Below are 230,686 nucleotides of genomic sequence, written 5' to 3'. Positions count from 1 at the left end.
GCAAGATAGACTTGCTGGCAGGGGGCAGCATAGCCAGTGTACGCGTAGTTCACCCTGCAAACGTCGTTCGTCACCATCCACAACGCATCCTGGCGCGCACAGCCTGACAGCGCAAAAGCTATCCCTGCCAGAATACTCAGGCGGCACAGAAGGGGCAGGAGAGGCATCAGACTGCCGCCGGTGTTAACGTGCCGCGTGGCGCCGTGCTATGTGCATAATCCGAAGTGTTCGCGCTCTGAAATGCCATACCTTATTTGTCCTTACAGGCTTATCCGTTCCACCGGCTACACAATAAATTAGCGACACACCACAATAAAGGCCACAGCGTGTGTGACAGAAGATCATCCCGTGCGTGTTTCTGCGCTGGCAGTGCCGAACGCCCGTCGGCCGCAGAGGTGAGATCTTTGATCACTTAGCGAATCACCAGCTGTGTCAGTGCGGATAACAAGGCATCTACCTTCGGCAGCAGTTGCTTACGGCGTGGCCAGATGACGCTCAGGGCCAGACCATCAGGCTGTAATTGTGGCAGGATAATCTCCAGTTCGCCTTTAGCTACGGCACTGTTTACCAGCCAGGAGGGCATTTGCGCTATGCCAAGTCCGGCTATGACCGCCTGGAGTTGCGCATCTACATCACCCAATGCCATCCGAAACGGCATATCTCGCCACTGGACATGTCCTTCTTCACGGGGGAATAACCAGGGTTTGGGCGTGTTATCCGCGCGTTCGTAAAGAATGACCCGATGTTGCATCAGCGCCTGTTCGTCCTGTGGCCGGCCTTCGCGATCCAGCCAGGCTGGCGATGCACAAAACACCATTCTCTCTCGTCCCAGGTAGCGACTGCCCATTGAGGCTGGTAAATCGGCGGATCCGCCAATCCTGACCGCAACATCAATACCTTCGTCGAAGAGATCAATAAAACGATCTGAAAAGCTCACTCTGAGCTCAAGCTCGGGATGCTGCTGGCAAAACGGAATCAGCAACGGCATCACATTCAGGCGACCATACGTATGCGGCACAGCGAGTCGCAGGCGTCCTGACGGAATAATACGTTGTGCTGCCAGAACTGACTCAGCTTCAGCAAGCTCCTCCATGATGCGTATGCAGGTTTGGTAATAGGCGTTACCGGCATCGGTGAGCTGCAGCCTGCGTGTTGTGCGCTCCAGCAGGCGCGAGCCCAGCCGCGCTTCCAGCCGACTGACGCTTTTACTGACGGCGGAGCCGGTGACATGCAGACGTGCTGCCGCAGCAGTAAAACTGCCGCTTTCAACACTGGCAACAAAGGGAACAATATCCTTAAGACGTTGATCGTGCATGATTGATGAACTCAGGTTGAGAATGCTGTGAATAATTACCAATAATAGGAATTAAATTCTCTATTACGCTTAGCATTACGCAAAACGAGGAGAATTAACATGCAAAAACAGGCTTTGATTGTCGGAATCAGCGGGGTTATCGGGCGAGCGCTGGCTGAAAGATTAATGAAAGACGGATGGCAGGTCAGCGGATTATCCCGCGGTCGCGGCGCTGTTCCGCAAGGCTGCCACAGTCTGACGGCCGATTTGACCGATCCCGATGCGGTGCGCGCTACCCTGAAAGATACCAAACCCGATGCGGTATTCTTCAGCGTGTGGGCGCGTCAGGACAGCGAAAAAGAGAATATCCGCGTCAATGGCGGGATGATCCGTAATGTTATTGAGGCACTCGGCGAGCGCTTACAGGGGGCGCATGTTGCCCTTGTCACCGGGCTGAAGCACTATCTGGGGCCGTTCGAGGCTTACGGTAAAGGTGAGGTGCCGGTTACGCCTTTCCGTGAAGAACAAGGTCGTCAGCCCGTTGATAACTTTTATTACGCGCAGGAAGATGAGGTTTTTGCAGGCGCTGACAAGTACGGCTACCGCTGGAGTGTCCATCGTCCCCATACCATCATTGGCTATGCGCTCGGCAATGCCATGAACATGGGGCAGACGCTGGCCGTTTACGCGACCTTGTGTAAAGAAAAAGGCAGGCCGTTTATCTTCCCGGGCTCACCTGAACAGTGGAACGGCGTTGTGGATATGACCGATGCGGATCTCCTGGCTGAACAACTTGAGTGGGCGGCAACCAGTCCAGATGCGGCCAATCAGGATTTTAACGCTGTCAATGGTGATGTGTTCCGCTGGAACTGGATGTGGCCGAAACTGGCTGAATATTTTGGTATTGAAGCCGCTGCTTATCCGGCAAAAATGATGCCGCTCGATGGCCGTATGCAGGACGCTGCCAGCGTATGGCAGGCCATTGCCGGGCGCGAAAACCTGCGCGAGAGCGACGTCACCCGACTGGCGTCATGGTGGCACACTGACGCCGATCTGGGCCGTCCAATGGAAGCCTTTACCGATATGAGTAAAAGCCGTAAAGCGGGGTTTACCGGCTACCGCAGCACGCTGGATTCATTCATCCAGCTGTTCGATAAGCTGAAGCGGGAAAAAATCATCCCGCAGTAACGGGATTCGGCCCTGTCAGCGGAAGGCCATCGTCGCTGCGCTAAGGGTTATACTTGTAGTCTGACTGACGTGATATAAGGACCAGGACGATGGCAACGTGTTTTATCATTGGCGCGGCGGGAAAAGTAGGTACCCACCTGACGAAACAGCTTTGCGCCAGACAGCATGCGGTCTCGGCGCTGCACCGTAAACCGGAGCAGGCCGAAGCCATCACCGTTGTGGGCGCGACACCGATCATGGGCGATCTTCAGAAACTCAGTGTTGAGACGCTGGCGCAGAAAATGACCGGTCATGAGGTGGTGATTTTCAGCGCAGGGGCGGGTGGTGCTGGCATTGAACTCACCAATGCTATTGATGGTCAGGGTCTGGCGCTGGCGGTTGCTGCAGCAGAGAAGGCGGGGGTTGACCGTTTTTTGCTGGTGTCGGTTTTTCCGGATGCGGCGCGGGGCGAAAAAACGTCTGAAGGCTTCGAGAACTACATGCATGTGAAGCGGCTGGCGGATGTTCGTCTGGTGGAAAGTCAGCTTGACTGGGTAATCCTGCGTCCCGGGACGTTAACGGATATGGCGGGTAGTGGCACCGTACGAGCCGGTTACGCCATCCCCTACGGAGCGGTTCCACGTGAAGACGTTGCCGCCACGCTGGTAGCGCTCGTTGAAACACCGCAACTGAATCACAAAATCATTGAACTGACCGCAGGTGATGAAAGCATCAGTCACGCTCTGCAACGTTTGCAGCGCTAAAAAAAACGGCCCCTGTCAGGGGGCCGTTTTCTGTTACTGCCAGCTTATTTTACACAGCGCGAGCAGTGTTCACGTTCGATATGCTGGAAAAAGTCATTTCCTTTGTCATCGACCAGAATGAAGGCCGGGAAATTTTCTACTTCGATTTTCCAGATTGCTTCCATTCCTAACTCAGCGTATTCCACACACTCCAGGCTCTTGATGCTCTGTTGCGCCAGAACTGCCGCGGGTCCGCCAATGCTGCCCAGGTAAAACCCGCCGTGTTTATGACAGGCATCAGTAACCTGCTGGCTGCGGTTGCCTTTTGCCAGCATCACTTTGCTGCCGCCATTTGCCTGCAGAAGGTCAACATAGGAATCCATGCGGCCTGCTGTTGTGGGGCCCAGTGAACCCGATGCATAGCCTTCAGGCGTTTTTGCCGGTCCGGCATAGTATACCGGGTGATCCTTGATGTACTGCGGCAGGCCTTCGCCGTTATCAATACGTTCTTTCAATTTCGCATGCGCAATATCGCGGGCCACGATAATGGTGCCGGTCAGGGACAGACGGGTGGACACCGGATACTCAGAAAGCTGTGCAAGAATCTCATTCATTGGGCGGTTCAAATCGATATGCACCACCTCGCCTTCACCCTGTTTGCGCAGCGCTTCAGGAATATAGCGCCCAGGATTGGCTTCCAGCTTCTCAATCCAGATACCGTCGCGGTTGATTTTGGCTTTGATATTGCGGTCAGCGGAGCAGGAGACGCCCATACCGACGGGGCAGGATGCGCCGTGACGTGGCAGACGGATAACGCGGATATCGTGGGCGAAATATTTTCCGCCAAACTGTGCGCCCAGCCCTAACTGCTGTGCGGCTTCCAGTAATTCCTGTTCCAGCTGAACATCGCGGAATGCCTGGCCATGCTCGTTGCCTTCTGTTGGCAAGCCATCGTAGTAGTGCGTTGACGCCAGCTTCACGGTTTTCAGCGTGCTTTCAGCGGAGGTACCGCCAATGACAAAGGCGATATGGTAAGGCGGACAGGCGGCGGTGCCCAGGGTGCGCATTTTATCGACAAGATAATTCTTCAGCTTACCCGGGCTGAGCAGGGCTTTGGTTTCCTGGTACAGATAGGTTTTGTTGGCTGAACCGCCCCCTTTGGCGATGCAGAGAAATTTGTATTCGTCACCATCCACGCTGTAGAGATCGATCTGGGCGGGCAGGTTAGTCCCGGTGTTGACCTCTTTATACATGTCCAGCGCCGCGTTCTGTGAGTAACGCAGATTGTCTTCGATATAGGTATTGTAGATCCCCTTTGACAGGGCGGCCTCATCACCTCCACCTGTCCACACGCGCTGACCTTTTTTCCCCATAATGATGGCTGTACCGGTGTCCTGGCAGGTTGGCAGAACACCTTTGGCCGCGATTTCTGAATTGCGCAGGAACTGGAGTGCCACGTACTTGTCGTTATCGCTGGCTTCAGGATCATCAAGAATAGAGGCCACCTGCTGCTGGTGGGCCGGGCGCAACATAAAGGAAGCATCATGAAAAGCCTGTTGTGCCAGTAGGGTTAACGCTTGAGGCTCTACTTTCAGCACCTCCTGCCCGTCAAATTCAGCAACGGAAACATAGTCAGGGCTGAGCAGGTAGTATTCGGTATCCTCGTGGGTAAGAGGGAAGGGGTTCTGATAATAAAAAGGTTTGTTCGACATGGTATCTCACTTAATGACGTGCTGGCTCCTTTTGAGACAGGCTGACAGGAGCAACATCACAGGCGAATTCGTTGTTTATTATGCTTGCCAGCCGTAAGCGCAGGCTGGCAAGTAATGGCATGTTATCGTATGACGCGCTGGATTGCACAGGGCGCGGTCAGAACATCCACACCATCCAGGGATAAGCAATCAGCATCATTGCAATCAGGAAGATAGCGCCGAAGATAGTTCCCAGTCGCCAGTAATCCTTAGTGGGTAAGTAGCCGCTGCCGTAATAAATAGGGCTTGGACCTGTACCGTAAGGTGTGATGATGCCCATCACGCCCAGAGAGGTACACAGCATCAGACAGAACACGGGCATATTGATGCCAGGAATCGAGGCGGCAATCGTCAACATGGCAGGCAGTAACGCCGTTGTGTGCGCGGTGGTACTGGCGAACAGGTAATGCAGCAGGAAAAAGGCAATTAACAACACGACCGCCGAGATCTGGGGATCATAGCCTTGCAGTAATATTCCTCCTTCTTTACCCAGCCAGGCGATAAAGCCCACTCTGGCCAGACCGTCAGCCAGGGCTACCAGCGTGGCAAACCAGGCAAAAGTGTTCCAGGCCGCTTCGTTGCTGGTGATATCATTCCAGTTAAGCACACCAGTCCACAGCATCAGGATGATTACTAACAGTGCCGCCATGGCCGGTTCGATCCAGGCAGTAGCAAAAATCCACATCAACAGCGCACAGACCACAAACACCAGTAACAGGATTTCATTGCGGGTCAGTTTACCCAGTTTTTCAAGCTCTGCCATCGCCCAGCGTGGCACCTCATCATTCACTTTGACTTCAGGTGGATAGAACCAGTAAGCCAGCAGCGGCATGGTCAGAATCAGCAGCAGACCTAAAGGAATAAAGGCAAGAAACCACATTCCCCAGGAAATATCGAAGCCAATGACGCTTTTGACTAAAGCAAGGGCTAACAGATTCGGCGCCAGTGCAGACAGGAACATGGAGCTGGTAATACAGGCCGCCGTGATGGCAACCCACATTAAGTAGGATCCGATTTTGCGCGCGCTGGGATCGTTGGGTTTAGATCCATACAGCGGTGGCAGGTTGGCGATAATCGGGTAGATGGTACCGCCACTGCGCGCGGTGTTAGACGGAGTAAAGGGTGCTAACAGCAGGTCAGCAAAAGTGATGGCATAACCTAATGTTAAGCTGCGGCGGCCCAGATATTTCACCAGAATCAGGGCCAGACGACGACCAAACTGCGTTTTATCGTAGCCAGCAGCAAACATGAATGCGCCAAAGATCAGCCACACGGTTGAATTACCAAAGCCGCTGACGGCCCATTTAAAGGACTCCGTTGCGAGTTTAAATGTCGGATTGGCCAGTTCTGTCGGACTAAACAGCAAAAACTGACTGAAGAGGGCGATCACTACGACGCCTGTCAGACCAATTACGGCACCGGGCAGCGGCTCAAAAATCAAGCCTACAATCACCCCAACAAAGATGGCGAAGAAATGCCATGCATAAGGTTCAAGACCGGACGGTACGGGGACGAGTAATAAAAGCACTGCGACGATGACAGGCAGGGCTAGCATCAGTGCTTTATTTTTTTTGCCCGCAGCTGCAGGGGCTGCTTTAGGGGGCTCTTTCATGTTTGAGAGTGTTTTCATAGTGTTTTTCTACGAGTTAAGGATAATACGATTAACGCCCCGGCGAATTCTTCAAGACATTTTATTTATTCTACATTATAAGAATAACCCGTGGTGTTTTATATTCTTTTAACGTTTCTACTCGTGCGATGCAGAAAATTTAAGAAACCATGTGAATATGATGCGACTTCTGGAAAATAAAATTTTGATCTGGATCAAACAAGTTAAATTGTATTTTTTATGTTTTAACAAATTAAACAATAATCAATGAGGAACAGGTGAGTAAGATAGCATTGAATACTTTTTGCAACCACATCAGGAAGAAAAAACACAGAGCGTCAATTTTAAATTATTGTTTTTACTGATTTTATTTTACTGCTATTTCACTATTGCTTTTTGGTAACTATTGATTAACAATAACCATACATCACGAAATCACTCCAATAAAACAAAAAGTCTAAAGATATTTAAAAGTTAAATAATTAAAATTATATCTTATGAAACTAAATTAACTGATATATTAGAAGCATGACATCGGACCACTTAAATTAAATTAAAAACGTCCAGAAAGAATTCCCGGTTTTTGATATTTTGGAGTTAATCGCAATGAATACACTCACCCCAATTCTTAATCCCCTTACCTTGCCGCGTGGTGCAGTTTTAAAAAATCGTCTGATCATGGCACCAATGACAACCTGTACCGGATTTTATGATGGTACGGTGACCAGCGAGTTGGTTGAATATTACCGTGCACGTGCGGGCAGTATCGGAACAGTGATTGTTGAGTGCTGCTTTATCGATCCAAAAGGCCCGGCTTTTCCGGGGGCGATCGCCATCGACAGCGACAACAAAATACCCGGCTTAAAACGCATCGCTGACGCCATCAAGGAAAAAGGATCCACCGCGATTCTTCAAATCTATCACGGCGGACGCATGGTTGAGCCTGAACTGATTGGCGGTAAAACCCCTGTCGCGCCCAGCGCAATTGCGGCACCCCGTGAAGGGGCAACGACGCCCCGCGCCTTAACGGCAGAAGAAGTGGATACCATGATCACCAAATTTGGTGATGCCGTTAACCGCGCCATCAAAGCGGGTTTCGATGGCGTAGAAATCCATGGCGCTAACACCTATCTGATTCAGCAATTCTACTCACCTAACTCAAATCAGCGTGAAGACAAATGGGGCGGCAGTCGTGATAACCGCGCCCGCTTCCCGCTGGAAGTGCTGGACATCACGCATAAGATGGCCGAGCGCTTTGCGCATAACTCGTTCATCATCGGTTATCGTTTTTCGCCGGAAGAACTCGAAGTGCCCGGCATCCGCTTTGACGACACAATGTACTTACTGGAGAAACTTGCAGCACGGGGCCTGGATTATGTGCACTTCTCTGTCGGGCAGTTGATGCGCCCATCCATCGTGGATACCACCGATCCTACACCGCTTATTGAGAAGTTTATTGCCATGCGGTCAGAAACCCTGGCGAAGGTCCCAGTAATAGGTGTCGGCGGCGTGGTTAACAAAGAGGATGCAGAAAAGGCACTGGAAAAAGGCTATGACCTGGTCGCCGTCGGTAAAGCCTGCATCGCTTATCCAGACTGGACTGACCGCATCATCAATAACGAGCACCTTGAACTCTATATCGACAGCAACAAACGTGAAGCTTTACTCATCCCCGAGCCTCTGTGGCGTTTCTCACTGGTTGACGCCATGATTCGTGACATGAGCGAAACCGGTCGTAAATACAAAGCGGGCGTTTATCAGGAGAAAGTTGAGGCTGAAGCGCTGAAGCTGAAAATCAACGTTACGCTGGATACCGATCGTATTACCGATATTTCCCTGGTTCCTGATGACACGCTGGATGTGGATTTCACCACCACGTTTGAAAGTCTGCGTAATCGTATTCTGGTGGCAAACAGCCCACATGTTGACGCGATTACCGGTGCGACGACACAGAGTGAAGCGCTGAAAAAAGCGGTCTCACGCGCAATGACCACATCGAACAAAGCACACGTCATTGAAGAGGGCGGCAATCCCAACGCGCCACAGCAGTATGACGTTGTGGTTGTTGGCAGTGGTGGTGCAGGGCTGGCCGCCGCCATTCAGGCCCACGATGAAGGCGCTAAAGTGGTGGTCATTGAGAAGATGCCGACCATTGGCGGCAACACCATTAAAGCCTCTGTCGGGATGAACGCCGCAGAAACGCGTTTTCAGAAGCTGAAAGGGATTCAGGACAGCAAGGAGCTGTTTTATGAAGAAACCCTCAAAGGCGGTAAATTTAAAAATAATCCCGCGCTGTTGCGTGAGTTTGTTGACTTAGCGCCGGAAGCCATCGACTGGCTGGCAGATCACGGCATTGAGCTTAACGATATCACTATCACAGGCGGTATGAGTATCGACCGTACGCATCGCCCTGCAGACCGCTCCGCTGTCGGCGGCTTCCTGATTAGTGGTCTGGTGAAAAATATCAACAGCCGTAATATCGACGTGCTGCTTGAAACCGCAGTTGAAGAGATCCTGTTTGAAAATGGCGCGGTCAGCGGCGTGAAAGTGGTGGATGAATACAATGACAGCCGTATTCTGAACGCAAAAAGCGTGATTGTGGCGACAGGCGGTTTCAGTGCTAACCGGGAAATGGTGGTGAAATATCGCCCGGAACTGGATGGTTTTGTCACCACCAACCATAAAGGCGCTACCGGTGCAGGCATCGCAATGCTGCAAAAAATTGGGGCGGATACAGTCGATATGGGCGAGATTCAGATTCACCCGACCGTCGAGCAGACGACATCTTACCTGGTCTCAGAATCAATTCGCGGTGGCGGGGCGATCCTGGTAAGCCAGGCAGGCCAGCGCTTCTACAACGAAATGGAAACTCGCGATAAAGTTTCGGCGCAGATTATTGCGCTGCCAGAAAAAAGTGCCTGGATTATCTTTGACGAGCAGGTCCGTATGAACAACAAGGCCGCTGATGAATATATTGCGAAAGGCTTTGTTATCAGCGCCCCGAGCGTAGCAGAGCTGGCGGTTAAGCTGAATATGGAACACCGTACGCTGGAAGAGACACTGCAACGCTACAACGGTTTTGTGATTAAACAGAAAGACGAGGATTTTGGCCGTCAAACCGCGCTGCGTCATCCGTTAAGCGAAGGGCCTTTCTATGCCATTCGCATCGCGCCCGGCGTCCATCACACAATGGGCGGCGTGACTATCAACACGGCGACTGCAGTACTGGACACCAATAAGCAGGTTATTAACGGTGCCTGGGCTTGTGGTGAGGTCGTCGGTGGTATCCACGGTGCAAACCGTATCGGTGGAAACGCGGTTGCCGATATCATCATCTTTGGTATTCTTGCTGGCGCAAACGCAGCGGCTTTTGCCAAACGCTAAGCCGTGATATCCGGCATCCGTATAACATCGGATGCCGGTTCTTCTTTCTCCCCGAGTCCTGTCGCTTATGCAAACTGATTCACACGTGTACGCCTATTCCGCCGTCCTGATGGGCTCGCCCATTCTGCTTAAGCTGTATGAGCATAATGAGGCGCTGGCAGGTCAGGTTTTTCGCTTGATCAAACAGTATGAGAATGTGCTTACCGTCAATCGTGAGCACTCCGAAGTGATGGCGATTAATCATGCGGCCGGTCAGCGTCCCGTCAGCGTCAGCCAGCCCGTGTTTACGCTAATCGAGCGTGCACTTGCGGTCAGCCTGCTGCCTGAAAGTAGTTTTAATCTGGCCATCGGACCGCTGGTCAAATGCTGGAAGATCGGCTTTCAGGGGAAAAGCGTTCCGGCGCGGGCAGAGATACAGGCAAAACTCGCTTTAACCCATCCTGAGAACATTGAACTTGATGCGGCGAACCGTTCGGTCTTTCTGAAGCAAGCGGGCATGGAGATTGATCTGGGTGCGATTGCCAAGGGCTATATTGCCGATCGGGTGCAGGCATTTTTACATGAGCATGGTGTGGACAGCGCGCTCATCAATCTTGGCGGCAATGTGCAAACGCTCGGCGCGCCGCCTGATGCACCGCAGGAAGGCTGGGCAATTGGTTTAAAAAAACCCTTTGCCGCTTCGGACGCGCTGCTTGGGGTGATTAACGTAACGAATAAATCCGTAGTGACTTCCGGGATTTACGAACGTTACTTTGAACAGGAAGGGGTCTGCTACCACCATATCCTGGACAGGCATACCGGCTATCCGCTGGATAACGCGCTACTCAGCGTAACCATCGTGTCAGATCACTCAATTGATGGGGATATTTTTACCACGCTGATCTATGGCATGGGCATTGAAAAGGGGAGCGACTATCTGAAAGCCTATCCCGGCATAGAGGCTATCTTCGTGACGCGCGACAAACGCATCATCTGCTCGTCACAACGTCACTTTGATTTTACATTGCTGGATCACAGCTTCCGCTACATCACTGGCAGTACTGACGTAAAAGTGCGTGATACTCAGGCTGGAGACGGTAACGATAAACCGGACGACCTGTCACACCGTAATGAATGCTCGTAAATAGAATATTGCTTTGTGCCAGCCAAATCAGGTATTTGCGGCAAGATACACGAGAAATATTGACCTCCGTTGCCAGCTCATCGGTGGAAAATTCCGTTCCGGGATGCGCATCAATCCACAGGCAAAGCGTACGCAGTGTTTGCGGTGTCAGTCCTTTCGGCAGACGTTTTGTCTCGTTGGCGTTCGCCGGGTTGCCGTGCAGCAACTGGTCGACATCAGATTGTTGATAAAACTGATGATTATCCATGAGTCGTTTTTTTTGTCGCCAGCCGGTTAATGCTTCTTCAAAGCGCGAAAACTGAAACGGTTTAATCAGGTAATCCACAACACCATAATTCAGCGAGGTTTTGATGGTTGCCGCATCCGCTGCTGACGAGATGATAATCACGTCAATCGGACGACCGGCGCTGCGCAGCTCCGGCAGCAAATCCAGTCCGTTTTCCTGCTGCATATAGATATCCAGCAAAATAAGATCAACGGCCGGATCGGTCTGCAACAGGCGTTCTTTGGCTTGCAGTAACGTGGACGCAGTGCCACAACAGGTAAAACCGTCTATCTGACCGATATAGCATCGGTTCAGCTCGGCCACCATGGCATCATCGTCTACAACTAACACATTGATCATTCGTTAATATTTCCTCTTTCCCACGGAAGCTGTACTAAAAACTGCGTGTACACGCCTGGCTCGGATTCGACGCTGACGTTACCGCCCAGACTTTCCGTTTGTTGCTTGAGTAAAAACAGTCCAACGCCACGATCTTCACCTTTGGTGGAAACGCCACGTTCGAAAATGGTTGTCAGCTGATCGGCAGGAATACCGGGACCATCGTCGCTGACCTCACATGACAACCAGCCGTTTTGGTAGTGCAGCATGACGTGAATTTCACCGTCCATATCCGGGTCAAGCGCCTCAAGGGCGTTTTCGATCAAGTTACCCAGCACCGTTATTAATGCGGCAATTTGCTGTTCACTGCCGCTGTCTGGCAGGTAGCTGGCTTCGCTCAGGATTAGCTGATGGCCTTCATCCGTCACACGATTAATTTTGCTTAACAGGAAACCCGCAATGACCGGTGATTTAATCTTCTGCAACAGCGAACCGATTTCGGTCTGGTAGTTATTGGCCGTTTTAAGGATGTACTCTTCCATCTGCGCATAGTTTTTCATGTGCAGCAGCCCAAGAATCACGTGCAGTTTGTTCATGAATTCATGGGAACGTTCACGCAGCGCATCCACATAGTTTACCATGCCGTCGAGACGCTGCATTAGCTGACTGATCTCTGTCTTGTCCCTGAAGGTGCTCACCGCGCCAATGATACTGCTGCGACTGCGCACGGGTACGGTGTTGCTGATCAGTATCTTGCCGCGCACATTAAGTTCTTCATCATATGCGGCTTTGCCTTCATGCAACGCATCACGCAGATGGGTCAGCATTTGTGCATTTTCCGGCACGCGATCGCCACTCAGAAAGGCTTCACGCGTCGTCTCTTTCAATAATTGTGACGCTGCCTGATTGATCAGGCTGACGCGGGACTGATCGTCGACGGCAATGACGCCTTCCTTAATCGAATCCAGGATAGCCTGACGCTCTTCAAACAAACTGGAGATTTCGTACGGCTCTAACCCCAGCAAAATGTGCTTCAGGCGTTTTACTAAAATGAAAATGCCCAGCATGCCGACCAACGCGCCTAATAATACCGTCCAGAAGATATTCCAGCGGCTTTTTGTGACTTGCGCGGCAACGTCATTCACTGAGATGCCAATAGCCACAACGCCGATTTGCTGGTGTCTGGCATTAAACACGGGTGTGAACACTCGGAGTGCTTCGACCAGAACGCCATGATTAACCGCAACGTTCTCATGACCCTGTAAAGCAGGGTTAATATCCTCACCGACAAAATGTTGGTTAACCACATCAGGATTCGGATGCGAAAACCGAATACCGCGCATATCTGTTACCACGACAAACAGCAAATCATTACGTTTACGCGTTGCCTGGGCGATAGGCTGAATGATTTTGCTGCCATCAGGCTGGGTCAGCGCCTGCTGGATTTCCGGGCTGTCAGCCAGCGTTCGCGCCACGGCCAGGGCCTTATCTTTCACATGCGCACGTGTGAAGTTATCAATCTGCACATAGTAAAGCAGATGTACGCTTAACAAGACGGTCATCAACACAGCAGCCATCATCAGAGACGAGAGCGTGCTGAGTTTCATGGGGCGTTTTTTAGACGAACGGTGGGGCCGGGAGTCATTCATAGTGAGTATCAGCAATAGTAAGGTTCGCGATGCAACATACGCGAAGTCGTACCACCAGTACAGTTTCATGGCCAGCGATCATCAGTTTAAAAAAACTCACCACACAGGCAGGACTGATTCAGGTCAATGCTGCTCCCCAAAAGTAAAGCTATCGTGCGTCATTGCGCGTGTTTTCCGTGCTTATCCCCCAGAGGCTTCTTATTGCCACAATGAAATGTCAGCTTGTTATTCTGGAGTCAGGGTTGATGAAGAAGAAGAACGGCACACCAATGCCTCACGATGCAACGTTTCGACAATTTCTCTCGCAGCCCGAGATTGCACGTGACTTTATGGAATTGCATCTTCCCGCCGAATTACGCGCTATTTGTGATCTGAATACATTGAAACTGGAATCCGGCTCTTTTGTGGAAGACGACCTTCGCCAGTATTTCAGTGATGTTCTCTACAGTCTGAAAACGACACGAGACGAGGAGGGCTATATCCATGTACTGATCGAACATCAGTCCTCCCCGGATAAACTGACGGCTTTCAGATTACTGCGGTATGCGGTGGCGGCCATGCAACGTCACCTTGAAGCCGGCCACAAAAGTCTGCCGCTGGTGATTCCTGTCCTCTTCTATACCGGGAAACGTAGCCCCTATCCCTAATCGACCCGTTGGCTCGATGCATTCAGCGATCCCGTACTGGCTGCCCGACTCTATGCCGAACCCTTCCCGCTGGTGGATGTCACCGTGATTCCTGATGAAGAAATTGCGGGTCATCGCAGTATGGCCGCGCTGACACTGCTCCAGAAGCATATCCATCAGCGTGATTTTGCGGAGCTGATGGATACGCTTGTCCCGGTATTGCTGGCAGGCTATCTTTCTTCATCACAAGTCATATCATTGATACACTACATTGTGCAGACAGGGGAAACTTCGGATGCCGAAGCCCTGGTCAGAGAACTGGCACAACGTGTGCCGCAACATGGAGACGAACTAATGACCATCGCGCAGCAGCTCGAACAAAAAGGCATCGAAAAGGGCATTCAGCTGGGACATGAAGCGGGTCGTTCTGAAGGGGAACGTGAAGCTACCCTGAAAATTGCCCGTACTATGCTGCAAAACGGCCTGGATAACGAGACGGTAATGAAAATGACGGGTCTTAATGCGGATGATCTGGCGCAGATCCGTCACTGAGAATCCCCTTGACCGGTCAGTGATAAAGAGCCGCTTTTATCACCATTGAGAGACTCACTATCCGTAATATCTTATCTGAAACGGCGCGCTTTCCTCTTTGTGTTTTAGCCTTCCTGCGAGTAAAAGCTGTCGCATCATCTCTCATCACCGCGCGCTGAAAATATTTGCCTTAGGGCATTGTATATTGCAAAAAGCCCCTTTATTGTGTGGTTAAAATATATCGATAATGAAGTTAACCTTTTGTAACTAAATTAATCGAAATAAAGAAGCTTTTAATTTTTTAACTATTTTCACATTAACTACGCAATAACAATATTTTAAACTTTCGGGACTTTTTTTAACTACTTCTCCACGTTAATTGTAGATTCCGAATGATTAAATCAACTAAATTCGTACCTGCACTTTCGCTTGCAGCGTTACTCGTTTCTTCAGTCACCCATGCTGAAAATTCACCAGAAAAAACAGACGTTCTGCTGATCGGCGGCGGTATCATGAGTGCTTCTCTGGGCACCCTGCTGGAAGAGCTACAACCGGGCTGGAAACAGATCATGGTTGAGAAGCTTGATGGTGTGGCACTTGAATCCTCGAATGGCTGGAATAATGCCGGTACCGGCCACTCCGCCAATATGGAACTGAACTACACGCCTGAGCGTGCTGATGGTTCAATTGACGTGACCAAAGCGCTGGAAATTAACGAAGCCTTCATGATCTCCCGCCAGTTCTGGAGTTCTCAGGTGAAAGACGGCGTGTTAAATAACCCGCGTTCATTTATCAACTCTACGCCGCATATGAGTTTTGTATGGGGCGATAATGTGGATTATCTGACTAAGCGCTACGCGGCGTTGCAGAAAACCGTCCTGTTCCAGGGTATGCAGTTCTCCACCGATCACAAACAGATTGCGCAGTGGGCACCTCTGGTGATGGAAGGTCGCGACCCTCAACAAAAAGTGGCGGCAACCTGGACGCCTGTCGGGACCGACGTTAACTACGGTGAAATTACCCGTCAGTTGATTGGTAGCCTGAAGAAACATGATAATTTCCGTCTGGAAACGTCTTCTGAAGTCACTGACTTCAAACGTAACAGCGATAACTCCTGGCACGTGACCATCAAAGATGCCAAAAATGGCGGCGAACGCACGGTAGACGCAAAATATGTGTTCATCGGCGCGGGCGGCGGTGCGCTGAAGTTACTGCAAAAAACCGGCATTCCCGAAGCGGATAATTATGCAGGTTTCCCGGTTGGCGGCTCATTCCTGGTCACCAAGAACCCGCAGATTGCTGAGCGTCATTTAGCCAAAGTTTACGGTCAGGCTTCTGTGGGTGCGCCACCGATGTCCGTTCCACATCTTGACACACGCTACTTCGATGGCAAACGTGTCGTGTTGTTTGGACCTTTCGCCACGTTCTCAACCAAGTTCCTGAAAAACGGTTCGCTGTTTGACTTGCTGAGCTCGACGACGACTCACAACTTTATGCCAATGACCCATGTGGGCCTGGATAACTTCGATCTGGTGAAATACCTGATTGGTCAGGTCATGTTGAGCGATGATGACCGCTTTGCTGCGCTGAGAGAATACTATCCTGATGCGAAGAAAGAAGACTGGACGCTGATCCAGGCCGGTCAACGTGTACAGATCATCAAGAAAGATGCAGAGAAAGGTGGCGTGCTGAAACTCGGTACAGAAATCGTGACCGATCAGCAGAAAACCGTTGCTGCACTGCTGGGCGCATCGCCAGGCGCATCAACCGCTGCACCTATTGCGATTAACGTTATGCAGAAACTGTTCCCGGAGCAATTCAAGTCTGCGGAATGGCAGGAAAAAATCCGTAAAATTGTTCCTGCTTACGGTCAGAAACTGAACGACAATCCTGCACTGACCCAGCAGGTGTGGGATGAAACGGCTGCAACGCTGCAGCTGACGAAGCCACCGGTTATTAACATTGGCACTAAGCCTGCTGAAGCTCCCGCGGCGAAAAGTGATAAAACACCTGAACCAGCGAAGCACGATATGGCGCTGTAATGCCATAATATGAAAAAGCCCGCGTCAGTGATGACGCGGGCTTTTTTACGTCTGAAGCGTGCGCGCAATCTTCATCAGGTTTTATCACGGCGCCAACTGGACCACGGATCTTCATCGGATGACGGTGCGGAATCCGGTTGCGCGTCATCCCGTGAAGCCAGGTACAGGGCTTCCACTTCAGCACGCGCCCAGGGCGTCCGGCGAAGAAACTTCAGGCTGGACTTTACACTGGGATCGTTTTTAAAACAGTTGATATTGATACGCTTGCTCAGTTCAGCCCAGCCATATCGTGCCACCAGGCTGTTGACCTGCATTTCAAGTGTAATACCGTGCAGGGGATCGTTAGAGACGTGAGCGGTCATGGTCTTTCCGGTAAATGCTGTAAAAGTCTTATCCTGCAGCACGATGCTGCGTGGCGCAAGTCAGTTCAGTCAGGGGCGCGGTGGGGCGACATTGTCCACCGACACGCTAAGCCTTGCGGACAGTCTTCACAAATAAATAAGGCCGGTAAAAATTACCGGCCTGAGTCAGGCAGAATAAGAAAGGCTTACAGTAATGACTGTGCTGTTTTCTCCAGGAGTGCCAGCAGGACAGTAATGTCCTCCAGGGTCACCGTTGGGTTCAACAACGTCATTTTCAGGCAGGTCATACCGTTATGCTCGGTCACGCCGACATTGGCCCGGCCGGATTCCAGCAATGCATCGCCGATGCGCTGGTTGAACAGCGCAATGTCAGCATCGCTCCAGCCCGCGGACTGATGTGGGCGATAACGGAACAGGACGCTCGCCAGCTGAGGTTTCATCACCAGCTCCAGCGCATCCTGCTGTTCAATAAACTGCGCAACCTGCTGTGCCAGCGTGACGCCGTGATCGATAATTTCGGCATACTGTTTCTGGCCCAGCGCTTCCAGTCCCATCCACAGCTTCAGCGCATCGAAACGGCGCGTGGTTTGCAGAGATTTTGATACCAGGTTTGGTACGCCCTGTGCCTCATCAAATTCAGAGTTCAGGTAAGCGGCCTGATAGCGCATCAGCTCATAGTGACGGGCTTCTTTTAACAGGAAAGCGCCACAGCTGATTGTCTGGAAGAATTGTTTATGGAAATCCAGCGTAACGGAATCCACCAGCTCCAGACCATCCAGGTAGTGACGATATTTCTCGGACAGCAGCAGCGCGCCGCCCCAGGCCGCATCAACGTGAACCCAGATGTGCTGCTCAGCCGCCAGCCTGACAATCTCACGTAACGGATCGATAGCACCGGCATCCGTTGTGCCCGCCGTCGCGACAATCGCCAGCACCTGCTCGTTGTTGGCTTTGGCCTGTGCCAGTTTCTGAGCCAGGTCCGTCATATCCATGCGCGCAAACTCGTCGCATTTCACCAACGTGACCGACTGGTAGCCTAAGCCGAGCAGGGCCATATTTTTCTGCACTGAGAAGTGCGCGTTTTCCGAACAGAAAACTTTGATTTTTTTCAGATCGCCAGTCAGGCCGTCCTGCTGCACGGAATGACCCTGACGGGCAAAGAAGGCATCGCGTGCCAGCATCAGCCCCATCAGATTGCTCTGCGTGCCGCCACTGGTAAAGACGCCTGCATCACCCGCCTGATAACCAACCTGCTCGCGCAACCACTCGATCAGCTTCATTTCGATAAGCGTGGCAGAAGGTGCCTGATCCCACGAGTCCATACTCTGGTTCGTGGCGTTGATCAGTACTTCAGCGGCCTGGCTGATAACCAGACTTGGGCAATGTAAATGCGCAACACACTGTGGATGATGAACAGACAGGCTGTCTTTCAGGAAATACTCAATCGCGCGCTCAATGGCGGCCTGGTTACCCAGGCCTTCTGGATTAAAGTCCAGCTTGATGCGTTCGCGGAGTTCTGCAACCGTTTTGCCCTGATACATTTCAGGCTGTTCCAGCCACTTAACAACGGCCGCGCTGCTTTGAGCGATAGCCTGCTGATAAGCCTCGGTGCTTTGCACCGAGGACGCCAGAATAGGATTTGACCGTGACATCGAACTTACTCCACTTAAACTGCTTCGACGCCTGCGGCAAGCAGGGCGTTTTCAAACTTATCCAGGAAAACCTGAAGCTCATCATGGTTGATCAGCAGAGAAGGCAGCAGACGTAATACGCTGCCGTGGCGGCCGCCACGCTCCAGAATCAGACCATTTTCGAAGCATTTTTTCTGCACCAGCGCAGACAGATCGCCATCAGCCGGGTAGCAGCCCATGTGATCCTGTGCTTCGTTTGGTTTGACCATTTCGATACCGATCATCAAACCCAGACCACGGACGTTGCCAATCGCAGGATAACGTTTTTGCAGCTCGGCCAGTTTGCCTTTCAGCCACTCACCTTTTTCTGCCACGCTGTCAGCGATGTTGTTTTCTTTCAGCAATTTCAACGTTGTCAGACCGGTTGCCATGGCCAGTTGGTTGCCACGGAATGTACCGGTATGGTGGCCAGGCGACCAGGCATCAAATTGCTTTTTAATACCCAGTACGGCTAATGGCAAACCGCCACCGACGGCTTTTGACATAACGATAATGTCGGGTTCAATGCCGGCGTGTTCAAAGGCAAAGAATTTACCGGTACGGGCAAATCCGGCCTGAACCTCATCCAGGATCAGCAGAATGCCGTGCTCCTGGGTGACTTTACGGATACGTTGCAGCCACTCTGCTGGCGCAGGATTGACGCCGCCTTCACCCTGAACGGCTTCCAGGATGACCGCAGCCGGTTTACGTACGCCACTTTCAACGTCGTTGATCAGGTTTTCGAAGTAGTAGGTCAGCGCTTTAACACCGGCTTCGCCGCCAATGCCCAGCGGGCAACGGTAAAGGTGCGGATAAGGCATGAACTGCACTTCCGGCATCATGCCGTCCACGGCTTCTTTCGGTGACAGATTACCTGTCACTGAAAGCGCACCGTGGGTCATGCCATGATAACCGCCGGAGAAGCTGATCACGCCTGAACGGCCCGTGTGTTTTTTCGCCAGTTTCAGCGCGGCTTCAACTGCGTCCGCACCAGAAGGACCAGTGAACTGCAGGCAGTACTCTTTGCCCTGACCCGGTAACAGAGAGAGCAAATATTCTGAGAACGCGTCTTTTAATGGCGTGGTCAGATCGAGAGTATGTAACGGCAAGCCGCTGGTAATGACATTTTGGATGCTTTGCAGTACGTCAGGATGATTATGACCCAACGCAAGCGTTCCGGCACCGGCAAGACAGTCAAGATACTGTTTGTTCTCAACGTCTGTGATCCAGACACCATTAGCTTTTGCGATCGCTAACGGCAATTTACGCGGATAACTTCGAACATTTGATTCAAACTCGGCCTGGCGGGCCAGATAAGACTCATTGTTACCGTTTAATGTATTCGCATTCAAACTATCAATACGGACTTTATCCGTCATCATATCTCTCCTACAACCGGGCGTGGCATCACGCTGCAGTTGGATAAGTGAATAAAATTTAGAACTCATGTTAAAAACGCGGCCAATATATTGTTTTTTAACACAGGACTCAATGATTAATTTTATGTCTTTTTATTAATTCATTTGTTATATAAAACAGTTGCTTACCGTTAATTTCGTCACTAAGTAAGCAACTTTTCTTAAAACAGATAATCAATAAAGTGCCAAAAAACACGCGCTTATCGGATCACGCATGCGTTTTACTAAGTAAAAATAAAGTGTGTTAGCAACCGTTTCGGTGCGGATAAGCGATAAAATTTGAGATTAATCAACCATCAAAATGTAAAACGTGCGCCATAGAGATGAAACAATATAAGGATAAGAGTAAATAGAATTATAACTTCTATTTAACATTCCTTTAATGTCGGTGGGCGTCAACGCCACGCTGTTGTTGCGGATGCGGTTAACGCAGCAGTTTTACAAAGTGATGAATATCAGACATCACCTGCTCGACTCTCTCAGGCGAAGACTTAATACTGAGCAGATCGGCATAGCCATTCAGCATGGCGTTGAGCTGACGCGCGCTGCGCGCAACATCCTCAATCCGAAAGTATCCCTGTGCGACGCCAGCCTCAAGAATGCGACAGAGCAGGGCATCCCAGCCGGCCGTAATTTTATCGGCCAGTCCGGCATAATCATCGTGATGGCCAGCCATCTGCCACACTGAAGCATAAAGTTGCCAGCCGGAATCCGCCGCATCAGGAATATGTCCTTCGATTAAACAGTATAGTTGCTGCTCAGGATCCAGCGCGGCCAGTTCACGGGCGAAGTCGTCGAGTTCGCCTTGCATAAAGCGCTCCAGCGCCGTTAAGGTCAGCGTGTGCCAGTCAGGAAAATAGTGATAGATATGACTGCGTGAAATGCCCAGCGTCGCGGTGAGCTCGCGTGTGGTGGCCTTTTCGAGCCCCTTTTCAAGAAAAAGCGCGACGGCGCCCGCCAGAATTTTTTCTTTCAGTGTTTCCCCGGCGGATTGGGTTGATGCTTTCATCCTGACTCCTGAATTAACTTCGAGCAATCAATCAATTATGATGCTCTGGTACTTGAGCGAACGCTCAGTTTTAACAGTTTACAAAAAGAAAATCATGTGTTCTTCCAGAGCGACACTACCGAATACCGCGCCACATACCGCCATTGCAACCCTGAAAACGCTGGGGCGACGTCACAGTAAAAAGTTGATTCTCACCCTGTTGCGGGTCATGGCGGAAAATGTCACCAGTTTGCTTTACCCGCTGTTAGGGGTTCGCGATTAGTGCCATTATCACCGTGCATGCGCTCCAGGCCATGCTTCATGCGGTAATGGTCTTTACAATGTGGGGAAACGGTGCGGCAAGGCGTAGCGTGGAAACCCGAACTTTTGCACGGATCTATGCAGAGTTGGCAGTGCCGGTGACCGTGGCGCAACGTGAAGCGTAATGCCTCAACGGTTGCTGCTTCTGTGACGCTGTCACGTGAGTTTGTCGACTTTTTGAGCTGCATCTGCCTGTCTTAATAACATCCGTTGTATCCATCAGCGGTGCCGCCATCGTGTTGCTGGCAATTGCGTTCTGGACGAGCGTCGGCTGCCCGATCATTTTGCTGAGCCTGGCATGTTTCCTGCCGGGATTCTCACACAAAAATAAAGCCTTGTTTGGCCGGCTAAATAACCGACTGGATAAAGAGGTCAGCTTGCCGCTGGGACAACGCGCAGGATAGCCTGACGTAACAGGTTCACAAACCTCACCCGTCTCAACGGTCAGTACCGCTTCGTATCAAATTTGTTTACTATCCATTTAATATATTCATAACCCAAATAACCATCTGGTTTAACGATTGCCAACAGGATAACGCTGTCCAGGCGCTGGTGAAGGATAACAAAGCATCATGCTGGGTTTACCGCTAACAGGAACAAGATTTCTTGCATGCTTAACGTAAAGGACAGTGGTTGACTTGTCGATAGAGTTAATCAGAGCAGGCCGTCGCAGTCATCACTTCGTCAAGTTTAGCGATGACGTAAGGCAAAGCATCCAGGACGCGATGCATTCTGGCAACACGCTATTCGTATGCCTAAGAAGGATTTGCTGCCAGAGAAAGGCAGCTTTTTGACTGGATAATATGATGAATCACTATTCACGCCGGCGCGTGCTGAAGATGGTTGGGCTTGTCGCTGTGGCCAGTGCGACCGGCCATCTGTTCCCTTTGGCGCCTCTCAACGCCGCGCAACCGAACATGCAGGCAGATGCCCTTGATGTGTTTATGCTGGTTTCACAGCAACTGACACAACAGAGTGAGCTCAATGACACGGTAGGCAGCGCGCTGTTTGATGCGTTCAGTCAGACGCAGAAAAACTTCAGCGCGGCACTTTTTCATCTCAGCAACCTGTTAACGCATCAGCCCGACCTGTTACAACAGGCACGCCTGCAGTTTGCTGAAACTGAGGCGGCGAGCGCCAGACTGGCCGGGGCGATTCTGAGCAGCTGGTATACCGGCATTGTCGGCAAAGGCAAAAATGCGCGCTATATCACCTATATCAACACGCTTGCGAATCGGGTCGTTAACGACAAACTGGTTCCACCGAGCTTCTCCTATGGCGTCTGTGGCAGTTGGGCGAGCCAACCGTGACCCTTTTCAAGAGTAATGTTATCCATGAAGAAGAATAATTCGGCTGATGTGGTCGTTATCGGCGCAGGCGTGAATGGCGCGTTGCTGGCGACGCGTCTGGCGAAAGCCGGAAAGTCCGTTATCCTGCTTGAATCCGGACCTAAGGTCAGCCGTGGAGAACTGGTGGAGCGCTTCCGCAGTTCTGCCTTTAAGTCTGACTTTATGTCACCGTACCCCTTTTCACCGATGGCACCCCAACCGCGCTATACCCCAGAACCCAATGATTACCTGCAGCAACTGGGACCTCAGGCATTTAATGCGCAATATATTCGTATTTTTGGCGGCACCAGCTGGCACTGGGCGGCTCAGTTGTGGCGCTTTGTCCCGAATGATTTTCAGCAACATTCGCTGTATGGCGTGGGAAAAGACTGGCCGATTAGCTATCAGGATCTGGAACCTTATTACTATGAAGCCGAAGTCATCGCTGGCGTCGGCGGATCGCCGGACAACGGCTCGCCTCGCAGTAAGCCGTTTCCGATGGAACGGGTGCCTGCCTCCTGGTTGCAGCAACGTGTCACGGCCCGACTCGCGCCAGACTTCACCGTACTGGATGACAGTACCGGCCGCAACAGCCGAAGTTACGATGGTCGACCGGCCTGCTGTGGAAACAATAACTGCATGCCCGTGTGCCCCATTGACGCGCAGTATCACGGTGGCCTGGCCGCTCAGCAGGCGGAAGACAGCGGCGTACAGGTAATCACTGAAGCTGTCGTGTATCAACTTGAGCACGATGCGCAGGGGCGGATTGTGGCCGCAAACTATTATGACTGGAATAAAACCCGCCATCGCGTGACGGCGCAGACATTTGTTCTGGCGGCCAATGCGATTGAAACGCCTAAGCTGCTGCTGATGTCCACCAGCGAGAGATTCCCACAGGGCATCGGCAATGCCCGGGACACTGTGGGCCGTAACCTCTGCGATCACCCCGCGATTGGCGTGACGTTTGATGTGGATGAAGAGATCTGGCCCGGACGCGGCCCCGTCAGCCCGTGCTCAATCGGGCAGTTCAGGGACGGTGAGTTCCGTCGTGAACACGCGCCATTCCGTCTGGATATTTCCAATGCCTCGCAGGTCGCCGCGGTAACGAAAGAAGTGCTGGAGGAAGGCTATTTTGGCAAAAAACTTCAGGAACAGATTCGCTTCCGTGCGGCACGTCGTCTCAGCATAAAGAATGCCCTGGAACAGCTCCCGGATCCCACCAACCGCGTCACGTTAAGCAGTAACAAAGATGCTCTGGGGCTGCCTACCCCGGCACTGTACTGGAATGTGGACGAGTATGTGCAAAAGGGCACGGCGAAAACCCGTGAATGTTATGACGCGATTGCCGCAAAGCTGGGCGCGACCAATATTCGCCACAGTAAAAGCGGCAAATTTTCTAATCGCCAACATATTACTGGCACGTTGTCGATGGGCCTGGATCCCGCTACCAGCGTCACGGATGCCTGGGGACGGGCGCACGATCATGAAAACCTGTTTATGGTGGGCACTGGCGTGATGCCCACGGTCGGAACCTGTAATGTCACACTGACCGCGATGGCGCTTGCGTTGCGCACGGCTGATAAAATTTTGCAGGAGACGCAGCATGGATAAGTTACTGAGGCGCCTGGTGGTGCCGATTGCCCTTATGCTCAGCCTCATGCAGACCACTGCGCATGCCGAAAGCCAGGGCGATCTTATTAAGCGGGGAGAATACCTTGCCGTAGCCGGGGACTGCGCGGCCTGCCATACAGAAGAGGGCAAAGCACCGTTTACCGGTGGCCATGCGATTGGCAGCCCGTTAGGGATCATCTTCAGTACCAACATTACGCCTTCAAAAACGGCAGGCATTGGTCACTACAGTGAGAAGCAGTTTGCCGATGCCTTACGCAAGGGCATTCGCGCGGATGGCAGCCATCTTTATCCGGCCATGCCGTATACCGCCTATGCCCGGATTAACGACAGCGATATCTCCGCGCTTTATGCCTATTTTATGTACGGTGTAAAAGCAGATGATACACAGCCAGAAAAAACGGCGTTGCCGTTTCCGTTTAATCTCCGCTTCAGCATGGCGGCGTGGAATCTTCTGTTCCTTGACGGCAAGCCTTTTACTCCCGATCCCAGCCAGTCTGCTGAATGGAATCGCGGCGCGTATCTGGTGGAAGGGTTAACCCACTGCAGCACCTGCCATACGCCACGTAATTTCCTGATGGCGGAGGAGTCGGATAAATCGTTACAGGGCGCTTCTCTCGGGACCTGGTATGCGCCAGCGATTACGTCTGCTGCGTTACAAAGTGACGATCAGTGGTCACGCGAGTCGCTGGCAGCCTATCTCGCCAGCGGTCACGCCGATAATGGTGCAACGGCGGCCGGTCCGATGCTGGAAGCCATCGACAAAAGTTTTTCGCGGATGACGCCGGACGATCGGGCGGCTATCGCGACCTACCTGTTGCCTGCTGTCGATCACGAAGACGACAGCACGGATGCCGATGCCGACAGCGAGGAGCCCACTGTCGGTCTGACGCCCGTCACCGGGGACGATACACCTGATATGTTATCGGATATGACGGACGGCGAGCAGATTTACCGTAATAACTGCGCATCCTGCCATAACCTGGAAGGACAGGGACTTAACGGCCTGCCTGCCTTAACCAAACATCCGGTACTGGAGAAACCCAATGCGGATAACGTGGCGATGGTCATACTGGACGGTGTCTGGCCTGCAAAAGGGCAGGGCATGCTCAGTTTTGCCAAGACCTTAAATGACACACAAATTGCCGATGTCACGAACTACGTGATGCAGGACATCGGCAACAGTGCAGTGCGCATCACTCCGGCGCGCGTGAAAGCATTGCGTCAGGGCGGTGAGCCTTCACTGCTGCTGCCGCTGGTCCGGGGGGCGATGGTCGCAGGCGTGCTGGTGGTCATTGGGGGGCTGTTTTGGTGGTGGCGTCGTCGACGTTAAGGCATTTTCCCCTCTGTCTCTGAGGGCAGAGGGGAAACCTGATAATCAGCTCACTCGCCCTGCCGCATTATGCTTCCACCGCCGGAGAAGATTCTCTTTCCTCTCGCTGACATGCACAGCATGCGCGTGAAAGCGTAACCGTCATCTACACTAAACACAGTTGGCAGAAATGGCCTGTGTGGTTGTCATTGTTAACATGTTATTTCTGATATGTTGCGGTATCCCATAGCGAAAAAACGGTAAACCGGCATGGAATTACGTCGTAAAAAAGATGCTGCAATGATGCGCCTTTCCCCGCTGCTCAGAAGCATAACACTGGCCTGTAGTTTACTGACGCTGGGCGTGATTGTGGTTAATGCCTGGACGCTGCACATGGACTGGCAGAGAACCGTCCGGTCAACCGAGGAGCGTGCGATTGATCTCTCTGTCGCACAGGCCCGTCAGGCAGAAGATACCTTCTTGCAAATCGAACTTTCTCTGCGCGAGGTACAGCGCGTTATTCAGTCCCAGCCCGGAACGGATATTGACGTGGCGGAAGTCAATAACATCATGCGCACCTTACAAAGTCGTCTTCCTCAACTGGAGGACATGTTTTACTTTGACTCACAAGGGCGATGGATAGCCAGTTCGCTTACTGAGATGCCCAAAGGAAATAACAATGCTGACCGGGAGTATTTTATTTTCCATAAACATAATCTTCGTAGCAGCGTGCATGTCGGTCCCGCGCTCCGCAGCCGCAGCTCGGGACGCTATGTCATCCCGGTATCCTTACGGATTAATGACGACTATGGCGGCTTCAAAGGTGTGCTGCTCGCCACGATTAGCATTGATTATTTCCGCCATTATTACGATTACTTTGTTATCGGCCCGCAGGATTTACTGGTGCTTATGCTGGCAGACAGTACGGTGCTGTATGCGCGCCCGTTGCCAGACAGCTATATCGGCAAAAACCTCTCCTCCAGTCCACTTTTCCATCAGTTATTAGCCAACGCCGAGCGCGGAAGCGGCCAGTGGAAAGCCGAACTGGATGGCGAAAAGCGAATATTTGGTTTTGTCAGCTCCAGCTGTTATCCGGTAGTTGTGACCGCGGGATTTGATACCAAACGGCTTTTTTTAGAGTGGATGCAAAGCCGCGTGCAGGGGGTTTTACTGAGCCTTGTGCTGCTGGTGGGCATTATTCTGCTCTGGATATTTATCCGGAATGAAGCCAGGCGCAGCCTGCGTTATCAACTTGAACTGACGCATCTTCGCGATGAGCTCACCGCCGCGAATCAGTCGCTGAAGAGTCTGGCAAACGCGGACGGGCTTACAGGGCTGGCAAATCGTCGCTATTTCGATCAATTCCTGAAAAAAAGCCTGCTCCATGCGCGCAGCAGCGGCGGGCCGGTGTCGCTGATCCTTTTCGATATCGACTATTTTAAACGCTACAACGATACTTATGGCCATGTGTCAGGTGACGAATGCTTACAGCAGGTCGCCCAGATACTGAAAACGTTTGCCCAACGTCGCACGGATATCGCGGCCCGTTATGGCGGCGAAGAATTTGCGATTGTATTGGCCGATACGTCGGCCCGGGATGCGTTGACCGTTGCCTTAAGTGTGGTCGAGACCGTCAGACAACAGGCTATACCTCATGTCTCAACGGGGCTCACAACGGGGTGCGTTACGCTCAGTGCGGGGGTGGCGGCTACGGAGGCTGGCGAAGGGCCAGAGCATGCAGAATCACTGATCAAGCGTGCGGATGATGCCTTGTACCGGACAAAACACGAAGGGCGAAACGGTGCTAGTCTGTAACGTCGCGCCATTCAGTGCCGCTGCCCGGATCAGCACCGGGCAGCGGTGTCTTATTTGTCGCTACCGAAGCCTTGCTTATGCAATGCAGGCAGGACTTTGGGGAAATAGATGTGTTGGTAATAGCCACTCACGCTGTCACTCCAGCTTTCGCCGTCGGCGCGGCCTGTATCTTTCCAGTGCTGCACCATCTCGGCGTTATAGTGGGCAATCTGCTGTTCCAGGCCTTCGGTATGGTAGCTTTCCTCATGGCGGAAAGTCTGCATTGGCAGGCGTGGCTTCTGAAACGCGGGTTGATCAACATAGCCGATAACCACACCTGCGACCGGGAAGGTATATTCTGGCAGGTTAAGCAGTTCGATCATGGCGTCAGGATCGCGGCGGATACCACCAATCGGCACAATGCCCAGCCCTTCTGAACGGGCTGCAGCCATGATGCTTCCCAGGGCAATACCCACATCCGTCGAGCCAGAAACAATACTTTCAATGCTTTGCTGGGCAATTTGCTCTTTGCCTACGGCGGCCATCGCCATCCGTGATTTATGCATATCCAGCACCACAGTGATAAAGACAGGGGCTTTAGCGATCCACGGTTGGCCGCCCGCGATTTGCGAGATAGTCTGGCGTTTAGCCGGATCGCGTGTCACCACCAGAGAAACCTGCTGTGAGTTTACGGAGGTAGGCGCGCGATAAGCAGTGCTGATTATGCGATCCAGAATGGCATCATCGACCGGCTGATCGGTGAAGCTTCGTTCGCTTTTGTGACGGGTAAACAGGTTAATTATCTCGCTCATCATCTCTCCTGACATCATCCTTTAAAAATCGTGTCGTGAGGATAACAAAAGAGTGCGCCGTGCTCTTTAACCGTACTGGCTTTCACCCGCCAAAACAGGTTAACTGCCTTCAAACGAATCAGATCAGGTCCTGTCAGCAGCACGACACGAAGGGCGTCGATAGCCTGTCTGCACGACGCTTAACCGTCTCTGCACCTTGCAGAACCGTTAGCCGCCATAATCACATCACGTTCTGTCATTCTGCTGACACTTTTCAGCCATAAATCTTTCATTTTGCTCCGCTAGCTTACTGCCATTCTCATTGGCAGAGCGGCGAAGCTATGAGCCATTTGGCGCTTCACAACATCACTAAACGCTGGGGCGAAAAAACTGCTCTGGATAACATTTGTTTCGAAGCGGAAGAAGGAACCTTTGTAGCGCTGTTAGGTCCGTCAGGCTGCGGTAAGTCGACGCTGCTTCGGACGATCGCCGGACTGGAAACCGCGGATGAGGGAACGGTCAGTTTCAGTCATCGCGATATCACGCGACTGCCGCCATCAGATCGCAAACTTTCAATGGTTTTTCAGTCGTATGCGCTGTTTCCGCATCTCAGCGTTCGCGAAAATTTGCTGTTTGGTTTAAAAGCGCGCGGCGAGGACAGGCAGACATTTGCTGACCGCCTGAGCCGCGTCAGCAAATTAATGGAACTGGAGACATTGCTGGATCGGTTACCTGCACAGCTTTCGGGCGGCCAACAGCAGCGCGTTGCACTCGGACGTGCCGTGATTGCCAACAACACCTTATGCCTGATGGATGAACCCCTTTCTAACCTGGACGCGAAGCTGCGCCAAAGTATGCGTCGCGAAATTCGTGCGCTGCAGAGAGCGCTGGGCCTGACGATGCTCTATGTCACCCACGATCAGACGGAAGCGATGAGCATGGCTGACCGCATCATTCTGCTAAATGACGGCCGGATTGAGCAGCATGATACGCCAGACAACCTGTATAACAATCCGGCCAGTATTTTTGCGGCGCAGTTTATCGGTGCGCCGCCAATGAATATTCTGCCGCTGACCTCTGTCAACGGCAGGCACTTTTTGAGCCAGCTCACTCAGCCTGTGGTCAGCGAGTCATCTGAGACGGCGCTCAGTCTGGGGATCAGGGCGGAAGATATCCAGTTCATTGATCCTCAGAGTGCGGGGTTGACTGCCAACGTCGTGAACTACGAATACATGGGCGCAGATACGTTAGTGGTCTGTCAGCTAACAGGCAGCCAGGCCGTTTTAACCGTTACCGTGCCGGGCATGAAACGTTTTAACGAAGGTCATCTGGCCGGGCTGCAATGGCCTGTCGATAAGCAATACCTGTTTTCCACTGCGAGCGGTAAACGCTGTTTACACGCTGAACAGCAGATGTCTGCCTCTTTCAAACAATACGCCGTTTAACTTTTACCTAAGGGAAAATCATGCCAGCCATTCGTCTGTCACGTTTGCTTTCAGCCTTACTTATCGCGACGAGCACGGCAGTCTTTGCCGCCGAGCCGGTCAAACTGCAAATGTATTACCCTATCGCGGTCGGTGGGGAGATCAGCCATACCGTCGAAGCGCTGGTGGCCGATTTTGAAAAAATTCATCCTGAGGTCAGCATTCAGCCTGTTTATACCGGTGACTACGCCACAACGGTTACAAAAGCCTTAACCGCCTTTCGTGGCGGGAATGCGCCGCAAATGGCGGTCATTGGTGATATCGAAGCCTACTCTCTGATGGATGCAGGGGCTATTGTGGCGGCCAGCGATCTGGCTCAGGATGACGCCGGTAAAAAATGGATCGACAGCTTTTACCCCGCTTTTTTGCGCCACATCAACGGCAAAGTCTGGGGCGTGCCTTTTCAGCGCTCGACGGTGGTGTTGTACTGGAACAAACAGGCGTTTGAAAAAGCGGGTCTGGCTGCTGATACAGCGCCTGCGAACTGGCAGCAGGTGGTGGATTTCGGTAAAAAACTGGTCGTGAAAGACGGCGATAACGTCAGTCAGTGGGGCATCGAAATCCCGACGACGCCCAATGGTTACTGGGTTTTCCAGGGTTTTGCGGCCACGAACGGCGCGCATCTGGATAACGGCAAGGGCACAGCGGTCTATTTTAATACGCCCAACAATGTCGAAACGCTGCAATGGCTGACCGATTTAGGCCAGAAGGCGGGCGTTTCCCCGAAAGGCGCGATTGCCTGGGGCACGACGCCACAGGATTTCCTCAGTGGCAAAACGGCCATGATGGTTACCACCACCGGCAACCTGAGTGTGGTGCGCAAAAATGCCAAATTCCCGTTTGGTGTTGCCATGTTGCCTGAAAAAACACAGCGCGGTAGCCCAACGGGCGGCGGTAATCTCTACGTTTTCAAAAGTGCTTCACCAGAACAGCAAAAAGCCGCCATGGAATTTATCCGTTGGGTCACCGCGCCAGAGCAGGCGGCGCGCTGGAGTATTGCGACAGGCTATGTCGCTACCTCCCCGGCAGCATGGGAAACGCCAGCGATGCAAGACTATGTGAAGCAGGTTCCTCAGGCGCTGGTCGCTCGTGAACAACTGAAATATGCCCAGCCTGAACTCTCTACCTACAACAGTGTGCAGATACAGGAAGCCCTGAACCATGCCATTGAGGCGGCGGTGACGCAGTCTAAAACCCCGGCTGAGGCACTGGAAGCGGCACAGAAGCAGGCCGATCGTTTACTGAAGGCCTATCAGTAAGGGGATGGCGATGAACATGGCGGCAACAGCAACGCCCGCACCGCGTGTGCGGCGCGGTTCACTTCAGCTGTGTGGCTATTTGCTGATTTTACCGGCGCTGGGTTTTCTGCTGCTGTTCACCCATTATCCTGCGCTGGCAACGGTGTGGGAAAGCCTGTTCAGCGCTGCCCGTGCAGGTCATCCGGCCCACTTTGTCGGGCTGGATAACTACGCTGCGCTGCTGGATGATGATGTGTTTATCCGGTCGCTGTGGAATAACCTGTTGTATGCCTTGATCACTATACCGCTTGCGGTTTCCCTGGCGTTATTGATGGCCCTGGCCGTTAACCGACGGCTGGCGGGTAACGCCGCTGTGCGTGCAGCCTTCTTTATTCCCTCTCTGCTGCCGATGATAGCCATCGCCAATCTGTGGCTGTTTTTCTACACACCACAACTGGGACTTCTGAATAAGCTGCTTGCGCTGTTTTCTGTCGCACCGGTTAACTGGCTCGGCGAACCCGGCACGACGCTCGGGTGCCTGATGGCCGTTTCTGTCTGGCGCGAGGCTGGTTTTTTTATGATTTTTTATCTGGCTGCGTTACAGCAGATCGATCCGCGCCTCAGCGAAGCAGCACAAATCGAAGGGGCGTCAAAGGGGTATTTTTTTCGCCGCGTCCAGTGGCCGTTACTGATGCCGACGACGTTGTTCGTGCTGATTAATGCCTCAATGAATGCATTTCGTATCGTCGATCAGGTGATTGCGATGACCAACGGTGGCCCGGACAACAGCAGCAGCCTGTTACTGTTTTATATCTACCGTACGGCATTCAGCTACTGGGATCTCCCTGCGGCAGCGGCGATGACCGTCGCATTGCTGCTGATTTTAGCCCTGATTGCGGTGCTGAAATTTTCCCTGTTGGATAAGCGAGCGCACTATCAATGAAGCCTGAATTCTCTGCGGGCCGACTGTGCCTGAATATGGTTATCTGGCTGGCGGCGCTGCTGTGGTTGTTACCGATACTGGTGGCGTTGTGGGTAGCGGTTCACCCGGCGGCCGATCAGGGAAGCTTCTCGCTGTGGGCACCCCTGACGCTACAAAATTTCACGGATGCCTGGCACGCCGCGCCTTTTGGCCGCTATTTCCTGAATACCATATTGCTGGTGGTCATGATTGTGGTGTGTCAGCTTATCCTGGCCACGATGGCGGCGTACGCGCTGGTCAGGTTTCGCCTGAAATATTCGGGTTTTCTGTTCGCGCTTATCCTGTTACAGCTGATGATAAGCCCGGATGTCCTGATCCTGAATAATTACAAAACCATTGGTGCGCTGGGCTTGCGCGATACGTTGACCGGCATTGCCTTGCCGTATTTTGCTTCAGCATTTGCGATTTTCTTGCTGCGCCAGACCTTTAAAAGCATCCCTGTGGTGCTGGAAGAAGCGGCCATTGTAGAGGGCGCCAGTCGGTTTTATATCCTGCGCAAAATCTATATTCCGCTGGCCAGGCCAATCTATATCGCTTTTGCACTGGTCTCCATTAGTTTCCACTGGAATGATTTTCTGTGGCCGCTGGTTATTACGGATTCTGTAAAAGTCCGTCCGTTGACGGTAGGACTGCAGTTATTTTCGGCACCGGAGCAGGGCGTGCAATGGGCACTGATTGGGGCGGCAACGATCATGACAACGCTGCCGCTGTTGCTGTTGTTTCTGGTGTTCCAGCGCCAGTTTATCCAGTCATTTATGCGCGCAGGCATTCGCTAAGGAAAATAACATGTTAACGCCGCACACTCTCAGCCCGTCACAGCGTACCTTGCTTGCGGATATTGCGTCGCTGTATCAGCCGCCATCGTTACGTGCGTTGCCCGTCAGAGATAATGGCATCCGTTTTGGTCTGCTTGCCGATCCTCAGTATGCTGATGTGGATCCGGATATCAGCAATAATCTTTATTACCGCAATGGCCTTAATAAACTCAGCCAGACCATCAAGGCATTCAACGCGGAGCCGCTGGATTTTGTGGTGACGCTGGGCGATCTGGTGGATCGCCACTGGCAAAGCTATGCCGCCATACTGCCGGTGTTTGCCCGGTTACAGCATCCGCATGCTGTGGTACTGGGCAACCATGATGCGCAGACTATCGCTGAACGACTAGATAATCAGGCTCCCTTACCCAAAGGCTATTACGCTTTCCGTTTTAACGGTTGGCGCTTTGTTGTTTACGATGGCAACGATATGAGCCTGTACTGTAATACCCTCAACGGCCGCGATCGTGAAGAGGCCGCAGCCTTGTTAGCGCAACTGCAACATGACCAACAACCTCAGGCGCAGCCCTGGAACGGTGCCGTTGGCAGGCAACAATTCAACTGGATTGAACAGCAGCTACAGGCTGCCCAACAGTCACGGGAAAGCGTGATTGTTTTTGGCCACTATCCGCTGGCGCCCGTAACCACGCACCGCCTGATGAATGCCCCCGTGCTGGTGGCGTTATTCACGCGTTATCGCATACGCGCCTGTTTTGCCGGGCACGATCATCGTGGAGGTTATGCCTGTATCGACGGGACGGAATTTTTCACTCTGAAAGGCATGCTGGATGGCCCCACAGCGGTGCCCTTTGCGTGGGTTGATATCACGGGTGACCAACTCAGGGTGTCCGGTTTTGGTGGAGAAATCAGCCGGGGCTAGCGTTTTGTGGGTGCGGGTTCAGCGTGTCTGATGCAGGGGAAACGCGAACAGCGCTGTGTTATGCATTTTAGTTACATCATACTCTAACGATTTTCTGCCAGGGTGCCGGCATCAACTTTCGCGGCAAAATAGCGTTAGCAGCAGATAATCAGCGAACATACCTTTTCGAGGAAACCCGCTTTCATCGGCCCGCCAGAAGCGCGTGCTATCCGTGACGGCGTAACGTGGAGCGGCAGCAGGGCAGAGGTTAACGTGCAGTGTAATAAGGAAAACCCCCAGTTTCCTCACCACTATCACCTTGTTCATTCATCTTGCGGGTGAATTCTTTGCACTGATTACCTGCTCGCTCCAGTGATGCCGCGCCCGAGGTAAAGCGTTCCGGTCCATCACAGACCAGCAAAGTGCGCTTTAATCGACTCGCAAAGTGATGCGGCTGCAGGGGATAACGGTTTTTCAGCACAGTGCAGGCTGACGCCAATCGTGCCCATTTCCGGCAGAGCTGATGTCAGCAACGTTAGCGAAGACGGTAAGCCCATCTGTGTCCGCAAGGTAATACCCAGCCCTGCCTCCGCGGCGGCCCATATTCCGCTCAGACTGCGGCTGGTGAACGCAATACGCCAGGGAATATTTGCCCTGTCTAACGCCGCAGTGGCGGCGCTACGCATAAGGCAGGGCGCGTCAAAGACCAGCAAGGGTAGTGGTTGTCTAGCCTCCAGCAGACTCTGGACATCAAAACCCTTTACGCTGATCCAGTTGAGCGGCAACGCGCCAAGTGACTGACTGTGCGCCGTCGACTCCTCGCCTTGCCAGCAGAGGGCGACGTCAATCTCGTGCTGGCGTATTGCGGTCAGTAAGGGCTGATTGCGGCTCACGGATGCTGAAATTTGCACGTCGGGATGCGCACGCGAAAACTGACCCAGAACGGCAGGCAGTAATGTTTCGCCAAAATCTTCCTGCAAACCCAGCCGCACTTCTCCGCCAATCCCGCTGGCCTTGATGGCGGCACAGGCTTCGTCATTCAGGCTCATCAGCCTGCGCGCATAGGCAAGCATAATCTCGCCCTGCGCGGTAAGCGTCAGATGCCGTCCTGACTTCTGCACCAGCGCTGCTCCCGCCTGGTATTCCAGTTTCTTTAGCTGAGCGCTCACCGCCGAGGTTGATCGGCCCAGGCGCTGCGCGGCAGACGCAAAGCTCCCCAGTTCAATGCCGGTCACAAACGTACGCAGGCTTTCTGCATCAAACGTCACGGGCCTTTTCGCCATTCTTATTCATCCCATAAAACGGGACTGTTTGTCCCAATATTTCTGATTTTATAAATCATCGCCGCATTTTATCTTTTTATCACACCCACAGAAGGAAAGAGAAATGAACCCAATACCGTTAACGCGCGAAAAGCTGGCTGAGATCGCGCCCAGGCTGGCAGCGTTAAGTGAAGACATTTTATTTGGCGATATCTGGCAGCGCGACGGGCTTTCACCGCGAGACAGAAGTCTGATTACTGTCAGTGCGCTTATTGCGTTAAACCGACCCGAACAACTGAGCTGGCATCTGAAACTGGCTCGCAAGAATGGCCTCTCTGAGGCTGAGCTCACGGAAATGATGACCCACCTGGCCTTTTATTGCGGCTGGCCGGCAGCTGTTTCCGCCCTCACGGTTTTTAAAAACACGCTCTCAGAGTAAGGAATATCTATGCCCGTCAGTCGTATTGCGATATCTGAACACCGTATTGAACAGTGGCGTGAGGCTATCTCCACAGCGTTACAGGACGCACTCGAGACCTCTTTTTCTGTGCCGCACGGGGATTGTTTTCAGTTCTTTGACAGTTATCACCGTCATACACGTATTTTTGACCGGCACTATTTGTGCACCACGCAGACGGGCCGAAGTGATGACTTTCTTCTGTTTCACATTACGGCAGGGAAAGCGCGTAGCCTCGCACAAAAGCAGGCTTTTTATGCAGATTTGAATGCGCGTCTGGTAAAGGCGATTGGCATTAATCCGGCTGACGTCATGATTGTCGTGAATTTCAGTGACCCTGAGGACTGGTCATTTGGCAACGGCAAGGTGTTTAGTCTGGCCGATATCTCATCACGCTGAGGAGAAAAAATATGCTGGCGATGCAGTACCATTTTGTTCTTCCCGCTGACTACGATATGACAATCATTCAGCGCAGGATTGCTGACAACGGCAAAAAAATGGATAACTTTCCGGGCCTGCTGTTTAAAGCCTATCTTTACGCCTGGCAGAAGGGCGCCGATATAAACGGCCAGGAAAGCAGTTATGCCCCGTTTTATCTCTGGCAGGACGCGGACAGTATGCACCGCTTTTTAGCCAGCGAGGGGTTCAAAAGGTTGACGCAGGCCTTTGGCTGGCCGCGTATTGATACCTTTCCGGTGCTGTCTGCCGACATATCGACGGCTATCAGCCAGGCGAGTTGGGCCGTCTGTGAAATCAGCCCCGTACAACCTTACAGCGATCTCGCGCTACTGACTCACCATCGGCCGCTGGACAACGCGCTGGCACGGGTGTCCGCACTGGACGCCTGCGGCTGGCGGCGCCTGACATTCACCTTATGGCGAACGCCGCAGGCCGTCACTTGTCCGGCTCGCGCTTATCAGGTCGGATATATTGCGCGGGCGTGACCGACGGACCGTTACGCTCTGTCACACATTTATCTTACTAACCGCATATCTATTAGAACGGTTATATGACTATCTTATTTTATCTGCCGGGTACGTGTGTATGACCTTTCTGTCCGCCCGGCCATGCGGCTAAATATTTCCATTTTTTGCCAGTGAATCTAGTATTAATGTGCATAAGGCACTGTTGCCTGTTTGCCGATGGAGAGAAAAAGAATGCATCAAATGAAGCGCCTGAAAATGCTGACGGCAGCGACGCTGCTGGCGTTAAGCCTGCCTGTGACTTCTGCGTTTGCTGCGCTGGCCGCAGGAGAAACCGCACCGGACTTTAAACTGGAAGCGGCTCTGGCAGGTAAAGAAACGACCTTCTCCTTACAGCAGGCACTGAAAAAAGGACCGGTTGTACTTTATTTCTTCCCGGCGGCGTTCAGCGCCGGCTGCACGCTGGAAGCGCATGCTTTTGCGGAAGCAACCGATGAGTTTAAAAAGCAGGGCGCAACGGTAATTGGCGTGACCGCAGGTAATACCGATCAGATTGCGAAATTCTCTCAGCTTGAGTGTCGCGATAAGTTCACCGTCGCCGCCGATCCGGGTGCCAAAGTGGCGGCCGAATACAAAAGTACGATGGAAATGAAAGGCAAAACTCTGTCTGACCGCACATCGTATGTTATTGCGCCGGATGGCAAAATTTTGCTGAGTTACACCGATAAAAATCCAGAGGCCCATATTCAGAAGACCCTGGATGCCGTGAAAAAATACCGTCAGGCTAATCCGGCTTAATCTCACATCTGGACAGCGCCATCATGTTGACTGCTATCGCCGCCGCGTTTCTGGGCGGCATTATTCTTAATCTCATGCCCTGTGTATTCCCGGTGATCTCGCTGAAGGCCCTGAGTCTGCTGCGCCACAATGCCCAACCCGCACATGCGCGAGCCGAAGGGCTGGCTTTTCTGGTGGGTGTGGTTGTCACGATGGTGCTGCTGGTCAGTGTGCTGTTACTGGCAAGAATGGGGGGCGCTTCCGTCGGCTGGGGTTTTCAGTTGCAATCGCCGCTGGTGATAGCCTTACTGGTGCTAATCATGGTGGCATCGGCCCTCAACCTGTTCGGCCTGTTTGAGGTTGGCTTATCCCTTCAGCGGGCGGGTGAAGTCGGAGGCGAGCGGGGAGGGCTAACCGGATCGGCACTCACCGGCGCGCTGGCCATCGTCGTCGCCACGCCCTGTAGCGCGCCGTTTATGGCCAGCGCCATCGGCTATGCCTTTACGCAACCTCCCGTTATCAGTGTGGTTATTTTCCTTTCACTGGCGCTGGGGTTTGCAGCACCGTTCACACTAATTTCCTTTTTCCCTGTGTTTGCCCGCCTGCTACCTGCGCCGGGTGCCTGGATGATCACGCTCAAACACGGGCTCGCCTTTCCCATGCTGGGGGCGGCGGGGTGGTTGATTTGGGTACTGGAGCGTCAGGCGGGTTCGACAGCCCTGGCAGCCATTCTGACATGCTGCCTGGTGCTGAGTTTTGCCGCCTGGCTGTATGGTATGGCGCAAAAGCGACAGATGATGGGAAGGCGGCACTGGGCATTACACATCGCTACAGCCGCCATGGTCGTTCTGTTAATTCCGCCGTTGTTAACATTGAAAACCGCCACGACAACGCCGGATTCGCCCGATACCGTTGCCGCGGCCGCGGTGGCATGGACACCTCAAAATGTTGAGGCGATAAAAGGTCAGGGCAAACCCGTTCTGGTCAATTTTACGGCCTCATGGTGCATTACCTGTCAGGTTAACGAGCGCACTTCCCTGTCGACGCAGGCGGTTAAGCAAGCTATGGCGCGCACTGACACCATCTATATGATTGCGGACTCTACGAAGTACAATCCTGATGTCGAACAGGCGCTCAGCGACTTTGGTCGCGGCGGATTGCCGCTGTATGTCGTTTACCCTGCGGATGGCGGAAAACCTGTCGTTCTGCCGCAGGTGTTAACCCCGGGCATCGTCATCACGGCACTGCAGCAGGCCAGCGAAAAAGGTAAAAAAACCTGATGGCCTTATTGCTGCGGCAGACCATTAAACCTGCATTCAGGCCTGCGCACGCATAAGGCGGGCCTGAACCTGCACGGCATGCACACAGGATGAACATGAAAACAATCGGACTGATCGGTGGGATGAGCTGGGAATCCACGCTGCCTTATTACCGCTTCATCAATGAAGGTATTCGGGAAAGACTGGGCGGATTACACTCGGCACGACTGCTGTTACACAGCGTCGATTTTCACGATATTGAAGTCTGTCAGCGTGAGGGCAACTGGGCACAGGCAGGCAAGCAGTTGGGTGAAGCCGCCCGGGGACTGGCACTTGCCGGGGCCGAAGCCATCGTGCTGTGTACCAATACGATGCACAAGGTTGCCGACGATATAGAAGCCCACTGCAATCTTCCCTTTTTACACATTGCCGATGCCACGGGCAGGGCGATAACAGCCAGAGGGATGACGCGAGTCGCCTTGCTGGGCACCCGCTATACGATGGAGCAGGATTTTTATCTGGGGCGGTTACAGCAACGGTTTTCGATTAACACGATCGTGCCGGAGGCGGAGCAGCGCGCCACCCTCAATCACATCATTTTTGATGAACTCTGCATGGGAAAATTTACCGAAAGCGCACGCCAGTATTATCTTGATGTGATCACGCAGCTGCGCGATCAGGGCGCGCAAGCGGTGATTTTCGGCTGCACGGAAATCGGCCTGCTGGTTCCCGAGGCGCAAAGCGCTCTGCCTGTCTTTGATACCACCAGCCTTCATGCCCGTGATGCCGTAGACTTTATGTTGTCCTGATTGTCCGTTATCCGGGCAACCAAAAAGTCTGTTCGTTGGCGTCATTAAGGGGTTTCAAATATCACGTAGAGCTTACGCATGGTCGTGTCCATAACCCATGTGCCTTCCGTATTTGCTTCAAAAAACAACGTATCGCCGGGTTTGAAATGCTGTGGTGTTTCGCCATCAGCAGTAAAAGATCCCGTTCCGGAAAGGAAGTGCATCATCTCCGCTTGCTTTACGCCGCGACGATAGCTGCCCGGCGAACATTCAAAAATGCCCATATCAATACTCTCATGACCCGGGATGACTTTCTGCAGCCCGGCGATCACGATTTCAGGTGAACCAGGTAATCCCTCAACGGTACCCCAGGGTTCGAGAGTGCTGATCGAAGCAGGTTGTTCAAGTTTTTGTACTTTCATTTTTTCTTCCTGAGCGATTGTCACGGTTATGGCAGGCATTGCACGTTGCCCTTAGCGTAAACAAAACCAGAAAAACAAAGCGCGTTTTAATTTCCTGCGTATGAAACTTCTGCTCATTCACCGTCGTCTTTAAAGCAGAATATGCCTGGCAAGGTCACGGCGCGTTCGGTACAGAGGCTAAGGGCGCAGTGTGCGGTTTTCCCGACACTTTGCGACTTAATGCCACACGACATCGTCGGACTGAAACTGGCGTAGGGCTATCAACAAAAAAGAAGGATCACGTTTAACGGTATCCGGCGATAGTTAACGGGTTCGTTTATCTGTTCTGCAATAAACAAAATCGCGGGATGGATTTGAAGAAGGCACTGGTGATGAATTAACCCTTTTAGTCATGACAGCCCTTTAGCGGATATCACTCTATTTGACGCAATCACGATGATTAAGGATTTACCAAAAAACGGTATCGAACATACCTGTAATTGCACGAGGCGAAAGCTTAAGGCGCTATTATTTGCGGTATGTCATTCTCCTGAATTAAACACCAGCAAGCCAGGTTATCCAGAGCGGGCGGCGCATCCGGCGTTTTTTCTTGTGAATGCAGGCAGTTACGATGTCATCTCACCTGCCAGACGCCGTGGGATCGCAGCCTGATTTAAGTCACGTATTCTGAGCATGCTTTGACTGTTTTTTAAAGCAAAACAGACAGGCTTATTTCGCAACAGGTAGCGTTGAGATGGGTTTCGATCCCGGTTAATCGCTTTTTCCGCCAGGCTTAACCATGCCCGTTCTCGCCGACTTTATCCGTCTGTTGATTTTTTCGCCTTGCGGCGAAATAAGATTTTTAATGAAAGTTAAACGTCGCATAAACGTAACAGAACCTGAACGGCAAAAACGTACAACATCGCTACGCTCAATAAAGGTAAATCATTTTCATAATCGTTACGGAGTCAAATTGATGCATAAACTTTCGATTGTTGTTATTACCGCAGGTCTGCTCATGGCAATGAGTACTCAGGTCGAAGCGAAAGGGTGCCTGAAAGGTGCAGCCGTCGGTGGCGTTGCCGGGCATATGAAAAACCACGGTGCAGCGGGTGCGGCGGCTGGCTGTGCGGTTGGGCATCATATGGCGAAGAAAAAACAAAAAGAGGCGGATGCTAAGCAGCAAGGGCAGCAGTAAATCTCGCCTCCCTACACCGTCCGTCAGCGGACAGGTGTAGGGCAGATCAGGCTTTCACCGCAGGTAATCTCTTCTCTCCCTTTCGTGACGCACGTTAGCTCAGCAGGCTGGCGGCCACGTTTACAGATAACCCCAGAATCGTCAGATTAAAGATAAAAGAGATGACCGACTGCAGCAGGGCGAGTTTTCGCATTTCTGTTGTGCCCGTTGCCACATCGGCGGTCTGAGAAGCCACCGCGATGGTAAAAGAGAAATAGAGAAAATCCCAGTAAGCCGGGTGCGCAGGTTTCTCTGGAAAGATCATCGGGGTAACGCTGCTGCTACGATGCAAATAGTGCTGGTGTGCATAATGCATGGCAAACGCGCTGGGCAGTAAAGCCCAGGAGGCGATGAGCGTTATGGCGGTCAGAAGCAAATGCAGGGCCCGCGGTGTGCCCGTCAGGCTTTTCAGCGTGGGAAGCTCACTCATAATGGCCACCATACTGATCGTACAGGCTACAATCACCAGCCCCAGTACCAGTGCGGCACTTTGATCCTGCATCCGGGCGATTCGTTTAATCTGATCAGGCGCAGTGCGTAACATACGAAACCAGATAAACCAAAGATAGAGCCACGCCAGCACGTTCCAGCTTATCAACAGTCGCTGCATTTGCCCCAACTGTTCGGGCAGTAAAAAATAGCAGACGATACCCGCAACGACAGAGATGAGCAGGCGCAACCGGGCGAAAAGATTTGAGCCAAAGGAAGAGTGCATGGTCATGGGTTTTTACTGGTAATTGAATCAGTTAACTCTAGTGTATTCCGGATTATCCTGCCGTAAAAAAAGCACGAGATTTACCCTGCGTTGTGGATGGGATGATGATGACATTCAACTCTGAGTCAAATGCCCCAGCTACCGAACCTAACAGATGCGGTTATGTGCAATGTCATCCCATTTCGTCTTTCTGTTCTGTACCGGCACCGAGAATGTGCAACGCACATTCATTACTCATCATTCTGGTGCTTAGCGGCCTGAAAATCGGGTAATTGCCTGATTTCTGGAAATATGATTTCTGGCACGTCAATTGCAAAACTGTGAACAGTACGCAGCGCAACACATAATCTGATAGCAATAGCTGGCTAGGGTTCCGGTTCACGCAGGTGAATGTCTGGTCCGAGAGCTGGCGACCTCTGCGAGGTTACACGGCGGGACAAAAGCCCGGGAGACAGCAGCACCGTGAGGTGTCGCGCTGCTCCTTTTTTGTGCCAACCAGAGGTTAACCATGAAAACAACGTCGTTCATCCGCACGCTTTTGCTGTCACTGATCTTGCTGATTAGCTTTCCTTCCTTCGCCGCGGTCAAAAAAGAATTCAACATCTGCTGGACGATCTATGCGGGCTGGATGCCCTGGGGCACCATCAGTAATGAAAAAATTATTGATAAATGGGCCAGCAAATACGGCATCAAAATCAATATCGTTCAACTCAACGACTACATCGAATCCATTAACCAGTATACAGCGGGGCAGTTTGACGGCTGCACCATGACTAATATGGATGCGCTGACTATCCCGGCGGCAGGCGGCGTGGATTCGACTGCGCTGATCACCGGCAGCTATTCCGATGGCAACGACGGTATAGTCCTGAAAGGGGTGAATAAAAAACTCAGCGACCTGAAGGGCATGTCGGTCTATTTACCTGAGTTGTCGGTATCGCACTATCTTCTGGTTCGCGGACTGGAAAAAGCCGGACTGCAGGAAAAGGACGTGAAGGTCGTCAATACCTCGGATGCGGATATCGTCTCGGCCTTTGGCACCAGCAACGTGCGGGCGGTGGTCGCCTGGAACCCGCAACTGTCCGTCATCAAAAAGACACCACAAACCACTGAAGTGTTCAGCTCCTCCCAGGTCCCCGGTGAACTCATCGACATGATGGTGGTGAACACCCAGACGCTGAAAGATAACCCGGCTCTCGGCAAAGCGCTGACCGGAGCCTGGTTTGAAATGATGGCAAAAATGCACGCAGGCGATACAAAAGTGCTGAGTGAGATGGCTGCTGATTCCGGTACCGACCTTGCGGGCTATCAGGCCCAGCTGAAAACGACCCACCTGTTCTGGACACCTGCCGAAACGCTGGCCTTTATTTCTTCCCCGGAATTACCAAAAACCATGCAGCGCGTGGCGACATTCTCCTTTGATAAAGGGCTGCTGGGTCAGGGCGCACAGAGCGCTGACTTTATCGGCATGACGTTCCCGGGCAACGTCACCATTGGCGACAGGGCTAACAGCAAGCTGCGCTTCGACGACAGCTATCTGAAACTGGCCGCCGCGGGCAAGTTGTAACCACTGACCACGGGAGTTCGTGCCATGCGCCTCATCAACCGCTATCCCCGCCAGGGCATGCGCCTGACGCTAATGCTGTTGCCCTTCGTGCTGATTATCGCCGCCTGGTTTATCGGGTCGGCGGTGCGGCTCGAAGCCAATCCGCAGGACAAACTGCTGCCCGGCCTGTCGCAGATGATTGATGCCATTGACCGGATGGCTTTCACGCCGGATAAGCGCAGTGGTGAATACCTGCTGTGGACCGATACGTTTACCAGCCTGAGCCGCCTGCTGCTGGGGCTGGCGCTCTCCTCGTTGATCGGCCTGTGTCTGGGTATCGCCGCAGGGGTGTTCCCGCTGTCCCGCGCCGCCCTGTCACCCCTGCTGACGGTTGTCTCCATGATTCCGCCGCTGGCGATTCTGCCCGTGCTGTTTATTGTTTTCGGCCTGGATGAGTTGTCAAAAGTGATGCTTATCGTCATTGGCATTACGCCGATGCTCGCGCGCGATCTTGAACACCGGGCGCGGGAAATCCCGGCAGAACTCTTTATCAAAGCGCAAACCCTGGGGGCGAATAGCTGGACGGTTGTGCTGCGGGTGGTCCTGCCGCAGCTGTTATCGCGGCTTATTACCTCGCTACGTCTGCTGCTGGGATCGGCCTGGCTGTTTTTAATCTCTTCTGAAGCGATTTCGGCGACCGCCGGGCTCGGCTATCGCATTTTCCTGGTGCGGCGTTACATGGCGATGGATGTGATTATCCCTTATGTCATCTGGATCACGCTGCTGGCATGGCTGATGGATCTGGGCCTGCGCAGGTTGCACAACGCCTGTTTCCCCTGGGCGGAAGGAGGCCGGAAATGAGTTTTATCAGCATCAGGAATATCTGGCAGGAGTACGGCGATCATGTGGTGCTGGAGCGTATCAGTTTGCAGGTTAAAGAGGGTGAATTCTGCTCCCTGGTCGGTGCATCGGGCTGCGGAAAGTCGACATTTTTACGCCTGCTGCTGGGTCAGGAGAAACCTACCCGGGGAGAGATCACGCTGGATGGCAAGGCTCTGGCAACAGAACCAGACCGTAGCCGCGGCGTCGTGTTTCAGCGCTATTCCGTGTTTCCCCATCTCAACGTCCTGGATAACGTCGCGACAGGACTTGAGTTACCTGCTTCCCCGCTGTTTGGCCGCCTGTTTGGTGCCCGGAAACGCGAGGCCCGCCAGCAGGCGCGCGCGATGCTGGAGAAGGTGGGGCTGGGAAATGCGCTGGATAAATATCCGGCGCAGCTCTCCGGCGGCATGCAGCAAAGGCTGGCGATTGCCCAGGCATTCATCATGCAACCGCGAGTGTTGTTGCTTGATGAACCTTTTGGCGCACTGGATCCCGGCATTCGCAAAGATATGCATGCGCTGTTGCTTCAACTATGGAGTGAAACCCGTATGACGGTGTTTATGGTCACTCACGATCTTGCCGAAGGCTTCAACCTGGGTACCCGGCTACTGGTATTCGACAAAGTCCGTCACGATCCCCAGGCCCCTGATGCCTGGGGCGCACGTATCACTTACGACATTCCGCTTAATGAGGCGCGAATGGCACAGCTAATGGCAGACAGTAAAGACAACGTTTATGCATTAAGGAGACAGCAATGACCGCACGTTTTCACTCGGCTCCCAGCCTGCGCGAAGAGCGGCTTCCCGGCGGGGCGCATACCTCACTCATTCTGCGTAAAGGACAGATCCTGCGCCTGACCGATCTCGACGGCGGCGCTAACGTCAGCATGATGATGCTCAATCCCCACGAAAAAAGTGAACGCCTGAATCTGCCGGATACGCTAAAGGGTCAGCATACTGCCCGGCTCACCACCGGGCACTGTTTCTACTCCGATATGGGCCGAGTACTCGCCGGAATCGTGGCGGACAGCTGTGGCTGGCACGACCCGTTTGGTGGCGTACTGAACGCGGCAGAAACGCGCGAAAAATATGGCACGGGGCGCTATCAGGAGCTGCGGAATGGCTTCCATCGTAACGGCGTCGATAATTTGTTGGTCGAAATGGGCAAATGGGATTTGGGTCTGGAAGATCTGCTCATGGTCGTTAACTTCTTCAGCAAAGTCACTGTAGATGAAGATGGCTACTTCCACTTCATCACAGCGAACAGTCGGGCAGGGGATTTTGTTGAGTTGTTTGCCCCTATGGACGTTCTGATCGTTTTGACCGCGCTGCCGCATCCGATGGATCCTGCCCCGGACTATGCCCCGCGCCCCATTCAGCTGAGCTGGTATCAGGCGGATGACGAACAGGCCGCTACCGAAGCGTTGTTTGTCCGCGATGAAAACCAGCGCGCGATTCGCAATACCCAACTTTTTGCCCTGTAAGGAGGCAGTGATGACCATGATTTCCAGCGACCGCCGCCCTGAAGATGCCGTGTACCGTCACGTTATCCCGGCGGGAGAACCCTGGCTGTTTGAGGTTAAAAAAGGGCAAACACTGCGTCTGCTCGATTTGGAAGGGAATCAGGCGATCGATACGCTGTTTTACAACGCGAATAACCCGCGTGAACGTTACGATCCTCAACGTACGCTACGCCGTCAGGGTAAGGCTTACCTGACCACCGGCAGCGTACTCTATTCCAATCTGGGCAATCCGTTGCTGACTATTGTCGCCGATACCTGCGGCCGTCACGATACGTTGGGCGGGGCTTGTGCGCAGGAAAGTAACACTGTGCGCTATGCCCATGACAAGCGCTATATGCACAGCTGCCGGGATAATTTTCTCTGTGCCTGCCTGCACGATGGCCGTCTGCATAAACGCGATATCGGTGCCAACATCAACTTTTTTATGAATGTCCCTGTTACCCCGCAAGGGGGACTGACCTTTGAGGACGGCATCTCTGCGGCCGGTAAATACGTTGAACTGCGTGCTGAGTGTAATACGGTAGTTTTAATCTCTAACTGTCCGCAGTTAAACAACCCCTGCAACGGCTGGAACCCTACACCCGCCGAGGTACTGGTGTGGAACTGAGTCCGGCGCGGCTGAGCGTTACGCGCGCCTGAACAACATCAGCCCCGGGGACGGCCCCAGGGGACATATCGACTTTGTGCGGGACGGCCCGCTTCCCTGAGAGTTCCGCTTATGTTTGATACCTTACTGATTGCCAACCGTGGCGCGATTGCCTGCCGCATTTTGCGTACCCTGCGTGCCATGCAGGTGAAGGGCGTGGCTGTGTACGCCGAAGCCGATCTCGGTAGCCTGCATATTCGCGACGCGGATGAAGCGTTAAGCCTTGGCGACGGCCCAGCGGCGCAAACCTATCTGGTCGCCGAAAAAATTATCGCCGCAGCGCAGCAAAGTGGCGCGCAGGCCATTCATCCGGGCTACGGTTTTCTCTCTGAAAATGCCGCGTTCGCGGAAGCCTGTGAGGCCGCAGGACTGATTTTTGTCGGCCCAACGCCGCAGCAGTTGCGAACCTTTGGCCTAAAGCACACGGCCCGGGCCCTGGCGAAAGCCGAAGGTGTGCCCTTACTGGAAGGCAGCGAATTACTGGCCGATGCCGCCGAAGCCTGCCGTGTCGCCGGGACAGTCGGTTATCCGGTGATGCTGAAAAGCACCGCGGGCGGCGGCGGAATTGGCATGCGCGTTTGCCGCGATGCGCACGAGCTGGCCGACGCGTTCGATACGGTACAGCGGCTGGGGCAAAACAACTTCAGCGACGCCGGCGTGTTTCTCGAAAACTATATCGAACGGGCGCGCCACCTTGAGGTGCAGATTTTCGGCGACGGGCAGGGTGAGGTTATCGCGCTGGGCGTGCGTGACTGCTCGGTGCAGCGGCGTAATCAAAAGGTCATCGAAGAAACCCCCGCGCCCAATCTGCCCGAAGGAATGGCGCAGGCGCTGTGCGAGGCGGCGGTTGCGCTGGGTAAAGCGGTAAACTATCGCAGTGCGGGCACGGTGGAGTTTGTTTATGACAGCGTCGCCCGCCAGTTTTACTTCCTGGAGGTCAATACCCGCCTTCAGGTAGAGCATGGCGTAACGGAACAGGTCTGGGGCGTTGACCTGGTGAAATGGATGATTGAACTGGCGGCGGGCACCTTGCCGCCGCTGCGTGAGCTGGCCTCGGGGCTTCAACCACAGGGCCATGCTGTTCAGGCACGGATTTATGCGGAAGATCCGGGACGGCAGTTTCAGCCCTCCCCCGGACTGCTCACGGAGGTGGCCTTTCCCGAAACCGAGAATGCCAGCCTGCGCATTGATCACTGGGTTGAAGCCGGTTGTGAAGTGCCGCCGTTTTTTGATCCGCTACTGGCAAAAATGATCGCCTGGCGGCCCAGCCGCGATGAGGCCATTGCCACGCTTTCGCAGGCGCTGGGGGAGACGCGTTTGTACGGTGTTGAAACCAATCGCCTCTATCTGCAGCAAATCCTGGCGTTTGCGCCCTTTGTCCACGGAGAACCCTGGACCCGTTGTCTTGAGCAGCTGTGTTATCAGGCGGCGACAGTTGAGGTGCTGAGTGCCGGTACGCAAACCAGCGTTCAGGATTACCCAGGCCGTCTGGGGTACTGGGCAGTCGGCGTACCGCCATCCGGGCCGATGGATGATCGCGCCCTGCGTTCAGGCAACCGGCTGCTGGGGAATGAGGAGGGCGAAGCCGCGCTGGAAATCACCCTCACCGGACCCATCCTGAAATTTAACACCGCCATTGAGGCGGTGATTTGCGGTGCATCGCTGAGCGCTACCCTGGATGGCCAGCCCGCGCCGATGGATTGTGTGTTTACGATATCCGCCGGAGCAACGCTGAAGCTGGGTGCCGTAAACGGTGCGGGCGTGCGAAGCTATCTTTGCCTGAGCGGCGGTATTCAGGTGCCAACATATTTAGGCAGCAAAAGCACCTTTACGCTCGGCCAGTTTGGTGGTCATGCCGGACGCGCCCTGCGCAGCGGTGATATCCTGCACCTGGCACCGCAGACGGCGCAGGCGGGCACGAAACTTCCTCTGGCTTTGCGTACGAATCTTCCGCAGGTCCGCACCTTGCGGGTGATTTATGGCCCCCATGGCGCGCCGGAGTTTTTTACGCCGGACTATATCGCCACCTTTTTTGCCACGGACTGGGAAGTGCATTTCAACTCCAGTCGCACGGGCGTTCGTCTGATTGGACCTAAGCCTGACTGGAGCCGCGACAGCGGCGGCGAAGCCGGACTGCACCCGTCGAATATTCACGATAACCCCTACGCTATTGGCGCGGTTGATTTTACCGGCGATATGCCGGTAATTCTGGGCCCGGATGGACCCAGTCTGGGAGGCTTCGTTTGTCCGGTCACGGTTATAGAAGCCGACCTCTGGCAACTGGGGCAACTGAAAGCCGGTGATAACGTGCGCTTTACCGCAGTGGATTTGCCCACCGCGCGTCAGCTGGCCCGGGAGCAACGCCAGGCGCTGGCAACGCTCTGCGCGCAGGAGACGGCCTGGCAACCTGCGCCGCTGACCTCGCCGATTGTTATGACCTGCGGCGAGGCCGATAAGCGCCTGGTGGCGCGGCTTTCGGGCGATACGCATCTGCTCCTCGAAGCCGGGGAGCCGGAACTGGACCTGGTTCTGCGTTTTCGCATTCATGCCCTGATGCAGGCGCTGGAAGCGCATGCAAAAGACGGGGTGATTGATATCACGCCGGGGATCCGTTCGCTGCAAATCCATTTTCAGCCTGAAATTCTCATCCATGACGCGCTGTTGGCATGGGTGCGCGGCGAGTGGCTCACAGTTTGTATGCATGATGATCTGCAGGTGCCGACGCGCGTGGTGCATCTGCCGCTTTCCTGGGACGATCCCGCCTGCCGTCAGGCGATTGAAAAATACATGACTACGGTACGTCCTGATGCGCCGTGGTGCCCCAGCAACCTGGAGTTTATTCGTCGGATTAACGATCTGCCTGACGAGCAGGCGGTCTGGAAAACGGTATTTGAAGCCAGCTACCTGGTTATGGGGCTGGGCGATGTCTATCTTGGCGCGCCGGTAGCGACACCGCTGGATCCGCGCCATCGTCTTGTCACCACAAAATATAATCCGGCGCGTACCTGGACGGCAGAAAATTCGGTCGGTATCGGTGGGGCTTACCTGTGCGTTTACGGTATGGAAGGGCCCGGTGGCTATCAGTTTGTGGGCCGCACGCTTCAGATGTGGAACCGCTATCGCGACGTCATCGATTTTGCCGGAAAACCTTGGCTACTGCGCTTCTTCGATCAACTGCGTTTTTACCCCGTATCCGCCGGGGAACTGATGCAAATCCGCCGCGATTTTCCACTGGGACGCTATCCGCTGCGCATTGAGCACAGCACGCTGCGGTTAAGCGATTATCAGCAGTTTCTTGCTCAGGAGGCGCAGAGCATCGCGGCGTTTCGTGACCATCAGCAAAAGGCGTTTAATGCGGAACGCGATCGCTGGATCGCCAGCGGGCAGGCTCATTTCGACAGCAAGGAAAGCGTGGTGGAAGAGGGCGGCGATAGGTCATTACAGCAGGACGAACAGGGCGTCGAAAGCCCGGTTTCCGGCAATCTCTGGCAGGTGCAAACCACGGCGGGAAGTCGCGTGCGTGCGGGGGATGTGCTGGTCGTGCTGGAATCCATGAAAATGGAGATTCCGCTGCTGGCGCCGTGCGACGGCATCATTCAGCAGATAAACGTGCAGCCAGGCAGTGCTGTGCGCGCGGGACAGCGGGTTGCGGTGATAAGGGAAGAGAACGTCTGAAGCGGGAGCGGTTTCGGGCCCCGGATAGCGATTACCGCCGGGGCTGATCACGCTCGTTGGTGATCTCCGTCTGGCAGAGGCGCGAAGCAGGTATGGCTCGTGCACATGCGCGCCGAAAGCCATGCGCTCTGGCATGTTATCGGCGCGCTGTTTGCTAAACAAAAGCGGCTGTAAAGGTGATGCGTATTCCCGGCCTTTTACGCGTCGCGGACGCTGCCACCATAAGCTTCCGGCACCAGATCCTGCTCGGTAACCGCGTTCATCCGGAAACGTTCAGGGCGCAGAACATGTGGAACGATGCGGACACGCTGCAGAAATGCTGTCGCGTAATGGAGCGTGATTTAGGCTTTAAGGTCGACAACGGCAGCTGGCATATGGATGAGTTTGGTGACCTGCACCGTACCCCACGGGACATGCCCGCCGCGCCGCGTGGTGCAGCGCGCCGTGAGATTTTTTCCGACCGTGAAAGTCTTCACGGGTACGCCGTGCGTGAAGTGCGCGACGTCATCAGCAAGGCACAGCAGGATGACCGGCTTGACTGGCCATGGCTGCACACCATGCTGCATACCCGCGGTCTCGGTCTGCGTGAGCAGAGCGGCGGACTGGCTGTTTATGATCTGCTTCAGCCTGACGGTGTGAGCGTAAAAGCGTCTGACATACATCCGGCCATCAGTCTGCCGGCCATGGAGGCGAAGTGTGGTGAATTCTCTCCTGCACCGCCAGCATTTGATCCGGAGCGTCCGCAGGATGGCATCACCGGTATCCTGAGTCACTACAATCCCCAGCTTCACGTCCGCGATCAGGATTTGCGTCAGGAGCGTCGGGAGGCGAGGGCGGTGGCCAGAGAAATTCTGCGCGCCCGTTTTGACGCCTACCGTGAGGGCTGGGAAAAACCGGACCTGAGGGCGCGTGAGCGGTTCCGTCAGATCCACTCACACTGTGTGGCCATGAAAGCACATGTCCGTAAAACGGTCCGTGACCCGCTGCTGCGCAAGCTGATGTACCGCATGGCCGAGTTTGAAAAGATGAAAGCCATGGCCACTCTCCGCCTGCAACTGCGTGAGGAACGCCAGGTGCTGGCGGAAACCGGCATGTTCAGGCCACTGTCATGGAAACAGTGGGTGGAGCGTGAAGCGGTAAACGGTGACATTGCCGCACTCAGCCAGATGCGCGGCTGGGCCTATCGTGAAAAACGCAAAGCCCGTCAGAGTGAGAAGAACAGTCCCACTCCCGGAGCCGTCATTGTCTGCGCTCATGGTGATGACGCGCCGATTTTCCGCTCCAGTGAGCATGACACGCAGCTGCGCCGCGACGGTTCCGTTACCTACCTCAGAAACGGTCAGCCCGCTGTCACGGATTTTGGAAACAGGGTAGAGGTGTATACCTCCTCTGATGCCCGGTCTGAGCGTTTCAATAACGATCTTGCTGCTGCCCTGACAGCCTGGAGAAGTGAAGGTGCCCAGTTTGTGAAAGGCAATGCTGACGCGGTCAGGAGAGTGCTGTATTCCGGTTCGATGCATAATCTGCAGGACAATGACGGCCGGCGTTTCACCGTCAGAGACAGTCAACAGCAGAAAAGCGTTTCAGTCACGGAGTCGTTGCAGCGCAAACAAGGCCAGGCCCTCGGGCAGCCTGCAGTTCAGATTGAGCAGGCGAGGCCACAAAACGATGAAATAATTCGCCCTGACGGGAAACTCCCGCGGCCCTAATTGCCACATCACCGGCGCCGGTTAACACCGGAATGCTTCTTTCAGCACGTAAGCGCTGAGTTATTCCCATTAACTGACAGAGGTTAATTCCCATGAGTTACATTCGGGGGCTGCAGTAGCTGACAAGCGAACTTTTCCTAAACCGCTATGATCCTTTTAAACTTCTGATCTTCTCTCTTTTAAAAAACAGTAAAGACTTTACTTTAAATGACTGACCTAAACGTCACCTGTCCTGTGGACAGTTTCCATAAGCGAACGACCTTACAGCGGACTGCGTCCGCGCCGGTTCGATGAGTCCGCTACGCGGCCTGAGGTCGCACCCGCCAGAGGCGGGCAAAAACCATTTTAGTTACATCATACATTTATTCACTTTAATAAGGGCAGGGAGCTGTACCTGATAACCCATCGCCCTTCTCCCCCATAAAAAGCCGCCCCCGCCCCGGCCCAGGGGCCGGAACTGGAGTGGCTTCTAATGGATGATGTAAATACAGACTATTGCATTGCTGTAAGTCGTGTCGCTGCAGGGTACAGTGAACACGCCCGTAAGCGGCCCTTACGGCCCGCTAACGCGGAGATACGCCCCGACTGCGGCTGCGCCTTGTCGTGACCACTCCGACGGCGTACAGTGGCTTTCGTGCTGCGGTAAGCGGGTATGGCTAAACAGCTACCGTGTTAAGTTCCGCATCCGTCGCTGAAATTTTTGATGATCACCCCCCTAAGCGTCAGCAGCAGGCTGCCGACGCCAAGGCCGCGGAAATCACGCCCTTCACGTCGCAGGCGCCGTGAAGACCGCTCACCGGGGTTAAAAGGGGTTACATAAGCTTCTTCACTGCTGAAAACCCGCAGGGCTGTTCAGGGAAAGGTAGGGTATAGCACGAATTATACGTCTGTAACCGGCTACGCCGGGCGTACGGCGCCGTTCAGCTTCTGTGCCATCTTTTACTTCATCTGGCGCCTTCATGCCGCTGAAGCGGCATTCTGAATACGGCTATCACTGCCGGGGTTAACTCAGATTTAAACGTCCGCTTTGTGCCAAAAGCGGACATTGGTAGCTGGTAAAAGCTGTAGTGATACTTCGCCGGAGAGAGTAGACCTGTCCGGTTTAGATATCGAAGAATATTTATCTGATTTCGTTTTTTGCAAAACTGCTGTTTAGGTTTTTCAGCACTTCATTGATACCTCTGCTTACAATCCGGTCTTCCCGCATGACTGTCCCGAGAGTCCGGTGAAAAGAGGGCATCACAGAGTAAAGATCGAGCCCCGATCTTTCCTCAATGCATGCAACGGACATTCTGGGAACAATGCTGTAGCCAAGACCGGCACGGACCATTCTTTTAATAGCTTCGATACTGCCAAGCTCCATGACCGGGCAGGCAATATGTCCCGTCTCCCGGAACCACTGGTCAATCAGGGCGCGTGTCCCGCTTCCCGGTTCAAAGATAATCAGCGGCAGCGGCAGCGGCAGCAAAGCGCCCGGATTCCATATTTTCGCACTCGGCTCTGATGCATCCTTTTCCATGATGACAACAAACTCATCCGTACCCAGCGGGATGATGCTCAGGTTTTTACCTGCAGCTGGCAGAGTCACCAGGCCAATATCTATACGATTTTCCTCCACGCCCCGCACTATATCGGAAGTGTTACCTGTGCGTACGTCCACCTTCAGCAGGGGATGGGCCTGCCGCAGTTGCTGTAGTAAGGAGGGAAGTAAATGAATACAGGCCGTTGCGCCTGTGCCAACAGTAACAGTGCCGGTTATCTCATCAGAATGCTGGCACACCGATTCAACTGCTGTACTTACCACTGCATCAATTTTCATGCTGTGCTCAACGAGAGTCAGCCCGGCTGGCGTGGGCCTTACTCCCCGGCTGGTTCGCTCAATAAGCCGGACCTGAAGCGCCTGCTCCAGTTGTCTTATATGCAGGCTCACTGCCGGCTGCGACAGACCAAGTGCTTCAGCCGCTCCGGAGAAACTGCCCCGGCTGACGACCAGTCTGAAAGTAGCCAGGTGATCGAGGTTCAGGTTTGCCATGCCAAAATTTTCCTTATACCGCTGATAAGTCCTGCTGCCTGTCTGAAATTATTCATTCCGGTTAGTCTCTGCTTATGACCGCAGAAGGAGCCGTACCGATGGAAATAACCGAAGCAGATGAACGACATATTCCTGCCATCCAGCAGATTTATGCTTATCACGTATTGCATGGCACCGCCACTTTTGAAACTGAACCGCCGGATCCGGCTGAAATGACAGCCCGCCTGAAAAAGGTGCGTGCAGCAGGACTGCCTTGGTTTGTGGCTGTTGAGGACGGCAATGTCCGCGGATACTGCTACCTGTCACTCTACCGGGAACGGTGTGCCTACAGATTCACCCTGGAGAATTCTGTATATATTGCCCCCAACTTTCAGGGCCAGGGGATCGGAAAAAAGTTGTTATTGAGTGCGGTCACATGGGCAGAGGACCGTAGCTTTCGCCAGCTCGTGGCCGTAGTTGGAAATAGCGAAAATAGCGCCTCTCTTGCCCTGCATCGCGCGGCAGGCTTCAGCATTACAGGAACGCTCAGATCTGTGGGCTTCAAGCACGGACGCTGGCTTGATACGGTCATCATGCAGCGTACGCTCGGGCAGGGCGACGCCACATTTCCGGAGAGCACGGGTTGACTGACGGGCATCTGACAGGCCGCACCATTTTCTGCATTGGCATGACGCAGCTAATCAACTGGGGTATCACATTCTATATGCCGGGGGTCTTCGGGACCGCCATCATGTCGGAGACAGGCCGGTCACCAGTTGTGACATTCTCCGGGCTGACTATTGCCATGCTTGTTATGGGGCTTGTCTCGCCACTTACCGGCCCCCTTATAGCACGTACCGGCGGGCGTACGGTGATGATAGTGGGAACCTTCGTCATAGTCCTCGGTTGTTTTCTGATGGCTTTTACCCATTCAACAACATCGTGGGTTGCCGTCTGGCTCCTGATGGGAGCTGGCATGCGACTTGCCCTGTATGATGCCGCATTTGCGCTGCTTGTAGAAATTGCAGGCGCAGAGGCCCGTCGGGCAATCACCCTGGTCACACTGCTGGGTGGTCTCGCGTCAGTCGCGTTCTGGCCTGCTGGCGCTGCGCTACTGCACTTTACCGACTGGCGGCATGCCATTATCGTTTACGGCTGTGCAGGCATTGTCAGCCTGCTTTTTTTGACCACCGTTCCGGCAGGTTATCGGCGTCAACCTCCCGTTGTCGGGCAGCCCGCTCTTCAGGCGATCGGACCAGCAGAAGACCGGAAAGCCTTTATCAGCGGCCTGTGGTACGCCACGCTGAAAGCGCTGATAAGCTTTGTTTCCACCGGCGTGTCCGCTCATTTTCCTCAGATACTGGCCGCTTATGGTATGCCCGCCGTAGCGGGTATGTTGTGGGGGGTGGGACAGGTGAGCGCCAGACTGCTGGACGTGGCTTCCGGTGCACGTACTTCAGCGATCCGTCTGAGCCTGTTTACCGGCATTATTCTGCCATTATGCTTTCTGGTTGGCCTTGCAGGGAATGTTACCCCGGTGGCTACAGCCATCTTTATTCTGAGTTACGGGGCTGTAAACGGACTGAGTACGATCATTAAGGCCGTCCTGCCTCTTGTGCTGTTTGATCCGCAGCAGTATGCCCGTAAAACAGGCTTACTGCTGTCACCCGCTTTTTTGCTCGCGGCGCTCGCGCCGTCAGTTTACGCCATACTGCTGGAGCAATACGGCACACCCGGCACGCTGCTTTTATCTGCCATCCTTACCCTGTTCATCACGGCGATTTCCATAGTGATCTGGCGTCGTCATCCTTCCTCTGTTGGACCAAACCGGGATAAGGGCGAGCCATCCATTCCGGGGAAAAATATTTGAAGCTGATTATATTTCTATTATTCTGGAAATATAGTTCAAGGAGGGCGTATGGATTTAAAAACAGCAGCAAATGCGCTTCGGGAGCTGGGGCACCCGACCCGTCTTAGCGTATACCGGGAGCTGGTGAGAGCGGGTCATGACGGCCTGCCAGTCGGTGTTCTGCAGAAGCGCCTCGGTATTCCGCCCTCCACGCTCAGTCATCATATTTCGGCGCTGATGTCCGCGGGCCTGATCAGCCAGGAACGGCAGAGCCGTACCTTGTTTTGCAGACCTTGCTATACGCAGCTTGAACAACTGATGGCCTTTCTTACAGAAGAATGCTGCGCAGGCAGTAGCTGCAGCCTGTCACCCGCGACGACTCACGAAGAGACCTCATTGTGAATGACATGAACGATACCCTGAAAAATGTTGATACTTCACTCCTGGACGTGCCGCTGACGGAAGATAAGCTGAGGGCTGCAGAAGTGGCGCACCCGCCCCGCATTCTGATGCTCTACGGCTCGCTGCGGGAACGATCTTATAGCCGGCTGACGACGGAAGAAGCCGCCCGGCTGCTGACGGCAATGGGTGCAGAGGTCAAAATTTTTAATCCGTCCGGTCTGCCGCTGCCTGATGATGCCCCTGAAACGCATCCCAAAGTTGTGGAACTGCGCGAACTGGTTCTCTGGTCGGAAGGCATGATCTGGTGCTCCCCGGAGCGTCACGGCGCTATGACCGGCATCATGAAGGCGCAGATTGACTGGATACCGCTGACGTCAGGTGCGGTTCGCCCGTCGCAGGGAAAAACCCTGGCCGTCATGCAGGTCAGCGGCGGCTCGCAGTCTTTCAACGCAGTTAATCAGATGCGCATTCTGGGGCGCTGGATGCGTATGATTACTATCCCGAATCAGTCATCCGTGGCAAAAGCCTGGGCTGAATTTGATGAAGATGGTCGCATGAAGCCTTCGCCTTACTACGATCGCATCGTGGACGTAATGGAGGAGCTGATGAAGTTCACTCTGTTGACGCGCGGGCGCAGTGAGTACCTGACCGATCGCTACAGCGAAAGGAAAGAAAGTGCCGCGCAGCTCTCTGAGCGGGTTAATCAGCGCAGTATATGAAAAAAGCCGGCATCTGCCGGCTTCTGTTTTTGCGTCTCCCTTCCTGCCGGCAGCACACTGAAAAAATCAGTGGCTGATCCGGTTTCCGTGTTCATCAATGACTTTTTCGCCGTCCTCTTTCGTAAATGCTCCCTGCTGCGGGTCAGGCAGAATGTCCAGAACCGCTTCAGACGGACGACAGAGTCTTGTGCCGAGCGGCGTCACAACCACGGGGCGGTTGATGAGGATAGGGTGAGCCAGCATCGCATTCAGCAGTTCATCATCGTTGAACCGGTCTTCTGCCAGCTCCAGCTGCTCATACGGCTCTGTATTTTTGCGCAGCAGGGCGCGTGCGCTAACACCCATATCAGCTATCAGCTTTTTAAGCTCGTCGCGGGATGGTGGCATCTCCAGATACAAAATCACTGTTGGCTCCACGCCACTGTTACGGATAAGCGCCAGAGTATTACGGGACGTTCCGCAGGCCGGATTGTGATAAATAGTGATATCAGTCATAAACGGTACTCCGTTAAGGAGCTGCACAGACGCAGCCCCGGGGTTAAGGTTGAAAAGACAGGCGCAGGGCCAGCGCCGCCAGCGTCACAAAAAGTACCGGCAGGGTCATCACAATGCCCACGCGGAAGTAGTAGCCCCAGCTGATGGTGATGTTTTTCTGAGCCAGCACATGCAGCCACAGCAGTGTCGCCAGGCTGCCGATGGGTGTGATTTTCGGGCCGAGATCGCAGCCGATGATGTTGGCGTATACCATTGCCTCTTTCACCACGCCCAGAGCCGTGCTGCCGTCAATCGAAAGCGCGCCAATCAGCACGGTAGGCATGTTGTTCATTACGGAAGAGAGTGCCGCAGTCAGGAAGCCGGTGCCAAGTGTGGCGCCCCAGACGCCGTGCTCAGCAAAACGGTTCAAAGCAGCAGAGAGGTAATCTGTCAGGCCGGCGTTACGCAGGCCATATACCACGAGGTACATGCCCAGCGAGAAAATGACTATCTGCCAGGGCGCACCTTTCAGCACCTTGCGGGTGTCGATAACCTGTCCTTTTTGGGCAACCAGCCAGAGAACAAACGCCCCAACCGCTGCTACCAGGCTGACCGGTACTCCAAGGGGCTCAAGGCCGAAAAATCCGACCAGCAGCAGAAGTAAAATAAACCATCCGGCCCGAAAGGTGCGCATGTCGCGTATAGCTTCCGCTGGCGCTTTCAGCTTCGCCAGGTCATAGGTTGCCGGGATCTCTTTGCGGAAAAACAGATGCAGCATCACCAGGGTAGCCACCACGGAAGCAATATTCACCGGCACCATGACGGAAGCATACTCACTGAAGCCCAGCTTAAAGAAGTCCGCCGTGACGATGTTGACCAGGTTCGACACGATCAGCGGCAGGCTGGAAGTGTCCGCGATAAAGCCCGCTGCCATTACAAATGCCAGCGTGGCAGCCGGACTGAAGCCCAGCGCCAGGAGCATGGCAATAACGATTGGCGTCAGGATAAGCGCCGCGCCGTCATTGGCGAACAGCGATGCCACTGCCGCGCCCAGCAAAATAATATAGGTGAACAGCAGCCTTCCTCTGCCGCCTCCCCAGCGGGAAACATGGAGTGCTGCCCACTCAAAAAAGCCGGACTCATCTAACAGCAGGCTGATGATGATGACCGCGATAAACGTGGCCGTCGCATTCCAGACAATCTGCCATACCGCAGGAATATCACCGATATGCACCACGCCGGTCAGTAGCGCCAGAGCGGCCCCGATAACGGCACTCCAGCCAATACTCAGTCCTTTCGGCTGCCAGATAACCAGTACCAGCGTCAGAACAAAAATCGCACCCGCCAGAAACATATACTCTCCTTTAATACTGCACCTGTCAGACCTGGCGCAGAGAACTTAAAGATACACATACGTTAAAACGCATATGAATAATTAAAAAATTTAAATGCAGATTGGCTTGCCGTTGGTGGTTACATTGTCCCGCTCAGCCTGCTGGCTGAGCTGCAGGATGTCATCCCGCTGGCACAGATAAGCCTGTTCAATTACAGCTGCCGCCCAAGCGGGCATATGAGGTGACAGCCGGTAATGAATCCACTTGCCATCACGCCTGTCGATAAGCAGACCGGCGTCCCGAAGTAATGCAAGATGACGAGAAATTTTGGGCTGAGATTCTCTGAGAGTAGATGTGAGTTCGCAGACGCAAAGTTCTCCCTTTTCCTGCAGCAACAGCACCAGACTGAGCCGTGTTTCGTCAGAAAGCGTTTTGAAAAGCTGTAGAGGATTAAGCTGAAGCATTACAACTCCTGTTTAACAAACAGTGAGCAGTATCGCTAAGTAGGGTGTAGCGAGCAACTATACATTCGGTAAAACATATATTTTTGGTGGTTTTTTATCTTGCAGGTCAGATATAGAGTACGTCGATAAATAAGTTGTAATCGTTCAAGGTCCGCTTTTCACTCATAGCGGACCTTTAGCGCCGTTCGTCCACCTTGTGCCAGAAGCGGACGTTGCTAAAACCGAGCCCCTTAAAAGGCGGGGCTGGTCAACTGTATTAATTTTTTATCACGATCGGGGATAGAGCCGCCTGAGCCCGGTGAGGTGATTTCGCCTGTCATCTTCTTATCAGAACCTGATTTTGCTTTTTTTAAAAGAGCCTTTACTCACTCAGTCCTGTGAGGATGTATAGGTAAGGTTCGGGCCTTGCCGAAAGGCCGGAAGGAATAAACTCTCCCAGCCACGCTATGGCTTCTGCGATTTTACTCAGGCTTTCGTCACGGCAGTTGCCTGTTGCCTGTTGCCTTAAGCCCGGGTTCATCCAGAAGGGAATGAATATTTATGTCCTTTTCTGCCAGAACAAAATGCAGTGCGGCTTCTCTGATAGTGACGCGTGCCCTGCCTTCATCTCGTTGTGACACAGTTATTTCCTCAGTCTGGATTTTGCAAAATCATCACTCACTGTGATGATTACGGAGGTGTTGACTGTCGGACAACAATTGGCTGTGTATGCTCAAAAAACTTTCGTCGAAAAAAGCGATTTGATCTGCAGCATGCCTTTCGCTACATGCTGTTATTAAAGCGTATGAAATAAATGTTTTCTGAGAGAGAAGAAATGAAATACTTTAAAAAAGGGGCAGGGTGGCCCCGTATCAATGGTTCTGTGTTGCTCTTTTATTATTATCACCTTTATGGTTAAGGGGCTGTCTGTTACAGGTTATCGTCATGGCTATTTATTTCTTTAAAGTAAACCCGGAGTTTTAAACTGTCACAGCGAAAGGTTAATGCCTTTTAAATGAAGAAAACTTGCGGGCATGTTTTACTGAAGCCTCCGGGTTTATTAATTCATCCGGTTATTAAATGCGGGATAATGGATGCGAAGGCGTTTTTCCCGGGGTTGAGTGGTGCTCCGTAAGCGACTTCATAAAATGCTCATAACGAAAATCCGGTCAGTGAAAAAAGAGCCCCTCGCCTCAGAGCGGGGTCGAACCAAATACACGGCTCCAGGCTTCTTTAGCGGCAGGAGCCAGCAGGCAACTGCACTCCAAAATTATGTTCTGAAAAAATATTTCACAAGCGAGGCGGCAGATGGTAATCCGACAGCAGCATCCTTACCCGTCCCGCAAAAAATTTCACGCCGGAACGACAGTTTTTCGAAAGTGAATAATGATTTATCTCTTGCTGCATAAAGATGCGACTCAGTTCTGAATTTTTACTGACGTATGCTGCTGCAGAATGCCATACCTGCATGTTTATATAATTGTCTGCCGCTGACCTGACAGGCCTTCACGTCTCTACCGGTTGAGTTAAGTTTACTGAAATTGAGTTAAAAATAATTCAGGATAATTTATGAATACCACATCGCCTAAAAAAAGGTTAGGTGCCAGACGATTACCTTAAGAATAATTCACCCCATTATCCTCAGGCATTAAAGAGAAAGGGGCCGTTAAGTGACTTACGTCAATAAAAGTCATTATTTTTATACTGACGACCAAAACAGGCATAACGATTACATCTTTTTGGCCGATAAACAGTTGAACCCTGAGGTGATATATGGCTCAGGGCATTATTCAATACTGGGGTGAATTAAATGAATATTATAAAAAAAGTTACGAGCTTAAAAATAGGCGGTAAACTGGGGCTGGGCTTTACGCTGGTCATACTTGCCTCTGTTATCATATCGGCGCTGGCGCTTCGCTGCTTTTTAAGCATTCAGGAAAACTCGGACAAGCGTGACGTCACCGTTCAGATGCTGGACACGCTGGCAAAAGCCAGGCTTAACCGCACGCTTTTTCAGTACACCCGCGAGAAAAAATTTATCGACCTTAACGGCGAGGCGATGAATCAGCTTTTTGGTTTACGGACCAGCCTCAGTAAATATGCGTGGTCGGCCGAAGGGGGGGAGAGGCTTTCTCTCCTGAGCACGATTCTGACGCAGTATCAGGGAAAGCGTCAGGCCTTTCTTGAAAGCAGTGACAGGGCTGCGCTGGCGCTGAGTGAAGTACATACGCTGGGTCTGGCCTCACTGGCTGAAAAACTGGCCGCCCGCCAGACTTCCGTTCCTGCTGATATTGTTGCTTCCCTGCTTTCTGTCAGTTTCAAAACAGAGCAGGCGGCATTTTATGTCCAGGAATTTATCAGACAACCAGAGGCTTCTACGCTCGATAAATTCAGGGGGGTGAGTGACACAATTTCTCCGCTTCTGAACCCGCTCAGAGGCATTTCTGAAAGCGCACTGGCTGCAGTACTGGCGGACCTTGAGCAGAAAATGAGTTCGGGCTCCGCAAAGTTAAATAATTACCTCCTTTCAGTGAGGGCTGAAAGCCTGGCCTCAGCTGAAATGACCGAAGCGGCAGGCAAGCTGAACCAGTCCATAACGGACCTTGCGTTCTTTCAGTCAGAGCTGGCTGCGAAGTCTATCCAAACCGCATTCTGGCAGATTGGCTTTGCAACCCTTGCCTGTATCATTCTCAGCCTTCTGATTGCCTGGCGGATGACGCGGAGCATCACCGTCCCGCTGAGAGAAACCCTTTCGTCTGCACAGCGCATTGCTGAAGGTGACCTGACCTCCGAAATCACCACCTCCCGTACCGATGAGCTCGGCGAGCTGATGTCTGCCGTGGGCGCGATGAACCAGAGCCTGCGTAACATCATCTCCCGGGTAAGGGACGGCGTGAATAACGTTGCCCGCGCCTCATCTGAAATTGCGGCCGGCAACACTGACCTGTCCTCACGCACAGAGCAGCAGTCAGCTGCGGTGGTTGAAACCGCTGCCAGTATGGAAGAACTGACGTCCACCGTTAAGCAGAATGCGGAGAATGCTCATCACGCCAGCCAGCTGGCCACCGAGGCGTCACACAATGCCAGCCGCGGCGGGGAAATCATCAGTGACGTGATCAGCACTATGGGCGGAATAAGTCAGAGCTCAGGTAAAATCGGTGAAATCATCTCCGTCATTAACGGCATCGCTTTCCAGACGAATATCCTGGCGCTCAATGCCGCGGTCGAGGCGGCAAGGGCAGGAGAGCAGGGACGGGGATTCGCGGTCGTTGCCGGTGAAGTCCGCAATCTTGCGCAGCGCAGTTCGCTTGCTGCGAAAGAAATCGAGGCGCTGATAAGTGAGTCCCTGGACCGGGTGAGTAACGGGACTGAACTGGTTAACCGTGCCGGCGTAACGATGGAGGATATCGTCAAGTCTGTGACGCAGGTCAGGGACATAATGGGCGAAATTGCCGCTGCGTCTGACGAACAGAACCGCGGAATTACCCAGATAGCGCAGGCCATGACGGAGATGGATACCACAACCCAGCAGAACGCTGCGCTGGTTGAAGAGTCATCCGCAGCGGCCAGCAGTCTCGAGGAACAGGCGCTTGAGCTTGAAAAAACGGTTGCCGTTTTCCGTGTGCCTTCTTCCGGACTGTTGACGCCGGGGGCTAAGGTGGCCACGCCCGTGTTAAAGCCTCTGCCAGCCGTCAGAACGCCGGAAGCAAACTGGGAAACGTTCTGATAACCATCCTGCAGCCAGAGCCGGGCTGAACCACAACCTCATCTGGCTGTATCCTTCAGTGCGCGGTGAGGTAGTTAATGTGTGATGGAAACTGTGGCAATCTACCGCATGTTTATATTGGTAAAGCGGTGGAAGCCCTTTTTTATGATGCTGAATCAGTCAGCCGGACGAAAGTCATTGCCAGGTTGAGTCTGCTGTTCAGGGAAGATCCTGACCCTGTAAGGCAAAACGAGATAATAAGTGCCCTCATTCTTCTCAGTGAGCCCGTCAGTACCAAAACAGGCTTGCAGGATTAGCGGACGTAAACTTTCTGCGCTCACGTCCGGTTTATGCCGGAAGCACATACCACCTGATTTGTATGCAACTTATTTTAGGGAACAGGTTATTAGCTTATGCATCACTGAACTGAGGCTCTGGCTGATTTCAGCCGGGCCGCAGAACAGTGATTAGTTGAACACACCCTTAATCACGGCGGTCACAACCGCAGTGCTTAACGTAATAAGCACTAAATCATCGCCCACGGCACGCCACTCATAGCCCGGGTAATGAGGCAGTGCATTTATCATTGATGCTGGTAAATTTTTCCTGGCGATACCCGGTGGCAATGGTTTACCACGCGCAACTTTTTTAGCGATTCCCGGCGGCAGGGACTGATAGCCTACCAGGCCATATTTGATGGCAAGGGCACGTGCACGGGAAAAGTTGATGTCAGATTCAACATGATCGGGTTGTCTGCCATTCTTACGATATCCATGTTCGTTCTTCGACTGTGTGTAACCCTGCCCTTTGTTTCCGTGCGCGCCGTTATTACCGTGACTGCCATTGCCATTGCCATTGCCATTGCCATTGCCATTGCCATTGCCATTGCCGGGATTTGCATAAACAGGTGCAGCAAAAACGGCGAAACCTATTACCAGCGCTAAGGCTGCTTTAAAAGTGCGTTGTGCAAGCATGAAAGATTTCCTCAAAGGTATTCATCACTTCATCGAAATATAGGACGAGGCTGCAATCTTCACCATCTCATCACGTCTGAAATCAAAGCCTCTTAATGGATTGAGCAAAAAAATGTTAGTGGTACGGCAGTAGATTAATAAATGAATGGTCTTGCGGCTTACTGGTGAAAGAAAGTCGCATTTAAGTCATTTCAGATGAAGTATTTCCGGAAAGGTAATTTCGTTTGTTCATTATGTGATGCGGAATTTCCTGGCTGTAGATGCAGGGAAAAGCAATGGCGATAATCAGCGATTATTAGTTGGCTGTTCCAGTGACTGCTTAACGCTCATAGCGGACCTTCAACTCAGTCAGCCTGTCCGCTCTGTGCCAAGAGCTGACAGCACTCACATAACTATGAGTATCTAAAATAAATAATCAGCCTGATCTAATATGTCATCTTATGCGATTTGGTCATATTAAAGGAAAGACAATTTAAATTTAATCACTCAATAAGACACTTAACTACAATTGATTTTAGCGAAAACCTTAAGTATATTGTGAACCCTATAATTTATGGGGGGTGTTTCCTGTGGAGCATTATTTAGAGCCGTTGAGGTTAAAGAAGAAATCCTTAATTGATGGCCGCCAAACGTCTATTACTGGTTTTGATTTTTGTTCAGAGTGTGTATTATTGCAGGACAGTGACTTCCTACAACTTACTGAATATATAAAAACAAACCCCAGTGAAATTGAAGGTGATTTAATTGATCAAGTTAAATTCGAATGCACGAATAAAATTAAAAATATAAGGATTAAACTAGAAAATAGCGCTCTCACCAACGAGGAATATGTAAACACATATTTGTTTTATAAGCCTGAAATAGAACATGCAGACGCTGCTCTCCATATTAATAGCATTGAAGATTTCATTGGTATTTATAAAAAAGAAGCATTTGATAGCTTCAACTTTATAGGGGCAACATCTATATTTTATAAATTAATTTATGCAAAGGCTCTTTCCTATGAAAATATACAAGAAAACGCCATTTATTATAGAATTAGCAAGTTATTGCTCGATAAGTATATTCGCGAGTATGAAAAAAATAATTTTGATTACAAATCCTTAGTGGTATCTGATGAAGTAAAAGAGAAAATAAAAGACTTGTGTGGTAACAACTATTTATGCAGATACGGGCTTTTTAAAATTGATTTTGATAATCAATATATTACCAAGGATGTATTTCCTTACATCTCTGATAAAAATCATAATGGCACCTATCTTATTATCGACAGTAAGAATAAAAACCTTATGGATTTATTCAATGACCTAATTGCAAATGGCTACATATCAAGATATTTCGTTTAAAATTAATTCAGTTAAGAATCAACTTGTCTCGCTTGAAGAAAGAATGTATGGACAGAAGTTTTCGTTCAATTTTGACAGACTGCCTGACCTATCTCTTTTCTATGATATTAATGCCCAAAATGATAATTTTTGGGTTGCTGTGGTGAAAGAAGAAAATAAGTTTTCTATAATCTTTGAGGAAACTCTAGAAGACACATTTTATGATAAATAACTGAATATTTTTACTAACTTAGTACACGTAGAAGTAACAAAAATAAATGGAAGCGATGTAATTAGTCATATTGATCATGAGTATATAGTTTATGATGTGGACACTTATTTTAAACGTTTGGATGATCCAGCAGTCAAAGGAGAGCATAAAATAAAAACGTTTAAAATAGATAATGCAAAAATCCCTATAAATTATAAACACCAAAACATGAATGTACTTTTTTTTATGGTTTATGAAAGCATGAATAAAAAAGACTTGGTCAGAGAATACTTCGAGGATATAAGGTAATTTGACAAGCTAAAATTATTTTAAATAATCTTGGTCGTTCTGATATGCAAATTGCGTGATGAAATAACACTTCATCACCAAAGCTATCAGATTATGTATGAGTCAGTATAAGGTGCTCCATCTGTTATTAAAGTATAGCAATACGCATAATATACACTTAGGTTCTGATGAAAATGTATAAATTTCCGCTTTTCGCTCATATGGGACAACCATAATCACATCTCCTAACCCAAAGGAGATTGAGCATGACAACATCCCCCTGGAACAAGGGCCGTATTATTGGCCAGAAACGGCCTCTTCAGATCTCTCATATCTGGGGTATCCGTATCAGACTTGAGCTGGAAGGAAAAGTACGCGATTTAGCTCTGTTTAACATGGCTCTGGACAGTAAACTTCGGGGCTGTGATCTGGTAAAGCTAAAAGTTTCTGATGTAGCCTATGGCCACTCTGTTTCGGGCAGAGCGACAGTGCTGCAGCAAAAAACTGGAAGTCCTGTACAGTTTGAACTTACTAAAGGAACAAGAGAGGCTGTAGCAGCCTGGATCAAAATGGCTCATCTACATAGTAGCGACTATCTATTCCAGTCCCGCGTCGGTTCTTCACGACATATCTCAACCAGGCAATATAACCGTATTTTTCATGGATGGATTGATAAGCTGGGTCTCGATGAGACTCTGTACAGTACCCATTCTATGCGAAGAACCAAGCCATGTCTGATCTATAAAAAAACGAAGAATCTTCGAGTGATCTAGCTACTTTTAGGTCACAAAAATCTCGAAAGTACCGTCCGTTATCTCGGTATTGAAGTGGATGATGCCCTGGAGATATCTGAGTCTATTGAAGTTTGATTTAGGAGGGCTGCAACAGCAGCCCGGTGCCAAAAGGAGACATCATTTGAGGAATATACAAATTAAAAAATGAAAGCACGGTTAGATATGCTTTCATGCCATCCAACTGGCAACGATTTTAATCAACCTTACCAGCAATCCGATCAAATAAAACCTCAGGATCTATAGTTTGAGTTCTGGTGCGCATCAGCGACAGTTGTCTGAAATGCGGGCTGCCATGAGCTATTACGGGCAAAAGCGCAGCGCCAATTGCAGGGGCCATAGCTCCAAGACGCGCACTTTCTAACCGCGACGTGTCTCTTGTTTTTCGGGCAGAGACAGAAGGAAGTAATGGATAGGTGCGATCAACCAGCGAGGAAAACAGCGCTGAAGGAAGATAGCCCCCAATCAAAATTTTCTGCGGATCGAACATGTTTTCAATGACTGAAATAAGGATACGTAACCGCTTACTGTTGCATTCCAGCCATGACATCAGCTGACTGTCTCGTTGAACGTACAATTTTTCAAGATAGCCGGGCTTTTCAACCGCATCCAGGTCAACGTTCAACGTGGTTGCCAGCTCCTCTAATGAGAAAGGGGGAATATCGCGGGGGCACTTCGTTAACTCAGGTGGCCAGCAGATCATCCCAATCTCACCCGCATTGTTAAACGCCCCCTGAAACGGCAGACCGTCGACAATGATTCCGGCACCCAGTCCGTGACCGACAAAGATATAGACGTAATGCGTCATTCCACTGGCTGCCCCCGCATGGCGTTCTGCTATCGCAGCGGCAGTCGCATCATTCTCAACAATAACCGGTACCCCACAGCGCGCTTCAAGCCTGTCGGCGACGGGAATCTGGCTCCACGACTGCCAACCCGGTGCACCGACGTACTCCTCGTATCCGGCCTCCTGCAGGGTCGGCATCGCGATGCCGGTTCCCCACACAGGTATCCCCTCACACTTCAGCGTCAGATCGGCAATGACGTGGGCGATGGTGTCGAGGCTCGCTTCAGGATTATTCCACTCCATTGGCGCGTGCAGGCTGGCTAACGCATTTGCGGCAAGGTCACAGGCGACAGCAGTAATCCCTTTCCGATCAAGATGTATTCCTAAAGCACAACCTGCGCGATGATTAAGCCGCAACAACTTTTGCGGGGCACCGCGTCGGTGTTGCAGGCGCCCTTCCTCACTGACCAGCCCACGCTCAAGCAAATCCTTTGTGATGTTAGTAATCGTTTGAGGCTGGAGTCCTGTTGCGTTGACCAGGTCCGATCGCGATAGCACACCAGCCGTACGGATCAGATCAAAAACCAGCCTGCGATTATAGCGGCCTGAAAAGGCATGGTTATTACCCGGGTATGCCACAGTGCTTTCGCCTTTTTTAAATCCATTAAATGGATAATAGAATGGAGAGCCTAATCACGTCCAGCGCTCAATTTTTAAAAAAATCGATTTTTGTCATAAAAAAATCATAAAAGCCCCGTTTAATTGCCCACATTCACAATTTAATTAAACCATTAACTGGATTTAAATGCAGGAGTGTGCCGACAATGAGTAAGGTGTTTTATTCCCTGGTCGCGTTGACCGTCAGCGCGTTATTAATGACGGGCACCGCCAGTTCTTCTGAGTTGGTGATTTACACGGCTCACGGTGAAACGACGACATCACCTGTCCTTGAGATGTTTAAAAAAGTGCATCCGGAAATTAACGTCACACTGGTAAGAGGCGGTACTGGCGAAGTGGTCGAAAGGCTGCGCGCCGAAGCAGGCAACCCTTCAGCCGATCTCCTGTGGGGCGGCCCCACACAGATTTATGATGAAAATGCGGCTCTGTTCCAGCCTTATGAGAGCAAAACAGACAGTGCAATGGTCACCGCAGATCCACGTCATATCTGGCATCCTTTTACCCTTCTTCTGCAACCCATCATCGTGAGTACGAAGCGTGTCCCTTCAACAGAAATGCCGTCCTCGCAGGCTGATATGGTGACAGGAAAATGGCGAAAACAGGGGACATTGATCATCCCCGATCCGGCCCGTTCGGGAACCGGTTATACCCTGATATCGGCGCTTGCCGGACAGTTTGGTTGGCCGTTTATCAGCAATTTGGTCAAAGGTGCACGGATCGCAGCAGGCTCCGATGATGCCTTCAACGCCGTCCGTGATGGCGAAGCCGCGGCAGGCTGGATAAACGAAGATTTGGGCGCTAAATGGAAAGCCAACGGACTGCCGATCAGCATTGTTTATCCCACTGATGCGGTGACCGGTCAGATTGATGCACAGGCTGTCGTTCAGGGCGCTCCTCATCCCAATCAGGCCAAACTGTTTATCGACTTTCTCGGACAGAAAGACACGCATGAAAAAGTCAGGGATCTCACGATACGTCGTTCAGCCCGCTCAGATGTCGCGCCTCCCGCTGCGCTTCCCGATCTGAGCACGCTCAATATTATCTCGCCACAGGACCCTAAACAGGTTGTCGTCGCACGTTTTCAGGCGGCGTTACCAAAATGAAAGGGCTTCGTGATTCATGGCGCTGGTTCACCGTCCTTATGCTGCTGTTCTGTGGAATAACCATCCTCTGGCCTCAGGCTCGCCTGCTCAGCGCATCATTGCTGAGCGACAGTGGCAAATTTACCCTTGTAAGTCGGGCTGGAGGGCTTGACGCCGTTCCGGAAATGACTCGCGACTATACGCTGAAAACAGATAAGGATGGCGTGACGGTGACAAAACGTGGCGATGAACCACTGCGTTTTGTCGCCTCGGGCACAAATAAAATAGTGATTCACAGTACATCGCCGCTCAGCGTTACCTCTGCAAGCCGCGGAGAAATGCATTTAGGCGTGGGCAGCGACACTTTACTCCTGACTCAGCAAGCGCCGCGAAGCCTTTTCAGTCGAACAGCGGCAAAATCGCTAACGGCTACCTTGCAGCCAGACGGAACAGTCATTCTCGGGCACGCGACGAATGCATTTATCACAGCAGAAAATCCGACGCTGACCTATACGCTCAGCCATTATTTTGCCTTTATTGCCACCAGTGAAACGCTGCACGCTACCCTGAACAGCCTGATGATTTCCTTTTTTGCCACGACGCTCGCCGCGTTAATTGGCGTTTCGCTGGCCTATATGATCGCGCGCTTCAGAATTGCAGGCGCCAACGCGCTTGTTTTCATGGTGACAATGGCATCGGTTTCTCCCCCTTTCCTTGGTGCCTATGCCTGGCGGCTTCTGCTGGGACGCAACGGGATTGTGACGACGTTGCTGGACTTGCAGACGTCAATTGTGGGCATTTATGGGGTCACTTGGGTCATCACCTGGCTGGTTTTTCCGGTTATATTTTTGCTCAGTTACAGCGCCTTTCGGCAACTGGATGCGTCCCATATTGAGGCAGCAGAGTCTCTGGGCGCATCCCCCTTACGTGCCCGTCTGACAGTGGAGATTCCGTTAGCCATGCCGGGAATCGTGACAGGGCTCTATCTGGCGATGATGGCGGCCCTGTCAGACTTCGGCACACCGCGCATCATTGGTCTTGATTTGAATGTCTTACCTGTACTGATCTATAACGCGTTTCTGAGTGAAGCGGGAAGAAACCCTGCACTGGCGGCCACGGGTTCAGTGGTTCTGGTTACGATTTCCAGCCTTTTTCTCATGATGCAGCAGCTCTATCTTTCACGTCGTGGGTATGCTGCCGTTTCATCACGGCGTCCCAAACAACGCGAACTCTCACGTGCAGGTCACTGCCTGACCCTTATTCTGAGCGGCTGTGTTCTGCTGCTGGCCTTTGTCCCGCACATCACTGTCCTGGTTACCAGCTTTGTTAAATGGCGTGTGGGCCTGCCAACGCTGACGCCCACGCTGGCTAACTATATAACCATGTGGCAAAACGGGTTGATGCCCGCATGGGTCACGCTGTCACTGGGTCTTTCGGGCACGCTGTTTGCCTTTGCCGGTGGACTGGGCGTGGCTTACGTTCTGGTGCGTAAACGCTACACATTCCTTGCGCCTTCGCTTAGCGGTCTTGTCATGTTGCCTTATGTTATTCCTGGAACCGTGCTGGGCATCGGGCTGATCCTGATTTTCAATCAGGCACCTCTGCAGCTCACCGGGACGTGGTTTATTCTGGCACTGGCTTACGTCGTCCGAAACCTGCCCTTTACCGTTAAAGCGTCTGAAGCCGCACTTCGCCAGGTTCATCCTGCTCTCGACGAAGCCGCCATCAGCTTAGGTGCCAGACCCGCTCGCGTTTTTCTGACCATCACGGCCCCGCTAATGCTGGCCGGGGCACTCACCGGTGCGACGCTGACTTTTTTACATATCGTCACTGAACTGTCTTCGACAATCGTCCTCTATCGTCCGCCCTGGAAGCCCATGACGGCCGTAATATTTGAAAACACGCTGGTCGATGCCGATTTTGGCATTTCTGCAGCCCAGACGATTTTGCTGATGCTGATTATCTATGTGCCACTTTATGCCGTTGTCCGCTACGGGCAGTCGGAGAGGAACAATTATGTCTGACATTCATCACGACGCAGCATCGCGGCGAGGCTGTGAGGTGACTATTCAGTCTGTATCAAAACGCTACAGCACGCATCTTGTTCTGGATGATGTCTCAATGACGATCCGACCGGGTGAGTTCTTTACGTTGCTGGGCCCGTCAGGCTGCGGTAAAACGACATTACTTCGTTCAGTGGCAGGCTTTCATGCGATTAACAGCGGCCACATCTTATTTGACGGCGTCGACGTGTCAACACGCGCCCCCTGGGACAGAAATATCGGTTTTGTCTTCCAGAACTACGCGCTGTGGCCCAATAAAACCATCTTCGATAACGTGGCTTACGGACTTAAGTTACGGAAAATCAGTAGAGAAGACATTCAAAAGCGGGTTCGCCTTGCACTGGCTCAGGTGCAGCTTCGCCATGTGGAAGACCGCTATCCGGCTGAAATGAGCGGCGGCATGCAGCAGCGCATCGCAATGGCCCGCGCACTTGTTATCGATCCGCCACTGTTGTTACTGGATGAGCCGATGTCCAACCTTGACGCAAAACTCCGCGTCTCGTTAAGGCAGGAACTGCGTGAATTACAGCAGCGCATCGGTGTGACCGCTATTTATGTCACACACGATCAGGAAGAGGCGTTGGCGCTGTCTGACCGCATTGCCGTGATGAAGGGAGGAAAAGTCGATCAGCTCGCCTGCCCGGAAGCGGTCTATTCCCGTCCCGAAACGCGCTTTGTGGCAGACTTTGTCGGTCAGGCCAACTTTATCGACGGCGTACTGGAAGACCAGGGCTTCAGACCGGATGACGGTCCTTTTTTAAACATCATCGATCCGTCACGCAGAGGACGAGCAACCTTTTTCGTGCGTCCCGAAAGCGTTCACTTTTGTGAGCCGGGCACTGGCGCCTGCGACGTGACCGTCACGGATGTACGTTATATTGGCCGCGCATGGGTTCACACCTTGTCATTCAGCCCCCTGCACAGCCTCTCAGCTGAAGCCAGCGCCCCTCTGCCGCGCGGCAAGCGAGTTGGCATTACGTTTGGCAACCCACGTTTTATGAAGGAGGAGGCATGACAAAAAATGACCTCGACAGACCTCGCCTTCTTCTGGCGGCGAAACGCGCAGCCCGGGCAGGCGGTGCTGAGCTGGTTAAGCGCTTTGGCAGTCTGGAAGACACCGACATCAGTAAGAAAGGCACCGCAGATTATGCTTCTGCCGCCGATCTGGCTGCAGAAAGCATCATCTTTTCGCGTCTTAACGAAGACGCGCCGGGTTTTGGTTTCCTGGGAGAAGAAACGGGGTTTACCCGCGGCCACCATGCGCAATACTGGGTCGTCGACCCGCTGGATGGCACCAGCAATTTTATCTGGGGTATCCCTTACTTTGCGGTCAGCATTGCGCTCTGCGATGACGAGGGGGAAATACTGGGCGTTGTATACGATCCGCTTCGGGAAGAGTGCTTTACCGCCATCAGAGGTCACGGTGCCCGCCTGGATGGTATGCCGCTTCCCGGTTTGACGGCGAAAACACCGGCTGAAGCACTATGCTCAGTCTCGCTGCCCGTTCCAGGCCAGTTAAAGGTGATTGACCGGGCGGTGCTGTTTAACGGCCTGGCGCGGCTTATGGCTGAAAGCGCAGGCGTCCGGCGACTGGGTTCGGCGGCGCTCGATCTTGCCTATGTCGCGTCAGGCAGACTGGACGCGTTTTTTGAGGACGGGTTGAGTTATTACGATATCGCCGCAGGAAAATTGATTGCCCAGGAGAACGGCATTCAGGTCAGGCAATTTTCTGGCGAAGAAGCCCGTGAAGGTTCGGTGGTAGCAGCGCGTCCTGAACTTTATGACTGGTTCCATCAACGCTTTTCATAACCCCTCAGTGAGCTATATCTACATGCATATATGAAGTGCGCACAGGCAAGATGTGTCAGCCCATAGCTTTTAAAACTATTGAGCACCACAGACCTCAAGTATGCATGTCAGTAGGGTTCGTTTTAACTTCTGACCCGACTTTGACCGGTGTCGCACATAACGGACTCAGGTATTCTTTAATGTCCGCTTGGTGCCAGAAGCGGAAGTAGCAAACAGCACTTAGTGTTGATAATGGGGAGCAGGTCAAACTGACTTATCGGTTCACAGACAGCAAAGACTAAACAGTGTTGCCAGACAGCTCAACGAGAGGCCAAGAAAAACGCTGGACTGTGAATCACCCGCAGAGCGTTTTGACCGATGTGTTGCGTCCATCGGTTGAACTCACAACTCAATGCGGACTTAAACCAGAGTAACCTTCTGCTCTGACATTACCGGCTCACAGATTTAAAGATAATCTAGAAGTTAATCAGTACCAGTGATTACTGTCTCACCTTGCTGGCTTCACTCTACTTCATCCGGATTAGTGGCAGGCGGACCCACTTGCGGGACTGAGTCGTCTTAATCTAATTACTGCTTAGTTAACGAAAACCATTTCAGCAATAATATTCTTTAACTCGTAAAGAAAAGACGCTTCAGATTACCCAGCATATTACCGAGCAGGACAAATGAACGCTGCTGGCTCATGATGTTGATAAATAAATCAGTATCTGCAGCTTTCAACCACTTTTCAAACCCTGCAATGCTATAAATGCGGGATACCTCTTCAAAGTATTGCCTCATATGTTCAAGATTGTTGAGATATACCGAAAGTGAAGGGTAGCTATGAGTACTCATCTGTTCCGTGATCGTGCAGATATGCTCATGAAGTACCACTAGCTCCCTGTGCTTTTCAGAAAAATCAGGATTAGTGTTCATTTCTCTTTCCTTTTTGAGTGCCGCGCGGATGCAGTCCGGTGAGCCGTCGGTTGTGACCGGCGGCTGTGTGTTTTATCAGAACTTCGTCCAGTTATCGTTGCTGCCGTGGTGTATGTCTGACTGTGGCGTTAATCTCACCGACTTCGCTAAAGGACTGCTGCTGTATGGTTTTACTTCGATCTTCCGGACTGATGCATCCTCACTAAACGTAAATGCAGCCACCAGACCGTTCAGTGCCTCAGCCTGCTCAGTCAGTGAACGAGCAGCGGCAGAGGCCTCTTCGACCAGCGCGGCATTCTGCTGCGTCACATCATCCATCTGATTGACCGCCTGATGTACCTGACCTATTCCCAGAGACTGCTCTTGCGCGGCAACAGAAATTTCGTCAATCAGGTCGGTGACCTGACGTACCGCATCATCCATGCGCGTCATGTTTTCACCAACATCGCTGGCCTGGGACGCTCCAGCCTCGACAAAAGCAATGGAGGACTCAATCAGCTCCCTGATGTCACGCGCTGAGGCGGAAGAGCGTTGCGCCAGGCTTCTGACCTCGCCAGCCACCACCGCAAAACCACGCCCCTGCTCGCCAGCACGCGCTGCTTCGACCGCCGCATTGAGCGCAAGAATGTTGGTCTGAAACGCCACGCCCTCAATCAGGGAAATGATGTCCGTAATTTTAGCCGAGCTGCTGCGGATGTCAGACATGGTTCCAATCATGGTACGAACCTTAACCGAGCTGTCATTCGATATCTCACGGGCATTTTTCGCAAGCTGGCTTGCCAGTCGGGTGTTTTCTGCCGTCTGGCGAACCGTTTCGCTGAGCTGGGACATGCTGGCGGCGGTTTCTTCCAGAGAAGCGGCCTGCTCTTCGGTCCGGGAGGACAAATCGTCATTGCCTGCGGCTATCTCGCCTGAAGAGGAACTGACTGAATGTGCTGCCTGCTCCACCGCATTCAATGAGGTGGCAACGTTACTTACCAGGTGGTTAAACGCCTTTGCAGTAAGCCCTATCTCATCCCGGCGTGAGTCGTCTGCCCTGAGGGTCAAATCCAGATGTTCACTGGCTCTCTCCATTACCGAGCGCATTCCGTTAAGATGTCGGCGAATAGACAGAATGGTTCTGACCGTGAAGAAGCCCAGTATCATAATGGCTGCAGCAGAGCCAGCAATGAGTGCCCACAGGGTCTGGTAATAGGTGCGGTTATTCTGGATGTTATAAGCATTGCCGATGTCAACGTTAAACTGACGTTGTTTCAGATAATCGGCAATCAGGCTGCGGGTCGTGGCGCCTACACCGTCATTACCCTGAATAGCGGGCAGGGCGACGTCATCATTCTGCGCTCTGGAGCCGGCAAGAAAAACCGGTAACCTGGCCCTGATTTCCTGAATTTTGGCCAGTTCCCCCTCCGTCATCTGCCGATCAGCCTCGTTAGAGACGTCCTCTTCTAGATAGTGGCGGGTATTTGTAATCAACTTGTCAATGCGCTCGTTTATTTCTTTTTCAAACTGTGCCTGCTGGGTGAGGCTTTTTGAACTCTGATGACGGTAAAGCCAGATAATAAGCATGTTGCTGCTGTTAATCAGATCATCAATGTCAGTTATGGAAGGAATGGTATTTTCCTGCACATACTGAAAACGGGTCTGGAATCCTGTAACCACGGATACGGAGGCCGTAACGATGGTAATCAGTGATATCGCCAGTAGTGAGAAAGTTAAAAAAAGGCGCTGTGAAATAGTCATGATTTGCTCCGGTTTTTTGAATATTAAGTAAGTCAGTGCTTACCTTCGTAGACAGTTTCGGAAGAAATCATGCCGACTTGAGTCTGAAGTGTACCTAGATGTGTAAACTGTGATTGTAGAAACAGTAAATTGTTAACTACAATTTTTCCTCTCGCTCCCTGAGACACGCTTATCTGTTTTTTCACTTCTTTGTCTGCTTTGTGCCAGGAGCGTACGTTGCTAGGATGTCGGTGTATTAATCAAAGGGGAGTAGGGCAGGATTTATTCTCATGTTTTATAAGAAAAAATGCTTAACTTTTGCAAAGAAGGAAGCAATTAATGGCCGATTTAATGTGGCAGTTTGATGACCAACCCAATACAGCAGTTATAGCGAATAGAAAAATATTTTCTTCAGGGGGATGAATATCTTATGTTTGTCACGATAGCGAGGATGGATGTTGGCAATTCCATATTAATCATCCAAAAGCACTAAATGAAGAGGATGCCGTTCTGGTAAGCCTCGAAAGCGTTATTAACCTGGATTTATCTCTAAATACTTTAGCTGATCTTCCTTTGGGATGGTTCGCATGGAGAGCTTCTGTGAAGGAAGTTTGGAAAAGGGCGCAAAAGAGTGATTAAAATCATGCTCTTTATTTTCATAAATTCCCAATAAAATTTAATGGAAACCCCCTCTTGTAATACGAAATACCAGGTTTACTTATAATGATAATTCATCTTTAAATTCAACCCATTGCATTACATAAGTTCTGCAAATACTGTATGAGTGGCCTAAAACCTGATCCTGTATAACCCCACTGTTGTGAAGAGACCTTAACGTTCGCTCTTCACTCATAACTGACCGCCAATCTGAGCTGACACCCCTATCACAACTCAGGTGTTGACGTACAATAATTATCTATACACAAACTGCCTCTTGGTGTAGTGATTAAAATATTTTTCGATGAATAGAGCGTCACAATGAAAAAATCTATCCGGTTTTTTACCCTATTATCTGTAGCAATTACACTGTCAGGATGCCTGCTGACGAATGATGCCGTTAACGGAAGATTCAAATATGAACCATCCCACAGCTATGCCTGGAATGTCTTTGTAGCATCCAAGCAGGATCCCTGGAAAGACAAGGATGTTTCGTCAGAAGATCTGAAGCTTTCCGGCAATAAACTCTATTACTGGGGAGCTCCAGATGATAGTTCTCCCTATAACCTGAGTAATCTTGATCTCCGAAGTTTGATAACTGTATATCCACATGCAGGTTTCGCATCAGAAGATTGGGAGCGCTCGGGATTGATTGCCTGGCTTCCTCATGAGCTGGCCTCAGACCAGGAGTCGGCTATGCGCATGTACATTGATACAATGAGAAAGGCTACCGAAACGGCGTTCAGGAACGTGGAGATGGGAAGCACTGATAAGATTATGGAAGGAGGTTACAACAGTATTATTGACACATTTTTCAAAGGTAAAAATACAGGTAAAACTGTCTATATTGGGGTGAGTTTTACTGATGAGGGTCTGGGCTGTGTAGATGAATACAGATCAATGGTAAACAGACCAGACTGTGGTTATACCATGAGGCAGAGTGGCATTTCGGGAATATATGAAACGCCATCATTCCTGACACGCAATTCAGACGGAAAACGTTACCTGTTCAGTGGTGTAATGGGGGCTAGCTCGCTGGATGTCAGTGCGCTGTCCCGCGGAGATGTCCTTAATACGCCAGAGCTTGCCCGAAAACGTCTGCGCGTTTTGCAAAAGCTAAGTAAAGAGCTGCCAGAATGGGTATTTATTTACCAGGCAGCAAAGCATGAATACGGGTTACCAGCACTCATTATGAATAAGGGAGTAACATACTTTTTCATCAGATAGTGAGTAATAAGGTTATATGGTTAAAGCCGCCGACAACTGGCCTAGCAAGACAGGAAATCCTTTCCGGGGCCGCCGCTTAAATATCCCCATCCAGAACCAGTAGTCGGGCCGTGTGCACAGCGGCTCAATTACCCTGCGAACAGCCACGACGGTGAAAAGAACATAGACAGCACCGATCCGGCATTCATCGGAGAAGACACAGGCCTACTACTTTTGAGTTGCGCGTGGACGTGGGTATTCATTCAGCGGGCCTATCCATTCTGATGTTTTCGTTTCATTGCAAAAGTCCGTTCCTCGCTCAAAGCGGACATCCTCAATACGTCCAAAGAAGCAATTAAGTAAGTTCAAGACTGGATATGACGTGCTTCAGCTCAGCAAACCTTTCACCCCGAATAGGCAATAGTGGACGAGGCAGGCAGTTTTCATCAGCCATTCCAAGAATACTGGCAGCAGCTGCGATGATTCTAAAACCACCTCCGTACTGATGAAAAAGCTCCCAAAGTGGGCTGAGTCGTCCGTGATGTTCTCTTACTGCAGTGTGGTCACCCGCCACTGCCGCATCTGTTATTTTCTTTGCCAAATCAGGGAAAAGACCACCAAATACAGAATACCAGACCTCACAGCCGGCTATAAGGCCGTTAGCAGCAGAGCTGTCACCACTGATGCCGATTGTCACGTCTGCAGGCAATATACCGCGTAGGTTCCTGACCCTGGAAGCGGCAGCCTCCATATCCGAAGGAACGGGCGGAATTTTGAGCGAATGAACGGCTGGCAGAGTTGCAATTTTACGGTGCAGGCTATCTGAGAAGGTAAAATGGGTTTTCCCCGGATTGTCATAGACGCAGAGGGGAACCGAGACATTGCGGGCTACCATTTTAAAGAGTTCGTATACTTCTTCTTCATATAGTGCCTGGTATGAAAGTGGAGGCAGGAGCAAAGCACTGGCGCCAGCTTCCTGCGCATCATCAGCCAGCCGTAACACTTCATCTGCGCTCACTGCTCCAACACACACCATTACTGGAATATTATCGGCATTGTCTACAGCCAGTCTGGCTATCTGCTCACGTTGTTCACGGGTCATATAAGCGTAACTGCCTGTCGATCCAAGCACGCCGAGAGAATCGACTTTCGCATCTGTCAGTCTTCTGAGTATTCTCAGGAAGCTTTTCTCATCAGGAGAGCCTGACATAAACGGAGTGAGTGGAAACGCGCTCAGACCTTTAAACATGACTTTTCCTCTTTCATCTGACTTATAGACGGATTGCTGAACGACAAAGCTGTTACTGCGAAATTTGCAGTGAGTCAGGGCCTGCTTGTATTCCTTTTAAGGTATCGTTTCAGGTTCACTGCGTTTACGAAGGAGTTCCTGTCCCGAGTCTTGCCCAGGCCCTGATTTACTTCACATCGATTAATACATAATTCCGCCAGTAAAATCATCATACGGACCCGGACCACATTACTTGCTAAAACAGCATTAACCTGAGTTTTACGAACAGATAGCCGTCTGGCCGGCGCCTGGCTGGATGATGAGATCTGCCTGGTCAGTTACGCTTACGACGGAGAAAACCAGTTAAGCGCGGTAACAGGGCGGGGCGGCAATGTGCGCCGCCGCTTCCGCTGGCAGGACGGTCTTATGATCGCCCATGAAGACCGCAACGGCCTTCTCAGTGAATATCGCTGGCGGGAAATTGACGGCCTGCCGAGGGTGGTGGCGTTTCGCCACAGCTGTGGCGAGCAGCTGACACTGGAGTACGATTTTGAAAACGGCAGGCGCCGCGCGGTCAGGGACGACGGCGCAGAAGCCTGCTGGCTGATTGATGACGATGATAACGTTGCATCCTTTACGGACTATGACGGGCGCCAGACGGCTTTCGTTTATCGAGATGGCGAGCTCTGTGACGTCATACTGCCCGGAGGCGCTATCCGCCGCAGTAAATGGGACAGGTATGGCCGGCTTGAAGAGCAGACCGATCCGGCCGGCCGGCGGACCGGATACCACTGGTATCGCCTGACAGACAGAATAGCCAGCATTGTCTATCCTGATCAGACGTCGTCTCAGGGCATTTATGACCTGAAAAACCGGCTGTTATCCGAAACGGATGTCGCCGGAAGCACCACGACGTATGCGTATCCGGACGATGAGGAAACGCTGCCCTTGGCCATTACCGATGCAGCCGGCGGCGTGGTCCGTCTGAAATGGAACCGCCAGGGGCTTCTGACAGAGCGGACGGACTGCTCCGGAAGCATCAGCCGCTTGAGCTATGACCGTTTCGGGCAGCTCATCAGCAGTGAAGATGTAGAAGGCCACATCACGCGCCGTAAATGGAATGACTGCGGGCAGCTGACTGCGGTCATCCGCCCCGACGGCTCTCAGGAGTCGCTGCGCTGGAACAAACACGGGCAGCTGTCAGCGTGGCGGGACCCGCTTGAAAGCGAGACGCGCTGGCAGTACAACGCGCTGGGTCTTCCGGTCAGCCTGACTGACAGGATCGGGCGTACACGCCGCTGGCAATGGAGCCCCCGCGGTGACCTGCTGAGGCTTGATAATGGCAACGGTGGGGAATACCGGTTCACCTACGACGCCGTGGGGCGCCCGCTTACAGAAACACGGCCTGACGAAACCATCTTGCGAATGGAATGGGATGCGCGGGGATTTCTTGCCGCGGTCGAGGAAAACGGAAGACCGGCTGCAGACGGAGGCATCGCGCGGCGACTGCAGAGTTACAGCTATGACGCCAGCGGCCTGCTGACCGGACGCGCTCACCGTCATGCAGAGTACCGTTATTTACGTGACGTGAATGGCCAGCTCAGCCGCGTAATGCGCAGCCCTACCGAAGAAGGTACCGCGCTGGGCATTGAAAGGGATGAAATTGCGTTCACGCACAATGCTGCCGGACGCGTACTGAGTGAATCAGGCGTTAATGGTACGGTCGGCTTCGAATGGGATGCGCTGAATAATCTGACGGCACTGACGCTTCCCGGCGGGCAGCGCCTGTCCTGGCTGCACTACGGTTCTGGCCATGTGAGTGCCGTCCGTTTCGGCCAGCAAATGGTTTCGGAGTTTACCCGGGACCGGCTGCACCGCGAAACGGCGCGGACGCAGGGGAGCCGTGAACAGGTCCGGCAGTACGACAGCCTTGGCAGGCGCACGCTGCAGCGCAGCCAACTGATAACGGACATCGCCCTGCCTGAGCAGGCTGTCCTGACGCGACAGTATCGTTATACCGCGCGTGGTGACCTTGCCGGGATCAGCGACACGCTGAGAGGTGAGGTTCACTATGGCCATGATGCCGAGGGCCGTCTGCATAAGCACTACGAGTCGCGTCAGGGGCACAGCAGTACACACTTCCGCTACGACGCCGCAGACAATCTCACTGAAGATAAAAGCGCCCTGCCGGTGACCAGCAACCGCCTGGAGCACTGGCAGAATCTGTTCATGAAATACGATTACTGGGGCAACCTGGTCAGTCGCCGCTCAGGTCTTTATGAGCAGCATTTCGTTTATGATGCAGAAAACCGGCTTATATCTGCGCGGGGCCTCGGGCCCGAAGGCCGCTTTGAGGCGAACTATCACTACGATGCGCTGGGCAGGCGAACCCGTAAAACGGTTACGACCAGCCACGGAACCACGACTCTCCGTTTCCTGTGGCAGGGATACCGTCTGCTTCAGGAGATTGATGAAAGCGGCCAGTGCAGTACCTACATTTACGATCCCGTTGAAACCTGGAGTCCGCTGGCCCGTGTAGACCACCATCAGTATGAGGGATATGGCCAGATATACTGGTTCAGCACCGACATTAACGGTGCACCACTGGAGGTGACTGACGAACGCGGGGCTTTGCGTTGGAGTGGACATTACGGCAGCTTCGGTGAGGTTAATTACCAGACGGAAGGGTTTTTGCGTCAGGCGCAGAGCGCAACGCTGTCACACCAGCCACTGCGCTACGCGGGTCAGTACTCTGACAGGGAAACAGGCCTGCACTACAACCTGTTCCGCTACTACGACCCACAGACCGGCCGGTTTACTGTACAGGACCCGATAGGGCTGAAGGGAGGGTGGAACCTTTATCAGTATGCCCCGAATCCGCAGGGCTGGATTGATCCCCTGGGCCTTACCGGAAAACCGCTGAACTTACCAGATATGTCTAAATGGCTGGATAAAGGTGGTACGGTCTGGCAGGAAACAGACGGCAGGGCGTGGGTTTATCAGGACTGGGAAGGGAACGTCGTACGATATCCTGACGGTTACCCGGACTTTACCCCTTACGAAAGACAGAGCGTGGACGTTCCGGATTTGAAAGGCGACCACAGCAAGTCTCCGGGGGGTGACTTTGGCAAAGCGGATGCCAGAGCGAGCAAAGGCATGGCGAATTATGACGTGAATACCTGGCATCATCATGAAAATGGCGTCACAATGCAGGAAGTTCCAAAGAAAATACACCGCCGGTTCACACACAGGGGTGGTGTGTCTCATATCAAAGCTAACTGTTAACAGAGCTTAGGAGGCGCGGGTGGCTATTTTAACGGGTGCGGGGCTCGGGCAGACAGATATCGATCTGCTTGCCAAAAACTTTGCGGTTACTTTTCCTGATGATTACAGGGATTTTCTGGCGAAATATAACGGACTGAGAGTCGAGTCACCCGACTACTGTGACTTACCTTTTGATAGAGTTGATAACGGTTACGTATCATTTGATGCTTTATTCGGTCACGATGTCAGCAACGAAAATTATGATATTTCCGTTATGAATGATGAGCTCCTTGATGAGCTTTCTTTCGTCGAGAATGCTGTCATTATCGGTATTGATCCGGGTGATAACGGTTATGTTCTGATTACGGAAGGTGAGCAATCCGGGGTTTATTACTGGGACCGGTCATGCCTGCACGTCGATGATGCAAAACAGGATTATGACATCGCAGGTGATAAGGATTCCCAGCATCTGTACTTATTTGCCGGCACTTTCCAGCAGTTCTTTGACATATTGTCGGGGCTGACAATCCAGAAAGGAATGAGCGTTTCTCAAGGCTTATAACCGCTCTGTGCCAGCGCCCTTATTCCTGTGCTAAAGGGATAAGGGCAGTGTCAGAGATGGACTTCAGGGAGAAGTGAGGCAGGAAAGGATGGAAACGGACCAAAGTAAGTTCGTAACAGGACGTCTTATTCCAGCCTTTAAGTGAACTATCGTAGCTACCGCAATGTGAATATACAGGCCGCACAGCCATGAAAAACAAATCCGGCGATCCAAGAAAAAGACATGCGGCAAAGATTGCTGAATCGGCCAGGAAAGCCGAAGTCGCTAAAAATTTTCAGGCTGATAACAGACATGAGCATACCAATAAAACCTTTTTAGGTTTTATTATTATGCGGGGTATGACGCAGCCATTGTCTTACAATACAGATACAAATAAATGGTCGAAAAATCCAACCATAGCAACCCTTTTTCCGACAGTCACCGCGGCCGAAGCTGTCATTGAAAACCTGACTAAATACAGCAAAACTGCTGAAGTTCGAACACTGAAAACAGATGGCCGTTTTTATTCCTGCTCATCAATATCGTGGACAGAACTAAGAGAGTATCGTGAGAACGAGCGGACCCAGCAGTGAAGCCGCGCGCAAAATGTGAAAACCCGCGGTGGTTCCGGCCTGCACGCTAACCATACTCTTTATTTAACATAATGAATGTTATACGCACTTAAAACTCAATATTCTTCCAAGAGGACAGACTTATAAAATGTTACCAGAACAGGCTTCACTGATGAATGATCCCAAAGATTTAGACGCGGTGGTTGCAGCACTCCTGGCTTTTCTGGCACCCACAATCAGAGATTTTTGTATAACAAACCGGATGAAGAAAAACCTTGTGAAAATTCTGACCGTCGACGTCAGCACCCGCATTAACAAAATAGACAAATTTCAAGCTAAGGCAGATTGCAAAGCTACAAGGAGGGTTACAGACTTTTGAAACTCCTCCTGGCTAAACAGGGTGTGGGTTAAAAGACTACTGGACCGGGACCAATATCCTTAAACATTCTCCACCTCCGAGAGTTAAACTGATTGTAGTAGACAGTCGATGAATGCGTCAGTAATGTCAAAAGAAAGTCATTTGTCACATTTAGTCTGTTAGTCGTCCAGCTTTAACCGACTTTTTTAATGTTTTGCTGCTACGTTAAGGTTAAGCATCATGGTAAAAATGAATCGCCACGAGTTTATCAGACACCTCAGAGTCATTTAAGATGACTTAAAAGAGAGGTGCACATGAGCGGTAAGCGTTATCCCGAAGAGTTTAAAATTGAAGTAGTCAAACAGGTTGTTGATCGTGGTTATTCTGTTTCCAGCGTTGCAACACGTCTTGATATCACTACCCACAGCCTTTACGCCTAGATAAAGAAGTACGGTCCGAATTCTTCCCTTCATAAAGAACAGTCAGATGCTCAGGCCGGGATCCGCCGTCTCCATAAAGAGCTGAAGCGGGTTACCGACGAACGGGACATATTAAAAAAAGCCGCGGCGTACTTCGCAAAGCTGTCCGACTGAAGTACGCCTTTATCCGTGATAACATCTGTTGCTGGCCTGTTCGTCTGCTCTGTCGGGTTCTGGATGTGTATCCCAGTGGCTTTTACGCCTGACTTCAGCAGCCGCATTCACAACGCCATCAGGCAGACCTGAGACTGACATGAAGGATTAAACAGTTCTGGCCGGAATCGGGATGTGTCTATGGTTATCGCAAAATCCATCTGGATCTGCTATGAGCGGGCAGCCAAAGCGGGAGCGGTCAGATAAAGAGTAAGGCGTCACACTAAGAACTGCACCTGCATGGACGGGATTAAAATATGCGGAGGTCATAAAAATTGCCCACGCCGTGTACGCATGATTTACAGGCAAGTGCCTCATGAGTTCCACCAAATTCGAGCACGTCAAAAGTGTGAAAATTTATTCGTAGTATGGATTGAAATTATTGAGTGCCAAATTGTGAAAGGTTAAAACTGTTGAATCTTCCAAAATACAGGACATATTTAATTTGGTGAATAACGCTGATGTTTTAAAGGAGCATCTGATTCTGGTACAAAATAGGTTAATAGTAAGGTATACGATTAACGATGCCACAAGTCAGCATTTCCCCTGCTCTTGTAATTCGTTACTTCCCTGTTCCGAATGCATTGCCTCCCCGATTATTGCTTCAGGCTTTCCCGCTTAGTGGATCTGAATGATATTGACGTCAGGATGCATCATTTAGCACCTGGAATCAAAGCTCATGCACGAAATTCTGTCTCTGCAATGTTGAAGCTGCGCATTCTTAATCGCTCTGAATGCTGAGCGTGAAAATATCCTTCCGGCCTCTGGATTTGATGTGGAAGCGATTACGCACTTATTCTCAACCTTCAGCGAAATAAACACCACGCAAACTGAGGTCGGGGGTGTACAGGCACACAGCAAGCCATCCTCCCGTAAAGATTCTGTCACGTCTATATAACGCTTTCCCGGAGCCATATCCTGGTGAAAGCTGTCAAATAAAAAACTGATTGTTTGCCATGCAGTTGGCCCCAGAGCGTCAGGCCCGGGTAATAATTAACTCAGCCGTAATTCTTAACCGCTAAAAAAATTTTATTTTTTACACTTTCATGTGTATTGAAACTTTTCAGAGAGTTGACCGGAAATGTTACAGCGGCTATAACCCTATTAGGTTCGATACTAAAATCACAAGATTTTAAGTTTAACCAAGTTGCTTTGGTATAGAAATATTTCACTCTTGCCCGCGATAAGTCAGGATGTTATCCGCATCTTCGTGGTTAAGATTTTTTCTGCACACAGCCAAGGTATTCTGAATATGTCAAATTCTGACAACGACGCCCTACCGTTGCAAATGTGCGCAAGCGAGGACGCCCAACAACAGCGCGCCATCATTGACGTAGCGCCGGGAAAGCCAGGGATTGAAGCCCGCTGGACATCGAGTGCCAAGAGCGGAATTGGTAACGCCCTTTCACCTGATTCCCGCGTCTGGTTCACCTTAAGCCACGGCATTCTCAACGAAATTTATTATCCGCGCGTTGACAGCGCCTGCACCCGCGATTTTGGGTTCATCATCACCGCCCCTGAAGGTTATTTTTCAGAAGAAAAGCGCGATTGCTCAACAGTAACCCATACGGTCTCGCCAGGCATTCCGGCCTTTTCGATCGTTAACACGGCCCGGGATGGTCGCTACCGGCTCGAAAAAGATATCATCACGGATCCTGCCCGTGACTGTGTCCTCCAACGCATCCGTTTCACCGCGCTAAAGGGGGATGTTGCGGATTACAAGATCACCGCCCTGCTCGCTCCCCATCTGGTGAACGCCGGGCAAATGAACACCGCATGGATCAGTGAATTTGAAGACAGGCCCGTGCTTTTCGCCACGGGTCGCTCTCGTTACTTAGCGCTCGTCTGCGATATACCCTGGACGGCAATGAGCGTGGGCTTTGTCGGCACGTCAGACGGCTGGCAACAGCTGAAAAAATACGGGCGCATCGCGAATTCGTATCAGCGCGCGAACGATGGCAATGTCGCCCTTGCCGGTGAGCTGGCATTCACTAGTGCCTGCCGTGAAGCCACGCTGGCAATCGGGTTCGGCCAGACAGAATCCGAAGCCGCAGCGGCGGCAACCGCCAGTCTGAAAGCAGGCTTTGACAAAGCCCGCAAGCACTACATCAGCAACTGGCAAGCATGGCAGAACACGCTCATTCCACTCGATCAACTCGAGCGGAACGGTGTGAATACATACCGGGTGTCAACCGCAGTTCTGGCCTCGCATAAAGCAGCCGATTGCCCCGGTGCTGTTGTCGCGAGCCTGACGATTCCGTGGGGATTTTCGAGGGGCGATGACGATCTGGGAGGCTATCATCTGGTCTGGCCGCGTGACCTGGTCGAAACGGCTGGGGGATTCCTGGCAGCCGGCGATGCCAACGAAGCACTCGCCATACTGGACTATCTCCGACGCGTTCAGGAGCCCTCCGGGCGCTGGCCACAGAACCTGTGGCTCGATGGAAAACCATACTGGTCAGGTATCCAGATGGATGAGTGTGCCTTCCCTGTTCTGCTAGCCGATATGCTGCTCCGACTTGGTCATCTCGATAAAAAAGCGCTGAAACACTTTATGCCCATGCTGCGCGGTGCGGCCCGCTATATTTTGACCAACGGCCCGGCGACCGGCGAGGATCGCTGGGAAGAAGACGCGGGCTACAGCCCGTTTACTCTGGCGGTCGAAGTCTCCGCTCTCCTTGCCGCCGCGGACCTGCTTTCGCTAGACGGCGATGAGGTGGCTGCATACCATCTGCGCGAAACCGCCGACTGCTGGAATGAGCAGATTGAAAAATGGACCTTTGCCGGAGAGCCCGATTTTTGCGCATCAGTTGGTATTGCCGGTCACTACGTCCGCATCGCTCCCCCCGGCGCAACGGATGAAGCAAGCGCATCCGGCGAAACCGAGATCCGCAACCAGACGCCGGATCGGGCGATTCTGTCCACCACCGATGTCCTGAGTCCGGATGCCCTGGCATTGGTGCGTTTTGGTCTGCGCGCCGCCGACGACCCGCATATCGTGGATACGGTAAAAGCAATCGACCACAGTCTGCGTGTCGAACTCCCTCAGGGGCCACTATGGTATCGGTATACCGGCGATGGCTATGGTGAGCACGAAGACGGCGCGCCGTTCGATGGTATCGGCCAGGGACGTCCCTGGCCCTTGCTGGCGGGCGAACGCGCGCATTACGAGCTGGCAGCGGGCAGGCGCGAGGTCGCGGAGGCGCTCTTATCCACGCTGGAGAAGTCGGCAGGTCCGGGCGGGTTGTTACCGGAACAGACCTGGGATGGGCCCGATATTCCTGAAAGGGAGCTGTTCTTCGGCCAGCCAGCCGGGAGCGCCATGCCACTTGTCTGGGCGCATTCCGAGCATATTAAACTCGTGCGGTCGCTCCGCGATGGCGCGGTCTTCGATATGCCACCGCAGGGCGTCGAGCGCTATATCCGGAATAAAACCGCATCGCACTTGCGCATATGGCGCTTTAACAACCGCCTGTCTTCTGTTCCTGTCGGGAAGCAACTGAGGCTGGAAACGGAAGCGAACGCACTGGTGCACTGGAGCACAGATAACTGGGCGACCGTCTCTGACAGCCCGGCGATCCCTTCCGGACTTGGCACATACTATGTGGACCTGCCTTTACAGCATGAGGACGCAGGAACCCGCGTTGTCTTCACCTTCTACTGGCCTGATGTTGAAAACTGGGAACACACCGACTTCACCGTTCAGGTTGTGAATGAACCGGAAAATCAAATGCGCATTGACAGAGAGGAATGATATGCAGATTGGAATGGTAGGACTCGGCCGTATGGGCGCAAACATGGTTCGTCGTCTTCTTAAACAGGGCCATGATTGCGTGGTCTTCGACGTGAACGCCGATAACGTTGACGCACTGGTTAAAGAGGGAGCAACCGGCGCGTCGTCGCCAGCCGATCTTATTGCTAAACTGGCGGCGCCGCGCGCGGTCTGGCTCATGCTGCCTGCCGCGATCACACCGAAGATTGCGCGGGATTTCGCATCAAAGCTGAATAAAGGCGACGCCATCATTGACGGGGGCAACTCCTTTTATCGTGAAGCGATCGATCTCTCTGGAGAGTTTTCCCCCCTTGGGATCGACTATATCGACGTCGGTACATCGGGTGGCGTGTGGGGCCTGGAACGTGGCTATTCCCTTATGATCGGTGGCCCGCAGGCGGCTGTGAAGCGTCTGGATCCGATTTTTGCGTCGCTCGCGCCCGGTGCCGGTCAGCACATTGAGGAAGATGCGACCGTAGGCACAGCGCCGAGAGGCTATCTTCATTGTGGGCCGGTGGGCGCCGGACACTTCGTCAAGATGGTACATAATGGCATTGAATATGGTGTGATGGCCGCCTATGCCGAAGGCCTGAATATACTGAAAGCCGCCAATGCCGGAAACGGCGAACGAGAGGCAGATGCGGAAACCGCGCCTCTGTCCCATCCTGAATATTACCGTTTTGACATCAATCTTCCCGCCGTTGCGGAGGTATGGCGACATGGCTCGGTTATCGGTTCCTGGCTGCTGGATTTGACCGCCGAGGCGTTGAAGCAGGACCCGCACCTTAAAAACTATGATGGTCGTGTGTCAGATTCCGGTGAAGGCCGCTGGACACTGCAGACAGCGGTGGAAACGGGCGTTCCCGCGCCGGTTCTCGCGTCTGCTCTCTTCGGGCGTTTCTCTTCTCGTGGTGAAGCACTGTTTGCTGAAAAAGTTCTTTCAGCCATGCGGCACGCCTTCGGTGGCCATCTGGAAAAAACCCGCTAAAGCGGAGGGATACAGCGATGGTGCAGCAACGATCAGACGTACTGGTAGTGTTCGGTGTCACGGGCGATCTTGCCTATAAAATGATCTTCCCTTCACTCTATGCAATGGTGAAGCGTAACACGCTCAATACGCCCATTATCGGTGTGGCGTTTGAAGACTGGACGCGCGACCAGTTGATTGTGCGTGCAAAAGAGTCGGTTGAAAAACACGTTGATGAGTTCGATGAGGCAGTCTTTGCTGCGCTGGCGGACAGGCTGTCCTATGTTTCCGGCGATTATCGCATTCAGTCAACATTCGATGGATTGCGCGATGCGCTGGGGGACCATCATCACCCGCTCTATTACCTGGCTATTCCCCCCTCGCTGTTTGAAACGGTCGTCACAGGTCTGCAAGAGGCAGGTATCGCGAAAGGTGCCCGCCTGATGGTGGAAAAGCCGTTCGGCCGCGATCTCGCGTCGGCAAAACAGCTGAACAACGTGCTTCACAACGTTTTCGATGAGGACGTGATTTTCCGTATCGATCACTTTTTGGGGAAGGAAGCCATCCAGAATCTCCTTTATTTTCGCTTTGCCAACAGCTTCCTCGAACCAATATGGAATCGCGATCATATCGAAAGCGTTCAGATTACTATGGCCGAGGACTTTGGTATTAAAGGACGTGGCAAGTTTTATGATGAAGTTGGCTGCCTCCGCGATGTGATCCAAAATCACCTGGTGAATGTGCTTCTGTTGCTGACTATGGAACCTCCCGCCTCCGGCGCGTCTGACGATCTGGTTGATGAGAAAGTTCAGGTGCTGAAGGCCATTCCTCCCCTGTCAGACGATGATGTGGTTCGTGGACAGTTTGCAGGCTATACCGATGAACCCGGTGTCAACCCTTCCTCTTCGACAGAGACGTTCGCTGCGGTTCGTTTCCGGATTGCGACATGGCGCTGGAGTGGTGTTCCCTTTTTTATCCGTGCCGGAAAAAATCTGCCTGCGCATGCGACGGAAGTGATCGTGCGCTTCCGGCGACCACCCGTTACACTTTTCGATGACATTGCCAACGAGGCCGCTAACTATATCCGCTTTCGCCTTGGTCCGGATATTACGATCGGCATTGGGGCGCGACGCAAGGCGGCTGGCGAAAAGATGCGAGGTGAGGCCGTTGAGCTAACGGCGCTTGACGATGGCATCGGCGATATGGCGCCCTATGAGCGGCTGATAGGCGATGCGATGGCTGGCGATCGTCATCTTTTTACCCGACAAGACGCAGCGGAACTGGCCTGGAAGATCGTTGAGCCAGTACTGGATAAGAAAACCGTCCCCCTTTCCTACAAGCCCGGAACCTGGGGGCCGGATACGATGGCAGACTTTGCGCCCCCCGGCGGCTGGGTCGATCCCGATTGAGTTATGGAGCACTATCAATGACGCGGCAACCTAAAAAGAAAAAAGATGAAATCGTTCTGGCCATCGACATCGGCGGAAGCCATGTAAAAATCCTCTCCAGCGCTGGCGGGGTGAAAAAGAAGGCGGACAGTGGAAAGACAATGTCTGCGGCTGAAATGGTTGCTGTGGTTAAGAGCCTGGCTGAAGGCATGACCTACGATGTGATTGCAATGGGATATCCCGGTCCGGTCGCCCACAACAAACCGCTTCGGGAACCCGCCAACCTCGGTGAGGGCTGGGTGGGATTTGACTATGCGGGCGCATTCGGTTGCCCTGTTCGTATCGTCAACGACGCCCTGATGCAGGCGCTGGGTTCCTATCAGGGCGGACGCATGCTCTTTCTCGGTCTTGGCACGGGATTAGGTGCTGCGATGATCGTTGAGAATGTCGCTCAGCCCATGGAGATTGCTCACTTACCTTATCGCAAGGGCAATAGCTATGAACATTATGTGGGTGAAGCCTATCGGATAAAAAAGGGCAACAAAAAATGGCAAGAGCGTGTTTTTGATGTAGTGGAGATGCTGACCGCCGCGTTACAGCCTGAGTACGTCGTCTTAGGCGGCGGAAACGTAGGTGAACTCGATTCACTTCCGCCCAACTGCCGGAAAGGCGACAACACGCTGGCATTCGAAGGTGGATTTCGTCTCTGGAACGACCCAAACTTGATCACGTGATTCCTGCCTTTTAAGAAAGCCAGAATAGCGGTGCTGTGTTTTAGGTTTACTGCCGTGAACGTTTATTCGCGGCAGACTAACGAAAACCGCCAGCGAATGCGACATTCATAGCTGGCCGACCCGCCCCGTCATTGCCGGTGACCGGCATCGGTGGGTTAAGAAAACCTGTCAGAAACCCCAAAAAAGCCTGAAAATGGCGTTTTTTATTGCTGCTTCATACTGACTGACATCACCCACTTTATCCCCTAACGCTTTCACCGGGACAGATGCAATGTCGGTTGTCACAACGCGGTACTTGCTGCCGTTAACCAGTACCTCAGGATAAAGTTCACCTGAACCCACGAACTCGCCCGAAAGAGCAAGGGGGGCAACCATTAAACGGCCTGGTGTGTCTATCAGGTAGCTTTGTATTTCAACAAGATAAGGATATTTTTTACCATTCTTGTGTGAGTAAACGTCAAATTGCATCCCTACCAGTTCCTGTACATATCAGAAAGCGATCCCTCTTCTCCCACAAAGTCAGAGAAGGCTTTCATGCTTTCACGGTTTTCTTCTTTCCAGCGTTCAGCCCGGATTCTGCGAGCCTCAGTAGTGACAAGCTCGTTAACCATTTTAGAAAGGTTTAAGCCCGCAGATGAAAATATCTCGTAGGCTTCTTTATCAATGGTGACGTTAGTTCTGTATTTCATGTACACCTCCGAAGTGTGAGTTATAAGTATACACTGCTGATACACACCAGCAAGGAACGATTTTTAGGTGCATTCTGCTTTCACGATGCGCCTGGTTTGACCCGCCCGAAAAGCGTTGTTCAGCTTGTCAGACTGCCTATAACCCAGAATGTACAATCACACTGGCCCAGAGAAAAATGTCTGCTCAGATAACAGGCTCTTTCTGAATGAGTGGCCACTTTGTTTACCGTCTTGCACGGGCCAAAGCAGATAGCCGTGAAGAAAAACGAAACGGTGACGATATACTAGCTGACCACTTGTCCGCGTTTCTGATGCGGATAGCTTTCTGTTGAAACCTTTCAGCGACAGGAAGGAAGGTGAATGCAGGAAGCGGATTAATGTAAGTGCAGGTTAACTCTCGTTGTGCGGCAAGAGCGGAGGGACGGCAAAAAGCTCGTCCTGGTGGTCCGTCTGCCGTGGTTACTCATACACAATAAAAAAGTTTCAAGCTAGCCATTTGACTGGAGCACCGCATGTTAGACACCAGCATATATCACACCTCAGAAACAACCACCGGCGTTTCCTGCTCACCCACTAACCTGGTGACCCTCAGGGACAGAAATAATAAAACATGGATGATCCAGAAAGAGCTTATTGCCTGGGTCCGTGAAGAAGAATTTTCAAAAGGCTGCCGCGTCGTTCTGTCGAACGACAAATGGTTTGACGTTCCTCTCGGTATCGATGAACTGGTAAGCGCGCTAGGTTTGCCGGTTCCACCACATACTGACGACTAAGTGGGCGCCGTGTGACAGGTGCATAAGTGCCTGTCCAAAAAATATTACAGAACTGCGATGCCATAGGTTGAATGCGTGTGCCGCTCAGAACGTGTCGTTGAGTCTGTTGTTAGCAGCATGGACATACGTAGGGTAACACCGCGTTCGCCCGGCGCAACAGCTTATCAGTCCAGTACATTCGCTCATAACAGGCATTCGGCACTAACATACCAACGACTTTTCCAGCAAAGTAATATTTTTGCCCGCCGAGTATTCGATCCGGAATTTATCCACATACCACAAAATCAATTTCAGCCCTCTGCCGCTTTCCTGGGTTATTGTCTGGTCAGAAAAAGCATCACAACGTGCCGCCTGGAGGCGTTCAGCGGGAAATACACTCCCCTCGTCCATAAAGCGAAGCGTAATGCTGATGTCTGACGCAATAAATTCCACTGTAAACCGGCGGTGACTGTCTTCATTTAGCGCATGACGAATGATATTGGTTGCTGTCTCACACGCAGCGAGATCGAGTGAGAACCGCCACTCATCATTCACGGGTAACGCATTGAGAATCAAAACGGGAAAACGGTGGGCAGTAATGTCCATGAGGAAAGCATTCAACGTGACGACTAAGGTAAATTGCCTGAAAACCCACGGTTTTTTTGCGAAAACCTCTTATGGAGTTGGGCTGATGCTACCGTGTACGGAGCACAGCCCTGTTTCACTGGCGGGCAGAGCGTTTTTCTTCCGCTTAGCCTCTTTGTTTCCTGAATGATGCTTTACGGGTACGTAAAAAACACCTGGTTGTCGTTCCGGCCCGCTCCGCCCTTCCTGCTTCTCCGGCTGAGGAAAAGATCCCGGTTTACTCCTTCACCACCGCCTCCGTCTTCACCCCTGGCTGTGCGCTTGCCATTTTGCTTCGGCTCAAAAATGCATTCAGCAAAATCGCCCCGAAGGTCGCAGTGCCGATCCCGCCCATGCTGAAGCTGCCGAGCGTCAGGGTAAAATTGCCTGCGCCTAAAACCAGCGTGACCGCGATCATGATAAGGTTGCCGTTCAGCCCCAGGTCGACGTGGTTTTGTACCCAGATGCGGGCACCTGCCACGGCAATCAGCCCAAATACTACAATGGATGCGCCGCCGAGCACCGGGCCGGGAATGGTGTGGATCAGTGCGCCAAATTTAGGTGAGAAGCCCAGCACAATGGCAATGACCGCCGCGGCGACGAAAATCAGCGTGGAGTAAATTTTGGTGACAGCCATAACACCTATGTTTTCTGCATAGGTTGTCACGCCTGTTCCGCCTGCGGAGGCGGACAGCATCGTCGCCAGGCCATCACCGACAAACGCGCGGCCCATGTAGGGATCAAGGTTTTTACCGGTCATACCAGCCACCGCTTTAATATGGCCGAGATTTTCTGCGACAAGGATTACTGCGACCGGCGCGATCATCAGCATGGCATGCGCGCTGAATACCGGCGTCGTAACGGTTGGTGCGCCAAACCAGGGTGCCTGAGCGACCGCGCTAAAATCCACTGGCGTGCCCAGTCCAAGGCCGTTGGTGATGACCATATAAATCAGATAAGCGGCCACCAGCCCCAGTAACAGCAACAGGCGCTGCACCAGACCGCGGGTGAATACGGCTACCGAACCGATGCAAAGCACGGTCATGACGGCCATCCAGCTGTCAAACGAGGAGGCGGAGACGCTGTGAATCGCAATCGGCGCGAGGTTTAGCCCAATCGCCATGACCACGGCACCGGTCACGACGGGCGGCATCAGACGTTCAATCCACCGCGTGCCAACCGCCATTACGATAAAACCGATCACCATATAGAGCAGGCCGCAGGCAATAATCCCGCCAAGGGCCACACCGATATTGGGATTCGCACCCTGACCACTGTAGCCGGTTATCGCGATAACCAGTCCGACGAAGGCGGCACTGGACCCGAGGTAACTTGGTACGCGGCCGCCTACCACCAGGAAGAACAGTAAGGTACCGATCCCCGACATCAGGATGGCCATATTAGCGTCAAAGCCCATCAGTAAGGGCATGAGGACCGTGGCGCCAAACATCGCTACCGTATGTTGCAATCCCATAATGATCGTCGTGCCTGACGGCAGCCGTTCATCCGGCGCGATGACGACGCCCTCCAGATTGCCTTCTCTTTTACGCCATTGCGGAAACCAAGTATTTGCCATGCACGACCCTTACTAAGTTGAGAGGAGTGAGTTAACAGGCTGTCTGACGCATCAGTGGGTGATAGCGCCGGTCGAAATACACCAGTCCATGGCCGTTGTCGTTGCGCTGAATAGCAACGACTTCACAAAACAAAATATCGTGGGTGCCGACGCTGGTGATCTGCGTAATGTTGCAGTCAAACGACACCAGCGCATCGGTGAGGATCGGCGATCCGGTGGCAAGGCTGGCCCAGTCAGCGGCCGCGAAACGCGCATCCATCGGTGTCTTTCCGCCGAACAGATTGGACAGCGACGCATGACCGTCTGAGAGCGTGTTAACGCACAGCACCTGGTTTTGCGTAAACGCCGCATGAACAGAGGCCGCGCGGTTCAGGCATACCAGCAACGTCGGTGGCGTATCGGTCACGCTGCATACCGCAGAGGCGGTAAAACCGGCCCGTCCACCTGCCCCGTCTGTGGTGATGATGTTGACGGCGGAACCCAGGTGCGCCATCGCATCGCGGAACTCTTGCTTTTCAACGGCAGCCTGTTTAGCAGCGGTTGCGGGCTGTGTGGCGTTCAGAGTGGATTGCATGCTCGTGTCCTCATAATGAAACAGGGTGCTTACAGCACGCGGCAGGCGCGGTCAAAGTCAAGACGCGGTGCGCGCGGATACAGTTTGCTGCTGTCGCCGTAACCGATGTTGATGAGAAAGTTGGATTTCCAGCCCGTCTGCGCCAGGAAGGTTTCATCCACTTTCGCATTGTCGAAACCAGACATCGGTCCGGTGTCCAGTCCGAGTGAGCGGCAGGCCATAATCAGATAGGCTGCCTGCAGACTGCTGTTGCGAAATGCCGTATCGTGCGCCAGCTGCGGGCTGGAGGTGAACCACGAACGCGCATCGCCGGAGGGAAACAGTTCGGGCAGTAATTCATAAAACGCAGGATCCCAGGCAATGATCGCCGTCACCGGTGCAGTCAGGGTTTTCTTCAGATTGCCGCTGGACAGCGCCGGTGCCAGTTTCTCTTTGGCCGCCTGGCTCTGGATAAACACAATGCGCACCGGGCTGCAGTTTGCAGATGTTGGCCCCATGCGCGCCAGCGCGTAAATCGTTTCCAGCTGTTCATGGGTCACCGGTTTATCCAGCCAGCCGTTATGGGTGCGGGCGTCGGTGAACAGGGTTGCCAGGGCGCTGGCGGTTAAGGCTTCGGCCATGATATCTCCGTTGAAAAGGGCTCGGACACGATGTCAGCTGCATGAAAAGCATGCCGCCGCAGCCAGTCCAGTAAAATCGGGTTAAACGTATCGGGGTCGGTCACACTCATGGCGTGACCGCCATACTGCATTTGCTGGTGCTCCCCCAGAGGAAGACGGGCAGCGAGATCGGCCGAGCGCTGCCAGGGCACCAGCAAATCGTCTTTACAGCTCAGCGCCAGCGTCGGTGCGATCACCCCGTCGAGCGAGGCGGTCAGGTCAGACGTCATCAGCGCCTGTAAGCGATGCAGCAGATTTTCCATTCCCTGAAAATGCGCCACCTGATGCTGGCGCTCTTCCTGCAATAACGTCTCATGCTCAGAAAGCCAGTCGCCCGGATACAGAAACAGGGGCTGCGCCTGAACATACGCATCCACCCCGCTGTTAAGCAGCAGGTTCTGACGGACCTCAAAGCAGCGACGCGTCTGGCTGTCGAGCGTTGCCCATCCGTTGATGACCACCAGACTTTGCAGTAAGGCCGGATAACGCAGTGCAAGATGCAGGCCAACGATGCCGCCGAGTGCGTGACCGACCAGATGGCAGCGGCGGATATCCAGCCCATTGAGCATGCCCGCCAGCTCATCGGCCATATCCTCCATGCGGTAACCGGCCGGAACGGTGCCCTGACTCAGGCCGGTGCCGTGCTGGTCATAAATCACGACGCGAAAATACTGTGTCAGTACAGGCAGTTGCGGCTGCCAGAAACTGCCGGAACCGCCCAGCCCTGAAGAGAGCACGACCGTGTCTGCATCGGCATTATCTTTACCTAATACCTTGTAATACATGCTGTTTCCTCAGGGTTATCAGAACAGATGCCGGTAAACAGATTACTTGCCGATGTGGGCAATCGTTGCGATCTCAATCAGGGCATCCGGCTTCACCAGCCCGCACTGAATACAGAAACGCGCGGGTTTTTCACCGGGAAAATACTCGGCGTAGACTTGATTGATTGCCCCGTAGTTGGCCCAGTCGGTGATAAAGATGGAATTCATGGTGACGTCCTCCATTGTGCCGCCTGCGGTTTCAATCACGTTTTTGATGATCTCCAGAACGTGACGGGTTTGTGCCGCGGCATCGCCAACGTGCACCACGTTGTTGTCTTTATCAAACGGCAGCGTCCCGGAAACGTACACCACGCCATCGGCGAGCGTGCCCGGAACAAAAGGTGCCAGTGGCACTCCACTGCCAGCGGGAATAATGGCGCTTTTAGGCATCGTTGATTGTCCTTTGTAAAAGCGGTCAGGCCGCGTGTTGTTCAGTTTTGTAACCTACAGCGTCACAGAACTGACGCACGTTAGAGACCCAGCCAAAAAAGGTTTCAATGTTATAGATCGCGGCTTTCTGTGCGAATTCCGGGCCGGCCTGGTGCGTCGCGTCTTCCAGTACGACGCCAAAATATTCCAGGAAAAAGCCATCGCGCAGGGTGGATTCCACGCAGACATTCGTGGCGATGCCGGTAAAGACCAGATGATGAATGCCATAGCTGCGCAGCAGACTGTCGAGCTGGGTATTAAAGAAACCGCTGTAACGGGGTTTGGGCAGCACAATATCGCCCGGCTGCGGCTGAAGCTCATCGACCAGGTCGTAATCCCAGTCGCCTTTTGCCAGCAGTTTGCCCATCAGCTCCGGGCGTTTGCGCATGGTTTTTAGCGCATTGGATTTATGGAAGTTCGGCGACCCCGCACCGCCGGCTTCGACATACTGATTATCCCAGCCGTTCTGGAAGAAAATCACTTTGATGCCCGCCGCGCGTGCGGCGGCAATCGCCACTTTAATATTGGCGATCACCGGCGCGGTGGCAGAGACATCAAAGCCCGCCAGATCCAGGTAACCGCCCTGTGACGCATAGGCATTTTGCATATCCACGACAATCAGCGCGGTTTGCTGCGGGGTAAAAGCGATGGCTTCAGGACGGGCTGTGAGGACCGTTTCCTCGCCGGTATTGTGGGGTTCGCGGCGGACCACTGACGGATTCTCAACAACGTTCATTATGCGACCTCTTTCTGCGCAATGCCGATGTGCTGGCGGGTTTTCATTAATGGCTGAATGTAGCGGCCAAAGTTTTCGATGCCCTCAACGAAGTCGTCAAAGGTCAGCAGGACGCCGCCAGCGCCGGGCACGGTGTCGATTTCATCGAGCATTCTGGCGACGCTGGCCCAGGAGCCGACCAGTGTGCCCATATTGATGTTGACCGCTGAGGTGGGATCCGCCATCTGACGGACATTGGTATCGCTGCCGGATTGGGTGTCCTTGCTGCTCTGATCGGTCAGCCACGCGAGCGCCTCGGCGTCAGCCCCGGCTTTATACAGCTCCCATTTGGCGCGCGCGGCCTCATCGGTTTCATCGGCGATGACCATGAACAGCACATAAGAAGATACGTCGCGGTTTTCAGCCTCTGCCGCTTTTTTCATGCGGGCGGCGGTTGGCGCGAAGGCCGTTGGTGTATTGACGCCCTTGCCGAAGCAGAAATTAAAGTCGGCATGTCTGGCAGAAAACGCCATGCCTGCATCACTTTGCCCGGCGCAGATCACTTTCATCTCGCTTTGCGGGCGGGGACTGACGCGGCAGTCGTCCATTTTGAAAAATTCGCCGTCGAGCGTGCAGTGGCCGGTGCCCCACAGATCGCGCAGCACGCTCACGTATTCGGTCAGGTAATCATAGCGGCGGGTAAAATAGTCATCGCCCGGCCACATGCCCATTTGCTCGTACTCGGGTTTTTGCCAGCCGGTGACAACGTTGACACCGAAACGGCCGTTAGAGATGGAATCAATGGTGGCGGCCATGCGCGCGACGATCGCCGGCGGCATCACCAGCGTAGCGGCCGTGGCGTAAAGTTGGATGCGAGAGGTCACGGCGGCCAGTCCGGCCATCAGCGTGAACGACTCCATATTGTGTTCCCAAAATTCGGTTTTACCACCGAAGCCGCGCAGTTTAATCATAGAAAGCGCAAAATCGAAATGGTAGTGCTCCGCTTTTTGCACGATGGTTTTGTTCAGGTCGAAGGTCGGTTTGTACTGCGGTGCAGTTTCTGAAATTAACCAACCGTTGTTGCCGATAGGAATAAAGACACCGATTTTCATCGCTCACCTCGATTAAAAGTAATACGTACCAATACAAGGGCTTACGAAAATCTCTGCGCGGCTTGAGTGCGTCCTGCGGGTTCCGAATTGCACCGTGCTGAAATCTCCAGACGCAAGAGTCTTTGCAAAGCGGGTGCCAGTTTTAAAATAAATAACCTTTTCATAGGGTTGAAAGTTTGAATAGAAGATAACTGGAGCAAACGGTCCGTTTCGGACCCATTGTTCAAAAATAACTGCACAGATAACAGGCAAGATTGAGCAAAAAGGGTGCAAATCGCTCAACTGTTGATTTAAGAGCGCGTGAATAATGAGCGTTGCGATGGTCGCCCCTGCCCCCATTTGTTATGATTCACGCCTTGCTGTTTGTCTCAGGAGATGTTGTGAAGCCATTGGTCGAACACCCGCACGCTGCCGCCGGAGAGCAAAAATCCGTTAGCCCAGGCTCCAAAACCACAACGCGACGCTCGCGGGCGGTTGCTGCCAAACGTGGCGCTATCATGACCGCCGCACTGGAATTTTTTTCACTCTATGGCTTTCACGGCACCCGGCTGGAGCAGGTTGCAGAACGGGCTGACGTCTCGAAAACCAACCTCTTTTATTACTTCCCGACAAAAGAAGCGCTCTATATTGATGTGCTGAAAGGACTGCTGGATATCTGGCTTGCACCGTTAAAGGCCTTACAGCCCGATCAGCATCCACTGGAAGCCATAAGAGAATATATTCGCTTGAAACTCTGTGTGTCCCGCGATCATCCGCAGGCTTCGCGACTTTTTTGCCTGGAGATGGTTCAGGGCGCGCCGTTGCTGAAACAGGAGCTGGGGGGCGGCCTGAAAACCCTGGTAGAAGAGAAATGCGATGTCATTCGGGGCTGGATTAAAGATGAGCGCATTGCCCCCGTCGATCCAATGCAGTTGATTTTTATGCTGTGGGCAACGACGCAGCATTACGCCGATTTTAGCGTGCAGGTTGAGGCAATCACCGGTAAAACGCTCAGCGATCCGGCCTTTTTCGACCAGACGGTAAAAAACCTTCAGCACATTATTACTGAAGGCATTCAGATGCGGGCTTAATCCGCCTGGCGGGGGCGTTTGTACCGACGCCTCAGGCGAAAGGTTGCCAGAAATATTGCTGGACGCAGCGTCGGGTGACAGGCAGGGCCGCTCATCTCAGCTGAATGGCTAGCGAAGCCCGATCAAACGGGCCGTTTGAATTAGGTATTCATCAGACTCTGTACGCCTGTGTTGCCCAGTACGCGGCGCAGGAAATCCTGCGTGCGCGCTTCCTGAGGCCGCAGCAGCACCTCATCCGCATGCCCCTGCTCTACAATCTGTCCGCTGTGCAGAAAACACACGCGATCGGCGACCTCTCTTGCAAACTGCATCTCATGCGTTACCACGATCATGGTCATTCCCTGCTGGGCCAGGTTGCGCATAACCTGCAGCACTTCGCCGACCAGTTCTGGGTCCAGCGCGGATGTCGGCTCATCAAAAAGAATGGCTTTAGGCTGCAGGGCCAGCGTGCGGGCAATCGCTACGCGCTGCTGCTGACCACCGGAAAGCTGCGACGGCCAGGCGGAAAGTTTGTCGCCCAGCCCTACTCTTTCCAGCAGCTCTTTGGCCATCTTTTCGGCTTTACTGCGTGTCTCGCCATTGACGTAAATCGGCCCTTCCATCACGTTTTCCAGCACGCTACGGTGAGGAAACAGATTAAAGCGTTGAAAAACCATACCGATCTGGCGACGCAGCGCGTTGATACGTTTGCTTTTACTGTCAACATGCTGATCAAGCACGCGGATGGTGCCGCTTTCATAGGTTTCCAGCCCGTTGATACAGCGCAGCACCGTCGATTTCCCGGAGCCTGAAGGCCCGACCAGGCACACCACTTCGCCCTCTTCGACGCGAAAACTCACCCCTTTCAGCACTTCAACTGCACCAAAGCGCTTATGGACATCAAGAATTTCAATCATCTCATGCTCCTTTTTTCTGGCGATTTTCAAGGTGCCTGGTAAAAGCCAGCAACGGCATGCATAACGTCAGGTAGAGCAACGCCACCAGCGTATACACAGTGGTGTTATCAAAGGTCGAAGCCGCCAGAAGCTGGCCCTGGCGGGTCATTTCGGTAACCGCGATCGTTGACGCCAGCGCTGAGTCTTTCAGCATCATGACCAGGGTATTGCTGTATGGCGGCAGCGCGACATGAAAAGCCTGAGGCAGAATGACGCGTCGCATCGCTTTAAAGAAGCTCATGCCCATAGAGCGCGCCGCCTCAAGCTGACCACGATCGACCGATTCAATACCGGAACGAAAAATCTCGGCCAGGAAGGTTGAAAAGCAAAACGCGATACCGATGACGCTGGCCTGAAAGGATGTCAGGGTAATGCCGATATCGGGAAAAACGAAATAGATGTAGAACAGCACCACAATCATCGGCAGTGCACGAGTGATATTAATGATGACGCTGACGGACCAGGAAATGATTTTAAAAGGACACATTTTTGCGGCAGCGAAGATCAACCCCAGCGGCGTACTGATGAGCAAGGACAGTAGCGTGATATAAATCGTCATTTCAGCCCCTTGCAAAAGAAAGGGAAGGTAAACATGAATGCTGCTCCAGTCCATTATGCGCTCCCGCCGGTGTTGAGTGTCATGCTTCAAATTCATTTAAATGAATATGTTTATCAGTAAATACTGTCAAACTTTTCATCTGATGACGTCATAGCATTAACTTATTAGTGTAATAAAGTGAATTGAAAGCCCACTGAATGGGGAAATCAAAGGGTTTTGTGTTAATTTGTGAGGCGCAACATTTTTAGAAAAGAAAAGATTGACAGGCAGGAATTTAATTTCATTATAGTGAAATTAATTGTTCACATGTCAATCAGGAGTAAGTGATGTCTCTTCGGTCGCACGTTACCATGGCTTTATTCTCTGTTGCCCTTGGCCTCACTTGCAGTGCACAGGCAGCGCCACTGACGGCAGGCTCTCCGCCTTCCAGCGCGCCTACCACGTTTCTGGATACCAAAACCGGTAAAATTGAAGGCTTCATGCCGGACGTGGCTGCGGAAGTGGCCAAACGTCAGAAGCTTGACATCAACTTTACCGCGGTGCCTTTCTCGACGCTGATTCAGTCTGTAATTGCGGGCAAAATCGATATGATTGTGGCCGGGATGACACCCACACCAGAGCGCGAAAAACGTATTGCGTTCTCGCAGCCAGTCACTGCGTTTGGACCGGGGCTGGTCGTGCGTGATGACAATAAAAAAGTCTATCGCTCGCAGCAGGATCTGAAAGGCGACATCGTCGGCACCATGGCGGGCACCGATTATACGCAGGCGCTGATTAAGAGCGGTATCGCGAAAGAGGTGAAAGTGTATGACAGTCCGGCAGATATGATGCGCGATCTGTCCCTGGGCCGTATCGCTGCGGGGATGAACGATTACCCGATAATGAAATATCAGGAAAAATCTGGCGCGTACAAAGGTATGCATGTGGTGGACGGTTACAAGCCTGAGCATATCGCACCTATGGCCTTTGGCGTGAAAAAAGGGAACGATAAGCTACTTGCCGATATTAATACTGCCCTGACGGCAATGAAGGCCGACGGCACATTGCAAAAAATCAAAGCGAAGTGGGGAATGCCTTAATCGCGTGTTTATGCACGGAGGCACGCAACCTTAAGGAACATGGTGATGAAAACAGCGTTAATGCACTCAGAGGATCTGAGTGCCGTCGAGATGACGATTGGCTTACGACTAAAGCAGATACGCAAGTCGCGCAATATGACCATCAAGGCACTGGCGGAACAGGCCAATGTGTCGGCGGGAGCCATCAGCCAGATTGAGCGCAATCTGGCTAACCCCACGGTACGGGTGCTTGAGCAACTTCGCGTGGTCCTGAATGTTCCACTGACCGCTTTTCTTGAACAAAATGAAGAGATGCGACCCGGTGCTGAACATTATGTCCGGCGCTGGCGTGAGCGGCCGCATTTTGAAGTTGGCAGGCAGGGCATAACCAAGGCGATGTTATCGCCTTCTGGCGAACATGATATTCAGTTTATGTATATCAGCATCCCTCCCCGCACGCGTTCGGAAGAAATGCTGACAGGCATTGGTGAAAAAGCAGGTGTAGTCATGGAAGGCCGTCTCACGCTGGAGGTGAACGGTGAGGCGACCTTCATAGAAGCGGGCGACAGTTTTCAGTTTAAAAGTCATCTTCCGCATAACATTTTTAACGACAGCGACACTGAAGCCCGCGTGTTGTGGATTATGCATATTCCGCCCCGACATCATATTTGAAACAAGGTTAACCCATGCGAATTAAGGTCGATAGCGTCAGTGACAGTTCCGTCTTCCCCACCTCTGTTGATGTTGTTGTGATAGGCGGTGGGATTGTGGGGACGTCAACGGCATATGAACTGGCGAAACAGGGGTTTCTGTTGCGCTGTTTGAGAAAGGTGTGATTGCCGGTGAACAGTCAGGCCGAAACTGGGGCTGGGTTCGTCAACAGAACCGTGATTTGCATGAGTTACCAATGGCGATGCGAAGCCTGCAGCGCTGGGATGAGCTGAGTGGTGAAATCGGGATGGATTTGGGCTTCAGGCGCAGCGGTATCCTCTATGGCACGCTAAATGAAGCTGACCTGGCGCGCTGGGAAAAATGGGGACAGCAGGCAAAACAGATTGGCTTTACCAGCCAGTTGCTCTCCGCGCGTGAAGCACAGGAGCGCATTGGGGACAAAACTCCATGGCGAGGCGGTGTATGGTCACCGACAGATGGTCGTGCAGAACCGTCGCAGGCGGTACCGGCCATTGCGAAAGGCGCGCAAAAGCTGGGAGCCAGCATTTTTCAGCATTGCGCGGTGCGCGCACTGGATATCAGCGCGGGCCGTGTTTCTGGGGTCTGGACAGAACGCGGACTGGTTAAAGCCAGCCGGGTAATTTGCTGCGGCGGTGCGTGGAGTTCCCGTTTCTGCAGACAATATGGCGTAGAACTCCCTGCCGCCAATATTCTGGGTACGGTATTTAAAACAACCGCCGCTCCTGAGGTCGTCAAAGGCTGTCTGAGCACGCCTAATCTCTGCCTTCGCCGCCGTCTGGACGGCAGTTACACCGTTGCCGTTCCGGGCCTTGGCCAGATTGATTTAGCACCGCAGAACATCCGTTATGCTGCGAAGTTTTATCCCATGTTCCGCAGCAAGGTCGCTAAAAAACTGAAAATCCGCCTGAACGGTTCATTCTTTTCTGGTCCTGAAGCGTCTGGAAGCTGGTCGCCCGACAGGCCCTCGCCGTTTGAAAAGATCCGGGTGCTTGATCCCACGCCGGACAAGCGCATCATTCACGATGGCCTGGCCGAGTTGATTCGCGTCTTCCCCGAACTGGAGGGCATCAAAGTCGATTATGCCTGGGCCGGCTGGATTGATACCACACCGGATTTGGTGCCGGTGATTGATCAGGTGAGCCAGCTCCCCGGCATGTTTATTGCCTCAGGCTTTAGTGGCCACGGTTTTGCCATCGGACCCGGTGCGGGACTGATGTGTGCACAGATGTTAACGAATAAGCCCGTTTATACGGACCTGACGCCCTACCGGCTCTCACGCTTCGAGAAAGGTAATGCGATTCGCCAACCGCAAATGATGTAACCGCGCTGATAACAGACAGGCCATGCGAACAGCGCATGGCCGTTATCGAATGACAAACAGCCCGCTCAGGCATGTTTTTAGCGCTGTAGCGCCGCCTGATTTATCCGACGTGAAAACCCCTGCCCGGCCCTACTCAAGCCGCACCTGAATATGGCTGCGGGATTTCGCACAACCCTCCAGACTCAGCGCGGCCTTTTCTGCGTGTCCGTTACTGTGAATCCCGTTTGTGATGCATAGAAAAGTAACGGTTATCAATGCTTTCGCGGAAAAAGCTATCGGGATCCACCGCGGCACAAAATCCCTGGTAAACCCGGGCAGGAACGGCCAGCCAGCGCCGGCAACTTCCGTTGCGATATTCAAGCTCGAGCACACCCGAAGTGGGATCGAATCCTGCGCTGCGAAATAAAGAAGAGTTAATATCGTGTCGTTTCATGAAAGATAGTCCGTATCGGTTAAGCCCAGGCCTGCATCATTGCCGCGCTGGCAGAGCGGCAATGTATCACAGACTTCCCCATTGTTGAGCAACCTTCAATGCGCTGACAAATAACAGTTATTGATGACACTGCGCGCTGACATGGCTTTTACCGGATCAAGCCCGTCTTCAGTAAAGGCTGGTCCTGCTAATATACATGGGCAATGTGGCAGTGATTTTTCACCAACCAGAACCACAGCTGAAAGGCGTTGACGACGTCTGACAAGATCGTTGTGCTACCTTATCTGAAACCGTCCCCTCAATTTATCCTCACCAGGGGGATGTAAATAATTATTTCAAACGTAAGCATTAACGATTTTTAAAATTCTTTTTTGTTGAGTGCGCAGTACCGTAAAAATAAAAACTTTAGGGCTAAAAGAAAGATAAAAGGCAAATGCATCGATTAGGATTTAATGATTTTTTAATAAGAAATAATTTGAGTTAGCGCCCTATTTCCTTCTGGTCACGCCAGGGGGTTTTATTCACAGCAGGTTTCAGCTGCACGACCGTACTTGTCTCGTCAAAATGCACAGGTTTAGCGACACCGTCAACACAACTGCAATTTAATTTCATGATAAGCAAAGGATTAATTTGTCCGTTTACGAATACACTCAATAAAAAGACCTGAAAAAAATGACAATCTGTTTTGCTGTTAACATTTTTTTACCAGCTTAACGAAAAATTGATGGTCATGAAATGACCATAAACCGATTTGCAACGACGCGCAAAATCAGAAAAATGCCTGATTAATGCGTTGTATCTTCATGTCTGGTGTTACTTCATCAGGACAAGAAAATGGCAAGCATAAGCTCACTTGGCGCTGGTACTAACCTCGACCTCAACACGTTATATGATAATTTACAGTCAGCTGAAGAAGCGCAGTTGACCCCTATTACCACACAGCAGGCGTCATACAATGCGCAACTGACAGCCTGGGGCGTGGTACAAAGTTCAATGTCAAAATTGCAGACAGCCGCTGCGGCTTTGCAAAACGCATCAAGCATAGCGACCACGAAGGTCACCAGTACGAATACGGCGTTTACCGCCACGCTTGCCAGCAATGCCGCTGCCGGAAACTATTCCGTTGAAGTGGATCAGTTGGCCGCGTCACAGTCACTGCTCTCTAAATCAGCCAGTAGTGAAACAGCGCAGCTTGGCGACAGCAGCATGGCTTCCCGCACGATCACGATCAGCCAGCCTGGACAGAAATCCCCGCTGACCGTGACGTTAAACCAGAACCAGACAAGCCTGACTGCTATTCGTGACGCGATTAACCAGCAACAGGGCAGCGTAAACGCCAGCGTTATTATGGCGAACGACAATACCTATTATTTGTCCCTGACCGCACGTGACAGCGGGACGGCGAATGAAATGACCGTCAGTACCAACGACTCAACGTTGGCACAGTATGTCAATTACAGCAGTGGTGGCAGTAATAATGGTATGACAGAACAGGTTGCCGCTCAGGATGCGCAGATAAAAGTGAATGGTTTATCAATTACCCGCAGCAGCAACATTGTGACGGATGCACCGGAAGGTGTAACCCTGAATTTAAATAAAGTGAATACCGGCTCGCCGGAAACGTTATCCATCGCGTCAGATACATCGCCGATGTCGACAGCAATCCAGACATATGTGGATGCGTATAATTCGCTGCAAAAAACCATTGCCGATCAAACAAACTATACGCCTGTACAAGCCGGACAGGCGCAGAGTGCTGACAATGGCGATCTGCTCGGTGATAACACGTTAATGAATATTCAGACCAGCCTGCGCAGTCAGTTTTCTGATCCTCAGTCGGGTAATATTCAGGAGCTGTCTCAACTGGGCATTACACAGGATGATAAAGGTGATCTGACCGTGGACAGTACGAAACTGAATAATGCGCTGACGAATCAGCCCGCCGATGTTTTAGCGTTTCTGACCGGCGATGGAAAGACAACCGGCTTTGCGACAGAGGTGACGAATAATCTCAACCAAATGCTGGCGAGTAATGGTACCGTTTCGAACGCCACAACAGGGATTAATACGTCGTTGAAGCAGCTCTCAGATCAATACAATACTGTTAACGACCAAATCACCACGATTATGGCGCAGTATAAAACGGAATTTACCAATCTGAGTACGCTGGTTTCTTCTATGACGCAGACCGGTAACTATCTGGCTGCACAATTCGCAAAAATGTAATAACCGCCTTATCTTATTACTCTGCAGACAGATATCTTGTAAAAGATATCTGTCTGGTCATTATCTTCCCTTCATCGTTCTGCTTTACTGTTTCTGAATAGCGGTAAGGCTTTACCACTCTCTTTCAGAGCTGAGTCATACGTAATACAGGTTTAGATTAATTTCTTCCGTTTCTGTGAAACCAGCAGCAGTGATTGGGCCATGCTACCCTGCCCACTTGCTTTGCAATGCAATACCGCTCATCCTCTCTGACCACGTTGCGCCAGGACGTAAAAAAATTTTCGCATAACTTTCATTATTTCAAAGTGTTAAATGCAAGTAATGATATATCTTGGCGGGCTTTCTTAGACAGATTTAATACAGGTTTTCTTATCAATGCATAAGCAGGAAGAAAATAAAGCAACCGCCTGGCATCAGGGACTTTCTCTGATATTTAATTATCCGTGCTATTTAACAGTAAATGCTGTAACAAAAAGTTTTTAAGGTTAAGGAATTAAGTAATTTGGTTGTATTTGATGTGTGGCAATAATTCTTTTTTACAAGGAGAGCGCAGGCGTTTCCTTTCGCTTAAAACGGCACTTCTGCTATTCACGAATTAATCTTATCTGGCGATTTTTAATTAAAGTTCTGTGGTTTCGTTTCGATAATAATAATGCGTAAATCATACGTTCTCCTTAGAAGGAATTTATCATGTCAGTGATTAACACTAACGTTCTGTCGCTCATCACTCAGAATAACCTGGATAAGTCTCAGTCTTCTCTGGGTACCGCTATTGAACGTCTGTCATCGGGCCTGCGTATTAACAGCGCAAAAGATGATGCCGCGGGTGAAGCGATTGCAAACCGTTTTACGTCAAACATCAACGGTCTGACCGTTGCTGCGCGTAACGCGAACGACGGTATTTCATTGTCTCAGACAGCGGAAGGTGCGCTGGATGAGATAAACAACAACCTGCAGCGCGTCCGCGATCTGACCGTACAGGCGCAGAACAGCTCCAACTCTGCTTCGGATATCGATTCGATTCAGGCTGAAGTTAACCAGCGCATGCAGGAAATCGACCGCGATACCAAGCAGACCGACTTTAACGGACTCAAAGTACTCAACACCGGTTCAGGCAGCACCACCTACAACTTCCAGGTTGGTGCACAGGATGGCCAAACGATCGGAATTACCATCAGTTCAAGTGACAGTTTTGACCTGGCCGCAGCAGGTAACGCCTCTTCTGGTAACGTGCAAAACACCAGTTCAACAACCGGTCAGACAGTGAATGGTACAGCCCGCAGCACCGCGGCTATCGGCTTTGACGTACTGAAAGGTGCCGTTACCGGTGGATCGGGCGGTACAGCATCTGGCAGCACACCGCTGGCAGATATTGATAAAGCGATTAAAGCCGTTGACAGTCAGCGTAGCCTGTTGGGTGCGTCTCAGAACCGTTTTGAGTCAACCATCAGCAACCTGAACAACACCGTCACCAACCTGACTGCTGCCCGCAGCCGTATTCAGGATGCGGACTACGCGACGGAAGTGTCGAATATGTCACGTGCTCAGATCCTCCAGCAGGCAGGTTCCTCGGTACTGGCGCAGGCCAACCAGGTGCCACAGACGATGCTGTCATTACTGCGTTAAGAGCCAATTCAGGAACCACGCCTGTTACAGGCGTGGTTCTTATCACTCAGCGGCGGTTTGTCAGCTCACCTTTCGAATGAAGTCGCTAAATGCCGCTAACTGCTTAGCCAGATGCTCTCTTGTACCCTGCTCGATCACCTCTCCGGCCTGCTCATCCACTTTATTCTGGATAACGCCCCCATGAATTCCGGTTTGTTTAACACCATCGCATCCAGAAAAACCAAAATCTGCCGCAGATGATACTGACAGCGCGCGCCACCGATAGCCCCCATTGAACTCGTTTGAATCGCCACGGGCTTACCGGCTAAAGGCTGATTGGGCACGCGAGACAACCAGTCGATGGCATTTTTCAATCCGCCAGGAACGGAGTAGTTGTATTCAGGGGTCACGATAACGACGCCATCAGCCTGGCGGATCTGTTCAGCCAGCGCCGTGACGGTATCTGGAATGCCTGCTTCCTGCTGGATATCCGCATCATAAAGTGGAATATCCCGGATTGACGGCAGCGCTTCTACCACCACGCCCTGCGGTGCCAGTTGCGGTAGCGCATGCGCAATCATCGCGTTATACGATCCTTTTCTCAGGCTGCCCAGTAAGGTAACCATTTTTAACGGCTTGTCTGACATTGTCGTTCCTCTTTTCGATGGCTAAGTGCGTTTTCACGCCACGTCTGGAATATAATATGGCGTTTCTGACGGATTAAAAGTGAGTGGTTATGCGGCAATTTTTGTTGGTTTTAACATCAATTTTGGTCGTGGGCTGTGCGCCGGATCATCGCACCCGCACATCAGGCCTCGCCAATCCTGCCTCACAGCATTGTCTGGCCGTTGGCGGAAAAAGCGATATTGTAAAAACGCCAACGGGTGAAGTGGGCTACTGTACGCTGCCTTCGGGTGAACATATCGAGGAATGGACCTTGTACCGCCGTGACGCATCGAAGGGGTAAGCTGTGGTGAATTCTGACCGCTCGGTTATCAGACTGGCGACTCTGCACGATCTGGCCGGAATTACAGCCCTGCTTCAGGCAAACTCGGCCGGACGCGGCGGCACACTGAATGGGGATTTTCCTGCCGATAAAGTTGAAGGGATGCTGCGTCGCGCCGGTGCCAGGACAGTGGTTGCCCAGCGCGATGAGGCAATTACCGGCGTATTATTTAGCGCCATTCCCACTCAGCACGAACCCGAGATGATTAACGCGATGCTTCATGCGTGGCCACCGGGGTGGCACTGTTGGCTCTACGGCCCGGTTTGTATCAGTGAGGCTGAACGGGGAAAGGGATTACTAAAACGCCTTTATCACCACATGTGCCAGTATCATCAGGGCGCACCTGTGTTATTTATTCAGGCGCAAAACAGCCGTTCAATTCAGGCCCATCAACGCCTTGGCATGTACCCGGTGGCACAGTTTGCTATGCAAGATGAAGATTTTTTTGTCTATAGCCATCAGGGTTAGCAACCTCAAAACCGCCGCGCATAGCACAAAAGGAAACCTGCTTCCGATGCAGATTCTACAATGAATCTAAGACATTAACGGGGGAGAACAGGATGACAAAGATCTGTGTCACATGCGGAACCGCCTACTCGCAGATGGAAACAACCCACTGCATAATTTGCGAAGATGAACGTCAGTACGTGCCGGCTTCAGGGCAACAATGGACATCCAGTGAAGCGCTCCATGCCGCGCACAGCAATAAATGGCAGCAACCTGAAACGGGATTGTTTAGCCTGCAGTCTGTGCCTGATTTTGCCATCGGCCAGCGCGCGTTTTTGATTAAAGGACAACAGGGCAACGTGCTGTGGGACTGCATACCTAACCTTGATGCCGCCACCGTCGATATCATTCGTGCGCTGGGCGGTATCGACGCAATTGCGATTTCACATCCCCACTATTACAGCAACATGCAAGACTGGGCAGCAATATTTGATGCGCCATTGTATATCCACGCCAGCGACAGCGAATGGATTGTGCGTGACAGCCCACATCTGCAGTTATGGGATGGCGATGTCCTGACTATGCTCCCTGACATAAGTTTGTTGCGGCTGGGTGGCCACTTCGCGGGCGGCACGGTACTGCACTGGGCAAAAAATGAAGGCATCCTGTTGTCTGGCGATATTATTCAGGTTGCGCCGGGGGCAAATGCTGTGTCCTTCATGTGGAGTTATCCCAACATGCTGCCTTTACCGGCAGACAACATCAGGACAATAACCGAGCGTCTGACCCCCTTTGCCTTTGATCGACTTTATAGTGCGTTTGAAGGGCGCGATATTGCGTCTGACGCGAAACAGGTGGTGAACCGCTCAGCACAAAAATATATAGACTGCCTGCAGTAAGACAGAGCAGTGACGGACGGTTAAGCGGCCAACGCCATCACCCGCTTAACCCACGTTTTTCATTCGTCGATATACCTCAGACAGGCTTTATGACTCACCCTTACGGCGATGAGGCAGCCTCATCATCTACGCTACGATCCCTGTCAGTGGCGCTATCAACGGATTCATCTGTTGGCCGCATTCAGCAAAAACGACACCGTCATCAACGCCTGCGCGCGGGCCGCATGAGCACCGTCGTTCCGGTCTGTAGCGGCACAGGAACGTCAGGGCGAGTTCAGTTGACTCACCCTTTCGCGCGGGATCAGGGTGCCAGCGATGCACCACTGGTGGCGATAACCTCTTTATACCACCAGAAACTTTTCTTGCGGCTGCGCGCCAGCGTGCCGTTCCCATTGTCATCGCGGTCAACATAAATAAAACCATAGCGCTTGGACAGCTCGGCTCTGGAGGCGCTGACCAGATCGATGGGCCCCCAGCTGGTATAGCCCATCACCTCTACACCGTCGTCAATCGCCTCGCGCACCTGTACTAAATGGTCATTAAGGTAGCTGATGCGGTAGTCATCCTGCACTACGCCGTCCGCGTCAGGTTTATCCTTCGCACCCAGGCCGTTTTCCACGATAAACAGCGGTTTCTGATAGCGATCCCAGAGCACGTTGAGCAGCGTACGCAGACCGACAGGATCTATCTGCCAGCCCCATTCGGAGCATGCCAGATGCGGGTTTGGCACCATGCTCAGGATGTTGCTCCGTGCCTGCTGATTTAACGCCTCATCGCTGGTGACACAGCCGGTCATATAGTAGCTGAACGAGATAAAGTCGACCGTTGATGTCAGCGCCTCGCGGTCGGCATCGGTGATGTCAATCTGAATACCGTTGTCACGGAAGAAGCGCAGCATATAGCCCGGGCAGGCACCGCGGCACTGCACGTCACCGAAGAACTGCCAGCTGCGGTTCTCCTGTAGCGCTTCCAGCACGTCTTCTGGCTTGCAGGTCAGCGGGTATACCAGGCCGCCCAACAGCATATTGCCGATTCTGGCATCAGGAATAATGTCATGACAGGCTTTTACCGCCAGCGCGCTGGCGACTAGTTGATGATGGATTGCCTGGTACACTTCGCCTTTATTGCTGGTTTCCGGCAGACCAACGCCAGTCAGCGGCGCGTGCAAGGACATGTTGATCTCGTTGAAAGTCAGCCACAGCTTCACCTTCTCTTTGTAGCGCGCAAACACAGTGCGGGCGTAGCGTTCAAAAAAACCGATAGTCTGACGACTTCCCCAGCCGCCGTACTGCTTTACCAGCGCCCATGGCATTTCATAATGTGACAGCGTGACAAGCGGCTTGATACCGTGTGCGGCCAGTTCGTCAAACAGCATGTCGTAAAAAGCCAGCCCTGCCTCGTTCGGCTGCTGCTCATCACCGTTCGGGAAAATACGCGTCCAGGCAATCGAAACACGCAGGCATTTAAAACCCATTTCAGCAAAGAGTTTGATGTCTTCCGGATAGCGGTGATAGAAGTCGATAGCCACATCCTTGATACTGCTGTCTCCCGCGACGCGCTCTACCACCGGACCAAAAACCCCCTGTGGCTGAACGTCAGAAGTTGACAGCCCTTTTCCATCGTCCAGATAAGCACCCTCTGTTTGGTTGGCGGCTAACGCCCCACCCCATAAAAAATCATCCGGGAAAGTCTTCATTATGTTCTCCTGTTATTGATGGCTTACGCAGATTAGCGGTACACCGGCATTGGCGAATGTTGCCGTCACGGTCGCTACCTCGCGATATTCGTCGCTGTTGCTGATAATAATCGGGGTCGTCAGGTCGTAACCGGCATCGATAATTGCCTGACGATCAAACTCCAGCAGCAGATCGCCCGGCTGCACGCTGTCACCTACCTTCACGTGAGCGGTAAAGGGGATGCCATTGAGCTTCACGGTGTCGATGCCCACGTGAATCAATACTTCAATGCCGCTGTCGCTGAGCAGGCCAATGGCATGTTTGGTCTGAAAAAGCGAGGCAACAACGCCGGTGAAAGGGGCAACGACGTTGTTATCATACGGAATGATAGCGGCACCGCTGCCCAGCAGGCCGCTGGCGAAGGTGGTATCCGGTACCTGGTCAAGTGCCAGAACGGTGCCGGTCATCGGCGATAACACCGTGTTTTTGCCTGCTGATGCGTGCCCGTTAGGCGTTGCGCGCGCTGGCATCCCGGCGACCAACGTCAGGCCGCAACTCAGGACCAGTGCCACCATTGTGCCGAAAAGGCCGCCCCACAGCGTGGCATCCACGCCGCCCGGCGGTATCATCTGGGCGAGGGTAAAAATATTGGCAAAGCCAAACGAATAAACGTGGGTATCGCTGAAGCCAACAATAGCTCCACCGACAGCTCCCGCCACGCAGCCAAAGATAAAGGGGCGGCGCAGCGGCAGATTGACACCATAGACCGCGGGTTCGGTAATGCCGAAGATCCCTGCCGTCACGGACGATCCGGCCAGCATTTTTTGACGCGCATCGCGGGTGCGCAGGAAGACCCCTAACGCCGCACCCACCTGACCGAAGACCGCAGGCAGCAGCATCGGCAACATAGAGTCGTGGCCCAGCACCGCCACGTTGTTTATCATCAACGGTACCAGCCCCCAGTGCAGACCAAAGATGACGCAGACCTGCCAGAGCGCGCCCATTGCCGCGCCCGCCAGCCACGGTGCCAGTGCATAGATCCATTGATAACCGTTTGCCAGCATCTGGCTGAGCCAGGTTGCCAGTGGGCCAATCACCAGGAAAGTCAGGGGGACCGTCACGCCCAGGCAAATGAGCGGCGCGAAGAAATTTTTCATCGAGGATGGCAGCAGCTTCGTACTCTGTCTTTCCAGCCAGCAGCTTACCCACGCGGCAAGAATAATCGGGATTACGGACGAGCTGTAGTTAAACCAGGTCACCGGAATGCCGAGAAACGCCTCGGTCACCGCATCCGGCTGCTGGCTGGCGTTGAACGCAGCGATCATGATCGGATGGGTCAGCGCGCCGCCAATGACCATGGTGATAAAAGGATTACCGCCGAACTTTTTCCCAGCGGTGTAGCCCAGCACTAATGGAAAAAAGAAGAACAGCGCGTCGCTGGCGGCGAACCATATTTTATAGGTGCCGCTTTCCGTGGTGAGCCAACCGCAGACCACTGCCAGCGCCAGTAACCCTTTGAGGATACCAGAGGCCGCCAGGACGCCGATAAATGGCGTAAAAATTCCGGAGACAATGTCGATCAGGCGGCCAGATAAGGTGCCCTTGTCGCCCTTTTCCTCCACGACAGGCGCGTCATCAGTCAGCCCGGCCTCGTTGCGCACCGCCTGCCAGACGTCATGGACGTGGTTCCCAATGACGACCTGAAATTGGCCGCCGCTTTCTACCACCATAATCACATCCGGGTTGTTCTTCAGCCCCTCGGCATCTGCTTTCTGCTTGTCTTTCAGTTTAAAACGAAGCCGGGTTGCGCAATGCACAAGGCTGATGATGTTCTCTTTTCCGCCAGCGTGGCTGAGAATATCCTTCGCTAAAGCCTGGTATTCCATCTCGTTTTCCTTACATCCGGTGCCTGTAGCCACCTGTTGAATTAAAAAAAAACCTGAGGGCGTCCTTCGTCAGAAGGCCGCACTCAGGTTTTGCCTGCGTAATGCAGTAACAATCCCGTGTTGAGGCTTAACGCCCCTCTTTTCTCACCCGCTCAATATGGAGGGTGAGAAACATGATTTCTTCGGTTGTCAGCTCGCGCTGATAGTTTTTATTCAGGTGCTGAGCGATTTTTCCGGCGCATTTCCAGGCCATGCCATAGTTGTCTTTGACCGCTGCATGCAAAGACACATCGTCATCCTGCACCACCGTGCGGGTCAGCATTCGCTGGGCAAAAAACTTCAGATGAGTAACGAAACGCTGATAGCTGAGCGACTCTTCGTCGTACTCCAGGTGCAGTTGATACTTCACCAGTTGCAGGATCTCCTGCATGATCCTGGTGACATGCATCACTTCAGGCATTTCACTGTCCAACTGGGCCGTAACCAGATGGAGAGCAATAAATCCCGCCTCATCCTCGGCCAAATCGACATGCAGACGTCGGGCAATAATGGCCCTCGCCTCCTGACCCAGCCCAAATTCTCTGGGATAGAGACGTTTAATTTCCCACAGCAACACATTTTTGATTGCCAGCCCTTTCTTTTGCCGCTCAATCGCAAAGTAGCAGTGGTCGGTTAAGGTGATATACAAACTATCCTGCAGCTTTCCCAGCCGCTGTCCTGCCAGCCTGATGATCTGGTCACAGGTCGTCATCACCTCAAGTGGGATCTGACTCAGCAGTTCCCCTAGCCGACGCACCAGCACGTCATTCTGCAGCGCAAACACCTTTTCAATCAGTGCGGTTTCCAGCGTGTCGCCTGCGCGCTTCTGAAAGGCCAGCCCACGCCCCATGACAACCTGTTCGGACCCACGCTCATCCAGAGCAACCACCACATTGTTATTAAGAATTTTGGCGATTTTCATCGGAACCCCAGAAACAAAAAAACCTGACATCCGGCAGAAGCCAGAAAATCAGGTTTTGCCTGCTTTTAGCAGTCACAATCCAGTGAGGGAACTCTATCAGTTTCAATTACAACCTATCCGTATCATGCGTAAAAAACGTGACACATATCGTACTTTTGCTGTGGGGTCAGAAAGTTACCGCGGTTTTCAGCGTGGTGACCCAGGCATCCTGCGTGCGCGATACGCCGCCCGGTTGGTGCCAGTACTGTATGCCCGGCTGTAGCTCCAGCCACGACAGAGGACGGAAGCGATAGTAAAACTCCCCGTTCAGGGAATGGCCCGGTACCGGATGATACATCGGATTGTTATGATCACTCAGCCCGCTAAGTGTATTCATATAGCGCTGATTTCGGGCATAGCCAGTGCTCATATCAATCCAGCTGAGACCAAGACCCATCCAGTCTTCCGGTCGTGCGTCAAACAGTCCCCGATAGCGCACTGAGGCGGCATAAACCTGATGAATATAATTGGTACGCTGGTCGGCAAGGCTCATGCTGGCGGAGGCACTTAACCCACGATTCGAATCGTCCTTATGCTGCGTGAGTTGCTGATTCATTCCGGCGTACACAAACCAGGTACGATTGCGTTGTGTATAACCTTCTGGGTCTGTTGCCCCTGCCCCACCCGATCTTCCGTGATAAAGATCCGTTTGTGGCGCATTGGTGAATACCACGCCCAGGTTATACGCTCCGGGAAGATGATTGATCATCGGGCGCGCTTCAATTTCAACCGGAAGTAATATGCCTTTGCTGCCCTTCGTCGACCCGCTCCAGGCATGATGACGGCTGGAGGCATCCGGGTTCTGCTCCATCACTCCCCCCTTTAATGTGAGGGCCGGCGTCACGTTATACGACAGCGTTGTGCCCCAGGTGTGGACGTTCCAGTTATGCCAGGTGAGCGCGTTAGCCGACTTGCCGCCGCACTGGGAAAGTAGCTGGAAGTCACAGGGAATGATCTGATCGAAGGTCTGGACTTTATTCATCATCCCGATTCGCCAGGTGATGCGGCGATCGTCAAAACTGCGCGCAAAGGTCAGCCAGCCCAAACGGGTAATGGACTGGCCGCCCCAGCTTTCCTGCGTCAGGTCGTTGATATTCACTCGCGGATCCTGCACGCGTCTGGTGGTGAGGTCATCATTGTGGTTACGATTGACGATATTCCCCTCAATTCGTGCATCGGGAATACCTGTCCAGCGCGCCAAATCCTGAGTGAAGGTCAACGCAAACTGATCGATATAAGCCACATGCGAGTCTTGATGGTAGCCACCGCCAGCATTCCAGCCGATTTCGTTCAGATAACCCAGATTGTAGGTAAAACCGTTATCATTAAGGATGTTACGAATACCCAACATATCGCCCAGCATGGGAGCGGGAGAAGCGTCAAAACCTAATACTGTGCCATTCCATTCCTGGCCGACTGATAGCGGTGAAACCAGCAAAAGCGCGAGTACATACTGTTTGTAGCGAGCATTTATCATCTTTCTTTACATCCTGATAAACATACATATGTGAAAATGGGGAATGTTCAGTTTGTTAGGGTGTTGCCTGTTCTTCAGGCCAAAAAAAACCCGAACGCTTAATGGGTTATCCCATATCGCGTTCAGGTTTTGCCTGTCGACCAGTAACAATCCTGAATTCAGTCGCCAAAAACCTTATCATCTGTAAGGTTTTCAGGAAGCATGTATTGGCTACGTATGTGATTCAGGTAGCAGTTTTGTCGAAAGAAACAGCCGTGCGCCGAGCAGAACGACTGCATTACCTGCGCGTATCAAAAGGGGATTTCCGGCAGAACAGCCAGGAAGTGAAAACAGCATCGCCCGCCTGACAGGACGGGCGTGATGTTGCAATGCAGATATAATGAGAAGTCGTTCGTTATTTAACGCGTGTACGCTGGCGGCACGTTACCGCTTTAGTTTAATTTGCTCAAGTCCCTGTAAAACGTTATTAATATCATCCCCGCTCAGATGTTGCACATCCAGTTGGTGATGAAGAGAGGTTAAATCGCTTTTCGAAAAACTGCCCTGCGACAGTTGCTGATGAATCGCTTGCAGAATTTGTTCATCTAACTGATTGATTTGCTTTCGCAACTCAGCCAGATCTTTAGCCGGTGGGACCGACTGAGGTTTGGCCAGCCAGTCCGCCATGTAGCGATACTGAATCGCTTTGCTGGCATCCATCAATGCCTGAAAGAAGACGGTAACAGATTGGGGATCCAGCCCGGCCTGAGCCGATTTTTCCTGCGCTTCTGCCAGCACATCCTTTTCCCTGGTCAGGTCTTCAACCGGCTTGTTATGCACTTTTTTGAACGCTGCGACGTCTTTCATCAGCAGCATTCTTTCATGCAGTGCGCGTGAGAGCAGAGAGACAGGTTGAGATGCTGCAGGCGCAGCAGCAGCGGAGCCGCTAAAAATAAGGGCGGCCAGCAGAAAGGTCATATATTGCATGTTTGGTTAGCCTGTTTCCAAATAGTTGAAAAAGATTAATCATATTAAACGCACCTCTCAATAATGAAGTGTCTGTGAAACATTAGTTAATCTCTGTAATTAACTAATACAAATTATAAACACACGCAGGGTTGAAGGTCATAAATCATTAGAATACGTACACTATCATTATGACCACCCTAACCGCGCCGCTTCAATGTTAATATTTAGTCAACAAGTTGAGCGGACAATCAGTGAGAAATCAATCAGCTTACTGATTAAGCTATTGAATATTTTTATAAAATTATAAATTTATGGAAGTTTGAAACAGTAAAATTTTTGTTCTCATAACGCCAGAAAAGGTAAAAAACGTCAGACAGAACTCGCCTCTTATTATTCGCAAGCTAATTATCATGCCTTTTATTAATGACGTTTAAAGTTTTAATTTTTCTTTTAAAACAGTGCAAATGCATCACCTCCATATTTGTGAAGATTTATTTCAAAACGTCTTTAAAGTTTTCAACGTGACAGTCGATAAGTTTTATTAAGCAGTAGAAGCCTGTTTCTCGCTGCAAATTATTTCCCTTACCGGCTATCAGGGTGGAATCATGTTTATTACGCGTACGTTTTCCGATATGAAAATGGGGAAAAAGCTGGGGCTCAGTTTTGTTGTGCTGATAGTTGCAACCCTGACCATCGCACTGTTAGCGTTTAAAGGCTTTGAAACCATTAAAGAGAATGCGCAAAAACAGGACATTACTGTCGATTTTGTCAACACACTCGGTGAAGCACGAACCAGCCGGCTGCTTTATCAGTACACGAAAGACGAACATTATGCGCAGGTTAACGCAAAAGCGCTGAACGATTTAACAGCACAGGTAAACAGACTTAAGACCTTTAGCTGGGACAGTCAGGGCGAAAACACACTTACTACTGCCGCAAACGAACTGGAAAACTATAAGACGCACCGCGAGGTTTTTTATAATGCCTCGCAAAAAACGTTTGCTGCCGCCTCCCTCATTCAAAACAATGATCTGCTGGCTGTCGGTCAGCGGCTTGATGGTATCACGATTCCCGCTCAGCCTGAGGCCGTGCTCCAGGTGTTGCGCTTAGCATCGATACTGAAAGAGATCGCCGGTGATGTAGAGCGTTTTGTCGACAAACCGACCGAATCCAGTAAAAGTGAAATCAGCGACAACATTTCCACCGTTACCCAGTTGCGCGCGCAGTTGCTCGCGCTGTCTGTCCCGGATATCCAGGCGGTGCTGGCGACGCAGAAAACGGATTTGGCGCAACTCAGGCAGGCCTTTACTGACTATCTGTCAGCCGTGGCGGTAGAAACAACCGCGTCGAAACAACTGAACATCACCGCCGGAAAACTGAATACGTCCGTTGCGGAGCTTTTTAACTATCAGGCGTCCGAATCCGCAAATGCGTTACACAAAGCGGAAACGCAGATTGCGATTGTCGCCGCGATTTGTGTGCTGCTTAGTCTGCTGATCGCCTGGCGAATAACGCTTTCCATTACGGTTCCGTTGAAAGAAACGCTCAGCGTAGCCAAACGCATAGCGGAAGGCGATTTGACCGCCTCGCTGTCCACGGCTCGTCGTGATGAACTGGGGCAATTGATGCAGGCCGTCAGCGTGATGAACGACAGCCTGCAAAACATCATTACCCATGTACGCGACGGCGTGAACGGCGTGGCTCGGGCTTCTTCAGAAATCGCTGCCGGCAATATGGATCTGTCTTCCCGGACCGAGCAACAGTCTGCCGCCGTGGTGCAAACTGCGGCCAGTATGGAAGAGTTAACCTCCACCGTGAAACAGAATGCGGAAAACGCGCATCACGCCAGCCAACTCGCTACTGAGGCTTCTGCCAATGCCGGACGCGGCGGTGAGATCATCCGAAGCGTTGTCACCACCATGCAAGGCATTACGACCAGTTCAGGTAAGATTGGCGAAATTATCAGTGTCATTAACGGTATTTCCTTCCAGACGAATATTCTGGCCCTGAACGCTGCCGTGGAGGCGGCCCGTGCCGGCGAACAAGGGCGTGGTTTTGCCGTTGTCGCTGGCGAAGTCAGAAACCTGGCGCAGCGCAGCGCTGTTGCGGCTAAGGAAATTGAGACGCTGATCCGCGATTCACTGAATCGCGTCAATGAAGGTTCGACCCTGGTGGATCAGGCGGGAACGACAATGGACGAGATCGTGCTGTCGGTGACCCAGGTTAAAGATATTATGAGCGAAATCGCGGCAGCCTCGGATGAGCAGAATCGTGGCATATCGCAGATCGCCCAGGCGATGACAGAGATGGATACCACGACGCAACAAAACGCCGCGCTGGTTGAAGAGTCCTCAGCCGCTGCCAGCTCACTGGAATCGCAGGCAGAAGCGCTGGAAAAAACGGTTGCTGTATTCCGGGTACCCAGTAACAAGAAAAGTGTGGTGGCCAGTCAGGGTATATCGTCCGCAGCACCTAAAGTCGTGGTGTCTGCACGCCAGTCCAGCGTAACTGAAGCCAACTGGGAAACGTTCTGATACCGGAAACAGTGACGCCGGCAAGTTGCCGGCGTCACTGTGGTTGGCTGAAAAGAGCGGTGAAACACGTATCCTGAACTGATTTTGTTGCCCTGCTTTGCAACGATGCCGGTTCCGGCCATGTCATTTCAGTCGGTTTTTTGCGGCTTAATGCACATACAGAGTAATCCTGCCAGCACCAACATGACGCCGACCATCGCGCCTGTATGAAAAGGCTCAGCGAACAGCGGCAGACTGATTGCCATCAACCAGACCAGTACATAGCTGATGCTCAGCAACGGATAGGCCCGGCTGAGCGGCAGATGGCGCAGTGCCAGGAACCAGCTCACCATCGAACAGGCGTAAGCAGTCAGTCCGCCACACAGAATCAGCAGCGGCAGCCAGTTCACGGGATGCTGGATCAACACGGCCTGCAAACTGGGCAACTGAAGCATCGCCCAGCGCAGCATTAACTGAGCGAGTGTCACCAGCAAAACGCTGCATAAGGCCAGCAAATAACCCTTCATGCGTAGCTCCCTATCAGGGCGACGCCTGCGACAATCAGTACCGTGCCAGCCCATTGCAGAGGCGACATTTTTTCACGCCAGATAAACCGTGCGGCCAGGGCAACCAGAATAAAGTTAATACTCAGCATCGGGTAGGCCAGGCTTACCGGCAAACGCTGCAGCACCAGCAACCAGGCCACCATCCCCAGCGCTAACATGATAAGACTGGCCAGCAGCCAGCCAGCCAGGTTAGCCCTGTTTGTTTGCCGTGCCGCCTGTTTCTGACAGAGCTGACCTGCGCAGGTGAGTAAACTGGTCAGCAGCACCAATAATAAACTCACGATCAGTTAGCCGCATTGTATTGCAGTAACAGCATCCGGCCGTTGCGATAGACCGCATCCGCTGGCGGTAAATCTGTGGGTGTCGCTTCACCGCGTTCCAGCATCATGATCAACGAGACATTGCCCTGCTTACGGTGCGCCTGAAGCCATTGCGGGAAATCCTCGCTGCTGACATAGGCAGACTGGGCATCGGGATAGCTAAGACCATACTGCAGCTCGCCCTTTTGACTGTAGGCAATGATATCGCTGCGTTTCAGCGTCCAGGCGATGGCTGACGACACGCCGGAATTATCACTTAAGATATAGCGGCTGTTCGCCAGGCTGTTTTCAATACTGCGGATGAAGACCTGGGGTTGCTTGGTATTCTCAACGCTTTCCGGAATTGCCGAACCGACACAGAGCGCCAGCGCCAAAGGGCAAAGCGCGGCGGCCAGCCAGTTGCGTTGTGGCGATTTCAGGCTGAAAGCCCCCGCGACAGCCCAGCCCGCAAACGCGATCACGGCCATAATGAGTGCAACCAGCTGATGTGCGCCATAGAGTGGACGATGGCTTAATCCCCAGGGTGCCAGCACGACCAGCAACGTAACCACACAGATCGCGCCAAACAGGATATTGATCCAGGCGTTGACTTTAAAGACGCGCGTGTTCTCACCCACTTTACGCCAGGCATAGTCAGCCATCAGCAGCGCCAGCGGCGCAAAGCAAGGCAGGATATACGTCGGCAGTTTCCCTTTCGCAATGCTGAAAAACACCAAGGGGATCACGACCCAGCTCAACAGATAAACACCACCTGAGGACTGCTGGCGTTGGGTCCAGCCTGAACGCAGTGCGCCCGGTAACAACGCCAGCCAGGGCAGCGCGCCGGCAATCAGCACTGGCAGGTAGTACCAGAAAGGTGCCTTATGCTGTGCGTTGTCTTCGGCAAAACGTTGGATATGCTCAACCCAGAAAAAGTAATGCCAGAAATCAGGTTGTTGCTGCTGAATGGCAATCGCCCAGGGTGCACTGATGGCTGCCGCACTGACAATCGCCAGTGGGCCATAAATAACCAGTTCCCGAAAACGCTGGTTCCAGATCGCCCATGGAAGGATCGCCAGTACAGGAACCGCCAGGGCAAGGAAACCTTTGGTCATAAAGCCCATGCCGCAGGCTAAGCCCAAAATCAGATAACGGAGGATACGTTGCCGCACATTTTGCGCTTCGCTGGCGAACCAGTAGCTGCACATCGCCGCAACCATCCATAACGTCAGCATCGGATCCAGCACGGCATAAGTACCAATACCGTAGACCAGAAGTGAGGTCATAAAGATAACGCTGGCCGTGAGAGCAACGGTACGGCGAGCAAACAGGCGACAACCCAGCCAGTAAATCAGGATGGCGCTCATCAGGGTTGAAAAGACCGAACCAATCCTGACGGCGAAGTTATTGTGACCAAAAATGGCCTGTCCAACAGTATTGAACCAGTAGCCGGCGATGGGTTTTTCGAAATAACGCAGACCGAAGAAGTGCGGCGTAATCCAGTTGCCGTTTTGCAGCATTTCACGGCTGATTTCGGCATAACGCGTTTCATCAGGCTGCCAGAGATTGCGGAACTCCAGAGGAAGTAAATAATAAAGAACGAAAAGTGAAACCAGTAGTACCGTCTTTTTGGTGGCAGTCATGGTGCTTACCTTGTTAAATTCTCACAACCCAACCAGCCTTCCCGGCCAGCAATGTGCCCACGAACAACCTTGCCGACAGGCAATGTATCGAGGTCGTCAGGCAAGAGGTCGCTCAGCGGGCAAAATTGTATTCCCTGCTCGCGGGCACGCTGTAACAACGTATCGAACGCATTGAGTTGACTGATACCTTCGACTTCAGCATGGATGGTATACACCGGGGTGCCCTGATCGGCGTGGATCTGTTCCAGGATGTAATCGTTGAACCGTTCAGCACTCAGCGTGGGACCGACCACTTCGTCCCAGGTGGGTAACGTCACGGGGATCTGTACCGTACCCGGCTCGCCATTTCTCAACAGTGGGCGAAAAGGCGCGGTACCGCGGCAATCGCTGTTGTACGCAAAACCAAATGTTTGCTTGGCCTGAATAACACGACCATCCGCGCGCCAGCCCGCCACGGCGGAACAGGTGACAGGTTTGCCGATAATGGCCTCCAGCGCATCCCGTCCTTTCGCAATCTGCTGAATAAGCTGTTCTTCATTCCAGACGCCTGCCCACGTTTGCCAGGCGAAGTGATCCCAGGCGTGCAGGCCAACTTCATGGTAATCGGCCGTCATGCGGATAATATCGCGCATCCCTGCCCCAATCTGTTTTCCTGGCCAGGCGGTCCCGGCTAACAGGATATCCCAGCCATAAAGCGATGCTGCGCGTGAGCGCAGCATTTTCCACAGAAAGCGCGGCTTCATCAGACGCCATAAATGGCGTCCCATGTTGTCAGGCCCGACACTGAAGAAAAAGGATGACTGGACATCGTGTTTTTTGAAGACCTCAATCAGCGCGGGCACGCCAAGTTTTGTCCCGCGCCAGGTATCGACATCGACACGTAGACCGACTTTCCTCATGCCTTATCGTCCTGAAGCTCAACGGTGCGCAGGAAGAAGTCGAGAGTGTTATCGATGGTCGTATTCATTTGCACTTCAGGTGTCCAGCCCAGCAGGCGTTTTGCATTACGGATCGAAGGCTTACGGTGCTCAACATCCTGATAGCCCTTGCCATAATAGCTGCTGCTTTCCACTTCACGGAAACCGGCAAACGGCGGGAAGCTGGCACGCAACGGGTGACGCTCAAAGCTCTCCAGCAGACGTTCTGCCAGCTCTTTGATACTCGCTTCGTTGTCTGGATTACCGATGTTAATGATCTGCCCGTCGCAGTTATTGTTTTTGTTTTCAATAATTCTGAACAGGGCTTCAACACCATCACTGATATCTGTAAAGCAGCGCTTCTGACGGCCACCATCAAACAGCTTGATAGGCGAACCTTCCACCAGGTTTAAAATCAACTGGGTAATGGCACGCGAACTTCCGATGCGCGCGGCATTGAGGTTGTCCAGGCGCGGACCCATCCAGTTAAACGGACGGAACAGGGTGAAGCGCAGCCCTTCTTTTTCACCGTAAGCCCAGATAACCCGGTCTAACAGCTGCTTGGAAACCGAGTAGATCCAGCGCTGTTTGTTAATCGGACCGACGACCAGGTTCGAGTGGTCTTCATCAAAGTTGCTGTCGGTACACATCCCATACACTTCGGACGTTGACGGGAAAATGATACGTTTGCCGTACTTCACACAGTCGCGAACAATTTTGAGGTTTTCTTCAAAATCCAGCTCAAAGACACGCAGCGGGTTGCGGGTATACTCAATCGGCGTGGCGATAGCGACCAACGGCAGAATGACGTCACATTTTTTAATGTGGTATTCGATCCACTCTGAGTGGATGCTGATATCGCCTTCAACAAACTGGAAGCGCGGATGACCAACAAAGCGGCTGATCGCGTCGGAACCAATATCCAGGCCAAACACTTCGAAGTTGTCGTCCTGCAGCAGGCGCTCGGTCAGATGGTTACCAATAAAGCCGTTAACACCCAGGATCAACACGCGGGTGCGACGCTTCACGGCGGCCACAGCCTGAGAATACAGCAGTGCGCCATTTACCATGCCCAGATGTTGCGCCAGCTGAACACCGTTCATGTAAACGCTGTTCGGGGTTTGCCCCGTCTGGATTTCCAGCGCGCCTTCACCACAAGCCACGACAAACGGATCGGCTGACAGCACGGTTCCCGGACGAGCGTTGTGCGCGGTCGTTAAAACTTTGGCTTTCCAGACCACAAACTTTGTGGTGCCGGCAAACGCAAACGCGCCCGGCCATGGATCGGTAACGGCACGGACCAGATTATTGATTTGCTTAGCAGGCAGGCTCCAGTTGATGCGACCATCTTCTGGTGTTCTGCGACCCACAACCGTGGCTTCCGCTTCGTTTTGCGGCTTGCCGACGATATTGCCCTGTTTCATCGCGGGCAAGGTGCTTTCCAGCAGCTCACTGGCACAGTCAACCAGTTTGCGGTGCAGGGTTAACGCGTTGTCTTCTTCAGCAATGGCGATGCGCTGTTGCGCGATGATTTCACCCGCATCGGCTTTTTTCACCATGCGGTGTAAGGTCACACCGGTTTCCGTTTCGCCATTCACCAGCGCCCAGTTTAATGGCGCACGACCGCGGTATTTTGGCAGCAGTGAACCGTGCAGGTTAAAAGCGCCCTGCTTCGCGCAGTTCAGAATGTCGTCACACAACAGGTTGCGGTAGTAGAAGGAGAAAATAACATCAGGTTCTGCTGATTTAATGCGATCGATCCACAGCGGATGGTTAACCTCATCCGGAGCATAAACCGGGATTGAATTTTCAGCCGCAATTCGCGCCACTGAGCCAAAAAAGTGATTTTCTGACGCCGTGTCGGCATGGGTGTAGATGGCGCTGATAGTGAAGCCTGCTTTCAACAGCGCATTAATGCCCGCACAACCCATGTCGTGATAAGCGAAGACGATAGTTTTCATTACTCGGTTTCCTGTACAGAACGGTCTTTCTGAGGATTGATAACACGTTGAATAAAATAGCGTGGACGGGCACGTACATCGTTGTAGATACGACCAATGTATTCACCCAGCAGTCCCATGCCGATAAATTGCGCGCCGATAAAGATAAACAGGACGGCAAACAACATAAAAACACCATCGCCAGCCCAGGCTGCGCCCAGAAACAGCCGCAGCAGAATCAGGATCACGGAGAACGCAAAACCTGCAATCGCAATCAGACTGCCCAGTACACTCAGCATGCGTAGTGGTGTGGTTGTGAGACAGGTGACAAGGTCGTACATCAGGTTAATCAGGCGCATAAAGCTGTACTTCGAACTGCCGTGTTCACGTTCTGCGTGAGTAACCGGAAGTTCAATCGTACGACGCGCAAAGGTGTTAGCCAGGATCGGGATAAACGTGCTGCGCTCATGGCAGTTAAGCATGGCATCGATAATGTGACGGCGATAAGCCCGCAGCATACAACCGTAATCCCCCATCGATTTACCGGTCACACGTTGGATCATCTGGTTGATGGTGCGTGATGCCTGACGACGGAACCAGCTGTCCTGACGATTCTGGCGTACCGTGCCGACAACGTCATAGCCTTCCTGAGCGGCGGCCACCAGACGGGGAATTTCTTCGGGTGGGTTTTGCAAATCGGCATCCAGCGTGATGATGAGATCGCCGCTGACATTGCTGAATCCCGCCATAATCGCGGAGTGCTGACCATAGTTACGGTTGAGCAAAACGGCGACAATATGACTGCCGGGCAGTGAGGCTGCATCGGCGATCATCGTCGCGGACGCATCCTGGCTGCCGTCGTCGACCAGCAGAATTTCATAGTCCAGGTTCAGGCTCTTACAGGCATCATCGGTACGCTGAATCAATGCCGGTAAGCTTTCCTGCTCATTGTAAACCGGGATGACTACCGATACTTTTTCAATCTTTTTATCGTCGAACATTTAAACCCCAGCCAGTCCACGTAGTGCGCTGATAACGCGTTCAACGTCATCGTCAGTCATGTCGGGAAACAACGGAATGGAACAAATACGCTCGCTGTTCCACTCAGTGGCAGGCAGCGATAAATGCGGATAATGCTCACGGTAATATTTGTGCGTATGCGCTGCACGGAAATGCAGCCCCGTGCCGATGTCCTGCTCTTTCAGCGCCTGCATCAGTGCATCACGGGTCATACCGCACGCCTGCTCATCAACGCGAATAATGAAGAGATGCCAGGCGTGCTGATGCTGCCAGGCGGGCGGAACAAGAGGCTTAAACGGCGTATCTTTAAGGGCATCGAGGTAACGTTGCGCTATCGCCGCGCGACGCTGATTGATTTCGGGGAGCTTCTCCAGCTGAACCAGCGCAATGGCCGCGCTGATATCCGGCAGATTGTATTTAAAGCCCGGCATAATCACTTCTGCCTGCGGCTGACGGCCGTGTGTTTGACGATCAAACGCGTCGACGCCCAGACCATGAAACTTCAGGCTGCGAATGCGATCGGCCAGAGCCGCGTCGTCGGTGACGACCAGGCCACCTTCTGCGCAGGTCATGTTTTTGATGGCATGGAAGGAAAAAATAGCATTTCCCTGGCCACCCACGTGTTTACCTTTGTAGTGGGTACCGGCCGCATGCGCGGCATCTTCAATGACCGGAATGCCATGGCGTTGGCCGATAGCATAGATCGCGTCCATATCCGCAGGCGCACCCGCATAATGGACAGGGATAATCGCCCTGGTTTTCGGCGTAATCGCCGCTTCGATAGCTTCAGGGGTCACCATCAGATTGTCGATATCCACATCGATCATCACCGGCGTCGCGCCAAGTAACGTGATGATATTTAACGTAGAAACCCAGGTCAGGGAAGGTGTGATGACTTCATCACCGGCTTTGATGCCCAACGCCATTAACATGACGTGCATACCGGCAGTAGCAGACGTGACGGCAATGGCGTGTTGATTGCCGGTTAACTGGCAAAATGCGCGCTCAAGTTCAGCACACTTCGGCCCGGTCGTAATCCAGCCAGACGCAAAGACCTCACGCACTGCAGACAATTCAGTCTCGCCTAAAGAAGGACGAGAAAACGGAAGAAACGCCATTAAGTAATGTCCTTAAACTGTTTTGCCTTTTTTCCAGAAGAAAGAGGATAAGTTTGAAATATGAAAACAGCCAAAATGTAATCTTATGCTCATTTTTTTCCGTTAAAATCCGCGAAAAGAGGCAAAGTACACTGACCTCTGATCGTGAAGTCAAATATTAGAAAAATATTCACTTCATAACGATGCCAAATGATACGCTCGTAACCTTAACCAAACATTAAACGCTTCATTCAATTCACAAATTGACACGATCTTTATTAGGTTTACCAGATTAATCACATTAAATAAACAGATATGTTTGACAGTTTCATGAAGAGATTACCGCACATTCTGCAAATGCTGCCAGGCGGTATCTACATTGTTGACAGATAGCATCTTCTAAGGGAAAGTCAGTGTTTTGATACACGCGTTGCACTCATAATGTGACGGTGATCACTTTTCTAACTTTTAGATTTTTTTCTTATGAACAAGGAATTACGCGTCACTACATCGTCAGTTGAACCTGCTGATTCTCGCTTCTGGAATTCGATGGTGCCGGAACTGACTGTCACTAATTTTGCCAGATCCTTTGCGTTTTATGTCGATGAACTGGGGTTTACTGTGAGAATAAGACGCATTCACCCAGACTTCGCTTATCTCTGTTATGGTGAAGCGCAATTAATGATTGAACAGCAGCATGACGCGGGCTGGCACACCGCAGAGATGCAGTATCCTTTGGGACGCGGTATTAACTTCCAGATAGAAGTCTCCAGTATTCAGCAGCTTCACACGCGCCTGGTGAAAACGGGCACGCCCTTGTTCCGACCACTTAGCGAAAACGCCTACTATACGGGTGAGAAATATGAACGCCAGCAGGCGTTACTGGTTCAGGATCCAGATGGCTACCTGCTGCGTTTTTGTCAGGTCTTAGACTGAAAAAACATTACAGCGCGACCACCTCGCTGACCTGATGGTGAAAGACATAGGGATCGGAGATCAACCCAAACTGTTCGTCATCCGCATAGGTAACTGCCACCGGGTAATCCTCGCCAGCAAACGCCTTTACTGCCGCCAGATCCCGCCAGTATGTGGCCAGAAAGAAATGCTGCCACTCTCCCTGTGCAACCTGATGAATAAAAGCGCCTGTGTTACCGGGTACCGATTCTGCATGCTGCACGCCCGTCTTCTGTAGATGCGTAAAAAATGCCTCTGCGTGCTGCTGAGGGACACAACCATGCCAGGTTCTGACAATCATCGTTTTCTCCTTTTAATGACATAATGTCATGGTAACACGCTGTTTTTATAAAAAATTAAGACTGGCAGTGAAAAATAATGTTGTCGGCTGGCACAAATCCGAATTTGTTCTACATTTAGTGGCCCGACCAGGGGAACGACATTCATCACAGCAAAAAACAAAAACGGTAAAAATTATGGAATTGAGCAAGTTTGAGGTCAGAACGGGCCTGTGGCCACACATGCATTTCACGGATATTGAATACGATCACCGTGGCGGAAGTTACGAAATTTATGCCACCGATGTGACCAATCAAACCAAGAGTAAACTGTTTATCTGTCGTACCACGGATGAACAACAGGCGAAGCAACTGGCGGAGCAATTTAAAATCTGGCTGCCCAAAGTTAACAGCAGAAAGCGTAAAGCGACGGCGAAATCCGCACTTACCGGTTACGATCGCGTCGCGTGCCATAAAGGGTAAATACGGATTCATGCTGGCCGCCCCGTAGCAGATGAAGGCTGCTGTGGGGCGGCCTTGCACAGAAGCGATAAATCACGCGACCGATCAGGTTTGCGCCAGACATTACGCGGCGGCGTTATTAAACCGGGCGGTTTTTCATCGTATCAGTCGGACAGCCTTGTATGAACGTCACCTGGCCTGCCCGTAACCACTTCCTGCCCGGCACCATGCCAGTCTTGCCTGAGCAAACCGCTCACCCTAAAAGTGACAGTGTCATGTTTTCTGCCCAGCGCTAACGCATCGGCATCGCAGACATTCCCCACAATGAGTAACCCCCGTAATGCCTTAAACGTAAACGTCTGACTCCGCCTGGCAGCCGTTTGGTAACAACCTGAAAAAACGTCTGATGTCCGTTCATTATTTCTGATCGAGCCCTTTTTCATCACCTTTTTTCATTAGGCGTATTGTTCCTCTCTCTGGCATCCTGCGCATTCCCTTCTCTTCCTCCAGCCGACATTAAACTGACCATGTCTTGCAGATTTTTTCAGGTTATTATCGTTTTGCTTAATCACATTAAATGCAGACGACACGGCTGACATGCCAATAAAGCGGTGCGGGCACATCCGGGAAATGAGGGAGAAAAAGTCAAAGTGGCCCCAATGAAGTCTAAACGTGTACTGATTATCGAAGATGATGCCGATGCAGCCGGCGTACTTGAAGCCTATCTTAAACGTGAAGGCTACACGGTGATGATTGCTGGCGATGGAATGACAGGACTTGACCACGCGCAACGCTGGCAGCCCGATCTCATCCTGCTTGATGTGATGCTGCCCGTCATGAACGGCACGGAAGTTCTGGCGGCCCTTCGACGCAGGGGAAATACACCAGTGATTATGGTGACAGCGATGGGAGATGCCCCCGACAGGATCGGCGCATTACGCTATGGTGCAGATGATTATGTGGTGAAACCCTACCATCCTGGCGAGGCCGTCGCACGTGTTCAGGCCGTTTTACGTCGCACCCAACAAAGTACCGTCCCCGACAGCACATTGTGTTGGGCGGGCCTGGAAGTCGACACTGAATCGCTGACAGCGGTAGTAAAAAATGAACAGGGCATTCAGCGGCTCGATCTGACCCCAACGGAGTTTTCGATTCTGGTGACGTTGATGCGCGCCCCAACCCGCCCGTTTAGTCGCTTATTCTTGCTTGAACACTGCCTGCCTGAAAGTGATGCGCTTGAGCGCGTGGTTGATACCCATGTTTATAACCTGCGACGCAAACTGGAAGCCGCAGGCATGTCAGATATTTTACCTGCGGTTCGCAGTGTGGGTTACAGGTTCAGACAACCATGAAACTAAAAACGCACGACTCAATGTGGCGCTGGATCTGCATCCGTATTTTGATAATCGGTCTGGGAAGCGTCATCCTTATCGCGTTTTGCATGTGGCTGCGTTTCGCGCTGCAAATGCTCTGGGTTTACTCTCGCATGCCTGCGGACGTCTGGGCGGAGTTTTCCCGCATACGGTTACACCCGGAGCAGGCACCGGCTCGCTTTCATCAGATTGTCGATCAGTGGTGGGGCGTCGGCTTTTCCGACCCGTCAATCGCCTCGGCTGACTGGCTGACGGTCGCCGTGCTGGTCGCCGTGGTGATTCCGTTCTTTATTGTAATGGGGCTGCGCTTCGCCCGACCGCTGGCGAAACAGTTTAGTCAGCTGGCGAATGCGGCACGCGATGTGGCACAGGGGAAATTCGGCACATCGGTCGGTCAGGTCGACGGCGCGCCACAGGAATTAGTGCGGTTTACGGAAGACTTTAATCTGATGACCCAGCAGTTAGCCCGTTACGAACGCGAACTTAAAGCTTCGCAGGTTGCCATTGCTCATGAACTACGATCGCCACTCACCGCAGCCATTGGCCGCTTACAAGGCATTGTCGACGGCGTATTTGCGCCGGAACCTCAGCAGTTCTCCATGATCATGAAGCAGCTGACGCAGTTGAGCCGCCTGACGGATGAACTGCACTTATTATCGTTAGCGGAAGCTGGCCAGCTTACGCTCAGCCTGAGCCGGTTTAACCTTACCGAGCTGTTACGCGAACGTACAGCGTGGCTGGCGCCTCAGGCTGAAGCCGAACAGATGGTGATTGAGGTGCAGTCACCCGGCCAACTCTCTTTCACTGGCGATGTCTCCCGGCTGGGCCAGGTGGTAACCATCTTGACGGAAAATGCACTGCGCTATGCCGTAGAGGGGAAACGGTTTTCTGTGACCGCTCATCCCTCGCCCGCCGCTGTCACACTGCAGTTTCGTGACTATGGGCCGGGCGTGGATCCTCAGTTTCTGCCTGTCATTTTCGACCGTTTCACCCGGGCAGAATCGTCGCGCGCACGGCATTCCGGCGGAAGCGGTCTCGGCATGTCTATTGCGAAGGCTATCGTAGAGGCGCACGGTGGGGAGATTTTTGCACGTTTGCCTGCGGACGGCGGACTGAAGATTACAATCGTTTTGCCTTTATCTGACGACACGCGATCAACCTGAGTGCGTGCTGGCCTGGACAGGCTTTTTTGTCTGCCTTGACCATTTCTTGATAATTCATCGAAGGTTTCTGGACATAACCCGTTTTAAATGAGCCTGTCTCATTTCAGGAATACGGTTATGACAGATTTTATTCCCGCTTTTGCCCGCCAGGCGCTGCGTCATCTGAGCTTTACGGGTTATGTGTTACCGTCACTGTTTGTCGTGGCAGGCATGCTTATCCTGTCAGGCTGTCGGGAGGAAGCGCCGCCTGCGCGTGAGGCGCCTCGTCCCGTGCGGACAGTACTGGTTCCGCCCTTCTCCAGCGGTGGATTGATGACGCAGACGGGTGAAATTCGTGCCCATGAAGAAATTTCGCTGGCTTTCAGGCTGGATGGCCGCGTCATTACCCGCACCACGGACATTGGACAGCATGTGAATGCCGGTCAGGTTCTGGCGACCTTAGACAGTAATGCCGCTCAAAACCAGCTCAGCAGTGCCACTGCCGATCTGGCGAGTGCGCGCGCCTCAGAACATGTTGCCGCACTTACGCTGCGTCGTATGCAGCAGCTGATGCCCGGTGGGGCCATTTCCCGTTCGCAGTTAGACAGTGCAAAAGGTGACTGGCAGGCGGCCGTTTCCCGGCGTCAGAGCAGTGAAGCCGCGCTTAAAAATGCCCAGGATAATCTCAACTGGACGCAGCTTACTGCTCCGCGCGCCGGTGTTATTACCGCCGTCAATGTCCAGCCGGGTCAGGTGGTAAGCGCCGCGCAGTCCGTAATGACGCTTGCTGCTGATGGCGATCGCGATGCTGTCTTTGACCTTGCTGAACCCTCGCTGGCGGAGTACGCCTCCTCCACGCCCTTCAGCATTACGTTGTTATCGAACCCTGCGATAAAGACACAGGGGCATTTTCGCGATATCAGTCCGCAGGCCGATCCACAGACCCGCACCTGGCGACTACGTATCATGCTGCCGCAACCGCCGGTCGCTATGGCGTTGGGGTCGACCGTCGTGGGGGCCTTTCCCGGTAAAGCCGAACAGGTTGTCACCCTGCCCGCCAGCGCTCTCACGCGTGCCGGCGATCGTCCCGCCGTTTTTGTGGTGAACACCCAGTCCCATCAGCTTTCACTCAGGCCGGTCACGCTGGCGCGCTTCGATGCCCAACATATCTATCTCAGTGCCGGCGTGATACCGGGTGAGCGTATAGTCACCGCAGGCGTGAAAACGCTCTTGCCGGGAGAGCGGGTACAGTCCGGGGAGGATGAAAAATGAGAAGATCGGCTGAAAGAGCCCGCTTTAATCTCTCTGCCTGGGCGTTAGCACATCAGCAACTGGTGGTGTTTTTCATGCTGTTGGTGATGACGACGGGCGTACTGAGCTATATCGATCTGCCCCGTAATGAAGATCCGGCGTTTACCATCAAAACGGCGGTCGTGTCCGCACAATGGCCCGGTGCCACGGTGGAAGATACGATGCAGTTAGTGACGGATACGCTGGAAAAAAAACTGCAGGAAACGCCGTTCCTGGATTTTATCGAGAGTGAAACCCGGGCGGGAAAGGCGGTCATCTTTGTTAACCTGCGTGATGATACGCCGCCGGATCAGGTCCCGACTATCTGGTACCAGATTCGGAAAAAAATGCAGGATATCGCCTCATCGCTTCCACAAGGCGTTCAGGGTCCCGCTGTTAATGACGAATTTGGCGACACCTATGGCACGATTTATGGCTTTACGGCCGATGGCTTCAGTCCGCGAGAACTGCGGGATAAAGTCGATGAGATCCGTCGAAGCCTGATGGATGTGCCAGACATGGGTAAAATTACCCTGCCCGGCGAACAGGAAGAACACATTGTTATCGCGTTTTCGCCACGGCAGTTAGCGGGCATGGGCCTTACGCTTCGGGAGGTAAGTGATGCTCTGGCCGCGCAAAATGCCGTTGCGCCCGCAGGTGTAATACGCACTGATAAAGAAAATATTGCACTTCATGTCAGTGGTGCATTGACCTCGGCTGATAACCTTAAGGCCATTACCTTACATATCGGCCAGCGCTTTATCCCGCTGACCAGTATTGCCACGATAACGCTTCAGCCTGCTGAACCGCCAGCGTCAACCTTCCGGGTCAACGGCGAGCCTGGCATTGGCCTGGCCATCTCCATGGCCCCGACGGGTAATATGCTGAAATTTGGTCAGGCCATTCATGCGCGCATGGAGACGATTGCCGCCCAGCTCCCGCACGGTATCACGATGGTGAAGATCGCCGATCAATCCACCGTTGTTAAAACCGCCGTCAGTGGCTTTGTGCGGGTGCTGGCGGAAGCGGTACTGATCGTTCTGGCAATCTCGTTTTTCTCGCTGGGTTTCCGTGCCGGGCTGGTGGTCGCCGCTGCGATTCCCCTCGTTCTGGCCATGACATTCGTCGGCATGACAGTGGCCGGTATTGGCCTCCAACGCATTTCGCTGGGGGCTCTCATTATTGCGCTGGGTTTACTGGTCGATGATGCCATGATCACGGTTGAAACCATGGTTTCCCGCCTTGAGGCGGGAGACAGCAAAGCGCAGGCCGCAACCTTTGCGTTTAAAACCACCGCTTTTCCTATGCTGACGGGAACGCTGGTGATGATCGCCGGTTTTATTCCGGTCGGTTTTGCGGCCTCCAGCGCCGGTGAATATTGTTACTCCCTTTTTGCAGTCGTGCTGATCTCGCTGCTGTGCTCCTGGGTCGTGGCGATTCTGTTTTCCCCGGTTATCGGCACCTGGCTGTTAACTGAGCAGGTGACAGCCCCATCACCACCTCCCGGGCTGATGGCCCGCTGCTATCGTCGTCTGCTTGATCGGGTTTTACACTACCGCTGGACAACCGTGATAAGCGCCTTGTTATTGCTGGGAATGGGGATTGCAGGCACTACATTGATGCAGGGCGAATTCTTCCCCGCGTCCGATCGTCCCGAGCTGTTAGTGAATCTTTCGCTGGCGGCAAATGCCTCTCAAAGTGAAACGACACGGCGTACCGCACAGCTGGAAACCCTGTTGCGCGCCGATCACGATGTCGATCACTTCTCCAGCTATGTCGGCGCAGGTGCCGTGCGGTTTTATTTGCCCATGGAAGTCTTGCTGGACAATGAAAATGTGGCGCAACTGGTTGTGGTGACTAAGAACCTGGAAGCGCGCGATCGCGTTCGACGCCGCCTGGAGGCGACACTGGCGCGGGATTTCAGCGATCTGACTGCCCGTGTGGCCCCTCTCGAACTGGGCCCACCCGTCGGCTGGCCATTGAAATACCGCGTCACCGGCCCTGACTACAGCAAAGTACGGGACATCGCGGAAAAACTGGCTGCTCAACTTTCGCGTTCGCCGAATACGCGTGAGGTAAATATGACGGCTGGCGAGCCCGAGCGGGAAATCAATGTTGAGGTAAACCAGACTGCTGCACGGGCCGTCGGCGTCTCCTCAGAAAGCATTGCTTCCACACTGAATACTGTCATGTCCGGCAGTACCGTGACCACGGTTCGCGATCATAACCGGCTGATAGATGTGGTTCTGCGCGGCAACGATCGGGAACGACAGGACACAGCCATCTTAGACAGCCTGATGCTCAACACAGCTTCCGGGCAAAAAATTCCGCTTGGGCAGGTCGCCACACTGAAATGGCAGCTCGACGATCCGGTGATTTGGCGACGACAGCGTTTGCCCTATATCACCGTGCAAACCGATATTGCACCTGAGCAACGGGCCGAAACGGTGTCTGATCAACTGAGACCTGGCCTGGATACTCTGCGGGCAACCTTGCCCGCAGGTTACGCCATTGAAGAAGGTGGAACCGTCGCCGAGTCGAATAAAGGTAACAGTTCAGTGTTTGCCGTTTTGCCGGTCACCCTGTGCTGCATGCTTGTGTTATTGATGCTGCAGTTGAAGCGGTTCTCCAGAATGCTGCTTGCGCTGCTGATGGCACCTTTCGGCCTGCCGGGGATTGTCCTGGCAATGTTACCGGGTGGCACGCCGATGGGGTTTGTCGCACTGCTGGGCATCATTGCGCTGGCGGGCATGATTATCCGTAACGCCGTAATCATGATCAGCGAGGTAGACAGCCATGCGCAGGCTGGCATGGCACAGGGTGACGCCATCCGCCATGCCGCACTGCACCGGGCGCGCCCCATCCTGCTCACTGCCTGCGCGGCAATCTTCGGCATGTTACCTATTTCACATCAGGTTTTCTGGGGGCCAATGGCATTCGCGATCATCGGTGGGCTGATCACCGGCACATTGGTCACGCTGACCCTGCTGCCTGCCTCACTCAGCCTGATAATGGCATGGGAAAACCGCGGCGCGCCCCGATCGCGCAAATGAGGGCGGCGAATATTGTCACTGGGTTACTGATCGCAGTGCGCAACGGAATGAGGCATACGGTCCGGGTATGGAGGGCATGAATGGCGCACAAGGCCTGCACAGTATCACTAGCGTGCATCGAAAGAGAGAAACGCGTCTCATGCGCCAAAAACAAGGCTTTTCGCCACGCAAAACGCATATCAATAAGAAAGCGCTGCGATATCGCAGCGCTCGTGTTCTGGGCCTGAAGTGATCAGGCCCAGTGACAGCGCATCAGAAACTTTCCCAGTTAACCTTGTCTGCACCGGTGGCATTCAGTTGCGGTCTTTTTAACACAGGCGATGCATAGCTCACGGCTACAGGGGACGATACTGCCACCTGCGTGACGCTCTCGTTAACTTTGAACGTTGACACCAGTCTCGACAACGTTTCCGCCTGCTCCTGTAAAGATTTGGATGCAGATGAAGCTTCCTCAACCAGGGAGGCGTTCTGCTGCGTGACCTCATCCATCTGGCCGATAGCCTGGTGCACCTGCTCAATGCCTTTGCTTTGCTCGGCTGTAGCAGCGGCAATTTCATTAACCAGATCGGCAACCTGCTGAATAGCATGGCCCACGTTATCGGAGTTACTGCCTACGCTTGTTGCCTGCGTCAGCCCCTGTTCAACCTGCGAAACAGACGTGGTGATTAACTCTTTAATTTCACGAGCCGCGGATGACGAACGTTGTGCCAGATTGCGAACTTCTGATGCCACGACCGCAAAACCACGGCCATGCTCACCCGCACGGGCAGCTTCAACGGCGGCGTTAAGGGCCAGAATATTCGTCTGAAATGCAATACCTTCGATCAGCCCTGTGATATCAGATATTTTGGCTGAGCTACCGCGAATTTCATCCATCGTGGTCAGCATCTGACTCACGGCTTCGCCGTTCTGCCTGGACAGTTTATTGGCGTTATTGGCCAGGTTGCTGGCCTGGACTGCGCCCTCGGCATTTTGCCGTACGGTATCGCTGAGCGTAGCCATACTAACCGATGTCTCTTCCAGCGAGGCGGCCTGTTGCTCAGTGCGAGATGACAAATCTTCGTTGCCAGCCGCAATCTGCGTCGATCCTGTGCTGACGGATTGCGCCGCATGATTGACTGACAGCAGCGTAGTCGATACACGCTTAAGCAGATCATTAAACGCCATAGCCGTTTGACCAATCTCATCCTTTCTCAACACCGGCGCTAAGCGTGTCAGATCCAAATTGCTGCTCACTTCAGCCATGGTATCTTTGATGCTGGTAAGGCTACGTTTAATGCCAACAATAATATTTATTGAGAACGCACCGAGCAGCAAAATAACCAACAGTGAGGCACAGGTCATCATCCAGACGGTCTTAGAATAAATCTGATTATTCTGTGCTCTGAGTGCATCACCAATCTGAATGTTCAGCTCAATTTGTTTAGTGAAATCAGACTCCATTTTACGTGCGGCAGCGCCAATGCCATTGTCACTTTGCAGGAGAGAAAGTGACAGTTCATTATTATGGCTACGTGACGCAGCAAGAAAAGCAGGTAACGCGCTGCGGACCGCATCGAGGTTACGATTGGCCCCAACGGTCATTTCTTTATCTTCATCACTGGAAATATCATTCGCCATATAATAATCATTTAATGACTTGATGTTATTAATAATGGTATTAATTTTTTGTTCTGCTTCAGCCTGCTTAGCGCTGTCTGTCGCCGTCTGATGGCGATACAGGGCCAGCCCCAGTTGGTTAGTTGCGCTAATTGACTTATTCAGATCTTTAATGCTGGGAATAGCATTAACCTGAACATATTCAAAGCGCGACTGAAAGCCCGAAATCACAGATAAAGAAACAGCAACAAGCGCACAAAGTGATAAAGCAAGCAAAGAAAATGCCAGCACTAAACGCTGCGTGATTGTCATAGAAAAAACTCCCCCGGATAGGTAAAAACTACAATTATTTTCACAGGCCTTTATCGGCAAATAACTAACCGGCTTTACAACGTAATTTTATTTCCAGAACCTTGAAAAAAAGAAAACAGCGACTATGGCGGGATATTTTGTCACTAACAGAAACTATAGGGTTAAATGTGAACAGGTTGTTTCATTAAAATATAAATCCATGATAATAAGCGCATATTGCTACGCACCGCCTGTGCGTTAAAATAGAACGTTCTCCATAATGACAACCGCAGTTCGTGCAGCTAAGGTAGCGGTTTTTACACAGAGATAATGATGGAAAGGTTATTCGTTTATGGCACTTTGCGCCCGGGCCACAGTAATGCCCACATTCTCGACAGGGTCGGAGGCAACTGGCAGGCAGGCTTTGTAAGCGGCATTTTCTATCCTCAGGGGTGCGGGGCAGCCGCAGGCTTTCCTGGTCTGGTGCTGGATAGCCGAGGTCCGCGCGTTGAGGGTTACGTTTTTAGTTCTGATAATCTCTTATCATACTGGCCCATGCTGGACGAATTTGAAGACGGGTACGATCGCCTCAGGACGGAAGTGACTCTTGAAAACGGTGACACTGTCACCGCTTACGTCTATCAACTGCAACCGCAATGCACACCGCCGCGCGCATAAACAGCTAATGCGCGTTTGTCAGCGCTTTACGCCTGAACCACTGCATGGGGCGGGCAAACATTACCAGGTTACCGCTTAAAATCAGTAGCAAGCCGGCCACACTATGACTTTGCCAGGTATAGCCTTCAAAAAGTGTGGAGAACGATAACGCGACCAGAGGGAACATAAGTGTGGTGTAGGCGGCTTTGCCCGCACTTGTGCGTTTGATCAGGGTGAAATAAGCCCAGAAAGCAATGACGGAACCAAACACCGCCAGGTAAAGTAAGGCACCGAGATAAGTGAAGGTCCATTGCGGTGAGAAGCTGGCACCACGAATAATAGCGATAAGGCCCATAACGAGGGCACCATAAAACATGGCCCAGGCGTTGGTGGTCATCGTCTCAAGATGCCGACGCTGATGGCGCAGGCTGATCATATTGCCTAATGAAAAACCAAAGGTACCCAGTGCTGACAGCCCCATTCCCATGAGCGCGGTACTGTTCCAGTCGCTGATATGCAGATCGTGCCAGAACAGGACGACCATGCCGGTTAATCCCAGTGCGGCGGCAAACCAGAAACGGGGGCGTGGGCGCTGGCCAAAGAAAATATAACTGTTTACCGCGTTATAGAGCACGGCCATCGAAAAAATCACCGACTCCTGGCCTGTATTAATGTAAGCCGCAGCCGTGTAAAAACACCAAAAATTAAAGCAAAACACACAGCATCCCTGGATCAGACAAAACAGATGGTCCTGCCATGCCAGGCGGCGCAGGCGTCCCAGCAGCGTTAACAGGATCAGCATAATGACGCTGGCGATGGCAAACCGCCAGAATACCGAAACCGTGACATCTACAGGCCCCTGCTGTAAAAAAATAGCGATCCAGGTTGTTCCCCAAATCACGACCACAATGGCGTAAAGTATTGCGTTCATCGTTATCCCTCTGCCTCAGACTCTCTTCACTGTGACGTAATCGCGAGGGGTCGGCTTTCATCATGTTGCGGTCGGGTTGCAAAATCTTGCGCATTTTAGCGTGATACATCTGGCTACCTGACGTCTGTCATCCTAGACTGGACCTCTGTTTATCAAGCGGAAGCATGCCATGTCTCGCGTTTACGACACCTTTGAAACACTGCGTCAAAAAAAGGCCGTGCTGCGGGAATCGGTGATACTTAATTCGGGCATCCGACTGGCCGCCTGGCACAACAAACAAGACCGCGTTACCGTTAACAGCAATCATCATACGCTCAGCCTGTATATTGCTGATGGTTATGAGAGTTACCACAAAACGGCAAACGGATGGCGCAACGGCGGCGGACCGAATAAATTTTGCCTGATGCCGCAGCACAGTGAATCGACCTGGGATGTACGCAGCGATCTCTCCTTCGTGCATCTCTACTGCACAGATGAGCACCTGCGAGAGGTCGGTGAAAAGATTTGGGATCGCAGCCCGGCCTCGTTATCCCTCGATGAAAAGATTTTTGCCAGTGATGACACGATTACGGCGTTGTATCGCCAGTTTTTACTTAGCTGCGACTGGCAGCAGCCAGCCAATCAGCTGATGCTGAGCACCGCCAGCACGTTGTTGTTAACCCATCTGATTCAACACTATTCGTGTGTCCAGTGGCGGCTTCCCTCTGTCACGGGCGGACTTGCTCCCTATGTGTTGCGCAATACCCTGGCGTTTATTGATGCGCACCTGGCTCTGCCCCTTACTCTGAACGTTCTCGCCAGCCAGGCCAGTCTGAGTGAATATCATTTTGCCCGGATGTTTCGTCAGTCACTCGGCGTTGCACCTCACCAGTACGTGATGAAGCGCCGGATGGAAAACGCGCGTCAGATGATCGTATCGACATCATTGTCGTTAACCGAGATTGCACTGGAGAATGGTTTTAACTCACTGAGCCATTTCAGTAACCGGTTTAAGCAGGTGACCGGATCGACGCCGTCGCAGTTACGCATGGCCAGCGGCCCTCAATTGTTGTGAATCGTCTCAGTCATGGACGAAGCACCCCGCGAGTTAACCTAAACCAATCCTCACACATTGGCGGTTCGTGCTTTGACGCATTGTGTAACCTGATTACACTACGTGCAGATTCATTCGGACGCCCTGTGACGGGATAACCTTCTTTTCACCCTCCGGTGAGTAAAACGCTTTCGTGATGGTTTTGCTCGCCCAGGGGCGACAGCAGGCTTCCCGTCGCGATGACTGGCCTTTTGTCCGGTTAATCATGAATCAGACCATAAGGACCACCGTCATGTTTATGTTCAAAAATGCGCTATTCCCGCCTCCCGGATGGACGGCATCCTTGCTGTAAGGCATCCGTAAAGCGTTTTTAAACGCGGAACGGCAATGCGGCACCCCTGCCTTGCACAACGGAACCACACCACTGACGTACTGGCAGACCTCACGCTGTTCCTGTGACGCGCTAACCCCTTTTTGAGTGAGGCGGCTTTACGCCTTTACCGGAAACCGGTGAGCCCCTGCTCTGCCTGAAGCCATGAAACAGACCTGTCCTGCCCCGATTTGTTGCTTTCTGCACAGTAGGGTCAGGCGCTCATCATTAACCAGGGAGGAATACTATGAATCGTTCATCCGAAACCGCGATAACCCTGATCTTTCTTTTTGTCGGCTTTATCGTGATGTCGGCAGGTATTTGGCAAATACTGACGCAGTGAGGGAAGGCAATGCGCAAGTTCACGCTTAACCAGATTTTTATTCAGGTTGTTGCCATAGCGGCCATCCTCATCCTGCTGACGATCGTGATTCGTTAACCACTCAGGACCAGACATTACCTGCGTCTGGTCCGTCAGATACCGGACCCGGTGGGCGCAGCGTAATGCCCACGACGGTGCCTGAGAACCCATTAAATTTTCTGGTCAAACATCCACTTTCGCGGAACACACGTAACCAACCCCCATAAAACCTTCGCTTTCATAATCTTGCTCAACACCGCGCTATGCCTTATGCGCTACCGTCTGCTGGCAAAGGCTGAACGCCCCTGCAACCTTTTAAAAACCCTTAACAATTCATACTTTCTTTCAACGTCTCAGGGAATAATTATGAATGTATGCCACACTTTTTTTATTGGGGACTGGCCGTAATCATGACGATGAGTAACGCGATGGCAACGAAAAATACTGAACTGACCGGATACCGTGAAGGCGCAAAGGTGATTGTAGTCCACCCTGTGCGCAACCAGATTGATGCGATCACTGGCGTGGTTTATTCGCAGATTACAACGCTACGATCGGTCAGACCGCTTCACATGTCATTACTGGTGCCCCGCACCGATGCAGTCAAACCCGCAATTGTTTATTTTCCGGGCGGGGGGTTTACCAGTGCCGACCATGAGAAATTTATTCAGATGCGCATGGCGCTGGCAGAAGCCGGTTTTGTTGTGGCCGCAGCTGAATATCGTGTTGTACCGGATACCTTCCCTGCGCCGGTTGTTGACGGGAAAGCGGCCGTACGCTATCTGAGACAGCACGCAGAAACGTACGGTATCGATCCTCATCGTATTGGTGTTTTAGGCGATTCGGCAGGAGGCTGGCTGGCACAAATGCTGGGCATGACAAATGGTCAGACCGCTTTCGATCAGGGTGATTTCACAGAAACATCATCTGACGTCCAGGCCGCCGCCACGATTTACGGTATTTCAGATTTACGCAATATTGGTGAAGGCTTCTCTGAAGAGAATCAACAGGTCCATGCCTCACCGGCCGTCACTGAAGCCCTTTTGATTCATGGACCGGCCTTCCACGATTTTGCAGGCGCGTCTGTCATGGATGATCCTGATAAAGCCCGTCAGGCAAGTCCCATGGGCCATCTTGCGAACCCCAAACCGCCTTTCCTGATTATGCACGGTGACAAAGATTCACTCGTTTCACCGCATCAAAGTGCGCAACTCTTTGATGCGCTGAAAAAGGCAGGTGATAAGGTTGAGTACGTCGTGGTGAAAGGTGCAGAACATGGTGATGAGGTCTGGTATCAACCTGACGTCATCCGCCTGGTTGTGAACTGGTTTTCAGAGGTGCTGCACCCTGATACACGAACAGGCAGCAAGAGCACAGCCAATTTAAACGACAATTTGTAATGCACCAGGCAAACCACTTTATGTGGTTTGCCTGGTCATCAGACTGCTGACACGTCAGCCATCAGGTCAGCGACAGTCTGTTTTGCCCCTTTGTCCAGTAGATGGAGATAGGACTTAACCACCTGCTGCACAAAACAGGGATTATCGGGCAGCGTGTGGCCGAATATAGCTTCCAGTCCTAACAGCGCTTTTACCCTCGCCTCCCCTTCTACGCTGCCGTCAACGGCGGTTCGTATAGACGCCAATAAAGGATCGCAGACCTCAATCTCTTTTCCCTGGTCATCCTTACCGCTGACATAGCGCATCCATGCGGCAATACCTAATGCAAGCAGATCAAAACGGCTGCCGCGCTTGAGGTGCCAGCAAACGGAATGTAACCAACGTTGCGGTAACTTCTGGCTGCCATCCATCGCAATTTGCCAGGTACGATGCTGTAGCGCGGGATTTTCATAGCGTGCAATCAGCCGATCGGCATAATCGATCAAATCAACGTTCTTAACGGTCAGCGTCGGTGCCTGTTCTGTCAACATTAAGCGTCGTGCAGCAAGGCGAAAGTGCGGGTCCTGCATACAGTCATAAATATGCTCATAACCCGCAAGGTTGCCCAGGTAAGCCAGAAATGAATGGCTGCCGTTCAACATACGCAGTTTCATCTCTTCGTAAGGCAGCACGTCTTTGACTAACTCTGCACCGGCTTTTTCCCATGCCGGCCGCCCTGCGACGAAATTATCCTCAATAACCCACTGGCGAAAGGGCTCACAGGCTACCGCGACGGGATCGGCCACCTGAATAAGCGCCGCGATCGCGTCAAGACTCTGCGGATTCATCGCCGGTACGATACGGTCCACCATGGTTGAAGGGAACGTCACCTGCTGTTCAATCCAGTCTGCCAGGTCGTTGTCACGTTGTCGGGCAAAAGCACGCACGACCTGACCGATCACTTTTCCGTTTTCTGGAATATTGTCGCAGGACAACACAGTAAACGCAGGCAGACCAGCAGCCTTGCGACGCGCCAGTGCTTCAACGATGATCCCTGGCGCAGAAAGCGGCTGGTGAGGCTGAGCCAGATCAGCGACAATCTGAGGATGGTCGCGCATCAGCTCGCCCGTTGCCGGTGAATGACAATAGCCTTTCTCGGTAATCGTTAAGGAAACGATGGCAATTTCGGGCTGACACAGGGCGTGAAGTACGGCTTCGGTTCCATCGACCTGAGCGTGAAGCGCCTGCTTCACCACACCAATTACGCGCCCTTCCCAGCCATGAGCCGACATTTCTGCCACGCTGTACAATAATCCCTGACGTTTCAGATCGGCAATCTGTTGTTCCCCGCCGATGAGATTAACTTCGACGTAGCCCCAGTCGCTGTTATGTTCTGCTGCAAGAACATCGGCATAGACCGCCTGATGAGCCCGATGAAAAGCACCGAATCCAAGATGGACAATACGCGGGACGAGCTTATTCCTGTTCCATTTTGGAACCGTCGCCTTCGCATTCAGTAGGGTAGTTTGCATTTCTTTCTCACCTTATTTTTTATTAGCTGCGTGGACACTGACGTTAAATAACGGCAGCACCTGGAGATCGCCTTGATGTTTTCCTGTGCGGCGCCGTTTGGATCAAGCGCCTGAGAACACCACGGCAAAAGGAAAGTTTTTAAAACAGAATTGGTGCGGGAAGCCTATCGTCAGCGGCAGAATTGTTCCACTACCATACCAGTTATAATTAAAAAATGTGATGAATGGCAATTATGTCTTTTGGCAAAATTGTATTAATTAACAAAGAAAATAAAAATCATAACTTCTTTATAACTATAAATATTAATGGCACTACAGAAGAATTAACCTTCGAACAGGCTGATGCGTATTAGCACGCTGTTTTGCGATGCGGGTGAATAACCAAAATTTAAAAAAATCCGAAAGAATGCTTTTAAAAAGGGCCGACCTCATCAGGCGTCATGTATAAAAAGACTTAATCGCACCAATGGGTTTAAGAGCACTCGGGTTTGAGGGTGAGCTATTTCGCTACGGACAAAACGGAAATCAGGCAGAAACTCAACGCCGTATTTGACTGGCGGGACATTAACGCTGAACGCTTTTTATTCCCCCATCTGGCGTTATTCGACGTGTACGTGGTAAGGCTGTCAGTTATGCCTCTGTGGAGCCGGAGCATTTTGGAAACCAGCCCGATACGGTGCTGTATTGATATTGCACCCGCATGCGATGACAGACACCCGTTTCCCGACGCGTCGCTGTATTAAGGTTATATCGGTTCAGGTGCCTGTTTTATCGCGAAGGTTTGCACAGCCGCCCAGAAGCCGTATGCAGGGCAACGCAATCATGTCACCCTGAGCCTCCCTTCCCGCACAACGCTATGCTTGCGTAATTTGCAGCGCCATATCAATCGAGATAGCCATACTTTCGGGATTCGCTTTACCGGTCCAGGCAATGTTAAAGGCCGTGCCATGATCGGCTGAGGTGCGCAGGAACGGTAAGCCTGCGGTAATATTTACGCCGTCGTAGAAGCCCAACAACTTGAGCGGAATATGGCCTTGATCATGATACATAGCCACAACGATGTCATACATGCCCTCATTGCATTGCATAAATACGGTGTCCGGCGGGCACGGGCCATAGACGTTTATGCCCTGCGCCTTCATCGCGTCAATCGCCGGTGTCAGCACGCGAATTTCCTCATCTCCGAACAACCCATTTTCACCCGCGTGTGGGTTAACGCCCGCAACCGCAATACGCGGCTGGCTATAACCGACCCGGCGCAAAAACGTATCGGCAATTCTGATTACCGTTTCAACGCGCGCCTGGCTGAGCGTATCCAGGAATGTCCGCAGAGAAATATGCGTGCTGACGTGGATCACTTTGAGTTTATCGGTGTAGAGCACCATCGAATAATCTTTGGTGTCAGTTAATTTTGCCAGTAATTCCGTATGACCCGGATAATGATGACCGGCCATATGCAGCGCTTCTTTATTTAGCGGAGCCGTCGCAATCGCTTTCACATCACCGCGCATCGCCATTTCTGTTGCACGTTTGATGCATCGATAAGCCACATCGCCCGCTTCAGGCTGCACAACCCCACACTGTAGTGCCTCCGGATGTGCCACTTTCTCATCGATAATATGAATAACGTCGGGCATAAAGGTGGCTTCGGACACGTTATTAATGACGTTTAATTCCGCCTGCGGCGTTATGTTCATTGCCAGTATGCGGCGGAACGTTTGTACACAACCGATAACCACAACGGGCGAACCCGCTAACGCGCCCTCGGTTAAGGCCTTAATAATAATTTCAGGACCGATCCCAGCCGGATCGCCCATCGTAATCGCCACAACATTCGTCACTTATTTTCTCCTCAACGACGCTCAAAATTTTTGAAGGGGGAGATTCATTACCCAAACACCGGCTTTCGTTAATCCCGCCTGACGTCAGTCACAACCGGATGCATGCCCACCAGGAACATATTCCGCCGCCCTTCTGTGCCGCGTTGCGTCCGGGCCGAGACGGTTGCAGCAGCCCATTTAGCCATCCCTGACGCCTTGTCGCTAAAATCAGCCCAGCGTGCAAACCCGCACTGCCGTCGTTGAGCGATTTCACTCATCCGGTCAACGGTCAGAGATATGGCCCTCTTGTTTTGTCGCCCCATGTTGTCAAAAGCGCCTGAAGATCAGAGCCACAACGCACCTCATCAGTTTTTGCCCCTCACCTTAATGATTATATTCAATCACATTCGATTATATGTGAGCAAGATCAATTTAATAAAGCGCCATTTTATTTATAAATTTAGCCAGTGAGTGAGCGAAGTTAAGCGGAATGAAGAATTTCAGTCATTTATGGGGAGACAGACGTGGCATTAATTAACAGCACAATATTGAGCGGTTCCGACGCGATAAAGGCACTGACGCCGGTCGTCGCGGACAAACAACACCTGCTGGTTTTAACAGACAAGAACATTGTAAATTTGCCCGCGACCACGCAAATCCTGACATTGCTCAGTCAGGATGGCCGTCACGTTAAACTGATCGATGATGTTCCGGCAGAACCCACGCATACCGATGTTGAAGCGGTGCTGTCGCGTACAGCAGGTAAAACGTTTGATTTAGTGGTGGGCATTGGCGGTGGAAGCGTACTGGATGTGGCGAAGCTGCTTTCTGTGTTATGTCACGTTGCGTCACCCTCCCTTAAGGCGCTGCTTGATGGCGGGAAAATTACAGCCCGTTTACCCTCACTGCTTATTCCCTCGACGGCGGGAACGGGTTCGGAAGCAACGCCCAATGCTATTCTGGCTATCCCTGAAAAAAACACCAAATCAGGCATCATTTCCCCTGTGATGCTGCCGGATTATGTCGCATTAATTCCAGAACTGACCACCAGCATGCCTGCGCATATCGCCTCATCAACGGGCATTGATGCACTGTGCCATTTACTGGAATGTTATACCGCCACCATTTCGAACCCTGTGGGTGACAACGTTGCGCTGATGGGCCTGCATAAGCTGTTCCGGAATCTGGAAACATCCGTCACTGAACCGCATAACCTGAACGCGAAGCTGGAAATGCTATGGGCTTCTTATTATGGCGGCGCGGCAATCGCGCACGCCGGCACCCATCTTGTTCATGCGCTTTCGTATCCTCTGGGAGGCACTTATCACCTGCCTCACGGCGTCGCCAATGCCATTCTGCTGGCACCCTGTATGAAAGTGGTGCGCCCGTTTGCCATCGACAAATTTGCCACTGTCTGGGACCTGATTCCGGGCGCCGATATCACATTGACCCCGGAAGAAAAATCGCACGCGCTGGTCGACTATCTCGCCAAATTAGTTAAACGGCTCAATCTGCCGGATAACCTGGAAACATTAGGCGTGCCGTCAGGTGATATTGATGCGCTGAGCGAATCTGCACTCAATGTGAAGCGTTTAATGAACAATTCACCCTGCGCTGTAAGTCATCAGGATGTGGCCGATATTTACCGGACCCTGTTCCCTAAAATTTAACCGCCGAAAGGAGTGGGTAAAGATGAAAAAAATAGAAGGTGTACTTACAGCGATTGTGACGCCTTTTACTCAGGAAGGTGATCTTTATCTTGATGAACTGAAACGCCAGGTTACCCGACAACTCAATGCCGGTAACGGTATTTTTTGCGGAGGCACAAACGGTGAGTTCTTTGTTCTCAACGAAAAAGAAAAGCTTACTGTTACAGAAACCTGTGTTAACGAAGTGTCGGGGCGGGCAAAGGTTGTTGCCCATATTGGTGAGATATCGACCCGGGACACCCTTCGCCTGGGTAAACAAATTGAAAAGCTGGGCGTGGATGCGGTTTCAGTAATCACGCCCTATTTTGTGCCGTTAAATCAACGCGAACTGATTAACCATTACACGGCAATTGCGGATGGCCTTTCCGTACCGGTTTTTCTGTACAACATTCCGGCCAGAACAGGCAATACGATTGAACCAGAAACCGCCCGCACCCTTGCTGCCCATCCCAATATCATTGGTGTAAAAGACAGTGCCGGAAGTTATGAAAGCCTGCGCGACTATCTGGACGCGGTAAAAGAATGCGATAACTTTGACGTGCTTAACGGCCCCGATTCACTTATCCATCAAGGCTTTGTTGAAGGGTGCTCTGCCTGTATATCAGGCCTGGCTAACGTTGCACCGCACCAGATAAATGCGATCTGGTCACGCTTTCATGCCGGCGATATTGACGGATCACGTCAGGCGCAGGAACAGGTCACAGGGTTACGCACCGATCTTTATAAGGTCGCCTTTTCACCTGCAGCAGTAAAAAAAGCGCTACAAATTTTAGGCCATAACGTGGGCGAGAGCCGTTATGCCATTCATTTTGACGCTGCGCAGAAAGAGGAAATTCGCAGAATCATTAAGCTGTACCTGAAATGATAATAAGAATTTATAAATTTTAAATACCGGGAGCATAAAGCGCTCCCCGAATTTATCTTGCTCTATCTGAGGCTATAATGAAAACATTCAACGCTCAGGACACCCTGATAATTATCGGCATTGTATTGGCATATATTCTTTTTACCACCTGGCTGACATTCCGGTTACGTAGTAAAAACGCGGGCGATTTTATGGAAGGCTCAAGAGCCATGCCAGCCTTTATTGTAGGCATTCTGCTGATGTCAGAATATATCGGTGCAAAATCGACTATCGGCACGGCTCAGGCCGCCTTTGAAGGTGGGATTGCCGCGTCCTGGTCAGTCATTGGCGCCGCTATTGGCTTTCCCCTTTTTGGCATGATTCTGGTGAAACGCATTTATAATACCGGTAAAATTACCATCTCGGGTGCGATTGCTGAAAAGTACGGTAACAGCACCAAGAATATTATTTCACTGATCATGATTTATGCCCTGCTTTTAGTCAATGTGGGAAATTATGTCAGCGGTGCGGCGGCAATCGCCACTGTATTACACGTGACATTGCCGGTTGCCGCTTTTATTACGGCTGTAGTCAGTACGTTCTATTTTGCCTTCGGCGGTTTAAAAGGAATCGCCTGGGTCACCATGCTACACAGCGCGCTGAAATATTTTGGTATCCTGGCTATTCTTTGGTTTGCATTGTCACAAACGGGTGGCCTCAAGCCTATGATCAATGAAATGCCCGCTTATTACTGGACCTGGGACGGTAATATCGGCGCGTCAACCATTGTCGCCTGGCTTATCGGGACGATTGGCTCGATCTTCTGCACCCAGTTTGTCATTCAGGCTATCTCGTCGACCAGAAGTGTGAAGTCGGCGCAGCGCTCGACCTGGATTGCCTTTCTGTTCTGTATGCCGATTGCGTTGGCGATTGCCGTTATCGGTGTGGCAGCCAAATATCTCCACCCCAATATTGACAGCCTGTATGCATTGCCGGTGTTTCTGCAGGATATGAATCCCTGGCTGGCTGGTCTGGTAACGACCTCACTAGTTGCCTCTATATTTGTCAGCGTCAGTACCGTTGCCCTGGCTATCGCGTCACTGGTGGTGAAGGATTTCTATGTGCCTTATTTCAAACCCACGACAGAGCAGGAATTTAAAACCACGCGCTGGTTGTCGCTGCTGATTGGCTTTCTGCCGCTGATCTTTGTCCTGTTTGTCCCTGAAGTTCTGAAACTGTCCTTTTTTACCCGAGCGATTCGCCTGTCTATTACCGTTGTCGCGGTCATTGCCTTCTATGCCCCGTTCTACAGAAGTACTCGCGGTGCCAATGCCGGCCTGATTGGTGCGTGTGTCGTGACCTCAGTCTGGTATCTGGCAGGCGATCCGTTCGGTATTAATAACATGTATATCGCGCTACTGACGCCCGCATTGATCATGGCGATTGACCATATGATCCCCAGCAAAGCCAGAACCGCAGCGGCTGAACACGCCAGAGCTGCCGCAGGAAAAGGAGAATAAAATGACTGTAACCGTAACGCGCGATGGCATCCTGACGCCATGGGAAAAAGATGACCGCGTACTGACCGCAATGCTGCCTTCGTCATGCCCACAGAACCACGCCGCCAATATTTTACCGCTGCACGATGGTTCCCTGCTCTGCGTCTGGTTTGGCGGCACACAGGAAGGCATAGCCGATATCTCTGTCTGGTGCTCACGCTTACCTGCAGGCAGCCATATCTGGAGTGAGGCGGTAAAACTGTCTGACGATCCAACCCGTTCTGAGCAGAATCCCGTTCTGTTCCTCGCGCCCGATAACGTGCTGTGGCTATTGTGGACCGCACAGCTGTCCGGTAATCAGGATACGGCGATTGTCCGCTACCGCCAGTCTGGCGATCTGGGTAAAACCTGGGGGCCCATTGACACGTTACTGGATAAACCTGGCACCTTTATCCGTCAGCCCATCACCGTGCTGGAAAACGGCAACTGGTTACTCCCGGTGTTTTACTGCCGCACACAGCCGGGTGAAAAGTGGGTGGGTAACGACGATATCAGTGCGGTGAAGATTTCATCCGACCAGGGTAAAAGCTGGCGGGATGTGGTTGTGCCGGAAAGCCTGGGGTGCGTGCATATGAATATCACTGCCCTGCAGGATGGTTCGCTGGTTGCCCTTTACCGCAGCCGTTGGGCAGACAATATCTATCTCAGCCGATCCACCGATGGTGGTGAGAGCTGGACAGCGCCTGAAGCCACAGTGTTACCTAACAACAATTCGTCAATTCAGGTGACGACGCTGCAAAGTGGCGAACTGGCGCTGGTGTTTAATAGCATGAGCGCAGCCGGGGCAACGGAACGTCGCGCGTCACTCTATGATGAGATCGATGACGGTGACGGCAGAAAGGAGCCTGAAGCAACCGGACGAAGCGCTTTCTGGGGGGCACCACGCGCCCCAATGACTGTCGCAATTTCCGCCGATGGCGGCAAAACCTGGCCCTGGCAGAAAAACCTGGATGAAGGTGACGGTTACTGTATGACAAACAATTCTCAGGAAAAACTGAACCGTGAGTTTTCCTACCCGAGCATTAAACAGGATGCACAGGGTACCTTACATATCGCGTATACCTATTTCCGCCAGGCGATTAAATATGCGCGCGTCACACCCGACTGGGTGAAGGAGTAAGCAGATGATTATCGGCAATCTGAACGCCCTGCCGCTGGCAGGGTTACCCGAACCCTTACTGGCTCTGCTCCGGTTACCCGACTGTTCTCTTGAAGCACTGGCCGCAAGGGATATCGGTAGATGGCAGCCGGAAAATGCAGCGTGGTTTTGCACGATTCAACAGGCCACCACCCAGGACGCCACACTGCGTCATACGGAATACCACCATCTTTGGACTGACATTCAGGTGATGCTGGAGGGTGAAGAGGTCATTCATGCTGGCACCCAGTCCATTGCCAGGACCGGAGATGAAGAGCACAAACCCGATTTGTATATCGCGCAGCCAGAACTATTACCGGTTAGCATCACTTTGCGTAAGGGAGACTTTGCGGTCTTTTTGCCCGGTGAACCCCATCAGGCCCTGTGTGCCGCAGGCGCGCCAGTAGCCGTTCGTAAAGCCGTCTTTAAGGTACCGAAATCGATGTCAGGAGGTTGAGATGCGTCACGCTATCGTTACAGGCTACAGTTCTGGCATCGGCAAAGCGATTACTCAGGATTTATTGCAAAAGGGCTGGAAAGTTACGGGGCTGAGCCGGACGCAGGGCGAGGCCACCTTACCCAACCTGAACGGCATCGCCGTTGATCTCACTGATGCCGATCAACTCAGGTCGGCAATCAGCGGGCTTGAAACGCCGGATGCGCTGATTCACGCCGCAGGAATGATCGTCGCCGCCCCGCTGGGCGAACTGGACGGAGCGGCCAGCAAACGCTTGTGGTCGTTGCACGTTCACGCAGCCGAAGTACTGATCAATCACTTTGCGCCAACGCTTAAGCCAGGCAGCAGGATCGTCATTATCGGCAGTCGTACCTCGCGCGGTGCCGCCAATCGCTCGCAGTATGCGGCAACCAAAGCGGCGCTGGTTGGCATGGTCCGCTCATGGGGAATGGAACTGGCTCCTCGGCAAATTACGGTGAATGTTGTCGCTCCCGGCGCAACCGAAACGCCGATGCTGACCAAACCTGAACGGGCCTCATCCGCCCCCATCCTGCCGCCAATGGGACGCCTGATTCAGCCAGAAGAAGTGGCTTCACTGGTGAGTTATTTACTCAGTAAACGCGCTGCTCCCATCACAGGGCAGGAGCTGGTGATATGTGGAGGCGCTTCACTTAAAGCCTGATTCGCCGCGTGGTTAAACCCGCGTTTACCGGCTGGTTTAACCACGGCTGTCGCGCTTATTCAGGTGAAATGACGTGAGCCCTTCCCCTTTTTTATTCACATTACGTCACGGGCTTTGCCCGCATAGCGATCTAAAACTCTTCCGGCTCGCCGGGTAGCGGTTCGGTCAGTTCCTGCCCTTTCACACCCGCGTACGTGATAATCAGTTCAGCAGGACTTTCCAGCGTAAAACCACGATGCGCACTGTTGATGGTTTCATTCAACGCTTCACCAGCCTGAAAAGTTTGCTGCTCACCCGTTTCTTTATCCTCCACCACTAACGTCCCTGAAAGGACAAACGCTGCATTGGGCATCGGATGAGTATGCCAGGGCAAGGCGGTTTGCGCCGGAAGGGTTAAGCGTATGACTGTCAGTTCGGGTTGTCCCTGCGGATAAGCGTCAATATGTTGGCCATTCCATGCCTGGCAACTTTTGAGCAGCGTTACCGCCTTAATTTCTGATGCTGATGCGTTATCGCTGTTTTCACCTGACATCGTTTCTCCTGATAATGACGCCCCGGGCCGGGCTGAGTGACTCGTTTAAAAATAGCTGATAATTCGCCAGCACACTTAATATCAGCAATTGAAAGGCGGCGGAGACAGCGATAACAGCGCTGATGTTTTTTTATCCCAATCAGAGCATGATGGTTATATCTTATAGCGACGCGTAAGTACGCAATACCGTGAATTTGTATTAGGCTTTCGGCATCAAATACTGACGGGAATCCCTACACATGAAAGGTTTATTGACGGCGCTAATCGCCAGTTCCGTATTATTATTGTCCGCCTGCTCGCCTGATAACGATCATAAAGTGAAAGTGGCTATTAATACGGGTCCTGATGAAGCCATCTGGAAAGAAGTACAGAAAGTAGCCAAAGATAAGTATCAGCTGGATGTTGAAGTGCTGAACTTCAATGATTATGTTTTGCCCAATGAAGCACTGAATAATAAAGAAGTGGATGCGAACGCCTTTCAAAGCCTGCCTTACCTTGAAGAGCAGTCAAAGGAGCGCGGCTATAAATTTGCCGTTGTGGGCAAAACGTTTGTTTTCCCTATCGCTGCCTATTCGCACAAAATTAAAAATATCAGTGAGCTGAAGGATGGCGATACCATTACGATATCAAATGAAGCCACCACGCTTGGACGCAGCCTGCTGCTATTACAGGCTCAGGGGCTGATTAAGCTAAAAGACGGTGTGGGTTATTTACCAACATCGCTGGATATTACCGATAATCCCAAACATCTGAAGCTGGTCGAAGTGGATACACCACAGCTTACCCGCACGCTGGACGACCCAAACGTCACCCTTTCCATTATTAATACCAACTTCTCTGCGCAGGCAGGGTTATCTGCTCATCGCGATGGTTTGTTTATGGAAAGCGCCTCTTCGCCGTACGTTAACGCCCTGGTTTCACGTCAGGACAATAAAGACAGCGATAAGATTCAAAAGCTGAAAGCTGCATTTCAGTCTCCTGAGGTCGCAGCAAAAGCAGAAGACGTTTATAAAGGCGATGCCATTAAAGGTTGGTAAATCCGATAGCCTGGGGCAAGCCGCGCAGCAGGCGGCCTGTTCCAGGCATAACGTGCCGTCAGGCGGCAGCGCCTTTGGTTTGTGCGGACAAATGCCCGGCCCATAAGCTGGCAATCCACCGGACCCCTTTCGTGGTAAACCGCGCCTGTGAGAAAGTATGCTGATTTTCTGCCGTTCCTGCGTGCAGGGTAAAGTAACCCGCCTGCAGATGGTAATGCTGTGGTGTCAGTGCGCCCTTTTCACGGTACATGATATTGCGGTCGAGCAGAAACTGACGAAAATCCGTTTCTTTCACTTTCAGCATTTTACACAGCTGACGAAAACCGAGCGCGGTGTCCACATTCACGAAATCGTCGAAAAAGGCGGCTTTTGGCGCAGATTCGGCCAGTTGCTTTTCTGCAGCACGGCGCTGTTCAAACTGCTCCGCCCAGGCGCGGGCCGCCTCGGCGGGATTCGTGAAATCAGGGAGATGAACGCGTTCTTCACGCGCCTGCCAGCGATCAAGCGCTTCCGCGGTAAAGCCAGGCGAAAGCCGGGCCACCGCCAGAAGGGAATCGCGTTTATTCAGGTGATATTCCTGGCGCATTTCGCCCTGGTGTTCATAGAGATTGACCAAAAGTGGCTGGGACAGGCGCTGTGCCGTTTCAAGGCTTTTGATTAACCGTTTAACTTCACCATGTGTATTTCCGGTCATTTGAGCAATTTCCCGGCTACTCATTGTGATGGCATGATCCGTTGCGTTGAAAGTTTCTGTCGACATCATCATGGGCTTTACCCCCTAATCATTCCAGACAACACCCAGCGGGCAGTGGAATAATTATACAATTACCTGTTTAAATATCCAGTATTATTTTTAAGCAACATCATAAATGGAATGCGTTACACAATCGAACAGCGATCGCGATACCGGAGGCACGCAAAGCATGGTCCTGCGCTTTTCACCTTGCCAGGGAACCCGGGGCACACGCGAAAGACCGCAAAAGCGAGTGAAAGGTAAGCACACGGGGTTTACATCGGTTTATACTGTCCGCTATTCATCACTGAATTCAGCCGGATACTGCTGTCCGGCAGCGGGATCGATGTCTTTATGATGTGTGACTGGCAATGGTACGCATCAGAGAATTTATAGTCATTCGGGAAGATGAGCGCATCTGCCGATCTCTCAGGAACCGGATGTCACGTTGACTGGAGTAAGTTATGCAACCGTTAAGAGTCGCCTTCATCAAGGCAAACTGGCACAGCGAGATTGTTTCTCAAACCCTGGCTGGATTTCAGCAGGAAATGGACAACAGCAGCACGCCCTGTGAAATCAAAACCTGGGATGTGCCTGGCGCCTTCGAAATGCCGTTACTGGCACAACGCCTGGCACAAACCGGTAAGTTCGATGCAATCGTCTGTGCGGCTCTGGTCGTGGATGGTGGCATTTACCGCCACGATTTTGTCGCTCAGGCCGTCGTGAACGGACTCATGCAGGCACAACTGGCCACCAACGTGCCCGTGTTTTCCGTCTCACTGACACCCCATAATTTTCAGCCTGCCGATGAATTCATTCGCTTCTACACCGAGCATTTTGTGAAAAAAGGCAAAGAAGCGGCACGCGCAGTCCGTCAGATTCACGCCATTTCACTGTAAACGCACGTGGTTTTGTCTGTTTAACAGTCTGTTTATCACAGCCAGGCGGCGCGCTTATCCAGAGTGCCGCTATTTCAGGAGACAGTATGGAAGCCCCACGCCAGCCTTTACCACCGTTTACCGATGAACAACAGGCCATAACGAAAGTGCGTCTGGCCGAAGATGCCTGGAACAGCCGCGACCCCGAACGCGTTTCACTGGCTTACTCGCCTGACAGCGTCTGGCGAAATCGCGATATCTTCCTGAGCGGACGTAGCGAAATCGTGGCGTTTTTGCGCGAGAAATGGCAGCGAGAAGCCGAGTATCGGCTGATAAAAGAGCTGTGGAGTTTTCACTCAAACCGCATTGCGGTTCGGTTTGCCTATGAATGGCATGACAGCGCGGCAAACTGGTTTCGTTCTTATGGCAATGAAAACTGGGAATTTGACGAGAATGGCTTCATGGTCAGGCGCCACGCCAGCATAAACGATGTGGCGATTGCCGAGAGTCAGCGTTTGTTTCACTGGCCTCAGGGCCGCCGACCGGACGACCATCCTTCACTCAGTGATCTTGGCCTGTAGGCAATTTCCGTGAAACATGTCTGAGATCCACCTGACGCACCTTCTCGCGTCGGGTGAGACAGAAAAGAACAGCACCATATTGTCTGAACCGTTCACCTTCAGGCTGTAAACAGCAGCCCTGACTTTCACACTACCTGGGCATTTTAGTTCCGGCAAGGCTGTTCACGCCGACAATTCAGGTCAGTCACATCGGACTGACCCTCCCGCCTGATGCCTTAACCTTGTTCCTGCGCAGCGTCGTTTGATTTAGGCTGCTCAACAAAGGTCGCTTTATTGCGCGTCACCGTGTAGGCCACTTTTTTCACGTCGTTAGGTGACGTTGTCACCTCAAGGGGATCAATGGTTACGCGTCCCAGACCAAATAAGGTACGGACGTAACCGCCGACTTCATGTTTACCCGCCGGGACATGCAGGACTTTACTTTCGCCATTCGGCAATTCGCCAGCATCTTTACCATCCACGGTCAGGTAAATATGGGAACCGTCGTCAGCACGCGTAATCACATGAGAGACATCAATCTGCGTTTGTCCTTCGGCAAAAGCGTCAGCAGGATTGGCGGCAGGCTGCTTTTTAGCGCAGCCTGACAAGGCAGTGGCGACCGCGAGTGCGGCAAACAGATAACGATAACGCATTGTGGCTGTGTGACTCCCTGACAAATGAGCACGTTATTTTAGCGATTTCAGAGCATGATGGAAGCCCGCAGGCGCTCGGCATGCTCTGAATTTTGTCAGTAAGCAATGCGAAGAGTAACGAGAAACGGCCTGACTGAACAGAGGTCGCCTGGCACAAGCGTGCCAGGCCTGATCGCGATCAGCTAAAGACCATTCCGCCATCAACCAGGATAGACTGGCCGGTAATATAATCCGAGTCCGGTCCTGCGAGGAAGGCTACACAGGCGGCCACATCGTCGGGCTCGGATAAACGGCCCAGTGTGATTCTTTTGGCGAAGGCCTCGGTACCATAACCTGCAGGCTGACCTGCGGCTTCGGAAATTTGCCGATCAATTTCTGCCCACATGGGGGTTTTGACAATGCCCGGACAAAAACCGTTTACGGTAATGCCCGCCGGGGCGAGATCCCGGGCTGCCGTTTGGGTCAGACCGCGCACGGCAAACTTACTCGAACTGTATATCGCCAGTTCAGGATTTCCGACGTGGCCAGCCTGGGAGCAGGCATTAATGATCTTTCCGCCGTGCCCCTCCGCTGCAAAGGCTTCAACCGCGGCCTGCATCCCCCAAATCACGCCTTTCACGTTGACGTTGTAGACTTTATCAATGATGTCTTCCGTGATGTCCTGAACAGGCGTGGACGGCGCAATCCCGGCATTATTGACAATGACATTAAAGTCGCCCAGCACTTCACGTGCCTGCTCAACCGCGTGAAAAACCTGATCACGCTTTGATACATCAACCTTGATGGCTAATGCACTGCCCTGCGCTTTTTTAATTTTTTCCGCGACCTGAGAAGCGGTATCAAAATTAAAATCCGCTACCGCAACGGCAAAGCCATCTTTCGCCAGGCGTAACGCAATGGCCTCACCAATGCCCTGGCCCGCACCTGTTACCAGCGCCACTCGATTTTTCATCATCATGTCCTCCGTTCCTTCGTGATTAAAGAAGCTGACTCAGATGGAGTTGTCCCATCAAAAGGGGGTTATCCGCATAATCCACCGGTACAGCCACAACCGCCGGCCCCTGCACATCCATTGCTTTACGCAGTGTCGGCTCAAGTTCAGCTGCGCTGGTCACCGCAAACCCCGCGGCGCCAAACGCCTCGGCATAGGCTTTAAAATCAATGGGCCCAAAATTGACACCGGACACACGTTGATATTTTTTCTCTTCCTGCATCGCCACCATGTTGTAGGCATTGTCGACCCAGATAATGTGCAGGATATTGGCGTTGAGCCTGACCGCCGTTTCCAGCTCCATACTGGACTGGAGAAAACCGCCATCCCCTGATACCGACACCACTTTACGTGACGGATCGACAAGCCAGGCACCGATAGCCCAGGGCAGCGCAACGCCCATGGTTTGTTGTCCGTTAGAAATCATGATTTGACGCGCACGGAAGCTGTAGAGGTAGCGGGCAATCCAGATATGAAAACTGCCCATGTCCACGGTAAGACTAACGTCACTGTTGATGATGTCCTGCATCGCCCGGACAATACGCAGGGGATGAAGTGCAAACTGATTCAGACTGGCCCCCTGAAGCGCCAGTAACTGTCGCTGTTGTTGGCGATCGTCCAGTATGCTGGCAGCCTGCTGACTAAGTTGTAAGGGTGAGGTTATCCGCGTCGCCAGCTTGCCCACGGTTGCCGCGATATTCCCCACTAACTCAGCATCAGGTATATAGCGGTTGTCGGTTTCCGCCGGGACGACATCGATATGAATTAACGTCGCATTACCGGTATTCCACATCGCCGGTTCGTACTCAACCGGGCTGTAGCCAATCGTGATAATCAGATCCGCCTGCTGGAGGAGTTTGTCACCGGCCTGGTTGTTGAAAAGACCCACGCGGCCAGCAAAACGGGAAAAGTGCTCCTGACGTATCGCGCCTGCTGCCTGATAGGTGCTGGTAACAGGGATATGGCTGCGGTTTAACAGATCGTGAATGGCCTCGCTGTTCTCAGGCTGGCTTGCCATCAGGCCAAGCAGAATCACCGGATTTTTTGCTTTGGCTATTTCACGACTGACCGCATCAATCATGACGTCGGGTGCCGCCCCCAGGGTGATACCGCCTTTGCTGGCCAGGACTTTGCCCGTCACCGGCTGGTCGACAATATCCTGTGGCAGGCTGACAAACGCACCGCCTCCGCGACCATGCTCCGCATGGCGAAAGGCATTTGACACGCATTCAGCCAGTGCGGAGGGATCGGTCACCTCTACCGCATATTTTGTGACCGGGCGGAACATCGAGACGGTATCCAGGCTTTGGTGGACCTGCTTGGCGCTGTCAGAGCGTTTGACGGCGCCCCCCAGCGCCACAACCGGATCGCCTTCACTGGTCGCGGTCGCCATACCGGTCACCAGATTGGAGCAACCAGGACCGGAGGTGACCAGCGCCACCCCTGCTTTTCCGGTCAGTCTGCCCACCGCAGCGGCCATAAACGCAGCATTGGCTTCATGCCGCACGGGAATGGTCTGAACAGACGAATCCAGCAATGAATCAAAGACTTTATCGATTTTTGCACCCGGAATACCAAACACATGGCTGACGCCCTGTGCTTCCAGTTGCGCGACAACCAGGTCGGCGCCGCAGGTCCAGAGGGTTGTATCTGAGAGGGTTTTCATATTCAGGCCTCGTTATTAGCTTTCGACAGAACGGATAGCGTCATCCAGGTTTTCGGGCGTCAAATTGGCGTGCAGGAAATCACTGTTTTCCGGCAGGTCGATGACCAGCTTGCTGATGGCGCCAAAGGTCAGCGTGCCCTCTTCAAGCACGTAGTCGAGAATGTGACCGCCTCCGGTTCTGTCGTCGGTGATAAAATGTTCGTGGTACCCGGCGACGTTGATGCCCTGCATGTACTGTGGCGTACGGAACCCGATAAGCTCACCGCTGCGATGAGAAAATTCAAAGATGGGCTGATTGCCGAGCACTTCTGGCATCGAGCGGTATGGGCGGCACTGACACGGAACGGTACGGGTTTGTACCGATGAAAAGTGGCCGCTGACACGTAAGGCACAGAACTGATTGTCCGAGGTGATTTCACTGTCAATTAACTGGTGCAGCTCATGACGTGGAACAGCACGTTCGAAAGTGTGTTTATGCTGAGGCTGGAAGAAGGTCATAACCGCAAAGGGCGTTTTCTGCTCAGGATGGGCAGGACGGGCGCTGCCATCCGCCCGTAACTGATAAACATTGCTGTCGAATGCAATCAATTCTCCGTCGAGCTGGTTGAACGTGCCCAGGCCAAAGTCGCCCTTACGCAGTAAATCTGCAATTCGGGTTTCACCTTCGTAAACACCGCTCAGAAGTGCACTCATCAAAGAGGTTTGATACATAACACTTTCTGGCATATTTTTTTGCAGTTTGTTCACCGTATCTTTAAGTTGATCCTCGCAGGAACAATCAGTTACAAAATTGCTCATTGGATGCCTCATGGGTTAACTGTTAAGCCGTGTTAACATTATGGTGGTCCCGTTTGCCGACAGAATCCAATAGCAAAACCTGTTAACTTTGAGACGTTTTTAATATGGAACTGCGCCATCTACGTTATTTTGTTGCGGTCGCACAGACTCAACACTTCACCCGAGCGGCTGAACTACTGGGCATTTCGCAGCCGCCGCTGAGTCAACAAATTCAGCGCCTGGAGCATGAAATTGGTACCCCGCTGTTGAAGCGGCTGACACGTGGTGTGGAACTGACAGAGGCTGGAAAGACTTTTCTGACAGACGCGATTGAAATTGTTCAGCTGGCCGATTATGCCCTGGAGAAAGCCAGAGGCGTTGCCCGTGGGATGAGCGGAAAAATGTCATTAGGTTTTGCGAGTTCGGTGGCGTTTAATCCTCGTGTGTTCGAAATCATTCGGCACTTTAAAGCCCGCTATCCTGCACTGGAATTAATGACCCGCGAAGAAAACATGTCTTTACTGATACAGGATCTTCAGGAAGGACTACTGGACGCGGCGTTTATTCGTTTACCCTGTGAAAGCAGTCGGTCATTTAATTTGCGGGTTATTTCGACCGAGCGGATGGTGTTGGCACTGCCTGCCGACCATCATCTGAAACATAAAACGGCCATTGCGCTAAGTGAGTTGGCAGACGAAACGTTGATTATTTTTCCACGTGAAGTTTCGCCCAGTTTGTATGAACTCATTGTCAGTGCCTGTTTACGGGCAGGTTTTTCATCTTCCTCTTTCCAGCAGGCCCCGCAAATCAGCTCTTCGCTGGGGATGGTCGGCGCGGGCTGCGGGATTGCGCTGATCCCTGAATCCATGATTTGCGTACAGAATCCCCACATTTGCTTTCGTGACATTGCAGAGAATACGCTCTTTACTGATGTCGCTTTTGCCTGGCGGCGTAATAATGCGTCCAAGGCCGTGAACCATTTATTAGCACTCATTCCTGCGCGTTAAACACTCACCGATCACTCCTTCCGATGGCAGAAACGAAGCGGGAAAAATAAAAGATGCAGTATGAAAAGGGGAAATAAGCGCTGCGAATATATCCCCCTGATGCGTCACCGGGCTATTTCATGTTGCCTTTGTGTTTTCACATAAATGAAATTTTCATTCGCATTAGCTGAATTAATGCACCACATTGGTGCAAAAAAGTCAATGCCATTTCTAACATTTAATTAACTTTTTGAACCTTCTCAAAGAACTGATAAATGGTTGATTTTTTAGTTTATGCATCTTTTATGCATTTCTTATGCAACCACCGCGGGGATTTTACCCGGTTTATCTGCACTATTATTCACTCTTATTCAGCGTTAATCGAAATAGCATAGCGATAATGCGTGCCGGGCCGACATCATATTTTTTCTGGCAGTGATAAATTATATATGCGCTGAAAAGCGTGTTGTTTCCACGGCTCAACACAATAAATAACGTCGATAAGAAAGGTTCTGTATGGATAAGTTATCTTACGCGTCTGACAGTAGTACATCCGCCTGGTCTACCTACCTTCAACAAATCGATCGCGTTGCCCCTTATTTGGGCGATCTCTCTCGCTGGATCGATACGTTACGTCATCCTAAACGTGCCTTAATCGTTGATATTCCTTTGCAAATGGATGACGGTACGATTCGTCATTTTGAGGGTTACCGTGTTCAACATAATCTGTCACGCGGCCCCGGCAAAGGCGGAATCCGCTATCATCCGGATGTTGACCTGAATGAAGTCATGGCACTCTCCGCCTGGATGACCATCAAATGTGCCGCTGTGAACCTGCCTTATGGTGGTGCTAAAGGCGGGATTCGTGTAGATCCCTTCAAATTGTCTGAAGGTGAGCTTGAGCGTTTAACCCGCCGCTATACCAGCGAAATTGGTATCATCATCGGTCCACAAAAAGACATTCCGGCACCCGATGTCGGTACCAACGGTAAAGTTATGGCCTGGATGATGGATACCTACTCCATGAATCTGGGCACCACCGTGACGGGCGTCGTGACAGGTAAACCTATTCACCTGGGTGGATCGCTGGGTCGCGAAAAAGCCACCGGTCGCGGCGTTTTTGTTACAGGTCGCGAAGTGGCGCGCCGTGCCGGTATTGAGATTGAAGGTGCGCGCGTCGCCGTTCAGGGTTTCGGTAACGTTGGCAGTGAAGCGGCACGTCTGTTCAGCCAGGCTGGCGCACGCGTCGTGGTGATTCAGGATCATACCGCTACCCTGTTCAATGCCGACGGTATTGATATGGATGCACTGACGCAATGGCAGGCCGAAAACAAACAGATTGCTGGCTTCAAAGGCGCACAAGTCATTGATAAAGAGGCCTTCTGGCACACGGAAATGGATATTCTCATTCCGGCAGCCCTTGAGGGTCAGATTACCCGTGAACGCGCTGAGACCCTGAGCTGTAAACTGGTACTTGAAGGTGCCAACGGTCCTACCTATCCCGATGCTGACGATGTGCTGGCAAACCGTGGCGTGATTGTGGTCCCAGACGTTATCTGTAACGCCGGCGGTGTGACGGTCAGTTACTTCGAATGGGTGCAGGATATGGCCAGTTTCTTCTGGAGTGAAGACGAGATTAATAAGCGGTCTGATAAAATCATGACTGAAGCCATGATTCACGTTTGGGAAAAAGCCAAAGAGAAAGACTGCTCTCTGCGCACCGCAGCCTATATCGTTGCCTGTGAGCGTATTCTGATGGCCCGTAAAGATCGCGGTATCTATCCGGGCTAAGCCAGTAAAAAAACAACCCGCGATGTGCGCGGGTTGTTTTTATTCAGCGGCTTTCGCTTAACGGAATTGCTGCACCGTCTGGGCCAGCTGTTGCGCCTGATCTTCAAGCGAACTGGCTGCCGCCGACATTTGTTGCACCAAAGCCGCGTTTTGCTGCGTTGTTCCGTCCATTTCATTTACCGCAATCGTCACCTGACTAATTCCTCGCGCCTGTTCATCTGACGCGGCAACGATTTCGTTGATGATACTTTGTACAGAGGAGACAGCCTGGGTCATTTCATGCATCGTTTTGCCTGCCTCATTGACCAGCGTGACGCCGCTTTGTACCCGGGCACTGGACTCCTCAATAAGCGCGGCAATGTCTTTGACCGCACCGGCACTGCGTTGCGCCAGGTTTCTGACCTCAGAGGCCACTACCGCAAATCCGCGCCCTTGCTCGCCCGCCCTGGCCGCCTCAACGGCTGCGTTGAGCGCCAGGATATTGGTCTGGAAGGCAATGCTGTTGATCATGGTCGTGATATCGCCAATTTTCTTTGAGCTGTCATCAATTTGCGACATGGTCTGTACCACCTGGCCCACCAGGTTTTCGCCCCGGCTGGCAATGGTTGTCGCATTTCCGGTCAGGTGCGTAGCCTGCTGGGCGTTATCCGCGTTCAGGCGAACCGTGGCGCTGATTTGTTCCATGCTGGCTGCTGTCTCTTCCAGTGCTGCCGCTTGTTGTTCGGTGCGCGAGGCTAAATCCAGGTTGCCGCTGGCTATCTCACTGGCCCCCTCTCTGACAGACGCGCTGGCATCTTTAATCTGGCCCACAATGGATTGCAACTGGCTTTGCATGGTGTGCAGGGCGTAAAACAGGCTGGCGTTGTCACCGTGCGCGACCTTAATGTCATTGCTGAGTTTGCCTTCCGCAACGGCCAGCGCAATGCGGGCTGCTTCTGCGGGTTCGCCACCAAGCGGGCGCATTACTTTGCGATTAAACAATAACCCCAGTACGGCACCTACCAGCAGGATGCTCACAAGCATTAAACCGATAGCCCAATAGAGCTGGCGGTTCGCGGCGGCCATGACCTGGCTGACAGGGGCGACAATTCCCACATACCAGGGCTTATCGCTGTTGCCTGTCACCACCGGATACCAGGTGTACATGGCTCTTTCACCCAACACCGGATCATCATGTTCGACGATCTGACGGGTAAAATTGTCTTTGTCGCCTTTCCATTCCTTACCGGCGTCATTTTTGACAGGTGACGATACCACTTTACCACTGTTCGAAAGCAACAGCGCATAACCCGTATCCTGCCAGGGTTTTATCTGGTTCACTTTTTGCTGTAATGACGCAAGCGAAATATCCGATGTGACCACCGCCATGAGCTTGCCTTGATCGATAATGGGTGAGGCAACAGAGGTCAGTAAGGTTGGCACGCCGTTGTACGGGTAGCTGTAGGGCTCTATCAGGGTATCTTTACGCGACTGTTGAGGGACCAGATAATAATCCCCCTGGCCAGGCGTCAAATAGGAGAGCAGCGGATGCATGGCATAGTTGCCGGACTGATCGCGGTCAACAAACCAGGCATAGCGGCCCTGAGGTGGCTGTCCTTTCTGACCAACAAACTCCGCATCGCGACCGTCAAACGCGTCAGGTTCAAAAATCACGGACATAGAGAGATAGTCAGGGTTGGCCCTGAGAGAATACTCCATAATTTTGTCGGCAATTTTCCGGTCATTAACGCCCGCTTTTGGTAAGGCAATCAGGCTTTGGCCAAGGCTGTGTGCCATATCGCGCGCGTAACTCAGCTCTTGCTGAATCTGCAGGCCGCGACTTTGTGCAATCTGTTGAAGATAATTTTCCGCTAAGTTTTTTTGCTCTTTTGCCGATTGCCAGCTCAGGACGCCAATAGTGACGGTAAAACCAAGCGTAATAGTCAGGCCACCGGCAAGCAGCATCTGGGTGCGGGTGGTCAGTGTTTTTTTTGCGGGTTGAGAAGTCATGCGGATTCCCCTGAAATCGATCGGCTTAATTGACTTCCCTGCCAGACAGACGCTTTTATGTTCCTTAAGGATCTATCGGCGCTCAATAAACGAACTTTAATTCTCATGACTCAAGTCAGACCTTAATCACAACGTTCATCATCAGGGGGAAAGCGCATGATTTCGAAAGAGAACGCAGAACATTATTTCTGGGGTGAGCAGTGTGAGGGTTGGCATCTGCTTAAAAGACACGATCTGAGCATTATTTATGAGCAGATGCCGCCTGCAACACATGAAATACGGCATTATCATGTGCGATCGCGGCAGTTCTTTTTTGTGCTGGAAGGCCAGCTCAGCCTTGAGGTGGAAGGTGTGGTGCATCATCTGCAGACGCAACAGGGTATTGAAATTCCCCCCGGCGCAAAACATCAGGCTCGCAATATCAGCGATAACAACGTCACTTTTTTAGTCATTTCTCATCCCACAACGCGTGGCGATCGTCACGATGTCGTCTGAACACCGGGCGGGAAAGTGAAATTTTGGTAACTTATCGCGATGATTTTGACCTGAAACAATAAACGGGCGGAAAAAATATGTCAGTTTGTGCCCTCTTTTTTGGCGGGATGAAAAACCGGACTTATTCATGTGGAATCATACTGGCTGGCTTCACAGCTCTGCGCTTTGTTTTGGCTGGCTTGCCAGATATCTCCATCACTACGCTTTTGCCATCACACATTTGACTGGCTGATCGTAATGCAGGCAAGCACGGCGCAAACCAGTCAATGCGCGCGAAGCGTTATGGAGAGAGCGTTGTGCGGGATAACAGGCGGGCAGTTCACAGGTAATGAACTGCCAGGAATGAACCATCAGGCCGCTTTAACGGCGCGGACTTTTTTCTCACTTTGCGCAGTCGCGTCAGCTGTTTCTGACACATTTTGCGCCGTGCCAGGTAATTTGCTGGTGCGAAGAATATGCTGTACCGCGTCTTTTTGCTCTGCCAGCAACAACCCTAAGGTTTCAGCCTGCGATTCATCCATATCGGCCTGGTGTGCCAGTAACCAGTCGGTGAACGCCTCTGCCATATCCAGCATTTTATCGTAGGCATCGGCCTCTTTCTTATTGGCAAATGTCATCTTCTCTTCACCCTTTCTGACTACTACAAATTTGGTTTCGACAGCCATTTTATTGCCCTCATATACTGTTTATTTATACAGTATAACACAGTCGGCGACGTTTTCCAGTGAAGAAAAGACACAACGGTTAAACCTGCCCTGCTTACGCCATTCGGTGTGCATCAGGCCAGTAATTCTTCCATAAACTCAGCCAGCGCTTTACGGGGATCGTCCTCTTCCGACACGATCATTTCGATTCCCCATTGCCCCAATACTTCTTTTGCCACCGGGTTATTGCGATTGGTAAAAAGGTAAGATTTGGGTCGGGCGGTTGCCAGGCCTGTGCGCCCCCACATTTTTGTCAGCCGATAGAAGAGCAGACGAATATTAAAATCACTGATGCTGTAGCCAACAAACAAAACCGAATTGCCCATGACATCATGGGTCAGCTTGATATCTAACGGCGAATCAAAATAGAGGCGTTCAAAGTAGCTGCTTTCATCCAGTACGATAGAAGTATCGTCATCAAAGTCGCCATGAAGTTTGATGATATGACGTTTATCTTCGGTGAGTGAAACCAGATCGGCTGCATTCGCCACTTTTGAATAAGGCACGCCATGGGCCTCATGCGCGGCTTCCAGCCACCGATCGTAATTCGTGGTATAGATGCGTGAAAAGTTGCCCTGAGTGATCATGGTATGAATTTCAGAGCTGCGGACATCAATATCAGGCCGGTGCCATTCGCGATCCATCCAGCTTCGTAACGGTCCTAACGAACCTTTTTTCTGCTTGTAGTACTCAGCCAGAGAGAGGTGCGTACCGTAAGTATTAAAAATTTTCGGATCGTACCCCAGTTCATTAGCCAGATGAGCGATAAGCTCATGCCATTCAGGCAGGCCGAGATTACGGGAAAGACCGGCTCCGGCAAACAGAATGAGCTTGCCGGAATCGTATGCGCGTTTGAGCTCAGGTTTCATGCCACGCCTCGTGCAGTTTTTAAAAAGGCAGCAAAACGATCCAGCGCAATGCGACGGTTGGAAATTTCGTTTTTCTTCTCGCCCATCTCAGCGAAGGTTTGATCGTATCCTTCGGGAATAAAGATACAGTCCCACTGGAATCCATGGGGACCGGCAGGTTCAGGTGCAATAGTGCCGCGCAATTCGCCGAAAAACTGGTACATTTTGCGTCCGTCGCAATAACCCAGTACGGTTTTGGCGGTTACACCCTGACTGTCGAGGCCCTGTACCAGCGATGCAAAGCGATCGGCACCGAGGCGATTCCAGAAAATACGCGTCAGCCCCGCAGGCAAACCATTCAGGCCATCCAGATACAGCCCGGTGTGCTCAACAAAAAGCGGACGTCCGATAATAGAGAAGGCCTTCGTCAGTTTATCTCGCACTAAATCCAGTTCATTTTCCGTTTGAATTTCTTCAATGCGACGCGCGATGGGTACGACGTCCACGCCCACAGGTTCCAGTATTCCGCGGACCTCCGCCAGTTTTTGCTCATTGGCCGAAAGGAATCTGATTTTCATGCTTCTTCCACGTTGATTACGCTGCCTCAGTCAAATTTATCATTGAGACAGAACAAGAGGTTATCGCTGGTGAGTGTAGCGCAAATTCGCGCCTTTCTGGCGTGAACATTTGCGCAAAACGCGGGGTTACAGAGTAGAGCGGATAAAACAGAACAACGCAGGACGTGAATAAGTCCGAATAAGGCATGATGTAAAACACCGCTCCGTTTAATAAGCACCCGCTGCATTGGCTATTTAAAGACACACAATCTTTTGCGCATCGTCTGCGTTTTTGCACCTTTCCAAAGCGCGGAAATACCGTAAGCCACAGAGAAACCGGCCGCGAAGTTCTTTCAGGGGCTCTGTTCGCCAGCCAGACTGATGCAGGCGTCATCATAGTACTGACAGTATCAAGTCACTAACGTTTTATTTTCCATCCAGTGCCTGACAGATGAATCGAAAATATTACGCATAGCATAAGCCGTTTATCCTGCGCTCTCTGTTCCGTTCGTCAAAGCCGCATCACTCGTCAGGGGCTGAACCTGTCTTTCACTGGCAGAGAGTGCTCTGGCGAGGCTGTATAAAAGAATCGGGAAGAAAGTCGGACGTGACGACCTGACAAGGACCTGTGTATTTATCGGTGGCAAAGCTGTTTTGCAAACGGCAGCGATGAACGTTTATATCTTTTATTGCTAATGTACGGCATGTGCAGACCCGTGCCGCCCTTCACACCGACTGTTCACCCTTCCGGCATTTCAAAATTCATCCTGAGGAAAATGATAAAGACGCCGCACTACGCATGTTTTTGTGAAAAGCGGTTTTGAATGGTTCCAGAAACCCCCTGCACGTTATTCTGTCAGACAGAGCGACTCACTTTTCAGACGTGGAATGAAAAGCATCCCATAGCGGAAAAGATGACAATATCCGCCTTAGCGAAAAGTGCAAGAATCTAATGGCAGCAATACGTTGTGTTTTCATAAGCAAACGGCATCACGTCCGCAGCCATATAAATGTTGTTGATCTGATAAATTCTTATAGCGACGATAACCTCCCGACTGGCTTTAAGTACAGTGACGGAGAGAGGCCATCAGGATGATATTAGCTACCCGTTTTTATTCTTGCCGTCACTTGTCAACGCTCCGCTTATAGCTCTGCTTTACAGCACGAAATGTGTGATTAAACCTTAAGACAGACAGGCGCGCGTACCCACAATGTTATCCATCATAGCGATCTATATTGCGCTGACTAACCGTGTTAAAAGAAGGATTTGTCCTGTAAGAAAAGTTGCAGACTTCAGTAATCGTCTGGCTTCACAAAAACTAATCCCGTGAACAGGAATGAACAAGACGGTTAACGCATTATCCGGCGATTAAGACACAACCATTTTGGAGCAGAATGAAGATTAGGACAATTTATCATGGGGAATTATTAACCTGACGTTATCATTTACCTGCGCTGGAATGAAGCGACTTTATTATGCCGTAATATCCCTGTAACTGGTAAGGAGGTAATGCATTACACACTGATTTTTATTGCTTTTTTAAGTAAATAAATGGGCGTTATTTTCAATACGTCACCGTAATATGCTACCGTTTATCACCTGGACCTCAACGAAAAAGGCGCTGACAATGCGTCTGGCATTTAAATTTTATGTATGTTTAATGCGTTTAAAATGCCGTAATAATCCTAAGCGGTAACAAATTTGTACATTTCAGACAGAAGAGATATTTCTTTCCTTGATTATTTTTCGTAGAATGACCCTGTTTAAATATTCGCTGTAATTTAAGGATTAACCAATGGATGCGCTCAAAGCATTAAATAACCTTCGTATTCTACGCGCACAAGCCCGGGAAATTGAGCTTGATGTGTTAAATGAAATGCTCGAAAAGCTTTCTGTCGTTGTCGCTGAACGCCGTGAAGAAGAAGAAGCTGAGCAAGCTATGCTGCGCGAGAAAGCAGATAAGTTAGCTAAGTATAAAGAAATGCTGATGAATGACGGCATTGATATTTCTGAACTGGTTGATTTGCCCACAGAGACAAAAACAAAAGCTAAGCGCGCACCTCGCCCTGCTAAATATCGCTATACCGATGAAAACGGTGAAACTAAATCGTGGACAGGCCAAGGCCGTACACCATCGCCAATTAAAAAGGCGCTGGACGCTGGCGGTTCGCTTGACGATTTCCTGATCTGACAAAATGCGCGGTATTGATTTCGATACCGCGCATTTTATTGGAAACATTGTTTTAAGAGATTATCTGCTCATCATCATTATTGATGAACTGGCTAATTGTAGCGTCTCATTCTCATACCGATGAGGGAGATGATGGTAGCTGTCGCTTTCAGTAATACGCTCAACCGTTTCTGAATACCGCTCCAGCGCAGTCCGCATTTGCACAACATAATCATGCGTATCGTAAACCCGATCGATTCCCTCTAATGCATGATTCATAATTTTTCTTGCCACATCGTTTGGCGTGTCCAGCGCGGCGAGTTTCGAACGTGCCGTTCGACGTAAATCACGCGGCGTGAAAGGTTCCAGCCCTAATCCCCGAGGCGCACGCAACATCCGGCGTAGTGCCTGATTCAGCGCACCTTTCGAAAGCGGCTGCATGACATCACGCGGCGCAGGTACGAGCCAAGGAGAAGCCGGATCGCTGGCGGCAATTAAGGCCTCAATACAACGGCGCATTAACGCTGAAATGGGTAAAGTATGTTCGCGCTGGGACTTGTTACGTGTTCCCTGCTTCCATAATCCGGATTGCAGATTAAATTCTGATTTCCGCGCCTGAACCACTTCGTCAGGCCGACGGGCACTGACCAGACACAGGCGTAAGGCCCAGCGTACCTGTTCTGACAACGACCAGTTATCCAGACCATGCCAGAAAACCCAAATCTCCGCGTCTGACAGTTGCCGGCTTCGTGGAGGTGACGCACGGCCCGCAATATCACGTTTCCTCAGTGAAGCCACGGGCGAATGCGCCAGGTAACCCTGCATTTCGGCCCAGGACAAAAACTGTTTAGTCAGAGCAAAAACGCGCCGGGCTTCCTCTTTTTTACCTTCAGAAATCAGGACGTTATAGAGCCTGTTTAATCGTAAACGCGTCAGGTTTTTTAGCGGTAAAGTGCCAATATTCGGCAACACATGCCTGAGTAGTGATGATATGGCAATTTCGGGACGACGTCGGGTGACAAGCAACGACAGTTTTACCCACACGCGGATAACCTGCTCCACTGTTCCTTCGTCGCCAAAATTATCCAGATCAGACAAGGAAGCATGTTTGATCTGATTGAGCCAACACATGACGTGACGGCCCACATGCGGCGATGTCATTTCTGTCAAAATTTCTGCCACTGCCTCTCCTGATCGTAAAACTGTCGGCCAGATTCTACCTTCCAACAGCCTGTGACTCCAGACCTGTTAAGTCTGGAGTCACAATGGTAGCGCTGTGCGCTTTTTAAGAAAGTCATTAAGGAAAAGACTCTCATTATTTTTAAAAGGATTGGTTAATAAACCCGCAGAGAACAACGCGATAAATGATGGATTATTTCCACAACGGCGCTTTCTCAGGAGATAAAGACGATGAATGGGATACGTCAGCTAACTGAAAAGTATGCTGTCAAAAATTCCGCGATGCGTTTTGTGCATTTGACAGCTATTCGCTGTACGGAGATCCGGGCAGGAAACCTCTGCGCACGTTCAGATGAACAGGCGCTCTAATAGCAAGTGAGACAGCTTCACCAATATCAGGAGGCGCAGATAAATTACGGGATTCTGATCGTCGTGCTACCGCTTCATGAGTACGCCCCCTGCCATAAATTATGAGGCGCACCGCCAGCAAGATCTCTGCAATACCTGGCTCGGGCTACGGGAGAGATTATCGATAAGAAGGCACTCTCGGGTTGACCATGTGGTCAGAATGCATTTGATACAGCGGCACTGCACTCTAACATTGAAAATGAGACAATTGCGCGTAACACCAGCCGCTTCAGCTCTTGCTAAACGTATAGTTAAAAACTCGTCCATTTTGAGTTTGCACAGTCAGCGTCTTTCCCGCCGATGTATCCAGAGCCCTGGCCTGACTGTATTTCCACATCATGACCTGCTGCCCGTTGGGATAAGGTGATTCTGTATCAGGCGGTCCAAACATACGAATGAGCTCTGCACGTGTCGTCTGACCGGGTTTAATCTTCTGAATAGTCGCCGTATCGAAATTGTGTCCCACAGAGTTAGAACATGCAGCAAGAACCCACACCAGGCCCATGATAATTAGTGATCGCATTACGTTGTTCCCGGAGATGAGGTTGACATGCGTTGCATCGCGCTGTGTTACAAGGGTTGTACTATTATGATATCGGCAAAATAAGCATTCACTGCAATAAATGTCCGAATGCGTATTATGGCCTACAGACCGCCCGATGGCGTACTAAAATTCCGTACTGGCATGTCGACATTATTAAAAACGTTGCGTGATGAATTACCGCTGCTCTCTGTCAATACGATTTCCTCTTTCGCCACCGCAAGACAAAGGCTGAAGGTGACGGATATGGCCGTGCTGCATGTGGACGACTCGCTTGTTCACCCTGACGACAGTCGTTAATTCTGCCGCCTGAATGACATCGATAAATCCCTATTTTTCAGGTGGTTAGCCAGAAATCACCCTTTAAAACACCCATTCAATTTCGTGTGCAATATAGGATTGATCGCCACGTCATGCTGAACGCCAGCTTACCGGAAAAAAAATGCAGGCCGTTAACTGGCCTGCTCGCGTTATCCTGAAAATGGCTGGAACGATTTTTATGTCTGTAAAAAAGGGACAACTGCCCCTTTGTACAGAATAAAAAAATCACTTATTAGTTACACTGTAACTTTTTTGGTCTGGCAGACAGTCGCTTCATTTTTTCAGCGAAGGCCTTAGCACACAGGCGTTCTTATAGACTCTCCAGATTCAGTGAAAGCCAGTTACCCTGTGCATAGCGTGCCAGACCGGCCTCTTCAAAGCGCCAGAGATGGAGCCAGCCGTTATCGAGCAGTTTCCGGATAACCTCATGCTTACTAATCACTGTGTCAATGGCGCTTTGCGGCGCGTCGATAACAACGGTCAGGCGCAACGGCTCGTGCATCCAGTGCTCGCCGTCATGGAGCGACTGACGTGATAAACCGATCCGCAGATCGCCGCCATTGCCCTCAAAGACACCGATACGCCCGCCCACTACGTTGTGCAGCACCTTATTACCGCTCCCCATCCTTTGCGGATCGCATGTTGACGCGTGGTACTGCCAGTTAATCCAGTGTGTGACCAGCATGGGTGCGGTCATCAGGCCTTCCAGTAAACTACCATCACTATCCTGACTCGCATCGTAGTCATGCAGAAAGCTGCGCCCGCCCAGGACTACGCCACGACTTCTGTGACGAGGGGCAATAAGAAAGGCTGCGTTGCCCGAAAGACCCCATTCGGGACGGGTTTGTGCCCCGTCATTAGCGCGACGGCGTAGTTGTCCGAGCAACACATCTTCGGGCGCACGCGGGTCCAGCTTAAGGGCGGGTGCCCGCTCGCGGCGGACCTGATCACTGGCTTGATTAAAAATCGGTTGCAATCGCTCACAGCGGGCGCGCGCACTTTGCGGCAACAAATCGAGATCAAACCACTCGATTTCATCGGTAGTGGTGTTATGCAGGGCGGCCACAAACGCCGTAGAGTCCGGAATCACTGTTCCTTGCGCTTGCAGCCCCTGGCGAACCTGTGGTTCGTTAAGCAATTGCGCCAGGCTGCGTGCATTCACTTCACCGGTCTGGCCACAACAGGCACCACAGTCCAGTGCCGCTGCGTGGGCATTGTTAGCTGACTGGCTGCCATGTCCCACGAGGAGCACTATAGGTGCCAGATGCTGTTCCAGGCCCATGGCGTGAAGAACCCCGGCAGCGAGCTTAACTTTAGCCTCAGTATCCAGCCCAACCAGTTGTGGGCGGCACGTCTCCCGAAACCGCGCAGGTAAGCCAGCAAGATCATCTCTGGCACGTGCTTTATTGCCCGGGCGTAACCAGTTTACCAGCTTGACCGAGTAGCCCAGTCCAACCGCTTCCACAAACGAGAAGGCAGCCCCCGGCCAGCGGCTAATCGCATTCCATTGATCGGCCATGGCAAATCGGGCGTGACGCGAACGACTGGCCTGGCTTTGCAGTGCCGCATCGGCTTTATATTGCGAACCCGCCTCCACGATACGGTCAGCGACCTCCAGGGAAGGCGCAAGTAAGCCGGGTAACTGGGGACGGCGGGCTTGCGTGCCCAGCGGTGTGTAGGCAACGGGAAGGCCAAAGAATCCTGCACAACCGATGGTCTGTATACCAGCATTCACGGTCTCAAGCGCACGGCGCAACGGTTCACTGCGCACATCAATGCAGAAAGCAGCCTGAGCTTCGATTGCCTGATGTTCCGTACCATGACCTTTTGCCAAGGCCAGCCGATGCGCCAATTCACGCTGATAGCCAATCTCCAGCGCCAGTTGCCATACTTCGTCAACCAGCATCGCATGTTCCGCCGCATCCAGCACCTGGTGAGCCTGTTTCCAGGCGTGCTGAAGCGAAGCAAGCGCGTGCCGGGTTGCTGCATCATCTTTGCATTCCAACAGGATTACGCCCCAGGCTAAGCGAATCGTCAGCAACTCGCGCAGGTGTGGGTCCTTACCCCCCGCCAGTCCCGCCTGCCAGCTCAGACAGGCACACCAGGAAGCCCACCCATTCACGGTAAGCAGTACCGATTCCAGATAATCCGCCCATACAGCCTCAGGCAGGCCCAGACGTGCGATAAGCCAACGCTCCGCATCGGTAGCATTATCGGGTAAGGCATTGATAGCGTTTGTGATATGGGCAGACCCATTAAAAAACCGATACCCTGATCGTGTCCCAGCGTATCCCGCCAGAAGGCATATAAGCCCTGTCGCTGAGGTTGCCAGTTCGCCTGATCTTCATCGAAGTAGGCGGCGCAGGTTTGACCAACCTGGTGCGTGATAGCCTGCCGCCAGGATAATCTCTGGTGCCGATCAGGATCGTTGTCGAGCACATCGATTAGCAGCGGCAATTGCACTGGTGAGGTTCTTGCCTGTAACGCATCCAGGCACTGTTCAGCCGTCAGACCGGTCGCTTGTGCTTCGGGCAGCTGATGTAGCGCCAGATTGAGATCGGCAAGGCTGATACGGCCCTCGCGCCAGGCCAGGAACTGCTGATCGCGCGATGGGAATACCTGGATACCGCCGAGTACCGCCATCCGGGCGGCCACCCTGCGTACCGGCATGCCAATACGCGACCAGTGAGGGTTGACAGCAATGGCGCGATCCAGCGGCCATGTTGGTGCAATCGCCTGGCAGGCCTGGCTGCAAGCCTGCTCAATTGCAGCATGCCGGGAACAGGCGTTTTGTGTCGATTGCGTCAGGCTCGCCGAACCGGTTTTTTCGTTATTGACTAAGGTATCCATCAGTAGGCTCTCCAGTTTATTCGTGTGGTTCAGCTCAGCCTGTCAGCAACAGGCGCGGTTGGTACTTCAGGTTCAACGTGCATAGAAACCCGGGATGTGAGGTTAACTGGCCATAAGCGCAGCGCCAGACGTGTGAAGGCTTCGTCAAGGTAAAAACCCGCATAGCTCCATTGACGCAAGCGCGACAGGTGTTGCGGCTGCTTTTGCAATAACACCTGACAGAGATACAGGGCCGCCATGCCTGCCAGCGCGATCAGACCCAGACTGTCATCCGGCATATCCTGCAGGCCAAGCGGCAGCGCATGTGCTGACAGCGCAACTGTCGTCAGAGCGATCACCGTGACGCACCCGAAAAGAAGCTGCGCCGACTTTCCAGACCTGCCCTCTGAAGCCTCGGGTAACCACAGTAACGGTGCCCAGGCCATACCAAGCACCACACTCCACCACCAGGGCCAGGCGGCAAGACCTGAGAGCATCAGCACCAGAAACACGGCGGTAATTGTCAGCACGGGGGCAAAAAACACGCTAAGGGTGCTGGGCAAAGCGGCCCGGTGCAAAGCCTGCAGGCGAGTGTCCCTTACACCTTCCGAGGCCGACAGGAAAGCATGGGCTTTATAGAGTGAATGGCCAATCAGATGCAGTGCCGCCAGCGTATAAAGGCCAAGCGCGCATTCGAGCAGCATGAAGCCCATCTGCGCAACGGTTGACCAGGCCAACCGCACTTTAATACTGATGCGAGTCAACATGACAATGCCTGCCAGCACAGCGGTCGCCAGCGCGAAAATCAGCAACAGGATGCGCGCAGCGTTTGCCTGATCTAACATGGGTGCGAAGCGAATAAGCACAAAGCCCCCCAGATTGACGACGCCAGCATGTAAGAGCGCCGATACAGGTGTTGGCGCCTCCATCACCTGTATCAGCCAGCCATGCACGGGTAGCAAGGCCGTACGAAGGATGACCGCCATTACGAGCAGAACGGCGCTCGCCTGTAAGGACAGCGACATGCCATGCTGAGCGATATGCATCCCCAGAGCTGACAGCGAGAAACTACCTACATCCCACCAGGCGAGCGCGGCAGCGCCAAGCAACATCACGTCAGCCATGCGATCCGCAATGTGCTTTTTGTGTGCCGCAAGTCGCGCAAAAGGCCGATCGGGATAAAAGCAAAGCAAGTGCTGAAGTGCCACACCGACTGCGGCCCAGGCCGCGATGAGCAGCAGCCAGTTATCGGCGATCACGAGCAGATGCACGCTGCACAGCACAACGGCCAGTGCGCCAATATAGCCTCGCTGGTTGGCTTCCCCTTCAAGGTAACGCGCAGAAAATGAAGCGATAACCTTACCCAGCACTTGCACCAGTAAAGCCAAAACCAGGCCAAAAGAGGTTGCCATTATTACGCCCGTCCATTGCGCACCACTGATGCCCGCGGCAAGACACAGTCCGGTTAAGGCAATGGTACTCAACGAGACTCCCTGTAATACACGCCAAAGCATCGGCGTGGTAATCCAACTAAACCGCGTCAGTCCCGCTAATGCGGCCATTAGAAATGCTGGCGCCAAAAAACAGACCAGATGCAGAACATCAAAGATATTCATTGTATTTCCCTCATACGCTTAATTAGCCGTATGATCATTGACCTGAACTATTCTGTAAAATATATTTATTTGCACATTTCAATATTAAAAAACGAACAATGAACCTCAACCAGTTGAATTTTCATCACCTTTATTATTTCTGGCGCGTGGCCAGGCTTGGGCATCTGACGCGGGCTGCCGAAGAGTTGGCCACCTCGCAATCGGCCGTTTCGGTGCAAATTCGGCAACTGGAGGATCGACTTGGAGAAAGTTTGTTAATCCGTAAAGGTCGCCGTCTGATGCTGACAGACACAGGTCAGCTGGTTATGGCCTATGCCGACAACATCTTTGGTCTGAGCCAGGAGATGTTGGGACGGTTAAAAGGCACGTCAGCCGGTGTTACACGGTTACGCGTGGGCAGCGTGGCAACGCTGTCGCGAAATTATCAGGAAAACTGGATTCGGCCCGCGCTTACCGACCCTGCCATAGTACTGACACTGGAGTCCGGATTACTGGAGGGCCTGCTGGTCAGGCTGACGCAGCATAAGCTGGATGTGGTGCTGGCTAATGAGACAGTACCTGCCGATCCCGATCGTCCGTTGCGCTGCGTGTTCCTGGGCAGCCAGTCTATCTCCGTCGTCGGCCCGCGAGCAAATGGGCGTCACAAAGCCTGCGCATCCCGGAAGACCTGGATGGCGTGGAGATTGCCCTGCCCGGCCCGCGCCATGCCCTGCGTGCGCAATTTGATGCTTTATGTTCTAAGGCCGGCGTGACGCCAAGACTGCGAGCCGAGGTGGACGACATGGCGATGCTGCGTCTGATCGCCCGCGACAGCGGCTGGCTCACCGTGTTGCCCGAGGTTGTGGTTCAGGATGAGCTACGCGCCGGCATTCTTGTCTCCGTGGGCCAGTCAGACGAACTGCAGGAGCGCTTCTTTGCCATCACAACACCACACCGGCATCGTATTGACGTGCTGGAGCAACTGCTGGCAGGGGCGCAAAAATTACAGGTGCCCAACTGAGTATCACGCCGATTGCAGGTTGCCTGGCAATGTATTGAATCGTCCAATAGCTAGAATTATGAGCTTTCACACTAAAATATAAATTTGAGTTGGTGTGAAAAATACAGATGAACGTCGTGTAAATTTCACACATGTTAAGATGCCCAGGAATTTTCATTGCAATTTCCACTGCAGGCATTACCCTGTATATAAAACGCATACACTTTATATACAGGATGAATATGGGCATCGTAAAAATATCCGACGTGATGCATGAGAATCTTCGTATTGCCAGTCAGGCAATGAGCCGCTCGATCAACTCGCAGGCTGAGCACTGGTTAAAACTGGGCATGCTGGCCGAGCTCTATCCGCAGTTAACGCAAAATGAACTGGCGCAAACGCTCATTCGTATAGAAATGAACGGCGGTGCCGATATTCGCCAGGTGCTGCCTAAGAGTGACCTGGCCTCACAGGGAGAAGTGTAATGGGAACAGTGAAAATACATTCCGCCGAAGAAATCGAAAAAGCTCGCGCGGCAGGTCATGCTGCAGCACAGGTGCTGGCCATGATCACACCGCACGTTCGTCCAGGCATTACGACGGAAGAGCTGGACGATATTTGCCACGATTTTATTGTCAATGAACTCAACGTGACGCCGGCTAATATCGGTTATCACGGTTATACGCGAACCACCTGCACCTCTGTAAACCACGTTGTCTGTCACGGCATCCCTGCGGCAAAAAAACTGAAAGACGGTGATATCGTGAATATCGATGTCGCCATTATTAAAGATGGCTGGTATGGCGACACAAGCCGCATGTATTTTGTTGGCACACCGTCCGTGCGCGCCAAACGCCTGGTCGATATCACTTATCAGTCGCTGGTTGCCGGTATTAAAACTGTCCGTCCTGGCGCGACCTTAGGCGATATCGGGGCAGCCATTCAGCGCATTGCTGAAAATGCCGGCTTTTCGGTTGTCAGAGAATATTGCGGTCATGGCGTCGGCGAGATTTATCATACCGACCCACAAATTTTGCATTACGGTACGCCCGGTGAAGGGATGCCCTTGAAAGCTGGTATGATTTTTACTATCGAGCCGATGATCAATGCCGGAAAAGCGGGCACCAGCGTGCTTTCCGATGGCTGGACGGTAGTCACGAAGGATCGATCACTCTCCGCACAGTGGGAGCATACCGTTGCCGTTACCGACACGGGTTTTGACCTGCTCACGCCCTGGCCCGAGGGAACGGGCGATTATCCCGCTATCTGAGTCAATAAAGCCGCTTTTAACAGGCGGCTTTATTTTTGCGGTATAAGATATCGCGCCCTGTGCTTAAAGACCTCGCCATAACTTCAAACCATTACGTCCCGAACGCTTAACGTCATATAACGCTTCATCGGCACGGCGCAACCATTCGTGTATCGAACTGGCTTTTTCTGCACAGGCAATACCAATACTGACTGAACAGGTAAAATCGGGCGAAGCAGGCAACCGTAACTGCGCAATGCGCCACTGAATATGCTCAGCGAGTCTGACAATACCAGCGTCATCAGCATCACGGACAATGACGCCCAGTTCATCGCCACCGAACCGCGCCGGTGTGTCTTTCATTCCCACACTGTCACGTAATAAACCCGAAATTTCCGCCAGAAGAAAATCCCCTGCTTCGTGACCATAGGTATCGTTAACATGTTTGAAATGGTCAACATCGATCATGATCAGGTAGGCTTTACTGTCTCCACGGCGGGTACGCAGAAATTCGCTTTCGAGTCGACGTTCAAAAAGACGTCGATTAGGAATTTGCAGACCCGGATCCATTAATGCAATGCGTTCAAGCTCGCGATTTTTTTGACGCAGCATATACGTCAGATTATGGGATACGACGCTTAACGCCAGCATATAAAAGGTCGCCAGCGGTAATGTCAGCCAGACTGTACGCAGGCTGAATGTCATTGATACCGGCGCGCCTTCAAGCGTCCAGACCAGAAGAAAGGCAAACAGAAATGACTGAAAGGCGGACAGGAGCTGTGGCCAGCCGCCTGCTGCGTAACGGTCGGAAATTAATACAGCCATGATCACAAAACACGGCATGGGACTCAGCGCCAGCAACGCGACCCAGATACCGCCAAACGCCGCATCAAGCGTCAGATTTATTCTTTCCCTCGCGGTTGAATCACGCGCGGAAGCCGCAAGGCGATAGGCCAGAGACGGCCAGACGATGACATTACCGATCAGTAACGCAAAAATAGAGATGCCGTGACCCTGTTCGACTAATACAGAAGCGATTGGCATGGCACATAAAATCGTCCCTAATTGGCGCATTGCGAACATGCGACGAACAAATCGCGTCGATCGCATTTTGAGATGATTATCATCGGGTGAGTAATAGGTCATTCGAAGGCGTAATTAGCAGTCTATATAACGCAGTTTATCTACAAAAAGAGCAGGCAGCATGACTTTTTAAGATTCTTTCCGCTTTATTTATTATTTTTTCTGGTGAGAAAAAAATGTTAGCTGCCCGCATTTAAAAAAATACGTTTAAGCCTAACGCGCAACATCATCTCATTGTCATGCATCAGGCTGTCAATTTAGCAATACATTGCCGCTATCTCCTGCGGCCCTTCGCGACCGACGCAGACCAGTTAAAATCGCTGACTTCACTGGCAGTCAGTGAGGACGGTTTCTTTTTTCGGACAGGTTTTTTGTTTTCCTTTTCTGCTTTTAACTTTTCTTTAAGCAATTTATCCGCCATCACCTGCTGACGCGCTTCAAGGTTAAGCGCTTTCTCTTTTTTGACGTCCGGTTCTTTACCCGTACGCTGGCGGTATTTTTCAATCAAATGATGAAGCATTTCATTGACGGCAAGTCGCTCTTCATCACTGAACTGATCGATGGAAATCATTTTCTTGTCATTCATCGTCGCTTTCCTCGTCGTGGGATCATCGGCAGTGTACAACAAGCCGGATGAACAAAAGGCATTTGCTTGCCTTTTAACGCATTTTAACCGGGAACGTGAGTATCATTTCGTCTCAGGACAGCTAAAATAAGCGAAAATTAACAACGAGAATCTGGATAATGAAAATCCCCCTGCCTGACGATCACAAAGCATTTATCACCGCACTTCTGGACGAACCCGTTGACGTCATTGAGATGCACTCTCCCCACGCTGAACACATTGATCGCGCTTATACTGTCGCGCTACAGCAAAAAAATCATGAGGCTGAGGCAGACTGGAAACGGACGATCACGTTTCTGGCCCTGTTCGTTTTTCTCTATGCGGCGCTGGGTGCATCGCTGACGCTGGACCTGAGTCCCGCCGGGGCGAGTCACAAAAGTATTGAATACGCGTTAGAAGCCGTGCCGGTGCTTATCGCCTTTTCCGGCTTTTTTATTTCTGTGCTTTACCTGTTTCTTGTGCGCGCGGGTTCACGTCAACGCCGTAACTGGCAACGAACACTTTTGATTCTGGAAAGGTATACCACAGGTCATGTATTTAAACTGACGCATCAGCAAGGCGCGGGTACCAGCAACTACTCGCTTTCATCCATTATGCTGGCGCTCGCGATGTTCATTTGCCTCACATGGTTAATCATCTATAACTACCTTACCTTCACTACCAGCGGTGTGTTTGGTAGCGTCATTTCACTGTTTATCAGTACGATGGTTTATGTCATTTTGGATATTCAGCTCCTGAAGCCTTGGCAGTCAGAGGCTGAAAACGATCCCTCCGGTGTTGATGAAAATAAAGCCGATCGCTAACCTTCCATGGCCCGATATGCATCGGGCCAGCCCTTGCATCTGGCAGGCGAAACAGGCACATAGGTTAATCCCGGGGATAACATAAAACGCTTAAAGTATGTTGTAACTATATTATGCCTCGTTGATGCTCAGCTTACGTTCAGGCTCGTCAGGGGCTGCTCACGATGAGTGAGCAGCCCCTGAAAACATCGCTACAAGTGACAACGTCACCTGTGGTTTCCGCAAGACGTGATTTGGGTTGGTTGATATCTGATTAGTGAAATCAGTCGAATGGAAATTCACGAGCCAGAACGCGGGCAATCACATTCAGCGCGCCCTCGTCCGTATTACTCTCGGTTTTAAAACGCGCGACAGCCGAGACAGCCTCACCCGCATTGGCCATTGCAAAACTAAAGCAGGCCTGACGTAACATCTCGATATCATTCGCGCTGTCGCCGACAGCCACCACTTCACAATCGCTAATGCCCCATTTTTGCTGAAGCAAAGCGATACCGTGCGCTTTATGGCAACCCGGAATAATCAGGTCAATAAAGCCATAACCGCTGGAAACGGGATGCATGATGTGATCGATTTCGCCCAATTGGGTATGCAAACGCGTCATCAGGCTTTCAATCCCTTCGTGCGCCAGATTGAGCGAGAACTTAAAGACAGTGTCATCAATATCGTAAAGGTTGTCGCGCTTCTCGAGTCGGTAATAATGATTTTTTAGCATGCCGATCACGCTATCCGGCATGGACGCGTGAACATAAGCGCTTTTGCGGCCACAAACAACGACGCTGATATCCGGTTCTCTGGCCAGAATATCGAGTACGCTGTGTACCCTTTCTTTTGCCAGCTCGCCACAAAATATCACTTCATCGCCATGCGACACCCACGCACCGTTTTCTGCCACGAAGGCAATTTCATTTTTGATGTCAGGAAAATATCGCTGTAACTGGTAATACTGATTGCCGCTGGCGACCACAAAATGAATACCTTTTTCTTTGAGCAGAGCATACTGGCGTGAAAAGCGCTGGACATTGTACTGCTTGTTTTCATCAAGAAAGGTACCGTCCATATCCACTGCAATCATCCTTACTGCCATTTTACTCCCCCTTTGCTCCCGGCCTTAACAGGCTAACTGTGTGGTTAAGCTTACTCGCTGTAAGGATTATTGAAAGTTACAAACGCTGAATTTCCGCCTGTTATGGCAAATTGTGCCGTCGCGCCCAGATTGAATGTTAAAGCTCTGTTAATAATGACTACCATCTTCGAATGAAGGTTATATAAATTTCATTCGAAATGACATCATCTGTTGAGAGGTTAATCTATGCGCGAAGGACTTCACTACACCCCACTTCCTGAGGACATCTCTGCCTCTATCCGTGACTTTAAGCAGCGCGCACGTGAGCAGATCGGTGACGTTGAGCGCGTATTTCGGCAAGTCTGTCAGAAAACAGAAGAGGCCATTGCCGAAGCGAGGCAGGAAGAGGCTCAAACCGGGAGCGCCTGGCCCATCGTCACGGGCGAGGCGATAGCCTCAGGCACGGTTTCACCGGAAACGCGGGCGCGAATCAAGCGGCGCGGCTGTGTCGTCGTCAGGCAGCATTTCCCCCGTGAGCAGGCACTGGCCTGGGACGCCGACATGTTGCGTTATCTGGATGAAAACCAGTTTGATGCACAGTACCGCGGGCCAGGAGACAATTTTTTTGGCAGTCTTGAGGCATCCCGTCCAGAGATTTACCCCATTTACTGGTCTCAGGCTCAAATGCAGGCCCGTCAACGCCCGGAAATGCATCAGGTACAGTCGTTTCTGAACCGGTTATGGACCTATGAAGCGGAGGGGCAGCGATGGTTTGATCCTGACGTGAATATCCTCTATCCAGACCGAATTCGTCGACGGCTACCGGGCACCACGTCAAAGGGACTGGGTGCGCATACCGATTCAGGCGCGCTGGAACGGTGGCTGTTGCCTGCTTATCAACGCGTCTTTCACGCCGTTTTTAACGGGGATATTGATCGCTACGATCCCTGGAACGCCGCTCACCGCAGCGACGTCGATGAATACGATGTACCGGACACCACAAAATGTTCTGTCTTCCGCACTTTCCAGGGCTGGACCGCGCTGTCCGATATGATCCCGGGTCAGGGTTTACTTCACGTTGTGCCCGTCCCCATGGCAATGGCCTATCTTCTGTTACGTCCACTGCTCTCCGATGTGCCGGAAGATGAACTGTGCGGTGTCGCACCCGGCCGCGTCCTGCCTGTTAATGAAAAATGGCATCCCCATTTGATGAAGGGCTTATGCCCGGTACCGGCTATTACCGCCGGCGATTCCGTTTGGTGGCATTGTGACCTTATTCACGCGGTCGCGCCGGTCGAAAACCAACAAGGCTGGGGAAATGTGATGTATATTCCTGCTGCGCCGATGTGCGATAAAAACCACGCGTATGCGCATCATGTGGCGCATGCGCTGAAGCAAGGTCATTCCCCTGCGGACTTCCCACCGGAGCATTACGAAGCTGACTGGAAGAATCGCTTTACCCTGGCCGACCTTAACCCACTCGGGAAACGCAGCCTGTGCCAGTCCTGATAAAAAAGAGTAAGCGGGTTAATGCCCGCTTTGGTTCAGTAGGATAAAGGGAGCCGGTATGAATACGCGCCAGGAAAAAATTATCGAACTGGTCAATGCGCGTGGCAGCATCACCGTCAGTGAACTGGCTCGCGTTGTCAGTGTGTCTGAGGTGACGATACGGCAGGATTTAACACAACTTGAACAGCAGCGCGTGTTACGTCGCGTTCACGGTGCAGCCATCGCCCTGGACAATGATAATGTGAGCACACGGATGAACACACGTTTCAGCATCAAACAGGCTCTCGCCCGTTATGCCGCCGGACGCGTCAATGAGGGCGAATCAGTTTTTATCGAGGGCGGCAGTACGAATGCCTTACTGGCACTTGCGCTTGCCAGTCGAAAAAATCTGACGCTTATCACCGTCAGTCACTATATCGCTCATCTGCTGAAAGAAGCCGATTGTGAGGTCATTGTGCTGGGAGGCCGGTTACAAAAGAGCAGTGAATCGATGACCGGGCCACTGACGCGTTACTGCATTCAGCAGACCCACTTTCATAAAGCGTTTATTGGTGCTGATGGCTGGCACCCGGAAACCGGTTTTACCGGTCGCGACATGCTACGGTGTGACGTGGTGGACGCTGTCCTGGCAAAAGACGCTGAGAGCTATGTCCTGACAGACAGCAGTAAATTCGGACAGCTTTATCCCTATCCTTTATCGCCCGGTTATGCGCCGCGTCATGTCATCACGGAACACGGCTTGCCCGCGGATACCGTGAACCGGCTTACAGAGCAAGGCACCGAGGTGATACCGGTGACGATCGCTTAAAGGTGGCTGACGGTTTCAGGGTGCGACGCTGACAGAATCGCGCGAAACCAGACTGGCGATAAAAGGCTTACGCTGCATTAACTCGCCGCCATCGAGCATGGCGACCAGCCGGTTGATAGTTTCATTGATCATGTCGGTAACCGGAAACTTCATGCTGGAAAGCGAGGGAATCACATACGGAGCCAGCGGGATGTCATCAAAACCTATCACCGAAACTCTGGCCGGTACAGCAATGTTGTTTTCCGTGAGTTGTTTAATGGCACCAATTGCCATTTCATCGTTGCTGGCTACGATAGCGCTGAAAAACTCGCCGCCGGCGAGCAGGGATTTGACCGCCAGCATGCCGCTTTGTGCGGTCCACTTACCCTGCACAATCAGCTGGGGATTAGGCGCAATGCCCGCCGCGCTTAATGCAGCCTGATAACCGGAAAGTCGTTCCTGACTGGTAGGAGAATCCAGCGAGCCGGTGATAAACGCGATATCACGATGCCCCTGTTCAAGCAGATGATTGACAGCCAGCCGCCCTGCTGCCTGCTGGTCGCTGAATACACAAAAACTTTCATGAATGCGCAGGCGGCGATTGATTACCAGAATGGGTTGTTTGTGGTCGGAAATAATAGCATCCAGTTCATCAATACTCAGAAAGCGCGGATAGATGATGATGCCATCGCAGCGCAGATCGAGCAAAAACTGAATCGCCGCGCGCTCCTCAGCGGCAGTGTGCTTCCCGTCAGCCAGAATTAACTGACGATTCTGCTGCTCCATAATCCTGGCGGAATGCGACATTAACTCGCTGAAAATATTGCCGCTGTACAGTGTGTTAGTCACCACCAGCCCTATGGTTTGTGTACTTTTATTTGCCAGATTACGGGCCAGTAAATTGGGCCGATAGCCTGTTTCAGCGATAGCCTGCAAAACGTGTTCACGTTTCTCTTTGCCGACGTAACCGTTGCCCGACAATACCCGGGAAACCGTTGCTTTTGAGACACCGGCGCGTTTTGCCACTTCTGAAATCGTTGTCATATGAGGATCGCCAGAATTCTCAGCCTGAAAGCAGTCTACCTAAGTCTTTCATTATTTGAAATATTTACACGCCAGCCCACAGGGCACGCCAGATCATTGACAGTGACCTTAATCACAGAAATAACACAGGGTGATTATTGGCGCTTGTGTCAGCCCCAAAACAGCTTCATGATTTTGTGAAACCGGTTTCCTATTTTGCCGTGCCGATCGTCAGTGGTCACGCAACGTTCCCCTGGCGAAAGACGTAAAACAATAAGGCAGCCGTCATGAGCGGAAACCAGAACGCACTTCCCTCTACCCTACGAGAGAAACATCATGTCAGGAAATTATGCCGGGATTTCACAGGCCATCGTTACCGCCTTAGGTGGCCTGAACAACATTAGCGCCATTACGCATTGTATGACGCGCCTGCGTTTTGTCGTGAAAGACGACGACAGTGTCGATCTGGCGGCCCTGAAGGCCGTCAACGGCATCATGGGCGTCGTGCATACCGATACACAGTATCAGGTGATCATCGGGAATAATGTTGCCAAAGCCTATCAGGCCGTTCTGGCGCTCGGTCAACCGCAGGCTGAAAGCGCTGCGCCAGTTAAACGTCGTATCACGCTGAAAAGCATTGGTGCCGGTATTCTCGATGCGCTTGTCGGTACCATGTCACCACTGATTCCGGCGATCATTGGCGGATCGATGGTCAAACTGCTGGCCATGATTCTGGATATGGCGGGCGTTTTTGACAAAGGCTCGTCCACGCTGATCATCCTGAACGTTATCGGGGATGGGGCATTCTTCTTTTTACCGGTCATGGTAGCGGCTTCTGCCGCACTGAAATTTAAAACCAATATGTCACTGGCGATTGCTATTGCCGGCGTCCTGGTGCACCCCACTTTCATCGATTTAATGGCCAAAGCAGCTCAAGGCCAGCATGTCGAGTTTGCTTCTGTTCCGGTGACGGCGGTGAAATATACCTATACGGTGATCCCCGCGCTTGTGATGACGTGGATTCTGTCCCATATCGAACGTGGCGTGGATCGGATTACGCCTGCCGTCACCAAAAACTTCCTTAAGCCGATGCTGATTGTGCTGATTGCGGCACCGATTGCGATTGTATTAATAGGTCCCATTGGCATCTGGATCGGCAGCGGTATCTCTGCGCTGGTCTACACCATTCACGGCTATCTGGGCTGGCTTTCCGTGGCCATCATGGGCGGGCTGTGGCCGCTACTGGTAATGACCGGCATGCACCGGGTTTTTACCCCTACCATCATCCAGACGATTGCAGAAACAGGTAAAGAAGGCATGGTGATGCCTTCAGAAATTGGGGCCAACTTATCACTTGGCGGTTCGTCGCTGGCCGTCGCCTTCAAAACGAAAAACCGCGAATTACGCCAAACGGCGCTTGCAGCCGCGGCCTCCGCTATTGTGGCCGGTATTTCTGAGCCTGCTCTTTACGGTGTCGCCGTGCGCCTGAAACGCCCATTAATCGCCAGCCTGATGAGTGGCTTTATCTGCGGTGCCGTTGCCGGAATCGGCGGGCTTGCCAGCCATTCAATGGCTTCGCCAGGATTATTTACCAGCGTGCAGTTTTTTGATCCGTCCAACCCCCTGTCGATTGTCTGGGTCGTGGCGGTAATGGTGCTTTCTGTCGTGCTGTCGTTCATTCTTACTCTCATTCTGGGGTTTGAAGATATCCCTGAAACGACCCAGCCGTCTGCGCCCTCGTCCGTCGTCACCGCAGAAAAAGCGAACGCGGTTAACGCCAGTTAATTAATGATTACAGTATCAAAGAGGATGTCATGTCTGAGTCAGTATTCCCGGAAGGATTTTTATGGGGCGGTGCCCTGTCCGCAAACCAGTCAGAGGGCGCCTTTCTTGAAGGCGGGAAAGGATTAACGACCGTTGACATGTTACCGCTTGGCCCGGCACGCATGCCGGTGAAACTGGGGCAGGAAAAACGCGTCACACTGCGCGATGATGAATTTTATCCCAGCCATACCGCTATCGACTTTTATCATCGCTATCGCGAAGATATTGCGCTGATGGCAGAAATGGGATTCACCGTCTTTCGCACCTCTATCGCCTGGAGCCGACTTTTCCCTCGTGGAGATGAATTAACGCCCAACGAGCAGGGGCTGGCGTTTTACCGTGATCTGTTTACCGAATGTCGTCGCTATGGCATTGAGCCACTGGTGACGCTGTGCCATTTTGACGTGCCGATGCATCTGGTAACGGAATATGGATCGTGGCGTCATCGTAAAATGATCGCGTTTTTCGCACGCTATGCACGAAGCTGTTTTGAGGCATTCGACAGCCTTGTGAAATACTGGCTTACCTTCAATGAAATTAACATCATGCTGCATAGTCCGTTTTCAGGCGCTGGGCTGGTGTTTGAACCGGGTGAAAATACCGAGCAGGTTAAATATCAGGCCGCCCATCATGAACTGGTTGCCAGTGCGCTGGTAACGAAAATTGCTCATGAGGTCAACCCGGCCAACCAGGTAGGCTGCATGCTGGCAGGCGGCAATTTTTATCCCTGGTCAAGTAAACCCGACGATGTCTGGGCGGCACTGCAAAAGGATCGTGAAAATCTGTTTTTTATTGATGTGCAGGCACGTGGCGCCTACCCAGCGTATTCCGCGCGTCTGTTTCGAGAGAAAGGCATTGAGATCGTTATGGCGGAAGACGATGCGGAGATCCTTAAAAACACTGTCGATTTTGTTTCATTCAGTTATTACGCCTCTCGCTGCGCATCTGCTGATATGCATGACCAGAACAGCAGCGCAGCCAATGTCGTCAAATCGCTGACTAATCCGCACATCGCACGCAGTGAATGGGGTTGGGGCATTGATCCGCTTGGACTTCGCATCACCATGAATATGATGTACGACCGCTATCAGAAACCGCTGTTTTTAGTCGAGAACGGTCTGGGTGCACGTGACGAGTTAACACCAGAAGGCGAAATCATAGACGATTATCGTATCAGCTACCTGCGTGAGCATATTCGCGCCATGGCTGACGCGATTGGCGACGGTATTCCCGTACTGGGTTATACCACATGGGGCTGCATTGATTTGGTGGCGGCTTCAACCGGTGAAATGAGCAAGCGCTATGGTTTTGTATATGTTGATCGGGACGACCACGGTAACGGGACGCTGGAAAGACGCCGGAAAAAATCGTTCTGGTGGTACAAGAAAGTCATCGCCAGCAATGGCCGCGATCTGGATTGAGTCGATGTGCAGCCACGAGACGTGGCCAGACGCGACGGCGGTGAAGCATTTAAAGGGATAAGGCGACAGATAATACTGTCGCCTTCTGGTCCGGTTATTTTTGCAGCAGCCAGTGTTCAATCTCGCTGGCTGGCAGCGGTTTAGAAAAAAAGTAGCCCTGAATCTGGTCGCAACCATATTGCTTCAGCAGACTCAGCGTCGCTTCGGTTTCGACCCCTTCCGCCAGAACCGTATAATTCAGCTCCTTCAACATCTGAATAATGCTTCTGACAATCACTCTGGACGCCTGATCGTTGTCCATGCGGTTAATCAGAGACATATCAACTTTGATAACGTCTAAGGGAATTTCCTGTAAATAGCTGATGTTGCTGTAGCCTGTGCCAAAATCATCCAGAGAGATAACAAACCCCTCGGTTCTCAGCGCTTCCAGGCCGTTTATAGCAACATGGCTTTCTGTAATGAGTTCATTTTCAAGGCACTCCACGCCCATAAAGGACGTAGGCAAATCAGCAGCCTGCATTTTACTGGCCAAATCTGCCGCAAAGCCGGGGCGTGAAAAGTCACGTTCACTGACGTTAACTGAGACAGGAATTAACTGATATTCCTGTTTCCACGTTTTGAGTTGAACGATGACACGATCGATGACCCAGTCCGTCAGCACCGAGATCAGGTTTGTTTTTACAGCCAGGGGAACGAAATCGGCAGGGAACAGCTCGCCTCGTTCCGGGTGATGCCACCGGATCAACGCTTCCAGCCCCACGGTTTTGCCGGTTTTTAAACACACTTTGGGCTGATAAGCCAGATAAAGACCTTCGTCTTTTTTCAGCGCCTGTGCCAAATCATTCATGATGAGAAAATCATCCGTGCGGCGCGAATCATAAGCATGATCGAAGGTCATGGCACCGCAATTCTGATAAATGCATTCATGCAGTGCGCTTACCGCCTGACGAACGATTTCATTGGCATCTATCTCTCGGGAAACAAACTCTGTTTCACCTACATAAACGTCGATATCGATCGTGATATTATCCGCTAAATCCGCCTTCAAATTCTTGAGAACATCAATCGTGCTTTGTGCCGTGTACCCTTCAAGATAGGGCTGGATGAGGGCAAACCGACCCGGTGCAAATGAATAAAGCATATCATCGGACTCAAGTTCGAGGCGCGCACTGACCAGGCCGGCGATTTGCCGGAGCAGGTTTTCTACCGGCGCGATACCAAAGGTGCGCGAGAGTTCATAAGCATGCGGAATATCAATGCAGTCGATAAGAATAAGGCGGAAGCGTCGATCAGGATTGCTCACGGCCAGCTGCTGCATATCACGCAACAACCGCGGGCGATTAGGAAGATGCGTAATCAGGTCAGTAAAACTGGCCAGATTCCAGGCATCCAGAAATGAGGTGACCAGCCTCGCTAACGACTTTAAGGTTTCGAGTTGCGCATCGTTAAAGGTATGGGGTTGCGTATCTGTGACGCATAACGTGCCCAGAACCAACCCTTCAACATTACATAATGACACACCCGCATAGAAGCGGATATGCGGCTCGCCTTCCACTAACGGATGGAAAGAGAACCGATTGTCTTGCAGTGTATCCTGAATGACCAGTTGGCCGTCGCCATCAATAACATGTCGACACAAGGAAACATCACGTGACGACGCTTTAAGATTAAAGTTGCGGGAAACTTTAATGTATTGATTTTTGTCGTCAATAATTGAGATAAAACTGCCCGAAATGCCGAGTGCCTGCGCGGCAAGCTGTACAAATTTTTCCAGCACCTCATCCCTGGTTACATCAGGTGACAAAAGTGCTTTAACCGCTTTAAGACGATTTTCTTCATTGCCACTTTGATTATCGTGCACAACAGCCTCCCCATGTGCGGGTGCAAAACGCAGAAAACAATTTAGCCTAATTTTAAATATTTAGCGCCACATTGACCGACAATTTATAGCAAACAAGAGGCCATGCGAGACTGTATAACATGCAAGAAAAGGTTTTAAGTCATTTTTAACCGTAAATGTCACAACGTTCTGCATTATGCCCGACACACAGGCGGCACTTTTGGTGAGGAGACGACATCGCTGTCAATGTTCAGGCACAATAATCGATCAGCTTACCCCATTAAGGGTATTGGTCCACATTAAGCGGTTTTTTCTCACGACGCTTCATCTTGCCACAGGCTGCCTCTCTCAGTAATGAATGCGCATTCAGTTATTACCTGTTGCGCGCCTGTAAGACTGCCGTTATGAAATATTACTTAAGCTTTTCTGTCAGAGATAAGAACTTAATAATGGCAAAACATCCTGACGGCACAGACGTTAATTAAATGCAAAATGTAAAGTTATGGAAGCAAAGATTAACAAACACGGTCGGGGGCTTCGTGATGGCGCGAGGAATACAGAACAGTTCAGGCATCTTAGTGTCTGCAGACACGATAAATGTCAGCAGACTTCTGGCTGAAAGCATAAGGAAATGGACGTTAGCCCGCTATCGCTGGCTACGGTATGCTGAACAGCTTTTCTTTTCGCTTATTAAACGACGCCCTGACGGTAATGATGGGCTGACACGCTGATAATTGGTACACTTATTGCCTTGGCGGAACAATGCCAATGCTGAACTCGATTAACAGGTTAAACAACCCTGCCAGTTGGCGCCAGCAGGTCTGGGTTGCTCAGGAAATGAAGTATGCTGACTGACGATCAACTGAATTACATTCTCAGCCACCCCGACGAATTTTCAGATCAGGTTGTGGCAATGGCGAAAGAGATACGGGTTTACCGTGCTGCGTTCGCACAGCCCTATGCGATCATTGAACCATTAGGTATGACGTTTATTGGCGATGAAAATGGCGCGATGGTGTGGCATCCGAAACACTACGAAGAAGGCGATACGCCGCTCTACCTCAGACCATCAATGGAAGAATAACCGTTGTGACGCATTCATACTTACACATCTGTAAATCCCCGTCCTGGCACGCCCCCGTTCACCTTCATTCATGTCAACGCTGCGAGACTCATGTTACACACTGATCCTCCCTTAGTCAGCCCTGCTCTTCACCCCGTAGCATCAACACTTCATCTATCCACGTTTAGTTTGATTTGAGACACTGCCTGGCGCTGCCATGATGCGTGTGGCGTGACCACCCGCTCTGCAGAAAGATAAGCGATTCGGTCACTTTTCATCGTCAACGCATACCGATGCCGTCCATTGTGGTTGTTGGCATCTGTCCCGGCTCTGCACTTACTGAATCACTGATGTGATGCGACAAGCGCGCGATTTAAGCGAGACCCAATCATCACAACACGCGATCACCGTTCTCAGCCGCCACCGGGCGAGTCAGAAAACGCGGGTTGACCGCATTTCTCTGGGCCCCATCGTTGCGGCTTCTGCGCCCATCAGTTTTTGTAAGTTGTTACTGGCAAAATAATGCAGACAACTCAGGCAGGATGAGCGATAGTCAACGCAGGCACGCTGCTGGACAGGAGCGCTTTCCTGACGTCTGCGTCCAGATTAGTGTCAGTGACAATATCCGTCAGCGCATCCAGATGAACCACATTGAAAAGAGACCAGGCACCGTATTTTGAACTGTCTGCCAGCAAAACACGTCGCCTCGCATTGATGATCAAATCGTGTTTCAGAGCCGCTTTTTCTTCCGTGGGCGATGTCACGCCTTTCGTCATATCCCATCCATTACCACTCAGGAAAGCAATGTCAGGATTGATATTGTTCAGCATCTTCCGACCGTGATCGCCAATGCAGGACTGGCTGCTTTCATCGATTCGCCCACCAATGATGGTTACTTCAATCTGCTTAAACTCGGAGAGGAACAGTGCAATATGTAAGTCATTGGTGATCACACGTAGCGGCATATGGGTAATTTGCCGGGCCAGCTCAAACATCGTCGTCCCTGCATCAAGGATTACTGCATCGCCTGCTTTGATGAAGGTGGCTGCAACGCGCGCAATAGCATGTTTTTCAGGCTGATTCCGTGACGATTTTTCCAGCGTGGTGGGCTGCGATGGAATAAAGCGGTTAAGCGTTACGCCCCCGTGCGTGCGGCTGACCACTCCTTCCTGATCGAGTTTAATCAGATCACGCCTGATAGTGGCAGGAGAAGCGCCTGTGACCGAAACAAGCTGTTCAACCGTTACCAGATTATTTCCTTTCAGGTAATTCATTATCGATTCTAAGCGACTGTTTTCTTTCATCTTCACATTGACCAGGGCGTTTTCTTTTTTTGGATCATGCAGATATGATCGCAAAGTGCGATTTTTCTGTCCAGGTAATACTGAGAAGGTGATTAACACAGCTCACGGGTGAGTAAATACCTTTGGATTCCTCACTGCACGACTGAAATGATGGTGATCCGCTTTCCTGCGCCATGCATACTCTCATCGCGAAAGCATTCTGTTCAGCATGACTTCTCAGCGAGCGACGGCGTGTTAATGCTCTTAGATGAATATAAGGTTTCGTCCCACTTCGTCTGAAACGAGGACGGTAAAAATTTGATGTGAAAGGCGAGATGACTGATTCAGGCGTGAAGTCGGGACAGGTTGAATGCGGTATCTGGAGCACTGCTGACGCAATCAAAACGGCAGCGGTCCCTGCTGCGAGTGATACGATGTCTTTATCGTGACATATAATATTAACCGGACCTTACATCGCGCTTCGATATTCCGGCCAGGCCACCGCGTCTGAATGAAGCGCACCTGAAGGAGCAAATAAACTGCCCTGGAAATTAATCACGCCCGCTGCTTCCAGCCACATCCACTCCTCCGCTTTCACGATGCCGGCAGCAATGACCGTAATCTCTAAGGCAGAGCAACATTTTATAATGGCCTGAACCACGGCTTGTTTCGGACCACTGCGGTGAACATCGGAAGTGATACTTGAGTCAATGCGAATCCGGTCGGGCTGAATATGTGTCAATAACGAGAGCCCGGCGGAACCGGCACCAAAATTATCGACGGACAGACTGATGCCCGCAGCCTTAAGCTCCCTGACGGCAACCGAAAAAGCTTCCACGCGTGAAATAACTTCCGTTTCGCTGACACCAATGACCACCTGCTCAGGGACCAGTCCTGCAGCATTTATGGCCGCAACAATGGTCTGAACCGCATCAGGTACGACAACCAGCGTCATAGGCAGCAGACTGACATACAGCGTCATCTCGTCCGGGCAGGCCCGCCCGGCCATCCTGAACGCTGTAATCACCGCGTCAAGATCGGCATCATGTAACTGCTTTGACGAATCGCGCTGTTCAGTACGACGAAGCCGTGCGTCCGCTATCGCCTCAATCGCCGTCACTTGACGGGCAAGCGGATCGACGACGGGACGGAAAGTAATACCCGATACCGAAGGCGTCACCTTGCTGGCAGTGGTGCTTTCCGGAATGAATTCCCAGTATTCGGAGGGCAATACCTCGAAGTAATTCTCTTTCTCACGCGCCTCAACAAAGGTACGCAGGAACTGCAACGCGCGGTCAGCATAAGTTAACTGGTACTTCGACGTGCCTTTATCCAGCACCGCCTGAAGCACAGTGGAACGATCATGCTCACGTAAATCAAACAATTCCATGCCGGCATTACCGAACCGACGCGAGGGTGCATAATCACGCATCAACTCGACCAGGTTATGGTGACGTCGATCAGCACAAATGCGCTGATAAATGGCCAGCACGCCCTCTTCCGGGCCTTCCAGTAACTGGAAAAAGTGCGTGCCATTGAACAACAGAATACCGGTCACATCATGAGACGCATTCAGTATGCTGGCATCATCCACCATTCCGGGTAGCGTCTTAACAGGAACGTCATCCGAGATATGGCTGCGATAAATTATTGTGGTCAGCAAAGGGCATCTCCAACATCAACGTGATTGTAGTCGTCAGCTTATCAGTTATTCCTTTAACATGCAGGTCTCGGTGCGCGGACTGACGCAATAATTTACATTAAATTGCATCAGGGAGGAACAGTGATGGCGCGCAAGACAAAATAACACAAAGTAAACCCGGATCGGCTTCTCGTTAATTATCGTTACTTTTTCAGCGGGGAACGATTACTGCCCTGACCTCTTTTAAAAGAGATATTTTCTTAACTGCGAATGAGTGCGCTTTTATTTATTTTTAACTCTATGTTTTAAAAGGTTTTAACCCACCTGCCGGTGACTCGCGCTTCTGGGTTTGCAGATTTATCCACCTGAAGCCGGCCCGACATGCCGCACGGAGCACGTCGGGAAATGTATCGCAGCCAGAAATTTGCCTTATAAAAAAGCGTAAGCGAAAATAAAATCTTCGCCCGAGGCTCCAGGGTTTCTGTTCTTTCCTCACCTGCCGTATTAATCAATACGCATTAACTCAAAAAAATGAACGGCCTTCACCCAGGACGTAAATGGTTATTCCATGACGGTTTAACATCGCAACGCATTAATTGCTTTCGCCTTTTATAGTGATTGGCTTTTATTTTTTAAAATCAACGTACAATTATTTTTTGCAATATCATTCAGCATATGGGCAGGAGCGGCAATGGCTCAGGAACCTGGCGACAAGGAATATCACCGCACCAGAACAACACAGTCACTGCGCTTCTCAGACAGAGGCCGGGATGAGGTGCTGAAAAAGTTTTTACGTCTGGCCTGTCAGTTAGTTGGTATTAATGGAAGTTATATCGCTGTCTTAAATGACGATAAGCATAGTGTGCGTGCCAATTACAATATCGAGCTGAGTGACACGACGCGCGACCAGGCCTTATGTCGGCATGTTGTCGAAAGTGATACGACGGTCATTGCACCCGATACCCGACTTGATCCGCGTTATGCCCATCACCCTTTGATTGTCCATGCCCCTTATATTCGCTTTTATGTCGGTACGCCGCTGAAAAACGCTCATGGACAGATACTGGGAACGCTATGCCTGACGGATACGGTGCCACGGACTTTTAGCCACCAGCAGAAACAGATCATTGAGTCACTGGCTGGATTGGTTGTTGCCTTTCTTGAAGCCTGGCATTCGGCGGCCTTTATCGAACCTGTTACCGGCATGGCCAATCGGGAACGTCTCTTTCGCGACATTCTGCATCTTGCCACGCTGAATGACACGGCACTGCGCCGTCTGGTGCTTATCGACTGTATTGATATGTCACGCGCCTACGACCTGTCCCGGTCACTGGGCATGGCGTCGCTGGAGTCCTTGCTTAAGGATGTCGCCACCCTGTTAAGGTTACGTCTTCGGCCTGCCAGTGGTGAGTCGATTTACACGATCGCGACTGGCCGCTTTGCGATTTTGACCCGTGCAGAAAGCCACGTTAGCGCAAAATGGGTTGAGGAACGGTTAAACGGGATTCATGCCGATATGGGCGACGGCCTCACTATGGCGTTGGCGACCTGTACCGCGCAGATCGACTTTATCGCCGGCCAGACCTTCCCCCAGGACGCTCTCAGACAGGCAGTCAATGCGCTGGAACGCGTGAGCGGTCCGTCCGTTCGTCTGTGTGATGCTGTTAGTGATGGAATTAAAGACGCGAGTTCCCCCGCTGATTTCACCTTAATGCGTGATCTGGCAGACGCGCTGCGGCGCAACCAGGGACTGTATCTGGTTTTCCAGCCCAACGTGTGCTTGCTCAGTGGTAAACCGGTTGGCCTCGAAGCGCAGATCCGTTGGCATCATCCCCAACGTGGAGAGCTGGCAGCCGATAACTTTACTTCACTGGCCGTTGGGACTGAGCTGGGCACAACACTCACGACCTGGCTGATTGACAGCACTATTGCCCGGCTTAAACGTCTACGTAATCATCCTATTCAGTTACCTGTCACAATCAGTATTCATGAGCGGGATGTGACAGATCGGGCGTTTGCAGAAAAGCTGGCGGAAAAAATGCTTAAGGCAACCTTACCTGTGTCAATGCTGGTCATCAAAATCGTTCAAAAAGAGCATATCATTGACAGCCCCTCAGCCATGCTGGGCCTTGAAATGCTAAGACGTATGGGATTCACAATGACATGGGAATATATCGCGAAAGGCTATCGCAAAATACGCTATCTGCGCGGGATGCCGCCTGATGTTATAAAACTGGATAAAACACTGGCCAACCAAATTCATGCAAATATTACTTCCCGACTTATCGCACACAGTATTTTTACGACGCTCAAAGAGCTCAACCTCCTTGTTTTAGCCCACAGCGATCGTCCCGCCTCTGTGGTCACCTCAGATAACAGTGAGGCTACCTATGAATATTTCAACATTAAACCTATGACAGAAACGGAACTCGATCCCTGGCTGAAATGGAAGTTACCGGGATAAGCGTTTTCTCCCCGTTCTGTACTCGTGGACTATCCTGCTGGTATTTATTTTCTGGCCAGATGGCGTTTCGGATCACGAGCCTGGATACGCGCTTCTGTGGGTGAGGGAAACAGATAATGGTACAGATCGCGATACAGGCTCAGATGTTTCACCACGCCCTCATGGATAGTCTTGGTAATATCGTTGATTAAAAAATCGCAGGTGGTGTTGAAGTTTCCCATTTTAAAAAAGGCTTTATCAAAAACCGTAATAATGCCTTCCCATTTCATCTGATATTCATCTCTGATCGGATCATGAGTTGCAATGAACAGGCCTTTGTGGGACTTCACACCATGTTTGCCCACATAGGTGGTTTGCGAATCGTAGCCACGTTTACTCCGCCAACGGCAAAATTCATAAGGCACATCATAATGGGGCAAAATAAAGTCGGGACAGCGGAAATTCTCGTCGCTTAACAGGCCATCCAGCGTCACCGTGAAATGCAAAAAATCCTGCATAAAATCGAACTGACGCGTCTTGGTTAAGGTGACATTGATGGTGAAATTGCCTGAATGCACATACCAGTAGTTAGTAAAGCCGTTGACCAGAATACAAAATACCTGCCAGTCGCTAAGCCGCCGGTCACCGGCTAATCCTCTGAAACGACTTATCATTAGCCTTGCTTTGGGATGCTGATACGCTTTGAACAACGGATCATTCATACCTTTCAGTAACATCAGGCCCACTCCTTTGTAATTTAGCGTATCCTGCCATGCCATTTTACTACTGAAAAGGTGCCGTCATCTGATTATGCGACGTTGCGCTTTCCTTTTGGGCACCGTCTTACTTATCGTTCTGTGATGCCGTCTGTAGCCATAAGCATCAGGCTGCATCATTGAATGTGCAGGCAAGGCTAAATTTTGCAAAAGGAAAATAAAGACGCGTTCAGAGAGATAATTCAGAAGGGATAGAGGGCTAGTGCGCGTTGCTGATGGGTCTGAACAAACGCATTTTTTAATTCATAGTAAACGTTACTCTCCCCCCGGCAGTCACGTTGCGCGGCGTATTTCACTGCCGCATAGCTGTCGCGGATGTCTGGATATTTTCGCAAATAATCCCGAAACGCCAGATGCCGGATGATATCTGGAGTGCCCTGGATAAAAGCATGGACGTGATGCGTACGGCGGCCCTGAAGGCCCTTGGTATAATAGCGTCTTCCTGGCATACCGTTTTCGCCACGCGCCTGATAGCCAGAGGCGCACAACGCTGACGTAATGTCAGACGAATCATGAGTAATCACTTCCAGCAAAATATCGATGATCGGTTTGGCCGCTAATCCTGGCACCGCAGTGCTACCAATATGATGAATAGCGACAAGGTGTTTACCCAATCTCGCCGCTAACACAGCCGCCTCAGCAGAGAAATGATTCGCCCATTCAGGGCAATACTCACTCACGATTATCTGACGCCCGTTTATCATTTCGCTTTTTAGCGCCCTTTTTTCTTGCGACCCGGCTGCGTAAATCGCTTGCGTGAAGCGGGCTTATCATCAGCTTTTACGCCCGATTTAGGTTGGCTATTCCCTGGTTTTTTTGCAGGAGATTTTTTCTGCGGCGTCTTTTTTGCCGATTTGTCATCAGAAGTGGAATTTTCGAGCAGCTTAAACAGTTCGATTAATTCATCATCCGTCAGATCGCGCCATTCACCCAAAGGAATACCTTTGAGATTTACATTCATAATGCGCGTGCGTTCCAGTTTGGTGACTTCATACCCAAAGTGTTTGCACATACGACGGATCTGCCGATTAAGCCCCTGTACCAGCGTAATACGAAACACGTAGGGTGCTTCTTTCTTCACTTTGCACTTTTTGGTTACCGTGCCCAACATGGGAACGCCGGCTGCCATACCGGCAATAAATTCATCGGTAACGGGCTTATCAACAGTGACGACATATTCTTTTTCGTGGTTATTGCCTGCACGCAAAATTTTATTGACCAGATCGCCATGATTGGTCAGGAAAATAAGTCCCTGCGAATCTTTATCGAGACGACCGATGGGAAAAACGCGTTTACTGTGATTAACAAAATCACTGATGTTATCGCGTTCGCCCTCTTCCATTGTGGTGATAATGCCTGTGGGTTTATTCAGCGCAATCAGCACCAAATCATCTTCATCACGAGGCTCAATCAGCTGACCATTCACTTTTACGACATCGCCAGCAAAAACCTGGGCACCAACGGCTGCGCGTTTACCATTGATGAAAACGTTGCCCTGTTCGATAAAGCGATCGGCATCGCGGCGGGAGCAGATTCCGCTCTCACTGATGTATTTATTGAGTCGTGTTGATGAATGCGTCAGCATGGTTCCTCCAAAAACGCGCACTATACCTTACCCGCTCTCGCTTGCGAAGCAGAAGGCATTAAACTTTTGGCCCCTTCATCGGCCAGTAAAATCGGGCCATATCCTCTGCGTTTTGAACCTGAAAGTGCAGGCAGACGACGTGACACATCAGTCTCATCCCGCGCCTTTTTCGATGGCGCTGACCCGGGCCTGATCGATGCGACGCTCATAGGCCTGCACCGGACAGGTGCTAAAACCGCGCGCTCATGCCAAGGTTCCAGGTGACCTCATGATAATCACGCGCGCCCGCCACCGTCGACACAGCGGCAAAAGCGCTAACCGCATCGCCGATGGGGACATTGGCCCCTACAGCTATATCCGCCCAGTCTTTATCCTGATTAGAACGGCTTTGTCGGAAAGCCGTTCGTGTCGATTTCAGACCTGCACTCACCGACGTATCCGTGTCGCCAAACTGATGGTTATAACTGACCTGTGCCCAGGGATTGATTCCTAATCCCTGGGTATCAATGCGCCACCCCACTGCCCCAGTTTGTGAATGCCGTGTTTGATCGGAGAAACGCATCGCACTGCTGCTGTCGCCGCGTTCCTGATAACCGTCGGCCCGCACATAATCCAGCGCATAGCTGACAACAGGCCCCGTGGTAATCGTCTCGTTTAAGGGAAAATCCCAACCGGTTTGAACCCGCGTGCCCATCAGCTTTCCACTACTGCTGCCCTGTTCAGTGCGGACCGCAGGGCCAAGTTTTATCTGACGTTCAATGCTGTCGTAATCCAGATCCGCATAATGGATATCGGCGTTGACCCACAGTCTGTCCATCAGTTGTAGCTGGCTCCAGAGTGCCACCATGTTGCCGTGCAGCCGGTAATCATAACGTTCAGAGGGATGCTGTTGTTGGCTGGCCGTTGACAGCAACGCCCCTGCCTGCAGGTTGTCGGTCAGCTGATAACCCATGCCGGCTGACAGGTTTGCGGTATCTGTGTCGCCATCATTAAAAACATCACGTTTGTTGCGCGCGTGCTGACCGGCGTAACCGCCAAACACAGTGAATTCTCCGGCTTCAGCGGGTTGCCTGCGCTGCTGCTGGAGATGACTGTCCAGCGTGTTATGCACATCCTGCAGCATCGTCAGCGGTGCCTGCGTCAGTACCGCGACCTGGGCTGGTGCATCCAGGATTGACTGAATGTAGTCAGCAATCAGGGCATGCACCGCAGGGCTGGGATGAAGACGATCGGCAAACAAAAAAGTCTGTTGCGATGAGAAACCCGCTGTCGACGAAGTACAGACGGCGGAAGAGGTGCCCGGTGGACAGGCCATGCCTGCGGTGTTAGTAAGACCATAAAGCGCCGGACTGGCGATCACTTCATTAAAAAGCCCATTAATATCGACCCGAACAATATTCCCCTGTGCAGCCGCCAGCGCGTTTTCTTCCTGCTGATTGTAACGGGCCGTCAGAGAAGCCGCCTGATCGCTTAACTGCTGCCAGGTGGCGAACAGCTGTTGTGCGATCAGGTCACGAACCGCCGGTATGGCAGAGAGCTGCGCAGCGGCCTGACCGAAAGCCGTCTGGATAGCCTGCTGCCGTTCCGCCGTAGTGAACGTGGTCGCCGCGTTCAGTGACTGAAACGCCGCCGCCACCGCTGCGGAACCGGCCCCCTGAAGTATTCCTTCTATCAGGGCAGGCGTCGCACCGACATTCGGCACGGTTGGCACTATCACCGTACCAGCGCCCGCATTCAGTAACGCGCTGACCTGGCTGGCGGCCGCACCGGCGCTGTTGTCAACCAGAGAAAGCGCCAGCGAGGGGCTGGGAATGAGCGTGGCAGCGGCCAGGTCATTCCCGCCGATCCAGTGAATATAGAGCCCGTTGGAATCGGCCCGGCCATTCGTTGACGACAGATAGCGGGCAACCTGATCCTGGGTATTAAACTGCGGATTGAGAGCAGGCACTGCCACAGCACCGCCTGCCGCGTAATTACTCCCGCCCTGAGAGGACGGCTGCAGCATCAGTCCCGCGTCACGGGCGATGATTTCATCATAGAGTGGATGACTGGCAGAATCGTAGGTAAAACGGCCGACGTTGCCTGTATCACTCAGGCTGTCGCCAAATACGGTAAGACCGTCCCAGGCCATCACCGCTGGTGGGCTTACCAGGATGGCAAGCGCGACGAACGACACAGGAAACCATGCACGATTTTTCTTCATGACCAGCTCCGTTCAGGAAAATAACAAGGATGGATAAATCAAAAGAACAGCAAATAAACATCACGGCTGAGTAATAGCCGCAGATTAAAGAACGCTCCAGACGAAAGCTGACGTGAGTTCGCAAAAACGAAAAATTTTTAAGCCATTCCGAAAAGTGTCAGCCACTTTTGCAAACCCGATCACGCCGGGTATTGAGGAAACACATCCAGGCGATGCAGGGTGAGCGAAAGCGTTAAGCTGCGCCAGCCATGTACTGGCTCAACTCTCCTCTTGTCGTGTGACATCTGAACGAAGGATTTATTTTTTTATGGCAGGCTTAAGACCACGGTAGAAATCCTGTAGCCGTTTCATGGTCTTAGTCGTACGATCTGGCAGGGAAGCGGCCACCGAGAGAATCAACATTTCAAGGCAAACCATCACTGTGCCGTGTAACGGGATGCGCCCTTTTTCCCCGCCGCGTGGCACGTCAATAACCACATCCGCTTCCCGGGCAAAGAAGGCGTCGGTCGCATGGGTGAGAAGAATTATCGGAATGCCCAGCCTTTTGGCCTCACGCACCACTGTTGTTCCTTCGCGATGTGCCGACTTTTGCGCCATCATGATCAGCACATCGCCCCGTTGCAGCGCCAGCATCTGTTCCGCCAGCGCAATACCTGAACGGTTAAGTGAGAAGGCCGGCAAACCGATGCGATTTAACAGGCGGGCGGTGTAGTCAGCCAGAATACCCGAGGCGTTAATCCCGAAAACGGCCACCTGGCGGGCTTCACTCAGTAACCCCGTCGCTTCGGCCAGCGCCTGGCGGTTTTGCTCAGAGGCCAGTACCTGACACGCATGGAGATGCCCCTGCAATACGAAGTCTATCGACGACGAAACATCCCGCGTCATAGCATTGACGGTGCTCAGCATTTTCTCTTCTGAAGAGAGGCCGGGACCAAACCAGGCCTGAAGGACGTTTTTCAAATCGCGCAGTCCTGAAAAACCCAGTGCCTGAATGGCGCGAATCACGGTCGCATCCGATGTGTTGTTCGCGCGGGCGATATCCATGGCAGTGCTGTCCAGAACCGTTTCCCGGTTGGTGTGAAGATAATGTGCAACAGCCAGCAGGCGGGGTGAGAGTTGCTGTTCCCGCGAACGCAAACGCTCGCCCAATATATCTGTACGACTTCTGGCCTGCATCAAGGAAGCCTGTCACGCTGATTACTGTTAAAAACACCGATGAGATGAAACACTCTCACGCCCCCGTTAAATCCTGAACGATAATGTGTGAACCTGACAGGGTAATCCCCTTCGACGATACTGTTCTTGCTTCGCCTGCGCTAAGCATGTCCCGCACGGCTGTAGTCAGCAAGCCTTTTCTCCCTCACGAACAGCAAGGTTATGCTTCTTCCCATGGATACACTTCACCAGAATAAGTTTTTTAATTCATTAAAATTAATGACTTAACAATATAAAAACAGTTAAATCATCGTTAATACACTCTCCTGGAAATGTAGTAAAAATAAATGTTTTTATATTTACTACTACATCACTCAATGGTTGAATGATTCTCAATTACAAAACAGTCTACTAGGACGGACGCAAAAACCTCCGCCTGAAGGCGAAAAAACCCCACGTTTAACGTGGCCTTTACGTTTATTTTGTTTTTGATGATCAGCGAAAAAATATAATGAAAACACGTCCAGGCGAGAGTAAGAACCTCAGATTTCAGCAGGCTTTAATAGTGGCGATCTGTTCCAGCGCCTGGCTTCCGGCCGGTAACAGCCTTGCCGCCACCGGGGATGATACCGTCACCGTCACCAGCGATGCTGACCGTGAAGAGGGCTATGCAGCCACCACCAGCAGCGTTGGCAGTAAAATGCCGACGGCGCGTCTCGACGAGGCCCAGTCTGTCAGTACCGTGACACAACAGCAGCTTGATGATTATCAGGTTAGCAATCTGAGCGATGCGATGCGCTTCGTCAGTGGTGTTGTGGAAGCCAACACGTTGGCAGGAACAGAGGACGGTTTCGTTCGCCGTGGCTTCGGTAGCAATTCTGATGGCTCGATATATCGCGATGGTATACGAAGCAGCCAGGGGTTAAATCTGGATGCGACCACGGAGCGGGTTGAGGTACTCAAGGGATCGGCATCTCTGCTCTATGGCATTCAAAATCCGGGCGGTATCATCAATGTCATCAGCAAAAAACCACGCTATTCATGGCAGTCTTCCGTCAGTGGGCGCTACGCAAGTGAAGGTGGTGGAGCCGGTACGCTCGATGTCACCGGCCCGCTGGGTAATGGTTTTGCTTTCAGGCTCATCGCAGAGAAGCAGCGTCAGGATTACTGGCGCAATTTTGGCAGTGATGCGCATTCTCTGCTCGCACCGTCATTGCAATGGTACGGTGAGAAAGCCAGCCTGTTGGTCAGCTACAGCGACTATCGTTATGACATTCCTTACGATCGCGGTACCGCTTTTATTAATGGCGCACCACTCGATGTCGGTTACAAACAGCGACTGGATGACAAAGCGAATCATGCCTGGGGACGTAATCAGGCACTGAACGCGCATTACGACTGGCAGTTCAACGACAGCTGGAGCACGCGCCTGACGCTTGGCTGGAATCAGCGCCGTTATGACAATAACGAAGTTCGGGTCACGGCGATTAATCCTGCTACCGGCGTGGTTACCCGGCGCGCCGATGCCAATCGCGGATTTAATCAGCAAACCAAATATCTGTCATGGGACGTCCTGGGGAATCCGGAGATATTCGGCATGGCGCATGCGCTGGTCTTCGGTACGGATTATGAAATGAACCAGACGTACCGGGCGCACCAGTATCAGGGCAAAAATGACCGCCGCTTTAACTACCTCAACCCCACTTATGACCTGCTGTCACCGGTAACCGACAGCACAACCGAAAATACGGCAAATGCTAACAACCTTAACCGTATCCACAGCCGTTCGGTTTATTTAAAAGACAGTATTTCGCTTACTCCAGACTGGATTGCGGTCATTGGCGGACGTTATCAACATTACGAACAATGCGCGTCAAAAGGATTTAATCCGGTCGTTGAAACGCTGAATGATGAGGGAAATACCTTCCTGCCACAAACCGGGCTGATTTATAAAATCACACCGGATGTTTCGCTCTATGCCAGCATGAGTAAATCGTTCACCCCATCGACGGATGTCGACGATGAAGGAAACGTCAGTAAGCCTGAGCAGGGCACCACCTGGGAGGTTGGCAGCAAATGGCAACTTTCTCCGCGCCTCTTCGCCTCGCTGGCGCTGTACAGAATCGATGAAAAGCGGATGACACTGAACATCAACGGTACTAACCGTCCGATCAACAAGGCGCGCTCGCAGGGCGTTGAGGTTGAGCTTAATGGTGAAGTGGTCCAGGACTGGGATGTCAGTGCCAGTTACAGCTATGACAACGCTGAAATTGTCGATGACCGGATTAACCCGGCGAATAATGGCAATCGCTTACAGAACGCACCAGAGCAGTCCGGTGCGCTTTACCTGAGCCATAATCTGATCGTCAGCAACGTGCCCGGTGATTTTCGTGTCGGCGGCGGCGCCCGCTATGTTGGCAGTCGTGCTGGCGATCCTGACAACAGTTTCACCTTACCGGATTATGTCGTAGCGGACAGCTTTATTGCCTGGAACAACGCGTTGCTGGGCAAGAAAACACAGATACGACTGAATCTGAATAACCTGTTTAATAAACACTATTACACGTCGAGCGGCGGAAACCTGCGCGTACGTGAAGGTGAAACCCGCAACCTGATGGTACAAGCCCGTGTTGAATTCTGATTTCTGTAAGCGCAGCCTGCTACGAACGCTCCTGCTGTTGGCTTTGACCATCAGTAGCCTGGTCTGGGGCAAAACCATCACCGATATCAACGGCGATAAGGTCACCGTTCCCGACCATCCTGTGCGTATTGTGCTGGGCGAAAGCCGGATGCTTTACACCTACGCACTGCTGGAGCCCGGCAACCCTTTCAAAAGGCTTGTCGGCTGGCCCGAGGATCTGAAAAAGTACGATCGTCAGACATGGGATATTTTCGCGCGTCAGTTTCCTGAGATGCAGCATATCGCGTCATTAGGTCAGGAGGGATCAAATGACATCAACCCTGAGAAGGTGATCGCATTACAACCCGATGTGGTAATTTTGCCGGCACTGGCGCGCAGCAGTGAGGCCGGACAACGGCTGGAGCGCGTCCTGAAATCCGCGCATATCCCGGTCGTGAAAATCGACCTGCGGGTGCATCTCCTTGAAAATACGACCCGCAGCGTAGCCATTCTGGGAGAGGTGCTCGATCAGGGTGAGCGAGCCTCGGCTTTTAATGCGTTTTATCAGCAACATATGCAGACCCTTGCGCAGCGCCTCGCTCAGTTTCGCGGGAAGAAGCCCACCGTACTTCTGCAGTTGCATCTGGGACGTCGAAATGAATGCTGTGTGACGTCGGTAAACGGCAGCCTTGGTGAGATACTGGCGTTTGCCGGCGGCGAAAACATTGCCAGCAAAACGGTTTCCGGCGTTTTCGGCCGGTTGAATGAAGAAACGGTGATTGCGTCACATCCGGATTTCTATTTTGCAACGGGCAGCGGCGATCGTAATGATACGTCCGATCTGCGTATTGGCCCTGCCATCACGCAGGCTGAAACGCGCGCCTCGCTGCGGCAACTGGCCGCGCAACAAACGGGCCTGAAGTCGTTGCGTGCGTTGCAGGACGGCCACGCGGCGGCCCTGTGGCATAATTTTTACCTCAGCCCCTGGCACGTTGTCGCGGCAGAATTTTTTGCCAAAACGCTTCATCCCGCGCTCTTTAACGATATTGATCCTGAAAAAACGCTGCGCCAGCTGTTTACTGATTTTCTGCCGGTTCCGTATTCCGGCACCTATTTCTGTCAGCTGACACCCAATACCTGATCACGGATTGTCTGGCGGCGTAATGGTGACGCCGGACAACGCAACGTCTTAACAGTGATTTTTTACCCGTATGATGTCGGCCATGACAGACAGCGCGATTTCTGCGGGGGTTTTACTTCCGATAGCCAGACCAACAGGCGCAATGATCCGTGCGAGCTCATCGTTATCCAACCCTGCAATGGTCTGTAAACGCGACTTGCGCCTGGCCGTATTTTTAGCGGACCCCATAATGCCAATGTAAAACGCATGAGTGTTGACCGCTTCCATCATGGTTAGCTCATCTATGCGCGGATCGTGGGTTAATGAGACGATGGCTACCGCAGCATGCGCACCGTTGAGCTCCAGCCAGCGCGCGGGATGCTGAGGGACGATCGTAATCGTATCCTGGCCCGTAAAATGACCTTCCAGCTCACTTAACATCTCTGAGCGATGCTCACATACCCGAACATGAAAGCCCAGAATTTGTGCCAGCCGGATGCACTCAAAGGCCACGGTAGAGTAACCTGCCACCAGCAATTCCGGGACGGCACCAACCGGTAACACGACCTCTGGATGCTGATAACGAAGCACCGGCAGCGCCGCCGTCATCGCCATAGTTTGCCAGGTGGCACGTTTGCTCACAGTGACCGTTTTGAGCAGTCGTGTTTTGCCACGCAACGCCTGATGCATCGCTTGTAACATCTGGCCGCTGTCGTTATCGGCAACCAAATATTCCACCAGCACGTCGAGGCTACCGCCACAGGGCAACTGCACCTGCGTTTGCCTTCCGCCTTCACCATAACGGACAACCTGACTGTCGATGCGGTAATGCCCCTCAGCCAGCCGTGCCAGAAAGTCTTCTTCTATACAGCCGCCGGAAAGCGAGCCGCATCCTTCTCCACTGTCACTGATCACCATCATCGTGCCAGGTGCGCGCGGTGAAGAGCCCCAGGTCTGCAACACAGTGCACAGCCAGACGGCCCGTCCCGCATGATGCCAGCCTAATGCCGTTTCAATCACTCGTTGATCTAACGTCATCATGGGCTTCACCTCATTCGCCGTAAATCATCCGGATAATCAATATCCTCCAGGCAACCGCGATCCCGAAGTGGCACGTAATGTACAGGATGATGTTGTAACAGTTGCTGCGCACCAGTATCACCGGTCAGCTGGCGCAGCGCGGGGAAAAAAGCGGCCGAAAAACCCACAGGATGACCAGCACGGTCGTCAACCCAGGGACGCACCAGCGGATACGTGGTTAACGCCCTGTTTACCGCCCTGTAGCTTGCAGCGGTAAGCCACGGCATATCGCCCAGCGCCACGATCACGCCATCATAATCCGTGCAGGCACTGACGCCCGCCGCTATCGACTCGCCCAGCCCGGCGCTGGCACACAACACCCGCACCGCATCACCTAGCAGAGAATGAATGGCCACGTCTTCGGGACGCGATACCACGACCACCTCCATTCCGCTCGCCCTCGCCTGGTCAAGCGTATGTTTCAGCACGGCTTTGCCATTCAACGCCGTCAGTAGCTTATGTTCGCCACTGGCATGCCGAAACCGGCGGCCCATCCCTGCCGCCGTTAATACAATGGCCGTTTTCATCTCAGTGCGTTCCTTCGCATGTTTACAGAATCTTATCCAGCGTGATGGGCAGATCGCGGACCCGCTTGCCCGTAGCATGGTAAACCGCGTTACTGATCGCGGCCGCCACGCCCACGATGCCCAGTTCACCCACCGTTTTGCCGCCCATCCGGGTCGCTTTATAATCCGGCAGGCCAACATCAATCGTGGTAATCGCCGGGATATCCGCGTTCACGGGAATCAGATAATCGGCAAGATTGTTGTTCAGCACTCTGCCGTTGCGCGGATCGATAATGCCTTCCTCAAGCAAGGCCTGTCCCACGCCCATAATCATGCCGCCAACCCACTGACTGCGGGCCAGTTTGGGGTTATAAAGCCGGCCGCTGTCAAACGCCGCGACCATACGTTTAATCCGGATGGTGCCAAAGTCCTCGTCCACTCTCACTTCGACAAACTGTGCACTCCAGCTGTGTGCAGAGAAGCTTTCCGGGCGGCTCATTTCACCCAGGCTACCGGTCACACTGTCCCGTTCCTCGGCAGACATATCCGCTGAGAACGTGCCGCCTTCGACGCACAGCACGGATGCATTCGTCAGGCTGACCAGTACACCAAAAGAAACAGTCTGAGAAGGGTTAGCGGTAACATAAATCGCCCCGTTCGCAAGGCTGAGTTCATGCGGAGGGATGCCTTTCAGAGGCGAGCCCGTTAATTCGCTTGCGAGCGTGACTAAGCGCGCGTGCATTTTATTGGCGGTGTCATCAACCGCAGCCGTCAGATTTCCTGCCAGCTGAGAGCCCCCCGCAACGCCGGCTCGTGGCAGTTGGGTATCGCCCAGTTCAACTTCAATGCAGTGTGAATCCACCCCTAAGATATCAGCGGCGGTTTGCGCCAGAATCGTGTACGTCCCGGTGCCGATGTCCGCGCCCGCGCACTGCACAACGATCTGCCCCTGAGAGGAAAGCAGGATTTTTGCCTCAGCCGGCATGGTATTAACCGGATACGTGCCCGATGCCATGCCCCAGCCAATTAATTCACGCCCTTCGCGCATCGAACGAGGCGCCATAATGCGTTTATCCCAGCCGAAGGCTTCCGCCCCTTTTTCATAGGCTTCTTTCAGACGACGTGAACTCCAGGGCAACTCCAGCTGATAATCGTGATCTGCCCAGTTGCGTAAGCGAAAGGCCAGCGGATCGAGATTTAGCGCATAAGCCATTTCATCCATCGCCACTTCAAGCCCGAATGCACTGGGATTCTCACCCGGTGCGCGCATCCAGCCTGGCGTGACGGTATTGATGGGCCTGACCTGGTGCTGCGCCGAGAGATTTTCAATAGCGTACATGCGCCCCGTCACCTTACTGCAGTTTTCAGCGAAGACATCAATCAGTGACGTTTCACTGAAGCTGCGCAAAATCACCGACTGAATTTTCCCGTCGCGTGTCGCTCCCATCTCCAGCTGCTGTGAGGTGGCAGGACGTCCCCCTAAACCCGTGAAGGTTTGTGGCCGCGTCAGTGACACGCGAACCGGACGATTAAGCGCGCGCGAGGCCACGCAGGCCAGCGCTACGTGCGTATAAGGCACCGGCTTAGAGCCAAAACCTCCCCCCACATAGGGCGAGATGACGTGAACATCTTTTGGCGAGATCCCCATCCATTCGGCGATTTCAATCTGCGCCCCTGCCACCCACTGGCTGGGTTCCCAGACGGTTATGCGGCCCTGCTCCCAGTGTGCAATACAGGCATGGGGCTCCATCGGCATGTTATATTCGCGTGGCGTGGTATAACGCTGATTAATCCGCACGTCTGCACGTTCCATGGCGGCCTGAGCCTCACCTAAATCGATGTCCTGCTTTGTAGTCGGCTTAGGCTCCACCCCTTCATCCGTCGCCGAGATCAGAGCAGGCGTCGTCTCATAGTGGATATCGACCAGGGAAGCGGCATAAGTTGCCTGTTCAAATGTCTCTGCTACGACCAGGCCAATGTTCTGACCATTGTGAATAATCACATCGTCCTGAATGGGCGTATAGGTTGTCTGCGCCGCACCGCCATCAGCGATAGCCGTCGGCTTATTGATTCTGAGTGAATTAAGATGTGTATAAACGGCAATCACACCTGTCGCACGTTCCGCTTTGGCCGTATCGATATGTGAGATGCGGCCACTGGCAATTGTCGATTGCAGGACGACGCCATGCAGCATGCGGTCGGGCTTATGCTCTACAGCATAACGGGCTTTTCCCGTGACTTTGACCTTGCCCTCACCGCGGGTTCGCGGTGTGCCAAGACCGGAAGGGCTGGCAGCGGCGCGACGGTGAGGATTGACGCTTTGCTTATCCGCGGACAGCACGGCATTATCGGTCAGCGTCGGATCATTATTGTCTTTTGTCATGCCAGTTCTCCCGCAGCCAGCAGCGCGCGGGCAATCACGCGCGGCGTTAACGTTATTTTGTAAGCGTTGTGCGCCAGCGCGCGCGTTTCCTGAGTGATTAACTCTGCGGCCTTATACAGGCTTTGTTCCTCAAACCGCTGTCCGGTTAACGCATGTTCCACTTGACGGGCACGCCAGGGCTTGGTTGCGACACCACCTAACGCGATATGAACGGTTTCTATCCGTCCCTGCGCAAGCGTTAATCCCACGGCCGCACTCGCGCTGGCGAATTCGTAAGAAGTCCGATCGCGTACTTTCAGGTAATGGGACTGTTTTAATGCTAAGGAACGGGGAATCTCGATGGCGACGATAATTTCATCGGGTTGTAAGGCGTGCTCATGCTGCGGCGTCTCGCCGGGTAACAGAAAAAAGTCGTCAACCGGAATGCGCCGCGTATCCTGATGGCTGTTTTGGACAATAATCGTCGCGTCAAAGGCCGTCAGCGCGACGGCCAGATCACCAGGATAGACCGCCACACATTGTTCACTGCCGCCCAGAATGGCGTGACTCGCATTGATGCCGTGCAGCGCTGCACATCCGGAACCCGGCGTGCGTTTATTGCAGGCGGAAAAGGTGGCCGGATCGCGGTAATAGGCGCAACGGGTACGCTGGCAGAGATTGCCGCCGATGGTTGCCATATTGCGGATTTGAGGCGACGCCGCCTGCCACAGACTGCCATACAGCGCGGGGGCCAGGGCCTCACAATCAGGATGACTGGCCAGTTCACTCATGGTGACCAGCGCCCCAATGGTGATTTTATCGTCGCCGAATTCGAGCGTTGACAGATCCGACAAGCCGGCAATATCGGTGAGGAGTGAGGGAGTCATTACGCCACATTTCATCAAATCAAGTTGCGTCGTTCCGCCCGCGATAAGCTGATTGTCAGCGTGCTGTTTAGCGCCTGCTGCATCCGTTACTGACCGGGCAACCTGCCAGCGAAATTCGTTCATCGTACGTCCTCCGCCATTTCAGCTGCAGCCTGCTTTATCGCATCAATGATAAAAGGATACGCGCCACATCGGCAGAGATTACCGCTCATGTATTCACGAATCTCGTCGTCTGAGCCTGTATGACCTTCTTTAATACAGGCGACCGCAGACATAATCTGCCCGGGCGTGCAGTAGCCGCACTGAAAACCGTCATGTTCAATAAAACAGCGCTGTACCGGGTGCAGCTCACCCGATGCCTGTTCCAGACCTTCAATCGTGGTGACGGCTTTTTCTTGCGTCTGAACAGCCAGCGTCAGGCAACTCAGGACACGCTGACCGTTCACCAGCACTGTACAGGCGCCGCACTGGCCCTGATCGCATCCTTTTTTAGTGCCGGTCAGATCAAGATGATCGCGCAGTGCATCTAATAATGTGACGCGAGGATCGACCGTTAACTGCCGGGTCTCACCATTGACCTGCATCGTGAGTGGTATTTTTTCTGACATTATCTGTTTCCCATGGTTGCAGGGCCGGTTACGTGATATGAGGCTTATCGCTAACGGGCGAAATTAAAAACGTGAAGCGCGGATAACCCTGATGTTTACATGCGTATGTCCGTCATTAGGTTTAGCACTTATTTTTTGGGTCGGAGATAAAAACGAGAAGAATGTCTGCTGTGCTTGACGCTGACCGTCCAGACAAGGGTGACGGTCAGCGAAACAGCGAAGATTAATGGGCAGGTAAACGTGGGCCTTTAACGTGCGCGATCAACAAACTGATCATAAAAACGAAAGCGAATAAGACAACGATGGTCGGTGCTGGGGCACTGTCGATAAAAAATGACAAATATACACCGCTGAGCGATACCATTACGGAAATGAAAGCGGCCAGAATCAACGCATGTGAAAAACGACGTGTCAGTAAGACAGCAATCGCGCCGGGCGCAATCAACAAAGAAATGGAAAGAATGATGCCCACCGCTTTTAACGTCGCCACAATCGTCAGAGAAACCATGGCTAACAAGCCATAATGCAGCCAGCGCACCGCCAGGCCACAAGCCCGCGCCTGCTGGACATCGAAACTGAATACCATCAGGTCACGCCATTTCAGGATAACAAGTATTACCACTGTCGCAGCCATCGCCCCTGTCTGAATAATGTCATCACGGCTGATTCCCAGCATATCGCCAAAGAGAATATGGTCGAGATGAATCGCGGGTTTTAACGCAACAAACATAATCAGGCCGGTGGCAAACATGCCCGAAAAAACAATCCCCAGTACCGTATCCTGTTTGATTCTGCTGTTATCTTTAAGATAGCCGCTGGCAATCGCGCAGAAAAAACCCGCGCTGAAAGCGCCTGTGGCAAGCGGTAATGACAGCATCCATGCCAGCACAACACCGGGAAACACGGCATGGCTCATGGCATCCCCCATTAGCGCCCACCCTTTCAGAACCAGAAAGACAGACAACAGCGCACAGGGAATAGCAACGATACAGGCAATTAACAGGGCGTGGTTCATAAAACCAAACTGAAAAGGTTCCAGCCACATCATCATATCTCCTGCATCCGGCGACGCCGATGGTTCGCGAGTAAACCGTGCTTAGGTGCAAACACAAAAGTCAGCAGAAACAGCAACGTCTGGGCCACCACAATGATTCCTCCTGTCGCACCATCGAGATAATAACTTGCCCAGGCACCCGCAAAGCTGGTCAGGCTGCCGATGGCGACAGCAATAGCCAGTAAACGTGGAAAGCGATCGGTCAGCAGCCATGCGGTTGCGCCCGGTGTTACCACCAGACTGATTACTAAAAAAGCCCCAACCGTTTGTAATGCCGCTACGGTTGAAACTGCAAGTAAGGTGAAAAACAGTATTTTGAGCCGTCCCGGCTGTAACCCCACGGCGCGAGCATGGTTCTCATCGAAGAAAGCCACCATTAAATCTTTCCATTTGAAAAATAAAATCGTGGCAGACGTGATCCCGATAACAGCCAACTGAACAATATCCGCGGGGGCGATAGCCAGAATATTGCCCAGTATGATGGTTTGAATATTCACCGACAGGGGATTCAGTGAAACCATAAACAGCCCTAACCCGAAAAACGAAGAAAATACCAGACCAATAATGGCATCTTCTTTTAAACGTGTACGCTGATTCAGCACTAGCATGCTCCCCGCCGCTAATCCCCCCGACAGGAATGCACCAAAGGCAAACGGAAGCCCCAGCATGTACGCGCCTGCCACGCCCGGCACGATAGCGTGCGACAGCGCATCGCCGATAAGCGACCAGCCTTTTAGCATCAGGTAGCATGAAAGAAAGGCACACAATCCACCCACCATTGCGGCAATCCACATGGCATTCAACATATATTGATAACTGAAGGGTTCAAATAATAGCGTCATGGCTGACCTCGTACTGAACGCCTGTCAGGCGATGCGGGTAAAAGAGGCTTATCATCCATGACCTCACGTAGTTCACCCTCAACCATCACATGGCGAAGTACACCGCTAAATGCCCGTTCGAGATTTGCCTGTGTAAAGGTGGTGCGCGTCGGCCCGCTGGCCAGAACGGTACCTTTGACCATCACGGTGTAGTCGCAAAACGCCACCACCGAACTGAGGTTGTGCGTTGAGACCAGCAGGGTTTTCCCTTCATCGCGCAGTTCACGCAACAGACTAATGATTTTGGCTTCGGTTTTTACATCGACGCCTGTAAAAGGTTCGTCCAGTAAAATTACCTCTCCCTGCTGAGCAATGGCCCGGGCGAGAAAGACACGTTTTTTCTGACCGCCTGAGAGCTCGCCGATTTGCCGCTCCCGGTATTCGAGCATATCTACCCGTCCGAGCGCAGCCATGACTTTGTCACGATCCTGTTGTCTGGGCCTGCGCATCAGACCCATGTGACCATAACGCCCCATCATGACAACATCCTCAACCCGGACAGGAAAAGACCAGTCGACCTCTTCTGCCTGCGGCACATAAGCCACCAGACTACGGCGTAAGGCCTGTCGCGTTGTCATACCGAGGATACTGACCGTACCTGCACGGACAGGAACGAACCCCATCAGCGCTTTAAAAAGCGTTGATTTCCCCGAGCCATTGACGCCAAGCAATGCGGCAATGGAACCGGCTGGCACGCAAAAACTGGCCTTGTCGAGGGCAATATGGCCATTGCGGTAGATTACCGAGAGGTCAGAAACATCAATTGTCGGCGTCATTGTTTTTTCATCCCATCATTAATGCCTTTCACTAATGTCTGAGTGGTGACCTTAAGTAAGTCCAGATACGTTGGTACGGGTCCACTGGCGGTACTGAGAGAATCGACATACAGAACGCCGCCATAGTGCGCCTGTGTTTCACGTGCTACCTGACGAGCCGGTTTATCCGATACGGTGCTTTCACTGAAAATAACGGGAATGGCATGTTTCTTCATCTGGTCAATAACCTGGCGTACCTGTTGAGGCGTCCCCTGCTGATCGGCATTGACAGGCCAGAGATAACGTTCTTTAAGCCCCAAATCGCGCGCAAGGTAGGAAAATGCCCCCTCGCTGGTCACGAGCCAGCGTTTGTTCTCAGGGATGTCGGCGATTTGTTTTCGGAAAGGCTCAAGCGATGCGATGATTTTCTGCTTATAGGCAGCGGCGTTCTGTGCATAGATCTGGGCATTGGTCGGATCATATTTACTCAGCGCGTCACGAATATTGTCGACATAGATAAGTGCATTATCGGGCGACATCCACGCATGAGGATTGGGTTTGCCATTGTAAGGCCCCTCCCCTATCCCCATGGGCTCGATTCCGGCAGAAACGACAACGTCAGGTACGCCTTTCAGGTGCTGATAAAAGCGCTGGAACCATAGCTCAAGATTCAGGCCGTTAGCCATCACCAGTTGCGCCCCCTGAGCCCGCTTTATGTCTCCGGGCGTCGGCTGATAATCATGAATTTCGGCTCCGGGCTTAGTGATGGATGTTACTTCAGCCGCCTCCCCCGCGACATTTTTTGCCATATCGGCAATAACGGTAAATGTCGTTACAACTTTAAATTTTTCAGCGGCATGGCTGTTTGTTGTCATTGCAACACCGAGCATGACACTCAGCGCGGTTATCCAATACCTTTTAAACCTGTTCATCGTGCTGTCCTCAGCTTAATGCACAAATATAGCTTGTGCTAACTTGTATAGCACAAGCTATAAATCAGGGACAGAAACACTTTGTGGAGTTTTTTAATGAAATGAATGGAAGTTTCATTTTTTCTGTCAGGAGGTATGTAATTCGTTATTTTAAAGAGTAAAAAATAGATCCACCCCTCTCCAGCTAATGCAGATTTTCTGCCTAAACAGGTGCACTGAGTTCGTGTAAGCGTACAAACAGCGCTGTACGGTAAGGCGGATTGTATTCTTTGCTAAAATTACAAATGTGGAACACATGCCAAAGGAGGTTATTTTGCTACTTTCACAACAGTATCTGACTAACACTATCATTGGCGAGGCCGCTCTGAACCTGATAGCAATTAATCAGGACGTAAGTGTTGAGTCCCTGGTGGATGAGCTCAGGGTAATGAAAGAATCTGAAGTTGATGAAAAACGACTTCTGCAACTGGCCGATGCAACAAAGTGGCTCATGGGATTCAGAAAAATCGGTGCACGCTCGTCTGCCGGCACAAGCTGGTCTGCACGCAAGCACCCTTTTTCAGCGTCTTCTGACAATGACTATGATGATATTTTCTTTAAATAGTAATAAGCTTGTTTTTCATCCCTGTTGGTGGGAAACAAGCTGAACCGTACGCCATAATTGTTAAAAAAGTTTAAACGCCAACCTCTATAACCCTCTGTTTTACCTCAATTAGCATTTTTTGCACAAAAATATTCCTTCAAGATCATCAAAATTCTGTACAAGTTTTTAAAACATGTATAACTTTCGCTTAGCGGCGAAGTATATTTTAACCACTTGAGGATATGAGCATGCGTCAGAACGGACATGCACCGGATAATACCAGCGACATTGCCCGTTATTTTAACCAGGCCAGCCAGCCCTCTCAGCAGGAAACATTGGGCGAAATTGTTGTGGAACTCCTTCGCGCTGGTCAAACGCTCTCTCGTAAAGCTATCTGCAGTAAACTTCTCCATCGTCTTGATGGGTGCGCTTCATCAGAACAACAGCAGCATTATCAGGCCCTGATTGGTTTGCTGTTTAGCCGTGAAGGCTGATAAATTTTGCATTAATCGTTAATTCGTTTTTAAAGTAAATTCTGATCGGACAGTACTGCGTTTAGTCACAGGGAGTGTACTGTCCACAGCTGACGCGGGAAGGTTAGCTGTCCCCGTCATCGTGACCGGACTATGGCCACACATTCGTAATCAGAGAAGCCAGTATGTACAGAAGTGAAGAAGAAAAAATAACGGATGTGATGATAGGTGAGGCCGTGCTGACCTTACTCAAGTCCGAAAGTCCGATTTCCAGCAATGCATTAATTGCCCAGCTTGAGGTGATGGCGGGCGAAACGGAAGATGCAACACGACTGCGTGCGATTAAAGTTGCCATCGTTGAAGTGCAAAAAGGAATGGCTTCTGCAAACAGTCGTCGAAGAGTGGATCTTTCCGAACGTGATAAGCACCGTTTAAACAATGATGGTCCGCCTGAAGGTTCTAAAAAGCACTGAGCTTAATGTTTGTGGCTGGTCATTCGGCGATGATGCGGTGTGATTGCAGACAGGTAAGTTACCTGATTAACCCTGATAAATAATAATACTGTCGGCTGACTTCCTGCTATTCAACTGACAATTTTCTTAGAGAATTGAGACTATGCAACAGAGCACATCAGATTTAGCCATCATCGAATTTTTCCGCAGTGAGGGCGATCACCTCGCCAAAGAAACTGAATTGCTTGGTCGGGTGATCAGAAACATTGTCAGCGATAAGAAGCGGGTGACGAATAAAGCTATCATTCTTTACTTAATTGCTGAACTTGAGTGCACTGACGATGCAACTCAGACAGAATTGTTACGCAACACACTGGAGATTGTCGTAGGCCGTACTCCGGACGACGCAGGCATTTAATGTTCATGCCAGGAAATGAAATCATTAGCATTTCCTGGCTCCCCCTACCCTGCAACACCTTGCTATAGCCATAAACATTAATGCATTTTACGCGCAAAAAAATGGATGGCGCGCTTGCAAAGAAGTTTAACTCTCTTATCACCACTGTCCTGACTCATACGAAATAGTGCATCTGTAATTTGATGAAACTGCACGGGCTCGCCCATCTTTAAAAGCTCACTGACTACTTCTCCAATCAACGCACGAATATCGTTGTCTTCATGGTTATTCACATAACCTCCAACTGGTATATATATACAGACTAACATTTTTATAATGTTAAAAACAAAGAAGATTACCGAAATATAATGTAAGCGAAGCGGTAGTATTGCGTTATGATCTTGATTTCATTCCGGGTTATATCTTTTTGAATTAATATACCTGGCAAAATTTCCTTCCCGAATAAGTTGACAAAATACGACATTAAGTAAATTTATATTTCATGACACGGCAGAATAAGAAGAAAATTTAATGATGCCTACGTTAGTGCTGAGGGGGTAGCTTTCGGGTGATATCAAAGACAGGGCAGCTTAATCGCTGCCCAATGAAATAAGATGTTAAAACTTCCTTGCATTATTTAAGGCGATGAGGATTGCACATGTTGCCAGGATGATCAGAAAAATACCTAATGCAATCATCGCATTGAATGCATAAGCTTTAAAAAGAATTAACCCGACAATACAGCCCGACAAAAATGAAAAAACGGTAGTCAGGTGCGTGTGTAACTGCTTTTGAGCAAAACGTCTGTCGCAGGGTTCGGCACGAGAAACGAACGAAGAGACGTACGTGCCAAGTGCAATTCCGGCATCAGTAAGCGTACCTGTGATATGTGTAGATCGAACACGACCATTTGAGAGTTGGGTAGACGTCGCATTATGCAATCCCATCAGGAAAGCCAGCATCAATAACACTTCACCATTATACTCAGGAGAATAAAACATTTTCTCGAACAGCGAAGCAGACGTCAGAGCAATTCCTTCGGCCAGGATAATCTGACAAAAAACCGTCCTTATTTTTCGCCTTTCTCCGGCAATGATAAATAATCTTGCCGATGTGCATCCAACAACAAACGCCATAATTAATCCAGCAAGAAAGATGAGGCTGTCAAAATCGGATGTAAAAACTTCAGTTGAAATTTGAGAGGTATTTCCACTCATATGTGACGGAAAAAAACCAAACGCGCCAAGCGCCATGGCATTAAGAATACCTGCCGTTGTCGCTAATGCCAGAGCAAGATAACGGTCTTCGGTATGTGAACGCAATTTCTTCTTTTTTATCAGCATATGATTCCCCTGTTACTGTTTTTCCGCACCATTTATGATTTCGCCTGTTGTAGATTTTTTAGCATAGTCAGTTTTAAGAAACGTAACGGTAAATACAGACTAGTCTGGACAGATAACACCCTAATTATATTGATATTTACAGTTATTTACAGGAAACGAAAAGGCGCGTAAAAATGTTAAAAATGGGTGTTCGCAGTTGATTTAATAAAACAACGAAAGACTGTTTCGCTTGTTTCCCCAGCCATGTGCTTTAACAACACTTCATGTTTATGGCAGGATACGCAACCAAACCCGTAACTGTGCAGACTGTCAGTCATATTTTTAAGGTTGTATCATGGCAAAAGTTGGTCCTAAATTTATTGTTCCTGTAATTATTGTGCTGGCTTGCCTGGCCTGGTGGCTCGTTCCGCATTATGATGCGGAAGAGGAAGCTTATTATGTATCAGTGCTCTGTGCAGTGCCTCAGCAAAATGAACATCAGATATACAATGCAATGAATAATGTTATCGAAGGCAGTAACTCTGATTATGCATTGCAAAAAATCCATTTTATCCCGGGACTGGCTAAACGTGTCATCACTGTCTGGAAAAATCTGACGCCCGACCAGCAGCAACTCGCCGCCAGTAATAACACGCAGTGCCAGCACTTGCTCACCCACAATAAATAACTGCGCAAAGGGTCACTTAATCATGCTGCAACGCAAAAACTACGCTGCGCTGGGCCAAATAACAGCGCCATATGTCCACGCCGTCAGCCATAACGGAACACTGTATGTTTCAGGCCTTACCGCCCACGGCACGACAGCAAGCCAGCGTGACATAGCAGCTCAGGCAGAAGCGATATTCGATCAGCTTGAGGTTATCGCCAGCGCTGAGCAAACGTCGTTAGAGAATTTGATAAAGGTGACCCTGTTCATTACTTCATTCACTGATATTGATGCACTTCGTAAGGTATTGTTTAAACGCTATGGCACCGCTCTCCCAGCCAGTTCACTGGTTCAGGTTAACGCCCTCTTTGCACCTGAATTGTTAATTGAGATTGAGGCGATCATTGCACTTTAAGAAAAGTTCGCCCTGCCCTTTTCATACGTGTAATGTCACCAACGGGTAAGAACATGCTTTTCGCACAGCATGTTCTTAATGTATTTTCCATCACCTATCCTTTTCTGACTTCACATCATTTCAGATAAGTGCAGTACATGTTTGCTCTGCACGTTGACATGGTATTCCTCTTATGACGCCGGCTTTTATACTTTCCCCTCTTGCCTATCTGGTTTTCAGGCATGCTCAACGCGAAAGATGCTGGCTGGCTATTAATATTGCAGCGATCGCGCTTGTATTCATACTTATGAAAGCTTTTTGACATGCCATACAGATATGCCACATTGTCGTTGCGATACGAATAACAAACCGAGTGGCTGACGTTTCGCAGCTCACTTATCAGCCTTTCGCATACCTGTCATAACCAGAATTGCGGTTTATCTGCATAAGGCTTTCTCATTCAGACAAACTGGCTGTACCTGTCAAAAGGAACCTGATTAATTAATTCGTATTTCGCGTGGGCCTTGGTAAAAGGGATTCATTCAGAAACCCATGACATGTGAATTTCAGCCTGAAATCGCCAAAGAGAAGCACTGACTACAGTAAATGTTTGAGTATTCACTGTAGTCAGTTCGCGTGAACAGATGACTGCGTTATTGGCACGCTTATTCTAGAAACAGATAAAAAGGACGGCTAACAGCGATGCTGCGGCGATGTTAAGATCGAAGCTAGTGGCAGCTCTAGACCGCTTGATATTAAGGTCATTGAGCCGGCCTGAAAGACAAGCGCGCTGAACATGAATCTCGGACAGCAATACGGGTACCGCAGGCTTGCGATATGCAGCAAGCCGCTAAAATGTCACGGTCATCTTAGCTGGACGCGCATTTTATAGTGCCGTGATTTATTAATTTTAACTTTTACCCGATTTCGCTTTGCGGCCTTCCGGATTATATTAATTCTGTATTTCTTCAATAACGATGCGAGTCAGTTTCAGCGTGATGAGTTGTAAACATTGACTCAGGCGCGTAACCGCATTCACGGCTTAGCTTTTAGCTTCCGCCCGGAAAGGTTGACGACCAAATTTCAGCCTGAAATCGCCAAACTCATTTGGCTCACTGATTACAGTGAACATGCAGCAGGTGTTCACTGTAATCAGTAATCCGTAATTAGTAATCAACTGCATTTTTACATATGGCCGCTTCAGACTAAGCGAGAGATCTCATGTCATTGCCATACTCATCCCAGGCTGCTCACCGCGCCGTCAGTAAACGGCATATTCCTGACTAACAGCGGTACCAATGCGTGGCAAGTGATTCACTGTAATCTGTAGTGTGAAGCATCGGTAAGCGTCAAAGCCTGAGCAACATGCTCAGGGCACCAAAATACTGATTACAGTGAATTCAATATTAAAATCTGAGCTCCCATCGCTTTATCCTTTTGAACATGATTAGCCGGAGCAGATGTAATAAGCCTTTCTTCGTTTTCAAAAAGTGAGATTAAAGCCAATGATGGTGTCACCTGTATTCTGGTGCCTGAAACGTTTTGCGGCCGATTCAACAGCAATGATACTGACGCAACCTGCAGGCTTAAGTGGTTTTATTGATACACCGAGAATTTGCATCATCATTCACAGCGCCTCACAGAAAACGCGGTGATATCATTTGTCTTACCTTTCCTCACTCGCTGGCCCCAGTCCTGCAGTGTACGGGCGACTACAGGCTTCACTCGTAAAGAAAAGAGGGATGAGGGCGCTAATCAGCGTGAGAGAGAGATTCGGGCAAAATCGTGATGGTGCCATGCATTGACAACTTTGGCTTATTCATTACCAAATACTTTCCCGTTAGCACATCATCATACAGAGTGATTTATCCATCACAGCCTTAGTTATCCACTTTTTCTGTGGATAACTAAGGGATATTTTCTGTATATCGTCATTATTGATAATTTTATTGTTTATCAGCTTTTCTCACGGCAAATAAGTTTAGTGAGGATACGGTGTCAGCTCATATCGATGAGGCTTACATTGCTGGCAGTTTTAGAAAAATTTCAGGGTGAAATCGCCAAAATAAAAGCTATATAATACAGGTATATATAAGAGAAAATCGCAAATTTATCGCCGTAATAGCGTAACATCAAAGCATTCCATCACTCCTTCAAACTTTCCTTTTAGTACGAACAGTCGAGAGACAGCATGAAGAGCTGATAAAAGCGCAAGCGGTTGAACAAATATCATCCATAAGATGATTATAAGACCGGATTTCTGAACGTCAGGCTTTCATTACAGTCTTACAGATCATGCACAATTTCGACCAGCACAACCAAGACCCAAAACAGAATTTCGGGCGAAATTTTACGGCACTGAGATAAAAAAGAACTTACTTTTCAATATATTAATATCAGCAAGGAAGACTATTAGATGGCGATTTCAGCCTGAAATTGCGAGTGTAAATAGCAGCATAAACAAAGCAGGAAGGGAGGAAAGAAACCAGGCAAAGGCTATTTGCCTGGTCAGGGTTATACGCTCATCGTGTCATGAATTTTTTCAGGGTTTCTGAGATCACTTTATCCAGCTCATCCTGCAGCTCTTTAGACTGGCGATTAAATTCATAACTGAACATCCTTCCTCGCGTTTTTTTACGCGCAAAACGATCTTTATCTGCGAAAGACCACAGCGCAATGGCAGTGGTTTTGTCTTTTTCGGGCTCTTTAATCAACGTCTGGCTGCCCTGACGGATTAAGCGAAGAATATTATTCTTTAGCTCATCTTCAGCTAAATTTTCACGCGCTCTGACCACATCGATTTCAGCAGAAATCGCATTAATCAATGCGTCAACTGATTGCCCTGTTTCACTGAGCTTGTCTGAAGCCTGGAGCAGAGCTTTATAATCAGGATAAGTCAGTTCAGATTGATTGGGGAAAAGCGAAATCAGATCGGCAGGCACACTCGCCGCCTGTAATGCACGGGTCACTTTAGCCTGAGACAGCCCCTGATTTTCAGCAATTTCCTTTTGTGAAAGTCCGCCTTCTTTAAGCGCAAGCAAACGCATGCCGACTTCACGTAAATTATGTTCGCGCGCCGTCTGTATATCCTGTGCAAGCTTGCGTGCCTCATCGGGTGTGATTGCAGCATCGGTAACCAACACATCAAGACCGGTTTTACAGTGCAACGCTGCGGCCCGTCGCCTTGAACCATCCAGTATCTCGATACGTTCGTCCTGCATGATGCCAATGGCAGGAAAAAACTGCTGGAGTTTGATGGTACGAATAATGTCGCGTAATGAATCAGGTGTAAGACCAGACTGGTCGCGACCATTGGTTTCCATATTTACGAAGGTTTTAGCAGCCACTTCGCTGGCAGGTATATGATTAAACCTGAACACGGCGCGTTTCCCCGTCGAAAGCACAAAGGTTTGTGAGGGGAGTTCAGAGGATTTTTCGGTAGTTAACGGCGTCTGGCTGAAGGTTCGACCAATCGTTATTCTTTTTGCACTCATAAAAACCTCAGTTCAGGCGAATAAATTCGATGCGGTCAAAAACCGCTTTTGCAAAATCTTCAGCGGCAGAACGCGCATTTTTTAGCGCTTCGCTGCTGCCCACATAGGTGGATGGATTAGCAGATATAACGGTGTCAAATGACTCTCCACAGCGTTCAAAACCATCCAGTCGCGGAAGCGTTGCATCTAACATATCGCCGCCAAAAATTTCTTTAGCAAGACTGTGACACAGCTTATGGTCAGCTTTATTCGAGAGTTTCGACATAAAGCCGATATTTCCCTGAAGGCGACACTCTGCCCCCGATTCTTCAATGATGCCAATCAACTCAGGTAAACGCGTCAGATATTTGAGAGTGGAATGAAAATCCACCTGTGCAGGCGGCACCGGCGTCATCAGAAGATCAGAAGCAGCAATCGCGTTCTTTAAAAAGGCATCCAGATGGGGACCACTGTCGATGAAGATAAAGTCGTAATCTTTTTTGAGTTTTGAGACAACATTGTCATAAAGCACTGAATGGACATTCTGTCCTGGAAGATGCGTGGCACAGAGCTCATCCCAGCTAGATGCAATAAACGCATCATCGATGGAGGCGGGTAGCACATCCACGCCCGGAATGATGGACGATACGATAAACTCATTCACCAGCTCGTCACGACTCACGTTCTGTAGCATGGCCTGCGCGGCCGTAGCCTCAACCAAACCGACTGAGCGTTCATGATTTAAAAACATGGTGGCTGAGGATTGTGGGTCAAGATCGATAACCAGAATGCGCAGGTCTTCATAGAGCAGGTGAGGGTGAGCGCGAAGCGCATGCGCCAGAGAAACTGTCGAAACGGTTTTAGATACGCCGCCTTTTAAATTTCCGACAAATAATGTAAAGGCTTCAGGATGGCGATCACGGTATTTCGGTACGCCGCGATGGTGATAGATATCAATGATATTCTGTATGGACATGGCGTATTTGACCGAACTTCCCGCAGCACGCTTATCAAACTGGTAGCCACTTTCTTCCATCTCATTGACAGCATAATCCACACTGGCGCGGGTTAATTTTGGCAGTTTAGCCAGCGCAGCCTTCGCATAAATCTGGTAATAACTGTTTTCCTGTAACTCAAGCTTTTGCGCCTGAATTTGTTCAGTAAGGCTCAATAGCATCCGTTCAGAACGCTGAGCAACTTTCATGACCTGACTGTCATCGTTAGCCATACTTACTCCAGATATGTAGGATTTACGAATTTATACCTAAATCCTGCACATCGGGCAAGAATTTATCTTATAAACGCTATGCTGTGTTTAATGCTGAACTTATGATTTATGTGACGCTATACACATAATTTACTGTAATAAGCATCTGCGATGCGTTCAGGAGTGAACTATACAGGAGGATGAACTTAATCCGTCTCGCCCACACAGCTGGACAAAGATACCGTGAGGCTATCTTCGCTCGGTTTATACAGGAAAAGTAGAACGTCAGTACGTACAACGAGAAGCGAACATTCACTGTAATCAGTAAAGCCCGCCGATCACATGAGCGCAAAACTGCGTAGCAGAGGGTCAGCAGCTACCGCGCTTGTGGCGTCACTGCTGGCGAATGTATTTAACGGGCATCTGACCAGCAGGTGCCTTTTAACCTGTATTCGTTCACTGTAATCAGTAAAAGATTCACTGTATTCAGTAGCGGATGAGCGCCGAGCGTGTGGTCAGAATCAGGATGACAGACAGCTAAAACAGCACAGCAGGTGATTCAGCATCAATATCTATTACTCAGACTCAGCGGAGGCGTTCTGGACCCATCCTGTGTTCACTGAAGCAAGCTGTGTCTCAATGCTAACTCTCTAAAAATCTGACAGAGCGAACATATACATCCGCAATGTTCACTATAATCAGTATCCCTTCCAGTTGCCTGCAGATGAAAAGCCTGACCACAGAGATGCCGCTATTTGCCACACGACTTGCTTCTGTCGCAACAGATGTGGAAAGGCATCGACTAAAACATTCACTGTAATCAGTAAGTGATGCCGGGCCAGCTTTAAGGCCGGACCTGGCGATAAAGGCGTAGCGATACAGACCGTGACGAGCCTTTAGCGAAAAATAAACAGGGAAGGGGAATGACGTAAACATTCACTGTAATCAGTAGGAGAAACCCCATACCAGCGTGGCAGTCTTTGTTGTCGGGTAGAGAAGTCCGGAAGAGGCTTCATCAGCCCGGTCCCCTGAATATTCACTGTAATCAGTAACACTTGCAGCCTTCAGAAGGAGAAAATGCTCATGGCATCAGGCTGGAAGGCTATAAGAATGATACGCTTCCCTGTAACATTCACTGTAATCAGTAAACGCCCTGATCTGAATCAGCCTCTGCCTGACTTTGTGGTCCATCCATGACACGTCGATAGCATTCACTGTAATCAGTAAACGTAGCTGCCACCGTCAGTAATCTGGATCTAACTTCGGAACGTTCACTGTAATCAGCAGGAACCTCGTGACGAACAGAGGACAGATTCACTGGAATCAGTAAATGCATTTTGTCGGCTTAACCCGTCATAACATTCACTGTAATCAGCGTTCCACTAACCCTGTCACTTTTTTAGTGTGATTGTTCATTAATGCCAACGTGTTCAACCCTGCGTTGTCTAACCCAAAAAAATACAAATAAAATCAATTAATTAATAACAATATTCACTATAATCAGTTATATCATTCTCCACAAACGTTCACTGTAATCAGTGAAAGGCAGGGCGCGAATAAACGCAGCCAGTATTCACTGTAATCAGCAAGGCGAGGCAAAAAAGGATAAGCAGAAAATTAATAAAATAATAGTAAGCGCATACTTACTTATAAGTCATTGAAATATTATCAAAATAAAATCAGATGGCAGACGTTCCAACAGCATAACTTCAGCGGCGTTACTGACTATAGTGAATGCCGCTGATTACAGTGAATGATTGTAGGTAAGGAGTGAAAGAAGTATATGAACTGGCGTGCAGTGTCACTTTTTAGTTAAAAGTGACACTGCAACGCAAAACTTACTGATTACAGTAAATGTGCGCGCTATTCTTCAAATTCAATGTCTTCAAGGGTATCAATGCCTTCAAGATTGCCGATACCATCCAGTTTAGGCGTCCTGCTGTGGATAATGAAAAACACAGAGCGTCCGCGTTTGACTTCAGAATAGTCGAGATAGCCAATCTCTTTAAGCTGCTCCATTGCGCGTCGCACAACGTGGTTCTGCGTCGTAATTTTAGATCCTAAATTCAGGCGCATACGCAGGCGTGCCAGTGATATAGGCGCAGGGTTGGTGGGAAGGCTCTCAAGGAACGTATAGAGCGCCTGAGCCGATTCTTTACGTTTCAGACGGGAGATGGCGCGTAGCTGAAGTAAAACCTTGTGATCGAAGTTATAGAGCTCAAAAAGCTTGGGATCAGCTTGTATGCGAACAATATCTTTTTCACGATCATAGTAGGCAGACTGAACAAGGTGCGTGTGATAGGCCTTACCGTTTCCTTCAAATGACAGGGTATTGGTCGCAATTCGCCGTAGGGATGCATCAAGCCGCTTACGTAAGGCAGCAGAAGAGTTTGCTGAAGGTATTCCACACATTTTAACGAAATCGATAAAGGGCAGCGTGACCGTATCGCCCTGAGTAGGATAACGCGAAAAAGACTGGATGATGCCTGCCCATGTCTTGAAATCATTATCCATATCCAGCCTGGCACCGGTGATGGTAATCTTTTCATACCCTTCCGCTTTCACCAGCGAGAGGTTTTTAAGTTCTTTCGTCGCATCCGTGGACGCCATCGCGCCTGAAATCCCGCGCGCGGTGGATTTAAGCGTTGGTACAAACAGTCCCAGTCGCATCAAGGCAACAGGCTGAACAGTGTTATTTTTATTGGGATGAAGCTGAATAACTTCACCGCTGTTTTTAGTCACAGACAGAAAAGGCTCTAGTAACGCTTTGTTTTCACTATCTTTATCTGCCATGGGATAAGATCTTCATTCTGTGGATGAAAAGGATCGTTTTCTGATTACAGTGAACATTAGCACTGATTATAGTGAACTTTCTACAGTGTGTAGTGAATAAAGTACTGATTACAGTGAATAGTTTGCTGATTACAGTGAACACCAACCCCCTCTCAGCCCTTGTGTGGCGCGGCCTGCAGCGATCGGGGATCTCTTTGGATCTATTATGGATCTCTCTATGATCGTTATATAGGAACTATTCACTGTATAAGTGGATAACTCAGCGATAACAGATCATAGTGATGTTTCTCTGAATAGCGTTTTTTATAAAAACGATAAGGTAACTGCCACCCGTCCCGGACAAACGCACTCACTTGTACCTTCATTTATCAGAAACAAGTTCATCACTATTATTCATTTTTCATCAGTATTACTACGGCGTATGGTGACAGAATTTCGTCATTAATAAGGATCACGATCATGACTGACTTTGCCATTTCCCGTAATCCCACAACGGGTGAAATTCTTGCAAAATATCCAATGCAAACCGCTTCTGAACTGGAGCAGACGTTAGACTCAAGTGCCAAGGCCAGTAAAGCGTGGCGGCAAAGCAGCATGGACATGCGTGTCAACGTACTTCGTCAACTGAGCGAACAACTTCGCCAGCGTGAGCCAGAACTGACGCGAATGATAACCCTGGAAATGGGTAAACCTGTTGCACAGGCAAGAGCAGAGATCCTGAAATGTGCCAGTTTGTGTGACTGGTACGCTGAATTTGGCCCTGCCATGCTGCAAGACCAACCCTCACAGATTCCCGATGCGTGGCAGTCATTCCGGCCAATCGGGACTATCCTGGCGGTAATGCCCTGGAATTTCCCCTTCTGGCAGGTTCTGCGCGGTGCTGTAGGGATGCTGCTGGCGGGTAACACTTATCTGCTGAAACACGCCCCTAATGTCATGGGAAGCGCAATGCTGATGGCAGAGCTGTTCGATGCTACAGATCTGCCTGAAGGCGGTTTTAACCTGATAAACGTCGATAACGAAGGCGTTTCAACCGCAATCCGGGATGATCGCATCGCAGCGGTTGCAGTAACAGGCAGCGTCCGGGCGGGTGCCGCTATAGCTGCCCAGGCGGGTGCGGCGCTGAAAAAAACCGTGCTGGAGTTAGGTGGTTCAGATCCTTTCATCGTGCTGGCCGATGCTGATCTTGATGAAGCCGTTAAATCCGCAGTCACAGGCCGTTTCCAGAACACCGGGCAGGTTTGTATGGCAGCGAAACGCTTTATCGTTGAAGCGCCGATTGCGGAAGCGTTTGAAATGCGTTTTGTTGAAGCCGTTAAGGCGCTTAAAATCGGCGATCCGCTGGATGAACAAACGTACATTGGCCCAATGGCCCGTTACGATCTCCGCGATGAACTGGATGACCAGGTCAAAGCGAGTCTGCGTGAAGGTGCACGTCTGGTGTTAGGTGGCGAAAAAATAGCAGGGCAGGGCAATTATTATGCACCGACGATCCTGTCTGATGTAACAAGTGACATGACAGCCTTCAGGCAAGAGCTTTTTGGGCCTGTCGCCGCTATCGCAGTCGCCCGTGATGCGGATCATGCGCTGGAAATCGCTAATAACAGCGAATTCGGACTCAGTGCAACGGTATGGACGAACAACACCAATCTTGCTGAGCAGATGACGGCAAACCTCGAAGTGGGTGCTGTATTTATTAATGGCAATGGTGCATCCGATCCACGCGTGACTATCGGTGGCGTGAAGAAGAGTGGCTATGGTCGTGAGTTATCGCACTTTGGCGTCCATGAGTTCTGTAATATTCAGACAGTCTGGAAAAACCGGCGCTAACCAGTATTTTCTTATCCCCTGAGTCTACCGGCGCAGCAGTGCGCCGGCTTACTGTCTTTTCCCATCGGACAACAACATTGATTTCTGCCTGACACAAAACAGGATCCTTTGCAGAAAAAGATCCGTTACGATTCTGCGTCATCGAACCAGCCGGGCAGGGGATCGGAAAGCGTCACCCAGTATCCCGGCCCCGCCGCCATTTCCTGAGGGGTTAACAAGGCGTGATCAAGCGCAGCACGCACTGCCGTTTCATCCATATCGATGCCGATAAAAACCAGTTCCTGTCGTGCATCGCCTGTCCCGTCTATCCAGTTGTCGGCAATAAACGCGAGGGATTCACTGTCCTGTGGCCATTTATCACGCGGGATACTGGCCCACCAGCTGCCTGCATAGCCATGCCGGGCTATCGCACCCGCCTGAGACCACGACGCTGCATATTCAGGACGGCTGGCCAGCCAGAAATAACCTTTCGAACGAATCACCCCCTCAAGCTGATGATTAACCGCATGCCAGAATCGTTCAGGATGAAACGGACGCCTTGCGCGATAGACAAAGCTACGAATACCGTACTCTTCTGTTTCTGGCTGATGCTCGCCGCGAAGTTCTTTTAGCCAGCCTGGTGCCTGAGCGGCCTGGTCAAAGTCAAACAGGCCGGTATCCAGTACCTGATCGAGCGGAACATTACCAAAATGGCTGGTGATAATGCGCGCCCGTGGATTCAACCTGTGCAGCATCGCTTTGAGCGTGCGTTGATCCTCATGGCTGATAAGATCGGTTTTGTTCACAATCAAAACATCGCAAAATTCAATCTGATCGATCAGCAAATCCACAACCGAGCGCTCATCCTCTTCGCCCAGTGATTCGCCACGCGCCTGTAAGGAGTCCAGTGAACGGTAGTCACGAAGAAAGTTATAACCATCCACAACAGTGATCATGGTATCCAGCCTTGCCACCGTCGACAGGCTTTCACCTTCTTCATCGGCAAAGGTAAACGTTTCGGCAACGGGCAGCGGTTCGGAAATGCCGGTTGATTCAATGACCAGATGGTCGAAACGACCTTCCGACGCCAGCCGTTTCACCTCCAGCAAAAGATCCTCACGTAGCGTGCAGCAGATGCAGCCGTTGCTCATTTCCACCAGCTTTTCATCCGTACGAGACAGTGCCGCACCGCCATTACGTACTAAGGCTGCATCGATGTTGACTTCCGACATGTCATTGACAATCACGGCGATGCGCCTGCCTTCACGGTTATTGAGGATATGGTTGAGAAGGGTGGTTTTGCCTGCCCCGAGAAAGCCGGACAGCACGGAAACGGGCAAACGTTTGTCTGTGGGCGATGAAAGAAAGTGGCCTGACAT

Annotated in this window: 195 protein-coding genes, 10 pseudogenes and 1 riboswitch (1 of these 206 cut by a window edge); of the genes and pseudogenes, 108 read left to right on the top strand and 97 right to left on the bottom strand. The window is 51.6% G+C overall.

Annotated elements, in window-relative coordinates:
• Both C1N64_RS22035 and C1N64_RS22030 read right to left on the bottom strand, forming a co-directional pair.
• A protein-coding gene (locus C1N64_RS22035) for a CDP-diacylglycerol diphosphatase (protein ID WP_205954623.1) crosses the window boundary here: on the bottom strand, positions 1-167 show its 5' end (the start). The gene continues 658 nt to the left of window position 1, outside the view; the window shows 167 of its 825 coding nt (coding positions 1-167); it begins with the start codon at positions 165-167; its stop codon lies beyond the left edge, outside the window.
• Between the two features lie 245 nt (positions 168-412).
• Positions 413-1,315 carry a LysR family transcriptional regulator gene (locus tag C1N64_RS22030; RefSeq protein ID WP_394515546.1) on the bottom strand — a complete coding sequence of 301 codons (903 nt, stop codon included), beginning with the start codon at positions 1,313-1,315 and terminating at the stop codon, positions 413-415.
• Positions 1,316-1,414: 99 nt separating this feature from the next.
• Here C1N64_RS22030 and C1N64_RS22025 point away from each other — a divergent pair, with 99 nt between their 5' ends.
• On the top strand, positions 1,415-2,482 hold the full coding sequence (locus C1N64_RS22025) for an SDR family oxidoreductase (RefSeq protein WP_394515545.1): 1,068 nt from the start codon (positions 1,415-1,417) through the stop codon (positions 2,480-2,482).
• A gap of 89 nt (positions 2,483-2,571) precedes the next feature.
• Entirely contained in the window at positions 2,572-3,225 is a 654-nt protein-coding gene (locus tag C1N64_RS22020) for an SDR family oxidoreductase (RefSeq protein WP_205954626.1), read from the top strand.
• A gap of 44 nt (positions 3,226-3,269) precedes the next feature.
• Here C1N64_RS22020 and fumA read toward each other — a convergent pair whose 3' ends face one another.
• Together fumA and C1N64_RS22010 are read right to left on the bottom strand one after the other, a co-directional pair.
• Positions 3,270-4,916, bottom strand: coding sequence for a class I fumarate hydratase FumA (fumA, locus tag C1N64_RS22015; RefSeq protein WP_006122067.1), 1,647 nt, complete (start codon positions 4,914-4,916; stop codon positions 3,270-3,272).
• 157 nt (positions 4,917-5,073) lie between these two features.
• The gene (locus C1N64_RS22010; RefSeq protein ID WP_394515544.1) at positions 5,074-6,585 is read right to left on the bottom strand and encodes a DASS family sodium-coupled anion symporter; all 1,512 of its coding nucleotides are present in this window, start codon (positions 6,583-6,585) and stop codon (positions 5,074-5,076) included.
• A gap of 585 nt (positions 6,586-7,170) precedes the next feature.
• Here C1N64_RS22010 and C1N64_RS22005 point away from each other — a divergent pair.
• Together C1N64_RS22005 and C1N64_RS22000 are read left to right on the top strand one after the other, a co-directional pair.
• On the top strand, positions 7,171-9,948 hold the full coding sequence (locus tag C1N64_RS22005; RefSeq protein ID WP_006122069.1) for a flavocytochrome c: 2,778 nt from the start codon (positions 7,171-7,173) through the stop codon (positions 9,946-9,948).
• Positions 9,949-10,015: 67 nt separating this feature from the next.
• Positions 10,016-11,071 (top strand): FAD:protein FMN transferase, encoded by a 1,056-nt coding sequence (locus tag C1N64_RS22000; RefSeq protein ID WP_133745722.1) that lies wholly within the window; start codon positions 10,016-10,018, stop codon positions 11,069-11,071.
• Here the strand turns inward: C1N64_RS22000 and dcuR are convergent.
• Both dcuR and C1N64_RS21990 read right to left on the bottom strand, forming a co-directional pair.
• On the bottom strand, positions 10,977-11,696 hold the full coding sequence (dcuR, locus tag C1N64_RS21995) for a two-component system response regulator DcuR (protein ID WP_006122071.1): 720 nt from the start codon (positions 11,694-11,696) through the stop codon (positions 10,977-10,979). The two genes, C1N64_RS22000 and dcuR, sit on opposite strands and share 95 nt — an antisense overlap.
• Complete coding sequence (locus C1N64_RS21990; protein WP_226374860.1) at positions 11,693-13,282, bottom strand: sensor histidine kinase; 1,590 nt, start codon at positions 13,280-13,282, stop codon at positions 11,693-11,695. Before C1N64_RS21990 ends, dcuR begins: the two co-directional genes overlap by 4 nt.
• 287 nt (positions 13,283-13,569) lie before the next feature.
• On the opposite strand from C1N64_RS21990, the pseudogene C1N64_RS21985 reads away from it, so the two are divergent.
• Both C1N64_RS21985 and mqo read left to right on the top strand, forming a co-directional pair.
• Positions 13,570-14,502: pseudogene (locus C1N64_RS21985) on the top strand (Rpn family recombination-promoting nuclease/putative transposase).
• A gap of 371 nt (positions 14,503-14,873) precedes the next feature.
• Positions 14,874-16,523 (top strand): malate dehydrogenase (quinone), encoded by a 1,650-nt coding sequence (mqo, locus tag C1N64_RS21980; RefSeq protein ID WP_394515543.1) that lies wholly within the window; start codon positions 14,874-14,876, stop codon positions 16,521-16,523.
• A gap of 74 nt (positions 16,524-16,597) precedes the next feature.
• Here the strand turns inward: mqo and C1N64_RS21975 are convergent, their stop codons facing one another.
• From C1N64_RS21975 to C1N64_RS21960, 4 genes are all read right to left on the bottom strand, one after another.
• Complete coding sequence (locus C1N64_RS21975; protein ID WP_033742281.1) at positions 16,598-16,885, bottom strand: VF530 family protein; 288 nt, start codon at positions 16,883-16,885, stop codon at positions 16,598-16,600.
• A gap of 185 nt (positions 16,886-17,070) precedes the next feature.
• Positions 17,071-18,537, bottom strand: a complete 1,467-nt coding sequence (locus C1N64_RS21970; RefSeq protein ID WP_006122076.1) for a pyridoxal phosphate-dependent decarboxylase family protein — start codon at positions 18,535-18,537, stop codon at positions 17,071-17,073.
• A gap of 14 nt (positions 18,538-18,551) precedes the next feature.
• Complete coding sequence (locus tag C1N64_RS21965; protein WP_039339318.1) at positions 18,552-19,934, bottom strand: diaminobutyrate--2-oxoglutarate transaminase; 1,383 nt, start codon at positions 19,932-19,934, stop codon at positions 18,552-18,554.
• 463 nt (positions 19,935-20,397) lie between these two features.
• Entirely contained in the window at positions 20,398-20,982 is a 585-nt protein-coding gene (locus C1N64_RS21960; RefSeq protein WP_205954630.1) for a TetR/AcrR family transcriptional regulator, read from the bottom strand.
• A gap of 94 nt (positions 20,983-21,076) precedes the next feature.
• On the opposite strand from C1N64_RS21960, the gene C1N64_RS21955 reads away from it, so the two are divergent.
• From C1N64_RS21955 to C1N64_RS21930, 6 genes and pseudogenes are all read left to right on the top strand, one after another.
• The gene (locus C1N64_RS21955; protein ID WP_232371852.1) at positions 21,077-21,244 is read left to right on the top strand and encodes an ABC transporter six-transmembrane domain-containing protein; all 168 of its coding nucleotides are present in this window, start codon (positions 21,077-21,079) and stop codon (positions 21,242-21,244) included.
• A 31-nt stretch (positions 21,245-21,275) separates the two neighbouring features.
• Positions 21,276-21,686, top strand: a pseudogene (locus tag C1N64_RS21950) (ABC transporter six-transmembrane domain-containing protein).
• Positions 21,687-22,088: 402 nt separating this feature from the next.
• Complete coding sequence (locus C1N64_RS21945) at positions 22,089-22,592, top strand: sugar dehydrogenase complex small subunit (protein ID WP_205954676.1); 504 nt, start codon at positions 22,089-22,091, stop codon at positions 22,590-22,592.
• Positions 22,593-22,616: 24 nt separating this feature from the next.
• The gene (locus C1N64_RS21940; protein ID WP_033742278.1) at positions 22,617-24,221 is read left to right on the top strand and encodes a GMC family oxidoreductase; all 1,605 of its coding nucleotides are present in this window, start codon (positions 22,617-22,619) and stop codon (positions 24,219-24,221) included.
• Positions 24,214-25,572 (top strand): cytochrome c, encoded by a 1,359-nt coding sequence (locus C1N64_RS21935; protein WP_226374862.1) that lies wholly within the window; start codon positions 24,214-24,216, stop codon positions 25,570-25,572. Before C1N64_RS21940 ends, C1N64_RS21935 begins: the two co-directional genes overlap by 8 nt.
• Positions 25,573-25,821: 249 nt before the next feature.
• Positions 25,822-27,366 (top strand): sensor domain-containing diguanylate cyclase, encoded by a 1,545-nt coding sequence (locus tag C1N64_RS21930; protein ID WP_367144071.1) that lies wholly within the window; start codon positions 25,822-25,824, stop codon positions 27,364-27,366.
• A gap of 50 nt (positions 27,367-27,416) precedes the next feature.
• Here C1N64_RS21930 and C1N64_RS21925 read toward each other — a convergent pair whose 3' ends face one another.
• Complete coding sequence (locus C1N64_RS21925; protein ID WP_006122082.1) at positions 27,417-28,157, bottom strand: nitroreductase family protein; 741 nt, start codon at positions 28,155-28,157, stop codon at positions 27,417-27,419.
• A gap of 320 nt (positions 28,158-28,477) precedes the next feature.
• Between C1N64_RS21925 and C1N64_RS21920 the strand changes: the two genes are divergently transcribed.
• The 5 genes from C1N64_RS21920 to C1N64_RS21900 are packed head-to-tail and all read left to right on the top strand — an operon-like array spanning position 28,478 to position 33,535.
• Positions 28,478-29,581: an ABC transporter ATP-binding protein gene (locus C1N64_RS21920; RefSeq protein WP_205954631.1), complete on the top strand. Its 1,104-nt coding sequence runs from the start codon at positions 28,478-28,480 to the stop codon at positions 29,579-29,581.
• 20 nt (positions 29,582-29,601) lie between these two features.
• Positions 29,602-30,879 (top strand): ABC transporter substrate-binding protein, encoded by a 1,278-nt coding sequence (locus C1N64_RS21915; protein ID WP_039339326.1) that lies wholly within the window; start codon positions 29,602-29,604, stop codon positions 30,877-30,879.
• Positions 30,880-30,883: 4 nt separating this feature from the next.
• Complete coding sequence (locus tag C1N64_RS21910) at positions 30,884-31,801, top strand: carbohydrate ABC transporter permease (protein ID WP_205954633.1); 918 nt, start codon at positions 30,884-30,886, stop codon at positions 31,799-31,801.
• Complete coding sequence (locus tag C1N64_RS21905; RefSeq protein ID WP_033742272.1) at positions 31,798-32,616, top strand: carbohydrate ABC transporter permease; 819 nt, start codon at positions 31,798-31,800, stop codon at positions 32,614-32,616. Before C1N64_RS21910 ends, C1N64_RS21905 begins: the two co-directional genes overlap by 4 nt.
• A 10-nt stretch (positions 32,617-32,626) precedes the next feature.
• Positions 32,627-33,535, top strand: a complete 909-nt coding sequence (locus C1N64_RS21900; protein ID WP_205954634.1) for a metallophosphoesterase — start codon at positions 32,627-32,629, stop codon at positions 33,533-33,535.
• 386 nt (positions 33,536-33,921) lie between these two features.
• On the opposite strand, the gene C1N64_RS21895 is transcribed toward C1N64_RS21900, so the two are convergent.
• Positions 33,922-34,797: a LysR substrate-binding domain-containing protein gene (locus C1N64_RS21895; RefSeq protein WP_054634093.1), complete on the bottom strand. Its 876-nt coding sequence runs from the start codon at positions 34,795-34,797 to the stop codon at positions 33,922-33,924.
• Between the two features lie 103 nt (positions 34,798-34,900).
• Between C1N64_RS21895 and C1N64_RS21890 the strand changes: the two genes are divergently transcribed.
• The 6 genes from C1N64_RS21890 to C1N64_RS21865 all read left to right on the top strand — a co-directional run bounded on the left by C1N64_RS21890 (position 34,901) and on the right by C1N64_RS21865 (position 39,001).
• The gene (locus tag C1N64_RS21890; protein ID WP_394515542.1) at positions 34,901-35,215 is read left to right on the top strand and encodes a carboxymuconolactone decarboxylase family protein; all 315 of its coding nucleotides are present in this window, start codon (positions 34,901-34,903) and stop codon (positions 35,213-35,215) included.
• A gap of 9 nt (positions 35,216-35,224) precedes the next feature.
• Positions 35,225-35,632, top strand: coding sequence for a tautomerase family protein (locus C1N64_RS21885; RefSeq protein WP_205954637.1), 408 nt, complete (start codon positions 35,225-35,227; stop codon positions 35,630-35,632).
• Positions 35,633-35,643: 11 nt separating this feature from the next.
• Positions 35,644-36,177 carry a DUF4865 family protein gene (locus C1N64_RS21880; RefSeq protein WP_394515541.1) on the top strand — a complete coding sequence of 178 codons (534 nt, stop codon included), beginning with the start codon at positions 35,644-35,646 and terminating at the stop codon, positions 36,175-36,177.
• 213 nt (positions 36,178-36,390) lie between these two features.
• On the top strand, positions 36,391-36,954 hold the full coding sequence (locus tag C1N64_RS21875; RefSeq protein ID WP_033742266.1) for a peroxiredoxin: 564 nt from the start codon (positions 36,391-36,393) through the stop codon (positions 36,952-36,954).
• Between the two features lie 23 nt (positions 36,955-36,977).
• Positions 36,978-38,213 (top strand): protein-disulfide reductase DsbD family protein, encoded by a 1,236-nt coding sequence (locus tag C1N64_RS21870; RefSeq protein ID WP_006122090.1) that lies wholly within the window; start codon positions 36,978-36,980, stop codon positions 38,211-38,213.
• Positions 38,214-38,308: 95 nt separating this feature from the next.
• Positions 38,309-39,001: an aspartate/glutamate racemase gene (locus C1N64_RS21865; protein WP_006122091.1), complete on the top strand. Its 693-nt coding sequence runs from the start codon at positions 38,309-38,311 to the stop codon at positions 38,999-39,001.
• Between the two features lie 44 nt (positions 39,002-39,045).
• Here C1N64_RS21865 and C1N64_RS21860 read toward each other — a convergent pair whose 3' ends face one another.
• The gene (locus C1N64_RS21860; RefSeq protein WP_164483355.1) at positions 39,046-39,402 is read right to left on the bottom strand and encodes a cupin domain-containing protein; all 357 of its coding nucleotides are present in this window, start codon (positions 39,400-39,402) and stop codon (positions 39,046-39,048) included.
• Between the two features lie 955 nt (positions 39,403-40,357).
• On the opposite strand from C1N64_RS21860, the gene C1N64_RS21855 reads away from it, so the two are divergent.
• On the top strand, positions 40,358-40,579 hold the full coding sequence (locus C1N64_RS21855; RefSeq protein ID WP_033742263.1) for a hypothetical protein: 222 nt from the start codon (positions 40,358-40,360) through the stop codon (positions 40,577-40,579).
• 94 nt (positions 40,580-40,673) lie between these two features.
• On the opposite strand, the gene C1N64_RS21850 is transcribed toward C1N64_RS21855, so the two are convergent.
• A complete protein-coding gene (locus C1N64_RS21850) occupies positions 40,674-41,333 on the bottom strand; it encodes a DUF1345 domain-containing protein (protein ID WP_058708927.1) in 660 nt (219 codons plus the stop codon).
• Positions 41,334-41,687: 354 nt separating this feature from the next.
• A riboswitch (guanidine-I (ykkC/yxkD leader) is annotated at positions 41,688-41,786 on the top strand.
• Positions 41,787-41,841: 55 nt separating this feature from the next.
• Here C1N64_RS21850 and C1N64_RS21845 point away from each other — a divergent pair.
• From C1N64_RS21845 to traI, 7 genes are all read left to right on the top strand, one after another.
• The gene (locus C1N64_RS21845; RefSeq protein WP_058708848.1) at positions 41,842-42,900 is read left to right on the top strand and encodes a putative urea ABC transporter substrate-binding protein; all 1,059 of its coding nucleotides are present in this window, start codon (positions 41,842-41,844) and stop codon (positions 42,898-42,900) included.
• A gap of 24 nt (positions 42,901-42,924) precedes the next feature.
• Positions 42,925-43,740 (top strand): ABC transporter permease, encoded by an 816-nt coding sequence (locus C1N64_RS21840; RefSeq protein ID WP_110268551.1) that lies wholly within the window; start codon positions 42,925-42,927, stop codon positions 43,738-43,740.
• Complete coding sequence (locus tag C1N64_RS21835; RefSeq protein WP_205951462.1) at positions 43,737-44,519, top strand: ABC transporter ATP-binding protein; 783 nt, start codon at positions 43,737-43,739, stop codon at positions 44,517-44,519. Before C1N64_RS21840 ends, C1N64_RS21835 begins: the two co-directional genes overlap by 4 nt.
• A complete protein-coding gene (locus C1N64_RS21830; RefSeq protein ID WP_367144065.1) occupies positions 44,516-45,244 on the top strand; it encodes an urea amidolyase associated protein UAAP1 in 729 nt (242 codons plus the stop codon). Before C1N64_RS21835 ends, C1N64_RS21830 begins: the two co-directional genes overlap by 4 nt.
• 10 nt (positions 45,245-45,254) lie before the next feature.
• Positions 45,255-45,890: an urea amidolyase associated protein UAAP2 gene (locus C1N64_RS21825; RefSeq protein WP_394515540.1), complete on the top strand. Its 636-nt coding sequence runs from the start codon at positions 45,255-45,257 to the stop codon at positions 45,888-45,890.
• A gap of 111 nt (positions 45,891-46,001) precedes the next feature.
• Complete coding sequence (gene uca / locus C1N64_RS21820) at positions 46,002-49,604, top strand: urea carboxylase (protein ID WP_394515539.1); 3,603 nt, start codon at positions 46,002-46,004, stop codon at positions 49,602-49,604.
• 179 nt (positions 49,605-49,783) lie between these two features.
• Positions 49,784-51,313, top strand: coding sequence for a TraI/MobA(P) family conjugative relaxase (gene traI / locus C1N64_RS21815; RefSeq protein ID WP_394515576.1), 1,530 nt, complete (start codon positions 49,784-49,786; stop codon positions 51,311-51,313).
• 1,120 nt (positions 51,314-52,433) lie between these two features.
• Here traI and C1N64_RS21810 read toward each other — a convergent pair.
• The gene (locus tag C1N64_RS21810; RefSeq protein WP_394515538.1) at positions 52,434-53,345 is read right to left on the bottom strand and encodes a LysR family transcriptional regulator; all 912 of its coding nucleotides are present in this window, start codon (positions 53,343-53,345) and stop codon (positions 52,434-52,436) included.
• A gap of 98 nt (positions 53,346-53,443) precedes the next feature.
• Here C1N64_RS21810 and C1N64_RS21805 point away from each other — a divergent pair, with 98 nt between their 5' ends.
• The 4 genes from C1N64_RS21805 to arsH are packed head-to-tail and all read left to right on the top strand — an operon-like array spanning position 53,444 to position 56,294.
• Positions 53,444-53,971, top strand: a complete 528-nt coding sequence (locus tag C1N64_RS21805) for a GNAT family N-acetyltransferase (RefSeq protein WP_058702411.1) — start codon at positions 53,444-53,446, stop codon at positions 53,969-53,971.
• A gap of 41 nt (positions 53,972-54,012) precedes the next feature.
• Entirely contained in the window at positions 54,013-55,194 is a 1,182-nt protein-coding gene (locus tag C1N64_RS21800; RefSeq protein ID WP_394515575.1) for an MFS transporter, read from the top strand.
• A gap of 48 nt (positions 55,195-55,242) precedes the next feature.
• Positions 55,243-55,575, top strand: coding sequence for an ArsR/SmtB family transcription factor (locus tag C1N64_RS21795; protein ID WP_033769959.1), 333 nt, complete (start codon positions 55,243-55,245; stop codon positions 55,573-55,575).
• Positions 55,576-55,580: 5 nt separating this feature from the next.
• Entirely contained in the window at positions 55,581-56,294 is a 714-nt protein-coding gene (arsH, locus tag C1N64_RS21790) for an arsenical resistance protein ArsH (protein WP_394515537.1), read from the top strand.
• A gap of 66 nt (positions 56,295-56,360) precedes the next feature.
• Here arsH and arsC read toward each other — a convergent pair whose 3' ends face one another.
• From arsC to C1N64_RS21770, 4 genes are all read right to left on the bottom strand, one after another.
• Complete coding sequence (arsC, locus tag C1N64_RS21785; protein ID WP_375096462.1) at positions 56,361-56,789, bottom strand: glutaredoxin-dependent arsenate reductase; 429 nt, start codon at positions 56,787-56,789, stop codon at positions 56,361-56,363.
• Between the two features lie 43 nt (positions 56,790-56,832).
• Positions 56,833-58,122: an arsenic transporter gene (locus C1N64_RS21780; protein ID WP_054634132.1), complete on the bottom strand. Its 1,290-nt coding sequence runs from the start codon at positions 58,120-58,122 to the stop codon at positions 56,833-56,835.
• Between the two features lie 90 nt (positions 58,123-58,212).
• A complete protein-coding gene (locus C1N64_RS21775) occupies positions 58,213-58,566 on the bottom strand; it encodes a metalloregulator ArsR/SmtB family transcription factor (RefSeq protein ID WP_394515536.1) in 354 nt (117 codons plus the stop codon).
• 476 nt (positions 58,567-59,042) lie between these two features.
• A complete protein-coding gene (locus tag C1N64_RS21770; protein ID WP_394515535.1) occupies positions 59,043-59,186 on the bottom strand; it encodes a hypothetical protein in 144 nt (47 codons plus the stop codon).
• A gap of 1,169 nt (positions 59,187-60,355) precedes the next feature.
• On the opposite strand from C1N64_RS21770, the gene C1N64_RS21765 reads away from it, so the two are divergent.
• Positions 60,356-62,272 (top strand): methyl-accepting chemotaxis protein, encoded by a 1,917-nt coding sequence (locus C1N64_RS21765; protein ID WP_375097313.1) that lies wholly within the window; start codon positions 60,356-60,358, stop codon positions 62,270-62,272.
• A 446-nt stretch (positions 62,273-62,718) separates the two neighbouring features.
• On the opposite strand, the gene C1N64_RS21760 is transcribed toward C1N64_RS21765, so the two are convergent.
• On the bottom strand, positions 62,719-63,225 hold the full coding sequence (locus C1N64_RS21760; protein ID WP_394515534.1) for an anti-virulence regulator CigR family protein: 507 nt from the start codon (positions 63,223-63,225) through the stop codon (positions 62,719-62,721).
• 569 nt (positions 63,226-63,794) lie between these two features.
• Between C1N64_RS21760 and C1N64_RS21755 the strand changes: the two genes are divergently transcribed.
• Together C1N64_RS21755 and C1N64_RS21750 are read left to right on the top strand one after the other, a co-directional pair.
• Positions 63,795-64,571: a hypothetical protein gene (locus tag C1N64_RS21755; protein ID WP_394515533.1), complete on the top strand. Its 777-nt coding sequence runs from the start codon at positions 63,795-63,797 to the stop codon at positions 64,569-64,571.
• Between the two features lie 744 nt (positions 64,572-65,315).
• Positions 65,316-65,918 (top strand): annotated as a pseudogene (locus tag C1N64_RS21750) (tyrosine-type recombinase/integrase).
• A gap of 118 nt (positions 65,919-66,036) precedes the next feature.
• On the opposite strand, the gene C1N64_RS21745 reads toward C1N64_RS21750, so the two are convergent.
• Entirely contained in the window at positions 66,037-67,266 is a 1,230-nt protein-coding gene (locus tag C1N64_RS21745; protein WP_022623068.1) for an ROK family transcriptional regulator, read from the bottom strand.
• 185 nt (positions 67,267-67,451) lie between these two features.
• On the opposite strand from C1N64_RS21745, the gene C1N64_RS21740 reads away from it, so the two are divergent.
• The 5 genes and pseudogenes from C1N64_RS21740 to C1N64_RS21720 form a co-directional block, all read left to right on the top strand.
• Positions 67,452-68,408, top strand: coding sequence for an extracellular solute-binding protein (locus C1N64_RS21740; protein ID WP_375124730.1), 957 nt, complete (start codon positions 67,452-67,454; stop codon positions 68,406-68,408).
• Positions 68,405-70,411, top strand: a complete 2,007-nt coding sequence (locus tag C1N64_RS21735) for an ABC transporter permease (RefSeq protein ID WP_054634136.1) — start codon at positions 68,405-68,407, stop codon at positions 70,409-70,411. Before C1N64_RS21740 ends, C1N64_RS21735 begins: the two co-directional genes overlap by 4 nt.
• Positions 70,404-71,465: an ABC transporter ATP-binding protein gene (locus C1N64_RS21730; RefSeq protein WP_014606777.1), complete on the top strand. Its 1,062-nt coding sequence runs from the start codon at positions 70,404-70,406 to the stop codon at positions 71,463-71,465. The genes C1N64_RS21735 and C1N64_RS21730 overlap by 8 nt, the downstream gene beginning before the upstream one ends.
• Positions 71,462-72,259 carry an inositol monophosphatase family protein gene (locus C1N64_RS21725; protein WP_022623065.1) on the top strand — a complete coding sequence of 266 codons (798 nt, stop codon included), beginning with the start codon at positions 71,462-71,464 and terminating at the stop codon, positions 72,257-72,259. Before C1N64_RS21730 ends, C1N64_RS21725 begins: the two co-directional genes overlap by 4 nt.
• A gap of 247 nt (positions 72,260-72,506) precedes the next feature.
• Positions 72,507-72,638, top strand: a pseudogene (locus tag C1N64_RS21720) (IS30 family transposase); the annotation flags it as partial.
• A 230-nt stretch (positions 72,639-72,868) separates the two neighbouring features.
• Here the strand turns inward: C1N64_RS21720 and C1N64_RS21715 are convergent.
• Entirely contained in the window at positions 72,869-73,174 is a 306-nt protein-coding gene (locus C1N64_RS21715; protein WP_324030707.1) for a hypothetical protein, read from the bottom strand.
• 75 nt (positions 73,175-73,249) lie between these two features.
• Positions 73,250-74,914: a methyl-accepting chemotaxis protein gene (locus tag C1N64_RS21710; protein ID WP_324030708.1), complete on the bottom strand. Its 1,665-nt coding sequence runs from the start codon at positions 74,912-74,914 to the stop codon at positions 73,250-73,252.
• A gap of 957 nt (positions 74,915-75,871) precedes the next feature.
• Here C1N64_RS21710 and C1N64_RS21705 point away from each other — a divergent pair.
• Entirely contained in the window at positions 75,872-76,777 is a 906-nt protein-coding gene (locus C1N64_RS21705) for a hypothetical protein (RefSeq protein ID WP_394515532.1), read from the top strand.
• 334 nt (positions 76,778-77,111) lie between these two features.
• Here C1N64_RS21705 and C1N64_RS21700 read toward each other — a convergent pair whose 3' ends face one another.
• Complete coding sequence (locus C1N64_RS21700) at positions 77,112-78,005, bottom strand: dihydrodipicolinate synthase family protein (RefSeq protein ID WP_367144060.1); 894 nt, start codon at positions 78,003-78,005, stop codon at positions 77,112-77,114.
• A 267-nt stretch (positions 78,006-78,272) separates the two neighbouring features.
• On the opposite strand from C1N64_RS21700, the pseudogene C1N64_RS21695 reads away from it, so the two are divergent.
• The 9 genes and pseudogenes from C1N64_RS21695 to C1N64_RS21655 all read left to right on the top strand — a co-directional run.
• Positions 78,273-81,269: pseudogene (locus C1N64_RS21695) on the top strand (RHS repeat-associated core domain-containing protein); the annotation flags it as partial.
• Positions 81,270-81,288: 19 nt separating this feature from the next.
• Positions 81,289-81,810: an SMI1/KNR4 family protein gene (locus C1N64_RS21690; protein WP_394515531.1), complete on the top strand. Its 522-nt coding sequence runs from the start codon at positions 81,289-81,291 to the stop codon at positions 81,808-81,810.
• 188 nt (positions 81,811-81,998) lie between these two features.
• Positions 81,999-82,382, top strand: coding sequence for a hypothetical protein (locus C1N64_RS21685; RefSeq protein WP_367144058.1), 384 nt, complete (start codon positions 81,999-82,001; stop codon positions 82,380-82,382).
• A 151-nt stretch (positions 82,383-82,533) separates the two neighbouring features.
• Positions 82,534-82,740, top strand: coding sequence for a hypothetical protein (locus C1N64_RS21680; RefSeq protein ID WP_324030713.1), 207 nt, complete (start codon positions 82,534-82,536; stop codon positions 82,738-82,740).
• Positions 82,741-83,033: 293 nt separating this feature from the next.
• Positions 83,034-83,521: pseudogene (locus C1N64_RS21675) on the top strand (transposase); the annotation flags it as partial.
• A gap of 1,082 nt (positions 83,522-84,603) precedes the next feature.
• Positions 84,604-87,105, top strand: a complete 2,502-nt coding sequence (locus C1N64_RS21670) for a glucan 1,4-alpha-glucosidase (protein ID WP_367144057.1) — start codon at positions 84,604-84,606, stop codon at positions 87,103-87,105.
• A gap of 1 nt (position 87,106) precedes the next feature.
• On the top strand, positions 87,107-88,111 hold the full coding sequence (gene gnd / locus C1N64_RS21665) for a phosphogluconate dehydrogenase (NAD(+)-dependent, decarboxylating) (RefSeq protein WP_375096736.1): 1,005 nt from the start codon (positions 87,107-87,109) through the stop codon (positions 88,109-88,111).
• A 17-nt stretch (positions 88,112-88,128) separates the two neighbouring features.
• A complete protein-coding gene (zwf, locus tag C1N64_RS21660) occupies positions 88,129-89,499 on the top strand; it encodes a glucose-6-phosphate dehydrogenase (RefSeq protein WP_394515530.1) in 1,371 nt (456 codons plus the stop codon).
• 17 nt (positions 89,500-89,516) lie between these two features.
• Positions 89,517-90,212 carry an ROK family protein gene (locus C1N64_RS21655; protein WP_324030716.1) on the top strand — a complete coding sequence of 232 codons (696 nt, stop codon included), beginning with the start codon at positions 89,517-89,519 and terminating at the stop codon, positions 90,210-90,212.
• Between the two features lie 168 nt (positions 90,213-90,380).
• Here the strand turns inward: C1N64_RS21655 and C1N64_RS21650 are convergent, their stop codons facing one another.
• Both C1N64_RS21650 and C1N64_RS21645 read right to left on the bottom strand, forming a co-directional pair.
• Positions 90,381-90,680 carry a CcdB family protein gene (locus C1N64_RS21650; protein ID WP_394515529.1) on the bottom strand — a complete coding sequence of 100 codons (300 nt, stop codon included), beginning with the start codon at positions 90,678-90,680 and terminating at the stop codon, positions 90,381-90,383.
• A gap of 2 nt (positions 90,681-90,682) precedes the next feature.
• Positions 90,683-90,901: a type II toxin-antitoxin system CcdA family antitoxin gene (locus C1N64_RS21645; RefSeq protein ID WP_006121899.1), complete on the bottom strand. Its 219-nt coding sequence runs from the start codon at positions 90,899-90,901 to the stop codon at positions 90,683-90,685.
• A 512-nt stretch (positions 90,902-91,413) separates the two neighbouring features.
• On the opposite strand from C1N64_RS21645, the gene C1N64_RS21640 reads away from it, so the two are divergent.
• Entirely contained in the window at positions 91,414-91,674 is a 261-nt protein-coding gene (locus C1N64_RS21640) for a hypothetical protein (protein WP_054633991.1), read from the top strand.
• A gap of 201 nt (positions 91,675-91,875) precedes the next feature.
• Here C1N64_RS21640 and C1N64_RS21635 read toward each other — a convergent pair whose 3' ends face one another.
• The 8 genes from C1N64_RS21635 to rutA form a co-directional block, all read right to left on the bottom strand.
• On the bottom strand, positions 91,876-92,259 hold the full coding sequence (locus C1N64_RS21635; RefSeq protein WP_394515528.1) for an ATP-binding protein: 384 nt from the start codon (positions 92,257-92,259) through the stop codon (positions 91,876-91,878).
• A gap of 256 nt (positions 92,260-92,515) precedes the next feature.
• Complete coding sequence (rutG, locus tag C1N64_RS21630; protein WP_394515527.1) at positions 92,516-93,853, bottom strand: pyrimidine utilization transport protein G; 1,338 nt, start codon at positions 93,851-93,853, stop codon at positions 92,516-92,518.
• Between the two features lie 31 nt (positions 93,854-93,884).
• Positions 93,885-94,427, bottom strand: coding sequence for an NADH-dependent FMN reductase RutF (gene rutF / locus C1N64_RS21625; RefSeq protein WP_039339420.1), 543 nt, complete (start codon positions 94,425-94,427; stop codon positions 93,885-93,887).
• A gap of 29 nt (positions 94,428-94,456) precedes the next feature.
• The gene (locus tag C1N64_RS21620; RefSeq protein WP_006121913.1) at positions 94,457-95,047 is read right to left on the bottom strand and encodes a malonic semialdehyde reductase; all 591 of its coding nucleotides are present in this window, start codon (positions 95,045-95,047) and stop codon (positions 94,457-94,459) included.
• Positions 95,032-95,871, bottom strand: coding sequence for a pyrimidine utilization protein D (gene rutD, locus C1N64_RS21615; RefSeq protein ID WP_283789004.1), 840 nt, complete (start codon positions 95,869-95,871; stop codon positions 95,032-95,034). The genes C1N64_RS21620 and rutD overlap by 16 nt, the downstream gene beginning before the upstream one ends.
• 42 nt (positions 95,872-95,913) lie before the next feature.
• Positions 95,914-96,300, bottom strand: coding sequence for a pyrimidine utilization protein C (gene rutC / locus C1N64_RS21610; RefSeq protein WP_006121916.1), 387 nt, complete (start codon positions 96,298-96,300; stop codon positions 95,914-95,916).
• 25 nt (positions 96,301-96,325) lie between these two features.
• Entirely contained in the window at positions 96,326-97,075 is a 750-nt protein-coding gene (rutB, locus tag C1N64_RS21605) for a pyrimidine utilization protein B (protein ID WP_006121917.1), read from the bottom strand.
• A complete protein-coding gene (gene rutA, locus C1N64_RS21600) occupies positions 97,075-98,166 on the bottom strand; it encodes a pyrimidine utilization protein A (protein WP_006121918.1) in 1,092 nt (363 codons plus the stop codon). The genes rutB and rutA overlap by 1 nt, the downstream gene beginning before the upstream one ends.
• Positions 98,167-98,555: 389 nt before the next feature.
• Here rutA and rutR point away from each other — a divergent pair, with 389 nt between their 5' ends.
• Complete coding sequence (rutR, locus tag C1N64_RS21595; RefSeq protein WP_226374676.1) at positions 98,556-99,236, top strand: HTH-type transcriptional regulator RutR; 681 nt, start codon at positions 98,556-98,558, stop codon at positions 99,234-99,236.
• Between the two features lie 140 nt (positions 99,237-99,376).
• Here the strand turns inward: rutR and C1N64_RS21590 are convergent, their stop codons facing one another.
• Together C1N64_RS21590 and C1N64_RS21585 are read right to left on the bottom strand one after the other, a co-directional pair.
• The gene (locus C1N64_RS21590; RefSeq protein ID WP_283789009.1) at positions 99,377-100,132 is read right to left on the bottom strand and encodes an amino acid ABC transporter ATP-binding protein; all 756 of its coding nucleotides are present in this window, start codon (positions 100,130-100,132) and stop codon (positions 99,377-99,379) included.
• Position 100,133: 1 nt separating this feature from the next.
• Entirely contained in the window at positions 100,134-100,784 is a 651-nt protein-coding gene (locus tag C1N64_RS21585; protein ID WP_283789010.1) for an amino acid ABC transporter permease, read from the bottom strand.
• 272 nt (positions 100,785-101,056) lie between these two features.
• On the opposite strand from C1N64_RS21585, the gene C1N64_RS21580 reads away from it, so the two are divergent.
• The 3 genes and pseudogenes from C1N64_RS21580 to C1N64_RS21570 all read left to right on the top strand — a co-directional run bounded on the left by C1N64_RS21580 (position 101,057) and on the right by C1N64_RS21570 (position 103,802).
• Positions 101,057-101,809 (top strand): ABC transporter substrate-binding protein, encoded by a 753-nt coding sequence (locus C1N64_RS21580; protein ID WP_006121922.1) that lies wholly within the window; start codon positions 101,057-101,059, stop codon positions 101,807-101,809.
• Positions 101,810-101,854: 45 nt separating this feature from the next.
• Positions 101,855-102,460: a cupin domain-containing protein gene (locus C1N64_RS21575; protein ID WP_006121924.1), complete on the top strand. Its 606-nt coding sequence runs from the start codon at positions 101,855-101,857 to the stop codon at positions 102,458-102,460.
• Positions 102,461-102,474: 14 nt separating this feature from the next.
• Positions 102,475-103,802: pseudogene (locus tag C1N64_RS21570) on the top strand (NAD(P)/FAD-dependent oxidoreductase).
• A 208-nt stretch (positions 103,803-104,010) separates the two neighbouring features.
• On the opposite strand, the gene C1N64_RS21565 reads toward C1N64_RS21570, so the two are convergent.
• A complete protein-coding gene (locus C1N64_RS21565) occupies positions 104,011-104,235 on the bottom strand; it encodes a KTSC domain-containing protein (RefSeq protein ID WP_006121926.1) in 225 nt (74 codons plus the stop codon).
• An 834-nt stretch (positions 104,236-105,069) separates the two neighbouring features.
• On the opposite strand from C1N64_RS21565, the gene fliD reads away from it, so the two are divergent.
• Both fliD and C1N64_RS21555 read left to right on the top strand, forming a co-directional pair.
• Entirely contained in the window at positions 105,070-106,461 is a 1,392-nt protein-coding gene (gene fliD, locus C1N64_RS21560; RefSeq protein ID WP_033742492.1) for a flagellar filament capping protein FliD, read from the top strand.
• 690 nt (positions 106,462-107,151) lie between these two features.
• Entirely contained in the window at positions 107,152-108,087 is a 936-nt protein-coding gene (locus tag C1N64_RS21555) for a flagellin N-terminal helical domain-containing protein (RefSeq protein WP_006121927.1), read from the top strand.
• Positions 108,088-108,147: 60 nt separating this feature from the next.
• On the opposite strand, the pseudogene C1N64_RS21550 reads toward C1N64_RS21555, so the two are convergent.
• Positions 108,148-108,713 (bottom strand): annotated as a pseudogene (locus tag C1N64_RS21550) (NADPH-dependent FMN reductase).
• An 89-nt stretch (positions 108,714-108,802) separates the two neighbouring features.
• On the opposite strand from C1N64_RS21550, the gene C1N64_RS21545 reads away from it, so the two are divergent.
• The 3 genes from C1N64_RS21545 (at position 108,803) to C1N64_RS21535 (ending at position 110,418) form a co-directional block, all read left to right on the top strand.
• On the top strand, positions 108,803-109,033 hold the full coding sequence (locus tag C1N64_RS21545; RefSeq protein WP_039339430.1) for a putative hemolysin: 231 nt from the start codon (positions 108,803-108,805) through the stop codon (positions 109,031-109,033).
• Positions 109,034-109,036: 3 nt separating this feature from the next.
• Positions 109,037-109,540 (top strand): GNAT family N-acetyltransferase, encoded by a 504-nt coding sequence (locus C1N64_RS21540; RefSeq protein ID WP_054634000.1) that lies wholly within the window; start codon positions 109,037-109,039, stop codon positions 109,538-109,540.
• A 92-nt stretch (positions 109,541-109,632) separates the two neighbouring features.
• Positions 109,633-110,418 (top strand): MBL fold metallo-hydrolase, encoded by a 786-nt coding sequence (locus C1N64_RS21535; protein WP_006121931.1) that lies wholly within the window; start codon positions 109,633-109,635, stop codon positions 110,416-110,418.
• A 301-nt stretch (positions 110,419-110,719) separates the two neighbouring features.
• Here the strand turns inward: C1N64_RS21535 and C1N64_RS21530 are convergent, their stop codons facing one another.
• The 5 genes from C1N64_RS21530 to C1N64_RS21510 all read right to left on the bottom strand — a co-directional run bounded on the left by C1N64_RS21530 (position 110,720) and on the right by C1N64_RS21510 (position 117,423).
• The gene (locus tag C1N64_RS21530; RefSeq protein ID WP_394515572.1) at positions 110,720-112,114 is read right to left on the bottom strand and encodes a glycoside hydrolase family 1 protein; all 1,395 of its coding nucleotides are present in this window, start codon (positions 112,112-112,114) and stop codon (positions 110,720-110,722) included.
• Between the two features lie 12 nt (positions 112,115-112,126).
• Entirely contained in the window at positions 112,127-113,980 is a 1,854-nt protein-coding gene (gene bglF, locus C1N64_RS21525) for a PTS beta-glucoside transporter subunit IIABC (RefSeq protein ID WP_394515571.1), read from the bottom strand.
• Between the two features lie 127 nt (positions 113,981-114,107).
• On the bottom strand, positions 114,108-114,941 hold the full coding sequence (gene licT / locus C1N64_RS21520) for a BglG family transcription antiterminator LicT (RefSeq protein WP_033742480.1): 834 nt from the start codon (positions 114,939-114,941) through the stop codon (positions 114,108-114,110).
• Between the two features lie 166 nt (positions 114,942-115,107).
• Complete coding sequence (locus C1N64_RS21515; RefSeq protein ID WP_324030746.1) at positions 115,108-116,343, bottom strand: carbohydrate porin; 1,236 nt, start codon at positions 116,341-116,343, stop codon at positions 115,108-115,110.
• Between the two features lie 537 nt (positions 116,344-116,880).
• Positions 116,881-117,423, bottom strand: coding sequence for a chorismate mutase (locus C1N64_RS21510; RefSeq protein ID WP_039339441.1), 543 nt, complete (start codon positions 117,421-117,423; stop codon positions 116,881-116,883).
• A 587-nt stretch (positions 117,424-118,010) separates the two neighbouring features.
• Between C1N64_RS21510 and C1N64_RS21505 the strand changes: the two genes are divergently transcribed.
• Entirely contained in the window at positions 118,011-119,939 is a 1,929-nt protein-coding gene (locus tag C1N64_RS21505) for a methyl-accepting chemotaxis protein (RefSeq protein ID WP_367144128.1), read from the top strand.
• A gap of 128 nt (positions 119,940-120,067) precedes the next feature.
• On the opposite strand, the gene arnF is transcribed toward C1N64_RS21505, so the two are convergent.
• From arnF to arnB, 7 genes are read right to left on the bottom strand one after another with little or no spacing between them, the layout of a single operon-like run.
• Positions 120,068-120,445, bottom strand: a complete 378-nt coding sequence (gene arnF, locus C1N64_RS21500; RefSeq protein WP_367144127.1) for a 4-amino-4-deoxy-L-arabinose-phosphoundecaprenol flippase subunit ArnF — start codon at positions 120,443-120,445, stop codon at positions 120,068-120,070.
• Complete coding sequence (gene arnE / locus C1N64_RS21495) at positions 120,442-120,765, bottom strand: 4-amino-4-deoxy-L-arabinose-phosphoundecaprenol flippase subunit ArnE (RefSeq protein ID WP_039339447.1); 324 nt, start codon at positions 120,763-120,765, stop codon at positions 120,442-120,444. Before arnE ends, arnF begins: the two co-directional genes overlap by 4 nt.
• Before the next feature lie 2 nt (positions 120,766-120,767).
• The gene (arnT, locus tag C1N64_RS21490) at positions 120,768-122,426 is read right to left on the bottom strand and encodes a lipid IV(A) 4-amino-4-deoxy-L-arabinosyltransferase (RefSeq protein WP_058708901.1); all 1,659 of its coding nucleotides are present in this window, start codon (positions 122,424-122,426) and stop codon (positions 120,768-120,770) included.
• Positions 122,427-122,431: 5 nt separating this feature from the next.
• The gene (gene arnD / locus C1N64_RS21485) at positions 122,432-123,325 is read right to left on the bottom strand and encodes a 4-deoxy-4-formamido-L-arabinose-phosphoundecaprenol deformylase (RefSeq protein WP_006121945.1); all 894 of its coding nucleotides are present in this window, start codon (positions 123,323-123,325) and stop codon (positions 122,432-122,434) included.
• Entirely contained in the window at positions 123,322-125,304 is a 1,983-nt protein-coding gene (gene arnA / locus C1N64_RS21480) for a bifunctional UDP-4-amino-4-deoxy-L-arabinose formyltransferase/UDP-glucuronic acid oxidase ArnA (RefSeq protein ID WP_006121946.1), read from the bottom strand. The genes arnD and arnA overlap by 4 nt, the downstream gene beginning before the upstream one ends.
• Positions 125,304-126,284: an undecaprenyl-phosphate 4-deoxy-4-formamido-L-arabinose transferase gene (gene arnC / locus C1N64_RS21475; protein ID WP_033742463.1), complete on the bottom strand. Its 981-nt coding sequence runs from the start codon at positions 126,282-126,284 to the stop codon at positions 125,304-125,306. Before arnC ends, arnA begins: the two co-directional genes overlap by 1 nt.
• Positions 126,285-127,421 (bottom strand): UDP-4-amino-4-deoxy-L-arabinose aminotransferase, encoded by a 1,137-nt coding sequence (gene arnB / locus C1N64_RS21470; RefSeq protein ID WP_006121948.1) that lies wholly within the window; start codon positions 127,419-127,421, stop codon positions 126,285-126,287.
• 528 nt (positions 127,422-127,949) lie between these two features.
• Here arnB and C1N64_RS21465 point away from each other — a divergent pair.
• Positions 127,950-128,336, top strand: coding sequence for a bleomycin resistance protein (locus tag C1N64_RS21465; protein WP_394515574.1), 387 nt, complete (start codon positions 127,950-127,952; stop codon positions 128,334-128,336).
• Between the two features lie 7 nt (positions 128,337-128,343).
• Here C1N64_RS21465 and C1N64_RS21460 read toward each other — a convergent pair whose 3' ends face one another.
• Positions 128,344-128,655, bottom strand: a complete 312-nt coding sequence (locus C1N64_RS21460) for a hypothetical protein (RefSeq protein ID WP_006121950.1) — start codon at positions 128,653-128,655, stop codon at positions 128,344-128,346.
• Between the two features lie 175 nt (positions 128,656-128,830).
• On the opposite strand from C1N64_RS21460, the gene C1N64_RS21455 reads away from it, so the two are divergent.
• From C1N64_RS21455 to C1N64_RS21435, 5 genes are all read left to right on the top strand, one after another.
• Positions 128,831-129,115: a hypothetical protein gene (locus tag C1N64_RS21455; protein ID WP_006121951.1), complete on the top strand. Its 285-nt coding sequence runs from the start codon at positions 128,831-128,833 to the stop codon at positions 129,113-129,115.
• Positions 129,116-129,753: 638 nt separating this feature from the next.
• A complete protein-coding gene (locus C1N64_RS21450) occupies positions 129,754-130,446 on the top strand; it encodes a response regulator (RefSeq protein WP_394515570.1) in 693 nt (230 codons plus the stop codon).
• Positions 130,443-131,630, top strand: a complete 1,188-nt coding sequence (locus C1N64_RS21445; RefSeq protein ID WP_367144126.1) for a sensor histidine kinase — start codon at positions 130,443-130,445, stop codon at positions 131,628-131,630. Before C1N64_RS21450 ends, C1N64_RS21445 begins: the two co-directional genes overlap by 4 nt.
• 117 nt (positions 131,631-131,747) lie before the next feature.
• Positions 131,748-132,881 (top strand): efflux RND transporter periplasmic adaptor subunit, encoded by a 1,134-nt coding sequence (locus tag C1N64_RS21440; protein ID WP_347449360.1) that lies wholly within the window; start codon positions 131,748-131,750, stop codon positions 132,879-132,881.
• Positions 132,878-135,952, top strand: coding sequence for an efflux RND transporter permease subunit (locus C1N64_RS21435; RefSeq protein ID WP_172913183.1), 3,075 nt, complete (start codon positions 132,878-132,880; stop codon positions 135,950-135,952). Before C1N64_RS21440 ends, C1N64_RS21435 begins: the two co-directional genes overlap by 4 nt.
• Positions 135,953-136,204: 252 nt before the next feature.
• Here the strand turns inward: C1N64_RS21435 and C1N64_RS21430 are convergent, their stop codons facing one another.
• Complete coding sequence (locus C1N64_RS21430; protein ID WP_033742450.1) at positions 136,205-137,863, bottom strand: methyl-accepting chemotaxis protein; 1,659 nt, start codon at positions 137,861-137,863, stop codon at positions 136,205-136,207.
• 312 nt (positions 137,864-138,175) lie between these two features.
• Between C1N64_RS21430 and C1N64_RS21425 the strand changes: the two genes are divergently transcribed.
• The gene (locus tag C1N64_RS21425; RefSeq protein ID WP_033742448.1) at positions 138,176-138,520 is read left to right on the top strand and encodes a gamma-glutamylcyclotransferase family protein; all 345 of its coding nucleotides are present in this window, start codon (positions 138,176-138,178) and stop codon (positions 138,518-138,520) included.
• Positions 138,521-138,524: 4 nt separating this feature from the next.
• Here C1N64_RS21425 and C1N64_RS21420 read toward each other — a convergent pair whose 3' ends face one another.
• Positions 138,525-139,430, bottom strand: a complete 906-nt coding sequence (locus C1N64_RS21420) for a DMT family transporter (protein ID WP_394515569.1) — start codon at positions 139,428-139,430, stop codon at positions 138,525-138,527.
• Positions 139,431-139,599: 169 nt separating this feature from the next.
• Here C1N64_RS21420 and C1N64_RS21415 point away from each other — a divergent pair, with 169 nt between their 5' ends.
• The 4 genes from C1N64_RS21415 to C1N64_RS21400 all read left to right on the top strand — a co-directional run bounded on the left by C1N64_RS21415 (position 139,600) and on the right by C1N64_RS21400 (position 142,594).
• Positions 139,600-140,484 (top strand): helix-turn-helix transcriptional regulator, encoded by an 885-nt coding sequence (locus tag C1N64_RS21415; protein ID WP_058708894.1) that lies wholly within the window; start codon positions 139,600-139,602, stop codon positions 140,482-140,484.
• A 596-nt stretch (positions 140,485-141,080) separates the two neighbouring features.
• A complete protein-coding gene (mgtR, locus tag C1N64_RS21410; RefSeq protein ID WP_110268492.1) occupies positions 141,081-141,176 on the top strand; it encodes a protein MgtR in 96 nt (31 codons plus the stop codon).
• A gap of 9 nt (positions 141,177-141,185) precedes the next feature.
• Positions 141,186-141,272: a magnesium transporter protection protein MgtU gene (gene mgtU, locus C1N64_RS21405; RefSeq protein ID WP_353247409.1), complete on the top strand. Its 87-nt coding sequence runs from the start codon at positions 141,186-141,188 to the stop codon at positions 141,270-141,272.
• 332 nt (positions 141,273-141,604) lie between these two features.
• Positions 141,605-142,594: an alpha/beta hydrolase fold domain-containing protein gene (locus C1N64_RS21400; protein ID WP_394515568.1), complete on the top strand. Its 990-nt coding sequence runs from the start codon at positions 141,605-141,607 to the stop codon at positions 142,592-142,594.
• Between the two features lie 38 nt (positions 142,595-142,632).
• On the opposite strand, the gene C1N64_RS21395 is transcribed toward C1N64_RS21400, so the two are convergent.
• Both C1N64_RS21395 and C1N64_RS21390 read right to left on the bottom strand, forming a co-directional pair.
• Positions 142,633-144,105 carry a mannitol dehydrogenase family protein gene (locus C1N64_RS21395; RefSeq protein WP_394515567.1) on the bottom strand — a complete coding sequence of 491 codons (1,473 nt, stop codon included), beginning with the start codon at positions 144,103-144,105 and terminating at the stop codon, positions 142,633-142,635.
• Between the two features lie 854 nt (positions 144,106-144,959).
• Positions 144,960-145,946 carry a D-threonate 4-phosphate dehydrogenase gene (locus C1N64_RS21390; protein ID WP_394515566.1) on the bottom strand — a complete coding sequence of 329 codons (987 nt, stop codon included), beginning with the start codon at positions 145,944-145,946 and terminating at the stop codon, positions 144,960-144,962.
• Between the two features lie 503 nt (positions 145,947-146,449).
• On the opposite strand from C1N64_RS21390, the gene C1N64_RS21385 reads away from it, so the two are divergent.
• The 6 genes from C1N64_RS21385 (at position 146,450) to C1N64_RS21360 (ending at position 152,314) form a co-directional block, all read left to right on the top strand.
• On the top strand, positions 146,450-147,595 hold the full coding sequence (locus C1N64_RS21385) for an iron-containing alcohol dehydrogenase (protein WP_289368323.1): 1,146 nt from the start codon (positions 146,450-146,452) through the stop codon (positions 147,593-147,595).
• 22 nt (positions 147,596-147,617) lie between these two features.
• Positions 147,618-148,499 carry a dihydrodipicolinate synthase family protein gene (locus C1N64_RS21380; protein WP_367144119.1) on the top strand — a complete coding sequence of 294 codons (882 nt, stop codon included), beginning with the start codon at positions 147,618-147,620 and terminating at the stop codon, positions 148,497-148,499.
• A gap of 77 nt (positions 148,500-148,576) precedes the next feature.
• Complete coding sequence (locus C1N64_RS21375; RefSeq protein ID WP_039339478.1) at positions 148,577-149,998, top strand: sodium:solute symporter family protein; 1,422 nt, start codon at positions 148,577-148,579, stop codon at positions 149,996-149,998.
• 1 nt (position 149,999) lies between these two features.
• On the top strand, positions 150,000-151,157 hold the full coding sequence (locus C1N64_RS21370; RefSeq protein ID WP_172913187.1) for a sialidase family protein: 1,158 nt from the start codon (positions 150,000-150,002) through the stop codon (positions 151,155-151,157).
• A 4-nt stretch (positions 151,158-151,161) separates the two neighbouring features.
• Complete coding sequence (locus C1N64_RS21365) at positions 151,162-151,632, top strand: YhcH/YjgK/YiaL family protein (RefSeq protein ID WP_367144117.1); 471 nt, start codon at positions 151,162-151,164, stop codon at positions 151,630-151,632.
• Between the two features lies 1 nt (position 151,633).
• Entirely contained in the window at positions 151,634-152,314 is a 681-nt protein-coding gene (locus C1N64_RS21360) for an SDR family NAD(P)-dependent oxidoreductase (protein WP_394515565.1), read from the top strand.
• Between the two features lie 130 nt (positions 152,315-152,444).
• Here the strand turns inward: C1N64_RS21360 and C1N64_RS21355 are convergent, their stop codons facing one another.
• Positions 152,445-152,846, bottom strand: coding sequence for a cupin domain-containing protein (locus C1N64_RS21355; RefSeq protein ID WP_006121972.1), 402 nt, complete (start codon positions 152,844-152,846; stop codon positions 152,445-152,447).
• Between the two features lie 239 nt (positions 152,847-153,085).
• On the opposite strand from C1N64_RS21355, the gene C1N64_RS21350 reads away from it, so the two are divergent.
• On the top strand, positions 153,086-153,883 hold the full coding sequence (locus tag C1N64_RS21350) for a MetQ/NlpA family ABC transporter substrate-binding protein (RefSeq protein WP_033742422.1): 798 nt from the start codon (positions 153,086-153,088) through the stop codon (positions 153,881-153,883).
• A gap of 58 nt (positions 153,884-153,941) precedes the next feature.
• On the opposite strand, the gene C1N64_RS21345 is transcribed toward C1N64_RS21350, so the two are convergent.
• A complete protein-coding gene (locus tag C1N64_RS21345; protein WP_006121973.1) occupies positions 153,942-154,649 on the bottom strand; it encodes a phage antirepressor KilAC domain-containing protein in 708 nt (235 codons plus the stop codon).
• Positions 154,650-155,080: 431 nt separating this feature from the next.
• Between C1N64_RS21345 and C1N64_RS21340 the strand changes: the two genes are divergently transcribed.
• Complete coding sequence (locus C1N64_RS21340; protein WP_006121974.1) at positions 155,081-155,515, top strand: 6,7-dimethyl-8-ribityllumazine synthase; 435 nt, start codon at positions 155,081-155,083, stop codon at positions 155,513-155,515.
• A gap of 86 nt (positions 155,516-155,601) precedes the next feature.
• The gene (locus C1N64_RS21335) at positions 155,602-156,075 is read left to right on the top strand and encodes a nuclear transport factor 2 family protein (protein ID WP_394515564.1); all 474 of its coding nucleotides are present in this window, start codon (positions 155,602-155,604) and stop codon (positions 156,073-156,075) included.
• Between the two features lie 215 nt (positions 156,076-156,290).
• Here the strand turns inward: C1N64_RS21335 and C1N64_RS21330 are convergent, their stop codons facing one another.
• The 4 genes from C1N64_RS21330 to budA form a co-directional block, all read right to left on the bottom strand.
• A complete protein-coding gene (locus tag C1N64_RS21330) occupies positions 156,291-156,707 on the bottom strand; it encodes a hypothetical protein (protein ID WP_006121976.1) in 417 nt (138 codons plus the stop codon).
• Between the two features lie 178 nt (positions 156,708-156,885).
• Positions 156,886-157,659, bottom strand: a complete 774-nt coding sequence (locus tag C1N64_RS21325; protein WP_033742618.1) for a (S)-acetoin forming diacetyl reductase — start codon at positions 157,657-157,659, stop codon at positions 156,886-156,888.
• Between the two features lie 25 nt (positions 157,660-157,684).
• Positions 157,685-159,364 (bottom strand): acetolactate synthase AlsS, encoded by a 1,680-nt coding sequence (alsS, locus tag C1N64_RS21320; RefSeq protein ID WP_054634025.1) that lies wholly within the window; start codon positions 159,362-159,364, stop codon positions 157,685-157,687.
• 15 nt (positions 159,365-159,379) lie between these two features.
• Positions 159,380-160,162: an acetolactate decarboxylase gene (budA, locus tag C1N64_RS21315; RefSeq protein ID WP_033742414.1), complete on the bottom strand. Its 783-nt coding sequence runs from the start codon at positions 160,160-160,162 to the stop codon at positions 159,380-159,382.
• 104 nt (positions 160,163-160,266) lie between these two features.
• On the opposite strand from budA, the gene C1N64_RS21310 reads away from it, so the two are divergent.
• Both C1N64_RS21310 and C1N64_RS21305 read left to right on the top strand, forming a co-directional pair.
• A complete protein-coding gene (locus C1N64_RS21310) occupies positions 160,267-161,148 on the top strand; it encodes a LysR family transcriptional regulator (protein ID WP_033742412.1) in 882 nt (293 codons plus the stop codon).
• A 495-nt stretch (positions 161,149-161,643) separates the two neighbouring features.
• On the top strand, positions 161,644-162,918 hold the full coding sequence (locus C1N64_RS21305; RefSeq protein ID WP_033742410.1) for a Glu/Leu/Phe/Val family dehydrogenase: 1,275 nt from the start codon (positions 161,644-161,646) through the stop codon (positions 162,916-162,918).
• Positions 162,919-162,975: 57 nt separating this feature from the next.
• Here C1N64_RS21305 and C1N64_RS21300 read toward each other — a convergent pair whose 3' ends face one another.
• Entirely contained in the window at positions 162,976-164,907 is a 1,932-nt protein-coding gene (locus tag C1N64_RS21300) for a methyl-accepting chemotaxis protein (protein ID WP_185200276.1), read from the bottom strand.
• A 156-nt stretch (positions 164,908-165,063) separates the two neighbouring features.
• On the opposite strand from C1N64_RS21300, the gene C1N64_RS21295 reads away from it, so the two are divergent.
• The gene (locus tag C1N64_RS21295) at positions 165,064-165,402 is read left to right on the top strand and encodes a cupin domain-containing protein (RefSeq protein ID WP_394515563.1); all 339 of its coding nucleotides are present in this window, start codon (positions 165,064-165,066) and stop codon (positions 165,400-165,402) included.
• Positions 165,403-165,752: 350 nt separating this feature from the next.
• Here C1N64_RS21295 and C1N64_RS21290 read toward each other — a convergent pair whose 3' ends face one another.
• The 3 genes from C1N64_RS21290 to C1N64_RS21280 all read right to left on the bottom strand — a co-directional run bounded on the left by C1N64_RS21290 (position 165,753) and on the right by C1N64_RS21280 (position 167,532).
• On the bottom strand, positions 165,753-166,067 hold the full coding sequence (locus C1N64_RS21290; protein ID WP_006121982.1) for a YebG family protein: 315 nt from the start codon (positions 166,065-166,067) through the stop codon (positions 165,753-165,755).
• 113 nt (positions 166,068-166,180) lie between these two features.
• A complete protein-coding gene (locus C1N64_RS21285) occupies positions 166,181-166,975 on the bottom strand; it encodes an SIR2 family protein (RefSeq protein WP_033742404.1) in 795 nt (264 codons plus the stop codon).
• Positions 166,972-167,532 carry a non-canonical purine NTP pyrophosphatase gene (locus C1N64_RS21280; RefSeq protein ID WP_033742402.1) on the bottom strand — a complete coding sequence of 187 codons (561 nt, stop codon included), beginning with the start codon at positions 167,530-167,532 and terminating at the stop codon, positions 166,972-166,974. Before C1N64_RS21280 ends, C1N64_RS21285 begins: the two co-directional genes overlap by 4 nt.
• Before the next feature lie 1,775 nt (positions 167,533-169,307).
• On the opposite strand from C1N64_RS21280, the gene C1N64_RS21275 reads away from it, so the two are divergent.
• Complete coding sequence (locus C1N64_RS21275) at positions 169,308-169,703, top strand: H-NS family histone-like protein (RefSeq protein ID WP_006121986.1); 396 nt, start codon at positions 169,308-169,310, stop codon at positions 169,701-169,703.
• Positions 169,704-169,763: 60 nt separating this feature from the next.
• On the opposite strand, the gene C1N64_RS21270 is transcribed toward C1N64_RS21275, so the two are convergent.
• Both C1N64_RS21270 and C1N64_RS21265 read right to left on the bottom strand, forming a co-directional pair.
• Complete coding sequence (locus C1N64_RS21270) at positions 169,764-170,843, bottom strand: tyrosine-type recombinase/integrase (protein WP_394515573.1); 1,080 nt, start codon at positions 170,841-170,843, stop codon at positions 169,764-169,766.
• 655 nt (positions 170,844-171,498) lie between these two features.
• Positions 171,499-171,792 carry a hypothetical protein gene (locus C1N64_RS21265; RefSeq protein ID WP_033742399.1) on the bottom strand — a complete coding sequence of 98 codons (294 nt, stop codon included), beginning with the start codon at positions 171,790-171,792 and terminating at the stop codon, positions 171,499-171,501.
• Between the two features lie 117 nt (positions 171,793-171,909).
• Here C1N64_RS21265 and C1N64_RS21260 point away from each other — a divergent pair, with 117 nt between their 5' ends.
• The gene (locus C1N64_RS21260) at positions 171,910-172,110 is read left to right on the top strand and encodes a hypothetical protein (protein ID WP_394515562.1); all 201 of its coding nucleotides are present in this window, start codon (positions 171,910-171,912) and stop codon (positions 172,108-172,110) included.
• Positions 172,111-172,441: 331 nt separating this feature from the next.
• On the opposite strand, the pseudogene C1N64_RS21255 reads toward C1N64_RS21260, so the two are convergent.
• Together C1N64_RS21255 and C1N64_RS21250 are read right to left on the bottom strand one after the other, a co-directional pair.
• Positions 172,442-174,981: pseudogene (locus C1N64_RS21255) on the bottom strand (YbcC family protein).
• Positions 174,982-175,010: 29 nt separating this feature from the next.
• On the bottom strand, positions 175,011-176,576 hold the full coding sequence (locus tag C1N64_RS21250; protein WP_394515561.1) for an NADH-quinone oxidoreductase subunit L: 1,566 nt from the start codon (positions 176,574-176,576) through the stop codon (positions 175,011-175,013).
• A gap of 98 nt (positions 176,577-176,674) precedes the next feature.
• On the opposite strand from C1N64_RS21250, the pseudogene C1N64_RS21245 reads away from it, so the two are divergent.
• From C1N64_RS21245 to map, 3 genes and pseudogenes are all read left to right on the top strand, one after another.
• Positions 176,675-177,576: pseudogene (locus tag C1N64_RS21245) on the top strand (LysR family transcriptional regulator).
• A gap of 221 nt (positions 177,577-177,797) precedes the next feature.
• Complete coding sequence (locus C1N64_RS21240) at positions 177,798-178,040, top strand: ParD-like family protein (protein WP_367144108.1); 243 nt, start codon at positions 177,798-177,800, stop codon at positions 178,038-178,040.
• A complete protein-coding gene (map, locus tag C1N64_RS21235) occupies positions 178,040-178,825 on the top strand; it encodes a type I methionyl aminopeptidase (RefSeq protein WP_006121994.1) in 786 nt (261 codons plus the stop codon). Before C1N64_RS21240 ends, map begins: the two co-directional genes overlap by 1 nt.
• Positions 178,826-178,888: 63 nt before the next feature.
• Here the strand turns inward: map and C1N64_RS21230 are convergent, their stop codons facing one another.
• On the bottom strand, positions 178,889-179,950 hold the full coding sequence (locus tag C1N64_RS21230) for a diguanylate cyclase (RefSeq protein WP_367144107.1): 1,062 nt from the start codon (positions 179,948-179,950) through the stop codon (positions 178,889-178,891).
• Positions 179,951-180,161: 211 nt separating this feature from the next.
• Positions 180,162-180,473 (bottom strand): hypothetical protein, encoded by a 312-nt coding sequence (locus C1N64_RS21225; protein WP_367144106.1) that lies wholly within the window; start codon positions 180,471-180,473, stop codon positions 180,162-180,164.
• 158 nt (positions 180,474-180,631) lie between these two features.
• Here C1N64_RS21225 and C1N64_RS21220 point away from each other — a divergent pair, with 158 nt between their 5' ends.
• The gene (locus C1N64_RS21220) at positions 180,632-181,315 is read left to right on the top strand and encodes a RipA family octameric membrane protein (RefSeq protein ID WP_006121996.1); all 684 of its coding nucleotides are present in this window, start codon (positions 180,632-180,634) and stop codon (positions 181,313-181,315) included.
• Between the two features lie 262 nt (positions 181,316-181,577).
• On the opposite strand, the gene C1N64_RS21215 is transcribed toward C1N64_RS21220, so the two are convergent.
• Positions 181,578-182,399 (bottom strand): Cof-type HAD-IIB family hydrolase, encoded by an 822-nt coding sequence (locus tag C1N64_RS21215; RefSeq protein ID WP_033742381.1) that lies wholly within the window; start codon positions 182,397-182,399, stop codon positions 181,578-181,580.
• Between the two features lie 225 nt (positions 182,400-182,624).
• Here C1N64_RS21215 and C1N64_RS21210 point away from each other — a divergent pair, with 225 nt between their 5' ends.
• Together C1N64_RS21210 and C1N64_RS21205 are read left to right on the top strand one after the other, a co-directional pair.
• Positions 182,625-183,887 (top strand): DUF1479 domain-containing protein, encoded by a 1,263-nt coding sequence (locus C1N64_RS21210; protein ID WP_367144104.1) that lies wholly within the window; start codon positions 182,625-182,627, stop codon positions 183,885-183,887.
• 58 nt (positions 183,888-183,945) lie between these two features.
• Positions 183,946-184,695, top strand: a complete 750-nt coding sequence (locus C1N64_RS21205) for a DeoR family transcriptional regulator (protein WP_394515560.1) — start codon at positions 183,946-183,948, stop codon at positions 184,693-184,695.
• 15 nt (positions 184,696-184,710) lie between these two features.
• On the opposite strand, the gene C1N64_RS21200 is transcribed toward C1N64_RS21205, so the two are convergent.
• Positions 184,711-185,718 carry a LacI family DNA-binding transcriptional regulator gene (locus C1N64_RS21200; protein WP_058702515.1) on the bottom strand — a complete coding sequence of 336 codons (1,008 nt, stop codon included), beginning with the start codon at positions 185,716-185,718 and terminating at the stop codon, positions 184,711-184,713.
• 315 nt (positions 185,719-186,033) lie between these two features.
• Between C1N64_RS21200 and ascF the strand changes: the two genes are divergently transcribed.
• Positions 186,034-187,482 carry a PTS cellobiose/arbutin/salicin transporter subunit IIBC gene (gene ascF, locus C1N64_RS21195; protein WP_058702514.1) on the top strand — a complete coding sequence of 483 codons (1,449 nt, stop codon included), beginning with the start codon at positions 186,034-186,036 and terminating at the stop codon, positions 187,480-187,482.
• 29 nt (positions 187,483-187,511) lie between these two features.
• The gene (locus C1N64_RS21190; RefSeq protein ID WP_394515559.1) at positions 187,512-188,942 is read left to right on the top strand and encodes a 6-phospho-beta-glucosidase; all 1,431 of its coding nucleotides are present in this window, start codon (positions 187,512-187,514) and stop codon (positions 188,940-188,942) included.
• 94 nt (positions 188,943-189,036) lie between these two features.
• Here the strand turns inward: C1N64_RS21190 and C1N64_RS21185 are convergent, their stop codons facing one another.
• On the bottom strand, positions 189,037-190,803 hold the full coding sequence (locus C1N64_RS21185; RefSeq protein WP_110268505.1) for a sensor domain-containing phosphodiesterase: 1,767 nt from the start codon (positions 190,801-190,803) through the stop codon (positions 189,037-189,039).
• Between the two features lie 823 nt (positions 190,804-191,626).
• Here C1N64_RS21185 and C1N64_RS21180 point away from each other — a divergent pair.
• Positions 191,627-191,866, top strand: a complete 240-nt coding sequence (locus C1N64_RS21180) for a hypothetical protein (RefSeq protein WP_006122003.1) — start codon at positions 191,627-191,629, stop codon at positions 191,864-191,866.
• A 512-nt stretch (positions 191,867-192,378) separates the two neighbouring features.
• Here C1N64_RS21180 and C1N64_RS21175 read toward each other — a convergent pair.
• The gene (locus tag C1N64_RS21175; protein WP_324021887.1) at positions 192,379-193,149 is read right to left on the bottom strand and encodes a DeoR/GlpR family DNA-binding transcription regulator; all 771 of its coding nucleotides are present in this window, start codon (positions 193,147-193,149) and stop codon (positions 192,379-192,381) included.
• A gap of 448 nt (positions 193,150-193,597) precedes the next feature.
• The gene (locus tag C1N64_RS21170) at positions 193,598-194,791 is read right to left on the bottom strand and encodes a diguanylate phosphodiesterase (protein ID WP_054634040.1); all 1,194 of its coding nucleotides are present in this window, start codon (positions 194,789-194,791) and stop codon (positions 193,598-193,600) included.
• Between the two features lie 670 nt (positions 194,792-195,461).
• On the opposite strand from C1N64_RS21170, the gene C1N64_RS21165 reads away from it, so the two are divergent.
• Positions 195,462-197,234, top strand: coding sequence for an EAL domain-containing protein (locus C1N64_RS21165; protein ID WP_058702511.1), 1,773 nt, complete (start codon positions 195,462-195,464; stop codon positions 197,232-197,234).
• A gap of 44 nt (positions 197,235-197,278) precedes the next feature.
• Here C1N64_RS21165 and C1N64_RS21160 read toward each other — a convergent pair whose 3' ends face one another.
• The 5 genes from C1N64_RS21160 to C1N64_RS21140 form a co-directional block, all read right to left on the bottom strand.
• On the bottom strand, positions 197,279-197,950 hold the full coding sequence (locus C1N64_RS21160; RefSeq protein WP_394515558.1) for a hypothetical protein: 672 nt from the start codon (positions 197,948-197,950) through the stop codon (positions 197,279-197,281).
• Positions 197,951-198,171: 221 nt separating this feature from the next.
• Complete coding sequence (locus tag C1N64_RS21155; protein ID WP_394515557.1) at positions 198,172-198,693, bottom strand: GrpB family protein; 522 nt, start codon at positions 198,691-198,693, stop codon at positions 198,172-198,174.
• Positions 198,694-198,701: 8 nt separating this feature from the next.
• On the bottom strand, positions 198,702-199,574 hold the full coding sequence (gene rluF / locus C1N64_RS21150; protein WP_006122011.1) for a 23S rRNA pseudouridine(2604) synthase RluF: 873 nt from the start codon (positions 199,572-199,574) through the stop codon (positions 198,702-198,704).
• Between the two features lie 229 nt (positions 199,575-199,803).
• The gene (locus C1N64_RS21145) at positions 199,804-201,777 is read right to left on the bottom strand and encodes an autotransporter outer membrane beta-barrel domain-containing protein (protein WP_394515556.1); all 1,974 of its coding nucleotides are present in this window, start codon (positions 201,775-201,777) and stop codon (positions 199,804-199,806) included.
• Between the two features lie 297 nt (positions 201,778-202,074).
• Positions 202,075-202,953: a MurR/RpiR family transcriptional regulator gene (locus C1N64_RS21140; RefSeq protein WP_033742361.1), complete on the bottom strand. Its 879-nt coding sequence runs from the start codon at positions 202,951-202,953 to the stop codon at positions 202,075-202,077.
• 490 nt (positions 202,954-203,443) lie between these two features.
• On the opposite strand from C1N64_RS21140, the gene C1N64_RS21135 reads away from it, so the two are divergent.
• Together C1N64_RS21135 and C1N64_RS21130 are read left to right on the top strand one after the other, a co-directional pair.
• Positions 203,444-205,573, top strand: coding sequence for a TonB-dependent siderophore receptor (locus C1N64_RS21135; RefSeq protein WP_205954597.1), 2,130 nt, complete (start codon positions 203,444-203,446; stop codon positions 205,571-205,573).
• Positions 205,560-206,693: an ABC transporter substrate-binding protein gene (locus C1N64_RS21130; RefSeq protein ID WP_394515555.1), complete on the top strand. Its 1,134-nt coding sequence runs from the start codon at positions 205,560-205,562 to the stop codon at positions 206,691-206,693. Before C1N64_RS21135 ends, C1N64_RS21130 begins: the two co-directional genes overlap by 14 nt.
• A 48-nt stretch (positions 206,694-206,741) precedes the next feature.
• Here the strand turns inward: C1N64_RS21130 and C1N64_RS21125 are convergent, their stop codons facing one another.
• From C1N64_RS21125 to C1N64_RS21085, 9 genes are all read right to left on the bottom strand, one after another.
• Positions 206,742-207,713, bottom strand: a complete 972-nt coding sequence (locus tag C1N64_RS21125) for an XdhC family protein (protein WP_394515554.1) — start codon at positions 207,711-207,713, stop codon at positions 206,742-206,744.
• 5 nt (positions 207,714-207,718) lie between these two features.
• Positions 207,719-208,279 carry a nucleotidyltransferase family protein gene (locus C1N64_RS21120; protein ID WP_205954599.1) on the bottom strand — a complete coding sequence of 187 codons (561 nt, stop codon included), beginning with the start codon at positions 208,277-208,279 and terminating at the stop codon, positions 207,719-207,721.
• Positions 208,280-208,301: 22 nt separating this feature from the next.
• Positions 208,302-210,641 (bottom strand): xanthine dehydrogenase family protein molybdopterin-binding subunit, encoded by a 2,340-nt coding sequence (locus C1N64_RS21115; protein ID WP_394515553.1) that lies wholly within the window; start codon positions 210,639-210,641, stop codon positions 208,302-208,304.
• Positions 210,638-211,630, bottom strand: coding sequence for an FAD binding domain-containing protein (locus C1N64_RS21110; RefSeq protein ID WP_394515552.1), 993 nt, complete (start codon positions 211,628-211,630; stop codon positions 210,638-210,640). The genes C1N64_RS21115 and C1N64_RS21110 overlap by 4 nt, the downstream gene beginning before the upstream one ends.
• On the bottom strand, positions 211,627-212,115 hold the full coding sequence (locus C1N64_RS21105; protein WP_033742349.1) for a (2Fe-2S)-binding protein: 489 nt from the start codon (positions 212,113-212,115) through the stop codon (positions 211,627-211,629). Before C1N64_RS21105 ends, C1N64_RS21110 begins: the two co-directional genes overlap by 4 nt.
• A gap of 223 nt (positions 212,116-212,338) precedes the next feature.
• Positions 212,339-213,160, bottom strand: a complete 822-nt coding sequence (locus C1N64_RS21100; RefSeq protein WP_277284907.1) for a metal ABC transporter permease — start codon at positions 213,158-213,160, stop codon at positions 212,339-212,341.
• A gap of 2 nt (positions 213,161-213,162) precedes the next feature.
• Positions 213,163-214,011, bottom strand: coding sequence for an iron/manganese ABC transporter permease subunit SitC (gene sitC, locus C1N64_RS21095; protein ID WP_162286562.1), 849 nt, complete (start codon positions 214,009-214,011; stop codon positions 213,163-213,165).
• A complete protein-coding gene (locus tag C1N64_RS21090; RefSeq protein WP_133745708.1) occupies positions 214,008-214,826 on the bottom strand; it encodes a manganese/iron ABC transporter ATP-binding protein in 819 nt (272 codons plus the stop codon). The genes sitC and C1N64_RS21090 overlap by 4 nt, the downstream gene beginning before the upstream one ends.
• The gene (locus C1N64_RS21085) at positions 214,823-215,680 is read right to left on the bottom strand and encodes a metal ABC transporter substrate-binding protein (RefSeq protein WP_269750711.1); all 858 of its coding nucleotides are present in this window, start codon (positions 215,678-215,680) and stop codon (positions 214,823-214,825) included. The genes C1N64_RS21090 and C1N64_RS21085 overlap by 4 nt, the downstream gene beginning before the upstream one ends.
• 352 nt (positions 215,681-216,032) lie before the next feature.
• Between C1N64_RS21085 and C1N64_RS21080 the strand changes: the two genes are divergently transcribed.
• The 4 genes from C1N64_RS21080 to C1N64_RS21065 all read left to right on the top strand — a co-directional run bounded on the left by C1N64_RS21080 (position 216,033) and on the right by C1N64_RS21065 (position 217,663).
• Entirely contained in the window at positions 216,033-216,341 is a 309-nt protein-coding gene (locus tag C1N64_RS21080; protein WP_241492762.1) for a hypothetical protein, read from the top strand.
• A gap of 227 nt (positions 216,342-216,568) precedes the next feature.
• Entirely contained in the window at positions 216,569-216,814 is a 246-nt protein-coding gene (gene ycgZ / locus C1N64_RS21075; protein ID WP_033742343.1) for a regulatory protein YcgZ, read from the top strand.
• A 164-nt stretch (positions 216,815-216,978) separates the two neighbouring features.
• Positions 216,979-217,266, top strand: coding sequence for a hypothetical protein (locus C1N64_RS21070; protein WP_033742341.1), 288 nt, complete (start codon positions 216,979-216,981; stop codon positions 217,264-217,266).
• Between the two features lie 142 nt (positions 217,267-217,408).
• Positions 217,409-217,663 carry a biofilm/acid-resistance regulator YmgB/AriR gene (locus C1N64_RS21065; protein ID WP_205954603.1) on the top strand — a complete coding sequence of 85 codons (255 nt, stop codon included), beginning with the start codon at positions 217,409-217,411 and terminating at the stop codon, positions 217,661-217,663.
• Positions 217,664-217,740: 77 nt separating this feature from the next.
• Here C1N64_RS21065 and C1N64_RS21060 read toward each other — a convergent pair whose 3' ends face one another.
• A complete protein-coding gene (locus tag C1N64_RS21060; protein ID WP_072193608.1) occupies positions 217,741-217,935 on the bottom strand; it encodes a hypothetical protein in 195 nt (64 codons plus the stop codon).
• A gap of 324 nt (positions 217,936-218,259) precedes the next feature.
• Positions 218,260-218,985, bottom strand: a complete 726-nt coding sequence (locus tag C1N64_RS21055) for a YoaK family protein (protein WP_205954604.1) — start codon at positions 218,983-218,985, stop codon at positions 218,260-218,262.
• Between the two features lie 334 nt (positions 218,986-219,319).
• On the opposite strand from C1N64_RS21055, the gene C1N64_RS21050 reads away from it, so the two are divergent.
• Together C1N64_RS21050 and C1N64_RS21045 are read left to right on the top strand one after the other, a co-directional pair.
• The gene (locus C1N64_RS21050) at positions 219,320-219,652 is read left to right on the top strand and encodes a hypothetical protein (RefSeq protein WP_162286566.1); all 333 of its coding nucleotides are present in this window, start codon (positions 219,320-219,322) and stop codon (positions 219,650-219,652) included.
• A 22-nt stretch (positions 219,653-219,674) separates the two neighbouring features.
• Positions 219,675-220,046, top strand: a complete 372-nt coding sequence (locus C1N64_RS21045; RefSeq protein WP_006122018.1) for a RidA family protein — start codon at positions 219,675-219,677, stop codon at positions 220,044-220,046.
• A 1,462-nt stretch (positions 220,047-221,508) separates the two neighbouring features.
• Here the strand turns inward: C1N64_RS21045 and C1N64_RS21040 are convergent.
• The 4 genes from C1N64_RS21040 to C1N64_RS21025 form a co-directional block, all read right to left on the bottom strand.
• Positions 221,509-221,652 carry a hypothetical protein gene (locus tag C1N64_RS21040; protein WP_205954606.1) on the bottom strand — a complete coding sequence of 48 codons (144 nt, stop codon included), beginning with the start codon at positions 221,650-221,652 and terminating at the stop codon, positions 221,509-221,511.
• An 895-nt stretch (positions 221,653-222,547) separates the two neighbouring features.
• Positions 222,548-223,519 carry a ParB family protein gene (locus tag C1N64_RS21035; protein WP_033742325.1) on the bottom strand — a complete coding sequence of 324 codons (972 nt, stop codon included), beginning with the start codon at positions 223,517-223,519 and terminating at the stop codon, positions 222,548-222,550.
• A gap of 7 nt (positions 223,520-223,526) precedes the next feature.
• Positions 223,527-224,726: an AAA family ATPase gene (locus C1N64_RS21030; RefSeq protein ID WP_039339560.1), complete on the bottom strand. Its 1,200-nt coding sequence runs from the start codon at positions 224,724-224,726 to the stop codon at positions 223,527-223,529.
• A 1,842-nt stretch (positions 224,727-226,568) separates the two neighbouring features.
• Positions 226,569-227,498: a RepB family plasmid replication initiator protein gene (locus C1N64_RS21025; protein ID WP_006122024.1), complete on the bottom strand. Its 930-nt coding sequence runs from the start codon at positions 227,496-227,498 to the stop codon at positions 226,569-226,571.
• Positions 227,499-227,957: 459 nt separating this feature from the next.
• On the opposite strand from C1N64_RS21025, the gene C1N64_RS21020 reads away from it, so the two are divergent.
• Complete coding sequence (locus C1N64_RS21020; protein WP_033742323.1) at positions 227,958-229,328, top strand: aldehyde dehydrogenase family protein; 1,371 nt, start codon at positions 227,958-227,960, stop codon at positions 229,326-229,328.
• A gap of 125 nt (positions 229,329-229,453) precedes the next feature.
• Here C1N64_RS21020 and zigA read toward each other — a convergent pair whose 3' ends face one another.
• Complete coding sequence (gene zigA, locus C1N64_RS21015) at positions 229,454-230,686, bottom strand: zinc metallochaperone GTPase ZigA (protein ID WP_033742321.1); 1,233 nt, start codon at positions 230,684-230,686, stop codon at positions 229,454-229,456.

It is taken from the genome of Pantoea sp. SGAir0215 (assembly GCF_043543215.1).
Note: the sequence above shows the minus strand (reverse complement) of the source record. Positions and strands in the feature narration are given on the sequence as shown.

Excerpts from the sequence above, each read along its gene's own strand:
- C1N64_RS22030 (WP_394515546.1), bottom strand. The coding sequence starts at position 1,315 with ATGCACGATCAACGTCTTAAGGATATTGTTCCCTTTGTTGCCAGTGTT.
- C1N64_RS22025 (WP_394515545.1), top strand. The coding sequence starts at position 1,415 with ATGCAAAAACAGGCTTTGATTGTCGGAATCAGCGGGGTTATCGGGCGA.
- C1N64_RS22020 (WP_205954626.1), top strand. The coding sequence starts at position 2,572 with ATGGCAACGTGTTTTATCATTGGCGCGGCGGGAAAAGTAGGTACCCAC.
- fumA (WP_006122067.1), bottom strand. The coding sequence starts at position 4,916 with ATGTCGAACAAACCTTTTTATTATCAGAACCCCTTCCCTCTTACCCAC.
- C1N64_RS22010 (WP_394515544.1), bottom strand. The coding sequence starts at position 6,585 with ATGAAAACACTCTCAAACATGAAAGAGCCCCCTAAAGCAGCCCCTGCA.
- C1N64_RS22005 (WP_006122069.1), top strand. The coding sequence starts at position 7,171 with ATGAATACACTCACCCCAATTCTTAATCCCCTTACCTTGCCGCGTGGT.
- C1N64_RS22000 (WP_133745722.1), top strand. The coding sequence starts at position 10,016 with ATGCAAACTGATTCACACGTGTACGCCTATTCCGCCGTCCTGATGGGC.
- dcuR (WP_006122071.1), bottom strand. The coding sequence starts at position 11,696 with ATGATCAATGTGTTAGTTGTAGACGATGATGCCATGGTGGCCGAGCTG.
- C1N64_RS21990 (WP_226374860.1), bottom strand. The coding sequence starts at position 13,282 with ATGAAACTCAGCACGCTCTCGTCTCTGATGATGGCTGCTGTGTTGATG.
- mqo (WP_394515543.1), top strand. The coding sequence starts at position 14,874 with ATGATTAAATCAACTAAATTCGTACCTGCACTTTCGCTTGCAGCGTTA.
- C1N64_RS21975 (WP_033742281.1), bottom strand. The coding sequence starts at position 16,885 with ATGACCGCTCACGTCTCTAACGATCCCCTGCACGGTATTACACTTGAA.
- C1N64_RS21970 (WP_006122076.1), bottom strand. The coding sequence starts at position 18,537 with ATGTCACGGTCAAATCCTATTCTGGCGTCCTCGGTGCAAAGCACCGAG.
- C1N64_RS21965 (WP_039339318.1), bottom strand. The coding sequence starts at position 19,934 with ATGACGGATAAAGTCCGTATTGATAGTTTGAATGCGAATACATTAAAC.
- C1N64_RS21960 (WP_205954630.1), bottom strand. The coding sequence starts at position 20,982 with ATGAAAGCATCAACCCAATCCGCCGGGGAAACACTGAAAGAAAAAATT.
- C1N64_RS21955 (WP_232371852.1), top strand. The coding sequence starts at position 21,077 with ATGTGTTCTTCCAGAGCGACACTACCGAATACCGCGCCACATACCGCC.
- C1N64_RS21945 (WP_205954676.1), top strand. The coding sequence starts at position 22,089 with ATGAATCACTATTCACGCCGGCGCGTGCTGAAGATGGTTGGGCTTGTC.
- C1N64_RS21940 (WP_033742278.1), top strand. The coding sequence starts at position 22,617 with ATGAAGAAGAATAATTCGGCTGATGTGGTCGTTATCGGCGCAGGCGTG.
- C1N64_RS21935 (WP_226374862.1), top strand. The coding sequence starts at position 24,214 with ATGGATAAGTTACTGAGGCGCCTGGTGGTGCCGATTGCCCTTATGCTC.
- C1N64_RS21930 (WP_367144071.1), top strand. The coding sequence starts at position 25,822 with ATGGAATTACGTCGTAAAAAAGATGCTGCAATGATGCGCCTTTCCCCG.
- C1N64_RS21925 (WP_006122082.1), bottom strand. The coding sequence starts at position 28,157 with ATGAGCGAGATAATTAACCTGTTTACCCGTCACAAAAGCGAACGAAGC.
- C1N64_RS21920 (WP_205954631.1), top strand. The coding sequence starts at position 28,478 with ATGAGCCATTTGGCGCTTCACAACATCACTAAACGCTGGGGCGAAAAA.
- C1N64_RS21915 (WP_039339326.1), top strand. The coding sequence starts at position 29,602 with ATGCCAGCCATTCGTCTGTCACGTTTGCTTTCAGCCTTACTTATCGCG.
- C1N64_RS21910 (WP_205954633.1), top strand. The coding sequence starts at position 30,884 with ATGGCGATGAACATGGCGGCAACAGCAACGCCCGCACCGCGTGTGCGG.
- C1N64_RS21905 (WP_033742272.1), top strand. The coding sequence starts at position 31,798 with ATGAAGCCTGAATTCTCTGCGGGCCGACTGTGCCTGAATATGGTTATC.
- C1N64_RS21900 (WP_205954634.1), top strand. The coding sequence starts at position 32,627 with ATGTTAACGCCGCACACTCTCAGCCCGTCACAGCGTACCTTGCTTGCG.
- C1N64_RS21895 (WP_054634093.1), bottom strand. The coding sequence starts at position 34,797 with ATGGCGAAAAGGCCCGTGACGTTTGATGCAGAAAGCCTGCGTACGTTT.
- C1N64_RS21890 (WP_394515542.1), top strand. The coding sequence starts at position 34,901 with ATGAACCCAATACCGTTAACGCGCGAAAAGCTGGCTGAGATCGCGCCC.
- C1N64_RS21885 (WP_205954637.1), top strand. The coding sequence starts at position 35,225 with ATGCCCGTCAGTCGTATTGCGATATCTGAACACCGTATTGAACAGTGG.
- C1N64_RS21880 (WP_394515541.1), top strand. The coding sequence starts at position 35,644 with ATGCTGGCGATGCAGTACCATTTTGTTCTTCCCGCTGACTACGATATG.
- C1N64_RS21875 (WP_033742266.1), top strand. The coding sequence starts at position 36,391 with ATGCATCAAATGAAGCGCCTGAAAATGCTGACGGCAGCGACGCTGCTG.
- C1N64_RS21870 (WP_006122090.1), top strand. The coding sequence starts at position 36,978 with ATGTTGACTGCTATCGCCGCCGCGTTTCTGGGCGGCATTATTCTTAAT.
- C1N64_RS21865 (WP_006122091.1), top strand. The coding sequence starts at position 38,309 with ATGAAAACAATCGGACTGATCGGTGGGATGAGCTGGGAATCCACGCTG.
- C1N64_RS21860 (WP_164483355.1), bottom strand. The coding sequence starts at position 39,402 with ATGAAAGTACAAAAACTTGAACAACCTGCTTCGATCAGCACTCTCGAA.
- C1N64_RS21855 (WP_033742263.1), top strand. The coding sequence starts at position 40,358 with ATGCATAAACTTTCGATTGTTGTTATTACCGCAGGTCTGCTCATGGCA.
- C1N64_RS21850 (WP_058708927.1), bottom strand. The coding sequence starts at position 41,333 with ATGCACTCTTCCTTTGGCTCAAATCTTTTCGCCCGGTTGCGCCTGCTC.
- C1N64_RS21845 (WP_058708848.1), top strand. The coding sequence starts at position 41,842 with ATGAAAACAACGTCGTTCATCCGCACGCTTTTGCTGTCACTGATCTTG.
- C1N64_RS21840 (WP_110268551.1), top strand. The coding sequence starts at position 42,925 with ATGCGCCTCATCAACCGCTATCCCCGCCAGGGCATGCGCCTGACGCTA.
- C1N64_RS21835 (WP_205951462.1), top strand. The coding sequence starts at position 43,737 with ATGAGTTTTATCAGCATCAGGAATATCTGGCAGGAGTACGGCGATCAT.
- C1N64_RS21830 (WP_367144065.1), top strand. The coding sequence starts at position 44,516 with ATGACCGCACGTTTTCACTCGGCTCCCAGCCTGCGCGAAGAGCGGCTT.
- C1N64_RS21825 (WP_394515540.1), top strand. The coding sequence starts at position 45,255 with ATGACCATGATTTCCAGCGACCGCCGCCCTGAAGATGCCGTGTACCGT.
- uca (WP_394515539.1), top strand. The coding sequence starts at position 46,002 with ATGTTTGATACCTTACTGATTGCCAACCGTGGCGCGATTGCCTGCCGC.
- traI (WP_394515576.1), top strand. The coding sequence starts at position 49,784 with ATGCGTATTCCCGGCCTTTTACGCGTCGCGGACGCTGCCACCATAAGC.
- C1N64_RS21810 (WP_394515538.1), bottom strand. The coding sequence starts at position 53,345 with ATGGCAAACCTGAACCTCGATCACCTGGCTACTTTCAGACTGGTCGTC.
- C1N64_RS21805 (WP_058702411.1), top strand. The coding sequence starts at position 53,444 with ATGGAAATAACCGAAGCAGATGAACGACATATTCCTGCCATCCAGCAG.
- C1N64_RS21800 (WP_394515575.1), top strand. The coding sequence starts at position 54,013 with ATGACGCAGCTAATCAACTGGGGTATCACATTCTATATGCCGGGGGTC.
- C1N64_RS21795 (WP_033769959.1), top strand. The coding sequence starts at position 55,243 with ATGGATTTAAAAACAGCAGCAAATGCGCTTCGGGAGCTGGGGCACCCG.
- arsH (WP_394515537.1), top strand. The coding sequence starts at position 55,581 with ATGAACGATACCCTGAAAAATGTTGATACTTCACTCCTGGACGTGCCG.
- arsC (WP_375096462.1), bottom strand. The coding sequence starts at position 56,789 with ATGACTGATATCACTATTTATCACAATCCGGCCTGCGGAACGTCCCGT.
- C1N64_RS21780 (WP_054634132.1), bottom strand. The coding sequence starts at position 58,122 with ATGTTTCTGGCGGGTGCGATTTTTGTTCTGACGCTGGTACTGGTTATC.
- C1N64_RS21775 (WP_394515536.1), bottom strand. The coding sequence starts at position 58,566 with ATGCTTCAGCTTAATCCTCTACAGCTTTTCAAAACGCTTTCTGACGAA.
- C1N64_RS21765 (WP_375097313.1), top strand. The coding sequence starts at position 60,356 with ATGAATATTATAAAAAAAGTTACGAGCTTAAAAATAGGCGGTAAACTG.
- C1N64_RS21760 (WP_394515534.1), bottom strand. The coding sequence starts at position 63,225 with ATGCTTGCACAACGCACTTTTAAAGCAGCCTTAGCGCTGGTAATAGGT.
- C1N64_RS21740 (WP_375124730.1), top strand. The coding sequence starts at position 67,452 with ATGAGTAAGGTGTTTTATTCCCTGGTCGCGTTGACCGTCAGCGCGTTA.
- C1N64_RS21735 (WP_054634136.1), top strand. The coding sequence starts at position 68,405 with ATGAAAGGGCTTCGTGATTCATGGCGCTGGTTCACCGTCCTTATGCTG.
- C1N64_RS21730 (WP_014606777.1), top strand. The coding sequence starts at position 70,404 with ATGTCTGACATTCATCACGACGCAGCATCGCGGCGAGGCTGTGAGGTG.
- C1N64_RS21725 (WP_022623065.1), top strand. The coding sequence starts at position 71,462 with ATGACAAAAAATGACCTCGACAGACCTCGCCTTCTTCTGGCGGCGAAA.
- C1N64_RS21715 (WP_324030707.1), bottom strand. The coding sequence starts at position 73,174 with ATGAACACTAATCCTGATTTTTCTGAAAAGCACAGGGAGCTAGTGGTA.
- C1N64_RS21710 (WP_324030708.1), bottom strand. The coding sequence starts at position 74,914 with ATGACTATTTCACAGCGCCTTTTTTTAACTTTCTCACTACTGGCGATA.
- C1N64_RS21705 (WP_394515532.1), top strand. The coding sequence starts at position 75,872 with ATGAAAAAATCTATCCGGTTTTTTACCCTATTATCTGTAGCAATTACA.
- C1N64_RS21700 (WP_367144060.1), bottom strand. The coding sequence starts at position 78,005 with ATGTTTAAAGGTCTGAGCGCGTTTCCACTCACTCCGTTTATGTCAGGC.
- C1N64_RS21685 (WP_367144058.1), top strand. The coding sequence starts at position 81,999 with ATGAAAAACAAATCCGGCGATCCAAGAAAAAGACATGCGGCAAAGATT.
- C1N64_RS21680 (WP_324030713.1), top strand. The coding sequence starts at position 82,534 with ATGAATGATCCCAAAGATTTAGACGCGGTGGTTGCAGCACTCCTGGCT.
- C1N64_RS21670 (WP_367144057.1), top strand. The coding sequence starts at position 84,604 with ATGTCAAATTCTGACAACGACGCCCTACCGTTGCAAATGTGCGCAAGC.
- gnd (WP_375096736.1), top strand. The coding sequence starts at position 87,107 with ATGCAGATTGGAATGGTAGGACTCGGCCGTATGGGCGCAAACATGGTT.
- zwf (WP_394515530.1), top strand. The coding sequence starts at position 88,129 with ATGGTGCAGCAACGATCAGACGTACTGGTAGTGTTCGGTGTCACGGGC.
- C1N64_RS21655 (WP_324030716.1), top strand. The coding sequence starts at position 89,517 with ATGACGCGGCAACCTAAAAAGAAAAAAGATGAAATCGTTCTGGCCATC.
- C1N64_RS21650 (WP_394515529.1), bottom strand. The coding sequence starts at position 90,680 with ATGCAATTTGACGTTTACTCACACAAGAATGGTAAAAAATATCCTTAT.
- C1N64_RS21645 (WP_006121899.1), bottom strand. The coding sequence starts at position 90,901 with ATGAAATACAGAACTAACGTCACCATTGATAAAGAAGCCTACGAGATA.
- C1N64_RS21640 (WP_054633991.1), top strand. The coding sequence starts at position 91,414 with ATGTTAGACACCAGCATATATCACACCTCAGAAACAACCACCGGCGTT.
- C1N64_RS21635 (WP_394515528.1), bottom strand. The coding sequence starts at position 92,259 with ATGGACATTACTGCCCACCGTTTTCCCGTTTTGATTCTCAATGCGTTA.
- rutG (WP_394515527.1), bottom strand. The coding sequence starts at position 93,853 with ATGGCAAATACTTGGTTTCCGCAATGGCGTAAAAGAGAAGGCAATCTG.
- rutF (WP_039339420.1), bottom strand. The coding sequence starts at position 94,427 with ATGCAATCCACTCTGAACGCCACACAGCCCGCAACCGCTGCTAAACAG.
- C1N64_RS21620 (WP_006121913.1), bottom strand. The coding sequence starts at position 95,047 with ATGGCCGAAGCCTTAACCGCCAGCGCCCTGGCAACCCTGTTCACCGAC.
- rutD (WP_283789004.1), bottom strand. The coding sequence starts at position 95,871 with ATGTATTACAAGGTATTAGGTAAAGATAATGCCGATGCAGACACGGTC.
- rutC (WP_006121916.1), bottom strand. The coding sequence starts at position 96,300 with ATGCCTAAAAGCGCCATTATTCCCGCTGGCAGTGGAGTGCCACTGGCA.
- rutB (WP_006121917.1), bottom strand. The coding sequence starts at position 97,075 with ATGAACGTTGTTGAGAATCCGTCAGTGGTCCGCCGCGAACCCCACAAT.
- rutA (WP_006121918.1), bottom strand. The coding sequence starts at position 98,166 with ATGAAAATCGGTGTCTTTATTCCTATCGGCAACAACGGTTGGTTAATT.
- C1N64_RS21590 (WP_283789009.1), bottom strand. The coding sequence starts at position 100,132 with ATGATTGAAATTCTTGATGTCCATAAGCGCTTTGGTGCAGTTGAAGTG.
- C1N64_RS21585 (WP_283789010.1), bottom strand. The coding sequence starts at position 100,784 with ATGGACTGGAGCAGCATTCATGTTTACCTTCCCTTTCTTTTGCAAGGG.
- C1N64_RS21580 (WP_006121922.1), top strand. The coding sequence starts at position 101,057 with ATGTCTCTTCGGTCGCACGTTACCATGGCTTTATTCTCTGTTGCCCTT.
- C1N64_RS21575 (WP_006121924.1), top strand. The coding sequence starts at position 101,855 with ATGAAAACAGCGTTAATGCACTCAGAGGATCTGAGTGCCGTCGAGATG.
- C1N64_RS21565 (WP_006121926.1), bottom strand. The coding sequence starts at position 104,235 with ATGAAACGACACGATATTAACTCTTCTTTATTTCGCAGCGCAGGATTC.
- fliD (WP_033742492.1), top strand. The coding sequence starts at position 105,070 with ATGGCAAGCATAAGCTCACTTGGCGCTGGTACTAACCTCGACCTCAAC.
- C1N64_RS21555 (WP_006121927.1), top strand. The coding sequence starts at position 107,152 with ATGTCAGTGATTAACACTAACGTTCTGTCGCTCATCACTCAGAATAAC.
- C1N64_RS21545 (WP_039339430.1), top strand. The coding sequence starts at position 108,803 with ATGCGGCAATTTTTGTTGGTTTTAACATCAATTTTGGTCGTGGGCTGT.
- C1N64_RS21535 (WP_006121931.1), top strand. The coding sequence starts at position 109,633 with ATGACAAAGATCTGTGTCACATGCGGAACCGCCTACTCGCAGATGGAA.
- C1N64_RS21530 (WP_394515572.1), bottom strand. The coding sequence starts at position 112,114 with ATGAAGACTTTCCCGGATGATTTTTTATGGGGTGGGGCGTTAGCCGCC.
- bglF (WP_394515571.1), bottom strand. The coding sequence starts at position 113,980 with ATGGAATACCAGGCTTTAGCGAAGGATATTCTCAGCCACGCTGGCGGA.
- licT (WP_033742480.1), bottom strand. The coding sequence starts at position 114,941 with ATGAAAATCGCCAAAATTCTTAATAACAATGTGGTGGTTGCTCTGGAT.
- C1N64_RS21515 (WP_324030746.1), bottom strand. The coding sequence starts at position 116,343 with ATGCTGGGCGATATGTTGGGTATTCGTAACATCCTTAATGATAACGGT.
- C1N64_RS21510 (WP_039339441.1), bottom strand. The coding sequence starts at position 117,423 with ATGCAATATATGACCTTTCTGCTGGCCGCCCTTATTTTTAGCGGCTCC.
- C1N64_RS21505 (WP_367144128.1), top strand. The coding sequence starts at position 118,011 with ATGTTTATTACGCGTACGTTTTCCGATATGAAAATGGGGAAAAAGCTG.
- arnF (WP_367144127.1), bottom strand. The coding sequence starts at position 120,445 with ATGAAGGGTTATTTGCTGGCCTTATGCAGCGTTTTGCTGGTGACACTC.
- arnT (WP_058708901.1), bottom strand. The coding sequence starts at position 122,426 with ATGACTGCCACCAAAAAGACGGTACTACTGGTTTCACTTTTCGTTCTT.
- arnD (WP_006121945.1), bottom strand. The coding sequence starts at position 123,325 with ATGAGGAAAGTCGGTCTACGTGTCGATGTCGATACCTGGCGCGGGACA.
- arnA (WP_006121946.1), bottom strand. The coding sequence starts at position 125,304 with ATGAAAACTATCGTCTTCGCTTATCACGACATGGGTTGTGCGGGCATT.
- arnC (WP_033742463.1), bottom strand. The coding sequence starts at position 126,284 with ATGTTCGACGATAAAAAGATTGAAAAAGTATCGGTAGTCATCCCGGTT.
- arnB (WP_006121948.1), bottom strand. The coding sequence starts at position 127,421 with ATGGCGTTTCTTCCGTTTTCTCGTCCTTCTTTAGGCGAGACTGAATTG.
- C1N64_RS21465 (WP_394515574.1), top strand. The coding sequence starts at position 127,950 with ATGGTGCCGGAACTGACTGTCACTAATTTTGCCAGATCCTTTGCGTTT.
- C1N64_RS21460 (WP_006121950.1), bottom strand. The coding sequence starts at position 128,655 with ATGATTGTCAGAACCTGGCATGGTTGTGTCCCTCAGCAGCACGCAGAG.
- C1N64_RS21455 (WP_006121951.1), top strand. The coding sequence starts at position 128,831 with ATGGAATTGAGCAAGTTTGAGGTCAGAACGGGCCTGTGGCCACACATG.
- C1N64_RS21450 (WP_394515570.1), top strand. The coding sequence starts at position 129,754 with ATGAAGTCTAAACGTGTACTGATTATCGAAGATGATGCCGATGCAGCC.
- C1N64_RS21445 (WP_367144126.1), top strand. The coding sequence starts at position 130,443 with ATGAAACTAAAAACGCACGACTCAATGTGGCGCTGGATCTGCATCCGT.
- C1N64_RS21440 (WP_347449360.1), top strand. The coding sequence starts at position 131,748 with ATGACAGATTTTATTCCCGCTTTTGCCCGCCAGGCGCTGCGTCATCTG.
- C1N64_RS21435 (WP_172913183.1), top strand. The coding sequence starts at position 132,878 with ATGAGAAGATCGGCTGAAAGAGCCCGCTTTAATCTCTCTGCCTGGGCG.
- C1N64_RS21430 (WP_033742450.1), bottom strand. The coding sequence starts at position 137,863 with ATGACAATCACGCAGCGTTTAGTGCTGGCATTTTCTTTGCTTGCTTTA.
- C1N64_RS21425 (WP_033742448.1), top strand. The coding sequence starts at position 138,176 with ATGGAAAGGTTATTCGTTTATGGCACTTTGCGCCCGGGCCACAGTAAT.
- C1N64_RS21420 (WP_394515569.1), bottom strand. The coding sequence starts at position 139,430 with ATGAACGCAATACTTTACGCCATTGTGGTCGTGATTTGGGGAACAACC.
- C1N64_RS21415 (WP_058708894.1), top strand. The coding sequence starts at position 139,600 with ATGTCTCGCGTTTACGACACCTTTGAAACACTGCGTCAAAAAAAGGCC.
- mgtR (WP_110268492.1), top strand. The coding sequence starts at position 141,081 with ATGAATCGTTCATCCGAAACCGCGATAACCCTGATCTTTCTTTTTGTC.
- mgtU (WP_353247409.1), top strand. The coding sequence starts at position 141,186 with ATGCGCAAGTTCACGCTTAACCAGATTTTTATTCAGGTTGTTGCCATA.
- C1N64_RS21400 (WP_394515568.1), top strand. The coding sequence starts at position 141,605 with ATGACGATGAGTAACGCGATGGCAACGAAAAATACTGAACTGACCGGA.
- C1N64_RS21395 (WP_394515567.1), bottom strand. The coding sequence starts at position 144,105 with ATGCAAACTACCCTACTGAATGCGAAGGCGACGGTTCCAAAATGGAAC.
- C1N64_RS21380 (WP_367144119.1), top strand. The coding sequence starts at position 147,618 with ATGAAAAAAATAGAAGGTGTACTTACAGCGATTGTGACGCCTTTTACT.
- C1N64_RS21375 (WP_039339478.1), top strand. The coding sequence starts at position 148,577 with ATGAAAACATTCAACGCTCAGGACACCCTGATAATTATCGGCATTGTA.
- C1N64_RS21370 (WP_172913187.1), top strand. The coding sequence starts at position 150,000 with ATGACTGTAACCGTAACGCGCGATGGCATCCTGACGCCATGGGAAAAA.
- C1N64_RS21365 (WP_367144117.1), top strand. The coding sequence starts at position 151,162 with ATGATTATCGGCAATCTGAACGCCCTGCCGCTGGCAGGGTTACCCGAA.
- C1N64_RS21360 (WP_394515565.1), top strand. The coding sequence starts at position 151,634 with ATGCGTCACGCTATCGTTACAGGCTACAGTTCTGGCATCGGCAAAGCG.
- C1N64_RS21355 (WP_006121972.1), bottom strand. The coding sequence starts at position 152,846 with ATGTCAGGTGAAAACAGCGATAACGCATCAGCATCAGAAATTAAGGCG.
- C1N64_RS21350 (WP_033742422.1), top strand. The coding sequence starts at position 153,086 with ATGAAAGGTTTATTGACGGCGCTAATCGCCAGTTCCGTATTATTATTG.
- C1N64_RS21345 (WP_006121973.1), bottom strand. The coding sequence starts at position 154,649 with ATGATGATGTCGACAGAAACTTTCAACGCAACGGATCATGCCATCACA.
- C1N64_RS21340 (WP_006121974.1), top strand. The coding sequence starts at position 155,081 with ATGCAACCGTTAAGAGTCGCCTTCATCAAGGCAAACTGGCACAGCGAG.
- C1N64_RS21335 (WP_394515564.1), top strand. The coding sequence starts at position 155,602 with ATGGAAGCCCCACGCCAGCCTTTACCACCGTTTACCGATGAACAACAG.
- C1N64_RS21330 (WP_006121976.1), bottom strand. The coding sequence starts at position 156,707 with ATGCGTTATCGTTATCTGTTTGCCGCACTCGCGGTCGCCACTGCCTTG.
- C1N64_RS21325 (WP_033742618.1), bottom strand. The coding sequence starts at position 157,659 with ATGAAAAATCGAGTGGCGCTGGTAACAGGTGCGGGCCAGGGCATTGGT.
- alsS (WP_054634025.1), bottom strand. The coding sequence starts at position 159,364 with ATGAAAACCCTCTCAGATACAACCCTCTGGACCTGCGGCGCCGACCTG.
- budA (WP_033742414.1), bottom strand. The coding sequence starts at position 160,162 with ATGAGCAATTTTGTAACTGATTGTTCCTGCGAGGATCAACTTAAAGAT.
- C1N64_RS21310 (WP_033742412.1), top strand. The coding sequence starts at position 160,267 with ATGGAACTGCGCCATCTACGTTATTTTGTTGCGGTCGCACAGACTCAA.
- C1N64_RS21305 (WP_033742410.1), top strand. The coding sequence starts at position 161,644 with ATGGATAAGTTATCTTACGCGTCTGACAGTAGTACATCCGCCTGGTCT.
- C1N64_RS21300 (WP_185200276.1), bottom strand. The coding sequence starts at position 164,907 with ATGACTTCTCAACCCGCAAAAAAAACACTGACCACCCGCACCCAGATG.
- C1N64_RS21295 (WP_394515563.1), top strand. The coding sequence starts at position 165,064 with ATGATTTCGAAAGAGAACGCAGAACATTATTTCTGGGGTGAGCAGTGT.
- C1N64_RS21290 (WP_006121982.1), bottom strand. The coding sequence starts at position 166,067 with ATGGCTGTCGAAACCAAATTTGTAGTAGTCAGAAAGGGTGAAGAGAAG.
- C1N64_RS21285 (WP_033742404.1), bottom strand. The coding sequence starts at position 166,975 with ATGAAACCTGAGCTCAAACGCGCATACGATTCCGGCAAGCTCATTCTG.
- C1N64_RS21280 (WP_033742402.1), bottom strand. The coding sequence starts at position 167,532 with ATGAAAATCAGATTCCTTTCGGCCAATGAGCAAAAACTGGCGGAGGTC.
- C1N64_RS21275 (WP_006121986.1), top strand. The coding sequence starts at position 169,308 with ATGGATGCGCTCAAAGCATTAAATAACCTTCGTATTCTACGCGCACAA.
- C1N64_RS21270 (WP_394515573.1), bottom strand. The coding sequence starts at position 170,843 with ATGACATCGCCGCATGTGGGCCGTCACGTCATGTGTTGGCTCAATCAG.
- C1N64_RS21265 (WP_033742399.1), bottom strand. The coding sequence starts at position 171,792 with ATGCGATCACTAATTATCATGGGCCTGGTGTGGGTTCTTGCTGCATGT.
- C1N64_RS21260 (WP_394515562.1), top strand. The coding sequence starts at position 171,910 with ATGGCCTACAGACCGCCCGATGGCGTACTAAAATTCCGTACTGGCATG.
- C1N64_RS21250 (WP_394515561.1), bottom strand. The coding sequence starts at position 176,576 with ATGAATATCTTTGATGTTCTGCATCTGGTCTGTTTTTTGGCGCCAGCA.
- C1N64_RS21240 (WP_367144108.1), top strand. The coding sequence starts at position 177,798 with ATGGGCATCGTAAAAATATCCGACGTGATGCATGAGAATCTTCGTATT.
- map (WP_006121994.1), top strand. The coding sequence starts at position 178,040 with ATGGGAACAGTGAAAATACATTCCGCCGAAGAAATCGAAAAAGCTCGC.
- C1N64_RS21230 (WP_367144107.1), bottom strand. The coding sequence starts at position 179,950 with ATGACCTATTACTCACCCGATGATAATCATCTCAAAATGCGATCGACG.
- C1N64_RS21225 (WP_367144106.1), bottom strand. The coding sequence starts at position 180,473 with ATGAATGACAAGAAAATGATTTCCATCGATCAGTTCAGTGATGAAGAG.
- C1N64_RS21220 (WP_006121996.1), top strand. The coding sequence starts at position 180,632 with ATGAAAATCCCCCTGCCTGACGATCACAAAGCATTTATCACCGCACTT.
- C1N64_RS21215 (WP_033742381.1), bottom strand. The coding sequence starts at position 182,399 with ATGGCAGTAAGGATGATTGCAGTGGATATGGACGGTACCTTTCTTGAT.
- C1N64_RS21210 (WP_367144104.1), top strand. The coding sequence starts at position 182,625 with ATGCGCGAAGGACTTCACTACACCCCACTTCCTGAGGACATCTCTGCC.
- C1N64_RS21205 (WP_394515560.1), top strand. The coding sequence starts at position 183,946 with ATGAATACGCGCCAGGAAAAAATTATCGAACTGGTCAATGCGCGTGGC.
- C1N64_RS21200 (WP_058702515.1), bottom strand. The coding sequence starts at position 185,718 with ATGACAACGATTTCAGAAGTGGCAAAACGCGCCGGTGTCTCAAAAGCA.
- ascF (WP_058702514.1), top strand. The coding sequence starts at position 186,034 with ATGTCAGGAAATTATGCCGGGATTTCACAGGCCATCGTTACCGCCTTA.
- C1N64_RS21190 (WP_394515559.1), top strand. The coding sequence starts at position 187,512 with ATGTCTGAGTCAGTATTCCCGGAAGGATTTTTATGGGGCGGTGCCCTG.
- C1N64_RS21180 (WP_006122003.1), top strand. The coding sequence starts at position 191,627 with ATGCTGACTGACGATCAACTGAATTACATTCTCAGCCACCCCGACGAA.
- C1N64_RS21175 (WP_324021887.1), bottom strand. The coding sequence starts at position 193,149 with ATGAAAGAAAACAGTCGCTTAGAATCGATAATGAATTACCTGAAAGGA.
- C1N64_RS21165 (WP_058702511.1), top strand. The coding sequence starts at position 195,462 with ATGGCTCAGGAACCTGGCGACAAGGAATATCACCGCACCAGAACAACA.
- C1N64_RS21160 (WP_394515558.1), bottom strand. The coding sequence starts at position 197,950 with ATGTTACTGAAAGGTATGAATGATCCGTTGTTCAAAGCGTATCAGCAT.
- C1N64_RS21155 (WP_394515557.1), bottom strand. The coding sequence starts at position 198,693 with ATGATAAACGGGCGTCAGATAATCGTGAGTGAGTATTGCCCTGAATGG.
- rluF (WP_006122011.1), bottom strand. The coding sequence starts at position 199,574 with ATGCTGACGCATTCATCAACACGACTCAATAAATACATCAGTGAGAGC.
- C1N64_RS21145 (WP_394515556.1), bottom strand. The coding sequence starts at position 201,777 with ATGAAGAAAAATCGTGCATGGTTTCCTGTGTCGTTCGTCGCGCTTGCC.
- C1N64_RS21140 (WP_033742361.1), bottom strand. The coding sequence starts at position 202,953 with ATGCAGGCCAGAAGTCGTACAGATATATTGGGCGAGCGTTTGCGTTCG.
- C1N64_RS21135 (WP_205954597.1), top strand. The coding sequence starts at position 203,444 with ATGAAAACACGTCCAGGCGAGAGTAAGAACCTCAGATTTCAGCAGGCT.
- C1N64_RS21125 (WP_394515554.1), bottom strand. The coding sequence starts at position 207,713 with ATGATGACGTTAGATCAACGAGTGATTGAAACGGCATTAGGCTGGCAT.
- C1N64_RS21120 (WP_205954599.1), bottom strand. The coding sequence starts at position 208,279 with ATGAAAACGGCCATTGTATTAACGGCGGCAGGGATGGGCCGCCGGTTT.
- C1N64_RS21115 (WP_394515553.1), bottom strand. The coding sequence starts at position 210,641 with ATGACAAAAGACAATAATGATCCGACGCTGACCGATAATGCCGTGCTG.
- C1N64_RS21110 (WP_394515552.1), bottom strand. The coding sequence starts at position 211,630 with ATGAACGAATTTCGCTGGCAGGTTGCCCGGTCAGTAACGGATGCAGCA.
- C1N64_RS21105 (WP_033742349.1), bottom strand. The coding sequence starts at position 212,115 with ATGTCAGAAAAAATACCACTCACGATGCAGGTCAATGGTGAGACCCGG.
- C1N64_RS21100 (WP_277284907.1), bottom strand. The coding sequence starts at position 213,160 with ATGTGGCTGGAACCTTTTCAGTTTGGTTTTATGAACCACGCCCTGTTA.
- sitC (WP_162286562.1), bottom strand. The coding sequence starts at position 214,011 with ATGACGCTATTATTTGAACCCTTCAGTTATCAATATATGTTGAATGCC.
- C1N64_RS21090 (WP_133745708.1), bottom strand. The coding sequence starts at position 214,826 with ATGACGCCGACAATTGATGTTTCTGACCTCTCGGTAATCTACCGCAAT.
- C1N64_RS21085 (WP_269750711.1), bottom strand. The coding sequence starts at position 215,680 with ATGACAACAAACAGCCATGCCGCTGAAAAATTTAAAGTTGTAACGACA.
- C1N64_RS21080 (WP_241492762.1), top strand. The coding sequence starts at position 216,033 with ATGCCAAAGGAGGTTATTTTGCTACTTTCACAACAGTATCTGACTAAC.
- ycgZ (WP_033742343.1), top strand. The coding sequence starts at position 216,569 with ATGCGTCAGAACGGACATGCACCGGATAATACCAGCGACATTGCCCGT.
- C1N64_RS21070 (WP_033742341.1), top strand. The coding sequence starts at position 216,979 with ATGTACAGAAGTGAAGAAGAAAAAATAACGGATGTGATGATAGGTGAG.
- C1N64_RS21065 (WP_205954603.1), top strand. The coding sequence starts at position 217,409 with ATGCAACAGAGCACATCAGATTTAGCCATCATCGAATTTTTCCGCAGT.
- C1N64_RS21055 (WP_205954604.1), bottom strand. The coding sequence starts at position 218,985 with ATGCTGATAAAAAAGAAGAAATTGCGTTCACATACCGAAGACCGTTAT.
- C1N64_RS21050 (WP_162286566.1), top strand. The coding sequence starts at position 219,320 with ATGGCAAAAGTTGGTCCTAAATTTATTGTTCCTGTAATTATTGTGCTG.
- C1N64_RS21045 (WP_006122018.1), top strand. The coding sequence starts at position 219,675 with ATGCTGCAACGCAAAAACTACGCTGCGCTGGGCCAAATAACAGCGCCA.
- C1N64_RS21040 (WP_205954606.1), bottom strand. The coding sequence starts at position 221,652 with ATGATGATGCAAATTCTCGGTGTATCAATAAAACCACTTAAGCCTGCA.
- C1N64_RS21035 (WP_033742325.1), bottom strand. The coding sequence starts at position 223,519 with ATGAGTGCAAAAAGAATAACGATTGGTCGAACCTTCAGCCAGACGCCG.
- C1N64_RS21030 (WP_039339560.1), bottom strand. The coding sequence starts at position 224,726 with ATGGCTAACGATGACAGTCAGGTCATGAAAGTTGCTCAGCGTTCTGAA.
- C1N64_RS21025 (WP_006122024.1), bottom strand. The coding sequence starts at position 227,498 with ATGGCAGATAAAGATAGTGAAAACAAAGCGTTACTAGAGCCTTTTCTG.
- C1N64_RS21020 (WP_033742323.1), top strand. The coding sequence starts at position 227,958 with ATGACTGACTTTGCCATTTCCCGTAATCCCACAACGGGTGAAATTCTT.
- zigA (WP_033742321.1), bottom strand. The coding sequence starts at position 230,686 with ATGTCAGGCCACTTTCTTTCATCGCCCACAGACAAACGTTTGCCCGTT.